221 protein-coding genes, 7 tRNA genes and 1 riboswitch are annotated in these 221,738 nt (G+C 73.4%); of the genes, 173 read left to right on the plus strand and 55 right to left on the minus strand.

Features of this window, described 5'->3' with window-relative positions:
- The first annotated feature begins 233 nt into the window (after positions 1–233).
- Entirely contained in the window at positions 234–1,808 is a 1,575-nt protein-coding gene (locus tag ACFVU7_RS04045) for a TIGR03086 family metal-binding protein (protein WP_388044192.1), read from the plus strand.
- Between the two features lie 125 nt (positions 1,809–1,933).
- On the opposite strand, the gene ACFVU7_RS04050 is transcribed toward ACFVU7_RS04045, so the two are convergent.
- From ACFVU7_RS04050 to ACFVU7_RS04060, 3 genes are all read right to left on the minus strand, one after another.
- Positions 1,934–2,884: a phosphotransferase family protein gene (locus ACFVU7_RS04050; RefSeq protein WP_388044194.1), complete on the minus strand. Its 951-nt coding sequence runs from the start codon at positions 2,882–2,884 to the stop codon at positions 1,934–1,936.
- Between the two features lie 67 nt (positions 2,885–2,951).
- Complete coding sequence (locus ACFVU7_RS04055) at positions 2,952–3,179, minus strand: DUF397 domain-containing protein (RefSeq protein WP_380740109.1); 228 nt, start codon at positions 3,177–3,179, stop codon at positions 2,952–2,954.
- On the minus strand, positions 3,163–4,050 hold the full coding sequence (locus ACFVU7_RS04060; RefSeq protein WP_387829786.1) for a helix-turn-helix domain-containing protein: 888 nt from the start codon (positions 4,048–4,050) through the stop codon (positions 3,163–3,165). The genes ACFVU7_RS04055 and ACFVU7_RS04060 overlap by 17 nt, the downstream gene beginning before the upstream one ends.
- 182 nt (positions 4,051–4,232) lie before the next feature.
- Here ACFVU7_RS04060 and ACFVU7_RS04065 point away from each other — a divergent pair, with 182 nt between their 5' ends.
- From ACFVU7_RS04065 to ACFVU7_RS04085, 5 genes are all read left to right on the plus strand, one after another.
- Positions 4,233–4,598, plus strand: a complete 366-nt coding sequence (locus tag ACFVU7_RS04065; RefSeq protein ID WP_387974743.1) for an ATP-binding protein — start codon at positions 4,233–4,235, stop codon at positions 4,596–4,598.
- Positions 4,595–4,849 (plus strand): hypothetical protein, encoded by a 255-nt coding sequence (locus ACFVU7_RS04070; protein ID WP_049653135.1) that lies wholly within the window; start codon positions 4,595–4,597, stop codon positions 4,847–4,849. Before ACFVU7_RS04065 ends, ACFVU7_RS04070 begins: the two co-directional genes overlap by 4 nt.
- 105 nt (positions 4,850–4,954) lie before the next feature.
- The gene (locus tag ACFVU7_RS04075) at positions 4,955–5,284 is read left to right on the plus strand and encodes a hypothetical protein (RefSeq protein WP_388044196.1); all 330 of its coding nucleotides are present in this window, start codon (positions 4,955–4,957) and stop codon (positions 5,282–5,284) included.
- Between the two features lie 35 nt (positions 5,285–5,319).
- Positions 5,320–6,282 carry a GNAT family N-acetyltransferase gene (locus ACFVU7_RS04080; protein ID WP_388044198.1) on the plus strand — a complete coding sequence of 321 codons (963 nt, stop codon included), beginning with the start codon at positions 5,320–5,322 and terminating at the stop codon, positions 6,280–6,282.
- Between the two features lie 91 nt (positions 6,283–6,373).
- Entirely contained in the window at positions 6,374–6,649 is a 276-nt protein-coding gene (locus ACFVU7_RS04085) for a hypothetical protein (protein WP_388044200.1), read from the plus strand.
- A 73-nt stretch (positions 6,650–6,722) separates the two neighbouring features.
- Here ACFVU7_RS04085 and ACFVU7_RS04090 read toward each other — a convergent pair whose 3' ends face one another.
- On the minus strand, positions 6,723–8,780 hold the full coding sequence (locus ACFVU7_RS04090; RefSeq protein WP_388044203.1) for a protein kinase: 2,058 nt from the start codon (positions 8,778–8,780) through the stop codon (positions 6,723–6,725).
- A 268-nt stretch (positions 8,781–9,048) separates the two neighbouring features.
- Between ACFVU7_RS04090 and ACFVU7_RS04095 the strand changes: the two genes are divergently transcribed.
- Positions 9,049–9,726: a hypothetical protein gene (locus ACFVU7_RS04095; RefSeq protein WP_380781295.1), complete on the plus strand. Its 678-nt coding sequence runs from the start codon at positions 9,049–9,051 to the stop codon at positions 9,724–9,726.
- Positions 9,727–9,766: 40 nt separating this feature from the next.
- Here ACFVU7_RS04095 and ACFVU7_RS04100 read toward each other — a convergent pair whose 3' ends face one another.
- Together ACFVU7_RS04100 and ACFVU7_RS04105 are read right to left on the minus strand one after the other, a co-directional pair.
- Complete coding sequence (locus ACFVU7_RS04100) at positions 9,767–10,438, minus strand: DsbA family oxidoreductase (protein WP_049653142.1); 672 nt, start codon at positions 10,436–10,438, stop codon at positions 9,767–9,769.
- A gap of 122 nt (positions 10,439–10,560) precedes the next feature.
- The gene (locus ACFVU7_RS04105) at positions 10,561–11,907 is read right to left on the minus strand and encodes a hypothetical protein (protein WP_388044205.1); all 1,347 of its coding nucleotides are present in this window, start codon (positions 11,905–11,907) and stop codon (positions 10,561–10,563) included.
- 50 nt (positions 11,908–11,957) lie between these two features.
- On the opposite strand from ACFVU7_RS04105, the gene ACFVU7_RS04110 reads away from it, so the two are divergent.
- Positions 11,958–12,821: a hypothetical protein gene (locus tag ACFVU7_RS04110; RefSeq protein ID WP_388044208.1), complete on the plus strand. Its 864-nt coding sequence runs from the start codon at positions 11,958–11,960 to the stop codon at positions 12,819–12,821.
- Positions 12,822–12,844: 23 nt separating this feature from the next.
- Here the strand turns inward: ACFVU7_RS04110 and ACFVU7_RS04115 are convergent, their stop codons facing one another.
- Together ACFVU7_RS04115 and ACFVU7_RS04120 are read right to left on the minus strand one after the other, a co-directional pair.
- Positions 12,845–13,597: a DUF6215 domain-containing protein gene (locus ACFVU7_RS04115; protein ID WP_388044210.1), complete on the minus strand. Its 753-nt coding sequence runs from the start codon at positions 13,595–13,597 to the stop codon at positions 12,845–12,847.
- Between the two features lie 92 nt (positions 13,598–13,689).
- The gene (locus ACFVU7_RS04120; RefSeq protein ID WP_074001245.1) at positions 13,690–14,112 is read right to left on the minus strand and encodes a MerR family transcriptional regulator; all 423 of its coding nucleotides are present in this window, start codon (positions 14,110–14,112) and stop codon (positions 13,690–13,692) included.
- A 73-nt stretch (positions 14,113–14,185) separates the two neighbouring features.
- Between ACFVU7_RS04120 and ACFVU7_RS04125 the strand changes: the two genes are divergently transcribed.
- Positions 14,186–15,169: an oxidoreductase gene (locus ACFVU7_RS04125; RefSeq protein WP_388044213.1), complete on the plus strand. Its 984-nt coding sequence runs from the start codon at positions 14,186–14,188 to the stop codon at positions 15,167–15,169.
- Positions 15,170–15,233: 64 nt separating this feature from the next.
- On the opposite strand, the gene ACFVU7_RS04130 is transcribed toward ACFVU7_RS04125, so the two are convergent.
- The gene (locus ACFVU7_RS04130; RefSeq protein ID WP_049658920.1) at positions 15,234–15,635 is read right to left on the minus strand and encodes a hypothetical protein; all 402 of its coding nucleotides are present in this window, start codon (positions 15,633–15,635) and stop codon (positions 15,234–15,236) included.
- Between the two features lie 152 nt (positions 15,636–15,787).
- Positions 15,788–16,504 carry a chitinase gene (locus ACFVU7_RS04135; protein WP_049658918.1) on the minus strand — a complete coding sequence of 239 codons (717 nt, stop codon included), beginning with the start codon at positions 16,502–16,504 and terminating at the stop codon, positions 15,788–15,790.
- A 348-nt stretch (positions 16,505–16,852) separates the two neighbouring features.
- Here ACFVU7_RS04135 and ACFVU7_RS04140 point away from each other — a divergent pair, with 348 nt between their 5' ends.
- Positions 16,853–18,799 (plus strand): hypothetical protein, encoded by a 1,947-nt coding sequence (locus ACFVU7_RS04140; protein WP_388044215.1) that lies wholly within the window; start codon positions 16,853–16,855, stop codon positions 18,797–18,799.
- 17 nt (positions 18,800–18,816) lie between these two features.
- On the opposite strand, the gene ACFVU7_RS04145 is transcribed toward ACFVU7_RS04140, so the two are convergent.
- Positions 18,817–19,056: a DUF6011 domain-containing protein gene (locus tag ACFVU7_RS04145; RefSeq protein WP_388044217.1), complete on the minus strand. Its 240-nt coding sequence runs from the start codon at positions 19,054–19,056 to the stop codon at positions 18,817–18,819.
- A 60-nt stretch (positions 19,057–19,116) separates the two neighbouring features.
- On the opposite strand from ACFVU7_RS04145, the gene ACFVU7_RS04150 reads away from it, so the two are divergent.
- The gene (locus ACFVU7_RS04150) at positions 19,117–19,884 is read left to right on the plus strand and encodes a TetR/AcrR family transcriptional regulator C-terminal domain-containing protein (protein ID WP_388044219.1); all 768 of its coding nucleotides are present in this window, start codon (positions 19,117–19,119) and stop codon (positions 19,882–19,884) included.
- Between the two features lie 41 nt (positions 19,885–19,925).
- On the opposite strand, the gene ACFVU7_RS04155 is transcribed toward ACFVU7_RS04150, so the two are convergent.
- On the minus strand, positions 19,926–20,327 hold the full coding sequence (locus ACFVU7_RS04155; protein ID WP_117489236.1) for a helix-turn-helix domain-containing protein: 402 nt from the start codon (positions 20,325–20,327) through the stop codon (positions 19,926–19,928).
- Positions 20,328–20,430: 103 nt separating this feature from the next.
- On the opposite strand from ACFVU7_RS04155, the gene ACFVU7_RS04160 reads away from it, so the two are divergent.
- Positions 20,431–21,279, plus strand: coding sequence for an SDR family oxidoreductase (locus ACFVU7_RS04160; protein WP_049659738.1), 849 nt, complete (start codon positions 20,431–20,433; stop codon positions 21,277–21,279).
- Between the two features lie 166 nt (positions 21,280–21,445).
- On the plus strand, positions 21,446–22,465 hold the full coding sequence (rarD, locus tag ACFVU7_RS04165; protein ID WP_388044222.1) for an EamA family transporter RarD: 1,020 nt from the start codon (positions 21,446–21,448) through the stop codon (positions 22,463–22,465).
- Here rarD and ACFVU7_RS04170 read toward each other — a convergent pair.
- Genes ACFVU7_RS04170 through ACFVU7_RS04180 form a run of 3 tightly spaced genes read right to left on the minus strand, consistent with a single transcriptional unit; the run spans position 22,455 to position 25,671 of the window.
- Entirely contained in the window at positions 22,455–23,348 is an 894-nt protein-coding gene (locus ACFVU7_RS04170; protein ID WP_117489240.1) for an ABC transporter permease, read from the minus strand. The genes rarD and ACFVU7_RS04170 overlap by 11 nt on opposite strands.
- A complete protein-coding gene (locus ACFVU7_RS04175) occupies positions 23,335–24,408 on the minus strand; it encodes an ABC transporter ATP-binding protein (protein WP_388044224.1) in 1,074 nt (357 codons plus the stop codon). Before ACFVU7_RS04175 ends, ACFVU7_RS04170 begins: the two co-directional genes overlap by 14 nt.
- 3 nt (positions 24,409–24,411) lie before the next feature.
- Positions 24,412–25,671 (minus strand): outer membrane lipoprotein carrier protein LolA, encoded by a 1,260-nt coding sequence (locus tag ACFVU7_RS04180; protein ID WP_388044226.1) that lies wholly within the window; start codon positions 25,669–25,671, stop codon positions 24,412–24,414.
- Positions 25,672–25,853: 182 nt separating this feature from the next.
- Between ACFVU7_RS04180 and ACFVU7_RS04185 the strand changes: the two genes are divergently transcribed.
- A complete protein-coding gene (locus tag ACFVU7_RS04185; RefSeq protein ID WP_388044228.1) occupies positions 25,854–28,442 on the plus strand; it encodes a bifunctional FO biosynthesis protein CofGH in 2,589 nt (862 codons plus the stop codon).
- Positions 28,443–28,654: 212 nt separating this feature from the next.
- The gene (locus ACFVU7_RS04190) at positions 28,655–29,770 is read left to right on the plus strand and encodes an ADP-ribosylglycohydrolase family protein (RefSeq protein ID WP_388044230.1); all 1,116 of its coding nucleotides are present in this window, start codon (positions 28,655–28,657) and stop codon (positions 29,768–29,770) included.
- 171 nt (positions 29,771–29,941) lie between these two features.
- On the opposite strand, the gene ACFVU7_RS04195 is transcribed toward ACFVU7_RS04190, so the two are convergent.
- The 3 genes from ACFVU7_RS04195 to ACFVU7_RS04205 all read right to left on the minus strand — a co-directional run bounded on the left by ACFVU7_RS04195 (position 29,942) and on the right by ACFVU7_RS04205 (position 32,393).
- A complete protein-coding gene (locus ACFVU7_RS04195; RefSeq protein WP_049656225.1) occupies positions 29,942–30,157 on the minus strand; it encodes a DUF397 domain-containing protein in 216 nt (71 codons plus the stop codon).
- Positions 30,154–31,017, minus strand: coding sequence for a helix-turn-helix transcriptional regulator (locus tag ACFVU7_RS04200; RefSeq protein ID WP_049656226.1), 864 nt, complete (start codon positions 31,015–31,017; stop codon positions 30,154–30,156). Before ACFVU7_RS04200 ends, ACFVU7_RS04195 begins: the two co-directional genes overlap by 4 nt.
- Before the next feature lie 635 nt (positions 31,018–31,652).
- Positions 31,653–32,393, minus strand: a complete 741-nt coding sequence (locus ACFVU7_RS04205; RefSeq protein ID WP_049656970.1) for a GPP34 family phosphoprotein — start codon at positions 32,391–32,393, stop codon at positions 31,653–31,655.
- Positions 32,394–32,691: 298 nt separating this feature from the next.
- On the opposite strand from ACFVU7_RS04205, the gene ACFVU7_RS04210 reads away from it, so the two are divergent.
- Positions 32,692–35,169: a D-alanyl-D-alanine carboxypeptidase gene (locus ACFVU7_RS04210; protein ID WP_388044232.1), complete on the plus strand. Its 2,478-nt coding sequence runs from the start codon at positions 32,692–32,694 to the stop codon at positions 35,167–35,169.
- Positions 35,170–35,273: 104 nt separating this feature from the next.
- On the opposite strand, the gene ACFVU7_RS04215 is transcribed toward ACFVU7_RS04210, so the two are convergent.
- A complete protein-coding gene (locus tag ACFVU7_RS04215) occupies positions 35,274–36,812 on the minus strand; it encodes a glycosyltransferase family 39 protein (RefSeq protein ID WP_388044234.1) in 1,539 nt (512 codons plus the stop codon).
- Positions 36,813–37,052: 240 nt separating this feature from the next.
- Here ACFVU7_RS04215 and ACFVU7_RS04220 point away from each other — a divergent pair.
- A tRNA-Arg gene (locus tag ACFVU7_RS04220) sits at positions 37,053–37,125 on the plus strand.
- A gap of 280 nt (positions 37,126–37,405) precedes the next feature.
- Positions 37,406–39,874 (plus strand): FtsX-like permease family protein, encoded by a 2,469-nt coding sequence (locus ACFVU7_RS04225; protein WP_388044236.1) that lies wholly within the window; start codon positions 37,406–37,408, stop codon positions 39,872–39,874.
- A gap of 59 nt (positions 39,875–39,933) precedes the next feature.
- Here ACFVU7_RS04225 and ACFVU7_RS04230 read toward each other — a convergent pair whose 3' ends face one another.
- Together ACFVU7_RS04230 and ACFVU7_RS04235 are read right to left on the minus strand one after the other, a co-directional pair.
- Positions 39,934–40,833 (minus strand): carbon-nitrogen hydrolase family protein, encoded by a 900-nt coding sequence (locus ACFVU7_RS04230; RefSeq protein WP_388044238.1) that lies wholly within the window; start codon positions 40,831–40,833, stop codon positions 39,934–39,936.
- An 81-nt stretch (positions 40,834–40,914) separates the two neighbouring features.
- On the minus strand, positions 40,915–41,781 hold the full coding sequence (locus tag ACFVU7_RS04235; protein WP_388044240.1) for a phosphatase PAP2 family protein: 867 nt from the start codon (positions 41,779–41,781) through the stop codon (positions 40,915–40,917).
- 425 nt (positions 41,782–42,206) lie between these two features.
- On the opposite strand from ACFVU7_RS04235, the gene ACFVU7_RS04240 reads away from it, so the two are divergent.
- Together ACFVU7_RS04240 and ACFVU7_RS04245 are read left to right on the plus strand one after the other, a co-directional pair.
- A complete protein-coding gene (locus tag ACFVU7_RS04240) occupies positions 42,207–43,178 on the plus strand; it encodes a sigma-70 family RNA polymerase sigma factor (RefSeq protein ID WP_049654530.1) in 972 nt (323 codons plus the stop codon).
- 179 nt (positions 43,179–43,357) lie between these two features.
- Positions 43,358–43,585: a hypothetical protein gene (locus tag ACFVU7_RS04245; RefSeq protein WP_375876001.1), complete on the plus strand. Its 228-nt coding sequence runs from the start codon at positions 43,358–43,360 to the stop codon at positions 43,583–43,585.
- A gap of 48 nt (positions 43,586–43,633) precedes the next feature.
- Here ACFVU7_RS04245 and mscL read toward each other — a convergent pair whose 3' ends face one another.
- The 5 genes from mscL to ACFVU7_RS04270 form a co-directional block, all read right to left on the minus strand.
- Positions 43,634–44,053, minus strand: a complete 420-nt coding sequence (mscL, locus tag ACFVU7_RS04250) for a large conductance mechanosensitive channel protein MscL (protein WP_049654529.1) — start codon at positions 44,051–44,053, stop codon at positions 43,634–43,636.
- A 30-nt stretch (positions 44,054–44,083) separates the two neighbouring features.
- On the minus strand, positions 44,084–44,368 hold the full coding sequence (locus ACFVU7_RS04255) for a hypothetical protein (protein ID WP_147409151.1): 285 nt from the start codon (positions 44,366–44,368) through the stop codon (positions 44,084–44,086).
- A gap of 282 nt (positions 44,369–44,650) precedes the next feature.
- On the minus strand, positions 44,651–44,962 hold the full coding sequence (locus ACFVU7_RS04260; protein ID WP_049654525.1) for an FmdB family zinc ribbon protein: 312 nt from the start codon (positions 44,960–44,962) through the stop codon (positions 44,651–44,653).
- 215 nt (positions 44,963–45,177) lie between these two features.
- Positions 45,178–46,524 (minus strand): MFS transporter, encoded by a 1,347-nt coding sequence (locus tag ACFVU7_RS04265; RefSeq protein ID WP_380718803.1) that lies wholly within the window; start codon positions 46,522–46,524, stop codon positions 45,178–45,180.
- A gap of 368 nt (positions 46,525–46,892) precedes the next feature.
- Positions 46,893–48,377: a potassium/proton antiporter gene (locus tag ACFVU7_RS04270; RefSeq protein ID WP_049654523.1), complete on the minus strand. Its 1,485-nt coding sequence runs from the start codon at positions 48,375–48,377 to the stop codon at positions 46,893–46,895.
- A 239-nt stretch (positions 48,378–48,616) separates the two neighbouring features.
- Here ACFVU7_RS04270 and ACFVU7_RS04275 point away from each other — a divergent pair, with 239 nt between their 5' ends.
- Positions 48,617–51,337, plus strand: a complete 2,721-nt coding sequence (locus tag ACFVU7_RS04275) for a penicillin acylase family protein (protein ID WP_049654521.1) — start codon at positions 48,617–48,619, stop codon at positions 51,335–51,337.
- A 62-nt stretch (positions 51,338–51,399) separates the two neighbouring features.
- Here the strand turns inward: ACFVU7_RS04275 and ACFVU7_RS04280 are convergent, their stop codons facing one another.
- Positions 51,400–51,990 (minus strand): 5-formyltetrahydrofolate cyclo-ligase, encoded by a 591-nt coding sequence (locus ACFVU7_RS04280; RefSeq protein ID WP_074001262.1) that lies wholly within the window; start codon positions 51,988–51,990, stop codon positions 51,400–51,402.
- 63 nt (positions 51,991–52,053) lie between these two features.
- Here ACFVU7_RS04280 and ACFVU7_RS04285 point away from each other — a divergent pair, with 63 nt between their 5' ends.
- From ACFVU7_RS04285 to ACFVU7_RS04330, 10 genes are all read left to right on the plus strand, one after another.
- Positions 52,054–52,974 carry a GGDEF domain-containing protein gene (locus ACFVU7_RS04285; protein WP_074001263.1) on the plus strand — a complete coding sequence of 307 codons (921 nt, stop codon included), beginning with the start codon at positions 52,054–52,056 and terminating at the stop codon, positions 52,972–52,974.
- A gap of 51 nt (positions 52,975–53,025) precedes the next feature.
- Entirely contained in the window at positions 53,026–53,946 is a 921-nt protein-coding gene (gene galU, locus ACFVU7_RS04290) for a UTP--glucose-1-phosphate uridylyltransferase GalU (protein WP_049660927.1), read from the plus strand.
- Between the two features lie 32 nt (positions 53,947–53,978).
- Entirely contained in the window at positions 53,979–55,316 is a 1,338-nt protein-coding gene (gene glp / locus ACFVU7_RS04295) for a gephyrin-like molybdotransferase Glp (protein WP_388044243.1), read from the plus strand.
- A gap of 127 nt (positions 55,317–55,443) precedes the next feature.
- Positions 55,444–55,884: a cyclic pyranopterin monophosphate synthase MoaC gene (gene moaC / locus ACFVU7_RS04300; RefSeq protein ID WP_380745086.1), complete on the plus strand. Its 441-nt coding sequence runs from the start codon at positions 55,444–55,446 to the stop codon at positions 55,882–55,884.
- On the plus strand, positions 55,881–56,399 hold the full coding sequence (locus ACFVU7_RS04305) for a molybdenum cofactor biosynthesis protein B (protein ID WP_049660037.1): 519 nt from the start codon (positions 55,881–55,883) through the stop codon (positions 56,397–56,399). Before moaC ends, ACFVU7_RS04305 begins: the two co-directional genes overlap by 4 nt.
- Before the next feature lie 38 nt (positions 56,400–56,437).
- Positions 56,438–57,022 carry a GNAT family N-acetyltransferase gene (locus ACFVU7_RS04310; RefSeq protein ID WP_369808369.1) on the plus strand — a complete coding sequence of 195 codons (585 nt, stop codon included), beginning with the start codon at positions 56,438–56,440 and terminating at the stop codon, positions 57,020–57,022.
- 150 nt (positions 57,023–57,172) lie between these two features.
- Entirely contained in the window at positions 57,173–58,168 is a 996-nt protein-coding gene (locus ACFVU7_RS04315; RefSeq protein ID WP_388044245.1) for a hypothetical protein, read from the plus strand.
- A 185-nt stretch (positions 58,169–58,353) separates the two neighbouring features.
- A tRNA-Ala gene (locus ACFVU7_RS04320) sits at positions 58,354–58,427 on the plus strand.
- 351 nt (positions 58,428–58,778) lie between these two features.
- A complete protein-coding gene (locus ACFVU7_RS04325) occupies positions 58,779–59,981 on the plus strand; it encodes a glycosyltransferase 87 family protein (RefSeq protein ID WP_375876008.1) in 1,203 nt (400 codons plus the stop codon).
- Between the two features lie 44 nt (positions 59,982–60,025).
- Positions 60,026–61,645 carry a DUF2079 domain-containing protein gene (locus ACFVU7_RS04330; protein ID WP_388044248.1) on the plus strand — a complete coding sequence of 540 codons (1,620 nt, stop codon included), beginning with the start codon at positions 60,026–60,028 and terminating at the stop codon, positions 61,643–61,645.
- 64 nt (positions 61,646–61,709) lie between these two features.
- On the opposite strand, the gene ACFVU7_RS04335 is transcribed toward ACFVU7_RS04330, so the two are convergent.
- Both ACFVU7_RS04335 and ACFVU7_RS04340 read right to left on the minus strand, forming a co-directional pair.
- On the minus strand, positions 61,710–62,600 hold the full coding sequence (locus tag ACFVU7_RS04335; RefSeq protein WP_388044250.1) for a peptidase: 891 nt from the start codon (positions 62,598–62,600) through the stop codon (positions 61,710–61,712).
- 2 nt (positions 62,601–62,602) lie between these two features.
- The gene (locus ACFVU7_RS04340) at positions 62,603–63,931 is read right to left on the minus strand and encodes a VWA domain-containing protein (RefSeq protein ID WP_074001269.1); all 1,329 of its coding nucleotides are present in this window, start codon (positions 63,929–63,931) and stop codon (positions 62,603–62,605) included.
- A gap of 169 nt (positions 63,932–64,100) precedes the next feature.
- Between ACFVU7_RS04340 and ACFVU7_RS04345 the strand changes: the two genes are divergently transcribed.
- The 6 genes from ACFVU7_RS04345 (at position 64,101) to ACFVU7_RS04370 (ending at position 71,964) form a co-directional block, all read left to right on the plus strand.
- Positions 64,101–64,952, plus strand: a complete 852-nt coding sequence (locus ACFVU7_RS04345; protein WP_380775262.1) for an ATP-binding cassette domain-containing protein — start codon at positions 64,101–64,103, stop codon at positions 64,950–64,952.
- Positions 64,949–65,635, plus strand: coding sequence for an ABC transporter (locus ACFVU7_RS04350; RefSeq protein WP_375876012.1), 687 nt, complete (start codon positions 64,949–64,951; stop codon positions 65,633–65,635). The genes ACFVU7_RS04345 and ACFVU7_RS04350 overlap by 4 nt, the downstream gene beginning before the upstream one ends.
- Before the next feature lie 168 nt (positions 65,636–65,803).
- Positions 65,804–67,153, plus strand: coding sequence for an FtsW/RodA/SpoVE family cell cycle protein (locus ACFVU7_RS04355; protein WP_387829847.1), 1,350 nt, complete (start codon positions 65,804–65,806; stop codon positions 67,151–67,153).
- A complete protein-coding gene (locus tag ACFVU7_RS04360) occupies positions 67,153–68,661 on the plus strand; it encodes a penicillin-binding transpeptidase domain-containing protein (RefSeq protein WP_387829849.1) in 1,509 nt (502 codons plus the stop codon). Before ACFVU7_RS04355 ends, ACFVU7_RS04360 begins: the two co-directional genes overlap by 1 nt.
- A 178-nt stretch (positions 68,662–68,839) precedes the next feature.
- The gene (locus ACFVU7_RS04365) at positions 68,840–70,399 is read left to right on the plus strand and encodes an amino acid permease (protein WP_387829851.1); all 1,560 of its coding nucleotides are present in this window, start codon (positions 68,840–68,842) and stop codon (positions 70,397–70,399) included.
- Positions 70,400–70,527: 128 nt separating this feature from the next.
- Positions 70,528–71,964, plus strand: coding sequence for a glycosyltransferase family 87 protein (locus ACFVU7_RS04370; RefSeq protein ID WP_079271849.1), 1,437 nt, complete (start codon positions 70,528–70,530; stop codon positions 71,962–71,964).
- A gap of 52 nt (positions 71,965–72,016) precedes the next feature.
- Here ACFVU7_RS04370 and ACFVU7_RS04375 read toward each other — a convergent pair whose 3' ends face one another.
- Positions 72,017–73,786 (minus strand): penicillin-binding transpeptidase domain-containing protein, encoded by a 1,770-nt coding sequence (locus tag ACFVU7_RS04375; protein ID WP_074001273.1) that lies wholly within the window; start codon positions 73,784–73,786, stop codon positions 72,017–72,019.
- 186 nt (positions 73,787–73,972) lie between these two features.
- Entirely contained in the window at positions 73,973–75,754 is a 1,782-nt protein-coding gene (locus ACFVU7_RS04380; protein ID WP_388044252.1) for a dolichyl-phosphate-mannose--protein mannosyltransferase, read from the minus strand.
- Positions 75,755–75,860: 106 nt separating this feature from the next.
- On the opposite strand from ACFVU7_RS04380, the gene rsmI reads away from it, so the two are divergent.
- The 7 genes from rsmI to ACFVU7_RS04415 all read left to right on the plus strand — a co-directional run bounded on the left by rsmI (position 75,861) and on the right by ACFVU7_RS04415 (position 84,006).
- Positions 75,861–76,730 carry a 16S rRNA (cytidine(1402)-2'-O)-methyltransferase gene (rsmI, locus tag ACFVU7_RS04385; RefSeq protein WP_117489273.1) on the plus strand — a complete coding sequence of 290 codons (870 nt, stop codon included), beginning with the start codon at positions 75,861–75,863 and terminating at the stop codon, positions 76,728–76,730.
- A 235-nt stretch (positions 76,731–76,965) separates the two neighbouring features.
- Positions 76,966–77,391, plus strand: a complete 426-nt coding sequence (locus ACFVU7_RS04390) for a hypothetical protein (RefSeq protein ID WP_181970659.1) — start codon at positions 76,966–76,968, stop codon at positions 77,389–77,391.
- Positions 77,392–77,476: 85 nt separating this feature from the next.
- Positions 77,477–79,099 carry a methionine--tRNA ligase gene (gene metG / locus ACFVU7_RS04395; protein ID WP_375876017.1) on the plus strand — a complete coding sequence of 541 codons (1,623 nt, stop codon included), beginning with the start codon at positions 77,477–77,479 and terminating at the stop codon, positions 79,097–79,099.
- Between the two features lies 1 nt (position 79,100).
- Positions 79,101–79,979 (plus strand): TatD family hydrolase, encoded by an 879-nt coding sequence (locus ACFVU7_RS04400; RefSeq protein ID WP_388044255.1) that lies wholly within the window; start codon positions 79,101–79,103, stop codon positions 79,977–79,979.
- Positions 79,980–80,068: 89 nt separating this feature from the next.
- The gene (gene rsmA / locus ACFVU7_RS04405) at positions 80,069–81,133 is read left to right on the plus strand and encodes a 16S rRNA (adenine(1518)-N(6)/adenine(1519)-N(6))-dimethyltransferase RsmA (RefSeq protein WP_388044258.1); all 1,065 of its coding nucleotides are present in this window, start codon (positions 80,069–80,071) and stop codon (positions 81,131–81,133) included.
- Positions 81,130–82,047, plus strand: a complete 918-nt coding sequence (locus tag ACFVU7_RS04410; protein ID WP_388044261.1) for a 4-(cytidine 5'-diphospho)-2-C-methyl-D-erythritol kinase — start codon at positions 81,130–81,132, stop codon at positions 82,045–82,047. Before rsmA ends, ACFVU7_RS04410 begins: the two co-directional genes overlap by 4 nt.
- Positions 82,048–82,167: 120 nt before the next feature.
- The gene (locus ACFVU7_RS04415) at positions 82,168–84,006 is read left to right on the plus strand and encodes an ABC-F family ATP-binding cassette domain-containing protein (protein ID WP_117489280.1); all 1,839 of its coding nucleotides are present in this window, start codon (positions 82,168–82,170) and stop codon (positions 84,004–84,006) included.
- Between the two features lies 1 nt (position 84,007).
- Here the strand turns inward: ACFVU7_RS04415 and ACFVU7_RS04420 are convergent, their stop codons facing one another.
- A complete protein-coding gene (locus tag ACFVU7_RS04420; RefSeq protein WP_388044264.1) occupies positions 84,008–86,035 on the minus strand; it encodes an FUSC family protein in 2,028 nt (675 codons plus the stop codon).
- Between the two features lie 542 nt (positions 86,036–86,577).
- On the opposite strand from ACFVU7_RS04420, the gene ACFVU7_RS04425 reads away from it, so the two are divergent.
- The 5 genes from ACFVU7_RS04425 (at position 86,578) to ACFVU7_RS04445 (ending at position 93,241) form a co-directional block, all read left to right on the plus strand.
- Positions 86,578–87,093 carry a hypothetical protein gene (locus ACFVU7_RS04425; RefSeq protein WP_375876022.1) on the plus strand — a complete coding sequence of 172 codons (516 nt, stop codon included), beginning with the start codon at positions 86,578–86,580 and terminating at the stop codon, positions 87,091–87,093.
- 43 nt (positions 87,094–87,136) lie between these two features.
- Complete coding sequence (locus ACFVU7_RS04430) at positions 87,137–88,792, plus strand: WXG100 family type VII secretion target (RefSeq protein ID WP_388044266.1); 1,656 nt, start codon at positions 87,137–87,139, stop codon at positions 88,790–88,792.
- A gap of 252 nt (positions 88,793–89,044) precedes the next feature.
- Positions 89,045–90,286 carry a S8 family serine peptidase gene (locus ACFVU7_RS04435; RefSeq protein ID WP_388044267.1) on the plus strand — a complete coding sequence of 414 codons (1,242 nt, stop codon included), beginning with the start codon at positions 89,045–89,047 and terminating at the stop codon, positions 90,284–90,286.
- 24 nt (positions 90,287–90,310) lie between these two features.
- Positions 90,311–91,651, plus strand: a complete 1,341-nt coding sequence (gene mycP / locus ACFVU7_RS04440) for a type VII secretion-associated serine protease mycosin (protein WP_388044268.1) — start codon at positions 90,311–90,313, stop codon at positions 91,649–91,651.
- A 171-nt stretch (positions 91,652–91,822) separates the two neighbouring features.
- On the plus strand, positions 91,823–93,241 hold the full coding sequence (locus ACFVU7_RS04445) for an MFS transporter (protein ID WP_388044269.1): 1,419 nt from the start codon (positions 91,823–91,825) through the stop codon (positions 93,239–93,241).
- Positions 93,242–93,253: 12 nt separating this feature from the next.
- On the opposite strand, the gene ACFVU7_RS04450 is transcribed toward ACFVU7_RS04445, so the two are convergent.
- On the minus strand, positions 93,254–93,850 hold the full coding sequence (locus ACFVU7_RS04450; RefSeq protein ID WP_049653702.1) for a flavodoxin family protein: 597 nt from the start codon (positions 93,848–93,850) through the stop codon (positions 93,254–93,256).
- 177 nt (positions 93,851–94,027) lie between these two features.
- On the opposite strand from ACFVU7_RS04450, the gene ACFVU7_RS04455 reads away from it, so the two are divergent.
- The 5 genes from ACFVU7_RS04455 to ACFVU7_RS04475 all read left to right on the plus strand — a co-directional run bounded on the left by ACFVU7_RS04455 (position 94,028) and on the right by ACFVU7_RS04475 (position 97,966).
- Positions 94,028–94,534: a winged helix-turn-helix transcriptional regulator gene (locus ACFVU7_RS04455; RefSeq protein WP_388044270.1), complete on the plus strand. Its 507-nt coding sequence runs from the start codon at positions 94,028–94,030 to the stop codon at positions 94,532–94,534.
- 143 nt (positions 94,535–94,677) lie between these two features.
- Positions 94,678–94,753, plus strand: a tRNA-Thr gene (locus tag ACFVU7_RS04460).
- Between the two features lie 169 nt (positions 94,754–94,922).
- Positions 94,923–95,591: a response regulator transcription factor gene (locus tag ACFVU7_RS04465; protein ID WP_049653699.1), complete on the plus strand. Its 669-nt coding sequence runs from the start codon at positions 94,923–94,925 to the stop codon at positions 95,589–95,591.
- Between the two features lie 141 nt (positions 95,592–95,732).
- Positions 95,733–96,695, plus strand: a complete 963-nt coding sequence (gene galE / locus ACFVU7_RS04470; protein ID WP_388044271.1) for a UDP-glucose 4-epimerase GalE — start codon at positions 95,733–95,735, stop codon at positions 96,693–96,695.
- Positions 96,696–96,964: 269 nt separating this feature from the next.
- Entirely contained in the window at positions 96,965–97,966 is a 1,002-nt protein-coding gene (locus tag ACFVU7_RS04475; RefSeq protein WP_074001286.1) for a response regulator transcription factor, read from the plus strand.
- 24 nt (positions 97,967–97,990) lie between these two features.
- Here the strand turns inward: ACFVU7_RS04475 and ACFVU7_RS04480 are convergent, their stop codons facing one another.
- On the minus strand, positions 97,991–98,488 hold the full coding sequence (locus tag ACFVU7_RS04480) for a MarR family winged helix-turn-helix transcriptional regulator (RefSeq protein ID WP_049660288.1): 498 nt from the start codon (positions 98,486–98,488) through the stop codon (positions 97,991–97,993).
- A 111-nt stretch (positions 98,489–98,599) separates the two neighbouring features.
- Here ACFVU7_RS04480 and ACFVU7_RS04485 point away from each other — a divergent pair, with 111 nt between their 5' ends.
- Entirely contained in the window at positions 98,600–99,400 is an 801-nt protein-coding gene (locus ACFVU7_RS04485) for a methyltransferase domain-containing protein (protein WP_388044272.1), read from the plus strand.
- Positions 99,401–99,474: 74 nt separating this feature from the next.
- On the opposite strand, the gene ACFVU7_RS04490 is transcribed toward ACFVU7_RS04485, so the two are convergent.
- Together ACFVU7_RS04490 and ACFVU7_RS04495 are read right to left on the minus strand one after the other, a co-directional pair.
- Positions 99,475–100,077, minus strand: a complete 603-nt coding sequence (locus tag ACFVU7_RS04490) for a TetR/AcrR family transcriptional regulator (protein ID WP_063780418.1) — start codon at positions 100,075–100,077, stop codon at positions 99,475–99,477.
- Positions 100,078–100,289: 212 nt separating this feature from the next.
- Positions 100,290–101,369, minus strand: a complete 1,080-nt coding sequence (locus tag ACFVU7_RS04495; protein ID WP_388044273.1) for an acyl-CoA desaturase — start codon at positions 101,367–101,369, stop codon at positions 100,290–100,292.
- Positions 101,370–101,617: 248 nt separating this feature from the next.
- Here ACFVU7_RS04495 and ACFVU7_RS04500 point away from each other — a divergent pair.
- The 6 genes from ACFVU7_RS04500 (at position 101,618) to ACFVU7_RS04525 (ending at position 106,487) form a co-directional block, all read left to right on the plus strand.
- A tRNA-Gln gene (locus ACFVU7_RS04500) sits at positions 101,618–101,688 on the plus strand.
- A 143-nt stretch (positions 101,689–101,831) separates the two neighbouring features.
- On the plus strand, positions 101,832–103,286 hold the full coding sequence (glmU, locus tag ACFVU7_RS04505) for a bifunctional UDP-N-acetylglucosamine diphosphorylase/glucosamine-1-phosphate N-acetyltransferase GlmU (protein WP_388044274.1): 1,455 nt from the start codon (positions 101,832–101,834) through the stop codon (positions 103,284–103,286).
- Between the two features lie 201 nt (positions 103,287–103,487).
- Complete coding sequence (locus tag ACFVU7_RS04510; RefSeq protein WP_049653615.1) at positions 103,488–104,465, plus strand: ribose-phosphate diphosphokinase; 978 nt, start codon at positions 103,488–103,490, stop codon at positions 104,463–104,465.
- A 278-nt stretch (positions 104,466–104,743) separates the two neighbouring features.
- Positions 104,744–105,331 carry a 50S ribosomal protein L25/general stress protein Ctc gene (locus tag ACFVU7_RS04515; protein ID WP_049653621.1) on the plus strand — a complete coding sequence of 196 codons (588 nt, stop codon included), beginning with the start codon at positions 104,744–104,746 and terminating at the stop codon, positions 105,329–105,331.
- A gap of 108 nt (positions 105,332–105,439) precedes the next feature.
- Positions 105,440–106,018, plus strand: coding sequence for an aminoacyl-tRNA hydrolase (pth, locus tag ACFVU7_RS04520; protein WP_388044276.1), 579 nt, complete (start codon positions 105,440–105,442; stop codon positions 106,016–106,018).
- 145 nt (positions 106,019–106,163) lie between these two features.
- Positions 106,164–106,487, plus strand: coding sequence for a hypothetical protein (locus ACFVU7_RS04525; protein WP_143204483.1), 324 nt, complete (start codon positions 106,164–106,166; stop codon positions 106,485–106,487).
- A 67-nt stretch (positions 106,488–106,554) separates the two neighbouring features.
- On the opposite strand, the gene ppc is transcribed toward ACFVU7_RS04525, so the two are convergent.
- Entirely contained in the window at positions 106,555–109,359 is a 2,805-nt protein-coding gene (gene ppc, locus ACFVU7_RS04530) for a phosphoenolpyruvate carboxylase (RefSeq protein ID WP_049653627.1), read from the minus strand.
- Positions 109,360–109,618: 259 nt separating this feature from the next.
- On the opposite strand from ppc, the gene ACFVU7_RS04535 reads away from it, so the two are divergent.
- Positions 109,619–110,887 carry a sensor histidine kinase gene (locus ACFVU7_RS04535; RefSeq protein ID WP_049653628.1) on the plus strand — a complete coding sequence of 423 codons (1,269 nt, stop codon included), beginning with the start codon at positions 109,619–109,621 and terminating at the stop codon, positions 110,885–110,887.
- A gap of 67 nt (positions 110,888–110,954) precedes the next feature.
- Here ACFVU7_RS04535 and ACFVU7_RS04540 read toward each other — a convergent pair whose 3' ends face one another.
- Both ACFVU7_RS04540 and ACFVU7_RS04545 read right to left on the minus strand, forming a co-directional pair.
- The gene (locus tag ACFVU7_RS04540; RefSeq protein ID WP_049653631.1) at positions 110,955–111,482 is read right to left on the minus strand and encodes an SUKH-3 domain-containing protein; all 528 of its coding nucleotides are present in this window, start codon (positions 111,480–111,482) and stop codon (positions 110,955–110,957) included.
- A gap of 76 nt (positions 111,483–111,558) precedes the next feature.
- The gene (locus ACFVU7_RS04545; RefSeq protein WP_388044278.1) at positions 111,559–112,020 is read right to left on the minus strand and encodes a YwqJ-related putative deaminase; all 462 of its coding nucleotides are present in this window, start codon (positions 112,018–112,020) and stop codon (positions 111,559–111,561) included.
- Between the two features lie 387 nt (positions 112,021–112,407).
- Between ACFVU7_RS04545 and ACFVU7_RS04550 the strand changes: the two genes are divergently transcribed.
- From ACFVU7_RS04550 to mfd, 6 genes are all read left to right on the plus strand, one after another.
- Positions 112,408–113,568 carry a Gfo/Idh/MocA family protein gene (locus ACFVU7_RS04550; RefSeq protein WP_079271916.1) on the plus strand — a complete coding sequence of 387 codons (1,161 nt, stop codon included), beginning with the start codon at positions 112,408–112,410 and terminating at the stop codon, positions 113,566–113,568.
- Positions 113,565–114,725 carry a DegT/DnrJ/EryC1/StrS family aminotransferase gene (locus ACFVU7_RS04555; protein ID WP_388044279.1) on the plus strand — a complete coding sequence of 387 codons (1,161 nt, stop codon included), beginning with the start codon at positions 113,565–113,567 and terminating at the stop codon, positions 114,723–114,725. The genes ACFVU7_RS04550 and ACFVU7_RS04555 overlap by 4 nt, the downstream gene beginning before the upstream one ends.
- Before the next feature lie 138 nt (positions 114,726–114,863).
- Positions 114,864–115,865, plus strand: a complete 1,002-nt coding sequence (locus tag ACFVU7_RS04560) for an SMI1/KNR4 family protein (RefSeq protein WP_049660184.1) — start codon at positions 114,864–114,866, stop codon at positions 115,863–115,865.
- A gap of 103 nt (positions 115,866–115,968) precedes the next feature.
- Positions 115,969–118,629: an SUKH-4 family immunity protein gene (locus ACFVU7_RS04565; protein WP_388044280.1), complete on the plus strand. Its 2,661-nt coding sequence runs from the start codon at positions 115,969–115,971 to the stop codon at positions 118,627–118,629.
- Positions 118,630–118,894: 265 nt separating this feature from the next.
- On the plus strand, positions 118,895–120,259 hold the full coding sequence (locus ACFVU7_RS04570; protein ID WP_388044281.1) for a hypothetical protein: 1,365 nt from the start codon (positions 118,895–118,897) through the stop codon (positions 120,257–120,259).
- Between the two features lie 726 nt (positions 120,260–120,985).
- Positions 120,986–124,615, plus strand: coding sequence for a transcription-repair coupling factor (gene mfd, locus ACFVU7_RS04575; protein WP_387829908.1), 3,630 nt, complete (start codon positions 120,986–120,988; stop codon positions 124,613–124,615).
- 138 nt (positions 124,616–124,753) lie between these two features.
- Here mfd and ACFVU7_RS04580 read toward each other — a convergent pair whose 3' ends face one another.
- Positions 124,754–125,344, minus strand: coding sequence for a DUF4352 domain-containing protein (locus ACFVU7_RS04580; RefSeq protein WP_388044283.1), 591 nt, complete (start codon positions 125,342–125,344; stop codon positions 124,754–124,756).
- A gap of 245 nt (positions 125,345–125,589) precedes the next feature.
- Between ACFVU7_RS04580 and ACFVU7_RS04585 the strand changes: the two genes are divergently transcribed.
- The 4 genes from ACFVU7_RS04585 (at position 125,590) to ACFVU7_RS04600 (ending at position 133,512) form a co-directional block, all read left to right on the plus strand.
- The gene (locus ACFVU7_RS04585) at positions 125,590–127,755 is read left to right on the plus strand and encodes an N-6 DNA methylase (RefSeq protein ID WP_388044284.1); all 2,166 of its coding nucleotides are present in this window, start codon (positions 125,590–125,592) and stop codon (positions 127,753–127,755) included.
- Positions 127,756–128,059: 304 nt separating this feature from the next.
- A complete protein-coding gene (locus ACFVU7_RS04590) occupies positions 128,060–128,725 on the plus strand; it encodes a hypothetical protein (protein WP_388044285.1) in 666 nt (221 codons plus the stop codon).
- Positions 128,722–130,377 (plus strand): protein kinase, encoded by a 1,656-nt coding sequence (locus tag ACFVU7_RS04595; RefSeq protein ID WP_388044286.1) that lies wholly within the window; start codon positions 128,722–128,724, stop codon positions 130,375–130,377. Before ACFVU7_RS04590 ends, ACFVU7_RS04595 begins: the two co-directional genes overlap by 4 nt.
- A 2,091-nt stretch (positions 130,378–132,468) precedes the next feature.
- A complete protein-coding gene (locus tag ACFVU7_RS04600; RefSeq protein WP_388044287.1) occupies positions 132,469–133,512 on the plus strand; it encodes a MazG family protein in 1,044 nt (347 codons plus the stop codon).
- A 4-nt stretch (positions 133,513–133,516) separates the two neighbouring features.
- Here ACFVU7_RS04600 and ACFVU7_RS04605 read toward each other — a convergent pair whose 3' ends face one another.
- Positions 133,517–133,939, minus strand: coding sequence for an SDR family NAD(P)-dependent oxidoreductase (locus ACFVU7_RS04605; protein WP_049651970.1), 423 nt, complete (start codon positions 133,937–133,939; stop codon positions 133,517–133,519).
- Positions 133,940–134,227: 288 nt separating this feature from the next.
- Between ACFVU7_RS04605 and ACFVU7_RS04610 the strand changes: the two genes are divergently transcribed.
- From ACFVU7_RS04610 to ACFVU7_RS04640, 7 genes are all read left to right on the plus strand, one after another.
- Positions 134,228–135,565 (plus strand): cytochrome P450, encoded by a 1,338-nt coding sequence (locus ACFVU7_RS04610; protein ID WP_388044288.1) that lies wholly within the window; start codon positions 134,228–134,230, stop codon positions 135,563–135,565.
- Between the two features lie 221 nt (positions 135,566–135,786).
- Positions 135,787–135,955, plus strand: a riboswitch (cyclic di-AMP (ydaO/yuaA leader).
- Between the two features lie 5 nt (positions 135,956–135,960).
- Entirely contained in the window at positions 135,961–136,866 is a 906-nt protein-coding gene (locus ACFVU7_RS04615; protein WP_074001297.1) for a transglycosylase family protein, read from the plus strand.
- A 354-nt stretch (positions 136,867–137,220) separates the two neighbouring features.
- Positions 137,221–138,507, plus strand: coding sequence for a phosphopyruvate hydratase (gene eno / locus ACFVU7_RS04620; RefSeq protein WP_049651968.1), 1,287 nt, complete (start codon positions 137,221–137,223; stop codon positions 138,505–138,507).
- A gap of 94 nt (positions 138,508–138,601) precedes the next feature.
- Positions 138,602–139,123, plus strand: coding sequence for a septum formation initiator family protein (locus tag ACFVU7_RS04625; protein WP_079271918.1), 522 nt, complete (start codon positions 138,602–138,604; stop codon positions 139,121–139,123).
- Positions 139,095–139,766: a DUF501 domain-containing protein gene (locus tag ACFVU7_RS04630; RefSeq protein ID WP_079271855.1), complete on the plus strand. Its 672-nt coding sequence runs from the start codon at positions 139,095–139,097 to the stop codon at positions 139,764–139,766. The genes ACFVU7_RS04625 and ACFVU7_RS04630 overlap by 29 nt, the downstream gene beginning before the upstream one ends.
- Complete coding sequence (locus ACFVU7_RS04635) at positions 139,763–140,704, plus strand: Ppx/GppA phosphatase family protein (RefSeq protein WP_074001299.1); 942 nt, start codon at positions 139,763–139,765, stop codon at positions 140,702–140,704. The genes ACFVU7_RS04630 and ACFVU7_RS04635 overlap by 4 nt, the downstream gene beginning before the upstream one ends.
- A gap of 428 nt (positions 140,705–141,132) precedes the next feature.
- Positions 141,133–142,500 (plus strand): NAD(P)/FAD-dependent oxidoreductase, encoded by a 1,368-nt coding sequence (locus tag ACFVU7_RS04640; protein ID WP_049651966.1) that lies wholly within the window; start codon positions 141,133–141,135, stop codon positions 142,498–142,500.
- A 177-nt stretch (positions 142,501–142,677) separates the two neighbouring features.
- Here the strand turns inward: ACFVU7_RS04640 and ACFVU7_RS04645 are convergent, their stop codons facing one another.
- Together ACFVU7_RS04645 and ACFVU7_RS04650 are read right to left on the minus strand one after the other, a co-directional pair.
- Positions 142,678–145,233 carry an ABC transporter permease gene (locus tag ACFVU7_RS04645; RefSeq protein WP_387821677.1) on the minus strand — a complete coding sequence of 852 codons (2,556 nt, stop codon included), beginning with the start codon at positions 145,231–145,233 and terminating at the stop codon, positions 142,678–142,680.
- Positions 145,234–145,281: 48 nt separating this feature from the next.
- A complete protein-coding gene (locus tag ACFVU7_RS04650; RefSeq protein WP_049651964.1) occupies positions 145,282–146,055 on the minus strand; it encodes an ABC transporter ATP-binding protein in 774 nt (257 codons plus the stop codon).
- A gap of 288 nt (positions 146,056–146,343) precedes the next feature.
- On the opposite strand from ACFVU7_RS04650, the gene ACFVU7_RS04655 reads away from it, so the two are divergent.
- Together ACFVU7_RS04655 and ACFVU7_RS04660 are read left to right on the plus strand one after the other, a co-directional pair.
- Positions 146,344–146,425 (plus strand) — tRNA-Leu (locus ACFVU7_RS04655).
- A 103-nt stretch (positions 146,426–146,528) separates the two neighbouring features.
- Entirely contained in the window at positions 146,529–148,376 is a 1,848-nt protein-coding gene (locus ACFVU7_RS04660; protein ID WP_388044289.1) for a tyrosine-type recombinase/integrase, read from the plus strand.
- 53 nt (positions 148,377–148,429) lie between these two features.
- On the opposite strand, the gene ACFVU7_RS04665 is transcribed toward ACFVU7_RS04660, so the two are convergent.
- Positions 148,430–149,047 (minus strand): hypothetical protein, encoded by a 618-nt coding sequence (locus tag ACFVU7_RS04665; RefSeq protein ID WP_388044290.1) that lies wholly within the window; start codon positions 149,045–149,047, stop codon positions 148,430–148,432.
- Positions 149,048–149,070: 23 nt separating this feature from the next.
- Positions 149,071–149,520, minus strand: coding sequence for a helix-turn-helix domain-containing protein (locus ACFVU7_RS04670; protein ID WP_388044291.1), 450 nt, complete (start codon positions 149,518–149,520; stop codon positions 149,071–149,073).
- A gap of 235 nt (positions 149,521–149,755) precedes the next feature.
- Here ACFVU7_RS04670 and ACFVU7_RS04675 point away from each other — a divergent pair, with 235 nt between their 5' ends.
- The 15 genes from ACFVU7_RS04675 to ACFVU7_RS04745 all read left to right on the plus strand — a co-directional run bounded on the left by ACFVU7_RS04675 (position 149,756) and on the right by ACFVU7_RS04745 (position 157,828).
- Positions 149,756–150,034 (plus strand): helix-turn-helix domain-containing protein, encoded by a 279-nt coding sequence (locus ACFVU7_RS04675; RefSeq protein WP_388044292.1) that lies wholly within the window; start codon positions 149,756–149,758, stop codon positions 150,032–150,034.
- Complete coding sequence (locus tag ACFVU7_RS04680; protein WP_388044293.1) at positions 150,031–150,351, plus strand: hypothetical protein; 321 nt, start codon at positions 150,031–150,033, stop codon at positions 150,349–150,351. Before ACFVU7_RS04675 ends, ACFVU7_RS04680 begins: the two co-directional genes overlap by 4 nt.
- 83 nt (positions 150,352–150,434) lie before the next feature.
- Positions 150,435–150,584, plus strand: a complete 150-nt coding sequence (locus tag ACFVU7_RS04685; protein ID WP_388044294.1) for a hypothetical protein — start codon at positions 150,435–150,437, stop codon at positions 150,582–150,584.
- Positions 150,584–151,369 (plus strand): hypothetical protein, encoded by a 786-nt coding sequence (locus ACFVU7_RS04690; RefSeq protein ID WP_388044295.1) that lies wholly within the window; start codon positions 150,584–150,586, stop codon positions 151,367–151,369. Before ACFVU7_RS04685 ends, ACFVU7_RS04690 begins: the two co-directional genes overlap by 1 nt.
- Entirely contained in the window at positions 151,366–152,472 is a 1,107-nt protein-coding gene (locus tag ACFVU7_RS04695; RefSeq protein ID WP_388044296.1) for a YqaJ viral recombinase family protein, read from the plus strand. Before ACFVU7_RS04690 ends, ACFVU7_RS04695 begins: the two co-directional genes overlap by 4 nt.
- Before the next feature lie 2 nt (positions 152,473–152,474).
- The gene (locus tag ACFVU7_RS04700) at positions 152,475–153,488 is read left to right on the plus strand and encodes a recombinase RecT (RefSeq protein ID WP_388044297.1); all 1,014 of its coding nucleotides are present in this window, start codon (positions 152,475–152,477) and stop codon (positions 153,486–153,488) included.
- Positions 153,485–153,760, plus strand: a complete 276-nt coding sequence (locus tag ACFVU7_RS04705; protein ID WP_388044298.1) for a hypothetical protein — start codon at positions 153,485–153,487, stop codon at positions 153,758–153,760. The genes ACFVU7_RS04700 and ACFVU7_RS04705 overlap by 4 nt, the downstream gene beginning before the upstream one ends.
- Positions 153,757–154,713 (plus strand): hypothetical protein, encoded by a 957-nt coding sequence (locus ACFVU7_RS04710; RefSeq protein WP_388044299.1) that lies wholly within the window; start codon positions 153,757–153,759, stop codon positions 154,711–154,713. Before ACFVU7_RS04705 ends, ACFVU7_RS04710 begins: the two co-directional genes overlap by 4 nt.
- Entirely contained in the window at positions 154,710–155,339 is a 630-nt protein-coding gene (locus ACFVU7_RS04715; RefSeq protein WP_388044300.1) for a RusA family crossover junction endodeoxyribonuclease, read from the plus strand. Before ACFVU7_RS04710 ends, ACFVU7_RS04715 begins: the two co-directional genes overlap by 4 nt.
- A gap of 342 nt (positions 155,340–155,681) precedes the next feature.
- The gene (locus tag ACFVU7_RS04720) at positions 155,682–156,116 is read left to right on the plus strand and encodes a WhiB family transcriptional regulator (protein WP_388044302.1); all 435 of its coding nucleotides are present in this window, start codon (positions 155,682–155,684) and stop codon (positions 156,114–156,116) included.
- On the plus strand, positions 156,088–156,345 hold the full coding sequence (locus ACFVU7_RS04725; protein ID WP_388044304.1) for a hypothetical protein: 258 nt from the start codon (positions 156,088–156,090) through the stop codon (positions 156,343–156,345). The genes ACFVU7_RS04720 and ACFVU7_RS04725 overlap by 29 nt, the downstream gene beginning before the upstream one ends.
- Positions 156,346–156,408: 63 nt before the next feature.
- The gene (locus tag ACFVU7_RS04730; RefSeq protein WP_388044305.1) at positions 156,409–156,690 is read left to right on the plus strand and encodes a hypothetical protein; all 282 of its coding nucleotides are present in this window, start codon (positions 156,409–156,411) and stop codon (positions 156,688–156,690) included.
- Positions 156,690–156,875 (plus strand): hypothetical protein, encoded by a 186-nt coding sequence (locus ACFVU7_RS04735; protein WP_388044306.1) that lies wholly within the window; start codon positions 156,690–156,692, stop codon positions 156,873–156,875. Before ACFVU7_RS04730 ends, ACFVU7_RS04735 begins: the two co-directional genes overlap by 1 nt.
- Positions 156,876–156,988: 113 nt before the next feature.
- A complete protein-coding gene (locus ACFVU7_RS04740) occupies positions 156,989–157,249 on the plus strand; it encodes a helix-turn-helix domain-containing protein (RefSeq protein WP_388044307.1) in 261 nt (86 codons plus the stop codon).
- Positions 157,250–157,360: 111 nt separating this feature from the next.
- Positions 157,361–157,828 carry a hypothetical protein gene (locus tag ACFVU7_RS04745; RefSeq protein WP_388044308.1) on the plus strand — a complete coding sequence of 156 codons (468 nt, stop codon included), beginning with the start codon at positions 157,361–157,363 and terminating at the stop codon, positions 157,826–157,828.
- A 62-nt stretch (positions 157,829–157,890) separates the two neighbouring features.
- Here ACFVU7_RS04745 and ACFVU7_RS04750 read toward each other — a convergent pair whose 3' ends face one another.
- Positions 157,891–158,178, minus strand: a complete 288-nt coding sequence (locus ACFVU7_RS04750) for a hypothetical protein (protein WP_388044310.1) — start codon at positions 158,176–158,178, stop codon at positions 157,891–157,893.
- Between the two features lie 936 nt (positions 158,179–159,114).
- Between ACFVU7_RS04750 and ACFVU7_RS04755 the strand changes: the two genes are divergently transcribed.
- The 6 genes from ACFVU7_RS04755 to ACFVU7_RS04780 all read left to right on the plus strand — a co-directional run bounded on the left by ACFVU7_RS04755 (position 159,115) and on the right by ACFVU7_RS04780 (position 162,862).
- Positions 159,115–160,326 (plus strand): hypothetical protein, encoded by a 1,212-nt coding sequence (locus tag ACFVU7_RS04755; RefSeq protein ID WP_388044311.1) that lies wholly within the window; start codon positions 159,115–159,117, stop codon positions 160,324–160,326.
- A gap of 74 nt (positions 160,327–160,400) precedes the next feature.
- Positions 160,401–160,880 carry a DUF6011 domain-containing protein gene (locus ACFVU7_RS04760; RefSeq protein ID WP_388044312.1) on the plus strand — a complete coding sequence of 160 codons (480 nt, stop codon included), beginning with the start codon at positions 160,401–160,403 and terminating at the stop codon, positions 160,878–160,880.
- The gene (locus ACFVU7_RS04765) at positions 160,877–161,041 is read left to right on the plus strand and encodes a hypothetical protein (RefSeq protein WP_388044313.1); all 165 of its coding nucleotides are present in this window, start codon (positions 160,877–160,879) and stop codon (positions 161,039–161,041) included. Before ACFVU7_RS04760 ends, ACFVU7_RS04765 begins: the two co-directional genes overlap by 4 nt.
- Positions 161,038–161,604 carry a hypothetical protein gene (locus tag ACFVU7_RS04770; RefSeq protein WP_388044314.1) on the plus strand — a complete coding sequence of 189 codons (567 nt, stop codon included), beginning with the start codon at positions 161,038–161,040 and terminating at the stop codon, positions 161,602–161,604. Before ACFVU7_RS04765 ends, ACFVU7_RS04770 begins: the two co-directional genes overlap by 4 nt.
- Positions 161,605–161,641: 37 nt before the next feature.
- Positions 161,642–162,055 carry a hypothetical protein gene (locus ACFVU7_RS04775; RefSeq protein ID WP_388044315.1) on the plus strand — a complete coding sequence of 138 codons (414 nt, stop codon included), beginning with the start codon at positions 161,642–161,644 and terminating at the stop codon, positions 162,053–162,055.
- A 45-nt stretch (positions 162,056–162,100) separates the two neighbouring features.
- Positions 162,101–162,862: a hypothetical protein gene (locus ACFVU7_RS04780; protein WP_388044316.1), complete on the plus strand. Its 762-nt coding sequence runs from the start codon at positions 162,101–162,103 to the stop codon at positions 162,860–162,862.
- Positions 162,863–162,878: 16 nt separating this feature from the next.
- On the opposite strand, the gene ACFVU7_RS04785 is transcribed toward ACFVU7_RS04780, so the two are convergent.
- A complete protein-coding gene (locus ACFVU7_RS04785; RefSeq protein WP_388044317.1) occupies positions 162,879–163,100 on the minus strand; it encodes a hypothetical protein in 222 nt (73 codons plus the stop codon).
- Positions 163,101–163,235: 135 nt separating this feature from the next.
- Between ACFVU7_RS04785 and ACFVU7_RS04790 the strand changes: the two genes are divergently transcribed.
- The 10 genes from ACFVU7_RS04790 (at position 163,236) to ACFVU7_RS04835 (ending at position 168,092) form a co-directional block, all read left to right on the plus strand.
- Positions 163,236–164,087, plus strand: a complete 852-nt coding sequence (locus ACFVU7_RS04790; RefSeq protein WP_388044318.1) for a hypothetical protein — start codon at positions 163,236–163,238, stop codon at positions 164,085–164,087.
- Positions 164,027–164,281: a hypothetical protein gene (locus tag ACFVU7_RS04795; RefSeq protein ID WP_388044319.1), complete on the plus strand. Its 255-nt coding sequence runs from the start codon at positions 164,027–164,029 to the stop codon at positions 164,279–164,281. Before ACFVU7_RS04790 ends, ACFVU7_RS04795 begins: the two co-directional genes overlap by 61 nt.
- Positions 164,282–164,298: 17 nt before the next feature.
- Entirely contained in the window at positions 164,299–164,472 is a 174-nt protein-coding gene (locus tag ACFVU7_RS04800; protein WP_388044320.1) for a hypothetical protein, read from the plus strand.
- A gap of 112 nt (positions 164,473–164,584) precedes the next feature.
- Positions 164,585–164,914: a hypothetical protein gene (locus ACFVU7_RS04805; protein WP_388044322.1), complete on the plus strand. Its 330-nt coding sequence runs from the start codon at positions 164,585–164,587 to the stop codon at positions 164,912–164,914.
- Positions 164,911–165,282 (plus strand): type II toxin-antitoxin system Phd/YefM family antitoxin, encoded by a 372-nt coding sequence (locus ACFVU7_RS04810; protein ID WP_388044324.1) that lies wholly within the window; start codon positions 164,911–164,913, stop codon positions 165,280–165,282. The genes ACFVU7_RS04805 and ACFVU7_RS04810 overlap by 4 nt, the downstream gene beginning before the upstream one ends.
- On the plus strand, positions 165,279–166,262 hold the full coding sequence (locus ACFVU7_RS04815; protein WP_388044325.1) for a hypothetical protein: 984 nt from the start codon (positions 165,279–165,281) through the stop codon (positions 166,260–166,262). Before ACFVU7_RS04810 ends, ACFVU7_RS04815 begins: the two co-directional genes overlap by 4 nt.
- Entirely contained in the window at positions 166,259–166,495 is a 237-nt protein-coding gene (locus ACFVU7_RS04820) for a hypothetical protein (RefSeq protein ID WP_388044326.1), read from the plus strand. The genes ACFVU7_RS04815 and ACFVU7_RS04820 overlap by 4 nt, the downstream gene beginning before the upstream one ends.
- The gene (locus ACFVU7_RS04825; protein ID WP_388044327.1) at positions 166,482–167,309 is read left to right on the plus strand and encodes a hypothetical protein; all 828 of its coding nucleotides are present in this window, start codon (positions 166,482–166,484) and stop codon (positions 167,307–167,309) included. The genes ACFVU7_RS04820 and ACFVU7_RS04825 overlap by 14 nt, the downstream gene beginning before the upstream one ends.
- 14 nt (positions 167,310–167,323) lie before the next feature.
- Positions 167,324–167,608, plus strand: a complete 285-nt coding sequence (locus tag ACFVU7_RS04830; RefSeq protein WP_388044328.1) for a hypothetical protein — start codon at positions 167,324–167,326, stop codon at positions 167,606–167,608.
- A gap of 76 nt (positions 167,609–167,684) precedes the next feature.
- On the plus strand, positions 167,685–168,092 hold the full coding sequence (locus ACFVU7_RS04835) for a hypothetical protein (protein WP_388044329.1): 408 nt from the start codon (positions 167,685–167,687) through the stop codon (positions 168,090–168,092).
- 10 nt (positions 168,093–168,102) lie between these two features.
- On the opposite strand, the gene ACFVU7_RS04840 is transcribed toward ACFVU7_RS04835, so the two are convergent.
- The gene (locus ACFVU7_RS04840) at positions 168,103–168,357 is read right to left on the minus strand and encodes a hypothetical protein (protein WP_388044330.1); all 255 of its coding nucleotides are present in this window, start codon (positions 168,355–168,357) and stop codon (positions 168,103–168,105) included.
- A gap of 72 nt (positions 168,358–168,429) precedes the next feature.
- Between ACFVU7_RS04840 and ACFVU7_RS04845 the strand changes: the two genes are divergently transcribed.
- Positions 168,430–168,774 (plus strand): hypothetical protein, encoded by a 345-nt coding sequence (locus ACFVU7_RS04845; protein WP_388044332.1) that lies wholly within the window; start codon positions 168,430–168,432, stop codon positions 168,772–168,774.
- Positions 168,771–169,730, plus strand: coding sequence for a hypothetical protein (locus ACFVU7_RS04850; protein WP_388044333.1), 960 nt, complete (start codon positions 168,771–168,773; stop codon positions 169,728–169,730). The genes ACFVU7_RS04845 and ACFVU7_RS04850 overlap by 4 nt, the downstream gene beginning before the upstream one ends.
- A gap of 95 nt (positions 169,731–169,825) precedes the next feature.
- Here the strand turns inward: ACFVU7_RS04850 and ACFVU7_RS04855 are convergent.
- Positions 169,826–169,906, minus strand: a tRNA-Leu gene (locus tag ACFVU7_RS04855).
- A gap of 205 nt (positions 169,907–170,111) precedes the next feature.
- On the opposite strand from ACFVU7_RS04855, the gene ACFVU7_RS04860 reads away from it, so the two are divergent.
- Complete coding sequence (locus tag ACFVU7_RS04860; protein ID WP_388044334.1) at positions 170,112–170,576, plus strand: hypothetical protein; 465 nt, start codon at positions 170,112–170,114, stop codon at positions 170,574–170,576.
- Between the two features lie 14 nt (positions 170,577–170,590).
- Here the strand turns inward: ACFVU7_RS04860 and ACFVU7_RS04865 are convergent, their stop codons facing one another.
- Together ACFVU7_RS04865 and ACFVU7_RS04870 are read right to left on the minus strand one after the other, a co-directional pair.
- Entirely contained in the window at positions 170,591–171,028 is a 438-nt protein-coding gene (locus ACFVU7_RS04865) for a hypothetical protein (protein ID WP_388044335.1), read from the minus strand.
- A 419-nt stretch (positions 171,029–171,447) separates the two neighbouring features.
- A complete protein-coding gene (locus ACFVU7_RS04870) occupies positions 171,448–171,771 on the minus strand; it encodes a hypothetical protein (protein ID WP_388044336.1) in 324 nt (107 codons plus the stop codon).
- Between the two features lie 234 nt (positions 171,772–172,005).
- Here ACFVU7_RS04870 and ACFVU7_RS04875 point away from each other — a divergent pair, with 234 nt between their 5' ends.
- From ACFVU7_RS04875 to ACFVU7_RS04910, 8 genes are all read left to right on the plus strand, one after another.
- The gene (locus tag ACFVU7_RS04875) at positions 172,006–172,527 is read left to right on the plus strand and encodes a hypothetical protein (protein WP_388044337.1); all 522 of its coding nucleotides are present in this window, start codon (positions 172,006–172,008) and stop codon (positions 172,525–172,527) included.
- Positions 172,527–172,691 (plus strand): hypothetical protein, encoded by a 165-nt coding sequence (locus ACFVU7_RS04880; RefSeq protein WP_388044338.1) that lies wholly within the window; start codon positions 172,527–172,529, stop codon positions 172,689–172,691. Before ACFVU7_RS04875 ends, ACFVU7_RS04880 begins: the two co-directional genes overlap by 1 nt.
- Positions 172,691–172,912, plus strand: coding sequence for a hypothetical protein (locus ACFVU7_RS04885; RefSeq protein WP_388044339.1), 222 nt, complete (start codon positions 172,691–172,693; stop codon positions 172,910–172,912). The genes ACFVU7_RS04880 and ACFVU7_RS04885 overlap by 1 nt, the downstream gene beginning before the upstream one ends.
- Before the next feature lie 94 nt (positions 172,913–173,006).
- A complete protein-coding gene (locus ACFVU7_RS04890) occupies positions 173,007–174,179 on the plus strand; it encodes a hypothetical protein (protein WP_388044341.1) in 1,173 nt (390 codons plus the stop codon).
- Positions 174,176–175,468 carry a hypothetical protein gene (locus tag ACFVU7_RS04895; protein WP_388044342.1) on the plus strand — a complete coding sequence of 431 codons (1,293 nt, stop codon included), beginning with the start codon at positions 174,176–174,178 and terminating at the stop codon, positions 175,466–175,468. Before ACFVU7_RS04890 ends, ACFVU7_RS04895 begins: the two co-directional genes overlap by 4 nt.
- A gap of 14 nt (positions 175,469–175,482) precedes the next feature.
- On the plus strand, positions 175,483–175,893 hold the full coding sequence (locus tag ACFVU7_RS04900; RefSeq protein WP_388044343.1) for a hypothetical protein: 411 nt from the start codon (positions 175,483–175,485) through the stop codon (positions 175,891–175,893).
- A 5-nt stretch (positions 175,894–175,898) separates the two neighbouring features.
- Positions 175,899–177,056 (plus strand): hypothetical protein, encoded by a 1,158-nt coding sequence (locus tag ACFVU7_RS04905; protein WP_388044344.1) that lies wholly within the window; start codon positions 175,899–175,901, stop codon positions 177,054–177,056.
- 233 nt (positions 177,057–177,289) lie between these two features.
- Positions 177,290–177,529, plus strand: coding sequence for a hypothetical protein (locus ACFVU7_RS04910; protein WP_388044345.1), 240 nt, complete (start codon positions 177,290–177,292; stop codon positions 177,527–177,529).
- A gap of 235 nt (positions 177,530–177,764) precedes the next feature.
- Here the strand turns inward: ACFVU7_RS04910 and ACFVU7_RS04915 are convergent, their stop codons facing one another.
- Positions 177,765–178,301, minus strand: a complete 537-nt coding sequence (locus ACFVU7_RS04915) for a hypothetical protein (protein ID WP_388044346.1) — start codon at positions 178,299–178,301, stop codon at positions 177,765–177,767.
- A 159-nt stretch (positions 178,302–178,460) separates the two neighbouring features.
- On the opposite strand from ACFVU7_RS04915, the gene ACFVU7_RS04920 reads away from it, so the two are divergent.
- From ACFVU7_RS04920 to ACFVU7_RS04965, 10 genes are all read left to right on the plus strand, one after another.
- Positions 178,461–179,636, plus strand: a complete 1,176-nt coding sequence (locus tag ACFVU7_RS04920; RefSeq protein ID WP_388044348.1) for a hypothetical protein — start codon at positions 178,461–178,463, stop codon at positions 179,634–179,636.
- A gap of 67 nt (positions 179,637–179,703) precedes the next feature.
- A complete protein-coding gene (locus ACFVU7_RS04925; RefSeq protein ID WP_388044349.1) occupies positions 179,704–180,078 on the plus strand; it encodes a hypothetical protein in 375 nt (124 codons plus the stop codon).
- Positions 180,079–180,269: 191 nt separating this feature from the next.
- On the plus strand, positions 180,270–180,749 hold the full coding sequence (locus ACFVU7_RS04930) for an SWIM zinc finger family protein (protein WP_388044350.1): 480 nt from the start codon (positions 180,270–180,272) through the stop codon (positions 180,747–180,749).
- A 77-nt stretch (positions 180,750–180,826) separates the two neighbouring features.
- Positions 180,827–181,435 (plus strand): hypothetical protein, encoded by a 609-nt coding sequence (locus ACFVU7_RS04935; RefSeq protein ID WP_388044352.1) that lies wholly within the window; start codon positions 180,827–180,829, stop codon positions 181,433–181,435.
- 44 nt (positions 181,436–181,479) lie between these two features.
- Complete coding sequence (locus tag ACFVU7_RS04940) at positions 181,480–181,842, plus strand: hypothetical protein (RefSeq protein WP_388044354.1); 363 nt, start codon at positions 181,480–181,482, stop codon at positions 181,840–181,842.
- A gap of 116 nt (positions 181,843–181,958) precedes the next feature.
- Positions 181,959–182,267 carry a hypothetical protein gene (locus ACFVU7_RS04945; protein WP_388044355.1) on the plus strand — a complete coding sequence of 103 codons (309 nt, stop codon included), beginning with the start codon at positions 181,959–181,961 and terminating at the stop codon, positions 182,265–182,267.
- A 65-nt stretch (positions 182,268–182,332) separates the two neighbouring features.
- Positions 182,333–183,022 (plus strand): nuclease-related domain-containing protein, encoded by a 690-nt coding sequence (locus tag ACFVU7_RS04950; RefSeq protein ID WP_388044356.1) that lies wholly within the window; start codon positions 182,333–182,335, stop codon positions 183,020–183,022.
- A gap of 17 nt (positions 183,023–183,039) precedes the next feature.
- Positions 183,040–183,678, plus strand: coding sequence for a hypothetical protein (locus tag ACFVU7_RS04955; protein WP_388044358.1), 639 nt, complete (start codon positions 183,040–183,042; stop codon positions 183,676–183,678).
- A 66-nt stretch (positions 183,679–183,744) separates the two neighbouring features.
- Entirely contained in the window at positions 183,745–184,317 is a 573-nt protein-coding gene (locus ACFVU7_RS04960; protein WP_388044359.1) for a hypothetical protein, read from the plus strand.
- 206 nt (positions 184,318–184,523) lie between these two features.
- Entirely contained in the window at positions 184,524–186,041 is a 1,518-nt protein-coding gene (locus ACFVU7_RS04965) for a hypothetical protein (protein ID WP_388044360.1), read from the plus strand.
- 133 nt (positions 186,042–186,174) lie between these two features.
- On the opposite strand, the gene ACFVU7_RS04970 is transcribed toward ACFVU7_RS04965, so the two are convergent.
- Both ACFVU7_RS04970 and ACFVU7_RS04975 read right to left on the minus strand, forming a co-directional pair.
- A complete protein-coding gene (locus ACFVU7_RS04970; RefSeq protein ID WP_388044361.1) occupies positions 186,175–186,429 on the minus strand; it encodes a hypothetical protein in 255 nt (84 codons plus the stop codon).
- A 49-nt stretch (positions 186,430–186,478) separates the two neighbouring features.
- Complete coding sequence (locus tag ACFVU7_RS04975) at positions 186,479–186,760, minus strand: sigma-70 family RNA polymerase sigma factor (protein WP_388044362.1); 282 nt, start codon at positions 186,758–186,760, stop codon at positions 186,479–186,481.
- A gap of 176 nt (positions 186,761–186,936) precedes the next feature.
- Here ACFVU7_RS04975 and ACFVU7_RS04980 point away from each other — a divergent pair, with 176 nt between their 5' ends.
- The 26 genes from ACFVU7_RS04980 (at position 186,937) to ACFVU7_RS05105 (ending at position 208,783) form a co-directional block, all read left to right on the plus strand.
- A complete protein-coding gene (locus tag ACFVU7_RS04980; RefSeq protein ID WP_388044363.1) occupies positions 186,937–187,305 on the plus strand; it encodes a hypothetical protein in 369 nt (122 codons plus the stop codon).
- A 91-nt stretch (positions 187,306–187,396) separates the two neighbouring features.
- Positions 187,397–187,771: a hypothetical protein gene (locus ACFVU7_RS04985; RefSeq protein WP_388044364.1), complete on the plus strand. Its 375-nt coding sequence runs from the start codon at positions 187,397–187,399 to the stop codon at positions 187,769–187,771.
- A 96-nt stretch (positions 187,772–187,867) separates the two neighbouring features.
- Positions 187,868–188,155 (plus strand): hypothetical protein, encoded by a 288-nt coding sequence (locus ACFVU7_RS04990; protein WP_388044365.1) that lies wholly within the window; start codon positions 187,868–187,870, stop codon positions 188,153–188,155.
- Between the two features lie 65 nt (positions 188,156–188,220).
- Positions 188,221–188,667, plus strand: a complete 447-nt coding sequence (locus ACFVU7_RS04995; RefSeq protein WP_388044366.1) for a hypothetical protein — start codon at positions 188,221–188,223, stop codon at positions 188,665–188,667.
- 65 nt (positions 188,668–188,732) lie between these two features.
- Positions 188,733–189,116: a hypothetical protein gene (locus ACFVU7_RS05000; protein ID WP_388044367.1), complete on the plus strand. Its 384-nt coding sequence runs from the start codon at positions 188,733–188,735 to the stop codon at positions 189,114–189,116.
- A 65-nt stretch (positions 189,117–189,181) separates the two neighbouring features.
- Positions 189,182–189,547, plus strand: a complete 366-nt coding sequence (locus ACFVU7_RS05005) for a hypothetical protein (protein ID WP_388044368.1) — start codon at positions 189,182–189,184, stop codon at positions 189,545–189,547.
- Positions 189,548–189,650: 103 nt separating this feature from the next.
- Positions 189,651–190,025, plus strand: coding sequence for a hypothetical protein (locus tag ACFVU7_RS05010; RefSeq protein WP_388044369.1), 375 nt, complete (start codon positions 189,651–189,653; stop codon positions 190,023–190,025).
- A 60-nt stretch (positions 190,026–190,085) separates the two neighbouring features.
- Complete coding sequence (locus tag ACFVU7_RS05015) at positions 190,086–190,454, plus strand: hypothetical protein (protein WP_388044370.1); 369 nt, start codon at positions 190,086–190,088, stop codon at positions 190,452–190,454.
- Positions 190,455–190,521: 67 nt separating this feature from the next.
- Positions 190,522–190,884 carry a hypothetical protein gene (locus tag ACFVU7_RS05020; RefSeq protein ID WP_388044371.1) on the plus strand — a complete coding sequence of 121 codons (363 nt, stop codon included), beginning with the start codon at positions 190,522–190,524 and terminating at the stop codon, positions 190,882–190,884.
- A gap of 61 nt (positions 190,885–190,945) precedes the next feature.
- Positions 190,946–194,644: a ParB/RepB/Spo0J family partition protein gene (locus ACFVU7_RS05025; RefSeq protein WP_388044373.1), complete on the plus strand. Its 3,699-nt coding sequence runs from the start codon at positions 190,946–190,948 to the stop codon at positions 194,642–194,644.
- A 98-nt stretch (positions 194,645–194,742) separates the two neighbouring features.
- On the plus strand, positions 194,743–195,573 hold the full coding sequence (locus ACFVU7_RS05030; RefSeq protein ID WP_388044375.1) for a class I SAM-dependent methyltransferase: 831 nt from the start codon (positions 194,743–194,745) through the stop codon (positions 195,571–195,573).
- A gap of 165 nt (positions 195,574–195,738) precedes the next feature.
- Complete coding sequence (locus tag ACFVU7_RS05035) at positions 195,739–196,182, plus strand: hypothetical protein (protein WP_388044376.1); 444 nt, start codon at positions 195,739–195,741, stop codon at positions 196,180–196,182.
- Between the two features lie 86 nt (positions 196,183–196,268).
- A complete protein-coding gene (locus tag ACFVU7_RS05040) occupies positions 196,269–196,742 on the plus strand; it encodes a hypothetical protein (RefSeq protein ID WP_388044377.1) in 474 nt (157 codons plus the stop codon).
- A gap of 79 nt (positions 196,743–196,821) precedes the next feature.
- On the plus strand, positions 196,822–197,208 hold the full coding sequence (locus tag ACFVU7_RS05045) for a hypothetical protein (protein WP_388044378.1): 387 nt from the start codon (positions 196,822–196,824) through the stop codon (positions 197,206–197,208).
- A gap of 122 nt (positions 197,209–197,330) precedes the next feature.
- Entirely contained in the window at positions 197,331–197,816 is a 486-nt protein-coding gene (locus ACFVU7_RS05050) for a hypothetical protein (RefSeq protein ID WP_388044379.1), read from the plus strand.
- An 83-nt stretch (positions 197,817–197,899) separates the two neighbouring features.
- The gene (locus ACFVU7_RS05055) at positions 197,900–199,021 is read left to right on the plus strand and encodes a hypothetical protein (protein ID WP_388044381.1); all 1,122 of its coding nucleotides are present in this window, start codon (positions 197,900–197,902) and stop codon (positions 199,019–199,021) included.
- A 133-nt stretch (positions 199,022–199,154) separates the two neighbouring features.
- Entirely contained in the window at positions 199,155–199,982 is an 828-nt protein-coding gene (locus ACFVU7_RS05060) for a hypothetical protein (RefSeq protein WP_388044382.1), read from the plus strand.
- Between the two features lie 203 nt (positions 199,983–200,185).
- The gene (locus ACFVU7_RS05065; RefSeq protein WP_388044383.1) at positions 200,186–201,922 is read left to right on the plus strand and encodes a DNA cytosine methyltransferase; all 1,737 of its coding nucleotides are present in this window, start codon (positions 200,186–200,188) and stop codon (positions 201,920–201,922) included.
- A 140-nt stretch (positions 201,923–202,062) separates the two neighbouring features.
- On the plus strand, positions 202,063–202,536 hold the full coding sequence (locus tag ACFVU7_RS05070; protein ID WP_388044384.1) for a hypothetical protein: 474 nt from the start codon (positions 202,063–202,065) through the stop codon (positions 202,534–202,536).
- A 320-nt stretch (positions 202,537–202,856) separates the two neighbouring features.
- Entirely contained in the window at positions 202,857–203,159 is a 303-nt protein-coding gene (locus tag ACFVU7_RS05075; protein ID WP_388044385.1) for a hypothetical protein, read from the plus strand.
- Positions 203,160–203,502: 343 nt separating this feature from the next.
- Positions 203,503–203,574 (plus strand) — tRNA-Gly (locus tag ACFVU7_RS05080).
- Between the two features lie 166 nt (positions 203,575–203,740).
- Positions 203,741–205,099: a hypothetical protein gene (locus ACFVU7_RS05085; RefSeq protein ID WP_388044386.1), complete on the plus strand. Its 1,359-nt coding sequence runs from the start codon at positions 203,741–203,743 to the stop codon at positions 205,097–205,099.
- Complete coding sequence (locus tag ACFVU7_RS05090) at positions 205,096–206,073, plus strand: ParB N-terminal domain-containing protein (protein ID WP_388044388.1); 978 nt, start codon at positions 205,096–205,098, stop codon at positions 206,071–206,073. Before ACFVU7_RS05085 ends, ACFVU7_RS05090 begins: the two co-directional genes overlap by 4 nt.
- 2 nt (positions 206,074–206,075) lie before the next feature.
- Entirely contained in the window at positions 206,076–206,762 is a 687-nt protein-coding gene (locus tag ACFVU7_RS05095; protein ID WP_388044390.1) for a hypothetical protein, read from the plus strand.
- Entirely contained in the window at positions 206,759–208,345 is a 1,587-nt protein-coding gene (locus tag ACFVU7_RS05100) for a hypothetical protein (RefSeq protein WP_388044391.1), read from the plus strand. Before ACFVU7_RS05095 ends, ACFVU7_RS05100 begins: the two co-directional genes overlap by 4 nt.
- Before the next feature lie 105 nt (positions 208,346–208,450).
- Positions 208,451–208,783, plus strand: a complete 333-nt coding sequence (locus ACFVU7_RS05105) for a hypothetical protein (RefSeq protein WP_388044392.1) — start codon at positions 208,451–208,453, stop codon at positions 208,781–208,783.
- A 5-nt stretch (positions 208,784–208,788) separates the two neighbouring features.
- Here the strand turns inward: ACFVU7_RS05105 and ACFVU7_RS05110 are convergent, their stop codons facing one another.
- Positions 208,789–208,980, minus strand: a complete 192-nt coding sequence (locus ACFVU7_RS05110) for a hypothetical protein (protein ID WP_388044393.1) — start codon at positions 208,978–208,980, stop codon at positions 208,789–208,791.
- A gap of 173 nt (positions 208,981–209,153) precedes the next feature.
- Here ACFVU7_RS05110 and ACFVU7_RS05115 point away from each other — a divergent pair, with 173 nt between their 5' ends.
- The 14 genes from ACFVU7_RS05115 (at position 209,154) to ACFVU7_RS05180 (ending at position 221,718) form a co-directional block, all read left to right on the plus strand.
- On the plus strand, positions 209,154–209,393 hold the full coding sequence (locus ACFVU7_RS05115; RefSeq protein ID WP_388044394.1) for a hypothetical protein: 240 nt from the start codon (positions 209,154–209,156) through the stop codon (positions 209,391–209,393).
- A 107-nt stretch (positions 209,394–209,500) separates the two neighbouring features.
- Positions 209,501–209,836: a DUF1360 domain-containing protein gene (locus ACFVU7_RS05120; RefSeq protein WP_388044395.1), complete on the plus strand. Its 336-nt coding sequence runs from the start codon at positions 209,501–209,503 to the stop codon at positions 209,834–209,836.
- Entirely contained in the window at positions 209,833–211,572 is a 1,740-nt protein-coding gene (locus ACFVU7_RS05125; protein ID WP_388044396.1) for a hypothetical protein, read from the plus strand. Before ACFVU7_RS05120 ends, ACFVU7_RS05125 begins: the two co-directional genes overlap by 4 nt.
- Complete coding sequence (locus ACFVU7_RS05130; protein WP_388044397.1) at positions 211,569–211,811, plus strand: hypothetical protein; 243 nt, start codon at positions 211,569–211,571, stop codon at positions 211,809–211,811. Before ACFVU7_RS05125 ends, ACFVU7_RS05130 begins: the two co-directional genes overlap by 4 nt.
- Complete coding sequence (locus tag ACFVU7_RS05135; RefSeq protein ID WP_388044398.1) at positions 211,801–215,223, plus strand: phage minor head protein; 3,423 nt, start codon at positions 211,801–211,803, stop codon at positions 215,221–215,223. Before ACFVU7_RS05130 ends, ACFVU7_RS05135 begins: the two co-directional genes overlap by 11 nt.
- Positions 215,224–215,228: 5 nt before the next feature.
- Complete coding sequence (locus tag ACFVU7_RS05140; RefSeq protein WP_388044399.1) at positions 215,229–215,390, plus strand: hypothetical protein; 162 nt, start codon at positions 215,229–215,231, stop codon at positions 215,388–215,390.
- 111 nt (positions 215,391–215,501) lie between these two features.
- Positions 215,502–217,139 carry a major capsid protein gene (locus tag ACFVU7_RS05145; protein ID WP_388044400.1) on the plus strand — a complete coding sequence of 546 codons (1,638 nt, stop codon included), beginning with the start codon at positions 215,502–215,504 and terminating at the stop codon, positions 217,137–217,139.
- A 79-nt stretch (positions 217,140–217,218) separates the two neighbouring features.
- Positions 217,219–218,055 carry a cupin gene (locus ACFVU7_RS05150; RefSeq protein WP_388044401.1) on the plus strand — a complete coding sequence of 279 codons (837 nt, stop codon included), beginning with the start codon at positions 217,219–217,221 and terminating at the stop codon, positions 218,053–218,055.
- 5 nt (positions 218,056–218,060) lie between these two features.
- Entirely contained in the window at positions 218,061–218,408 is a 348-nt protein-coding gene (locus tag ACFVU7_RS05155) for a hypothetical protein (RefSeq protein WP_388044632.1), read from the plus strand.
- Between the two features lie 61 nt (positions 218,409–218,469).
- Positions 218,470–219,399 (plus strand): hypothetical protein, encoded by a 930-nt coding sequence (locus ACFVU7_RS05160; RefSeq protein WP_388044402.1) that lies wholly within the window; start codon positions 218,470–218,472, stop codon positions 219,397–219,399.
- A gap of 11 nt (positions 219,400–219,410) precedes the next feature.
- Entirely contained in the window at positions 219,411–219,593 is a 183-nt protein-coding gene (locus tag ACFVU7_RS05165) for a hypothetical protein (protein ID WP_388044403.1), read from the plus strand.
- A 120-nt stretch (positions 219,594–219,713) separates the two neighbouring features.
- Complete coding sequence (locus tag ACFVU7_RS05170) at positions 219,714–220,451, plus strand: hypothetical protein (RefSeq protein WP_388044404.1); 738 nt, start codon at positions 219,714–219,716, stop codon at positions 220,449–220,451.
- Between the two features lie 10 nt (positions 220,452–220,461).
- Positions 220,462–220,665, plus strand: a complete 204-nt coding sequence (locus tag ACFVU7_RS05175; protein ID WP_388044405.1) for a hypothetical protein — start codon at positions 220,462–220,464, stop codon at positions 220,663–220,665.
- Positions 220,666–221,028: 363 nt separating this feature from the next.
- Positions 221,029–221,718 carry a hypothetical protein gene (locus ACFVU7_RS05180; RefSeq protein WP_388044406.1) on the plus strand — a complete coding sequence of 230 codons (690 nt, stop codon included), beginning with the start codon at positions 221,029–221,031 and terminating at the stop codon, positions 221,716–221,718.
- Positions 221,719–221,738 lie beyond the last annotated feature (20 nt).

Here is a 221,738-nt window from a genome sequence, read left to right on the forward strand (position 1 = left end):
AGCCTTACAGCGCCGATGGTACTGCAGGGGGGACCCTGTGGGAGAGTAGGACGCCGCCGAACAATTCTTCAGAAGAACCCCCATCCGGGTCCCGGATGGGGGTTCTTCGCGTTTTCAGAGCCTCTTCGCGTTTCCGGGCCGGCTGCGGGGCGGAGCGACGGTCAATGCGCGCGGTAGGCCAGAACTCCCGGCTGGTTGACTCTCCCATCGTGGGAGAGCCGAGGGTGGGGCACATGCACGTCGACGACAGGGTGCTGTGGAGCATCGGAGAGGTCGCGCGGAAGACCGGGCTGTCGGTGAAGCTCATCCGGCACTGGTCCGATCTCGGCCTCGTGCCACCGGCCCGACGCACGGCCGCCGGGTACCGGGTCTACGACGCGGAGTCCGTGGCCCGCGTGGAGCTGGCACGGACGCTGCGGGACCTCGGGCTCGGCCTGCCGGCTATCCGCGAAGTCCTCGACCGGGAGCACACCTTGGCGGAGGTGGCCGCGGTCCACGTCGACGTGCTGGAGACGAGGATCCGCCTGCTGCGCGCGCAACAGGCGGTCCTGCGCTCCGCCGCCCGTCGCGAAACCACTGCCGAAGGACTCGCCTTCATGAACCGCACCGCCCGACTGTCCGCTGCCGAACGCCGGAAGACCATCCACGAGTTCGTGACCGGGACGCTCGCCGGCCTGGACGTACCGACCTACCGCAGCGGCCTGCTGGCCGCCACCCCGGAGCTGCCCGACGACCCCACGGACGCGCAGGTCGACGCCTGGATCGAACTGGGCGAGCTGGTGGCCGATCCCGAACTGCGGGCCGCGATGCGGCGCATGGCGCAGTACGCGGCCGAACACGCCCCCGGCGAGCACGATGACGCCACACTCCAGGAGGCACGGCGGGTCACCGACTACTGGACGGGGCGGGTGGACGAGGCCGTCCGGGACGGGATCGCGCCGGACTCGCCCGCGGCGGAACCCGTTGTCGCGGCCGTCGTCGAGAAGTGGCTCCCCTCCCAGGCGCGGACCGTCGACGGGGTCCGCACCGACGGCGCGCCGGCCCGGAGCCTGCTGCTCGAACAACTCGGCATCGTCTCCGTCCCGTGCGTCGAGCGGTACTGGCAGCTGCTCTGCCTCATCAACGGCCAACCGGCGCGGCCGAGTCTGGAGACGGCGGGCAACTGGCTGAAGACCGCCCTGCGTGCCAATCCCGAACCCGGACGCCGCGCCGCCGAACTCGACGCGCTGTACGACTCCGGAGCCGAGGCCTGGGAGCCGGTGGGTCTGATCGCCGCCTCCGAGCGAGTCCTCCAGGCCGTGGGTGACCTCGTCAGCGCCGTCGACCCGAGCCGCCTTGACGGGCCGACACCGTGCGCCGACTGGGACGTCCGCGCCTTGCTGGACCACCTGGTCTGGGAGAACCTGATGTGGGCCGGCCTGGCGGACGGGAGGCCCCGGTCCGATGCCGCCGCGGATCACCTGGGCGGTGATCATGTCGCGGCGTTCCGGACCGCCGCCCAGCGGACGCTCACGGCCTTTCGCCGGCCCGGCATGCTCGACCGGCAGTACGGGCCGGCGCCGGGCCGACGTCTCGTCGAGCAGCTGGTCATCGAAATGCTGGTCCACGGTTGGGACTTGGCCGAAGCCATCGGACACCCGCGCGACCTGGTCCCGGACATTGCGACGGTGGCCATGCCCGTGGTGCGGGAGATCTACGCGGGCCTGCCGCGGACGGAAGGCGGCTCCTTCGCCCCGCCCCGGCCCGCGCCCCACGGCGCGACCGCCCTCGACCGCTTGGCCGCCCACCTCGGTCGCGCCGTCGCCTGAGCGGCGGCGGGGGTGGACAAGACCCCGCTCGCTCGTTGGAGGCCAACGAGCGGGCGGGGAAGAGCGGCAGGGCTCGTGCTTGCTGGTGGGCTCCGCGAACAGCGCTGCGGGTGCTGCGAGTTCGGTCAGTGCCAGCCGGTTCGGTGCTCGATCCACGTCCGGCCGATGGCGGCCATGGAGGCCTGGTAGCCGCGCAGGTACGGCACCCCCGGCGGGGCCGGGAGCCTGGAGTTCAGCTCCCAGTAGCCGGCCTGGGCCACCGCGAAGGAGGTGATCGCGTCCGGCGGGGCGGCAGCCCACGAGGCCACGGGTGCGAGCAGGGCTTCGGCCTGGGCCGGGGTGTGGCCGGCGCGGATCAGCTGGGTGACGAGGAAGGCCGGGTCGATCCAGGCGGCGCCCTGGTGGAGGTAGGCCCAGTCGATGGCGAGGGCGTCGTCACCGCGCATGAGCATGTTGTCGGCGCGCAGGTCCGCGTGGAGGAGGCAGACCCCGGCGGATGCGGCGTGCCAGTCGTGCTCGACGGCCGCGAGCTGCTCGACGTGCCGGGTGGACCACGGGTCGAGCTCGGCCTGCTGGTCGGCGAGAGCCCGCCAGCTGCGGGAGCCGCCCCCGAGGACGGAGACGATGGACGGGGCGTCGGGGATCGGCGACGGGCTGACCGCCCTGGGGAGTCGGTCGAGCAGCCGGACGACGGCGGGGAGGTCGGCCGACCCGGGGCCGAGGTCGGGGTGGCCGCCGTCGACGTCCTCGAAGGCCATCAGCAGCCATCCGCCGGCCTCCCAGGAGACGAGCATCCTCGGCACCGGGACCTGCCGGGTCAGGCTTCGGTTGATGGCTGCCTCGGCGGCGTATCTCCCGTGGACGGGGTGGTCGGTGGCGGTTCCCTTGAGGAACACGGCTCGGCCGTCGGCGAGGGTGGCGCGGACCGCCAGGCCGGGGCTGAACCCGTCGGCCTGGGTCCGGGCGTCGATGACCGGTGCGCCGAGGTGGGTCTCGACGGACTCCTGTGCCGGGAGGGGGAGTTCATCCCAGGACGGCCTCACGGAGGTCGGGGAGCAGGGATCGTTCGGGGTCACGGTGACTTCCTGCGGCAGAGACAGGGGGCGGGATGGTGGTAGCGCCGTCCCGCTCCCGTCGCGTGGTTCAGATGAGGTGGTCGAACTCGCCGGCCTTGGCGCCGAGGAGGAAGGCGCGGAGCTTCGTGGTTGTGGTGGTGACGATGACGGAAGGGTCGTCCGACTCACGGAGGAAGCGGACGTCGTTTCCTTCGGCGGCCAGCTCAACGCACGTGCTGCCGCCATCGGCGTTGCTGAAGGATGACTTCTGCCAGGCCAGGTGGGACATCGGGTGCCTTTCAGTGCTGGAGTTCATAGAGAATGTGTTGAAGGAGCCCCCAGGAGTCGCGAGAGCTGTCACGCCTGGGCTTGCTGGCATCAACAGCAGGTAGTGCGAGATCCCGGGCCTCTTGGAACTTTTGGTGGTACGCCGCCACGTCATCGGGATCGCCAAGGTGGACCGCCCGCTTCGGTCCATCCAGGATGATGGTTGAGAGGTCCGTGCACCCGGGGTCGCAGATCAGGAACGCGCCAGCGTATGGCGCCCTCCCGGGGGCATCGAACGGCAAGATCTCGATCGTGACATTGGGGAGTTCTGCCATGTCTACGAGATGGTGGAGCTGGTCGCGCATCACGAGCCTGCCAGCGAATTGCATCCGGAGTGCTGCCTCATGGATGACGTACCGAAACTGTCGCTGCTTGCTGTCGGTCATGATGCGTTGACGTTGTAGGCGGAACTCAACGGCCGTGGCAACGTCCCAACGGCCATCCTTGTAAGCGCCCTTGTAGATGGCCTCGACGTAGCCTGGAACCTGGAGCGTTCCCGGAATGTACAGGGAGTCGAAGACAGCGAAGGATTCTGCTCGGTCTTCGGCCTCTGCCAGGTCCAGGGCGAGAGCCGGAACCCGCCCCTTGAATGCGCTCCACCAGCCCTTCCCGTCGCTCGCGCCGAGAGCGTGCAGCAGCGCGATGTAGGTCTCATCCGTGCACCCGTAGCCTTCGAGCAAGACCGAGAGTCGCTCCGGGTCGAGCGCCGTTCGAGCTGCCTCGATGTGGCTCAGCTGCGGGCCCGCGATGCCGATGAGGGCGCCGGCGTCCTTGACCGCCAGGCCTGCGGCCTCGCGCAACCTTCTCAGCTCAGCGCCGAACCGCCGCTGTCGCTCGCTGATTTGGGTCCTGAGTGCCAAGGGGGGTTCCTTCCGTGTCGGGCCAGTCTCCACCCACACGAGTGAGCTTAGCCAAGTTGGGGGAGACATCTCGGCGATCAGGTTGCATGCGTGTGACCGACGGTCCTACTCTCAGTGTTGCACCGATCACATGACGGAGTGTCTGCTTCGTCGATTCCCCTCTTCCTCCCTTGGGGTCTCTCATGCGTGCCTGCAACCTTCCGGACTGCTCCACCGCTCGTGGCGAGCTCTCCGACCTCCTCGTCTCGGCCGGGTGGCGACCGTCCGTCATCTCCGACGCCGAACTCGCCCTCCACGAAGTCTTCGTCAACGCCTGGCGGCACGGGGGCACCCTTGCCCCCATGGTCGTGCTGGCCCTCACCGGCCACCGTCTGCGGGTCTCGGTCGCGGACAACAACCCGATCTTCCCCACCGTCCACCTCCCCACGGACCCGCTCGCCTCCTCCGGCCGGGGCCTCTTCCTCGTCCGTGCCCTCACCCACCGCCTCGGCGCCGAGCCCCGCAAGACGGGCAAGGTCGTCTGGTTCGAACTGGAGGCCTCCGCGTGAACCGCCGCCGCTTCCCCATGCAGCCCACCGACCCCCGCATCCGGGGCTACACCGAGGACCAGGTCCGCATCCTCCTCGCCGAACTCCAGGAGCGCGGCCGCGCGTTCGGTCTGATCTTCCCCTCCGCCACCACGGACACGACCATGGACGGCCGCGTTCTGGTCGCCTTCAACACGGCGCCGGCCTCGACGCTGATGAACCTCCTCACCCTCCTCTTCGACGCCGACCGCGAGCGCTCGTGCGGTTCCTGATCGCCGCCGCCTTCCTCTCCTTCCTCGCCCTGGCGTTCGCCACCGTCGCCCTGGGCGTCGTCACCACGCTCAAGCTTGCAAGGCCCGACCAAGAGGAGACCTGACGTGCCCGACCCCGTCCTCGACCCGGCCGCCGACCCCGACGTCCTCAACGCCCTCGCCGCCTCCCACTACGCCGTCGCCGCGGCCTTCAACGCGCTCTTCGGCGTCGCCGTCGCCCCGCCCGTCCCCGACGACTTCGACTGGCCCAAGCTCGAGACCTTCGTCCACGACCTCGGCTTCGCCGCCGACGACTCCGACACCGCGCTCAACCTCTACCGCCTGCTCTTCGCCGTCCAGCGCGTTGCCTACCGCGAGGCCGCCGGCCGTAACTCGCCCTGGCAGGCGACCCGGCTGCACCCCCGGGTCGTTTACGGAGGACCGGGGCCGCAGTAGAGGTTCGTACCGGAGCCACCTGGCAGCATGTCCCCATGGACACAGTGGACTTCGGCGACTTCGGCGACTTCGGCGACTTCGTCGTTCGGCGCGGCACCGACGCGGACGCGGACGGGCTGACCGGTATCGACTCGGTCGCCCTCGAAGGCGACGGGGAGCGGGCGGCGAGCATCCGGCGATGGTGCCGGCAGGCCCCGGGCCCGGTGCTCGTGGCCGAAGACGCGTCCGGGCTCCTCGGCTACTGCGTCACCGAGTACACGTTCTTCGAGCAGGGCTTCGTCACGATGCTGATGGTCTCGCCCGCCGCGCGCGGCAGGGGCGTCGGCCGCCGGCTGCTGGACGCCGCGGCGGCCTCCTGCGAGACCCCGAAGCTGTTCACCTCGACCAACGTCTCCAACCAGCCGATGCGACGGCTCCTGCACCGGGCCGGGTGGCAGCCGGTCGGCCTCGTCCAGGGCCTCGACGAGGGTGATCCGGAACTGTTCCACCTGTACCGGCCGCAGGCGTCCCGGCCGGGTCCTCCCTCGCGGACAGCGGCCGAGGCCGAGTCCGAGGCAACGGCCCGCCTCGACAGCGCCTGGGAGTGGTGGAGCGCCGCCATCGAGGACGCCCAGGAGGGCCACTGGATCCGCACCTCCGTCGAGCGCCGGGTGATGGACGACCTCGCCGCCGCGACCGTCGGACTCGGGTACCTGGACCCGTCCGTCGAACTCCCCTTGCGCAACCGCCTCTGCCGCATCGCCACCTGGGCGGGCGCGGTGCGGCTCGCCGCCCGGGCCGGTGGGTGGGAGCTCGCCCCCGTCACCGGAGCGGCCCCGCCCCGCCCGGCGGGGATGGCCGAACTGCTCTCCGCCGTCCACGCGGTGGGGGAGCAGGGTGAGATCTGGCGGCGGCTCCCCGCTGACGGGCCGCCACCGCCCCGGGCGCTCGCCGGATGCGAGGCCTTCCTCTTCGGCCCGGGCTCGGTCGAGGACCTCCGCCAGTTCTTCTACGACTGAGCGCCCGGAGCACCCCGGAGCCACCCAGCACGGCCGCACCCGTGCACCGGAGCAGTGGACCCGGGTCCGGTTCCTGGATCGCTGGGACATCATGGGCCGAGGCGCGGCATCGGCGTTTCTCGGCGTGCGCTCGGGCCACCCGGGCTTCGGCATGATGGCCCTGGACAGCAGCGTGTACGTCGGTGCCTCGACGGGCGAGACCGGCATCGACGTGCTCGCGGTGCGCGACCCGGACCGCTCGGAGAACGTCCTGCGACACCTGGAGTGGATCGCGCGTCACGACGGTCGCTCCTCCAACCGCGAGGAACGAGAGCGTGCCGCCGCCTGGCTCGCCGCCCGCTGTTTCGATCGCGCGTTGAGCGAGTGACAGCCTGGCCCCTGGGCGCGGGCCAGGAATCCCGGATGTGAGGCCGTGCGGGCAGAGGTGGACACGCCTCCGGTCATTGGAACTTCCACAGCTGGCTCGCGAGGTTGTCGGTGCAGGTGGTCATGGTGATGGGCTTGCCCTGCGCGCCGGCGGTCATGCAGTTGGTGCCGTCGCCGAGGGTGTACCCGCCCGAGGCGGCGGGCTGGACGGTCCACCGGTACAGGAAGTCGCGGCCGCTGCCGAGGGCCACCGCGTTGTCGAACGGGGAGCCGTTGCCCATGACCAGGGGGAAGCCTCCGGAGTTGCAGGCGTGGTACTCGTTCCACGTGCCGTAGCTGACGACCCAGCCGTACTGCGTGGCGCCGCCCAGGACGACCGGGTTGCTCGCGTTCAGGTTGTCGTTGGCCAGCCCGATCGGCAGGCCGGACTGGACGCTGATGATGCGCGTCCAGTTGGTTCCGCCGCACTCCGCGGGGCGGGCCGGGGACTCCGGTGGCGGGGCGCTGCCGCCGCCGGGCTGTGCGGTGGTCCCGCCGGGGGAGTTCTGCGGCGGAGGCTGTGGGGCGGGGTTGTTCGTCACCGGGGGTTGCGGGGCGGGGGTGTTGGCCGGTGACTGGCGGGGCTGGGTGCCTCCGTTCTGTCCGGCGGTCGTGCCGCCGCTGTTGGCGCCTCCGTTGTTCGCGCCTCCGCCGTTGCCCGCGTTCGTACCCCCGTTGCCGCCGGAGGAGGCCGGCGGCACGGGCCGTTGCTGCTGCGGCGTCTGCTGGTCGGGGGTGGTCCCCGGCAGCTGGTCGCCCGCCGGGGTGGCGGCCGGGGTCTCGACGGGGGCACCGGTGTCCGGGACACCGGTGCCCCCGGGCGGCGGGGCGGTCACGGCGGTGGTCGACCGGCTTCCGGGCGCGGCGTCGGCGCTGAACGGGTTGCGGTCGACCAGCAGGGCGCCCGCCGTACCCAACGAGACGATGACCGGGATGATCACCGGTACCAGCAGGCGGCGCCGCCGCGAGCGGCGGCTCTGCTCGGCCGTCTGCTGAGGGTCCGCTTGGATGACCGGGGACACCTTCACGACCAGTTCGGCCGTGGGGACCGGCTCGCTCCGCGGAGCGGGGCCCGCACCGCCCGTCCTCGGGGCGCTCTTCCACAGCCTGACCGGCCGCTGTGCGGCCTCACCGACCGGCAGTCCGACCGCCGCTCGTGCCGCCGCCGCCATCTCGGCGGCGCTCTCGTACCGGTCCTCCGGCGCCTTGGACAGGGCCTTGGCGACCAGCGCCCGGACGGCCGGTGGGAAGGTGTCCGGCAGCTCCGGCGCCGGCTCGTTGACGTGCTTGTACGCGACCTGCATGGCGCGTCCGCCCTCGAACGGCAGCTTCCCGACCAGTAGTTCGTAACAGACGACCCCCATCGAGTAGAGGTCGGCGGCGGGTGTGACGGGGTTGTCGGGAGAAGGGTCGACCTGTTCGGGGGAGGCGTAGGAGGCGGTGCCGATGAATCCGTTCGACGTGGTGAGTTTGGAGTCGGCGACCGCCAGGGCGAGGCCGAAGTCGGCGACGAGCACGGCGCCGTCCTCGCGCACCAGCAGGTTGGACGGTTTGACGTCGCGGTGGACGATGGCGGACTGGTGGACGGCCTGGAGGGCGTCCAGTGCGGTGGCCACCATGGCCAGGGCCCGCTCGGGCGGCATCGGCCCTTCGTCCTTCTGCACCGCGCTGAGCGGCCGGCCCTCGACCAGGTCCATCACGATGTAGGCGTAGCGCGGGCCGGTGCCGGCGCCCTTCGGGCCGTCGGCGCCGTCCGTACTGTCGGTGCTCTCCGTACTGTCGGTGCTCTCCGTGCCGTCGGTGCTCTCCGTGCCGTCGGTGCTCTCCGTGCCGTCGGTGCCCTCCGCACCGCTCTCCCCGTAGTCGTGGACGCCCACGACGCCCGGGTGGCCGATTCCGGTGACGGCCTTCGCCTCCCGGCGGAAACGCTCGGTGGCGGTCGGATCCTCCAGCAGGCCCGGGTTGAGCACCTTGACGGCGATGTCCTGTTCCGTGACGGCGTCCCGGGCGCGCCAGACCGTCCCCATCCCGCCGCGGCCGAGCTGCTCCAGCAGCCGGTACCGGTGGTTGAGGACGGTGTCCTTGTCGATCATGCCCCTACCCCCTGGTGTGTCATGACCCCGCCCCCGGAAGGGCGTCGGTGCACAGTGTGTGCCAGACGGCGAGGCAGCCTCAATGGTCTTTTTACACACGGGGGTTGAATGTTTCGGAACTGTCGCGCGGGGCGGCTCCGGCCGGGCAGGGAGCCGGATCCCGCAAGGACACCCCGGGGTGCCTGGCTCGTGGCGGAGCAGCGCCGCGGGGCCCCGGCCGGAGGAAAACCGAAGGACAGCCCGGGCCGGTCTCCGGTACGAAGACCCGGTGAGACTGCGAACGAAGATCCACCGGGTGCGGCTCGGCCGGGACGAGTACCGGGTGATCACCCCGGCGCGGCAGACCGCCGGGGCCCTCCTGTACGCCGGCCCGGGCAGCACGTACATGCACCTGCACCTCGACCGGCAGGGCGCCGAGGACCTGGCCACCGCCTGGGCCCTGGCGGCCCGCTCCCGGCGCTCCCTGGTGCACCTGCCGCTGCGGGCCAACGCCGGTCCGGCCGGGCTGGGCGACGTCCCGTCCGAGGACCGGCTGGACCTGCTGCTGGTCCACCACAGCCTGGGCTTCCCCGCGTCGCGCTGGAAGGAGGTCCGGGCGCGGCTCGGCGCCGGGACGCCGCACACCGTCGACCTGCCGGTGACGGACTTCCCGTCCGAGGAGGAGATCGACTACGAACGCCACCACTTCGCCGGTTGGCGGGACCGGCTCCGCTTCTCCGGGGCCGCCCACACGCTGGTGGTCACCGGCAGTCCCACGGCCTTCCGCTGGTCGGGCTCCCAGCTCCATGAGTTCACCCGCGAGGCCCCCGGGTGGCGCTTCGGGTGGCGCCCCGACGAGCACTACTGCATCGAGCTCGACCACGAGGGCTGGGGCTCCGGGCGGGCGGCCAAGGGCGTTCCGGCGAGCCTGCACATCGTCTACGCCCACCGCTGGCAAGCCGGGTGAGCAGGAAGTCGGCCCGGCCGACTTCCTGCTCCGCCCCGCCTCACTCCTTGGGCGCGAGCGGGGTCAGCGGCAGGGCGACCCGGCTCTCCCAGGCCTGCTCCAGTGCACGGGTGAACGTTTCCGCGGGCTGGGCGCCCGAGACGCCGAGGCGCCGGTCCAGGACGAAGAACGGCACGCCCGTCGCCCCCATGGCGCTCGCCGTGGTCTCGTCCTCGCGCACCGCTTCCGCGTAGGCCTCCGGGTCGGCCAGGACGGCCGCGGCCGCCTCGCCGTCCAGTCCGGCCTCGACCGCCAACTCGACCAGCCGGCCCTCCTCGAAGGCCGACCGCTCCTCGGCGAAGTTCGCCCGGTACAGCGCGTCCAGCAGCTGCCCCTGCCGGCCGTGCTCCTCGGCGAAGTGCAGCAGCCGGTGCATGTCGAAGGAGTTCGCCGCGTCGCGCCCCTCGCGCAGGTACGGCAGGCCCTCGGCGTGCGCGTTCTCGGCGATCCGGGCCTCCGCCGCCTCGGCCTGCTCCAGGCTCATCCCGTACTTGGCGGCGAGCAGCGGCACGACCGGACGGGCCTCGTGCGGCGCCCTCGGGTCCAGCTCGAAGGAGCGGTGGACGACCTCCACCTCCTCGCGGTGCGGGAACGCCGCCAGCGCCTGCTCGAACCGGGCCTTGCCGATGTAGCACCAGGGGCAGTTGATGTCGGTCCAGATCTCCACGCGCACGGCGCCGCACTCCTTCCAGCCTCGCGCGGACCTCCCGCGCCTGCTCCTGCCGGAACGCCTCCGTCCACCTGAATATTTCTCTCACTGAACTATTCGGGCCGGCCGGTCGGCGACCCCCTGCCTCAGCGCCGGTCCCAGGCCTCGCGCTGGGCGGGCACCGTGGGGATGACGGCGACGGCCTCGGCGTAGTGGCCGTGCCTGGTCAGGATCTGGGCGATCGCCCGGTGGGCCTCGCGCTCGGTGGACGACCGGAGCAGGTCGAGGGCCTCGTCCGGCCGGCCGTCCAGATCCAGCAGCCAGGCCAGCGTGGTGTCCCACTGGTCGGGCTCCCGCTCGCTCAGGGCCCGCGCCCCCGCGATGCCCTCGGCGTAGCGCCCGGCCTTCGCGAGCAGGCGCAGCCGGGTGTAGCCCAGGACGTCGGCATGCGCCTCGACGTACGCGGCGCCGAGGCCGTCCACGAGCTCCAGCGCCCGCTCCGGGCTGCTCGCCCTGATCAGCAGGTCGATCGCCTCGTGGAGGAGGCTCCCTTCGGCGTCCTCGTACGTGGGCCGTCCGACGTCGACGACCTCGTCGAGGCGCCCCTGGCGGGCCAGGAAGGCCATGAGGCGTCGGCGAGTGTACTCGGCGTCTGTTGCCAGGGCCTCGTGCAGGACGGCTTCGGCCTCCCGGAGCTCGCCCTGCTCCTCCAGCGCCTTCGCGTACTGGTTCAGGGCGAGCCCCGCGTGCTCGCCGGTGGCCAGCTCGCGCAGCTGCTCGAACCGGCCCTGGTCGGCGAGGAGTTCCGCGTACCGCCAGGCGACGCCCGGGACGGCGGGCAGGACCGGGCCCAGCCGCCGGATCGCCTCGTCCGCCCGGCCCATGCGCTCCAGGACCCGGCTGTACTTCACCAGCACCTCCGACGGCTGGTGCCGGCACTCGCGCCGACCCCCGGCCGCGGAGCACCGGCAGTCCGCCGCGCCGCCCAGGGCCCGCTCGGCGCACGGGGCGAGCAGTTCCAGGACGCGGGCGTCACAGTTCTCCCCCCTGGTCAGATCGACCAGGGACTCCAGGATCCAGGGCTCCCCGAGGTGGGGCGTGAGCACCCCGATGGCCTCGTCCACCCGCCCGGCCTCCACCAGCGCCCCGGCGAACCAGCGGCAGTCGAACGCCGACTCCAGGCCGGCCGCGTCCGGACGCACCAGCGCCAGCCCCTCCTCGATCCGGCCCTGCCGGACCAGGATCGAGGCGGACTCCCGTACGGCGAACGGCCAGCCGACCGCGACGAACGGCTCCAGGACCGTCAGGGCCCGTTCGAACTCCCCCGCCTCGCACAGCTCACCGACCGCCACCTCGGCGCAGAACCACTCACCGCGGTCCCGTGCGGTCTCGATCAGCAACTCCAACTGCCCCTGTCGGGCCAGGTATTCCGCCATGGCGGGCTCTATCCCGCCGTCGAACTGCCGCTGCCAGGCGAGATCGTCAAGATTCACCGGGCCAGGCTAGGCGACGGGGCGACGTCCTGCCCGGAGATAATCGACGGATGCCCGAAACCTTCGTTGACCTGGGATTCGTCACCGCGCCCTCCGGGGTGGTGGTGCTCGGCATGGCCACCTGGATCGACTACTGGCGGGAGCTGGGGGATCCGTTGCCGGTGCGGGCCGCGGCGGCGAAGACGGGAGGCGGTCACCTGCGGGACGAGGAGTGCGAGGCGGTCGCCGTCCCGGCCGCCGCCGACCGGCCGCTGGCGGTGCGGGCCACCACCGAGCCCTCGGCCTTCGACGAGGAGCCGACGATCGCGACGCTGGAGATCGCCCTCGGCCTGCCCTGGCCGGAGGGTGCGGAGGGCCCGGTGCTGCTCGGGGACCTGCCGGTCGACCGGAGCGGCATGGTGGTCGGCGACGCCGTCGGGCTGGACGCGTGGACGAGCCTGGACGACGAACCGGCCGACGGGCTCGCCGACCTCTCCTACTGGGGCCGGTACGAGCAGGAGGCGCACGAGCGGTTCGGCGGCGAGCGGATGCCCTCGTACGAGGGTGACGGGGGCCCGTACGGGTGGCTCGACCTCCCGGTGGCGGAGGCGGTCGCGCTGGAGGCCGAGATCGGCGCCTGGCGGGGCGGCCTGCCCGGCAGGGGAGTGGCCACCTCGGTGGAGAAGCACGTCGACTACTTCACCTTCCGGCGGGCCGGCCTGCACCACCCGCTGCACGTGGGCGCGATCGAGGTCGGCGGCTGCCAGGTGCTCGGCATCGACTGGTGCCAGGGCGACCACGCGGTCCGGCACCACGGCGGGCGGGACTGGGGCCAGGCCTTCCCGGTCACCCTCGAAGCCGACGGGGCGGGCGGGACGGTCCTGCGCTGGACCATCCCGCCCTACGGCGAGGACGAGGACGAGGGAGACGCCTGAGGGGGGAGGCCCGCCGTGTCCGGCTACGGGGCCGGGACCCAGCCCGGGACGGTGGGCAGCACCGTCTCGGCGAGCCGGGTCAGGGTCGCCTCGTCGGGCGTCAGGCCGTCGTCGCGGAAGACGACGACCTCGAAGGCCCGTCCGCCGGGTGCCGCCGGGTCCTGGGCGACGACGATGTTCCGCGTGGCGGGGCCGAGCTTCCCGCCGGGGATGACCGATGTCGCGTTGGACCAGTAGGTCGCGGCGGGGTGGCCGAGGACGGTGGCCGGCCAGGTGTAGACCCGCCGCATGTCGCGCGTGTCCTCGAGCGAGGTGCTGCTGTCCAGCAGGCTCACGACGGTGTGGGTGAGCCGCACCTCCGCCATGACGTCCGTGCCGAAGGTGATCGGCGCCGGCTGCGCGACGGTGACGCGGTCCTCGGGCGTGCCCAGCAGGGCCGGGAGGTCGGGGCGGTTGAGCGCCGCGCAGAGCGCCGGGTAGCCCGGCTTGTCGGTGGGGCGGGGCGCGGCGCACTCGGCCGGTTTTCCGGGGCCGCCCGGCTCGTGCCACGGCTTCGGGAGGTGGAGGAACCCCAGCCCCCACAGGCCGCCCAGGAGGGCGACGGCCAGGGCCGCCGCGGCCGCCGTCCGGAGGCCCGGTCGGCCGCCGCGCTTCCCGGTGTCGGTGCCGGTGCCGTCGGCGGTGCCGGTCGTCGCGTCGCCGTCGGTCGTTCCGGCGATGTCGGCGATGTCGGCTGTGTTTGCGGCGTCGGTGGTGTCGGCCGCGTCGGACGCCATTCCTGGATCCCCCTGTTCGAGTGGCCCGCCCCGGGCACCCGAGGGCCCCATGAGCCGGGCCGATGGTAGCGCCGGCCGTGGTGCCGGGCGGATCAGGCCCGGGCCGACCGGTTCTCCGCCGTCGGGTCCCAGAGCCCGGCGGCCTCGCCGCGCTCCAGGTGGTCGGCGTAGACGGCGGTCTTCCAGGCGATCAGCGAGCGGCACTCCTCCAGCTCCCGGATCCGCTCGTCGACCCGTTGCCGGTGGGCGTCGAGCAGCCGCAGCCGTTCGGCCTCGTTGCCCGGGCCCTGCCGGACCAGTTCGGCGAAGCGGCGCAGGTCGGCGAGCGGCATGCCGGACTCGCGGAGCCTGACGCAGATCTCCAGCCACTGCACGTCCAGCACGGCGTACCGCCGCCGCCCGCCCGCCGTGCGCCGCACCGGGCCGACCAGCAGCCCCTCGCGCTCGTAGAAGCGCAGGGCGTGCACGCTGAGCCCGGTGCGTTCGGCCACCTCGCCGATGCTGAGTTCCGTCATGTCGTCAGAGCATAGGAAGAACACCGGGGCGGGACTTGATCTAGACCGCGCTCCACTTCCTACGGTCATCGCCATGACCACCACCCAGCTCCAGCGCCGGCAGCAGCCGATCGGCTCGCCCTTCTCCGCCGCCGCCACCGCCGAGGAGGTCCTGGCGGGCCTCGACCTCTCCGGCCGTACCGCCGTCGTCACCGGCGGCTACTCCGGCCTCGGCCTGGAGACCACCCGGGCGCTGGCCGCCGCCGGGGCCGAGGTGATCGTCCCGGCCCGCCGCCCGGACACCGCCCGCGCCGCGCTCGCCGGAACCGGGAGCCGGATCGTCCCGATGGACCTCGCCGACCCCGCGAGCGTCCGGGCCGCCGCCGGGCTGGTCCGCGAGGCCACGGACCGCCTCGACCTGCTGTTCGCCGTGGCCGGGGTCATGGCCACCCCCGAGCGGCGCGTCGGGCCGGGCTGGGAGGGGCAGTTCGCCGCCAACCACCTCGGGCACTTCCTGCTCGCCTGCGAGCTGTACCCGCTGCTGGCCGCCGCCCCGGACGGCGCCCGCGTCGTCGTCAACAGCTCGGCCGGGCACTTCCTGACGGACATCCGGCGGCACGACCCGCACTTCCGCACCGGCTACGACAAGTGGCTGGCGTACGGCCAGTCCAAGACCGCCAACGCCCTGTTCGCCGTGCACCTCGACGCGCTCGGACGGGGCGACGGCGTCCGGGCGTTCGCGCTCCACCCCGGGAAGATCATCACCGGGCTCCAGCGGGAGATGACCCGGCAGGAGCAGGTCGAGCGCGGCTGGGTGGACGAGCGGGGCACCGTGATCGGCGCGGACTTCAAGTCCCCTTCCCAGGGCGCCGCCACGGGCCTGTGGGCGGCCACCTCGCCGCTGCTCGACGGCCTGGGCGGGCTCTACCTGGAGGACTGCGAGGTCGCGCGCCCCGCCGGCCCGGACACCCCGATGGACGACGGCGGCGTCCGCCCGTACGCCGTCGACCCGGACGGGGCGGCCCGCCTCTGGGAGCTCTCGCTGGCCGCGACCGGCGCCACCCCGGTGCCCCGCTGAGCCGCCGAACACGGAGCGGGAAGTCGGCCCGGCCGACTTCCCGCTCCGCGACGGCCCGGAGGCGTCAGGCGGTCAGCTCGGGGCTCCACGTGACGCCCACGTTCCCGGCGCCCCAGTTGACGATGAGCTGGGTCTGGTAGACGTGGCCCGGGGTGGGGTTGGGGACCTGCGTGCCGACGTAGTGGGACCAGCCGAGCCCGCAGCCCGCCATCGTGTCCCACCGGTAGCCGGTGCTCCGGTCGTACAGGACCAGGTCGACCGTGCAGTTGGAGTTCGCGAAGTTGGTGTACGCGTCGGCGACCAGGGTGCTCCCGTTGACGCTGACGCACGCCTGCTGGGTGCTGCCGTTGCAGCCGCCGCCCGACGCCGCGAACGCGTTGCCCGCGCCGCCGACGGTGAACGTGCCGGCCAGTGCGGCGGTTGCCAGGGCCAGTGTCGACGCCCGTGCGATCCGCTTCGTGATCATTTTCAGCTCCTCGGAGGGGGCCGGCCCCGGTGGCCGGCAGGTGATCACGGTCGGGGTGGGGCGTGGACAAGCGGTCGACGGGCGGTCGACGTTCGATGAACGGGCTGATCGGCCGCACCGGGACCCCGGGCACCGGGCGGCCGAGGCGCCCGTCAGCAGGAGAGGTTGCCGCCGCCCACGTCGGTGCCCAGGACGCCGACGAACTGCTTGAAGAGGTTGATCCGGTCGTTGCGCTGGTCCGGGTTCTTGCCGTCGCACTCCAGCGCGCCGTTGATGGTGCGGATGGTCTCGCCGAAGCCCTTGTTGTTGACGATGGCGTCGTGCGCCGTCATCCGGCCGGCGCCGTTCTGGGTGTTCCAGAACCAGAGCGCGGTCTTCCAGGACGTCGCCGGGTTCTTCTCGACCTGGTACGGGTCGTGCAGCAGGTCGATGCCCAGGGCGTCGCCGGCCGCCTTGTAGTTGAAGTTCCAGCTCAGCTGGAGCGGCCCGCGCCCGTAGTACGCGGACTGCCCGGCCGGACAGCCGTACGGCTGCGAAGTGTCGCAGTAGTGCGGGTAGTTGGCGGTGTTCTGCTCGACGATGTACTTCAGCCCGCCGGTCTCGTGGCTGACGTTGGCCAGGATGGCGGCCGCCTCGCGCTTGCGGGTCGCGGTGTCGCCGGTGGTGGTGAACTTCGGGTAGGCACCCAGGGCGTCGGTCAGGCCCTTGTACGTGTAGAAGGCGTTCCGGTTCGGGAACATCTTGTTGAACTGGGCCTCGCTCACCACGAAGGAGCCGGCGGCGGAGGCCGGGGCGGTCTGGCCGGCGACGGCGAGGGTGCTGAGCACGGCGGCGGAGGCCGCCAGCGACAGGGTGCGGGAAAGCTTCATCGGTTTCCTCGTTCCTCGGGTTTCCTTGGCGGGGGCGGCACTTCGCTCGCGAGGACTCGCGACGGCTCGGGACGGTTCGCGGGGACGCGCAGATTCGCGCAAAAGGTCGCAAAGATCCGCGAAGAGTCGCGAAGGGTCTCGACAGCTCGCGAAGGTTCGCGAAGGGCCTCCGCCATCCTGGCGGGCGGAAAGCGTCAAATATGTCCAACGGAGGTCTAAACCACTCGTACGGGTCGTATCCGATCCGGTCGTTGGACGCCGGCCGCCCTCGGGGTGATCGCCGGGCTGTCGGTCGTACCGGATAGCCTCCTTCCGAGTGGGACGGCACAACCGGGGGAGCAGGGGCGCATGAGCGGTCACACCGACGACGAGGGCGCCGAGCGCCTGGCCGCCGAGGGGGAGGTCGCGGTCGCCCGGCTGGCGATCGACTCCGGGGACCTGACGCACGCCGCCGAGCACCTCGGCGACGCGATCCTCGCCGCCCCCCAGCTGCCCGAACTGCACGAGGCACTGGCCGAGTTGTGCGCCGCGGCGGGCGGCCCGGCGGCGGCTCGCGAGCTGTTCCCGCTGGACGGCCGGGTGTACCTCGGCACGGCGGTCTGCCGGGCCCACGTGGAGGCCGCGGCGGGGGACTGGAACGCCGCCGTCGGACTGCTCGCCTCCGCCATCCAGGCCGAGCCGGCCCGCCCCTGGGCGCACGCCGCCTGGCTCGCCCGCGAGGACCTGCCCGGCCTGGTCGACCCGGACGCCGTCGCCCAGGCGGTGGCCCGCGCGACCGGCGCGCTGCCCGACCCGCTCCCGGCCGAACCGGCCGAAGCCGTACGGCCGTTCCACGACTTCGTGCAGGCCGTGCTGGACCGCCACGGCGACCACGTACTGCTGCTGGCGATGGCCTCCGGCCTGACCCGCCGGCTCGGCGACACCGCCCGCGCCGTCGAACTCGCCGACCGGGCGCACCGGTCGGCCCCCGGCTACCTGCCCGCCGTGATGCTCGGCAACGCCCTGCGCTCGGCCGGCCGCCCGGAGCAGGCGCTCGCCGTCTGGGAGGCCGAACTGGAGCGGGTCGCCCCGGACCTCGACGACTCCAACAGCTACCTCGCCGTCGACGTCGCCGAGTTGTACGGCGCGCTCGGCCGCCCCGCCGAGGGCCTGCCCTGGCTGGACCGGGTGCTCGCCGCCGTGCCCGACCACCCCAAGGCCGGCCCGGCCCGGTACGGGCTGCGCCACGCCCTCGACGGCGACCCGGCGCACCTGCTCGCCCTGGCCGACCACCACCGCGCCCACCCCGAACACGGGTACGCCCAGGAGCTGCTGGAGCGGCTGAGCCACCGGGAGCCCTGGCTCGGCCTGGTCTCCGGCGCCACCGAGGCCACCGTCAACGTGCTGCACCAGGTGCTCGCCGCCGCCGACACCAGCCGCGACACCGAGATCGAGTGCACGGCCTCCACCGTGGAGCCGCCCAGCTCGGTGCTGGCCGTCCGGCTCGCGCTGCTGCGCTCCACCGTCCGCTACCAGGCCGTCGGCGAGCCCGACCCCCGGCTGCCGCTGACCGAGCCCACCACCCGGATCTGGGCCTGGGACGGCACCGACCCGCGCCCGGCCGTCGACCCGCCCGCGCCGCAGAGCGCCGAACTCGTCCGGGCCACCGCCGAGATCTTCTGGCCGACCGTCCCCGCCGCCTACGACCACGCCGTCCGGCTGGCCGGACTGCCGCTGGACGACCTGCTCGGCGTCCTGGTCCACCCGCCGGTGCCGCGCGAGGACGACCTCGGCCGCGCCCTGCTCGCCCACCAGCCCGAACTCTGGGTGCGGGCCGTCCAGGTCTTCGCCTGCCTCGGCATCGCCCACCACCGGGCCGACCAGCCCTGGGAGGGCTCCGAGCGCCGCCGGGTGCTGCGCGACCTGCTGCTCGGGCCGGAGGACTGGGTGGTCGAGGCGGCCGGCTTCGCGCTGGTCGCGATCGGCTGGACGCAGCCGCGGACCAGGGCCGACATCGCCGAGCTGCTCCGGCAGCGGCTGCACCACGGCGCCCGGGCCCGCCGCACCCGGGCGGTGACGATCCTGCGCTCGCTGTCCGCGCTGGTGCTCGCCGCGCCCTGGACGTCCGCCGAGGACCGCGCGCTCGCCCGCCACCTGACGGCCCGGGAGGACGCCGCCGACGCGGGGGCGGAGCCGCAGGAGTCGGAGCCGCAGGCCGCGGAGCCGCAGGCCGTGGAGCCGCAGGCCCCGGCAGCGGCGGCCGCGGAGGAGGAGCCCCGGCGCGGCCGGCTGCGCCGCCTCTTCGGCCGGGGCTGAGGCTCAGTGGGGCGCGGCTAACCCACCCCGGGCAGCGGATCCTGGTCGACGTCGTACCGGGCGACCCGCTCCGCCGGGTCCCGGCACTCCGGGCCCAGCCGCAGCATCCGCGACTCCGGGTCGTGCAGCGGCCGGTGGCAGCGGCGGCAGGTCACCCGCGGGCGGAGGGTCTGCGCGGTGTCCGTCCCGGGGAGCGTCTCGGGCTCGGCCGGTCCGGGAGAGCCGGGACGGCCGGGAGGGGTGGTCGGGCTGGTCATGGTGAGACGGTAGCCGTCCGCGCCGTCAGGCCCCCGGCCGGTGCGTGAAACGATGGCCCCATGGCCACCGACCGCAGCAGCGCAGGAGACCCGGCCCGCACCCTGGCCCTGCTCTGGGGGCTCACCGCCGAGGAGAAGCCCGGCCGGCGCGGGCCCCGGCAGGCGCGCTCGACCGGCGAGATCGCCGCCGTCGCGATCGCCCTCGCCGACGCCGAGGGCGTGGACGCCGTCACCATGCGCCGGGTCGCGCAGGAGCTGGGCCTCTCCCCGATGGCGCTCTACACCTACGTGCCGGGCAAGGCCGAGCTGCTCGACCTGATGCTGGACACCGTCTACGCCACGATGCCCCGCAGCACCTCGGCCGGGGAGGGCTGGCGCGCCCGGGTCACCGCCGTCGCGGACGACAACCGGGAGCTGCACCGCGCCCACCCGTGGGTCGCCGCCGTCTCCACCAGCCGCCCGCCGCTCGGGCCCGGCCTGATGGCCAAGTACGAGTACGAGCTGCGCGCCTTCGAGGGCACCGGTCTGCCCGACGTCGACCTGGACGCCGCGCTGACCCACCTGCTCGGCTTCGTCCAGACCTGTGCCCGGATGGCCGCCGACGAGCGCGCCGCCCGGCAGGACAGCGCGATGACCGACGAGCAGTGGTGGGCCGCCAACGCCGACCTGCTCGCCCGGGTCTTCGACGCCGAGCGCTACCCGGTCGCCGCCCGGGTCGGGGCCGCGGCCGGCGAGGCGCACGGCGGCGCGTACAGCCCGGACCACGCCTACGCCTTCGGCCTGGCCCGGGTCCTGGACGGGCTCGCCGCCCTCGTCGCTGAGCGGTAGCCGAGGCCGGCAGCCCGCCCGATCACCGAGGGGAGGCGGCCTCACCGCAGGGCGGCGGCCCGTCCGTCGTACCCCTGGCGCGCCGCCTCGACCTCCGGCACCCGCCGCTCCGACCAGTGCGCCAGCGCCGCGACCAGCTCCGCCGCCTCGCGCCCCAGCGGGGTGAGGCTGTAGTCGACCCGCGGCGGGATCACCGGGTGCGCCTCGCGCAGCACGAAGCCGTCCCGCTCCAGCGTCTGGAGGGTCTGGGCGAGCATCTTCTCGCTGACCCCGGTGACCTTGCGGCGCAGCTCGCTGAACCGGTAGCCGCGCTCGTTCAGCGCGCCCAGGACCAGCACGCCCCAGCGGCTGGTGACGTGCTCCAGCACGCCCCGGGACGGACACATCCGGTCGAAGACGTCGGCGGGTGGCAGCCCGCCGGTCTTCATCTCGCTTACCTTCATGTCAGTACCCTACTTTGAAGTGCGTACTTTCGAAAGGTTAGTGCCACCCCTAGGGTGAGTTCCGAGGCCAGAACCGCAAAACGTAACCCCGAGGAGCTTCACCATGTACGTCGTCACCGGTGCCACCGGCCAGCTCGGTCGTCTCGTCGTCGAGGGCCTGCTGGCCCAGGTCCCCGCGAGCGAGGTGGCCGTCGCCGTCCGCTCCGCCGAGAAGGCCGCCGACCTGGCCGCGCGCGGCGTCGCCGTCCGCGTGGTCGACTACGACAAGCCGGAGACCCTGGCCGGCGCCTTCGCCGAGGGCGACCGGGTGCTGCTGATCTCGGGCAGCGAGGTCGGCCGCCGGATCCCGCAGCACCGGGCCGTCGTGGAGGCCGCCAAGGCCGCCGGGGTCGCGCTGCTCGCCTACACCAGCATTCCCGGCGCGGCCACCTTCCGGCTGGCCGACGAGCACAAGGCGACCGAGGAGCTGATCCTGGCCTCCGGGCTGCCGCACGCGTTCCTGCGCAACGGCTGGTACACCGAGAACTACCTGGGCGACGCGGCCGGCACGGTGGCGCGCGGCGTGGTGCTCGGCAGCGCCGGGGACGGGCGGGTCGCCACCGCCCCGCGCCGGGACTACGCGGACGCGGCGGTCGCCGTCCTGGTCGGCGAGGGCCACGAGGGCCGGGTGTACGAGCTGAGCGGCGACGCCGCGTGGAGCCTGCCCGAGCTGGCCGCCGAGCTGGCGAAGGCCTCCGGCAAGCCGGTCGGGCACCGGGATGTCACCCCGGCCGAGCACCTGGACGCGCTGGTCGGCGCGGGCCTGCCGCAGGGCTTCGCCGAGGCCCTGGTGGACGTGGACGCGGGCATCGCGCGCGGCGAGCTGGCCGGCACCCCGGGCGACCTGGCCCGGCTGATCGGCCGCCCGACCGTCCCGCTGGCCGAGTCCGTCCGCACGGCCCTCGACGCCTGAGACGACGGCTCCCGGCCCCCGGGGCACCCGCCCTGAGCTCCCGGAACGCCGGACGGGTCCGGCATGCAGGCAATGTCATGACCAAAATCCGGAAACGGAGATGACAGTCGCCCCTCCCGCCCGCTACCGTCGCCATCGACACACGCGCGCGGGAGGGCACTCGGCCATGGCGGGAACAGACCAGCAGGACAACGGCCGGGGCCTCTGGTACGGCGTCGCCGCGTACGGCATCTGGGGCCTCTTCCCCCTGTTCTGGCCGCTGCTGGAGCCGGGAGCCGCGGACGACATCCTGGCCAACCGGATGGTCTGGTCCCTGGTCGCGGTCGTCCTGCTGCTGGTCGCCCAGCGGCACTGGGGCTGGATACGCCCGCTGCTGCGCCAGCCCCGCCGGCTCGCCATGCTGGCCGGCGCGGCCACCGTGATCTCGGTCAACTGGGGCGTCTACATCTGGGCCGTCAACGCCGGCCACGTGGTCGAGACCAGCCTCGGCTACTTCATCAACCCCCTGGTCACCATCGGCTTCGGCGTCCTGGTGCTCAAGGAGCGGCTGCGCGGCGCCCAGTGGACGGCGGTGGGCATCGGCGCCGCCGCCGTCGCGGTGCTGTCCGTCGCGTACGGGCAGCTGCCCTGGATCGCCCTCACCCTGGCGCTCTCCTTCGCCACCTACGGCCTGCTGAAGAAGCAGGTCGGGCTGAGCGGCCTGGAGAGCCTGGCGGCCGAGAGCGCCTTCATGTTCCCGTTCGCCCTCGGCTACCTGGTCTACCTGGAGGTCAGCGGGCGCGGCACCTTCGGGCACACGGTGGCCGGCTCGTACGGCTGGGGGCACTCCGGGCTGCTGATGCTCAGCGGGGTGATCACCGCGATCCCGCTGCTGTTCTTCGGCGCGGCCGCCGTCCGGGTGCCGCTGACGGTGCTCGGCCTGCTGCAGTACCTGGCGCCGGTGTTCCAGTTCCTGATCGGCGTCGCGGTGTTCCACGAGTCCATGCCGCCCGCCCGCTGGGCCGGCTTCGGCCTGGTCTGGGTCGCGCTCGCGCTGCTCACCTGGGACGCGCTGCGCCAGGTGCGGGCCGACCGCGCGGTGCGGGCCGCCGCGGCGGTGCCGCAGCCCGCCCCCGTGGCGGCGGCCACCCCCGCGGCCACCCCCGCGGCCGCCCCCGCGGCCGCCCCGGAGGCCGTCACGCGCTGATGTCCCGGCTGGTGAAGCGGGACCAGGCCGCCGAGCCGAACACGGCGACGTAGGCGGCTTGGAGGCCGAGGTCCTTCAGCACCCCGTCCCAGTACATCGGCGCCCGCAGCAGGTCAGCGAAGCTCAGCCAGTAGTGGGAGAACAGGAACGGGCTGACGGCGTGCAGCTGCGGGAAGACGTCCAGGATCTGGACGGTGACCACCAGCCCGACGGTGGCGGCCATCGCCGCGATGCCGCTGCCGGTGAGCGTGGAGACGAACAGCCCGATCGCCACCAGCCCGGCCAGTGAGGCCGCGACCACCAGCGCCACCAGCAGTGCGCGCAGCAGCGCGTCGCCGAGGCCGATGGTGTCCCCGGAGATCAGCGTGACCCGGCCGAGCGGGAAGAGCAGGGCGCCCGCGGCCAGTGCCGTCACCGCGACCGCCGCCGTGGCCGCCAGGCAGAACACCAGCCCGGCGGTGAACTTGGCGGCCAGCAGCCTGGTCCGCCCGGCCGGGGCGACCAGCAGGTAGCGCAGCGTCCCGGCGGCCGCCTCGCCCGCCACCGAGTCCCCGGCGACCACGCCGACCGTCATCGGCAGGAAGACCGGCAGCGCGACCGCGAGCGCCGTGAAGACCAGGAACAGCCCGTTCTGCGTGGTCTGCGCGATGAAGCTCGGACCGCCGCCGCCCTGGTGCGGACTGTCCGTGTTGAGCTTGACCACCACCCCGATCAGGATCGGCAGCGCCGCCAGGATTCCCAGCAGCACCTTGGTGCGCATCCGGCGGAAGGTCAGGTGCAGCTCGCTGCGGAACAGCGCCAGGAACCCGGCCGCCGTCTGCGGCCGCCGGCCGGTCGTCAACGGCAGCGTCCCGCCCTCGGCCGGTGCCTCAGCCCGCGACATCGAAGCCCTCCCCGGTCAGCGCCACGAAGGCGTCCTCCAACGTGCCCCGCTCCAGCCCGAAGCCGTGCACCCGCACCCCGGCGCCGACCAGCGCCGCGCACAGCCTGGGCAGCGCCTCCTCGTCCAGGACGCCCGGCTCGCCGTCCACCCGGTCCTCGCCGGGCACCAGGGCGGTGACCCGGTGGGCCGCCAGCACCTCCGCGGCCCGCGCCACGTCCGGGGTGCGGACCACCAGCCGGCCCTGCGCCCGGGCGGCCAGCTCGGCGACGGTGCCCTGCACCACCAGCCGGCCCCGGGACATCACCGCGGCATGGGTGCAGACCTGCTCGATCTCGTCCAGCAGGTGCGAGGAGAGGAACACCGTGGTGCCCTCCGCCGCGACCTCCCGGACCAGCGTCCGGATCTCCCGCATGCCCTGCGGGTCCAGCCCGTTGGTCGGCTCGTCCAGCACCAGCAGCTCGCGCGGCTGGAGCAGCGCGGAGGCCAGGCCCAGGCGCTGCTTCATGCCCAGCGAGTACGCGCGGGCCTTCTTGCCCGCCGCGGCGCTCAGGCCGACCCGGTCCAGGGCCGTGTCGACGCGCCGGCGGCGGGTGCGCGGGTCGGCGGTCGGGTCGGCGGCGTCGAAGCGCACCAGGTTGTCCCGTCCGGTGAGGAAGCCGTACAGGGCCGGGCCCTCGATCAGCGCGCCCACCCGGGGCAGCACGGTGGCGACGGACTGCGGCATCGACTCGCCGAGGACGGTGGCCGCGCCCGAGGTGGGGGCGATCAGGCCCATCAGCATCCGGATGGTGGTGGTCTTGCCGGAGCCGTTGGGGCCCAGGAAGCCGAAGACGGAGCCGCGCGGCACGGCGAGGTCCAGGCCGTCCACGGCGAGCTGGCCGCCGCGGAAGCGCTTGGTCAGGCCGCGGGTCCGGATGACGTCGTCGGAAGCCGAAGGAGTGGGAGTCGAAAGAGCGGTAGGAGCGGTAGGAGCGGGCACGGGCGCGGGGGCCGGGCGCGACGCGGCGCCCGGACCCCCGGCCGGCTCCGTAACGTCCCCCGTTACGGGAGCCTGGGTCATCCGTCAGTTCACCCCGGCGGCGTGCTGGAGGACCGGCAGGGTCACCGCGCCGGCCAGGACCCGGCCGTCGTCGGTGAGCAGGACGTTGAGCACCTTGGTGCTCACCAGGGTGCCGCCGGCGACCGGCTTGCCGAGCGACTTCACCATCGACTGCGGGTTCAGCGACTGACCGGCCCCCGCCCCGTGGCCGCCGTGCTTGCCGCCCTTGGCGTCGCCCTTCGGCGCGCCGTCCGCGGCCCCGTCCACCGCGGCGGGCAGCCGGGTGGCGAGGACCGTCGTCCAGCCCTCGCCGATCACGTCGAGGCCTGCGGGCGCCCCGGTGCCCACGTGCTCCCGGGCGTCGCCCGGCGCGCCCTTGGCCGCGTCCTGCGCCTTCTGCTCCGTCACCTTGGCGCCCTTGGGGGCGGTGAAGTCGAAGGTCTTGGCGTCCGGCCGGGCGAAGGACACCTGGGTGAAGCGGACGTTCAGCACGGTGCTGCCGTCGATGGACTTCACCGCCACCGACAGCGGCACCCCGTTGTCGGCGGCCACCGCGATCCGCACCTCGGCGAGGGTCGAACCGGACTGGGTGGGCTTCACGCTCAGCTGGTAGGCGTTCTGCCCGGCCACCTTGGCCGTCCCGGCGACGGTCACCGAGGTGGTGCCGGCGCTCGCGGCCAGGAACTGCTTGGCGGCCTCCTGCGGGGTGGTCGGCAGCTCGGACAGCGGCGTCTTGGCGTGCTCCTGGCCGGCGGCCCGACCGGTCATGTGCACCGCGGAGTTGGACGAGCTGTCCCAGGCCCAGGCCTGGTCGCCGTTGCGGACCATGGAGTAGCCGGCCATCTTCTCCAGCACGTCCACCCGCTGGCGGTCCGGGCCGTCCACCGCGATCCGCAGCGTCTGGTCCCCGCCGAGCAGGCCGAGCAGCTTGGACTGCGGGTCGGCGGTGGAGCCCCCGCCGTCACCGCCGTGCCCGCCGACCGCCCCGCCGAGGCCGGCGGCGCCGCTCAGCAGCTGGCCGGGCACGCCGAGGTCGGTCGAGATGGCGACCGACCCGGACAGCGCCTGGGTCTCGGAGCCGAGCACCTTGGCGACCAGCTGCTCCGCGCTCACCGCCGGCAGGTCGGGCGCGCTGTCGGCGGCCAGTGCCGGGACCAGTCCCACCCCCGCGGCGATCGCGGCGACCACCGCCACCGGCACCCCGGCGCGCATCAGTACGCGCCGTCGGGAGCGGTACGGCGTACCGGCGTCCAGATCGTCCCCCGCCGCCTTCTCATTGGTCATGGCGTCCTCAACTCCTCCGCGAACACGTGTGGTTGGCCTTGCCCTTCCATTAGAGGCCGCCGCGCCGCCGCCGTCATCGCCCTGTGGGGCCAGATCGGGTTGACCTTCGTGGGTACGCCGACCCTGATGCCGCCTCAGGGTTGCATCCACCCGCGGTACCACCCCTGGCGTAGGGTCGCGCCATGGACGGAACCGCCACGGACTCCAGCACCCCGCCGACCGCGAACGCGATGCGCCGCGCCCTGCGCCGCGCCCGGGACGGCGTCGCCCTCGACGTGACCGAGGCCGCCGTGCTGTTGCAGGCCAGAGGCGAGGACCTGCTGGACCTCTGCGCGAGCGCCGCGAGGGTCCGCGACGCCGGACTCGAAGCGGCCGGCCGCCCCGGCGTCATCACCTACTCCAAGAGCGTCTTCATCCCGCTCACCCGGCTCTGCCGCGACAAGTGCCACTACTGCACCTTCGCCACCGTCCCCGGGAAGCTGCGCCGGGACGGGCACGGGATGTTCATGTCCCCGGACGAGGTGCTGGAGGTGGCCCGCCGCGGCGCCGAACTCGGCTGCAAGGAAGCCCTGATCACGCTCGGCGACAAGCCCGAGGACCGCTGGCCCGAGGCCCGCGAGTGGCTGGACGCGCACGGCTACGACGACACCGTCGCCTACGTGCGCGCCATGTCGATCCGCATCCTGGAGGAGACCGGCCTGCTGCCGCACCTCAACCCCGGGGTGCTGGGCTGGACGGACTTCCAGCGGCTCAAGCCGGTCTCCGCCTCGATGGGCATGATGCTGGAGACCACCGCCACCCGGCTGTGGAGCGAGCCCGGCGGCCCGCACTTCGGCTCCCCGGACAAGGAGCCGGCCGTCCGGCTGCGGGTGCTGGAGGACGCCGGGCGCAGCTCCGTCCCGTTCACCAGCGGCCTGCTGATCGGCATCGGCGAGACGCACCAGGAGCGCGCCGAGTCGCTGTTCGCGCTGCGCAGGGTCTCCCGCGCCTACCACGGCGTCCAGGAGCTGATCCTGCAGAACTTCCGCGCCAAGCCGGACACCGCGATGCGCGGCATGCCGGACGCCGAACTGGACGAGCTGGTGGCCACGGTGGCCGTCGCCCGGCACCTGATGGGCCCGGCCGCCTGCCTCCAGGCCCCGCCGAACCTGGTGGACGGCGAGTACGAGCGGCTGATCGCGGCCGGCGTCGACGACTGGGGCGGGGTCTCCCCGCTCACCCCCGACCACGTCAACCCCGAGCGCCCCTGGCCGCAGATCGAGCGCCTCGCCGAGCGCTCGGCGGCGGCCGGCTTCGAGCTGCGCGAGCGCCTCGCCGTCTACCCCGAGTACGTGCTGCGCGGCGAGCCCTGGCTGGACCCGCGGGTGCTGCCGCACGTGCGCGCCCTGGCCGACCCGGCCACCGGCCTGGCGAACCCGGACGCCGTCGTCCGCGGCCTGCCCTGGCAGGAGCCCGAGGACCTGCCGGAGTCGTACGGGCGCACCGACCTGCACACCGCCGTCGACACCGAGGGCCGCACCGGCGACCGCCGGGCCGACTTCGAGGACGTGTACGGCGACTGGGAGGTGCTGCGCGAGCAGGTGCTCGCCAAGGGCGCGCCCGAGCGCCTCGCCGGGGACCTCCGGGAGGCCCTGGCGGTGGCCGCGGCCGACCCGGCGCGGCTGACCGACGACCAGGCGCTGGCCCTGTTCCACGCGGACGGCCCGGCCCTGGACGCGCTCTGCCGGATCGCCGACGACGTCCGCCGGGACGCCGTCGGGGACGACGTCACCTACTGCGTCACCAGGAACATCAACTTCACCAACGTCTGCTACACCGGCTGCCGCTTCTGCGCCTTCGCCCAGCGGCGCACCGACGCGGACGCCTACACCCTCTCCCTGGAGCAGGTCGCCGACCGGGCCGCGCAGGCCTGGGAGGTGGGCGCCACCGAGGTCTGCATGCAGGGCGGCATCCACCCGGACCTGCCCGGCACCGCCTACTTCGACATCGCCCGCGCGGTGAAGGAGCGGGTGCCCGGCATCCACGTGCACGCCTTCTCGCCGATGGAGGTGGTCAACGGCGCGACCCGCACCGGGCTGTCGATCCGGGACTGGCTGCAGCGCGCCAAGGAGTCGGGCCTGGACACCATCCCGGGCACCGCCGCCGAGATCCTCGACGACGAGGTCCGCTGGGTGCTCACCAAGGGCAAGCTGCCGGCCGCCACCTGGGTCGAGGTGGTCACCACCGCGCACGAGCTGGGCATCCGCTCCTCGTCCACGATGATGTACGGGCACGTGGACACCCCGGAGCACTGGCTCGGCCACCTGCGGCTGCTCGCGGAGATCCAGCAGCGGACGGGCGGCTTCACCGAGTTCGTGACCCTGCCGTTCATCCACACCAACGCCCCGGTCTACCTGGCCGGCATCGCCCGGCCCGGCCCGAGCGCCCGGGACAACCGCGCGGTGGTCGCGATGGCCCGGCTGCTGCTGCACCCGCACATTCCCAACATCCAGACCAGCTGGGTCAAGCTGGGCGCCGAGGGCGCGGCCGAGATGCTCCGCTCGGGCGCCAACGACCTCGGCGGCACGCTGATGGAGGAGACCATCTCGCGGATGGCCGGCTCGGCGTACGGGAGCTACAAGTCGGTGCGCGACCTCCAGGCGATCGCCGAGGCGGCGGGCCGCCCGCACCGCCAGCGCACCACCACCTACGGCGAGGTGCCGGCCGAACGGCGGGCCGCGGCGCTGGCCTCGGACGGGCACCTGCCGGAGCTGCTGCCGGTGCTGGACTGAGGCCCGCGACGGTCCCGGCGCCCGTACGGGCTGTCGTCCCGGCCGCCGTACGGGCAGCGGCCGGGACGGGGCGGTGAACTCCCGGGGACGGGTGCGCCGAAGTCCGGGGGACGGGGCCGGTCCGACCGGCTCTTCGAATACAGTGCGAGGGCGCGCGCCCGGCCGAGCGTCGCGCGGACCCCCACACGCCCGAGGAAAGGCGCCCCGTCGTGATGCCACTGTGGTCACGCGCCCAGCAGCAGGACTACCGCAGCCGGGTGCGGGGCTGTCTGCTCGGCGGTGCCATCGGCGACGCGCTCGGAGCCGGCGTCGAGTTCGAGTCGCTGGAGAAGATCCAGGCCCAGCACGGCCCGCAGGGCGTCACCGGCTACGTCCCCGCGTACGGGCGCACCGGCGCCGTCACCGACGACACCCAGCTCAGCCTCTTCACCGTCGACGGACTGATACGCGCCCACATCCGACGGGACACCGGCAGCTGGCACCCGCCCACCGACCTGCACCTGGCCTACCTGCGCTGGGCCGCCACCCAGCGCGACTGGGGCCCGGACGAGCGCCGCCCCGACCTCGGCTGGCTCGGCCGCGAGGAGTGGCTGTACGCCCAGCGCGCCCCCGGCCAGGGCTGCCTGTCCGGCCTCAGCGGGGCCCACGCCGAGCGGCTCGGCACCCTGGAGGCCCCCAAGAACCCGCACTCCAAGGGCTGCGGCACGGTGGTGCGGGCGGCGCCCTTCGGACTGCTCACCACCTGGGAGCCGGGCCTGGTGTTCCAGCTCGCGGTGGAGTGCTCGGTGCTCACCCACGGCCACCCCACCGGCTACCTCGCGGCGGGCGCGCTCGCGGTGATCGTCCAGTCCGTCGCCCGCGGCGGCACCCTGGAGGAGGGCGTCCACCTCGCGCTCGCCCTGCTCTCCGAGCGGTCGGCGCACGAGGAGACCACCGCGGCGCTGCGGGCCGCCCTGGACGCGGTGCGGGCCGGCGAGCCGTCCGCCGAGCGGGTCGAGGCGCTGGGGGAGGGCTGGGTCGCCGAGGAGGCGCTGGCGATCGGGGTCTACTGCGCCCTCGTCGCGCACGACGTCCGCTCGGGCCTGCTGCTCGCCGTCAACCACTCCGGGGACAGCGACTCCACCGGCGCGATCTGCGGCAACCTGCTCGGGGCGCTGCACGGGGACACCGCGCTGCCGCCGGGCCTGCTGGCCGGGCTCGAAGGGCGCGGGGCGATCCTCGAACTCGCCGACGACTTCGTGATGGAGCTGGTGCACGGCACCGAACTGCACGACCGGCGGACCCCGGAGGGCGCCAACTGGACCACCCGCTACCCGGTGGCGGGCTGAACCGGGGCCTTGTGAGCCGGAGTTGAACCGGGACCGGCCCTCGGGACCGGCCCTCGGGACCGGAGCCGGGCCGGGGCGGCCCCCGGAACGGGAGTTGCCCGTAGCGCCGGCCGCCGACGGGCGACGGACACCGCTACGGGCAACTGGTCCGAGTGCGGAACCGGAGGGGGGTCAGCCCGGGAGCTCGCCGAAGGCGCCGCCCGCCGCCGCCGAGGCGAAGGTGTTCCACGCCTCGGTCGAGAAGCGCAGTTGGGGGCCCCGGGGGTCCTTGGAGTCCCGGACGGCCACCTCCCCCGCGCCGGGGACGGCGATCTCCACACAGGCGCCTTGGCCCCCGCTGTGACTGCTCTTGTGCCAAGGGGTTCCGTACTCGGACGGGGTGATCATTCGTGGAATTCCTTCTCGATGTCGGCTATCAGCGACCGGCTCTCCGAGACACCGAGTGCGGCCGCTCTCAGGTAGTCGTACAGACCGGTATAGCGGCGCACGTCCGCCTCCTTCTCCAGGTAGAGATCGCTCGTCACACCTTCGAAGTAGACAACTGTGGAATCGGCTGACTCGGGGAACTCCAGCAGCGAGAATGTCCCGGTCATTCCGGGATGGGCGCCGTGCGAGAACGGGATCACCTGGATGGTGATGTTCGGGCGCTGGCTGAGTTCCAGCATCTGCCGCAGCTGCTGGGCCATCACCGCCTTGCTGCCGACCTCGCGGCGCAGCACCGCCTCGTCTATGACGGTCCACAGGCTGCCCAGCTGGTTCTCGCCGTGGACGCGCTCCTGGCGCTTCATCCGGACCTGCACCCGGCGCTGCACGGCGACCGCGTCGGTGTCCGGCTGGGTGCCCTCGACCACGGCCTGGGCGTAGTGCTCGGTCTGCAGCAGGCCGGGGACGAAGGAGGACTCGTACGCGCGGATCGAGGAGGCCTCGGCCTCCAGCCCGATGTAGACGCTGTACGGGGTCGGCATGTCGTTGAAGTCGTGCCACCAGCCGCGCTGGCGGGACTCCTTGGCCATCTCCATCAGGCTGGCGCGCAACTGGTCGTCGGGCACCTTGTAGACGTCGCAGAGGTCGCGCACGTCGCGCTGGCTGATGCTGCGCCGGCCGTTCTCCAACCGGCTGATCTTCGACTGGGAGACCATCAGCCGGCCGGCGACCTCCTCCGCCGTCATGCCGAGGCCCTCACGGAGTTTGCGCAGCTCCGAACCGAGGCGCCGACGGCGCACGGTGGGATTGACGTTGGCGGACACTTCGACCTCCGGCCGGACCTCTGGTGCTCGTTGGAACGGCAGTCCTCGGAACACTTCGGACATTGGGACCAACCCCCCTGACTTGGAGCAGCATGTCACCTTGGGCCAGGTCGGCGCCGGGGAATCACAGCAGCGCGGTAGAACAGATCATCGGAAAAGCACTTCCGCGAGACAGCGAAAGCCCCCAGGTGGTAATGCGGCTCGGACGACTCGGACAGGTACTGCGGAGGCCGTCCCCGGACCGGCCCGCACCTGCCCCGGCGCGTGCGGGGGGCGGGCGGTTGCCGGGCGTCCGGGGACGGCGAAGGGGCGGTCGCCGGGCGACTCGCGTCGCGGGGCGACCGCCCCTCGGTGCTGGTGGTGCCGGTGGTGCGTCCGGTGCGGCCGGTGCGCGTCGTGCTCCTGGCGCCGGTGGTACCGGTCGTGCGTCGGGTCGCTCAGCGCCCTCGGGCGGTGCGAGCGGGGCGGCGTGCGCCGCCGGGTGCGCGGCCGTTGGCGTCGGACGCGCGACCGGTGCCGGCGGGCGTGCGGCGGGCGTGCGGCCGGTGGTGTCGGGCGCCGTGATGGCTGCCCGCCGGGCCGCGCGGACCGCCGCGGTCAGTGCGCTCCGCCGAGGTCAGTGCACGCCGCTGTGATCAGCGCACGCCGACCCGGGAGGCGGGGACCCGCCCGCCCGAACCCCGGCCCGCCGTACGGGCGCCAGGACGGCCGGAAGCGGCCCCGGAACCCTGGGAAGAACGGTTCTGCTGAGCCGGTAGGCCGTTCTGCACGTCCATCACGGCGTGCGCGACCATCCCGCCCAGCGGGTCGTACCGGATCAGGTCGCGCAGCCGCGACCGCGAGGACCGGCCCTCGTTGCCCGGGTACAGGTGCTTGCCCAGGCCGACCGAGTGGGCCAGCGCCGCGAGCGCCGCCGTCCGCGGATCCGGCGGGACGCCGGTGCGGATCGCGGTGTCCAGCCGCTGCTTGATCGCGGCGTTGGTGCAGTCGTCGGACGCCTGGTACCGGGTCGTCGGCAGCACGCCGCACACCTGGCCCGGTACGGCCGTGACCATGCCGCAGCGCTCCAGGTGCGCCAGATACGTCTGCCGCAGCCCCAGCCGGGGCCCGCCGATCCAGTGCGCCGCGCGGACCGGACTGCCGCGTCGGCGCAGCAGTTCCAGTGCATGGTCGAGGGTCGGGTCGCCGGTCGGCCGTGCGAGCACGACGGCGATCCGGTCTCCCTCCGGTACGATCCGTCCGGCCAGGGACAGCTCGACGAGCTGGGCCCCGGCAAGTCCGAGGTCGAGGGTCTGCGGCTGCGCCGTGGTACCCGTGGTCGGGTCCAAAGCGAGCAGCAAGAGTTCCTCGGGAACAGTTCTGCGGCTCTTGCCCATCCAAGCCTCCCCGCGTGGATGAGAGACAGGGTGACGCCTCTCACACGGGCTTGTCGAGTACGCCTCCGAATCGTGACCTTGCGGTGAAGGCGCGGAACCGGCGGCGGCGGGCCCTGCGTCTGAGCGGTGAACAGACCGCGGCGCGGCCGGGCGACGACAATAAGCGCCGGTCGGGCGGGGTGTGCGCGGCCGGAACGGCCGCCGGTGGCGGAGACTGTACAGGTACACGGGGCGGGGCGTCGGCTTCCCGAAATCGGGTTCGCCGGTGCCCCGCCGGGCGTTGAGGAGGCTGGGATACGTGGGCGAGTCCCCCGACAGGGTGCTGAGGGACGGCGACGAGCGGCAGCGGGACCGCGAACCCGAACGGACCGGTGCGGCGGCCGGCGCCGCCGGGCCGGCCGGGGGCGGCTCCGGTGCGGCGGCCGACCGGGCGTCAGCCGCGGCTGAGACCGGGGCGACCGCGGAGACCTCCTCCGACGCCGCCTCCGACGCCTCCTCGGCCGCCGACTCCGGCACCGCCTCGGAGAGCCCCGCGGAGACCTCCGCCGAGGCCGCCCCGGAGGCGTCCGACGACGCCCCGGCGACGGCGCCCAAGGGCGGCTCGACCGTGCAGCTCCGCGTCCGGGATGTGGACAGCCGGACGACGATGCTGCGACTGCCGGTGGACAACCGGACCACCGCGCTGCGGCTGCCCGAGGAGCTGGTGAAGGCTGCCGGCAAGGGGAGTTCCGAAGGTGGGGGCGAGGAGAAGGAGTCCTCGTCGGAGACCGCGGAGGTGACGGAGCCCGCCGGGCGTCCGGTCGCCGCCGACCCGCGTCTCGCCATGCGGACAGGTGCCGCGGTGGCGGGGAAGGCCGGGGAGAAGACGGCCGAGCCGTCGGGGGAGACCGGCTCCGAGGGCGGCTCCGAGCCTGCCGCCGCACCGGTGGAGAAGGCGGCGGAGAAGCTCGACGAAGCGGCCGACGAAGCGCCCGACGAAGCGGCCGACAAGACCGACGAAGCCGCCACGGCGGAGCCGGTCGAGAAGGCCGCGAAGACCGAGAAGAGCGAGAAGGCAGGGAAGGCCGAGGAGACCCCGGAGGAGACCGGCGACACCGGTGACGACGACGGCGCTCCCGCCATCGGCTCCGTGACCCTCGCGCTGACCAAGCCCGCTCAGCCCGGTCAGTCGGGTCAGTCGGGCCAGCGGCCGGGTCAGGCCGAGAAGTTGGAGAAGCCCGCGCCGCTGCGCGCCTCCGCGGCCGCCGCCGTCCCCGGGACCGGCACCGTGCCGGAGCCGAAGCCCGAGCCCAAGCCCGAGCCCAAGCCGCTTCCCGAGCCCGAGCCGACCCCCGAGCCGACCCCCGGTCCGGCGCCGCTGCCGAAGCCGACCCCCGAGCCCGCCCCCGTACCGGCGCCGAAGCCGCTGCCGGAGCCCGACCCGCGGCCGGTGCCGCCGGTCCCGCCGCTGCCCAAGCCCGAGCCGCTGCCCGCCCCGGAGCCGCTGCCGTCGCCGGAGAACACCGCCGAGGCGATGGAGGTCCTGGCCTCCCTCAACGCCCGCCCGGTCTCGCCGCTGCGGCGCGCCCTCAAGCGGGTGACCATCTGGACGGTCTTCCTCGCCGTGGTGCTCGGCGCGCTCGCGGTGGCCCAGCTGCTGCGCCCGCTGCCGGACCCCAAGCTGAAGATGACCGCCGCGGGCAGCTACAGCTTCTCCGGCGACGTGCTCGACCTCGCCTGGCCGGCCAAGGGCCAGTCCGCCGCCGAGGTGGTCGGCGTCGGCAGCCTCGGCAGCTCGGGCCAGGAGACGCCGTCCTCGATCGCCAGCGTCACCAAGGTGATGAACGCCTACCTGATCCTCCAGAAGTTCCCCCTGAAGAAGGGGGAGAGCGGTCCGAAGATCACCGTCGACAAGCAGGCCGCGCAGGAGTCCGGCAACGTCGACGAGTCCCGGGTGACGCTCACCGAGGGCCAGGTCATCACCGAGTACCAGGCGCTGGAACTGCTGATGCTGCCCTCGGCCAACAACGTGGCCCGGCTGCTCGCCCGCTTCCACTCCGGCTCCGAGGACGCGTTCGTCAAGCTGATGAACGACACCGCGACCAAGTTCGGCATGACCAACACCATCTACGCCGACCCGGCGGGTTTCAGCGCGGACACCAAGTCCACCGCCAAGGACCAGCTGAAGCTGGCCGAGCAGGTCATGCAGGACGAGATCTTCCGGCAGATCGTCTCCACCCCGGAGACCAACTTCAACAACGTGAAGATCTCCAACACCAACAACCTGATCAACCCGAAGACCGGCGTCATCGGCGTCAAGACCGGTTCCAGCACCCCGGCCGGCGGCTGCCTGATGTGGGCCGCCTATAAGGAGATCGGCGGCGTGCAGCGGCTGATCCTCGGCGTCACGCTGGGCCAGCAGGCCACCTCGCCCAACCCGGGCGACGGCATCCTGCCGACCGTGCTGAAGGTCAGCGGCAAGCAGATCCAGGCCGCGCAGAACGGCGTGACCGGCCAGACCGTGGTGAAGAAGGGCGACGTCGTCGGCTCGGTGGACGACGGGATCGGCGGCAAGGTCGCGGTCGTCGCGACCAAGGACCTGGTGGTGGCGGGCTTCCCCGGCATCTCCGGCACGGTCACCCTGGACACCTCGAAGATCGGCCACCGCGCGCTGGCCGGCACGGAGGTCGGCACGCTGCGGGTGGGCGCGGGCGAGGACAAGGCGGAGGTCCCGGTGGCCCTCCAGGCCGACCTGAACCCGCCGTCCATCCAGTCCCGGCTGCTGCGCACGCTGTGAGGCGCCGAGCGGCTGAAGCGTTGAGGCGCTGAGCCGCCGAACGGGGAAAGGGAGAAGGGGAGCCGGTCCGCACCGGCTCCCCTTCTCCCTTTTCTTCTTCGCCCCTACACGTCCCGGTCGAGCAGCGCGAGCGTGAGGCCGCCGAGCGGCGTCACCCGGTCCGGGTCGCCGTACTGGGTGCGGAGCACCTGCGCCTGGTCGGTCGGCATCGCGCCCAGCGGGTCCTCGGTGTCGCCGAGGACCAGCAGCCATATCCGGGACACCCCGCCCAGGCAGTCCGCCGGCTGCGGGCAGGGCGTCGGGGAGAGGTCCTCGGCGTCGTCTGCGCTCTGCGCGACGAAGACCGGGAAGGGGACGACGTCCTGGGGCAGGTAGTAGCTGACGCCCGGCCAGGCCATCGCCCAGGACTGGTCGCCCAGCGGGGCCGCCATCCCGTCCCCGGTGCGGTAGCCGGCCGCTATCTCCCGGGCCGCCGCCTTGAACGGCTCCTCCGAGCCGTTGTGCGAGTCCGCGTACCGGATCTCGGGCTGCTTCGGCAGCGCGACCACGGCCGGCGCCGCGAGCAGCCCGACCGTCAGCAGCCCGGCCACCGCGACGGCCCCCCGGGGCGCCCGGCCGCGCCGTCGGGCCAGGGCCGCCACCGCGCCGTACACCGCCGCGGCGCCGCCGCCGGCCAGCACCGCCCAGGCGGGCACCGTGAACAGCAGGTACCGCCCGAGGAAGTACGAGGTGTCGGTCAGCCGGGACACCAGCCAGACGCCCACCACCGGCAGCTCCGCGAGCAGGAGCGCCTGCCAGGCCTGGATCCGTCGGCCGGGCAGTGCCAGTGCCAGCAGCGCCAGCGGGACGAAGGCGTAGAAGACGAGGTCCGAGCCGAAGAGGCGCTCGCCGAAGTAGGCGAGGCCGCGCAGGGAGGGGGTCGGTATCCAGCCCAGCTGCCGGTCCGACTGCCGGCTGCCCAGGAGCACCACCGGCAGCACCGGCAGCGCCGCCACGGCGACCGCCAGCGGGTACTGCCACAGCAGCCGCCGATCCGCCGCCGGACGGGTGCGCCACAGGTGCAGCGCCAGGAGCCCCAGCTGCCCGGCGACGGTGCTGAAGGAGACGAGGTGCCCGGCGCCGGCCAGCGCCATGGCCACGCAGTACGGCGCCCAGCGCCGCCAGGTCGGCCGCTCCAGGGCCCGCAGCAGGAAGTACGAGGCCGCCGCGATCGCGCAGGTCACCAGCGCGTAGGAGCGCGCCTCCTGGGCGTACCGGGAGATCTCCGGGGGCACCGCGAGCAGCAGCCCGGCGCCGACCGCCGCCACCTTGCTGCCGAACAGCCGTCGGGCGGTGAGCGCCACCAGCGCCGCCGCCCCGGCCATCGCCAGCACGGAGGGTATTCGCAGGGAGAGCGTCGAGTCGCCGAACACCGCCGTCCAGCCGTGCATCAGCAGGTAGTACGCGCCGTTGCTGGCGTCCACGTGCTGGAGCAGTCGCAGCAGGTCGCCCAGCGAGCGGGTGGAGACCGTCCAGGTCGCCATCTCGTCCCGCCACAGGTCCGGCGTTCCCAGCCGGTACCCGCCCACCGCCAGCATGACCAGCGCGGGCCACACCCACACCTGCCCCAACAGCCGGCCCACCGGGCGCACAGCAGGTCTCATCGAGTCCTTCGTCTCCTTCACGCGACGCGCCGGGGCGGATCCCGCCCTGCCCGGCAGGCTACTTGACCCGCCCTGACGCGCCGTCGGCCACCCGCACCCCCTCCGCCGCCGTGCGGCGCCACCCGCGGATCCCGCCCGGTCCGCGCCGCCGCGGCCCGATCCGACAAGATCCACAGGACGCACCCCGAGCCCCAGCCCCGATCCGGTACGCTGTGAACGGCCCGGCAGCACGCGGGCCCCGCCTCAGTAGCTCAGGGGATAGAGCACGGCTCTCCTAAAGCCGGTGTCGCAGGTTCGAATCCTGCCTGGGGCACAACGAACACGCAGGTCACAGGCCCTCCGCCCATGTCGGGCGGGGGGCCTGTGCCGCTTTCCGGCGGTGCCCGACCGGTCCGGGGCCCTCGGCGTTCCCGGGGCTGACGGTGTCAGGGGCGGCGTACCTCTCCGGGAGGAGGAGGGGGCGGGAGACCGTCCGCCCACGGATTGATCATGAAGCAGACCTCGTGCCGATGGCCCGCGGCCGCTCCGCTCCTAGGCTCGTCGAGACCCCTGCCGGAGCACCGTACCGGCCAGGGTGGACGAGCCGGGGAACCATGACGACGTACCGATACACCGTGGCCGAACTGCGCGGCCAACTGCGCCAACTGCTCCTGAGCGGGGCCGCGATCGCGCTCGGGGTGGCCTTCCTGATCGCCTCCGTCAGCGGCAGCGGGGCACTGGTCGACTCCTTCAGCCAGACCGCGGCCGCCGAGGTCGGGCCCGGAGACATCCAGGTGACCGGGAAGACCGCGGCCGGCGGTCTGGACGCGGCGGCGACGGAGCGGGTGCGGCAGACCGCCGGGGTGGCCGCGGTGGCGCCGCGGCTGACCGGCAAGGGCGGCGTGCTGGCCGCCGACGGGCGGCCGCTCGACCGCACCGCCGCGGTCAGCGCCGTCGCCGAGGACCCGGCGCTGCGCTGGCAGCTGCTCAAGGACGGCCGCTGGCCCGCCGGACCCGGCGAGGTGCTGCTCGACACCGGAACCGCGCACCGGCTGGACGCCGCCGTGGGCGCCGAGGTGCACCTGGCCCGGGCCGACGGCACCACCGCCACCGCCCGGCTGGTGGGCACCCTGGACGAGCGGGGCGCCCCGAGCCTCGCCGGGGTCCCGATCATCGGCGTCCCGGCGGACGCGGTCGCCGGCTACGCGGCCGGCGCCGTCACCGACCGGCTCGACGTCCGGGTCGCCCCCGGCGTTTCCCGGACCGGGACCGTCGAAGCCCTGCGCGCCGCCCTCGGCGCCGACGTCCAGGTGCACACCCACGAGGCCTCGGTCAACGAGGCGACCCGGCAGAGCAGCACCCTGTACGGCATGGTGCTGATCGCCTCGCTCTCCTTCGTCCTGATCGCCCTCGCGGTGGCGCGGATGGTGGTCGGCAACACCTTCACCGTGGTGCTCGCCCAGCGGACCCGCCAGCTCGCCCTGCTGCGCTGCGTGGGCGCCGACCGGCAGCAGCTGCGCCGGCTGATCCGCCGCCAGGGGCTGCTGCTCGGGGTGGGCGCCTCGGCGACGGGAGTGCTGCTGGGCGTCGCCCTCGGCGCGGCCGGCACCGCCGTGGTCGGCGGGCTCGACCTCGGCCCGGTGCACCTGTCACTGCTGCCCTCCCCGCTGACCTGCCTGCTGGCCGGGCTGTTCGGCGTGCTGCTGACCCTGCTGGCCGTCCGCGGCCCGGCGAAGGCCGCCGCGGCCGTGCCGCCGATCGCCGCGCTCGGCGGCACCCCCGCGCCGGCCGACGGGGCGGCCCGGGTGCGGGCCGCGGTGTGGACCACCGGACTGCTGGTCGCGGGCACCGCGCTGCTGGTGGCCGGGGCGGTGGCCCCGCCGCCGCTGTCGCTGCTCGCCGTCACCGTCGGCGCCATCGCCAACTTCTTCGGGGTGCTGCGGCTCTCCCACCGGGTGCTGCCCGCCGTCGTCGCCGTGCTCGGCCGGCCCGCCCGGAAGCTCGGCGGTACGGCCGGGCGGCTCGCCACCCAGCAGCTTCGGCTCAACCCGGGCCGCACCGGGGCCACCGGCTCGGCGCTGCTGCTCGGCGTCACCGTGATGGTCGGCGCGGTCACCGCGCTGGACATCACCTCCCAGTCGCTGGTGCCCGTGGTGTCCGCGCGCCAGCCGGGGGTCTTCTCGGCGGCCGCCACCGGCGGCGGCGCCCTGCCCGCCGGGGCGCTCGGCGCGCTCGGCGCCGAGCACGGACTGACCGTGACCCCGGTCCGGTCCGCCACCGTCGACCTCGACGGCCGGCCCACCGTGGTCGCCGCCGTCGACGCCACCCGGCTCAACTCCTCGACGGACGACGTGGACCGGGCCCGCGCGCTCACCGAGGGCGGCGCGCTGAGCGGGCTCGGCGACACCGGGGTGCGCCGGGTCGGCGGCGTCGAGCTGCGGCTCCAACCCGGCCGCAGCAGCCTGCCGTTCACCCTGCAGAGCGGCGCCACCCTGCTGGTGGCGCCCGCGACCCTGGACCGCCTCGCCCCCGGCGCGCCCGTCACCACGGCCTGGATCAGCCCGGCCGCCGGCGAGGACCGGCCGACCGCCCGCCGCGCCCTGGACCACGCCCTCGCCGACCACCCGCAGGTGACCGTCGCCGACACGGCCGCCCAGGCGGACACCCTGCGCTCCCTGCTGGACCGGCTGAAGACCATCAGCATGGCCCTGCTGTCCTTCTCCGTCGCCATCGCCGGCCTCGGCGTCGCCGCCACCCTGATGCTCAGCATCAGCGAACGCTCCCGCGAGATCGGCATGCTGCGCGCGATCGGGATGTCCCGCGAACAGCTCCGCCGGATGCTCACCCTGGAGGCGCTGCTGCTCTCGCTGGCCGGCGCCCTGGTCGGGACGGGCCTGGGGGCCGCCTACGGCTGGGCGGCCGCCCGCTCGATCACCTCGACGGTGGGGACGGTCGGCACCCCGCCGGTCCTGCCGGTGCTGGCCGCCCTGGGCCTGACCGTCCTGGTCGGCCTGGCCGCCGCGGTGCTCCCGGCCCGCCGGGTCGGGCGGATGAGCGCGGTGGCGGCGATGCGGGCCTCCTGACCTGGGTGGCAGCCGGGTGCCCGGCTGCCGGCTGCCGGGGGGCCGGCCCGGCGGGGTGCTCAGGCCAGGGTGAAGCGGGTCCGGGGCGCGGGCGGCCGGCCCGTGGTGAGGGCGAGGTCGGCGAGGAGGGTCTCGGTCTCGCGGGTGGTGCGCAGGACGTCCGGGTCGAGGTCGACGACGACGAGTTCGCGCCGGTCCTCGCCCGCCTCGGCGAGCAGCCGGCCGTCGGGGCCCCAGACCGCGCTGCCGCCGCAGGTGTGCCAGCCGCCGGTGCGGCCGACGTGGTTGGCGAGCACCGTGTAGAGGGTGTTGTCGAGCGCGCGGGCCGGGAACCAGGTGCGGGACTCGTGGTGGCCGTGGCCCATGCTGAACAGCGCGCCGACCAGGTAGGCGTGGCAGCCGTCGAGCGCTGCGGCGCGGGCGTGCTCGGGGAACCCGGAGTCGTAGCAGACGCCGAGGCCGAGCCGCCAGCCGTCCAGTTCCAGGGTGCAGCCGGCCGTTCCGGGGCGGTAGTGCTCGCGTTCGCTCTTGAACAGGTGCTGCTTGTCGTAGCGGGTGACGAAGCCGCCGTCCGGGCCGAGGACGAGGGCGGAGACGCGCAGGTCGGCGCCGTCCCGTACGGCGGCGCCGACGATCGCGGCGGTGCCGGTCTCGCGGCAGGCCTCGGCGATCGGCGCGAGCCGCGGATCGCCGGGCTGGACCGCGTACCTGACGGGGTCGGCGCTGATCAGCTCGGGCTCGTAGCCGGAGAGGAACTTCTCCGCGAACAGCACCAGCCGGGCGCCGGCCCGGGCGGCCTCGCGGATCAGTCCGGCGGCCTGGGCGGCGTTGGCCGGTATGTCACCGGCCACGGCCTGGGCCTGGACGGTGGCGATCCGCAGCGGGCGCCCGGGGTAACCGTCCGGTGCGGTGGGGGCGTTGGGAGCCGTGGGAGCGGTGGGGGCAGGGGTGTCGGACATGGCCGCCAACCTAGCGCGACGGCTCTCGGCCGGCGTCGGAGTAACGGGGCGGCGAGGGCGGGTCAGCGGGGTGACGGCGCCTCAGCGCACGGCCTCGTCCGGCCGGTCGGCGGGGTCGGCCGGGTCCACCGGTTCGCCCGGGGCTCCTTCCCGCGCGCCGTGCGGTCCGTCCTCGTCCAGCGGGGCGGCGGTGCCCGAGGGGTGCCCGGCCGACACGAGGACCCGCTGCACCCGGGGCCTGGTACGCCAGTTGACCCGCCGTACGTCCTGGGCCAGCGCGCCGGGGCGCCACACCTGGATCACGGCGGTCACGGTGCCCAGCACGATCCCGGCGGCCAGCCAGCCGGCCAGCACGTCGCTGGGCCAGTGCACGCCGAGCGCGACCCGGGTCCAGCCGATGGTCAGCACCGTCGCCGCGGCCACCAGGCAGGCGGCGGTCCGGCCGCGCCGACGGACCCGGTACCAGAGCAGGCCGACCAGGACGGCGCAGGTGATCGCCGAGGCCATGGCGTGCCCGGAGGGGAAGGACGGCCCGCCGGCGTGCGAGACCGGATCGGTGAAGGAGGGGCGGGCGCGGTCGAAGGACAGCTTCAGCGCCCACAGGACGCCCCAGCCGACGAGGGCCTGGGCGGCCACCCAGCCGGCCAGCACCCGGGCGCCGATCAACCAGAGCCACCCGGCGGCGATTCCGAGAAGCGTACGCATCGTGACGGTGCCGCCGATGTCGGAGAGCGTCTGCACCGAGGCGGTCCAGATCCGGTGCTCCCGGGCGTAGGTGTGCAGTTCGCCGATCCACTCCTGGTCGAAGCGGGCGAGCGGGCGCCATTGGCCGGTGACCAGGGCCGCCAGCAGGCCGAACAGCGCGGCACAGCCCAGCGCGAGCGCGGCGTCCCGAAGGAGACTGCGATTACGCGCAGTGAGGATGGTCGTGCTGTTGGTCAGGTGCATGGCTGACACCTTCCCAGTGTCCCGTGCCGAGCAAGGGCCGGAGTGATAGCGATTCGGCATCGTTTGTGCGGAGGACCTGCGTGCGCCGGGGTGTGGGCCGGGACGGACGGCGGGGTGCGCGGGGAACGTCGGCGGCCGTTCGCGGGTTCAACGGGTGGGCGGTGGCCGCGTGAGGGTCGAGTGAAGAAAACACTCCCGGAGCGGTCACCCGATGACACGGGAAGTGCCCGACCGGTCACCCAGTGTCCAGAACCGGGGTGAAAACCGGCAGGATACTGCATCGCCGGGAAGAATCTGAGTGACTTGGGAATGTTGTCCGGAATCTGTTCGTTGGATCGTTACGTGTGAGGCCCCGAGGGGCCCGCATTTCTTGCCCTCACGAGGCAGGCAGGCAGACCTCGGCAACACCAGCAAAGGGAGCAAGCATGGCCACCCGTGCCGTCGTTCGCGACAGGGCCGACCGGAGTCGCGCGGCCCGCCCGACCAACCTCGAGGCCGACCGCGACCTGGTCGGCATGTACCTCGACGAGATCGCCAGGACACCCCTGCTCGATGCCGCCGAGGAGGTCGAGCTCTCGCTGCGGATCGAGGCCGGGGTGTACGCCCAGCACATGCTGGACGAGGGCGAACTCCCCGACGGCGTCACGCGCGAGGAGCTGGAGGCGATAGCCGCCGACGCCGAGCGCGCCAAGGACGTCTTCATCCGCTCCAACCTCCGGCTCGTGGTCGCCGTCGCCCGCCGCTACCCGCGCAGCGGCCTGCCGCTGCTGGACCTCATCCAGGAGGGCAACGCGGGCCTGGTGCGCGCCGTCGAGAAGTTCGACTACGCCAAGGGCTTCAAGTTCTCCACGTACGCGACGTGGTGGATCCGGCAGGCGATCACCCGGTCCATCGCCGACCAGTCCCGCACCATCCGGCTGCCCGTGCACCTGGTGGAGGAGCTCGGGCGGATCCGGCGGGTGCAGCGGGAGAAGTCCAAGGAGCTGGGCCGCGAGGCGGAGCCGGCCGAGATCGCGGCCGAGCTGGACACCACCGAGGCCCGGATCAAGGACGTGCTGGACTGGGCGCGCGACCCGGTCAGCCTCAACATGTCGGTCGACGACGAGGGCGAGACCCAGTTCGGCGACCTCGTCGAGGACACCGGGGCCACGTCCCCCGAGGACGCCGTGATGGTCATGCTCCGCAGGGAGGAACTGGACGGCCTGATCGGGCGGTTGGACGACCGCACCGCCTCGATCATCCGCTCCCGCTACGGGATGGAGGACGGCCGCGAGCGCACCCTCACCGAGGTGGGCAAGCAGCACGGCCTCACCCGCGAGCGGATCCGCCAGATCGAGAAGCACGCGCTGGCCGAGCTGAAGAAGATCGCGGACCACGCGGGCTTCGAAGCCGCCTGAGAGGCCGCCGGGAAAGCCGCCTGAGGAAGCCGCCTGAGAGGCCGCCGGGGAAGCCTCCCGGCAGGCTGCCTGGACCCGCCCTCATCGGGCCCTGGTGCGGAGCGCCCCGCACCGGGGCCCGAGGCGTGCCACGGGGCTCTTAGGCTGGAGGAAAGGGACGAGCGGACGGAGTGGACGGCGTGAGCGAGCAGGGGCAGGAAAAGGACCGGGAGCAGGGCGGGGAACAGGAGCAGGAGCTCCGGAAGGCCGCGGCCGCGAAGGCCCGGCTGGTCTTCCGGGACCCGTTGGACCAGCAGTCCGGGGACGACACCGACGCCGGCTGGGGCGGCCGCCCCGGGGCGGGGGAGAGCGGTGGACGGGGGCTGGACTGGTACCTGAGCCAGCGCCCGCCGCACCACGGGGACTGAGGAACGGGGACGGGGGAGCGGGGACCGGGGCCGAACGGCGCCCGCCGGTCAGCGCAGCGGCGCGACCAGTGCGTCGCGGATCTCGGTCAGCAGTTGGACCTCCTTGGCCTCGGCCTCCGCCGCCTCCTCGGCGAGGCTCTTGCGGTGGGCCGCCAGCCTGTTCATGGGCACGATCAGGGCGAAGTAGACGACCGCCGCGGTGATCAGGAACTGGAGCACGGCGCTGAGCACCGATCCCCACAGGATGAGGATCCCGGACGTGACCTCACCGGTCGGGCTCACCTCGCAGGGCCCCTTGAGGCAGGAACTGTAGGACGCGAGGTCCTTGGTCCCGAAGACGCCGACGATCGGATTGATCACGCCTTTGACGAAGGCGTTGACGATGTTGGTGAAAGCCGCGCCGATGACCACGGCGACGGCGAGTTCGACGACGTTTCCACGCAGCAGGAATTCCTTGAAGCCTTTCATGCCGCCTCGAACGACGAAGTCGCCTCCCGGTTACGGGTGATCTTCCGCAGCCCCGGACTGACAACCCGTCCGGCCCAGTGCGCCTCCCTGGGGTGGCGGCAGCCCGGCCCGCGCGGGCCCCAGTGCCAGCGCCGACGCCACCGCGAGCAGCACCAGGACGGGCACGGCGGCCCGCCGCCGCACCGCACTGCGCCAGCGGTGCCACCCGCCGCACCCGCGCCGGATCGGCGGGAAGCTCGGCAGCTCCTGCCGGGGCGGCACGGCGGGTGCGGGCAGCGGCAGCGGCAGGGGGAGGGAGAAGCTCGCGGTCGTCATCGACGCACCTCCGGGGTGTCGGCGGGCCGGCCCCTCGCGGACCGACCGGATGCCCACACGATGGGCGTTTCCGGCGAACTCGGAAAGCCCTTTCCCCAGGCCTGTGGACAACTCGCCCCTGTGGACAACTTCGTTCACTCGCCGGAGTGAGGTCGACCCCTCCGGGGTGACAGGGCGCCCGGGCGGGCATGCGAAAAGGCCCGCCGCCCCGCGTGGAAGCGGGGTCGACGGGCCTTTCCCTGGTCTACGGGCCGTCCGGGCCGATGGTGCCCGGCGCCGGGATCAGCTCGCGGCCGGAGCCGGGCTGGACGAGGTCGAGGAGCCGGAGCCCGACGACGTCGACGAGGAGGACGTGGACGCGGTGGACGACGTCGAGGGGGTCGACGACGACCCGGCGCCCACCGAGCTGCTGGAGGACGAACGGCTGTCGGTCCGGTAGAAGCCGGAGCCCTTGAACACGACGCCCACGGCCGAGAAGACCTTGCGGAGCCGTCCCTGGCAGTCGGGGCACGTGGTCAGCGCCTCGTCGGTGAACTTCTGCACCGCCTCCAGGCCGTTGCCGCACTCGGTGCACTGGTACTGGTACGTGGGCACTTGTCTTCCTCCTGGCACTCTCGCCTGATGAGTGCTAACGATGGTCAATGATGCGGCATTCCGCGGGATCAGTCCAGCGACCCCGGTGTGAGATCGGCCCCGGAGCACCCGTCGGCCGCCGTCGGCCCGGTTCCCGGACGACACCCGCGCAGCCTCCGGCCGCCGTCGGCTCGGCCCCGGGCGGCCGGAGGCCCGGCCCCCGGCCGCCGCCCCGCTCAGCCCTCGGCGACACCCGCCAGCTGCATCGGACGCCCGCCCTCCGCGGTCCCCGCAGCGGCGGTCTCCTCGCCCCGCGGCGCCACCAGCAGGTGCCGCAGCGAGGCCAGCACGACCAGTCCGAGCCCGGCCCCGACCACCGGCACCAGGAACCCGGTGGAGGGCCCGTGCCCGTCGATCAGCCGGCCGGCCGCCATCGAGCCGACCGCCAGCCCCAGCCCGATGGCGCCGGTCAGCCAGGTGAAGGCCTCGGTCTTGGCCCCGTCCGCGACCAGCGTCTCGACCAGGGTGTAGCCGCTGATCAGGGTCGGCGCGATGGCCAGCCCGCAGACCAGCCCGGCGACGGTCAGCGCGACCAGGTTGGGCATCGCCCACAGCACCGAGCAGCCCAGCACCAGCAGCGCGTAGCTGAACAGCATCCGCTGCTGCACCGGCCGCCGCCAGGCGATCACGCCGTACAGCACGCCGGCCAGCATGGAGCCGCCGGCGAAGATCCCGTACACGGTGCCGCCGGCGTCGTGCTGCCCGACCGAGTCGGCGAAGGCGTTCACCGAGACCTGCATGCCGCCGAACACCGCGCCGACCCCGAGGAAGGTCCCGGCCAGCAGCCGGACGCCGGGGGAGGCGAGCGCCGAGGCGCGCCTGGTGCCGGGCTGCGGCACGATCCGGGCCGGGGCGGTGCCCCGCTGGGCGGCGAAGGCCAGGCCGCCGACGAGGGTCAGCGCGGCCTCGGCGACCAGGGCGGTGGCCGGGTTGGCGAGGGCGGCGATGCCGGAGGCCAGGATCGGGCCGATCACGAAGGTGAACTCGTCCGTCACGGACTCGAAGGCGAAGGCGGTGCTCACCCGGGCCGCGGAGGCGTCGGAGGCGCCGTCGGCGGTGAACCTGGCGACCCAGCGGGCCCGGACCATCGCGCCGACCTGCGGCACGCTCGCACCGGCCGGCACGGCGGCCAGGAACAGGCTCCAGGCGGGCGCGTGGCCGAGCGCGAGGGCGATCAGCACGCCGACCGAGACGGCGTGCACCAGGACGGTCGGGACGAGCACCGAGGCCTGGCCGTAGCGGTCGGCGAGCCGCCCGGTCTGCGGCCCGATCAGGGCCTGGGCGACGGCGGCGACCGCGGTGACCGTACCGGCGGTGCCGTACGAGCCGTGGGTCTGCGTGACGAGCAGCAGGATGCCCATGCTGAGCATCGCGTACGGCAGTCGCGCGACGAGGGCGGGGGACAGGAACGTCCAGGCCCCGGGTGTGCGCAGCAGCTCGCCGTACCCGACGCGGGCGGGGGCGGGAGCTGCGGGGGTGGCCGCGGGGTGCGCGGCGGTGTCGACCGTTCGGCGCGCCGTCACGGTCGGTCCTTCCTGCTGCCTGGTAGCGCGGCAGGGCATGGTGTGGCCCCGACGGCGCCGAGAGTCGTCCTCTCGCGCGTCGACCGGGGTAGATACCGGGTCGGTCCGGCGTGGTGGCCGGGGGCCGGACCGCGGCCGCCGAGCGGTCGCGCCAACTCTGCGTCAGGCAGATGCTGGGGTGGTCTAGCGGTGGTTATACGGCGTGGTCGAACCAGCATACAGTTACGCGCGTAGACACCGCCAGCCCACCCCGGCCCGCAGGCCCGTCAGGGCCCCCGGACCAAGGCGGACCGAGGAGAGCCGGGACGGACCGGGGCGGGCCCGCAGGCCCGTCCGGGCCCCCTGGGCCGGGGCGGGCCCGGCGCCCGTCACCGCCCGTTCAGCCACCCCGCGAGCTTGCCGCCCTTGTCCACGGCCCGCAGCCGCCGTTCGGCGGCCTCGCCGACCTCGTCCGTGGTGACCACCAGCAGTTCGTCGCCGGCCCGCAGCACCGTCGCCTTGTCCGGTACGAAGGAGTTCCCCTCGCGCACGACCAGGGTGACCGCGGCCCCCTTGGGCAGCCGCAGTTCGCTGATCTCCACGCCGGACATCTTCGAGGTGGGGGAGAGCGCGACCGACAGCAGGTGTCCGTGCAGCTTCTCCAGCGGGGCGGACTCGATGCCCAGGTCCTGGCCCATGTCGCCCTCGTCGATCCGTAGCCGCTTGGCCACCCAGGGCAGGGTCGGCCCCTGGAGCAGGGTGAAGACGACGACCAGGATGAAGACGATGTTGAAGACGTCCTCGGCCCGGTGCGCGCCGGACACCACCGGGATGGTGGCCAGCACGATGGGCACCGCCCCGCGCAGCCCGGCCCAGCTCAGCAGCGCCTGCTCGCGGGCCGGCACCTTGAAGGGGGTCAGCGAGACCATCACCGACAGCGGCCGGGCCAGGAACACCAGCACCCCGCCGATCACCAGCGCGGGCACCACCGCGTCGCCCATGGTCTCGGGCGTGACGAGCAGCCCGAGCAGCACGAACATGCCGATCTGCCCGATCCACGCGAGCCCGTCGGCGAAGCCGCGGACGGCCGGGCCGTGCGGCAGCTTGGAGTTCCCGAGGATCACCGCGCTGATGTAGACGGCGAGGAAGCCGGAGCCGTGCAGCAGCGCGCCGCCGGCGTACGCGAGCACGGTGAGCGCCATCACGGCGATCGGGTAGAGGCCCGAGGAGGGCAGGGCGACGTGCTTGAGCCCGTAGGCCCCTATCTTGCCGACGGCCAGGCCTATGACGGCGCCGATGGCCAGCTCGGCGACGATCGTGCCGATCAGGACGTACCAGGAGTCCAGTTCCCCGGTGGTGGCGAAGGCGACGACCAGGATGACCACGGGCGCGTCGTTGAAGCCGGACTCGGCCTCCAGCAGGCCGGTGAGCCGGTGCGGCAGCGGGACCATCCGCAGTACGGAGAAGACGGCGGCCGCGTCGGTCGAGGAGACGATGGCGCCGAGCAGCAGCGAGGTGCGCCAGTCCAGGCCGACCAGCCAGTGGGCGCCGGCCGCGGTGGCGAACACGCTGACGCCGACGCCGAGGGTGGCGAGCACGGTCGCGGCGGGCATCACGGGCTTGATCTCGCGCCAGCTGGTCTTGAGGCCGCCCTCGGCCAGGATCACCACGAGCGCCGCGTAGCCGAGCACCTGGGTGAGCTCCGCGTTGTTGAACGTGACACCGATCCCGTTCTGGCCCAGCGCCACGCCGATCCCCAGATAGATCAGCAGGCTGGGCAGCCCTGATCGGGTGGAGAGTCGTACGGCGCCCACCGCGAACAGCAGGATCACGGAGGACTCGAGCAGGAGCTGGTTCAGATGGGAGATGTTCACGCAGGGGCACCTCGGGCAGGCAGGGGCGGACGGGGTGTCTGGTGGTGCTGTGGGGTGACCCGTTAAGAAGTCGTCAATGCTCCCCTTGCGGATCGTTACGCAGTCTAACATTTTGCCATATCTTTAGCTTGGTCCCCCGTTCACGGTGCCCGGCCGACTCGGCCTAATGTGGTGCCCTGTCACGGCCGCAGGCCCTGGACACGCCCGCCCGCCCCGAAGTCAGGACCGCAAGGACCCAGATGCCCCGCTCGAAGAAGTTCCGGCGCGCCCGTCTGATCGTGATCGTGCTGGTCGTGCTGTTGGTGGCCGGTGCCGGCTACGGCGGCTACCGCGGGGTCTCCGCGGTCCGCGCCTCCTTCCCGGAGGTCGACGGCAGCGTGAAGGTCGCGGGCCTGAGCGCGCCCGTCGACGTCAAGCGGGACGCGAACGGCATCCCGCAGCTGTACGCCGACACCGACGAGGACCTGTTCCGCGCCCAGGGCTACGTCCAGGCGCAGGACCGTTTCTGGGAGATGGACGTCCGCCGGCACATCACCGCCGGCCGGCTCTCCGAGATGTTCGGCGACAGCCAGGTCGACACCGACACCTTCATCCGCACCATGGGCTGGCGGCAGGTGGCGCAGAAGGAGTTCGACACCAAGCTCTCGCCGGAGACCAAGAAGTACCTCCAGGCCTACTCGGACGGTGTGAACGCCTGGCTCTCCGAGCACCCCGGCGGCGCGAAGGCCTCGCTGGAGTACGGCCTGCTCGGCGTCGTCAACGGCGGCTACCGGCCCGAGCAGTGGTCCCCGGTCGACTCGGTGGCCTGGCTCAAGGCGATGGCCTGGAACCTCTCCGGGAACCTCCAGGAGGAGATCGACCGCTCGCTGCTGGCCCAGGACTTCGGCCCGGACAAGATCGCCGAGCTGTACCCGGACTACCCGTACGCCCGCAACGGCACCATCGTGAAGACCGGCGCGGTGACCGGCGACAACTACCGCCCCGCGGACGGCTCCCCGCAGTCCGGCACGCCCGCCGGAACGGCCGCCACCGCCCAGGGCGCGGCCACCACCAAGGCGATGCTGCAGAGCCTGACGGACCGGGTCGACGCGATGCCGCAGCTGCTCGGCCGCCCCGGCCAGGGCATCGGTTCCAACTCCTGGGTGGTCGCGGGCTCGCACACCACCACCGGCAAGCCGCTGCTGGCCAACGACCCGCACCTGGGCCCCGGCCTGCCCTCGGTCTGGTACCAGATGGGCCTGCACTGCCGGACCAGCTCCCCGGCCTGCCAGTTCGACGTCTCCGGCTTCACCTTCGCGGGCATGCCCGGCGTGGTCATCGGCCACAACAAGGACATCGCCTGGGGCTTCACCAACCTCGGCGCCGACGTCACCGACCTCTTCCTGGAGAAGGTCACCGGCCCGGAGACCTACCAGGTGGACGGCAAGGACGTGAAGTTCGACCTCCGCAAGGAGACCATCAAGGTCGCCGGCGGGGAGGACCGCACCATCACCGTCCGCACCACCCAGACCGGCGCCCCGCTCATCTCCGACCAGAGCACCGAGCAGCAGAACGTCGGCAAGTACGCCCCCAACGGCCCCTCCGCCCCGGACCGCGGCACCAGCGGCTACGGCGTCGCCCTGCAGTGGACGGCGCTCAGCCCCGGCAAGACCATGGACGCCGTCTTCGAGCTGGACAAGGCGAAGAACTGGGACGAGTTCCGCGCCGCCGCCAAGGACTTCACCGTCCCCGCGCAGAACCTGATCTACGCCGACGCCAAGAACATCGGCTACCAGGCTCCGGGCACCATCCCGGTCCGCGGCAAGGGCGACGGCACCCTCCCGGCGCTGGGCTGGGACTCCGCGTACCAGTGGAAGGACCCGATCCCCTTCAACGCGCTGCCGTGGAGCCTCAACCCCTCGGCGGGCTACATCGTCACCGCCAACCAGGCCGTGGTGGACCCGAGCTACAAGTACAACCTCACCAAGGACTGGGAGTACGGCACCCGCGCCAAGGAGATCACCGACCAGATCGAGGGCCTGCTCAAGAACAACGGCAAGATCTCGCCGGACGACATGCAGACCCTCCAGCTGGACAACACCAGCGTGATGGCCAAGACGCTGGTCCCGCTGCTGCTCAAGCAGCCGGTCAGCGACCCGTACGTGCGCGAGGCCCAGGACCTGCTGAAGGACTGGAACTTCCACCAGGACGCCGACTCGGCCGCCGCCGCCTACTACAACGGCGTCTGGCGCCAGCTGCTGATCCTCGCCTTCGGCCAGAAGTTCCCGGCCGACCTGCGGGCCAAGGACAACTGCCTGCTGGTCCGCCAGCAGGACGACCCCACCAAGCCGGACAGCGCCACCAAGATCGTCACCGAGTGCGGCACCCGCGAACCGGGCAAGGCCCAGCCGGACGGCGGCGACCGCTGGACCGAGGTCGTGCGCCAGCAGCTGGAGAAGCCCGACAGCTCGTGGTGGACGTACATCGACGACCAGCACAAGGAGCAGAAGGGCCTGGACAACCTGCTCCAGGAGGCGATGAAGAACGCCCGCCAGGAGCTGACCTCGCTGCTCAGCAAGGACGTCTCCACCTGGAGCTGGGGCCGCCTGCACAAGCTGGAGCTGCGCGAGCAGACCCTCGGCACCGACGACTCCTCGATCGCCTCCGGCGCGGTGCACAAGCTGCTCAACCGCGGCCCGTACCGGCTCTCCGGCGGCTCGGCGGCGGTCGACGCGGCCGGCTGGAACGCGGCGGCCGGCTACCAGGTGGACTGGATCCCGTCGATGCGCATGGTGGTCGACCTGAACGACCTCGACTCCTCGCGCTGGGTCAACGTCGGCGGCGCCTCCGGCCACGCCTTCCACGACAACTACAACGACCAGACCGACCTCTGGCTCAAGGGCAAGCTGCTGACCTGGGCCTACACGCCGGACGCGGTCGAGAAGGCCACCAAGCACAAGCTGGTGCTCACCACCGGCTGACGCCCGTACGGCCCGGACACCGGCGGCCCCGTTCCCCCCGAGGGAGCGGGGCCGCCGCCGTCTCACCCGAGCCTGCGCACCCCCGAGGGCAGCACCGCCAGGTCCACCGGCCGGTCGTGCGGCTCGGCCGGCACCCGCTCCAGCAGCTCGTGCTCGTACAGCAGCACCGCCAGCACCGGCCGTGCCCCCGCCCGCGCCAGCCGGGCCAGCACCCGGTCGTAGCTGCCGCCGCCCCGGCCCAGCCGCAGCCCGGAGCGGTCCACCGCCAGGCCCGGCAGCAGCACCACCGCCGCCCGCGCGACCGCCTCCGGGCCGAGCCGCGGACCGACCGGCTCCAGCAGCCCGCGCCCGGCCGGGGCCAGCGCGTCCGGCCCCGCGTACGCGGCCCAGTCCAGGTCGTTGTCCGGCAGCAGCACCGGCAGCAGCACCCGGACCCCGCGAGCCCGCAGCGCGTCCAGCAGCGGCCGGGTCCCGGGCTCGGCGCCCACCGAGACGTACGCGGCCACCGTGGCGCCGGGGGCGGCCAGCTCCCCGGCGTGCCCGGCCAGCGCGTCGGCCGCCGCCGCCCGCTCCTCGGCGGCCAGTTCGCGCCGCCGCGACAACAGCCGTGTCCTCAGACCGCTCTTCTCGTTGGGCATCCGATCCTCGTTCATCCGATCCTCCTGGCCTCCGCACCGCCGACGCGCAGAGCCTGACACGCGAAGGGGCACCCCCCATTGACCACCCCGCTGCTGGTCCAGGCCCTGGCCGCACTCGGCGTCCCCGCACTGGCCGGCGCCACCGCCCTCGGACTGCGCGGCCGCCGGGAGCGGGCCCGGGCCGCCGCCGGGGCGCAGCGGCTGCGCGGGCGGATCGCCGAACTGGAGGAGCGCTGCGCCGACCTGGAGCGCACCGCCTCCTGCGACCCGCTCACCGGCGTGTGGAACTACCGCCACCTCCAGCTCACCCTGGACCGGGAGATCGAACGGGCCCGCCGCGCCGAGCACACCGGACAGGCCGACGGCCCGCGCCCGCTCGCCGTGCTGATGCTCGCCATCAGCGGCTTCGACGCGGTCGTCGCCGAGCACGGCCGGGGCCGGGCGGGCGCGGTGCTGCGCGACCTCGCCCAGCGGCTCGCGATGGAGATCCGCCGGGCCGACACCCTCGGCCGCTACGGCGGCGAGGAGTTCCTGGTGGTGCTGCCGGACACCGGCGCCGAGGGCGCCGCCCAGGTCGCCGAGCGGCTGGTCTGGTCGGTCCGCCGGCACCTGCTGCTGGACTGGTCCTCCGGCCCGCGCGAGTCCCGCCCCGCCGCCGGCAACGGCCTGACCGCCGCCGCCGGCATCGCCGTGCTGCCCGAGAACGGCACCCACGCGGCCGTCCTGCTGCGCGCCGCCGACACGGCGCTCGCCGCGGCCCGGGCGGCCGGCGGCGACTGCTGGCGGCTCTCGGCCCGGCCGCCCGGGGAGTCCGGGGAGCCCCGCGCCGACCGCTCCGAACAGGCCGCTCGCACGCCCGATCACGGAACGGATGCCGAACGTGACCGTACGGAAAAGGCGGGTAGTGTGTCGGCCTGTGTCGGCCGGGACCCGTTCGCCCAGCCGGTCGCGACCCATACGACTGCCACCGCGGCCGGGCCCAGCGACGTGCTGTCCTAGCCGTCCGCCCGTACTCGGCCGGGCGAAAACGTGCCTGAGTAAGGTGAACGCATGACGACGACCAACCCCCGAGTTCCGGTGACCAAGGCCGTGGTGCCCGCGGCCGGACTGGGCACCCGCTTCCTTCCGGCGACCAAGGCCACCCCGAAGGAGATGCTCCCGGTCGTCGACAAGCCGGCGATCCAGTACGTCGTCGAGGAGGCCTCCGCCGCGGGCCTGTCCGACATACTGATGGTCACCGGGCGCAACAAGCGGGCCCTGGAGGACCACTTCGACCGCGCCTACGAGCTGGAGGAGCTGCTGGTCCGCAAGGGCGACGAGCAGCGCCTGGCCCGGGTCCGCGAGTCCGTCGAGCTGGCCAACATGCACTACGTCCGCCAGGGCGACCCGAAGGGCCTCGGCCACGCCGTCTCGGTCGCCGAGCAGCACGTCGCCGGCCAGCCCTTCGCCGTCCTGCTCGGCGACGACCTGATCGACCCGCGCGACCCGCTGCTCTCCCGGATGATCGAGGTGCAGCAGCAGCTCGGCGGCTCGGTCGTCGCCCTGATGGAGGTCGACCCCTCCCAGATCCACCTCTACGGCTGCGCCGCCGTCAAGGCGAACGGCTTCGGCGAGGACGTCTTCCAGGTGACCGACCTGGTCGAGAAGCCCGAGCCCGGCGAGGCCCCGTCGAGCTACGCCGTGATCGGCCGCTACGTCCTCGACCCGCTGGTCTTCGACGTGCTGCGGGAGACCCCGCCCGGCCGCGGCGGCGAGATCCAACTGACCGATGCCCTGCGCGAGCTGACCAACCGCGAGGCGGCGGACGGCGGTCAGGTGCACGGCGTGCTCTTCAAGGGCCGCCGCTACGACACCGGCGACCGCGCCGACTACCTGCGCGCTATCGTCCGTCTGGCCGCCGAACGCGAGGACCTGGGCCCGGAGTTCCGCTCCTGGCTGCGGGAGTTCGTCGGCTCCGAGATGCAGGACTGACGCAGGACCACGACCGAGGGAGCGAGCCGCCGATGACCGGGTCCACCGAGCACAGCACCATGCCCAGCGCCTGCTGCGACGCCGGAGCGGACCCGGCCCCGGCGGCCCCCCGCCTCTGGACGGTGGACGAGCACCTCGCCGACGTGCTGGCCGCGGTCGGCCCGCTGCCCGCGATCGAGCTCCAGCTGCTGGAGGCCCGCGGCTGCCGGCTCGAGGAGGACGTGGTCGCCGACGGCGACCTGCCGCCCTTCGACAACAGCTCGATGGACGGCTACGCGGTCCGCACCGCCGACACCGAGGGCGCCACCGACACCTACCCGTCGGTGCTCTCGGTGGTCGGCGACATCGCGGCCGGTGCCGACGCGCTGCCCAGGGTCGGCCCCGGCCAGGCCGCCCGGATCATGACCGGCGCCCCGATGCCGCCCGGCGCCCAGGCCGTCGCCCCGGTCGAGTGGACCGACGGCGGCACCGGCACCGGGGTGGCCGCCGCCGCGATGACCGCGCCGGTCCCGGACGAGGAGGTCCGGGTGCTGCGCCCGGTCGCCGCGGGCGCGCACATCCGCCGCCGCGGCAGCGACGTCGCGTCCGGCGTCCGGGTGCTGGAGGCCGGCACCCGGCTCGGCCCCGCCCAGCTCGGCCTGCTCGCCGCGATCGGCCGGCCCACCGTGAAGGTCCGCCCCCGCCCCCGGGTCGTGGTGCTGTCCACCGGCAGCGAGCTGGTCCAGCCCGGCGAGCCGGTCGGCCCCGGGCAGATCGCCGACTCCAACAGCTTCGCCCTCACCGCGGCCGCCCAGGACGCCGGCGCCATCGCCTTCCGGGTCGGCGCCGTCCCGGACGACGCCGACCGGCTGCGCGCCGTCCTGGAGGACCAGCTCGGCCGGGCCGACCTGATCGTCACCAGCGGCGGGGTCAGCGTCGGCGCGTACGACGTGGTCAAGGAGGTCTTCGAGTCCTACGGCGGGGTCGACTTCCGGCGGCTGCGGATGCAGCCCGGCAAGCCGCAGGGCTTCGGCCGGATCGGCGGCGCGGCCGGGGTGCCGCTGCTCGCCCTGCCCGGCAACCCGGTGAGCGCCTACATCTCCTTCGAGCTCTTCGTCCGCCCGGTCATCCGCACCATGCTCGGCGCCGCCGACGTGCACCGCCCGGTCGTCCGCGCGCTCTGCCCGTCCCCGCTGCGCTCCCCGGCCGGCCGCCGGCAGTTCCTGCGCGGCCGCTACTCGGCGGCCGACGGCACGGTCGAGCCGGTCGGCGGCGCCGGGTCGCACCTGGTGGGCGCGCTGGCCCGGGCCGACTGCCTGATCACCGTCCCCGAGGAGACCACCGAACTGCCGGCCGGCAGCGAGGTGGACGTGGTGTTGCTGGACGCCTGATCGGCCCCCGGGACCGGGGAACGGTACGGTAGCGCGGTATTCGACCTGCGCGCCCCTGGAGTTACCCGTGACGACACCTCCCCCCGGCGACCGCCTCACCCACGTCGACGACCAGGGCGCGGCCCGGATGGTCGACGTGACCGAGAAGGCCGCCACCGCGCGCACCGCCGTGGCGGCCGGCCGGGTGCGGGTCTCCCCGCAGGTGGTCCACCTGCTGCGCGGCGAGGGCGTGCCCAAGGGCGACGCCCTCGCGGTGGCCCGGATCGCCGGGATCATGGGCGCCAAGAAGACCCCGGAGCTGATCCCGCTCTGCCACCCGATCGCGGTCTCCGGCGTCAAGGTCGATCTCGCCGTCGCGGACGACGCGGTCGAGATCACCGCCACCGTGAAGACCGCCGACCGCACCGGCGTCGAGATGGAGGCGCTGACCGCCGTCGCGGTGGCCGGGCTGACCGTCGTCGACATGGTCAAGGCGGTGGACAAGGGCGCCACGATCGAGTCCGTCCGGGTGCTGAGCAAGACCGGCGGCAAGAGCGGCGACTGGTTCGCCCCGGAGGTGGCGCAGTGAGGGCCCTGGCGGTCACCGTCTCCAACCGGGCCTCGGCCGGGGTCTACGAGGACCGGGGCGGCCCGCTGCTGGTGGCCGGCCTGACCGCGATGGGCTTCACCGCCGACGGCCCCCGGGTCGTCCCGGACGGCGAGCCGGTGGAGGCCGTGCTGCGCGAGGCCGTCGCGGCCGGCTACGACGTGGTGCTGACCACCGGCGGTACCGGCATCTCGCCGATGGACCTCACCCCCGAGATGACCGCCCGGGTGATCGACCGCCAGGTCCCCGGCATCGCCGAGGCCGTCCGTGCGTACGGCCGGGAGAAGGTGCCGACCTCGGCGCTCTCCCGCGGGCTCGCCGGCCTCGCCGGACGTACCCTGATCGTCAACCTGCCGGGCTCGACCGGCGGCGTCAGGGACGGCCTCGCCGTCCTGGAGCCGCTGCTCGCCCACGCCGTCGACCAGCTCGGCGGCGGGGACCACCCCCGGACCGACGCCCCGGCACCCGGGGCTCCAGCATCCAGGAGAGGGCACTGAACGCCGGCTGGCCGGTAGAACTCCACGAGGGTGAGGTCGTGCTGCGCCCCATCCGGGCCCGCGACCAGCGCGAGTGGCAGGAGGTGAGCCGCCGCAACCGGGACTGGCTGCGCCGCTGGGAGGCCACCGTGCCGCCCGGCCCGGCGGGCCAGGCGGCCGGCGCCCGGCCGACCTACCGGCAGATGGTCCGCTTCCTGCGCGGCGAGGCCTCGGCCGGCCGGATGCTGCCCTTCGTCGTGGTCCACAAGGGCCAGCTGGTCGGCCAGTTGACCGTCGGCGGGATCACCTGGGGATCGATGTGCTCGGCGAACATCGGGTACTGGGTGGACGAGGAGGTGGCCGGCCGGGGCATCATCCCGACCGCCGTGGCCCTTTCGGTGAACTACTGCTTCCGCACGCTCGGACTGCACCGGATCGAGGTCTGCATCCGCCCGGAGAACGGCCCGAGCCGACGGGTGGTGGAAAAGCTCGGCTTCCGCTCGGAGGGAATCCGTCCGCGCTATCTCCACATCGACGGCGACTGGCGCGACCACCTCGTCTACGCGCTGACCGACGAGGAGGTCCCGGAGGGGATGCTGGAGCGCTGGCGCGCGCTCAGTTCCGGGCGCGGGACACGTAATTGAATGTATGTTCGAAAGAAATATCGATATGGCATCGTCGGGGCACCGGACCCGCACAAATAGCGGCAAAATAGTCGGAGAATCAGCTTGATCACACGACACGCCGCACCAAATTGCTGCCAGGCCTTCCCCAGCGCCCGTACGGTGTGAATCGTGAGCAGTAGCGGCCTTATCTACGCCGTCATCGTAGGGGCCTGGGCCGCCTATCTGGTGCCGATGTGGCTCCGCAGGCAGGACGAACTCAACGAGGCGCGCCCGACGGAACGCTTCAGCACCGCCATCCGCCTGCTGGCCGGGCGTTCGGGGCTGGAGCGGCGGGCAGCCCGGGCCCTGGGTGACGAACCGCGTGACGAGCAGAGCGACGACGGTCCTCCCGAACGGGACGAGACCGTCTCCGGCGACCCCGCACGGGAGCCCGAACCCCCGGTGCAGCGCCCGGCCGAGCGGCCGGGCCCCGAACCGCGGGCCGGCACCGAGCGCCGGGCGCGGCTGCTGGCCCGCCGGCGCCGGATGGTCACCGCCCTCTTCCTCTCCTTCGCGCTCGGCGCGGTGGTCGCCGCGGTGGCCGGACTCGCCTTCCTCTGGGTCCCGGCGGTCCCGGCGGTCCTCCTCACCCTGTACATCGGCCACCTGCGCCGGCTGGAGCGCCAGCGGTACGAGGTGAAGCTCGACCGGGTCCGGGCCGCCCAGGCCGCCGAGCGGCTGCGCAAGCGCGAGCAGCAGCGCGCCGAGGCCCGGCCGCCGGCCGGCGCCCCGGCCAAGGCCCCCGCCGCGGAGCCGGCCCCGGCCGCGCCCGCCGGGGAGCGGCCCGCGCGCCGTTCCCACCTGCGGCTGGCCGCCGACCCCGAGCAGGCCACCGTCTCGGTGCCCTCCGCCTCCGCGGTGGCCGAGGCGACCGAGCACGAGGAGTGGGTCGACGGCATGCGCGAGCGCGGCGCGGCCGGGCCGGACTCCTGGGAGCCGGTGCCCGTCCCGCTGCCGACCTACGTGACCGCCCCGGTCGCCCCCCGGGTCTCCCGCGGCCTCGACCTGTCGGCCCCCGGCACCTGGACCGCCGGGCGCCCCGCCGAGTCCCGCAAGACCCCGCTCTTCGACCAGTACGCCGAGCCCCAGGCTCCCGAGTCACGCCCGCGCGCGGCCAACGAGTGACGGGGGCCGGGGGTCGGCCCCCGGCCCGCCCGTACGCCGCGACGCACCCGCCCGATGCCGCCCCGCCCGCCACCGCGGGCGGGGCGGTCCGCGTTCGGGGCGAGCCCCCTGGCCACCCCGGCCGGCACCGTGATCCGGGGGTGGTCACGGACCCCCTCCGAAAGGTGCTAGAGTTTCTTCTCGTTGGGGCTGTGGCGCAGTCCGGTAGCGCACCTCGTTCGCATCGAGGGGGTCAGGGGTTCGAATCCCCTCAGCTCCACCCAACAGACCGGCTCCGGCCGGTCGACGAAATCCCGCCGGGAGGCAACTCCCGGCGGGATTTCGCGTTTTGGGGTCCGGGCCCGGTGCCGACCCCGACCCGGGGCCCGTTGTGGGGGAGGTCACATCGCCCCTCCGGGCCCGTTTCTGACGCGGTTTGGGGCTCAGGGGGGTCGGTTATGGTGGGTGGGCCCAGACGGCGACGAGGGAACGATCTGGTCTATCTCGACGGGGTGCCATCGCGGTGCGCGAGTTCGGTCTGAAACGGTGGGTGCGGCGGTCCGGTCCGGAAGGGTCCGGCGACGCGGCGGAAACCGGAAGGCCGAATTCCTGGACCCTTCCGGCGGCCTGTGTGGCGGCGGTTTCACTGGCGGTGTTCGCCTGGTTCCGGCACGTCCACGGGGCCACCATGGTCGACATGCTGGTCTACCGGGCCGAGGGCCAGGCGGTGGTCCGCGGCGAGGACCTGTACGCGATGCGGCTGCCCGGCTGGGACCTGCCGGCCACCTACCCGCCGTTCGCGGCGATGCTCTTCGTGCCGAGCACCTGGTTCGACGTGAGCACCCTGCGCGTCCTGGTGATGCTCCTCAACTACGCGCTGCTCGCCGCGGCCGTGCACCTGTCGCTCAAGCTGGCCGGCTGGCCCAAGCAGCACCGCGCGGCCGTGGTGGTCCTGGCCACCGGCCTCGGCGTCTGGCTGGAGCCGGTCTTCACCACCTTCCAGTACGGCCAGGTCAACCTCGGCATACTCTGCCTGGTCCTGTGGGACCTGACCCGGCCGGACAGCCACCGCCTCAAGGGCGTGGGCATCGGCCTGGCCACCGCCATCAAGATCACCCCGGGCCTGTTCGCCGTCTACCTGTTCCTGACCGGCCGGGTCCGGGCCGCCTTCGTCTCGGCCGGCACCTTCCTGGCGGCGGGCCTGATCGGCTGGGCCCTCCTGCCCGACGCCTCGTACGGGTTCTGGACCACCTACCTCTGGGACCCGAGCCGGGTCGGCGTGACCGTCCTGGTGGACAACCAGTCGCTGCGCGGCGCCGTCTGCCGGCTGCTCGACGTCAACGACCCGGGCCTGGTCGGGGTCGTCGCCTCGGCGCTGGTCGCGGTGTTCGGGCTCGGGGTGGCGGTGCTGGCCGGCCGCTCGGCGCGGGTGCTGCGGCGAGCCGACGCCTGGGGCGCGGTCTGCGCCGCGCTCACCGCGCTGCTGGTCTCGCCGATCAGCTGGACCCACCACTGGGTCTGGTGTATCCCGCTGCTCGCCCTGCTGGCGGTGGAGGCCAGGACCACGGCCCGGCGGGTGCTGTTCGGCGTGACCGCGGCGGTCTTCCTCTCCCACGTGATGTGGGCGGTGCCGCACCGCTGGGGCCGCGGGGTCGCCTGGTACTGGCAGCTGCCCGGCGCGATCTACCCGCCGATCGCGATCGCCGTCCTGGTCGTCCTGGGCGTGCGGCTGTACCGCGCCCGGCGGCAGGCCGTGGACGCCGCAGGCGGCGGGGCCCTGACCCTGCTGACCGCCAGGCTGGACCGCGACCCCGCGCTGACGAACCGGACCTGACGGACCGGACCCACGGACCCCAGACCGGACGGACCAGACCAGACGTGACCACCCAGACCGCACCCCCGCCGCCGGCCGCCGCCGGGCCCGCCGTCCGCCGGATGGCCGCCGCCGTCCTGCTCGGCCCCGCCCGGCGCACCGCGCTGCTCACCGCGCTCTGCTTCACGGTGACCTGCGCCATCGGCCTGCAGGGCTGGACGTCCGTCTCGCTCGGCGGCTTCGACCTCGGCATCTTCGACCAGGGCGTGCGCGGCTACGCCCACTTCGGGCTGCCCGTCTCGACGCTGAAGAGCTTCCATCACGAGTTCCCGCCCGGCTTCTCGCTGCTGGGCGACCACTTCTCGCCGGTGCTGGCGCTGCTCGCGCCGCTGTACTGGATCTGGGACGACCCGCGCTCGCTGATCATCGGACAGTCGCTGCTGTTCGCGGCCGGCGTGCCGCTGATCCGGCGGATCGCCGGGTACGCCTTCGCCGGCGCCGAGCCGCGCACCGCCCGCCGGGCCGCCGACCTGGCCGGCCTGGTCTACGGGCTCGGCTGGCCGCTGCTGGTCGCCGCCCGGGTGGGCTTCCACGAGGTCGCCTTCGCGGTCCCGCTGACCCTGCTGATGCTGGAGCGCGGGCTGGCCCGCCGGTACGGCACGGTGCTGCTCGCCGCCCTGCTGCTGTGCTGCACCAAGGAGGACCTCGGCCTGATGGTCGGGGCGTACGGGCTGGTGCTGCTGCTGCGCACCCGCCGAACCGACGACCGGGCGGGCCGCCGCACCGGCCTGGGACTGCTGCTGGGCGGGCCGGTCGCCTCGGCCGCCGCCATCACCTGGCTGATCCCGGCGATGGGCGGGGAACCGGGCTACTACTGGAACTACGGCTCGCTCGGCACGGACGGCGGCGACGCGCTGCGCAACCTGCTGCACGACCCGTTCCTGCTGGTGCAGGCCGCCTTCGACCAGCCGCTCAAGCCGCTGCTGCTGCTGTGGCTCTTCGGCACCATGCTGCTGCTGCCGCTGCGCTCGGCCACCGTGCTGTGCGCGGTGCCGCTGCTGGCCGAACGGATCCTGTCCAGCAACCCCAACCACTGGTCGATCGCCCGGCACTACGACTCGCTGCTGTGGCCGGTCCTGCTCACCGCCGCGATCGAGGTGCTGGGCCGGCTGAGCGCCACCGGGCGGCCGGAGCGGAGCCTGCGGCGGGCCCGCCGGCTGGGCCTCGGCGCGGCCGGCATCGCGCTGGTGGCCGCGGTGCCGATCGGGCTGGTGCCGCTGGTCCTGCCGTCCTCCTGGGCGCCCAAGCCGAGCGAGGCGGCGCTGGTCCGGGCGGCCGCGCTGATCCCGGACGGGGCGTCCGTCGAGGCGGACAACCAGATCGCGCCGCGGCTGACCGCCCGGACGGACGTGGTGCTGGTGGACGGCACACCGCGCGGGCGCGAGTACGTGCTCACCCGGGGCGACAAGCGGTCCTTCCCGTTCAAGACGGACAAGGAGCAGGCCGAGCGGATCCAGCTGCTGCTGGCGCACGGCTACCGGCAGCTGTGGGCCGAGGACGGGGTCGTGCTGCTGCACCGGGAGGGCGACGAGCCGATCCCCGGCGAGCACGTGCCGGGGCCGGGCAGCAAGCCGGTCCAGGACGAGGTCCCGACCGACGTCGGACACAACCTGTTCCGCGGCTGAGCGCGGGGCCCGGACACGCCGGAGGGCCGGCCGGAACGACGTCCGGCCGGCCCTCCGGGGCGGGTCAGGGGCGGTCCGAGCCGGTGTAGTGGCCGCTCTGGTGGGAGCCCTGGGACGGGACGGCGCCGTAGTGGCCGGGCCGGTGGCCGCGCGGGTGCCGGGTCAGCCGGTAGCCGAGGATGCCGGCCAGCGCGGCCAGGAAGCCGCCGCCGATCGTCCAGTACCAGCGGCTGTTCCAGCCGGAGAACCAGCCGGTGTACCAGTGCTCCTCCTGGGCCACCGGGGCGGCCGCCTTGGCCGTGCTCGCGCCGCCGCCGGCCGGCGGGACCAGCGGGGCCTTCAGCTCGCCGCCCTCCGGCTGGGCGTTGTCCGCGTCGCCCTTGGCGGCGACGTGCAGCTGCACCGAGGAGGCCAGGCCGAGGTCCGGCTGCGGGACGTCGCTGACCGACAGCCGCACGTAGTAGGTGCCGGGCAGCGGGTCGCCGGACCACGGCTCGGCCCAGGTGCGGACCTCGCGCAGGGTGCAGTTCAGCGCCAGCGAGCCGGCGCTCTGCTCGGCGGTGGCGTTCTGGGTGCCGGCGGTGCACGCCTGGCGGCGGCGCAGCCCGTCGAAGACCTCGACGGACCAGGTCTGCGGGCCGTGCCGGTCCGCCGAGGGGGCCAGGCCGACGGTCAGGTTGACCGTCGGGGTCTGGCCCTCGGCGGCGCCGAACGCCCAGTACAGGTAGTCACCGGTGGAGACGGAGACGTTGGCGTCCTGGTTGGGCGAGAGGTTGACCGCGGTCAGGAAGGAGGTGCCGGCCTTGGTGGCCGGGGCCGGGGTGCCGCTCGCACTGGCCGAGGGGGACGGCGAGGCGGCCGAGGCGGCCGAGGCGGCCGAGGCGGCCGGGGCGCTCAGGGCCAGGGCGGGCAGCAGGGCGAGGGCGGCGAGGGCGCCGCGGATCGTCGTACGCATGGTCAGTTCTCCCGCCAGACGGCGATCCGCCAGCGCGCGATCCAGCCGAAGACCAGACCGAAGGCCAGGCCGGCCAGGGTGAGGGTGAGCAGCAGGATCCAGCCGCGGCCGAGGCCCATCGCGGCGCCCTCCGGGGCGGGCGAGGCGGAGGCCAGGTCGACGGTCAGCTCCAGCGGCAGGCCGGGGTCGGCCAGGACGCCGGCCTGCGGGGCCAGCGAGTTGCTGACGACCAGGCAGACCGTGGTCTCCGGCTTCTCCTTGGAGTCCTTGGTGGCCGTGGGGCTCGCGGTGACGTAGCCCTTGGAGTCGTCGGTGGACCAGCGCAGGCCGGTGGAGACCACGTCGGTGCGGCTGCTGCCGGCGTCGGTGCCGCGGACCAGTTCCTGGCCGGTCGCGCTGGTGGCCTGGAGCAGCACCCCGTAGTCCCGGGCCACCGGGCGGTCGAGGGCGACGCTGACCGAGGCGCGCAGCTCCTGGCCGGACTTGACCGGGACCTTGTAGACGCGGTGCTCGGAGAACTTCTCGCGGTCGGTGTAGACGCCCGGGGCGAGCACCGGGGCGCTCTCGCACTTGTCGGTGCCGGTGGTCTTGACCGGGGTCACCGTGTAGGTGTCGTTGGAGCGGTCGACCAGCTGCTTCACCTTGTCGGTGAGCTGCTCCTGGGTGCGGACGTCGGTGTAGGTGCCGCCGGTCGCGTTGGCGATGCAGAGCAGCTGCTGGCGGGTCTTGTCGTCGTGGGCCAGGCCCAGGGTGTCGACCACCAGGTGGATGCCCTGGGAGGCGAGTTCGCGGGCGACGTCACAGGGGTCGGGCGGGGTGCAGGTGTCCTCGCCGTCGGTGATCAGCACCACCCGGCGGGTGGTCTCGCCCTTGCCGAGGTCCTGGGCGGCGCCGCGCAGCGCCAGGCCGATCGGGGTCCAGCCGGTGGGGCGCAGGGTGGCGACGGCGGTCTTGGCCTCGACCTTGTTGGTCTTGCCGACCGGGTACAGCTGCTTGGTGTCCTGGCAGCCCTGGGCCTTGTCGTTGCCGGGGTAGTTCGCCCCCAGGGTGCGGATGCCGAACTCGGTCTCCGCGGGCAGCGCGTCGATCACCTCGTTCAGCGACTGCTGGGCCACCGCGATGCGGCTCTTGCCCTGGATGTCCGCCTCGCGCATGGAGCCGCTGACGTCCAGGACGAGGTCGACCCGGGGCGCCTCCTTGGTCGCGGGAGCGGCGCCGGCTGATGGTTCGTCGGCGTGGGCGGGCAGGCCGAGGAGCAGCGAGGCGCCCGTTATCGCCACTGCTGCCAGCAGGCTGCCGAGCCTGGTCTGTGGTCGTCGTCCGGTAGTCACCCGGCCGATCCTAGGGATCATCAGTTCGCGATGGCGAAACGGGCCCGGATCGTGCCTCAACCAGCCCCGGCGCGAACTCCGGTGCACAGTTGGGGAATCCGTACGTTCACGGCGGTCTTACGCGACGTGGATAGCCTTCCTTTCACGACGGACTGGGGCGGGGGGAGCGATGGAGCTGACGGCGGTCGGCAAGCGGTACGGGCGGCGGGAGCGGTGGATCCTGCGCGGGGTCGATCTGGCGGTCGGGCCGGGCGAGCTGGTGCGGATCGCCGGGCGGAACGGGAGCGGCAAGTCGACGCTGCTGCGGCTGGTCGCCGGGATCGAGCGGCCGAGCACGGGGCGGGTGGCGCGGCCCGGCCCGGCGGCGTACGTGCCCGAGCGCTTCCCGCCGGCGCTGCCCTTCGACGCCGCCTCCTACCTGCTGCGGGTGGGGCGGGTGCACGGGCTGTCGGCGGAGCGGGCGCGGCGGCGGGCGGGGGAGCTGCTGGACCGGTTCGGTGTCGCGGACCGGGCGGGCACGCCGTTGAGCCGGCTGTCGAAGGGCACCTGCCAGAAGGTCGCGGTCGCCCAGGCGCTGCTCCCCGAGGCGCGGGTGCTGCTGCTGGACGAGGCGTGGACCGGGCTGGACCCGGAGGCCCGGGCGGTGCTGGACGAGGCCGCCGCCGAGCGGGCGGCGGCGGGCGGCACGGTGCTGTTCGTCGACCACGACCCGGCCCGGCTGGCCGGGTTGACCAGCGCCGCGTACCGGGTCGGTGCGGACGGCGTGCTGCGGCCGGTCGAGGACGGGGTGCCGGAGCCGGCGGCGGGCGGCCCGGTGATGGAGGTCGAGGTGGACGTCCCGGACGGCGCCCCGCTTCCCACGGCGCTGCCGGGGGCGCCGGAGGTCACCGCGCTGGCCGGGACGGCGGTGCGGCTGGCGGTGCCGGCCGCGCACTCGGACGCGCTGCTGCGCCGGCTGCTGCTGGGCCGCCCGGCGGTCCGGGTGCTGGCGGTGCGTCGGCGCGAGGAGGGGGAGCGGTGACGGCGCGGATCGGTGCGCTGACCCGGTACCACCTGGAGCTGCTGCTGCGCTCGCACGCCTGGCTGCCGCCGTTCCTGGCGTACGCGGTGCTGCTGGTGGTCGGGGTGGCGGCGGGGGACCCGCTGCTGGGCGGCCTCGGCTTCGGCGCGGGGGTGCTGCTGCCGGTGAGCGCCTGGTACGTGCGCAGTGCGCTGAGCGCGGAGCCGCCGGCCTCGCGGGCCTGCCTGGTGGCGGCGGCGGGCCCGGTCCGGGTCCACCTGGGGGCGCTGCTGGCGGCGCTGACGGTGTCGCTGGTGCTGGCGGTCGGTCAGGTGGCGGCGGTCTGGTGGACCAGTGGGCCGGTGGTCGGCCAGGGGGCGCGGCAGGAACCGGGGACCGGGCCGGCGGTGCTGGCCGGGCTGGTGGCCTCCGTGGTCTGCGCGCTGCTGGGGGTGCTGGCCGGGGCGGTGGCGAACCGTCCGGTGCTGGTCCACGCGCAGTACGGCATCCCGGCGGCGCTGGGGCTGGCCACGCTGCTGCTGGTGGTGCCGGCCTCGCCGGCCAACGCGGCGGTGCGCGGGCTGGTGTCGGCGGCCCGGACCGGCCGGGTCGCGGTGCCGTGGCCGAGCCTGCTGGCCGCCGCCGTCCTGCTGGCGGCGGTCGGCGCGGGGGTGGCGGCGCTGGCCGGGCGGCGGCCGGAGTGAGGGCCGGGGGCTGATCGGCGGGCCCGGGTGATTCGGGCATCGGCGGACACACCGTGGCGGAGTGTCAAAAATACGGATAGCACTCGTTAGGGTGACGAACCGGGACACGGGCGCCGCCGCACCGGCGCCCGGACCCTCCCCGCTAGACCGCGACCCCCAGGACGGTCCGTGGCGACACCCTCCGCCGTGCCGAGATCCGCCGCCGGGCCGAGCCGGCCGGTGCCGACCAGGCGCACCACCGAGCTCGTCCTGGTGGTCGGCGCCGTCCTGATCGCCGTGTTCGGCTACGTCGAGGTCGGCGTCAACCTGGACGGCCACGTCCCGGCCGACGCGGCCGAGTACGGCGCCGCGCTGGGCGTGCTCGCCCTGACGGCGCACGCCGTGGTCCGGTGGCGGGCCCGGTACGCGGACCCGCTGCTGCTGCCGATCGCGGTGCTGCTGAACGGGATCGGGCTGGTGGTGATCTACCGGCTCGACCGGGCCACCCCGGGGCGCGGCGCCGCCTCCACCCAACTGCTCTGGTCGGCGCTGGGGGTGGCGCTGTTCATCGCGGTGGTGCTGCTGGTGCGCGACCACCGGCGGCTGCGGCGCTACGCGTACGTCGGGGCGCTGGTGGCGCTGGTCCTGCTGGTGCTGCCGATCTTCTTCCCGCCGGTGTACGGCTCCCGGATCTGGGTCGTGATCGGGCCGCTCTCCTTCCAGCCCGGGGAGTTCGCCAAGATCCTGCTGGCGGTCTTCTTCGCCGCGTACCTGGCGGTGCACCGGGACGCGCTGGCGCTGACCGGCCGCCGGGTCTGGCGCTGGCAGCTGCCGCGCGGGCGGGTGCTCGGACCGGTGCTGCTGATCTGGGCGGCGTTCGTCGGCGTCCTGGTGCTGGAGACCGACCTCGGCACCTCGCTGCTGTTCTTCGGCCTGTTCGTGGTGATGCTCTACGTGGCGACCGCGCGCACCGGCTGGATCGCGATCGGCCTGGGCCTGGCCGCCGTCGGGGCGGTGACGGTGGGCTGGCTCTCGCCGCACGTGCACAGCCGGGTCGCGGACTGGCTGGACCCGCTGGGCTCGATCGAGGCGGGCCGGGGCGCCAACCAGATCGCCCAGTCGCTGTTCGCCTTCGCCTGGGGCGGCGAGCTGGGCACCGGGCTCGGCAACGGGCACTCGGTGCTGATCGGCTTCGCCGCCAAGTCGGACTTCATCCTCGCCACGATCGGCGAGGAGCTCGGGCTGACCGGGCTGACCGCGGTGTTCCTGCTGTACGCGGCGCTGGTCTCGCGGGGCTTCCGGACCGGCATCGCGCTGCGCGACCCGTTCGGGCGGCTGCTGGCGATCGGGCTGGCCGCGATCGTCGGCCTCCAGGTGTTCGTGGTGGCGGGCGGGGTGCTCGCACTGATCCCGCTGACCGGGATGACCATGCCGTTCATCGCCCAGGGCGGTTCCTCGGTGGTCACCAACTGGATCATCGTCGCGCTGCTCGTGCGGATGAGCGACGACGCCCGCCGGCCCGTGACCGGGGAGGTCTGATGGCGCGCGTCCCGTCCAGGGGGAACGGCCCGCAGGGGCTGCCCGGCATCTCGGTCACCGGGCGCCGGGCGGGCACCTTCTGCCTGCTGCTGGTCGCGGCGCTGTGCGTGCAGGCCACCCGGGTGCAGGTGTTCCAGGCGCAGGACCTCGACCGCAACAGCGCCAACCAGCGGCTCACCGTCGAGCGGTACGCCCAGCCGCGCGGCGACATCCTGGTCGGCCCGGACCCGGTGACCGGCTCCGAGCCGACCGGCGGCCGGTACGCGTACAAGCGCAGCTACACCGACGGCCCGACCTACGCGGCGGTCACCGGCTTCGCCTCGCAGGCGTACGGCACCACCCAGCTGGAGGGGACCGAGGACGAGCTGCTGACCGGCACCGACGGCCGGCTGGCGGGCTGGTCGGTCTGGGACGCCGTCTCCCGCCGGCAGAACCCCGGCGGGGACGTCCACACCACGCTGAACCGGGCCGCCCAGCAGGCCGCGATGCGCGGGCTCGGCGACCAGAAGGGCGCGGTCGCCGCGATCGAGCCGGCCACCGGGCGGATCCTGGCGCTGGCCAGCACGCCCTCCTACGACCCGGGCTCCTTCGCCGGGTACGGCGCCGACGACCAGGAGGCCTGGAACCGGCTGCAGGCCGACGCCGACCAGCCGATGCTCAACCGGGCGCTGCGCCAGACCTACCCGCCGGGCTCGACCTTCAAGGTGGTCACCGCCGCGGCCGCGCTGGCGGCCGGGGTGGTCACCGACCCGGCCGCGCCGACCGGGGCGCCCTTCCCGTACGTGCTGCCCGGCACGACCACGCCGCTGGTCAACGACACCCCGGCCTGCGACCGGGCCGACCTGTCGCTGGCCGCCGCGATGACCGCCAGCTGCAACAGCGTGCTCGGCTACCTGGGGGTGCGGACCGGGCTGGACCGGATGGCCGAGATGGCCGGGGACCTCGGCTTCAACGACGCGAGGCTGGACGTCCCGGTGCGGGCGGCCCGGTCGAACTTCGACACCCGGATGGACGAGTCGCAGCTGGCGCTCTCCTCGATCGGGCAGTTCGACACGGCGGCCACCCCGCTGACGATGGCGATGGTCGCGGCCGGGGTGGCCAACGACGGGACGGTGATGCGGCCACAGCTCGTGGACCGGCTGACCAGGAGCGACGGCACCACGGTGCAGCTGATGAAGCCGGCCGTGTACCGGCGGGCGATGACCCCGGCGGTGGCCGGGCAGGTGCGCGGGCTGATGACCGGCGTGGTGGAGAACGGCACCGGCGGCAACGCCCGGATCGCCGGGGCGGTGGTCGGCGGCAAGACCGGGACGGCCCAGCACGGGGTGGGCAACAGCGGGACGCCGTACGCCTGGTTCATCGCCTGGGCGGCGCCGGCCGGCTCGGACGCGGTGCCGCCGGTGGCGGTCGCCGTGGTGGTCGAGGACAGCGGGGCCACGGACGTCACGGGTGGCGCGCTGGCGGCGCCGATCGCCCGGTCGGTGATGCGGGCGGTGCTCGGCGGATGATCTCCGCAGGTGCGCTGAGCTGCTGCTTTAGCGACCGGGCGGAGGATGCGCCGTTTACGAAGTGTCCGGTTTGTACATCGATATGCGCCGATTCGTACAATGCGCTGGTTGGGACTGTTCGTTTGCGACACTGGTGCTTTCGCGGGGTACTGTCCCATGTTTGTTCGGTTGGTCCCCGATGACACCCCCTGGCACGTCGGGTGACCGACTGCAAGGACACCCTCCCCCGCCCAGAAGGACCGTGGTTTTGGCCAGCAACACCATCGGTGCGCGTCTGCTGCGACGCAAGCCCGTCTCGACACTGATCGCCGAGACCGAAGGCGAGGACGTCCTCCCGGCCGGCGCACCCGAGGAGGGCGGGCGCTCCGGCATCCACCTGCGCCGCTCGATCGGCCTGTGGCAGCTGTCCTCGATCGGCATCGGCGCGACCATCGGCACCGGCATCTTCTTCGTGCTGAACACCGCGGTGCCCTCGGCCGGCCCGGCCGTCATCCTGTCCTTCGTGATCGCCGCGGTCACCGCCGGACTCACCGCGCTCTGCTACGCCGAGATGGCCTCCGCGATCCCGGTCTCCGGCTCCTCGTACTCCTACGCCTACGCCACCCTCGGCGAGGGCGTCGCCTTCGCCGTCGGCATCTGCCTGCTGATGGAGTACGGCGTCTCCGCATCCGCGATCGCGGTGACCTGGGCCGAGTACCTGAACAAGTTCCTCGACCTGACCTTCGGGGTCACGATCCCCGAGCAGCTCTCCGGGGCGCCGGACAGCGGCCACTGGTTCAACCTGCCGGCGCTGCTGCTGGTCTTCATGGTCTGCTTCCTGCTGATCCGCGGCGTCAGCGAGTCGGTCAAGGTCAACGCGGTGATGGTCGCGATCAAGATCGCGATCCTGCTGATGTTCATCGGCATCGCGCTCACCGGCTTCCACTCCGGCAACCTGACCCCGTTCATGCCGCTCGGCATCAGCGGCGTGCAGATCGCCGCGTCCAGCATCTTCTTCTCCTTCATCGGCCTGGACGCCGTGTCCACCGCCGGTGAGGAGGTCAAGAACCCGCGCCGCACCCTGCCGCTGGCGATCATCATCTCGCTGGTCGTGGTGACCCTGCTCTACATCCTGGTCGCGCTGGCCGGCATCGGCGCCCAGCCGTGGACCAAGTTCGACGGCCAGGAGGCCGGCCTCGCCCAGATCCTCCAGGACATCACCGGCCAGAGCTGGCCCGCGATCGTCTTCGCGATCGGCGCGATCGTCTCGATCTTCAGCATCACCCTCGTGGTGATCTACGGCCAGACCCGCATCCTGTACTCGATGGGCCGCGACGGCATGCTGCCCAAGCGCTTCGCCAGGCTCTCCCCGCGCAGCGGCACCCCGGTCTGGAACACCGTCGTGGTGGGCCTCGGCGTCGGCGCGCTGGCCGCGTTCATCCCGCTGCGGGTCCTGGCCGACATCACCAGCCTCGGGACGCTCATCGCCTTCTCGGTGGTCTCGATCGGCGTGATCGTGCTGCGCCGCACCCAGCCCGACCTGCCGCGCGGCTTCAAGGTGCCCGGCTACCCCGTCGTCCCGCTGATCAGTGTCGGCTTCTGCGTCTACCTGATCACCGGCCTGCACGCCGACACCTTCCGGGCCGGGGCGATCGCCCTCGTCATCGCCGTGGTCGTCTACTTCGGCTACAGCATCAAGCACTCCCGACTGGAGCAGGCCGAGCCGCAGTCCACGCCCTCGGACAGCGCCGCCGGCTGACCCGGAGGCAAACCCCGTGTGAAGGGCCGCCGACCGCCACCGCGTCCGGCGGCCCTTTTCACGCCAACGCCCGTCCGGTGTCCGACACCATGGCGACAGGGCCCGGCTCCCACCCATAACCTTCCACCATGGTGAGCACCCGCACGCCCGGCTACCCCCGCCCGCGCGGCCGCTTCACCGGCCGCGGCGGAACGCCGGCCCAGACCTCCACGACCGAGGCGCCGGCCAGGCCACGACGGCCGCAGCGCGGCCTCTCCGTCCGGCCCTTTCCCCGCCAGCGCGGCGAGAGCACGTTTCCGCCCACGCCCGCCCGGCTGAACACCGCCCGGCTGGCCGGGCTCGCCTCGACGCGGACCGTCCAACTGCTCGGCTGCCTCGTCGCGGCCGGCTGGGCCGCCGCCTTCCCGCTCGTCTCCGACCTGCCCAACCAGCGGCAGTGGGGCCTGATCGCGGCCCCCGGCTACGTGCTGGCCGGAGTGCTCTGCCTGACCCTGCCGCGCCGCTTCGCGGCCAAGGCGGCCGCCTCGGTCGCCCTGGTCGGGGCCGTCCTGGTGCCGCTCGGGCTGCTCGCCCTGCAGGGCCGCCACCAGTCCGAGGTCATGGTGGTCGAACGCTCGGCCCACCTGCTGCTCACCACCGGCACCGCGTACCTGCCGCACCCGGCGGTGGTCACCGACTACAACCCGTACCTGCCGGCGATGTCCCTGTTCGGGATGCCGCGCCAGCTGTTCGGCGACTCCACCGCCGTCGCACGGGTCGCCGGGGACGCCCGGATCTGGTTCGCGCTGACCTTCTTCGTCTGCATGCTGGCCGCCTGGCGGCTGCTGCGGCCCGCCCGCCCCGGCGGCGGCGACGGGCGCGCGCCGCTGCTGCCGCTGGCCGTCCTCACCGCCTCGCCGCTGATCGCGCTCGCCCTGGTGGTCGGCGGGGTGGACCTGCCGCTGATCGGCGTCTGCTGCCTGGCCATGGCGCTCGCCGAGCGGGACCGCACGGTCGCCGCCGGGCTGGTGCTCGCCCTCGCCTGCACCCTGAAGTGGACGGCCTGGCCCGCGCTGCCGGTGGCCGTCCTGCTGCTCTGGCGGCTGTACGGCCGGCGCCCGGCGGCCCGGACCGCGCTGATCGGGGTCGGGGTGAGCGCGCTGGTGATCCTGCCCTCCGCGCTGACCCAGGCCGACGCGCTGCGCGAACAGGTGGTGCGCTTCCCGCTCGGGATGACGGCGATCCGCACCCCGGCGGGCAGCCCGCTGCCCGGCAAGGTGCTGGCCGGCTTCGGGCCGACCGGGCACGCGATCTCGCTGGCGCTGATGACCGTGGCCCTGGTCGCGGTGGCGATCTGGCTGCTGGCCCGGCCGCCGGTCTCCGCGATCGCCGCGGCCGACCTGCTGGCCGCCGGGCTCGCGATCGCCTTCATGCTGGCCCCGGCCGGGCGGTTCGGGTACCTGGCGCTGCCGGCGGTGCTGGTGATCTGGCCCCGGCTGGCGGCCCGGCGCTGGAGCAGCCGGCGCCCGGTCCCGCCGGGCCGGGTGCGGCGGGGAAGGCCGCAGCCCGCCCTGCCGCGAGGCTGAGCGGGCTGTCGGCGGCCCGCCCGGCTCCGGGCGGGCGGGGGCTTGCGGGGGCTCAGCGGCCGCCGGCGGCCTTCAGGATGGAGGCGACGGCCGGGCCGGCCGCGTCCACGCCGTGGCCGCCGCCCTGCACCTCGGCGGCCACCGCGACGTTGCCGCGGTAGGCGGTGAACCAGCTGTTGGTGACGTCGACCCCGGCGACCTCGGCGGAGCCGGTCTTGGCGCCCGCGTTGTCGGTGATGCCGGCCATCACGTCCCTGGCGGTGCCGCCGGTGGCGGTGGCCGCCATCATCGCCTTCAGCTTGGCGTCGACGTCCGGGGAGAGCGGGCGGGCGGCCTTCTGCTGCGGCAGCTCGGCGACCAGGATCGGCTGCTTGAACTCGCCGCTCTGCACGGTGGCGGTGACCGAGGCGATGGCCAGCGGGTTCATCTGGACCTTGCCCTGGCCGATGTAGTTCATGGCCTGCTCGTCCTTGCTGCCCGGCGCCGCCGGAACCTTGCCGTCGGTGTTCGGCAGGCCGGTCTTCCACTCCAGGCCGATGCCGAACACGTCCTTGGCCGTGCCGTTCAGCGTCTCGGGCTTGAGGCTGGTCAGGCCCTGGTTGATGAAGGCGGTGTTGCAGGACATCATGAAGTCCTGCTGGAGCGTGTTGTTCGGGAAGGCGCCCGGGAACGAGTTCGGGATCGCGTGCGGGTTGCTGCTCTTCTCCGGGCAGGCCACCACGGTGTCCGGGTTGACGCCGTTCTCCAGCAGCGCCGCCGAGGTGACGATCTTCATCGTCGAGCCCGGGGCGAGCAGCCCGGCGAAGGCCCGGTTCTGGCCGGTGGCCGGCGAGTTGGCGAAGGCCAGCACCTGACCGGTGCTCGGCTCGATCGCGACGATGGAGCCGGGCTTGCCCGCCAGGTCGGTCATCGCCTTCTCGGCGGCGGCCTGGAGGGTGTTGTCGATGGTGAGCTTGAACGGCTTGCCGGGCTTCGGCTCGACGATCGTGAACAGCTTGTCCTGGGGGCCCTTGCCGGCCGGGTCGGAGATCACCACCGCGCTGCCCGCGTCCTGGTCCTTGGCCGGGTCCGGCGGCAGCAGCTTGTTGGCGTTGTCCTGGAGGGTGGTCAGCAGCGACTGGGTGAGCGAGGCGCCCTGGACCGGCTTGCCGTTGCGGTCGACCACGGTGGACGGCGGGGCGAAGACCGGCTGGACGGCGATGGTCTCGTTGCCGGACAGGTGGGGGTGGATCACCGACGGCGCCCAGTGCACGGCCGGGGTGTTGTCGCTCATCTTCACGACGCCCAGGAAGCCCTGGTAGTCCCAGGCCCGGTTGGTGCCCGCGAACTCGGCGCGCGCCTTGTAGGACATCAGCGTGCCGGTGGGCGCGGGCGTGGCGGCCGCGGACGGCGAGTCGCCGGCGCCCGGCGTGCCGGTGGCGCCCGGGGTCGCGGAGGCCCCGGCGGTCGGCTTGGCGGCCGGGGCGGGGGTGCCGGTGGCGGCGGAGAAGACCTGCTGGGTGGTCGGGCCGAAGGGGGTGAGGGTCAGCGCGCTCGGCTTGACCTGGTCCCGGAAGGCGGTCAGACCGGCGGTGGCCGCGGCCGGGTCGTCGGTCAGCGAGGCCGCCTTGGCGATGTCGCCGGCCGCCCAGGCCGTCAGGAAGTCCTTCAGTCCGGCCGTCGCCTGGTCGGCGGTCGGCGGCTCGGCGACCACGGTGCGCGGCTTCTTGCCACCGGATACGCCGTCCGACTCGCTCACCAGGCTGTACACGCCGTAGCCGCCGCCCGCGAGGACGGCGATGGACACGCCGGTGATGATGCCGATCTTCGCGCCACTGCGCATGGTGCAGGTCCCCCAGGGGTCTCGCGGCCGGGCGCAACCGGCGGGGCCGGAAACGCGGTACCCCTCCACCCTAGGCAGCGCGGATCGGTGCGCCGGCGAATCGCCCGGCACTTGTGACGGATCTGGTACGTGTTGTGCACCGCATACGGACGATTCGCGGGAACGCGGTGTGTCCGGGGCGGCGGGTCAGATCCAGGTGTTGAACCACATCCGGCGGCGCCAGTCCTCCAGCGGGATGGTCTGCCCGGTGAACAGCGGATAGAAGAAGAGGAAGTTCCAGACGATCAGCAGGACCAGCAGTCCGGCCGCCGCGGAGCCGATGATCCGGCGGTCCCGGGAGGCGCCGGCCGGCCCGATCAGGGCGCCGATCAGCATCGTCACCGCGAGCACCAGGAACGGGACGAAGACCACCGCGTAGAAGAGGAAGATCGTCCGCTGCTGGTAGGCGAACCAGGGCAGGTAGCCGGCGGCCAGGCCGCAGAGCAGCGCGCCGGCCCGCCAGTCCCGCCGGGCCACCCAGCGCCACAGGCAGTAGGCCAGCGCCGCGATGCCCGTCCACCACAGCAGCGGGGTGCCGATGCCCAGCACCTCGCGGGCGCAGTCGGCGGCGGTGCAGCCGGCCTGGCCGTACTTGGGGGACTCGTAGAAGAAGGACACCGGCCGGCCCAGCACCAGCCAGGACCACGGGTTGGACTGGTAGGTGTGCGGGTCGCTCAGGCCGACGTGGAACTCGTAGACCGTGGTGTGGTAGTGCCACAGCGAGCGCAGGGCCTCGGGTATCCACGGGAAGTCGGTGGAGCGGCCGACCGCCCAGTCCCGGCCCCAGCCGCCCTGGCCGGGAGCGGTGCTGCTGGCGAACCAGCCCCACCAGGACGCGATGTAGACCGCGACCGCGACCACGACCACCGAGACGAAGGCCGGCAGCACGTCCCGGGCGAGCACCGCCACGAACGGGCGCGGGGCGCCGGCCAGGCGGCGGGCGCCGACGTCCCAGAGCACCGTGAGCAGCCCGAAGGCCGCCGCGACGTACAGACCGCTCCACTTGGTGGCGCAGGTCAGGCCGACGCAGGCGCCGGCCGCGATCCGGTACGGGCGCCAGCCCAGGCCGAGCCGCTGGGCGAGCCGGGCGTCCTCGACCCCGCCCAGCCGCCGGGCCAGCAGGGCCCGGGTGCGGTCGCGGTCCAGCAGCAGGAAGCCGAAGGCGGCGAGGGTCCAGAACATCACCACCAGGTCGAGCAGCGCGGCCCGGCTGAGCACCAGGTGCAGGCCGTCCACCGCGAGCAGCAGGCCCGCCACGCAGCCCAGCAGGGTGGAGCGGAACATCCGGCGGGCGATCCGGGCCACCATCAGCACCGACAGGGTGCCGAGCAGGGCCACCGCGAACCGCCAGCCGAAGGGGTTCATGCCGAACAGCTGCTCGCCCAGGCCGATGATCCACTTGCCGACCGGCGGGTGCACCACGTACGAGGGCGTCGCCCGGTACGGGACGGCCGCGCCCGGCGTCATGATCGTGGTGTTGGCGTCCTCCGGCCAGTTGATCTCGTAGCCGCCGTGCCAGAGCGCGTAGGCGTCCTTGGCGTAGTACGTCTCGTCGAAGATGATCGCGTGCGGCTGCCCCAGGTTCGTGAACCGCAGGAGGCCGGCGAAGACCGCCACCGCGACCGGACCCAGCCAGCCGGCCCAGCGGCAGAGGAAGAACCACAGGCCCTGCGGCAGCGAGACGCCCAGCCGCAGCAGCAGCGGCGACTGCGGCACGTCCCGGGGCGTCACCCGGGGGCCGTCCGGCATCGGCGGGGCCAGGCGCTCGGTGAGCGTCCCGGTGGGGCGGGCCGTGTAGCCGAACCGGGCCAGGCGCTCGCGCCAGCCGGCCGGCCCGTCCTGCGGTGGGCGGGGGGACGGCAGGCCGACGCCGCCGTACGCGGAGTGGTCCGTACCAGTGGGCGCCTGGGCCGCCGTGTCGCCGTTCATCCGCCACATCGTAGGGGCGCTCTTCGCACGCGTGTCCGCTCCCTCGGAAGCTGACCGAATCGTCACCAAAAACCCCGGGCGCCCGACAGCTGCGAGGATGGGGACCGTGACAGGAGTACTCGTTCTCGCAGGCACCCCCATCGGCGACGTCTCGGACGCCCCGCCCCGGCTCGTCGACGAACTGGCCACGGCGGACGTGATCGCGGCCGAGGACACCCGGCGGCTGCGCCGGCTCACCCAGGCACTCGGGGTGACCCCGGCGGGCCGGGTGGTCTCCTACTTCGAGGGGAACGAGGTCGGCCGCACCCCCGAACTGGTCGAGGCGCTGCTCGGCGGCGCCCGGGTGCTGCTGGTCACCGACGCCGGCATGCCCTCGGTCTCCGACCCCGGCTACCGGCTGGTCGCCGCCGCCGTGGCCGCCGACGTCAAGGTCACCGCGGTGCCCGGGCCCTCGGCGGTGCTCACCGCCCTCGCGCTGTCCGGCCTGCCGGTGGACCGCTTCACCTTCGAGGGCTTCCTGCCGCGCAAGAGCGGCGACCGGGCCCGGCAGCTCGCCTCGATCGCCGCCGAACCGCGCACCATGGTCTTCTTCGAGGCGCCGCACCGGATCGCCGAGGCGCTGACCGCGATGGCCGGGGCGTTCGGGCCGGAGCGGCCGGCCGCCGTCTGCCGCGAGCTCACCAAGACCTACGAGGAGGTCAAGCGCGGGCCGATCGGCGAGCTGGCCGCCTGGGCGGCCGAGGGCGTCAGGGGCGAGATCACCGTCGTGGTCGCCGGCGCCCCGCCGGCCGCGCCCCAGGAGCTCACCCCGGCCGAGCTGGCCCGGCTGGTGGCCGTCCGCGAGGAGGCCGGGGAGCGCCGCAAGGAGGCCATCGCGGCCGTCGCGGTGGAGCTCTCGCTGCCCAAGCGGGAGGTCTTCGACGCGGTCGTGGCGGCGAAGCGGGAAGGCCTGGAAAGCGGCCTGGGAAAGGGGTGAATTCCGGGGGTTGCGTTGCTCACGGGGAGTCGTACCGTGGAGAGAAGGCCCCGGTAAACACCAGCTGAGCTGAAGTTTCGGCCGCGCTTCCCGGACCCTGCGAGGATTTTCGTATAGGTCTGACCAACGCGCATCCAAGTCTTCACAAGCCGGGCATCGGCCGGGGCGGTCCGGGCATTTCCTGGAAGGGAAAGACCCAGCCGGACGAGCGTCCGGCGGGCGCTGGGAGACGGCCATGAGCGATGTAGTCGGTACCCCCCGCAGTGGCAGCGCACTGAGCACCGCCGGTCTGGCCGGCCGGCCGCACACTCCCGTCGAGACCGTACGGGAGGCCTACTCCTTCGCGTGCCTGCGCTGCGGGTACGGCTGGGAGCAGGCGTACGACATCGAACACCACGTGGCCAACGACGGGCACGTCGTGTTCGAGTACCACGCCAACGGCGTCCGGGTGCCGTCCCCGCTGCTCAAGCCGACCTGCCCGGGCTGCGGCGGCCACACCGTGCGGATCATGCGCGAGGGCCGGGTCGCCTCCGCCGACCAGGCCTGGCAGCACGCCCCCGGCTACCCGGCGCACGCCGAGCCGGCCGGGGCGCCCGCGGCGGCCGAGCCCACCCGGCCGCGCGGACGCTGGGCCCGGTTCTGGTCGCGGCTGCTGGGCTGACACCGGGGCGACGGAACGGGGACCGCCCCCGGCCGGGAACAACTCGGTCGAGGGCGGTCCGCGTGCCCGACTAAGCTTTCCGACCATGGCGGCCACTGCAGACCACAGCACCACCGGGGCGAGCACCCCGGCGTACTACGTTTCCACCCCGATCTACTACGTCAACGATCGCCCGCACCTCGGCCACGCGTACACCACCGTGGCGGGCGACGTCCTCACCCGCTGGCACCGCCAGCGCGGCGAGAAGGTGTGGTACCTGACCGGCACCGACGAGCACGGTCAGAAGATCATGCGGACCGCCGAGGCGAACGGCGTCAGCCCGCAGGAGTGGTGCGACAAGCTGGTCGAGGAGGCCTGGAAGCCGCTCTGGCAGCACCTGGAGATCGCCAACGACGACTTCATCCGCACCACCGAGGAGCGGCACACCGCCCGGGTGCAGGAGTTCGTCCAGGACCTGTACGACAAGGGCGAGATCTACAAGGGCGGCTACTCCGGCCCGTACTGCGTCGGCTGCGAGGAGTTCAAGCTCCCCTCCGAGCTGCTCGACGGCGCCACCGAGGACGAGAAGCTCTGCTCCGTGCACAAGCGGCCCGTCGAGTGGCTGGAGGAGGAGAACTACTTCTTCCGCCTCTCCGCCTACGGCCCGCAGCTGCTGGAGTTCTACGCGGCGAACCCGGACTTCATCCAGCCCGCCTCGGCCCGCAACGAGGTGCTGCGCTTCGTCGAGCAGGACCTCAAGGACCTCTCGATCTCCCGCTCCACCTTCGACTGGGGCGTGCCGCTGCCCTGGGACGAGAAGCACGTCCTCTACGTGTGGGTCGACGCGCTGCAGAACTACATCACCGCGGCCGGCTACGGCAGCGACCCGGAGCGCTTCGCCGAGCTGTGGCCCGCCTCGGTCCACCTCGTCGGCAAGGACATCCTGCGGTTCCACGCCGTCATCTGGCCCGCCATGCTGATGGCCGCCGGGCTGCCGCTGCCCAAGCGGGTCGTCGCCAACGGCTGGCTGATGGTCGGCGGCGAGAAGATGTCCAAGTCCAACCTGACCGGCATCGCGCCCACCGACCTCACCTCGCACTTCGGCGTGGACGCGTACCGCTACTACTTCCTGCGGGCGATCCCGTTCGGCACCGACGGCTCGTTCTCCTGGGAGGACTTCACCGCCCGGTACACCTCCGAGCTGGCCAACGACTTCGGCAACCTGGCCTCCCGGGTCGCCGCGATGGTCGGCAAGTACTTCGACGGGGTGCTGCCCGCCGCCACCGCCGCGGGCGACGCCGAGCAGGCCGTCGCCGACGGGCTGACCAGGGCCGTCGAGACGGCCGACCGGAAGATCGGCGAGGAGCTGGACTTCGCCGGCGGCCTCGCGGCGATCTTCGAGTTCGTCAAGCAGGTCAACGGCTACCTCACCGAGCAGGAGCCCTGGAAGGTCGCCAAGGACGACTCGGCCGAGGGCCGGGCCCGCCTGGCCACCATCCTCTACACCGCCGCCGAGGCGCTGCGCGCCACCGCCGTGCTGCTCAACCCGGTGATGCCGACCACCGCCGAGAAGCTGTGGGTCTCGCTGGGCGCCGAGGCCGCCGGGCTGGGCGCGCTCTCCGCGCAGACCGTCGCCACCGTCGCCGACTGGGGCCGGCTGCCCGCCGGTGCCACCGTCACCAAGGGCGAGATCCTCTTCCCGCGCCTCGAAGAGAAGCCGACCGCCTGACATGGCCGCCAAGGACGACGCCCGGTCGACCCCGCCGCCGCTGCCGGAACCCCTGGCAGTGGCGGTGGCCGACTCGCACACCCACCTCGACATGCAGTCCGGCACCCCCGCCGAGGGCCTGGCGAAGGCCGCCTCGGTCGGGGTCACCACGGTGGTCCAGGTGGGCTGCGACGTGCCCGGCTCGCGCTGGGCCGCCGAACTGGCGGCGCAGTACGAGCAGGTGCACGCGGCCGTCGCCCTGCACCCGAACGAGGCGCCGCGGATCTTCCTCGGCGACGCGGACGGCTGGTCCGGCCAGCAGCGGAAGGCCGGCGGCACCGCCGCGCTCGACGAGGCGCTCGCCGAGATCGACCGGCTCGCCGCACTGCCGCAGGTGGTGGCAGTCGGCGAGACCGGCCTGGACTACTTCCGCACCGGGCCCGAGGGCGTGGACATCCAGAAGGAGTCGTTCCGCCGCCACATCGAGATGGCCAAGCGGCACGGCAAGGCCCTGGTCATCCACGACCGGGACGCCCACGAGGACGTCATCGCCGTCCTGCTGGCGGAGGGCGCCCCGGAGCGGACGGTCTTCCACTGCTACTCCGGCGACGCGCAGATGGCGAAGACCTGCGCCGAGCACGGCTGGTACCTCTCCTTCGCCGGCCCGGTCACCTTCAAGGCCAACCAGCCGCTGCGCGACGCCCTGCTCGCCACCCCGCTGGACCGGATCCTGGTCGAGACCGACGCCCCCTTCCTCACCCCGCACCCGTACCGCGGCCGCCCGAACGCCCCGTACCTGATCCCGGTCACGGTGCGCTCGATGGCCGCCACCCTGGGCCTGGCCGAGGACGAGCTGTCCACGGCCATCGCGGCGAACACCGCCCGGGCCTTCGGGTACTGACGCCGGGGCCCGGGGCCCGAGCGTGCGGTCGGGGCCCCGTCCGGATCGGCGCGTCCGGACGGCGGCCCCGGCGCCCGTATCCTTGGCGCGTGAGCACCACCGACCCCACCTCTGACAGCCGCCCCCAGCCTCCGGCCGGGGGGACCCCCTTGCTGGGCAGTGCCGACATCCGGGAGCTGGCGGCCGCGTTCGGCGTGAAGCCGACCAAGCAGCGCGGGCAGAACTTCGTCATCGACGGCAACACCGTGCGGCGGATCGTCCGGGCCGCCGAGGTGACGGAGCAGGACGCGGTGGTGGAGGTCGGGCCCGGGCTCGGCTCGCTCACGCTGGCGCTGCTGGAGGTCGCGCGGCACGTGACCGCGGTCGAGATCGACCCGGTGCTGGCGCGGCACCTGCCGGACACCGTCGCCGCCCGGATGCCCGGCAAGGCGGACGCCTTCGACCTGGTGTTCAGCGACGCCATGGAGGTCACCGAGCTGCCCGGCCCGGCGCCCACCGCGCTGGTCGCCAACCTCCCGTACAACGTCGCGGTGCCCGTCCTGCTGCACATGCTGGCGACCTTCCCCAGCATCGAGCGGACCCTGGTGATGGTGCAGAGCGAGGTCGCCGACCGGCTCGCCGCCAAGCCGGGCAACAAGGTGTACGGCGTCCCGTCGGTCAAGGCCAACTGGTACGCCGAGGTGAAGCGGGCCGGCGCCATCGGGCGGAACGTGTTCTGGCCCGCCCCCAACGTCGACTCCGGGCTGGTCTCGCTGATCCGCCGCGAGCCGCCGAAGACCAGCGCCAGCCGCGAGGAGGTGTTCGCGGTGGTCGACGCCGCGTTCGCCCAGCGGCGCAAGACCCTGCGCGCCGCGCTGGCCGGCTGGGCGGGCTCCGCCGCCGGGGCCGAGCAGGCGCTCGCGGCGGCCGGCATCGACCACAGGCTGCGCGGCGAGATGCTGACGGTGGAGCAGTTCGCCGCGATCGCCGAGCACAAGCCCGCCCAGGCCGAGGGGGCCGCGGAGGCCGGTCAGCGGACCGGCCGGGCCGGGGCCGCCGAGCGCAAGCCGGTCCGGTCCGCGGCTGCCGAGCCCGGGGCCGCCGAGCCCGGGGCCGCCGAGCCCGCTGAGCCGGCGCCCGCGTCCGCCGAGCAGACGACCGAGGACAGCGAGTGATCACCGTACGGGTACCGGCCAAGGTCAACGTCCAGCTGGGGGTCGGCGGGCTGCGCGCCGACGGCTTCCACGACCTGGCCAACGTCTTCTTCGCCGTCGCCCTCGGGGACGAGGTCACCGCCACCGCGGCCGAGGGCGTGACGCTGAGCTGCTCCGGGCCGGACGCCGCCGTCGTCCCGCTGGACGACAGCAACCTCGCCGCCCGCGCCGCCCGGCTGCTCGCCGCCCACCACGGCATCGCCGACCCGGGCGTGCACCTGCACATCGCCAAGGCCATCCCGGTGGCCGGCGGCATGGCCGGGGGCAGCGCCGACGGCGCGGCCGCGCTGGTCGCCTGCGACGCGCTCTGGCAGCTGGACACCCCGCTCCCCGTGCTGCTGGAGCTGGCCGCCGAACTCGGCTCCGACGTGCCGTTCGCCCTGGTCGGCGGCGTCGCCCTCGGCCGCGGCCGCGGCGAGATCCTGGAGCCGCTGGCCGTCGAGGGCAGCTTCCACTGGGTCTTCGCGGTCGCCGAGGGCGGCCTGTCCACCCCCGCCGTGTTCCGCGAGTGCGACCGGCTGCGCGAGGAGGCCGGCACCGGCTCCAGCGACACCGACGTCCCCACCCCGGACGCCGACCCGGCGCTGCTCGCCGCCCTCGCCGAGGGCGACCCCGTCGCCCTGGCCGCAGCCCTCGCCAACGACCTCCAGCCCGCCGCGCTCTCGCTGCGCCCCGCACTCGCCGCCACCCTGCGGGCCGGCACCGAGGCGGGCGCGCTCGGGGCACTGGTCTCCGGCTCCGGGCCGACCTGCGCCTTCCTGGTCAAGGACGCCGAGGCCGCCGCCGCGGTCGCCGGGGCGCTGCGGGCCTCCGGCACCTGCCGGACCGCGCACGCCACCCACGGGCCGGTGCCGGGGGCGTCCGTCGCGGGCTGACGCGGTGAGGCCGCTGCGGCGGGCCCATTAGGCTGGGGAGATCGGGGTGTCCCGAGAGGGGCATCCGGCCGTCGAGCGGCGGGCCGCCCCGCGACCGCCGAACCCTGGAGCGCAGCACACGTGGCCGTCAACCTCGCCACCATCGAGTCCGTCACGAAGGTCTACGGCACCCGCGCCCTGCTGGACGCGGTCAGCCTGGGCGTCAGCGAGGGCGACCGGATCGGCGTCGTCGGCCGCAACGGCGACGGCAAGACCACCCTGATCCGGATGCTCGCCAAGCTGGAGGAGCCCGACGGCGGCCGGATCACCTGGAACGGCGGCCTCGAACCGGCCGTCCTCACCCAGCACGACTCGCTCGACCCGAAGGCCACCATCCGGCACGAGGTGATCGCGGGCCGGGCCGACCACGAGTGGCTCGGCGACGCCCGCATCCGCGACATCATCGAAGGCCTCTTCGGCGGCCTCGACCTGCCCGGCTTCGCCGACGGCCTGGACACCGTCATCGGCCCGCTCTCCGGCGGCGAGCGCCGCCGGATCGCCCTCGCCAAGCTGCTGCTCGGCTCGCCCGAACTGATCATCCTGGACGAGCCCACCAACCACCTCGACGTCGAGGGCATCAACTGGCTCGCCCAGCACCTGCAGAAGCGCCGCTCCGCGCTCGTCTGCGTCACCCACGACCGCTGGTTCCTCGACCAGGTCTGCACCCGGATGTGGGACGTCCAGAACGGCGAGGTGCACGAGTACGAGGGCGGCTACTCCGACTACGTCTTCGCCCGCGCCGAGCGCTCCCGGATCGAGGCCGTCGAGGAGCAGAAGCGCCAGAACATGGCCCGCAAGGAGCTGGCCTGGCTGCGCCGCGGCGCCCCCGCCCGCACCTCCAAGCCGCGCTACCGGATCGAGGCCGCCAACGCCCTGATCGCGGACGTGCCGGACCCGCGCGACACGTCCGAGCTGATGAAGTTCGCCAACGCGCGGCTCGGGAAGACGGTCTTCGAGCTGGAGGGCGTGACCGTCACGGCCGGCCCGAAGCTGCTGCTGGAGAACCTCACCTGGCAGCTCGGCCCCGGCGACCGGATCGGCCTGCTCGGCGTCAACGGCGCCGGCAAGACCTCGCTGCTGCGCGCGATGCGCGACGCGTACGCCTCCGAGGGCGACGTCCAGCCGGCGTCGGGCGTCATCAAGGTCGGCAAGACCGTGCGGCTGGCCTACCTGTCGCAGGAGGTCGCCGAACTGGACCCGGCGACCCGGGTGCTCCAGGCCGTCGAGCAGGTCCGCTCGCGGGTCGACCTCGGCAAGGGCCGGGAGATGAGCGCCGGCCAGCTGTGCGAGCAGTTCGGCTTCGGCAAGGACAAGCAGTGGACGCCGGTCGGCGACCTGTCCGGCGGCGAGCGCCGCCGCCTCCAGCTGCTGCGTCTGCTGATGGACGAGCCCAACGTGCTGTTCCTGGACGAGCCCACCAACGACCTGGACATCGAGACGCTCAACCAGCTGGAGGACCTGCTCGACGGCTGGCCCGGCTCGATGGTCGTCATCAGCCACGACCGCTTCTTCATCGAGCGCACCACGGACACCGTCCACGCGCTGCTCGGCGACAAGAAGATGCGGATGCTGCCGAACGGCGTCGACGAGTACCTGGAGCGCCGGGCCAGGATGGCCGCCGCGGCCACCGCCGCCGCTCAGGCCGGCGCCGCCGCCCCGACCGCCACGGCCGTCGCGGAGGACGGGGGCGCGGCCCCCGCGCTGTCCGGCGGGGACCTGCGGGCGGCGAAGAAGGAGATGCAGAAGCTGGAGCGGCAGATCGCCAAGCTGGACGAGAAGGAGTCCAAGCTGCACGCCCAACTCGCCGAGCACGCCGCCGACTTCTCCAAGGTCGCGGAGCTGGACGCGCAGCTGCGCGCGGTCCGGGACGAGAAGGAGGAGCTGGAGATGGGCTGGCTGGAGCTGGCCGAGCAGGTCTGAGCTAGTCGTCCGGTCGGGTACGGAGGAGCGCTTCGAGCTCCTCCGCCGCACGGCCCAGTGCGCTGCGCGTCGGGTCGTGCGGGGCGGGTGCTGCGACTGTCGGGGTCGCCGTGGCTGCCGGGGACGTCGGGGGTGTCGGCGCGCTTGGGGCCGTCGGCGGGCGGTGCGCGCGGGCGCTGGCGGTCAGTTCGTCCAACGCGCGCCGTACCCGGTCGACCTCGGCCGGGTCCGGCACCCGGCCGCCGTACCGGATCTGCGCCGCGAAGGCCGCCACCGCGCCGCCCAGCCGCTCCAGCGCCGCCGTCGCCGGCAGCCACCGCTCGGCCAGCCGGCCGGTGGGCGGCGGCTCGGCCAGTCCCTGCTGCACCTCCCGGCGGGCGTCCGCCAGGGCCCGGTAGGCCGTACGGCGCAGCCACACCTGGGCGGTTCCGGTCCGGCCGCTGTCCTGGCCGCTGTTCGGGCCGCTGCCCGGGCCGTCGTCCTGGCCGGCGCCGCGGACGACGGCGTCCAGGTAGGCCCGCAGCGCCGTCGTCGCGTCGACCAGCCTGGGCTCGATCCGGTGGCGCGGGCGCTCCGGCCACAGCAGGTAGCCGAAGAGCAGCACGATCGCGCTGGCCAGCACGGTGTCCAGGACCCGGGGCCAGAACTCGGCGGCGCTGCTCTGCCCGCCGAGCTGGAGCAGGACCAGCGCCATCGGCGTCATCACCACGGTGTTCAGCCCGTAGTGCGCCGCCGTGGCGTACGGGAGCAGGGCCACGCAGCCGGCGGCCATCGCGGTCAGCGCCCACTCGTCGGTGGTGGCCATGAGCAGCGCCGCGGTCACCGCCACCCCGAGCACCGTGCCGACCGAGCGGCTCACCGCGCGCAGGAACACCGAGCCGAGGTCCGGCTTCAGCACGAAGGCGATCGTCATCGGCACCCAGTAGCTCTTGCTGAGCGGGTAGTTGGCGGTGACCGCCGAACCGACCGCGATGCACAGCGCGACCCGCAGCCCGTACCGGACCGACCCCCGGGACAGCAGCCGCACCCGCAGCCGCCAGGGGTCCGGCGGCGGCGCGGGGGCGGTGCCGAGCCGGGTGTCGCGGCCGGCCACGGTGTCGGCGGCGGCGCGCAGGGCCACGTCCAGGGCCTGCCGCGAGGGGGTGTCGGGCCGCCAGTCGGGGACGGCGACCTCGCCGCCGCCCCGCCGCACGGCGGCCGCCAGCCGGTTCGGCACCTCGGCCACCTCGGGCGGGACCGGGCGGCGCGCCCACAGCAGGCCGGTCGCCGCCTCGGTGGCGGCGAGGGCGGCCTCGTACATCCGGGCCCGGCGGTTCTGCCTGCTTCGGTGGTCCTGCCGTTCCCGGCGGTCCCTCCGATGCGTGCCGAGGAGGTCCTGGAGCTGGTTCAGGCGGGCCGTCAACACCTGGCGCGAGGCCCCCGCCCGCGGGCCGCCCAGGTCGGCGAGCGTACGGCCGAGCGCGTCGTACGCGGCGGCCAGCGCCCGGTTGCGCGGATCCGCGGCAGGCCGGTTCGGCGCACCCGCCGGCAGCCCGAGCAGCACCACGAACGCGGCCCCGACCGGCAGCATCGGCGCCGCCGCCCACCACGGCTGCGGCAACGGCATCCCACTGCCCAGCGCCGCCGACACCAGCAGCAGCATCCCCGCCGCCGAACCGCGCGGACCGGTCGCACTCAGCGCACCCGAGGCGAAAGCGGTCAGCGTCAGCGCGACACCCAGGACGAGGCCGTCCGCGTCCGCGTGCTGGAGCGCGGTGCCGATCAGCATGCCGAGCGCCGAGGCGAGGACCGCCGTCCCGATCCGGGCGGCCCGCAACCTGCCCGGCTCGGCCCGGTCGTTCATCGTCGCGTGCATCGCCCCGAGCCCCGCGAACACCCCCAGATCCAGCCGGTGCACCAGCAGCCCCACCGCCAACGGCACCGCCATGCCCACCGCCGCCCGCACCATCAGCGCCACCGGCACCGGCGGCCGCGCGGGCCGCGCGGCACGGGCCCACCAGGGGGAAGGGGAGACGTCGGGAGAGCTCACGCGGTCACGTCCGTTCTGCGGCCTGGGGTCGCTGCTGTGCGACATTGCGCGGCAGATGGGGCGTACCGGGTCAGTCTACCCAGGCCGTCCGCGGCGGCTCCCACATGTCAAGTTCGTACCGATCGCGTACGGGCGGGCCAAGGTCCCTGCCGGTCCGACAGAGGCGATGGCTACGATGACGGAGGCGGAAACCGTCCACAGGGCGGACGGTGTACCGACCAGGACGGTACGACCCAGAAGTTGACGGTGTGTTGCGGAACGCGGCCGCCCGGGACGCCCCGGGCGCGGCGGGCCGTACGGGGGAGAGGTGAACTGCCGTGGCAGGCAATGGTGCAACTAGTTCGGGGACGCCGACTCCGTCAGCGAGTCCGTCGCCCAGTCCTACGCCGACACCCTCGGCGAGTCCTACGCCCAGCCCGTCGCCGAGCCCGGCCCCGAGCCCTACGACGACTGCCGCGCCCAGCCCTTCGGCCAACCCGGCACCCAGCGCGTCGGGGGCCGACCCGGGCAGCCAGGGGGCGTCCGGCGGCTCGGCGCCGTTCATGCTGGACCAGCAGTTCCCATGGCCTTTCGGCGCGATCAACATCGCCCCCATCGTCAGCACCGTGCAGACGAACGTCAGCGCCGGTGACCTGGTGGCGGCCTTCGGCAAGCAGGACGTCCAGATCGAGCTCGACACGCTCAAGACGTTCGCCGGGAAGGTCGAGGCCCTGCTCGCCGCGATGGAGGGCTCGGCGGCCGCGCCGTACAAGCTCCAGGAACAGAAGGTCACCCAGGGCAGCTTCGTCAACGGGGCGGACGCCGGGAGGTTCCCGGAAGCGGTGGCTCTGAACACCGCCTACGGCAAGGTGCACGAGCAGCTCGTCAAGCTCCACAAGGACTTCGTGGCTCAGATCGAGGCGATGACGACGGCGGTCGCGAAGACGGCCAGCTCGTACGCGAGCAACGAGGAGCAGACGACAGCGGCTCAGAACGCGGTGGCGAAGGACGCGGGCGTCACCTCGCCGTCGGCGGGGTCGAACGGGACTGCACCGAAGTCCAAGGACATGAACTTCTGACAGCGGTGCGGGGAGAGACCTACGGGGAGACGGGGAGCACATCATGGCAGGAACAACAGACTTCGGCGGTATCGACCACCCTGTACTCAAGGGGATGGTCGACGGCGCGAAGCCGACAGAGGTACTGAAACGAGCGGGCCAGCTCCAGGACGCCGGCCGCGTCCTGTCGGAGCTCAGCACTGCTCTTCAGGCACACCTGGGCAAGGTCACATGGGAAGGCCCGGCGGCCGAGAACTTCAAGACCTGGGTCGGGAACCTGTACAAGTCCGCGGCGATCATTTCGCAGCACGCCACGACCGCCGGCGGCGCGATGACCCAGGCCGGCGAGGCGCTCAGCACCGCCCGGTCCGCGGTGCCCAAGCCGCCGGAGACCGAGATCCAGACGATGAACAGGCACAACAGCCAGTCGACTCTGCTCAACGTCCCCCAGCTTGCCGTCGGCCAGACCGTCGACGACTACATGAAGACGGTCAACCCCAAGTGGGTGACGGCGGCGGAGTTCAACCAGGCCAAGGCGAAGGTCGAGAAGGAGCACCAGGAAGCCATTCTCCAGATGGAGAAGCTGGCCCAGGCGTACAGCGCTGCGACGACGACGCTGAACGGGATCGACGACAACGTCTCGTTGCCGGGGACGCCTGGCACCGGCGGTGACCGCGACAGCAAGACGACCTATCCGGTTGGCGGCGGAAGCGGTGGTGGCCAAGGGGGTTCTGTCCGCAATCCGCGTTCGGGTGGCGGAAGCGTCGGCGGTGGCTCCGACCCGTCCGGTGGCGGCTACGGCGGAGGAAAGGTCCTGCCCCGTGACCCGGGCCCGGGCGGCCCCGGCCCGTCCAACCCGGGCAACACCCCGCCCCCGCCGCACGGTGGCGGCGGCCAGCTGCCGCCCGCGCCGCAGGACCCGGGGACCTCGGTCTCGCCGTCGTACCCGTCGGACCCGGTCAACCGTCCGGGCACCGACCTCAACAGCCTGCCGACCCTGCCGACCCTGCCCACGCAGACCGGTCCGTACGGCCCCGGCGGCGGCCAGCTGCCGACGGACGGACCGACCACCCTTCCCGGCTACCCGAACGGGCCGAGTGGCCCGGGAGGCGGGCCCGGCGTTCCCGGTGGCGGCCCGGTCACGGGCTTCCCGGGTGGACCGGGCGGCGGCACCGTCCCGACCAAGGGCGGTGGCAGCGGGTACGTCCCGGGCAAGGGCGGCGGCCAGATCCCGGTGCGCACGACCCCGTTCGGTGGCGGCCCCGGGCAGGGGAGGAGCGGCACCCCTGGCCTGCCCAGCGGGACGGTCTTCGGCGCCCGTGAGGCGGGGCCGGGAGGCGGCGGCCGGGTCGGTGGGCCCGGTGGCATGGGCGGCGGCATGCACCCCGGCATGGGCGGTGCCCACGGCGGTGCGGTCGGCGCCGGCGGAGGCTCGCGCGGCCGGGGCCTGTCCTCGACCACGGGTGGCACAGTCGGTGGCCGCAAGGGCCCGACGGCCGGTGGGGAGTTCACGCCGGGCGGTACCGGTCTGCGCAACCGCGCGGCGGGTGCCGGCGAGGGCGGCCCCCAGGCCAGGCAGAACGGCATGATGGCCCCCGGAGCGGCGGGCCACGGCGGCCGGAAGGAGCGCGACCGCCGCCAGCGGGCCGACTACCTGCACGAGGACGAGGAGACCTGGACCAGCGGTACGCCGCACAGCAATCCGGACGTGATTGAGTAGGACGGCAACGACTGCCCGGCCACTGGGCACCCCCAGTGGCCGGGCAGTCTTGTTCGGGGCACGCTTCCCGGTCGACGGAGAGATTGACGAGGAGTTGTGATGGGGCGGACGAACGCGCGGGCGCGTTGGCGAGTGCTTGCCACTGCGGTCCTGGTTGCGGGGGCCCTGGCCGGATCGGCCGCAGCGCCAGCACTTGCTGACGGTTCGATCCGTGCCAACCAATGGCATCTAGATGCCATGCATGCCCCGGACATGTGGAAGACCACCAAGGGCGACGGGATCACTGTTGCGGTGATCGACGGAGGCTTCAAGCTTGACCATCCAGACCTGGCAGGACAGTTTTTGCCGGGTAAGGATTTCAGCGGCAGCCCCGGCGGCGTCGGGCTCGACGTTGGAGGTCATGGGACTCAGATGGCCAGTCTCATTGCGGGGACTGGAAAAGGCCAAGGGGGGGGCGGGGCTTACGGGCTGGCGCCTGGGGTTAAGGTCCTGCCGCTGAAGATCGCCAACGGCTCCGAGGGGTCGTCGATCTCGTCGGATTTCCTCGGCCAGATCGGCCAGGCGGTTGACTACGCGGTGAGCCAAGGCGCCAAGGTCATCAATATTTCCCAGGGTATGGCCGCAGTGCAGACTTCCTCAACGGACGTCGCCAAGCTGAACCGGATCCTTGCGAATGCGAGGGCTAAGGGGGCGCTGGTGGTCTCCAGTGTGGGAAATTCTGCGCAGGACGGAAATCTTGCGGAGTATCCAGGTGCCTTGCCGAATGTTGTCGGCGTCGGAGCCATCAACCGAAGCGGCACCGTGACGGCGGAGTCCCAGACGGGGCCGCAGGTCGCACTCGTGGGGCCGGGGGAGGACATGGTAGAGGCCTGTACCTCTGAAACCGGGTACTGCAAGAGTCACGGAACGTCCGACGCAACTGCTCTGGTGTCCGCCTCGGCGGCATTGGTCTGGTCGGTCCACAAGGACTGGACCGCGAATCAGGTCCTGCGGGTCCTCATCAATACGGCGAGCAGGCCGAACGGGGGAGCGGTTCGCACGGACGATGCCGGCTGGGGTGCGGTGCGGCCGCGTATTGCTCTGACGGATCCGGGTGATCCGGGCCCGGCGAACGTGTCGCCGCTTCCGGCTGACGCGGCTACGCCGTCGGCGGCTCCGCTGCCGTCGGCTAGCGGGTCTGCTGCTGCCTCGGCGGTGCCGGTCCCGGTTGAGACTCCGACCGACGTGGCCGCCGGTGCGCCGTCGGTGCAGCCGAAGGCTGAGACGTCGTCGGGCTCGGGCGGCGCGTTGCCGATCGTGGCGGGTGTGGTGGCCGGGTTGGTGCTGGTGGCCGGTGTGGTGATCGCGGTGGTGCGGCGTCGGAAGTCGGCCGCGCAGCCCGAGGCGGCCCAGGTGCCGCCGGTGCCGTCGCAGCAGCCGATGGGGGCGGTGCCGCCGGCGCCGTCGTCGTACCAGCCGCCGGTTCCGCCGGAGGACAACCCGTACGCGAGGTAGTTCACGTTGTTGGGGGAACGCAGGATGTGGGTTCGTCGGCTTGTGGCCCTGGGGGCTGTGAGCCTGTGCCTGGTGGGGACCGCGGTGCCGTCGGCTGTCGCGGATGGCTCGATTCGTGCTGATCAGTGGCACTTGGACGCGATGCACGCTCCGGAGATGTGGAAGGTCTCCAAAGGGGCGAACGTCACTGTCGCGGTGATCGACGACGGCTTCAAGCTTGATCATCCGGACCTGGCAGGGCAGTTCTTGCCGGGCAAGGACCTCAGTGGAAGCCCGGGTGGGGTCGGATCCTTTGCGGACAACCATGGCACGATGATGGCCGGTCTCATCGCGGGGACCGGGAAGTCGGACGGCGGCAAGGGGGCCTATGGACTCGCTCCTGGCGCCAAGATTCTTCCGGTGAAGATCGCCAATGGATCCGAGCGGGCAGTGGTTTCGGCCGATTTCCTGGATCAGATCGGGCAGGCGGTGACGTACGCGGTCGAGCAGGGCGCCAAGGTCGTCAACATTTCGCAGGGAACGGCCGCCGTTACGACTTCTTCGGCTGATCTGGAGAAGTTGAACAAGATCCTGGCGTGGGCTCGGGCCAAGGGATCGCTGGTGGTCGCGAGCGTTGGAAACTCGGGTGACAAGGGGAACATCGTCGAATACCCGGGCGCCCTGCCCAACGTGGTCGGGGTAGGGGCTTCGGACCGGAACGGCACGGTCACCGCCGAGTCCGAGCGCGGTCCGCAGGTTGTCTTCGTCGCTCCCGGTATGGACATGATCGGGGCCTGTGCGGGCGGCACGGGGTACTGCAAGGGTCACGGTACGTCGGATGCGACCGCGATGGTGTCGGCCTCGGCGGCCTTGGTGTGGTCGGTGCATCCGGACTGGACGGCGAATCAGGTCCTGCGGGTTCTCATCAATACCGCGGGGAAGGCGAATGACGGGTCCGGTCGCAATGACCTCATCGGTTTCGGTGCGGTGCGGCCGCGTATCGCGTTGACGGATCCGGGGGATCCCGGCCCCGCTGACGTGTCGCCGCTTCCGGCTGACGCGGTTGTGCCGTCGGTGGCTCCGTCGCCTTCGGCGAGTGCGCCCGCTCCTGCGCCAGTGCTGCCGAGTCCGGCCGAGGCGGCCGTTGGTGTGCCGTCGGCGCGGCCGAAGGCTGAGGTGGCGTCGGGTTCGGGCAGTGGTGCGGTGCCGGTCGTCGCGGGGGTGGTGGCCGGGTTGGTGTTGGTGGCGGGGGTGGTGTTCGCGGTGGTGTGGCGGCGGAAGTCGGCTGTGCGGCCTCGGGTGGCTCAGGTGTCGCTGGTGCCGCCGCCGGACCTGCCGGCGTACCGGCCGCAGGTGCCGCCGGAGGACAACCCGTACGCGAGGTAGCCGGGTTGCCGCGTTGCCGGGCAGCCGCGCAGGCGGGTCGGCAGAGGTGTGAGGGCGTCAGGTGCATCCTGGCGCCCTCGCGCACGTCGGGGGCGTGGGGCGGCGGGTGTGCGCCGGGGTCACTCGGGTGGAGGCTGGTGGGGGCGGGGTGGGGGTGGCGAGGGTGGTGGTATGGATGCGGAGGGTGCTTGGCGGGTCGGGCAGGTGCGGCGGGCGGCGGCTGCGGCGCTGATCGGGACGGCGATCGAGTTCTACGACTTCTTCATTTACGGGACGGCGGCCGCGTTGGTGTTCGGGCCGGTGTTCTTTCCCGGGTTGGGCACGGTGGGGGCGCTGTTGGCGGCGTTCTCGGTGTACGCGGTGGCGTTCCTGGCCCGGCCGGTGGGGGCGGTGGTGTTCGGGCACTTCGGGGACCGGGTGGGGCGGAAGGCGACGCTGGTGGTGTCGCTGCTGCTGATGGGGTTGGCGACGGCGGCGGTGGGGCTGTTGCCGGGGTTCGGGGCGTGGGGGTGGTGGGCGCCGGCGGTGCTGGTGGTGCTGCGGGTGTGCCAGGGCGTCGGGTTGGGCGGGGAGTGGGGCGGGGCGGCGCTGCTGATCGCGGAGAACGCGCCGGCCGGGCGGCGGGGGCGGTACGGGGGGTTCCTGCAACTGGGGCCGACGATCGGGTTCGTGCTGGCGAACGGGGTGTTCCTGGCGCTGCAACTCGGCCTGGACGAGGGGGCGTTCCGCGCGTGGGGTTGGCGGGTGCCGTTCCTGGCCTCGTTCGTCCTGGTCGCGGTGGGGCTGTTCGTGCGGCTGCGGGTCGAGGAGTCGCCGCTGTTCCGGACGGAGGGGCGGCGGGAGCGGCTGCCGGTGCTGGAGGTGCTGCGGGGGCACTGGCGTCCGGTGCTGGCGGGCGGCGGGGCGATCACCGTGGGGTACGCGTTGTTCTACCTGACCACGACGTACGCGCTGGCGTACGCGACGACCGGGCTCGGGGTGGCGAGCACGGTGGTGCTGTCGATGCTGCTGGTCGGGGCGGTGGGCATGGCCGCGACGGTGTGGTTGAGCGCCTCGCGCAGTGACCGTTGGGGGCGGCGGCGGACCTTGCGGTGGGCGACGGCTCTGGCCGCGGTCTGGTCGCCGGTGCTGTTCCCGCTGTTGGAGACGGTGAGCCGGCCGCTGATGTTCGTCGGGCTGGCGGGGGCGATGGTGGTGCTGGGCTGCATGTTCGGGCCGTTGGCGGCGTTCCTGCCGGAGCTGTTCCCGACCCGGGTGCGCTACACGGGCGCGGCGCTGACGTACAACCTGGGTGGTGTGGTCGGCGGTGCGACGACGCCGCTGGTGGCCACCCGGCTGACCGGCGCGTACGGGACGGCGCAGCCGGTGGGCTGGTACCTGGCGGTGCTGGGTGTGCTGGCCCTGGGGTGCCTGCGGATGCTGCCGGAGAACACCGGTGCGGAGCTCGGCTCGCTGGACGGTGTGGCGGGCGGGGTGACGGGCGGGGTGACGGGCGGTGCGGCGGACGGTGCCGAACTCGGTGCGGCGGACGGCCCGGTGGACGGCGGAGGCCGCCGGGCGCCCCGGTTGGGGACGGATCCGGCGGCCTGACGAGGGGTGGGCTCAGCCGGCCAGGGCGGCGCGGCCGGCCAGCACGACGGCGGTGTGCCGGGCGACGCGGTCGCCGAGGTGCTCGGCGGTGGCGATGTCGGACTTGTGGACGGCCTCCGGGCCGGCGTCGGCCGGGGAGGACGCGGCGGCGCCGTTGGAGAAGCCGAGCCGGTTGAGGTCGTCCTCGGAGGCGGTGGTGGCGTTCCAGCCGGGCTTGAGGCCGAGGTTGACCCAGCTCATGCCGTGCTGGGCGGCGAGGGTCTGGAAGAAGAAGAGGGTGCCCGCCTTGTCGCCGCTCTTGGAGGCGGAGTTGGTGAAGCCGGCCGCGACCTTGTCCTTCCAGGAGTCGGAGAACCAGCGCTTGCTGGTGGCCTCGGCGAAGACGTGGAAGGCGCCGGAGGCGGTGCCCATGTAGGTGGGGGAGCCGAAGACGATCGCGTCGGCGGCGTCCAGCTGGGCCCACTGCTCCTCGGTGATGGTGTCGACGGCGATCGTGACGACCTCGGCACCCGCGGCGGCGGCGCCACGGGCGACGGCCTCGGCGATCACGGCGGTGTGGCCGTAGCCGGAGTGGTAGGCGAGGGCGACGGTCGGACGGACGGCGGTCATGCGGCGCTCCAGGGGACGGGTGCGGGCCGGCGCGGTGGCCGGCGGGCAGGCGTGGGGACGGGACGGGGCGGGCGCACCGCGGTGGCGGCGGGCCCCGGCTCCGTTGGTCTCCAATATAGACCAGGTCTCCATTGGTTACCAAGGGTGGATTGGAGACCGCAGGGCTACCCTGGACGCATGACGACGGAGCAAGCGGCCCGGGCCGGGACCGGACAACCCGCGGAGCAGGACGCGAAGGAAGTGCGGACCGCGCAGGAAGCACGGGACGCGAAGGAAGCGCGGGACGCACGGGGGGAGCCGGATGAGTCGGACGAGCCGGAGTACGACGTGTTCGCCCAGCTCTGTCCCAGCCGCGCGGTCTTCGCCGAGCTGGCCGACAAGTGGTCGATGCTGATCCTGATGAGCCTCCTCGGCTGCGGGCCGCAGCGCTTCTCCGAACTCCAGCGCGGGGTCGGCGGGGTCAGCCGCAAGATGCTCACCCAGTCGCTGCGCAACCTGGAGCGCAGCGGGCTGGTGCTCCGTACGGTCTTCCCGGAGACGCCGCCGCGGGTGGTCTACGACCTGCTGCCGCTCGGTCGCGAACTGGCCGAGCTGCTCGCGCCGGTCGGCCGGTGGACGGAGCACCGCGCCAGGCGGATGGTGGCGGCCCGCGAGGAGTTCGACGCGGTGCACGGCGAGGACTGAGTCGGCGCGTGGCGACGGCCGGGAGGGCCGGTGCGGCGAGGTCCGGGCCGGCCGGCGGCGGGGGCCGGAGGCCGATTTCCCTTCCGGGCCCGGAGCCGTGTAATGTCTTCCTTGTTCGACCGGCCCGGTGAAAAGCCCGGCAAGCCCCTATAGCTCAGTCGGTAGAGCGTCTCCATGGTAAGGAGAAGGTCTGCGGTTCGATTCCGCATGGGGGCTCCACTGAAAGACCCTCGCCTCACGGCGGGGGTCTTTCGCGTTTCCCGACCGGTTCCGCGGCCCGACACGCCACGGCCTAGCGGGTCGGGTACGGAATGCGCTGTGATGGTGCGTCATCGGCCGCCCGCCCGAGGGGTGCGGGCGCGAGCCGAACCCCGACCGGGAGGGTGTCATGGGTGTTCGACTCGTCGTGGTGGACGACCACCGGCTGCTGGCCGAAGCGCTGGCCACCGCACTTCAGCTGCGCGGCCACCGGGTGCTGGCGGTCGGCTCCCCGGCCGGTGTCGCCGCCGATCTGGTGGTCGGGCGGCGGCCCGAGGTGTGTCTGCTGGGGGTGGCCGCGCCGGGGGAGTCGGGTGCCTTCGACGGGCTGCGCCGGATCCGCCGGGAGCGCCCCGAGGTGGCCGTGATCGTGCTCGGTCCGGTGGGCGAACTGCGCGGAGTGGCAGGGGCGTTCGCGGCCGGCGCGGCCGGGTACGTGCCCAGCGACGAGCGGATCGAGGTGGTCGAGCGGGCCATCGGGCGGGCGCGCGCGGGCGAGGCCGCGGTCGCGGTGGACATCCTGCGCGGCGCCTTCGACCAACTGCTGCGCCCGGCGGCCGAACCGGACGACGAGGCCGTCCGGCTGCTGCGGCTGCTGACCCGCCGTGAGGTGCAGGTGCTGGCCCGGATCGCGGACGGCGAGGACACCGCGGCGATCGCCGCCGGGATGCGGATCGCCGCCAGCACCGCCCGGACGCACGTCCAGCGGGTGCTGATGAAGCTCGGCGCGCGGACCCGGCTGGAGGCGGCCGCGGTGGCGGCGCGCACCGGTCTGCTGGAGCGGATGGCCGGCGGCTGAGGAGTTGGTGAGAAGGCTGGAAGCAGTCGTCCGGGTGGCGCGGAGCACCCCGGTGGGATTGGGAGAATGACCCCAGTCGTACGGATTCCGTCGACGGCTTCCGCCCGACCGGGCGGACCGTCGTTCGCTGGAGGTCGCAACATGAGTAAGTACCTGGTCACGGGTGGCGCTGGCTACGTCGGCGGTGTGGTCGCCGCCCACCTGCTGGAGGCGGGGCACCGGGTGACCGTCCTGGACGACCTCTCCACCGGTTTCCGCGAGGGCGTCCCGGCCGGTGCCGAGTTCGTCGAGGGCCGGATCCAGGAGGCCGACAAGGTGCTGGACGGCTCCTTCGACGGCGTGCTGCACTTCGCCGCCTCCTCGCAGGTCGGCGAGTCGGTCGCGGACCCGGAGAAGTACTGGCGCAACAACGTGGCCGGCTCGCTGGAGCTGATCAGCGCGATGCGCGCGGCGGGCGTGCGCAAGCTGGTGTTCTCCTCCACCGCCGCGACCTACGGCGAGCCGGAGGCCGTGCCGATCGCCGAGACCGCCCGCACCGCGCCGACCAACACCTACGGCGCCACCAAGCTCGCGGTGGACCACCTGATCACCAGTGAGGCCGTCGCGCACGGCCTGGCCGCCGTCTCGCTGCGCTACTTCAACGTGGCCGGTGCGTACGGGTCCTACGGTGAGCGGCACGACCCCGAGTCGCACCTGATCCCGCTGGTCTTCCAGGCCGCGCTGGGGCAGCGTCCGCACATCGCGGTGTACGGCGACGACTACCCGACCCCGGACGGCACCTGCGTCCGCGACTACATCCACGTCGCGGACCTGGCCGAGGCGCACCTGCTGGCGCTGGACGCGGCGAAGCCGGGCGAGCACCTGATCTGCAACCTGGGCAACGGCAGCGGCTTCTCGGTGCGCGAGGTGATCGAGTCGGTCAAGCGCGTCACCGGCCGGGAGATCCCGGTGCAGGTCGCGGGCCGCCGGGCCGGCGACCCGGCGGTGCTGGTGGCCTCGGCCGCCCGCGCCCACGAGACGCTGGGCTGGACCCCGCGCCGCCCGAACCTGGACGAGATCGTCGCCGACGCCTGGACGTTCACCCTGGCGAAGAACGAGCGGTGAGAAAAGACCGGTGAGCAACGGCCGGTGAGCAGTGGTGGAGTGGGGGTCGGACGGTCCAAGTCCGGCCACTCACGCACCTTCTGACGAAACTTCACCGAATCGCCACGAGCGCGTTTCCCGCCCCGTACGCTGAGTGCGGTACCGGTGGGGGCCGGCGCCCATTCGGCCTCACCGGCCACCGGTGGGCGGGCGGAACGGCGGGTCCGGAACGCGGATGCCGGGCCGGTCCCCGCCCCCGGGCTCGGGCGGTGCGAGCAGGGGGAGGGACGATGGGGCGGATTCGCGTCCTGGTGGTCGACGACCACCGGATCTTCGCCGAGGCACTGGCCGCGGCGCTGGCCGCCGAGCCGGACGTGGAGGTGGGGGCGGCCGGCAGTGCCGCCGCCGCCGAGCGGGCCTTGGAGCGGGCGGCCGGCGAGGGCCGGTCCTACGACGTGGCGTTGATCGACGCCGACCTGGGCGTCGAGCCGGTCGGGACGGTCGGTGCGGCCGGGACGATCGGGACTGGCGGCCAGGCGGGCGTGCCGGGAGCGCAGGCGGGCGGCGGAGTGCCGGCCCGCCGTCGGCCCGGCGCGGAGTACGGCGACGAGGCCCGGCGCGGCCGCGGTGCCCCGCCCGTGCCGCAGCCGCGCCGGCCGGCCGTACCGGTGGGGGTGCCGGTTCCGCTGTCGGGCGGGCTGCCGACCGGGGTGCGGGCCGCGGTGGACCCGCTGCGGGGCGATCAGTTCAGACCCGCCGCCCCGCCACCGGACGGCATCACCCTGCTCGCCCGGCTCCGCCGCGCCCACCCCGGGCTGCGCGCCGTCGTCCTGGCCACCGCCGACGACCCGCACCGCGCCGCCCGCGCCCTGCACGCGGGCGCCACCGGCTGGGTGGCCAAGGAGAGTTCACTGGCCCGGCTGCTGGCGGTGGTCCGGGGCGTGCTGCGGGACGAGACGCACCTGCCGCCCGCGCTGCTCACCGGGGTGATCCGCGAGCTCACCACCGCCCGGCGGGACCGCACCGAGAGCGAGCGGCTGGTGGACACCCTGACGCCGCGGGAGAAGCAGATCCTGCGCTGCATGGTCGCGGGCCTCGGCCGGCAGGCCGTCGCGGAGCGGCTCTACCTGTCGCCGCACACCGTCCGGACGCACATGCAGAACGTGCTGGGAAAGCTCGGGGTGCACTCCACGCTGGCGGCCGTCGCGGTCGCCCGCCGGGCCGGGGTCAGCCCGGCCGAGCCGGCCGCGCCGCCGCCGTCCCCGGTGGTCGGCACCGTCGAACGGCCCTGACCCGCAAGCCCGGGCCCGGAGCCGTCAGCCCGGGATGTTGTCGAACGGGGCGACCAGCACGCGCAGCAGCGCGGCGAGTTCGGTCTGCTGGCCGGAGGTGAGCTGGGCGAGCAGTTCGCGTTCGTGCGCGAGCAGTCCGGCGAGCGCCTGGTCGGCGCGGTCGCGGCCGTCGTCGGTGAGCCTGACCAGCACGCCGCGACGGTCGTCCGGGTCGGGCAGGCGCTTGACCAGGCCCTTGCCGGTGAGGCGGTCGATCCGGTTGGTCATGGTGCCGGAGGTGACCAGGGTCTGGGTGAGCAGCTGGCCGGGGGAGAGCTGGTACGGGGAGCCGGCCCGCCGCAGGGCGGTCAGGACGTCGAACTCCCAGGGCTCCAGCCCGTGCTCGGCGAAGGCGGTGCGGCGGGCGCGGTCCAGGTGCCGGGCGAGCCGGCTGACCCGGCTGAGCACCTCCAGCGGCTCCACGTCGAGGTCGGGGCGCTCCCGGCGCCACGCTGCGACCAGCCTGTCGACCTCGTCCTCCATGACGATCAGTGTATCGGTGGATGTGTCGATGTGAAGTCTCTTGACATCGAGAAATGTGCCAGCAAGGCTAACGCTGGATATCTTGATATCGAGATACCTGTGAGGTGAACCATGACCACCCCCGTCTGGGACCCGGAGCAGTACCTGCGCTTCGCCGACGAACGCAACCGTCCGCTGCGCGAACTGCTCGCCCGCGTCCCCGCCCTCCCGCACCCCGGTGCCGAGGTGATCCTGGACATCGGCTGCGGCCCCGGCAACTCCACCGCCGCGCTGCGCGAGCGCTGGCCGACCGCCCGCCTCACCGGCGTCGACAACTCCGCTCCGATGCTGGCCACCGCCCGTACCGCGGGCGAGCCCACGGCCGAGTACCTGCTCGCCGACGCCCGCGAGTACGACCCGGCCCCGGCCGGGCCCGACCTGATCGTCTCCAACGCCACCCTCCAGTGGGTGGACGGGCACCTGGCGCTGCTGCCGCGCTGGGCGGCGGCCCTCGAACCGGGTGGGGTGCTCGCCTTCCAGGTGCCCGGCAACTTCGACGCCCCCAGCCACACCCTGCTCGCCGACCTGCGCCGCAGCGCCCGCTGGCGGGGCCTGCTCGGCGAGGAGGCCGTCCGGGCCGGCGTCCACCCGCCCGAGCGCTACCTCGACGCCCTGGTCGCCGCCGACTGCCTGCCGGACGTCTGGGAGACCACCTACCGCACCCTGCTGCCGGGGCCGGACCCGGTGCTGGAGTGGGTCAAGGGCACCGCGCTGCGCCCGGTCCTCACCCGGCTCACCGACCCGGCCGACCGGGCCGCCTTCCTGGCCGAGTACGGGCGGCTGCTGCGCGAGGCCTACCCGGCCGGGCCGCACGGGACGGCCTTCCCGTTCCGGCGGATCTTCGCCGTGGGGACCAGGCGGCCGCAGGGGTGAGACGGCCGCAGGGGTGAGACGGCCGTACGGGTGAGGCGGCTGCGGGGCCGGGTCGGCCCGGGCGGCCCGGCCGGTCAGCCCTTGCGCTCGCCGACCAGCCGCGGGTGCCGCTCCAGGCCCTCCAGCCCGTGCCAGGCGAGGTTCACCAGGTGCGCCGCCACCGTCGCCTTGTCCGGCTTGCGGACCTCCAGCCACCACTGCCCGGTCAGCGCGACCATCCCGACCAGCATCTGCGAGTACATCGGGGCCAGCCGGGCGTCGAAGCCGCGGGACTTGAACTCCAGGCCGAGGATGTCCTCGACCTGCGTGGCGATGTCGCTGATCAGCGAGGCGAAGGTGCCGGTCGACTGGGCCACCGGGGAGTCCCGGACCAGGATCCGGAAGCCGTCCGTCGAGGTGTCGATGTAGTCCATCAGCGCGAAGGCGGCCTGCTCCAGCAGCTCGCGCGAGTGCCCGCCGGTCAGGGCCCCGGTGACCATGTCCAGCAGCAGCTGCATCTCGCGGTCGACGACCACCGCGTACAGCCCCTCCTTGCCGCCGAAGTGCTCGTACACCACGGGCTTCGACACCCCGGCGCGCTCGGCGATCTCCTCCACCGAGGTGCCGTCGTAGCCGCGCTCGGCGAAGACCGTCCGGCCGATCTCCAGCAGCTGTTCGCGCCGCTGCTTGCCGGTCATCCGGACCCGGCCGCCCCGGCGGCGGGCCGTCGGGGCCGGGCCGCCGCCGGCGCCCCGGTCCGGACCTCCGTCGTCGGTGCCGGCCGCCGGTGCGGCGGCCCGCGGACGGGCCTGCGCCGTGGCGGGCGCCGCGTCCGTCCGCGTGCCGTGGTGACCGCCCCTGCTGTCTGCGCTGCTCCCGTTCACCCCTACATCATGCTGGAAGCGCCGCCTCATGCGGCGCGGCGGGCGGCGATCCGCTGCGCGTCCGGCCAGCGGACGTCCCGGACCCAGCCGGCCAGCTCGAACCAGCGGATCAGCCGGGCCGAGGAGTCGATCTGCCCGCGGAGCACCCCGTGCCGGGCCGAGGTCGGGTCGGCGTGGTGCAGGTTGTGCCAGGACTCCCCGCAGGAGAGCACGGCCAGCCACCAGACGTTGCCGGAGCGGTCCCGGGAGCGGAAGGGGCGCCGGCCGACGGCGTGGCAGATCGAGTTGATCGACCAGGTGACGTGGTGCAGCAGCGCCACCCGGACCAGCGAACCCCAGAAGAAGGCGGACAGCGCGCCCTCCCAGGACAGGCTCACCAGGCCGCCGATCAGCGCGGGCAGCAGCAGCGAGATGGTGGTCCAGAGCCAGAACAGCCGGGAGATCCGCCGCAGGGCCGGGTCGCGCACCAGGTCCGGGGCGTACGTGAGCTGCGGGGTCTGCTCCTCGTCGAACATCCAGCCCATGTGGGCCCACCAGAGGCCCTTCATCAGCGCCGGGACGCTCTCCCCGTAGCGCCACGGCGAGTGCGGGTCGCCGTCCTTGTCGCTGAACCGGTGGTGCTTGCGGTGGTCGGCCACCCAGCGCACCAGCGGGCCCTCGACGGCGAGGCTCCCGGCGATCGCCAGCGCCAGGCGCATCGGGCGGCCGGCCTTGAAGGCGCCGTGGGTGAAGTAGCGGTGGTAGCCGATGGTGATGCCGTGGCAGGTGAGGTAGTACATGCCGACGGTGATCGCGAGGTCCGTCCAGCCCAGCCCCCGGCCCCAGGCCACCGGGACGGCGGCGACCAGGGCGGCGAACGGCACGAGGATGAACAGGGAGAGCGCGATCCGCTCGGCCGGGCCCTGCTTCTCGCCGCCGCGGGTGGCGGACAGCCGGGTGGCGGCGGTGTCGGAGTCGCCGGTCCCGGCGGTCTGGTCGGCGGTCTCCACGGCGTCGTCGGTCTCCACGGGTGCGGCGGTGTCGGTGGGTTCGGCGGGTTCGGGGTCGGGAGACGGAGTGCGGGACGCGGCGTTCCCCGCGCGCGCCTCGCCTGCCTGGATGGTCATGGGCGTCCCTTGTGCGGCGTCCCGGAACGGGAGCGAAGCGGAGCTACGTTGGCGTAACCTACGGCATCGTAGGTTGCGCTCCGTGTCCAGGGGAACACACCGCCGCGCGGCGCTTGAGTGAATTCACCCGACTGGATGGATGAACCGGGGGGCCGGCGGGTTCGGCCGCCGGGGCTGGAATCCGGGCCGTGGATCGGTCAAGTCGATACCCACGGCAGGGCCCTCTCGGGTAGGGTCTGACACGACTGTCCGCCGTGGTGTAATGGCAGCACAGGGCCCTTTGGAGGCCTTTGTCTGGGTTCGAATCCTAGCGGCGGAGCCTCTGCACGCCTCGGGTTCGGGCGTTATCCGTAGCGCCGGTATTGTCGGTGCTGCTCGGCGGACTGTGCGAATGGCGACCGGCCTGGGTCCGGGCCGGGCCTGCTCTGCCCTCTCTGTGAACCTACCGAGGAGCCTCCCCGCATGGGTGCCAATTCGCTTGCCGCCGTTGTCGTGCTCGCCGCCGGTGGCGGGACCCGGATGAAGTCGAACAAGCTGCCCAAGGTGCTGCACGAGGTGTGCGGCCGCTCGTTGGTGGGTCACGCGGTCTCGGCGGCCCGGGAACTGACGCCCGGCCAGCTGGTCGTCGTGGTCGGCCACCAGCGCGAGCTGGTCGTGGCGCACCTGACGGAGCACTACCCGGCCACCCGCACCGCGGTGCAGGCGGAGCAGAACGGCACCGGGCACGCGGTGCGCACCGCGCTGGAGTCGCTGGCCGCCGACGGCGCCGTGCTGGACGGCACCGTGATCGTCACCGCCGGCGACTCGCCGCTGCTGACCGGGGAGACCCTGCGCCGGCTGGCCGACGCGCACACCGCCCAGCAGAACGGCGTCACCGTGCTGACCGCCGTCGTCCCGGAGCCCTTCGGCTACGGCCGCATCCTGCGGGACGAGGACGGCACCGTCGCCGCGATCGTCGAGGAGCGCGACGCCAGCGCCACCCAGCGCGCGATCACCGAGATCAACTCCGGCGTCTTCGCCTTCGACGCCAAGCTGCTCACCGCGGCGCTGGGCGAGCTCACCACGGACAACTCGCAGGGCGAGGAGTACCTGACCGACACCCTGGAGATCCTGCGCACGGCGGGCCACCGGGTCGGTGCCGTGGTGGCCGACGACCACCGGGACATCCTGGGCATCAACGACCGGGTCCAGCTGGCGCAGGCCCGCCGGCTGCTGAACGACCGCCTGCTGGAGCGGGCGATGCGCGAGGGCGTCACCGTGGTGGACCCGGCGACCACCTGGTTCGACGTGCAGGTCACGTACGAGCCGGACGCCGTGGTGCTGCCGAACACCCAGCTCCAGGGCGCCACGCACCTGGGCGAGGGCTGCGAGGTCGGCCCGAACTCGACCCTCAAGGACACCCTGGTCGGCGCCGGCGCCCGGGCGAGCAACACCACGGCCGACCGCGCCGAGATCGGCGAGCTGGCCACCGCCGGCCCGTACGCCTACCTGCGGCCGGGCGCCCGGCTGGGCCGCAAGGCGAAGGTCGGCACCTACGTCGAGGTGAAGAACTCCGAGCTGGGCGAGGGCGCCAAGGTGCCGCACCTGTCCTACATCGGCGACGCCACGATCGGCGAGGGCACCAACATCGGCGCGGCCTCCGTCACCGTGAACTACGACGGCGTGAACAAGCACCGCACGGTCATCGGCGCGCACTGCCGTACCGGCTCGGACAACATGTTCATCGCCCCGGTCACCGTCGGTGACGGCGCCTACACCGGCGCCGGCTCGGTGATCACCAACGACGTCCCGGCCGGGGCGCTCGGTGTGAACCGGGCCACGCAGCGCAACATCGAGGGCTGGGTCGAGCGCAAGCGCCCCGGGACGGTGTCCGCGCAGGCCGCGAAGGCGGCGGCGGACGGGGCCGAGCAGGCCTGAGCGGGCGGGCCGGGGCCGGGGGACGGTCCCGAGGCGGACGGTTTCTGCGCGGGCGCGTAACCTTGGGGACATACGTGCGCCACAGGGCTTACCGCCCGTGTCCAGGCGTACCGACAATTCCCCAACCCGTACCGCGAGCGGGCCCTGCCTGCCCGCCACCGGGTCGAGGGTTCAGCGTTCGCAACGCGAGGAGACGGTGCAGTGAGCGGGATCACGACGTCGGGTGAGAAGAAGCTGAAGCTCTTCTCCGGCCGTGCCCACCCGGAGCTGGCGAAGGAGGTGGCCGAGGCGCTCGGGACCGAGCTGGTCCCCACCAAGGCCCTGGACTTCGCCAACGGCGAGATCTACGTCCGCTTCCTGGACTCCGCGCGCGGCGCGGACTGCTTCGTGATGCAGAGCCACACGGCTCCCATCAACCAGTGGATCATGGAACAGCTGATCATGATCGATGCTCTGAAGCGGGCCTCCGCCAAGAGCATCACCGCGATCCTGCCGTTCTACGGGTACGCCCGCCAGGACAAGAAGCACCTCGGCCGCGAGCCCATCTCGGCCCGCCTGGTCGCCGACCTGCTGCGCCAGGCCGGCGCCGACCGCCTGATGGCCGTGGACCTGCACACCGCGCAGATCCAGGGCTTCTTCGACGGCCCGGTGGACCACCTGTTCGCGCTGCCGCTGCTGGCCGACTACATCGGCGGGAAGGTCGACCGCGACAAGCTGACGGTCGTCTCCCCGGACGCCGGCCGCGTGAAGGTCGCCGACCAGTGGTGCGACCGGCTGGACGCCCCGCTGGCGATCATCCACAAGCGCCGCGACATCACCCAGGCCAACACCATCCTGTCGGCCGACGTCGTCGGTGACGTCAAGGGCCGGGTCTGCGTGCTGGTCGACGACATGATCGACACCGCCGGCACCATCTGCGCCGCGGCCGACGCGCTGTTCGACAACGGCGCCGCGGACGTCGTGGTGGCCGCCACCCACGGTGTGCTCTCCGGCCCGGCCGCGGACCGGCTGAAGAACTCGCGGGTGAGCGAGTTCGTGTTCACCAACACGCTGCCCACCCCGGCCTCGATCCAGCTGGACAAGATCACCACGCTGTCCATCGCCCCGTCGATCGCCGCCGCGATCCGCGAGGTCTTCGAGGAGGGCTCCGTGACCAGCCTCTTCGAGGGCGTGCACTGACGAAGGCCCGTGCAGGCGGCCCCGGTCCGGACGGGCCGGGGCCGCCGCCGATTTCGCGGGAGGCCGCTCGTGCGGTTAGACTCGTGAAACTGCTCGGCGAGGGATGCCGTGCGCCTGCTTGCCGGGTGCCCGCTCCGTGATCGACGCGCTGCCGGTGCCGGACTCCCGTCCACCGGCAGGCCGTTGCCGCCGAGTGACCCCCGAACGTACTGAGGGTGTGGTCCCGGCGGTTTTCGCATTGCCTGCACCCCCGCGCCATTTCCACGAGGAGTGCAGTCGTGTCCGAGATCCGTATTGCCGCTGAGACCCGTTCCGAGTTCGGCAAGGGTGCCGCCCGTCGCGCCCGCCGCGCCGGCTTCGTCCCCGGTGTCGTCTACGGCCACGGCCACGCCCCGGTTCACCTGAACCTGCCCGGCCACGACCTGATGATGGCCCTGAAGACCCCGAACGCCCTGCTGGTCGTCCCGATCGAGGGCAAGGACGAGTACGTCCTGCCGAAGGCCGTCCAGCGCGAGGCCATCAAGCGCACCATCGAGCACGTCGACCTGCTGCTGGTCAAGCGCGGCGAGAAGGTCACCGTCGAGATCCCGGTCCACACCGAGGGCGAGCTGGCCGCCGGCGGCAACCTGCTGGAGCACGTCCTGAACGCGCTCCCGATCGAGGCCGAGGCCACCCACCTGCCCGAGTCGGTCACCGTCTCGGTCGAGGGCCTGGAGGCCGGCGCGGCCATCCACGCCAAGGACATCGTCCTGCCGGCCGGCGTCACCCTGGCCGTCGACGCCGACGCCGTCGTGCTGCAGGTCATCGGCGCCCAGGCCGCCCCGGCCGAGGACGAGGCCGCCGAGGCCGAGGGCACCGAGGCCTGAGCCTCGCCCCGTTAGTCGGACCGCTGCCCCGGTCGCTCCCGTCGGAGCGCCCGGGGCAGCGGCGTGTCCGGGATGATGACGACGAGCGCGAAGGAGAGGAAGGACGGCATGGCGGACGAGTACGAGGGCCCGTGGCTGGTGGTCGGGCTGGGCAACCCCGGGGAGCAGTACGCCCGGAACCGGCACAACATCGGCTTCATGGTGGTGGACCTGCTGGCGCAGCGGATGGGTGCCAGGTTCAAGGCGCACAAGAGCCGGGCGCAGGTGGCCGAGGGACGGCTGGCGGGCAGGCGGGTGGTGCTGGCCAAGCCGATGTCCTTCATGAACCTCTCCGGCGGGCCGGTGACGGCGCTGCGCGACTTCTACAAGGCGCCGGCCTCGGCGCTGGTCGCCGTCCACGACGAGCTGGACATCGACTACGCGGCGCTGCGGCTGAAGCTGGGCGGCGGGGACAACGGCCACAACGGGCTGAAGTCGATCACCAAGTCGCTGGGCCCGGACTACCACCGGGTGCGCTGCGGGATCGGCCGTCCGCCGGGCCGGATGGAGGTCGCGGACTTCGTGCTGAAGGACTTCTCCGCGACCGAGCGCAAGGAGCTGGAGTGGTTCGTGGACCGCTCGGCGGACGCGGTGGAGGCGCTGCTGTCCGAGGGGCTGGAGCGGGCCCAGGGGACGTACAACTCCTGAGTCTCCTGACCATCCGTCAGGACCCTGTGCGGGGTACGCAACGGTCGTACAACGCTTGGCCCGTCAAACCTGAATCGGTGTGAGAAACCTGTGCGGGATCGGATAGCGTCGGCCTGGTACGCGAACGAGTCCTGGGGAGTTCTCGATGCGGGAATTGCGTCCGGACCGCCGAGTGCGGTGGAGCCGGGGGGTCGAGCTGAGGCGGCTCGGCCGGCGGGTCGGTACGGCCGGTGCACTGGGGGTGGCCGGCGTCCTGCTGTCGGGCGGTGCGGTGGCGCACGCGGAGCCGGTCGCCGAGTCGGACCCGGCGGTCTCCCCGGAGCCGGCGGCGGCGCAGTTCGGCCCGGTGCTCGGTGACTCGATGGGCCCCGACGCGGGGCTGCTGGCGGTCGGCGGCGGCCTGGTGGTCGCGGCCGGCGGCGCGGCGCTGTGGCTGAAGCGCAAGCGCGCGGGCGAGACCGCGGAGTAGGAACCTCACGGCCGAGGGCCGGTGTCCCCGACGGGACACCGGCCCTCGGCCGTTCTCGGGCCGGCCGTCAGCCGGTGTTGCGCAGGCCGGCGGCGATGCCGTTGACGGTCAGCAGCAGCGCGCGGGCGCGCAGCGGGTCGTCCTGGCGCCCGGCCGAGAGCTCCTCGCGCTGGCGGCGCAGCAGCGCGACCTGGAGGTAGGAGATCGGGTCGAGGTAGGCGTCGCGGACGGCGAAGGTCTGCTTCAACACCGGGTTGTGCTCCAGCAGTTCGCTCTCGCCGGTGAGCCGGAGCACCTCGCGCAGGGTGAGCGCGTGCTCGGCCTTGATCTCGTCGAAGACGTGGTGCAGCTCGCCGGGCACCAGCTGCTCGACGTAGTGGCGGGCGATCCGCAGGTCGGTCTTGGCCAGCGTCATGGCGACGTTGGACAGGAAGTTGCGGAAGAAGTGCCACTCGCCGTACATCTCGTCCAGCACGTCGCCGAGGCCGGCCGCGCGGGCGGCGGCGAGGCCGGAGCCGACGCCGTACCAGCCGGGGACGATCTGCCGGGACTGGGTCCAGCCGAACACCCACGGGATGGCCCGCAGGCCGTCCAGGCCGGCGCCGGAGTCGGGGCGGCGGGACGGGCGGGAGCCCAGGTGCAGCGAGGCGAGCTGGTCGACCGGGGTGGAGGCGAAGAAGTACTTCGGCAGGTCCTCCTGCTCGACCAGGCCGCGGTAGGCGGTGTGGGCGGCCTCGGAGACCTGGTCCATCGCGGCGTCCCAGCGGGCCAGCGACTCGGGGGCCTGGCGCGGGGCGGTGTGCAGCGCGGAGGCGGAGAGCGTGGCGGAGAGGGTCAGCTCCAGGTTCTCCCGGGCCAGCGAGGGGAGCAGGTACTTGTCGGAGATGACCTCGCCCTGCTCGGTGACCTTGATCTCGCCCTCCAGGGTGCCCCAGGGCTGGGCCAGGATGGCCTCGTGCGAGGGGCCGCCGCCGCGGCCGACGGTGCCGCCGCGGCCGTGGAACAGGCGCAGCCGGATGCCGTAGCGGTGGGCGACGTCGCGCAGCCGGCGCTGGGCGCGGTGGATCTCCCACTGGGAGGTGGTGATGCCGCCGAACTTGGAGGAGTCGGAGTAGCCGAGCATGACCTCCTGGACGTCGCCGCGCAGCGAGACGAGCAGGCGGTAGGACGGGTCGGAGAGCATCTCGTCGAGGATGCGGTCGGCCTGCTGGAGCTCGTCGGTGGTCTCCAGCAGCGGCACGATGCCGATCTTGGCGATGCCGGCGTGCAGGTCGATCAGGCCGGCCTCGCGGGCCAGCACGGTGGCGGCGAAGACGTCGTCGGCGCCCTGGCACATCGAGATGATGTAGCTCTCGACGATCTCGTCGCCGAAGCGCTCGAAGCCCTGGCGGACGGTGTTGAAGACGCCGAGGGTCTTGGTGCCGGCCTCGTCCAGCGGGGCCGGGGTGGGGGCGAGCGGGCGGCGCGAGCGGAGCTCCTTGGCGAGCAGCTTCTGCCGGTACTCGCGGGGCATGTCGGCGTAGCGCCAGGCCTCCTCGCCGAGCCGGTCGAAGAGCTGGCCGAGGGCGTGGTGGTGGGCCTCGGCGTGCTCGCGCACGTCCATGGTGGCGAGCTGGAGGCCGAAGGCCTCGACGGTGCGGATGGCGCGGGCGAGGCGGCCGTCGGCGATGAGCTCGCCGCGGTGGGAGCGCAGCGAGTCCTGGATCAGCCGCAGGTCGGCGATCAGCTCGCGGGTGCCGAGGTAGTCGCGGCCCTCGACGTGCGGGGTGCCGCCGGCCAGCCGCTCGCGGGTGTTCTCCAGCTTGAGCCGGATGCAGGTGGCCTTGAGGCGGTAGGGCTCCTCGGCGTTCATCCGCTTGTAGCGCGGGCTGAGTTCGGGGAGCAGGTGCAGGTCGGTGTTGAGCGAGGCGAGCAGCTCGACCGAGGCGCCGGCCAGCCGCTCGGAGGTGGAGAGCGTGTTGCGCAGGTCGTCGATCGCGGCGAGCGCGTCCTTGATGCCGTACTCGTGCTGGAGGTTGAGGACGTCCCAGGTGACCTGCGGGGTGACGTTGGGGTTGCCGTCGCGGTCGCCGCCGATCCAGGTGCCGAAGGTGAGCGGGCGCACGCCGTCGGGCAGGCTCAGGCCGACCCGGGCGAGCTCCTCGTGCAGCTCCTCCAGGACCTCGGGGACGGCCTCGCGGTAGAGCTCGTCCAGGTAGTAGACGGCGTTGCGGGCCTCGTCGGTGGGCTCGGGGCGGGCGATGCGCAGCTCGTCGGTCTGCCAGAGCAGGTCGATGACCTCGGCCAGGCGGCGGTCGGCGGAGCGCTTGGCGCTGCTGGTGCGGGCCTGGTCGGCGGCGGCCAGGCCGGAGGTGACCTCGTCGCGGTGGATGCGGTCGAGGAGTTCGCCGATCCGGCGCAGCTTGTTGAGGACGCTGCGGCGGGCGGCCTCGGTGGGGTGCGCGGTGAAGACCGGGCGGACCGCGAGGTGGGCCAGGGTGTCCTGGAGGTGCTTGGCGTCGGCCTCGGCGAGCAGGTCGGCGGTCTGCGCGAGCAGCGAGCCCTCGCGGGCGCGGCGGGTGGCGAACTCGCGGCCGCGGTGCACCTGCTCGGTGACGTTGGCGAGGTGGAAGTAGGTGGAGAACGCCCGGACCAGCTTCGCGGCGGTGTCCAGGTCGATGTCGGAGAGGAGTTCGGCGGTGGCCTCGCCGTCGGTGCGGCTCAGCAGGCGGACCTGTTCGACCAGGCCCAGCAGCTGGGGGCCCTCCTGGCGGACCAGCGTCTCGCCGAGCAGGTCGCCGAGGCGGCGGATGTCCGCACGCAGGGCGGCGTTGTCGGGATCGGCGACGACGGGCGTGGGGCTGTCCGCCGGGGTGGGGACCGGAGCGGTCACGGCTGGCTCCCTGTGGTGGTGGGGTTCGGCAACGGCTCATCGTCACAGGTCCACACGCGTGTGGCGGGTGTGACGCGTGCGGACCGCGCTGTCCGACGCGACCAGCATAGGTGTCGGGGAGGGTGCTGTCCGCGACGTGGCCGGATGGCGGACAGGGCTGCCGAAAACCACCTGTGGTCTGGACCACTTGACGGCCTAGGGGGGTGTACGGGGAGATCCCGGTGGGGAGGGGAGGGGGTTGCCGCTTACGCTGTGGGGCATGAGCAACTCGCCTGGGGAGCGCGTGCCGGTCCGGTCGTTCTTGTGGTGGAAGCGGCCGCGCAGCGCTTTCCTGGACATCGGGCTGGCGTTGCTCGCCGCCGTCGAGTGCGCGGCCAGCACGATCGCCTTCCTCTCCGCCCGGATCCACGTCAGCACCGCGGGAGCGGTCGGGATAGCCGTGCTCGGCACGCTGGCCGGCGGCTCCCTGGTGGTGCGCCGGCGCTGGCCGGCCGTCCCGGTGCTGGTGACGCTGCTGGTGATGCCCGGGATGCTGGGCGTGGTGCTGCTGGTGGTGGCGCTGTACACGCTGGCGTCGACCTGGGAGTGGCCCTCGCGGCGCCGCCGGGTGGTCGCGCTGTCCGCGCTGGCCTTCGCCGAGGCGGCCGCCGTGATGGCGGTGTCGCTGATGACGCCCGGGGACGGGCCGGTGGACCCGCCGCCGCTGTGGGGTCAGATCCTGCTGTCGCTGCTGGTGGCGGTCGGGCTGACGGTCGCCCCGGTGCTGACCGGACTGTACGTCGGCGCGCGGCGGCGGCTGATCGAGTCGCTCAAGGACCGCGCGCACGGCCTGGAGACCGAGCTGGACCTGCTGGCCGAGCAGGCGCAGGAGCGCGCCCGCCGGGCCCGGCTGGAGGAGCGCACCCGGATCGCCCGGGAGATGCACGACGTGGTGGCGCACCGGGTGTCGCTGATGGTGGTGCACGCCGGGGCGCTGGAGCGGATCGTCGGCAAGGACCCGGAGAAGGCGGCGCAGAGCGCCAAGCTGATGGGCGAGGTCGGCCGGCAGGCGCTGAACGAACTGCGCGAGATCCTCGGGGTGCTGCGGATGGACGACGAGCGGCAGCCGGAGCCGGACTCGCTGGCCGGGCTGCCGCGGCTGGTGGACCAGTCCCGGGTGGCCGGGATGGCGGTGACCCTGACGGTCAGCGGCAGCCGGCAGGAGTTCACCGGCGAGGCCGAGCAGACCGCCTACCGGGTCGTCCAGGAGGGCCTGACCAACGCGCACAAGCACGCGGGCGGCGCCCAGGTGTCCGTCCTGCTCTCGTACGCGCCGAACGGGGTGCGGGTGGCCGTGGTGAACGCCTGCCCGGGCGGGGAGCGGGGCGCGGCGAAGCTGCCCAGCGGGGGCAACGGGCTGGTCGGGATGCGGGAACGGGTGATCGCGCTGGGCGGCACCTTCTCCTCCGGGCCGGAGGCGGACGGCGGGTTCCGGATCGAGGCGGTGCTGCCGTCCCGGCTGGCGGTGCGGGCCGAGCGGCTGCGCTGAGCCGGGCCCGGTGCTCCGGCGCTCCCGGTGCTCCTCCTCCGTACGCCTCGGTGCCCGTCAGTACTCGTCAGTACTCGTCCGGGGTCCGCAGCCGCTCCGGGGCCGTGCCCAGGACCAGGGCGGAGACCGCCTGGTCGATGCCGTGCCCGAGGAACCACTCGCCGGTGTGGTCCAGGCTGTAGACCCGGCCCTCCTCGTCGACGGCCAGCAGCGCCTGCCCGTACGCCTCCTCGCCGAGCGGGGCCAGCCGGGTGCCCAGCGCCCGGCCGAGGTCGAGCAGGGTGCGCGGCTGGTGCAGGCCGCACAGCGGGTCGATCAGGAACGGCGTGCGGGCCAGCTGGCGGCCCGGGCCGGACAGGTCGAAGGCGAGGCCGCCGAACTCGGCCCAGGCCTCCACCGCCGCCGGGAACACCGCGTGCGTCACACCGGTGGGCGCGCCGTACCCGACCAGGGCGTCGGCCCACTCCTCGGCCTGCCGGATCTGCCAGCGGCCGGGGTGCCAGCCGGCCGCCTTGAGCTCGGCGGCGACGTCGGCGGGGAAGCGCGGGCGGGTCCGGGCGCCGGCGGGGGAGAGGGTGGCCGGTGCGGGCGGGATGGGCGGGTTCAGGGCGGGCTCCAGGGCTGGGGGACGGGGGACGTGTCGGCGGCTCGGCCGGCCGGTGCGCGGGCGGTCAGTGCGCGGGCGGCCCGACGGCGACGCTGCGCACGGTGAAGTGCTCCAGCATCGGAGCGCAGGAGCGGCAGGGCGGGGCGTGGCTGCCGTGCGCCGGATCCCCCTCCTCGCGGATGCGGACGGTCGTCATCCGGGAGCCCTTGAGCGCCTTGCGGGCCTCGTGCAGCGTCATCGGCTTGCGGGCGGCGCGCTTGGAGCGCCGGCCGTCGACGGTGGCCAGGTGCTGGGAGAGCAGGACGGCCTCCGGGCAGCGGCCGGTGAACCGTTCGCGGGCCTCCGTCGGCAGGGCGTCCAGGAAATCGGCGACCAGGTGGTGCAGCACCGGGCGGCGCGGGTCCTTGTCGCCCGCCAGGGTGTGCACCTCGCCGCCCTTGAGCGACAGCGCGGCGGCGACGGCGGGCAGCAGGCTGTCGCGGTGGTGGCGCAGCACGGGCGGGCCCGCCGGCTCACCGGTGGTCATCCGTCGTCCTCCTCCTGGTAACCCGGTGTCGGCCGGAGTGACCGGGCCCGTCCGGGGCAAGCCTGTTCAGGGGCAAGCCTGTCAAACGGCACTGACAACCGCGCAACCGGGGTGCGGCGGCGGCCGGTGGCGCCACGGACCGGCCCGGCGGTCACCCGATGCTGGCCGAACGCGCACGCGTCCGTCACGACTTGTCCGCCGATTTACCGAAACGGCCCCGGAGGCCGGTACGCGGCCGGTACCGTTCCGGCAGCGAGCCGAAGGGGGACGCGGCCGACCGCGCGGAGCAACCGCCGGGCGGGCCCGACTCCCGTGCCCGCGCCGGACGTTGAGGCCACCGGGGAGGGCCTGCCGCCCACCCCGGCGCTGAGCGAAGGGGCCCGTGCGATGACGTCGGAACCGCAGGACGACCACTGGCAGGCCGCCAACCAGGCACCCGGCGGCCACGTACCCGCACCGGACGAGCCGCCCCGGCCGGTGCCCGAGCGCCCCGTCGGGCTGGCCGTGGTCGGGGCCGGCTACTGGGGCCCGAAGCTGGTCCGCAACGCGCAGCAGACCCGGGCGCTGCGGCTGCACTGGCTGTGCGACCTGGACGAGGCCAAGGCCCGCGCGGTGCTGGGGGAGTACAGCACCGTCGGGGCGACCGCCAGCTACCGGCGGGTGCTGGCGGACGAACGGGTCGGCGCGGTCGCGGTGGCCACACCGGCGGGCGCCCACTACGCGCTGGTGCGGGCGGCGCTGGAGGCCGGCAAGCACGTCCTGGTGGAGAAGCCGATCACCACCTCCGCCGCCGAGGCCGAGGAGCTGGTCGACCTGGCCGAGCGGCGCGGGCTGGTGCTGATGTGCGACCACACCTTCTGCTACACCCCGGCGGTGCGGCGGATCCGCGAGCTGGTCCACGGCGGGGAGATCGGGGACGTCCAGTTCTTCGACTCGGTGCGGATCAACCTCGGCCTGGTGCAGCCGGACGTCGACGTGCTGTGGGACCTCGCCCCGCACGACCTGTCGATCCTGGACTTCGTGCTGCCGCCCGGGGTCGAACCGGTCGGGGTGTCCGCCCAGGGCGCCGACCCGATCGGGGCCGGCCGCGCCTGCGTCGCGTACCTGACGGTCCGGCTCAGCAACGGCGCGCTCGCGCACTGCCACGTCAACTGGCTCTCCCCGACCAAGGTCCGCACCACCCTGATCGGCGGCTCGCGGCGCACCCTGGTCTGGGACGACCTCAACCCGCAGGCCCGGCTGGCGGTGCACGACCGGGGCGTCGACCTCACCCCGCCCGACCAGCTCACCGACGAGATCCGGCACCGGGCGCTGATCTCCTACCGGGTCGGCGAGATGGTCGCGCCGGCGCTGGTCGAGCAGGAGGCGCTGCGCAACGTGATGGCCGAGTTCGCCGCCGCCATCACCGAGGGCCGGGCCCCGCTCACCGACGGCCGGGCCGGGGTGCGGGTGCTGCAGCTGCTGGAGGCGGCCTCGCTCAGCCTCGAACTCGGCGGGGTCACCGTGCCGGTGGGCGCGGCGGTCCGGGCCGGGGCGGAGGCGCGGTGAGCGGGGTGGTGCACGGTTCGGGGGGCGTCCCGGGGAGCGGTGCGGCGGGGGACGGCGTTCCGCTGGTCGATCTGGCGGCGGCGCACGCCGAGGTGGCGCAGGAGGTGCGGGCCGGCTTCGACCGGGTGCTCGCCTCCGGAGCCTTCGTCAAGGGCCCCGAAGTGGCCGCCTTCGAGCGGGAGTACGCGGCCTTCGTCGGCGTCCGGCACTGCGTGGGCGCCGCCAACGGCACCGACGCGCTCGAACTGGCCCTGCGCGCCCTGGACCTGCCGCCCGGCGGCGGGGTGGTGCTGCCCGCCAACACCTTCGTCGCCACCGCCGAGGCGGTGCTGCGGGCCGGGCTGCGCCCGGTGCTCGTCGACGCCGACCCGGAGTACCTGCTGATGGACCCGGAACGGGCCGCCGCCGCACTGCCCGGCGCGGTCGCGCTGCTGCCCGTCCACCTCTTCGGCCAACTCGCCCCGATGGGCCCGCTGCTGGCGGCGGCCGACGGCCGTCCGGTGGTGGAGGACGCGGCGCAGTCCCAGGGCGCCCGGCAGCACGGGCGCACCTGGTACGGGCGGATCGCGGCCACCAGCTTCTACCCGGGCAAGAACCTCGGCGCCTACGGTGACGCCGGGGCGGTGCTCACCGACGACGACGCCCTGGCCGACGCCGTCCGGCTGACCGGCGACCACGGCGCCCGCGACCGGTACCGGCACGAACGGTTCGGCTGCAACTCCCGGCTGGACGCGCTGCAGGCCGTCGTGCTGCGCGCCAAACTGCGCCGGCTGCCCGCCTGGAACGCCGCCCGCCGGGCCGCCGCCGCCCGCTACGACGCGCTGCTGGGCGGGCTGGACGGACTCGCCCTGCCCCGTACCGCGCCCGGCAACGAGCACGTCCGGCACCTGTACCCGGTGCGGATCGGCCCCGGTCGGGACCGCGACGCGGTGCTGGCCGCGCTGCACGCCGCCGGGATCGGCGCCGGGGTGCACTACCCGGTGCCGGTCCACCTGCAACCCGCGTTCCGTCACCTCGGCCACCGCGAGGGGACGTTCCCGGTCGCCGAGCGGGCCGCCCGCGAACTGCTCAGCCTGCCGCTGCACCCGCACCTCACCGAGGCCCGGCAGCTGCGGGTGGCCGAGGCGCTGGCGCGGGCGCTGGGCGGGCGGCTGTGACGGCGGGGGCACTGCCCGCGCTCCGGGCTCTCCGGGGCAGGGGCCCGTCGTCCGCCTGGCTGACCGGGGGTTGAGGGCAGGCCCTAGGCTGGTGCCCAGCAAGCACCGTATTTTGCAGCAGCCAGTGGGGGCTCCCAGATGACGACAGGTCGGCCCGGCGTCGCCGCCGCACCGAACGCGGCGTACGCAGGTCAGGTGGTGCAGTTCCCGGACCCGGTCCGCGCGGAGCGGCACCCCGCCGGGGTCAGGGTGGACGAGTACGGCTTCCCGGACTTCGGTCCGTACGCCGCCGCCGCGGCCGAGGTGGCCGACCCGCCGGCGGGCTTCGGCGTGGACGAACTGCGGCTGACCGACTACGTCTCGGCCAACGCCGCGCTCTACACCCAGGGCCACCCGCTCTGGGCGGACCTCCCGACCGCCGTCGCCACCCCGCCCGGCTGGACCTGGCACCACGCGGTCGGCCGGGCCGCCCCCGGCTGGCGGCGGATGGAGCTCGTCCCGGTCGAGGTCAAGGCGCTGCTGCGGCACCACGGCGGCCTGGCCACCTCCGCCGCCGACCACACCCGCCGCGGCACCCGCCCGCTGCAGGAGCGCCGTCCGGTGCACTTCTCGCTGGCCGGGGACGGCGGCGACCCGATCGGCGTCCCCGAGGACCTGGTGCAGCGCGCCGAGGAGCGCCTCGGCTACCGGCTGCCCGACGCCTACCGCACCTTCCTCAAGCTGGGCGGCGGCCGCGCCCCGGTCGGCGTGGCGCTGGACACCGAGCTCGGACTGCTGCTCGACCAGCCGTTCCTGACGCTCACCGAGGAGTACGGCACCGACGACGTCGTGTACGCCAACAAGTGCCTGCGCGACCACCTCACCAAGGACTACCTGGGCATCGCCTACGCGCAGGGCGGCCTGGTCGCGCTCAAGGTGCGCGGCGAGCGGACCGGCTCGGTCTGGTTCCACCTGTACGACGACGCCCGCGACGCCGGCGGCCCGGAGGCGCCGGAGGACCGCTGCGCCCGGCTGCTGCTGCCCTGCGGCGAGGACTTCGACGCCTTCCTGCTCCGGCTGGCCGGCAGCCCGCCGGAGCTGGAGACGGTCGCGGAGCTGATGGTGGACGGCGGGTTCGCCCGGGCCGTCCCGGTCGGCTGAGGCGCGTGGGCGCGGTGCTCGTGGTGCTCGCGGTGGTGTCGGTGGCCGAGGTGGTCGCGGTGGAACGGGGGACGAAGAGGATGCGGACAGGGGTGAACCGGGCGTGGTGACGTACGCGCAGGCGCAGGAGCTCGCCGAGGAGTGGATCAACGGCGGGGTGCCGCGCTCGCAGCAGCGCGAGGTGCGGGTCCGGGAGTTCGACCTGGGCTTCGTCTGCTGGGCGGTGGCGCCCACGGGCCCTGCCGACGGCTCGGGCGGTGCGGGCGGCGGCTCGGGGGAGGCGCGGCTGGTGATCGCCCGGGACTCCGGCGCCAGCACGCTCTGGCCCGCGCTGCCCGTCAACGAGGTGGTCCGGCAGTACGAGGAGGTCTACGGGCGGCCGGTGGCGGCCAACCCGGCGGGGGCGGCGAAGCCCGCGCCCGGGCCGGTGGAGGCGACCTCGTTCCTGCTCAGCCCGCCGCAGTGGCTCCAGGAGGCGGGGGCCGCGGCGATCGCGGCGGAGGCGCAGCGGCTCGGGACGGCTCCGGCCGCTGTTGCCGCCGCTGCCGCGCCCGCGTCCGTTCCGGCTGTCGCGCCCGTCGAGGAGCCGCCCGCCGCGGCGCCGCGGCCCGGGCCGGCCGTGCTGACCGAGCCGCCGGTCTCCGACCGGCCCGCCGGGGACGCGCCGACCATGCTCGCGCCGCCGGCCGGGCACGACGAGCCGGCCGTCGCGCCGGTGCCGCCGGTCGCGGCTCCCGTCGCGCCCGTCGCGCCTGGGGTGCCCGGCCGGCCGCCGGTCGAGGGCGAGGCCGCGACCGTCCTGATGTCCGAAGGGCTGCGGACCACCGGCTCGGACCTGCCCGAGCCCGCCGCGCCGGCGGGTGCCGAGGCCGCGACCATGCTGATGCCGCCGACGGGTGGCGGCTACGGCATGCCCCCGGTCCCGCCGCCCGCCGCCCAGCCGCCCGCCGCGCAGCCCCCGGCGCCGCCCGTCGCGCCGCCGGCCCCGGGACCGGCGCCAGTGCCGGCGCCCGCCCCGGCCGCCGAGCCGGCGCCCACGCTGCTCGCCTCGCCGGACGCCATGCCCGGGCTGATGGGCCTGCCGGGTGCCCCGGTGGCCCCGCCTGCCGGTGGTCCGCCCGCCGGTGGTCCGCAGGTGGAGCACGCGCCGACGATGCTGGCCCCGCCCGGCGGCCTGCCCGGCCTCGCGGGCCTGCCCGGCGCTCCGGCCCCCGGTGTCCCGGCTCCCGGCGCCCCGGAGGCCGCCGCGCCGCAGGGCGGGCTGGGCCGTGGCGCGGGTTCGGGTCCGCCGCCGCCCCCGCCGGCCGCGCTGCGCGGTGGCCCCGCCGGTTCCCCCGGCCCCGCCGCCGGGCTGGGGCGCGGTGCGGGTTCGGGTCCGCCGCCGCCTCCGCCCGCCGGGCTGAAGCACACCCCGGGCTCCGGCACGCCCGCCGCCCACCCCGGTGGTCGTGGCGCCGCCTCCGCCCCGCCGCCCCCGCCCCCGGCGGGCCTGCGGGGCGGCGAGGCCCCGGTGGCCCCGCAGGGTGCGCCGGCCGCCGGCCCGGCCGCGTCCGGTCCGTCGTACGAGGCGACCCAGCTGGCGGGCGCGATCGACCCGGCGCTGCTGGGCGCCCCGGCGGACCCGGGCACCCCGCCGTCCGGCGGCCCCGCCGTCCCGCCGCCGCCCGGCGGTCCGGCGGCCCCCGCCGCGCCCGCGGCCGGCTACGGCTACCCGAACGCGCCCGGCGCCGCCGGGGTCGTCCCGCCGGCGGTGGTGCCCGGTTCGCCGCCGCCCGCGCCGGTGCCGCCGGGCGTGCCCGCGGTCGGCCCGGGGTACTTCGCCGCGCTCAGCTACCGGGGCCCGGACGGCTCGGAGCAGAAGCTGCTGCACCGCAGCGAGCCCGGCACCCCGCACCCGGAGTGGAAGATCCTCCAGGACCTGCGCCGGCTCAACGTGCCGCCGGAGCAGGTGCTGGAGCTCTACACCGAGCTGGAGTCCTGCGACCTGCCGGGCGGCTACTGCAACCGCATGATCGCCGCGTCCTGGCCGAACGTCCGGCTCACCCACACCGCCCCGTACGGCCGCGACCACGCCTCCCGGCAGGCCGGGATGGCCGAGCTGCTCGACCACCTGGACGAGCTGCACCAGCTGGCGTCCGGCGCCCAGCGGGTCCGCCCGTTCCGGGTGCCGCCGCCCGCGCCGGGGACGGTCCAGGCGCTGCCGCCGCTGCCGCCGCAGCAGCTCGCCCAGGAGACCGGGGCCGCCTTCGGGCAGAACCTGTTCCGCTACGAGCAGCGCGCCGTCTCCCGCCAGGGCGTGCCCGAGCCGGTGTCCCAGACCCTGATGTGGGCCGGGCTGCCGCGCGACTTCGGGCCGTTCTTCTGGGCGCAGGCGCAGGAGGGCCGTCCGATCCCGACGCTCGCCGAGCTGGCCGCCGAGCGCGGCCTCGCCGCGGGCCCGGACTTCGGCGGCTACCTGGTGCTGGGCAACGACTACGGCCGCCAGCTGTGCGTCCAGTACGGCACCGCGCACGTGGTGGCCGTGGACATCGATGGAACCGGCCAGCCGCCCCGGTTCGTCAACAGCGGTGTACCGGAGTTCGTCCGCTCGCTGGCCCTGCTGGGCCGGATGTGGCGGCTCCGGTACGGGCTGACGCCGGACCAGGCCGGTCGATGGACGACCGACTTCCAGGCCCAGCTCGCCGCGATCGACCCGGCGGCCCTGCAGAACGCGGACACGTGGTGGGCCGTGCTGCTGGAGCAGTTCTGGGACGGCCTGCTGTAGCGGGTCGTCGCTGATCCTCGCAGGTGGGAGGGGTCGTTCCGGTGTCCGGAACGACCCCTTCGGCATGCCGACGCAGCCGTGCCTCGTTGGGGTTTCGCCCGGATCTGCGCAAAATAGGTCAAGAGGATGGGTCTATTCGTCCGGTCCTCGACACATTCCGGTCCGTACGACGGCGGAATCCGGCCCCGGCCTCCGAACCGGTTCCGGATCCGTCCGTTCCGTCCGATCATGGGCTCCGCAGCCCGCGAAACGAGGGGAAGAGCCCATGAGCGACGCCGTCCCCCAGTACGGCTTCACCCAGGCCCGCCGTGGCTACGTGCCCGAGCAGGTCGACCGAGCCCTGGCCGCCCTCACCGCGCAGCGTGACGAGGCGTGGGAGCGGCTGAGCGTCCTGGGCGCAGGCATCCGGCAGATGGAGGCCCGACTGGCCGACATCCGCCGGACCGCCGAGGACGCTCCGGAGCCCGACTACCAGGTGCTCAGCGAGCAGGCCGCCGGACTGGCCGCGATGGCCGAGAACGAGGCGCGCGCCGTCCGGGAGAAGGCCGAGCGCTTCGCCGAGGACCTGCGGGACGAGGTGTACGAGGCCGGCCAGGCCGCCGACCGCGCCGCCAAGGAGTACGGCACCACGACCCGTACCGATGCCGACGCGGCCGCCCGCCGTACCGAGGAGCGGACCCGGGCCGAGGCCGAGGGCATCCGGTCCGACGCCGACCGGGAGAGCCGTTCCGCCCGGGACGCCGCCACCGCCTACGCCGCCAAGGTGCGGGTGGCCGCCGCGGAGGCCAGCGAGCAGGCCGAGGCCGAGCTGGCCACCCGGCGCCGCAAGGCCGACGAGACCTTCGCCGCCGCCCAGGCCAAGGCCGACGCCGAGGACACCGAGGTCTCGGCGACCGCCGAGCGCCGGGTCAAGGAGGCGGAACAGCAGCGGGAGACCGTGCTGAACCGGATCAAGCAGCTGGAGACGGACGCCCAGGCCAAGGCCGACCAGCTGATCGAGCAGGCCCGCCGGGAGGCCGAGAAGATCAACGCGGAGAGCGAGCGCGAGCAGCGCGAGTTCGACACCCGGCTGGACACGGTGCAGCAGCACCTGGACCACATCAAGGCCACGCTGGCCTCGCTCACCGGGGCGGCGGTCGGCCAGATCGAGCCCGGGGTGGCGGCCGCGGCCGCCGCGGCCGTCCAGGCCTCCGGCGCGGCCGCCACGACCCCCGCGCCGCGGGACGCCGTCGCGGACGCCGTCGTCGACGCCGCGCCGGTGGACTCGGAGGCGGACACCGGGGAGATCCCGGTGGCGAACCTGCGCAAGGCCCTGGCCCCCGCGGCTCCGGCCGGGGCCAAGGCCCCCGCCGCCCGGGAGGGGGCGGCGACCGTCCTGCGGACGCCGGTGGTCGGCAGCAGTGCCACCAGGGCCATCGGCGGGCCCGTGGCGACCGGCCCGGTGCCGCCGAAGCCGGCCGCGCCGCCCGCCGAGGAGACGGTCGACGGGACCGCCGACGGGACGGCCGCGGCGGAGAAGGGCGCCGGGAAGCCGTCGGAGGACGAGACCCGGATCGTCCCGAAGATCATCATCGTGGACGACGGCAGCGACTACGCGACCCCGCACACGGTGAGCTACAACCGCCGCTGACCGGGCGCCCGACCGCGCGCCGCGAAGGCCCCGACCGCCCCCACCGGGCGGGCCGGGGCCTTCGTCGTGCCGGGGTGCCGGTCGTGCCGGGGCGGGGGCGGAACAGGGGGCCGGGTTCGGGATAGGACGGCGGCCGACGGGGTAGGCCCCGGGAACGAAAGAGGCCGAGACCCGTGGCGCCCTCCAGGAAAGGGCGCCACGGTTCCCGGCGCTTGGGCGGGCGCCCCCACCCAGGGCCGCCCGGCCTCGCACCTCCGACCCCCATCGGGGGTGCGACAGTGCCCCCACAGCCATCCCCCACGGTTGGGTGCGGCGGGCACGTTCACCATGGTGCGCGATCTCCATGGACGGCCAGTGACAGGAGTATGTCCAGTTCGTGGCGGATGGCCGTGCCCGGTTCGGTGCGGGTTCCGGTCGGTTCGTCCACCGGCCGGACCGGTGGTCCGTCCAGCCGTTCGTTCCCGGATGTGTTCCTGACAAAACTTGGGGCCGGCCCGGGGCGGGGGCCGACACCCCGGGCCCCGGTGCGGTCCCGGCGCGGTCCCGGCGAGGTCCCCGGTCCGGCTCGGGTCCGGCCCCGCCGGAGCCGTGGACCGCGTGCGTGTCCGTGCCGCGGCGTAGGCTGGAGACCCCCGGCCGCTCGGCGTGCCGGGCCGTTCGCGTTGCCCCGGCGGGCCTTCGCCGCCCCGGGACAGCACCAGCCACGGGACGAAGAAGAGACCCCAGATGAGTCTGACCGGACTGCTCGATGTCGTCGCGCGGGACGCGGCGCTCGCCGAGGCCATCGAGGCGGCCACCGCCGCCGGAGCCGCGGCCGGCGGACGCCGCCACCTGGACCTGGTCGGGCCGCCCGCCGCCCGGCCGTTCGCCATCGCCGCGCTGGCCCGCGCGCTCGCCGGGCAGGCCGCCGGGGAACGGGGCCGTCCGGTGCTCGCCGTCACCGCGACCGGCCGGGAGGCCGAGGACCTCGCGGCCTCGCTGCGCTCGCTGCTGCCCGCCGACGCCGTCGCCGAGTTCCCGGCCTGGGAGACCCTGCCGCACGAGCGGCTGTCGCCCCGCTCGGACACCGTCGGGCGCCGGCTGGCCGTGCTGCGCCGGATCGTGCACCCGCGGGCGGACGACCCGGCGGCGGGGCCGGTCCAGGTGATCGTCGCCCCGGTCCGCTCGGTGCTCCAGCCGCAGGTCAAGGGACTGGCCGAGCTGGAGCCGGTGGCCGTCCGGCGCGGTGAGTCGTACGACCTGGAGGAGGTGGCCCGCCGGCTCTCCGCCGCCGCCTACGCGCGCGTCGAACTGGTCGAGAAGCGCGGCGAGTTCGCCGTCCGCGGCGGCATCCTGGACGTCTTCCCGCCGACCGAGGAGCACCCGCTGCGGGTGGAGTTCTGGGGCGACGAGGTCGAGGAGGTCCGGTACTTCAAGGTCGCCGACCAGCGCTCGCTGGAGATCGCCGAGCACGGCCTGTGGGCGCCGCCCTGCCGGGAGCTGCTGCTCACCGACGAGGTGCGGGCCCGGGCCGCCGAGCTGGCCGCCGAACACCCCGGGCTGGCCGAGATCCTCGACCGGATCGCCGAGGGGATCGCGGTCGAGGGCATGGAGTCGCTGGCGCCGGTGCTGGTGGACGACATGGAGCTGCTGCTGGACGTGCTGCCGCTCGGCTCCGTCACGGTGGTCTGCGACCCGGAGCGGGTCCGCACCCGGGCCGCCGACCTGGTCGCGACCAGCCAGGAGTTCCTGCACGCGTCCTGGGTCGCGGCCGCGGCGGGCGGGGACCGGCCGATCGACCTGGAGGCCATCGACGTCTCCGCCGCCTCGCTGCGCTCGCTCGCCGAGGTGCGCGAGCACGCCGCCGAGATCGGACTGCCCTGGTGGTCGGTCAGCCCGTTCGCGACCAGCGAGTCGACGGTCGACGGCATCCTGGAGTTCGACGCCAACACGCTCACCCTCGGCATGCACGCCGTCGAGGCCTACCGGGGCGACACCGCCCGGGCGATCGCCGACGCCAAGGAGCGGCTGGCCGCCGACTGGCGGGTCGTCATGGTGACCGAGGGCCACGGCCCGGCCTCCCGGCTCGCCGAGGTGCTGGGCAACGAGGGCATCCCGGCCCGCCTGGTCGCCGACCTCGCCGAGGCGCCCACCCGGGACGTCGTCCACGTCTCCTGCGGCTCGATCGAGCACGGCTTCGTCGACGAGGACCTGAAGCTCACGGTCATCACCGAGACCGACCTGTCCGGCCAGAAGTCCTCCACCAAGGACATGCGCCGGATGCCCTCGCGCCGCCGCAACGCGATCGACCCGCTGGCGCTGGTGGCCGGCGACTACGTCGTCCACGAGGCGCACGGCGTCGGCAAGTACGTCGAGATGGTGCAGCGCACCGTCCAGGGCGCCACCCGCGAGTACCTGGTGCTGGAGTACGCCCCGGCCAAGCGCGGCCACCCCGGCGACCGGCTGTTCGTGCCGACCGACCAGCTCGACCAGGTCACCAAGTACGTCGGCGGCGAGGCCCCGACGCTGCACCGGCTCGGCGGCGCGGACTGGGCGAAGACCAAGCAGCGGGCCAAGAAGGCGGTCAAGGAGATCGCCGCCGACCTGATCAAGCTGTACTCGGCCCGGATGGCCGCCCCCGGCCACACCTTCGGCCCGGACACCCCGTGGCAGCGCGAGCTGGAGGACGCCTTCCCGTACGCGGAGACGCCCGACCAGCTGACCACCATCGCCGAGGTCAAGTCCGACATGGAGAAGTCCGTCCCGATGGACCGGCTGATCTGCGGCGACGTCGGCTACGGCAAGACCGAGATCGCGGTGCGGGCCGCGTTCAAGGCCGTGCAGGACGGCAAGCAGGTGGCGGTGCTGGTGCCGACCACGCTGCTGGTGCAGCAGCACTTCTCGACCTTCGCCGAGCGCTACGCCAACTTCCCGGTGACGGTGAAGGCGCTGTCCCGCTTCCAGACCGACAGCGAGGCCAAGGCCGTCCTGGAGGGGCTGTTCGAGGGCTCGGTGGACGTCGTCATCGGCACCCACCGGCTGTTCTCCTCCGAGACCAGGTTCAAGGACCTCGGCCTGGTCATCGTCGACGAGGAGCAGCGCTTCGGCGTCGAGCACAAGGAGCAGCTGAAGAAGCTGCGCGCCAACGTGGACGTGCTCACCATGTCCGCGACCCCGATCCCGCGCACCCTGGAGATGGCGGTCACCGGCATCCGCGAGATGTCCACCATCACCACCCCGCCGGAGGAGCGGCACCCGGTGCTGACCTTCGTCGGGCCGTACGACGAGAAGCAGATCTCGGCCGCGATCCGGCGTGAACTCCTGCGCGAGGGCCAGGTGTTCTACATCCACAACCGGGTGGAGTCGATCGACAAGGCGGCCGCCCGGCTGAAGGACCTGGTGCCCGAGGCGCGGATCGCCACCGCGCACGGGCAGATGGGGGAGACCCAGCTGGAGAAGGTCGTCGTCGACTTCTGGGAGAAGGAGTTCGACGTCCTGGTGTCGACCACGATCGTGGAGTCCGGCATCGACATCTCCAACGCCAACACCCTGATCGTGGAGCGCGGCGACACCTTCGGCCTCTCCCAGCTGCACCAGCTGCGCGGCCGGGTCGGCCGCGGCCGCGAGCGCGGCTACGCGTACATGCTGTACCCGCCGGAGAAGCCGCTCACCGAGACCGCGCACGAGCGGCTGGCCACCATCGCCCAGCACACCGAGATGGGCGCGGGCATGTACGTCGCGATGAAGGACCTGGAGATCCGCGGCGCGGGCAACCTGCTCGGCGGCGAGCAGTCCGGGCACATCGCGGGCGTCGGCTTCGACCTCTACATGCGGATGGTCGGCGAGGCGGTGGCGGAGTTCCGCGAGTCGCTGGCCGGCGGCGGGGAGGCGGAGGAGGAGCCGCTGGAGGTGAAGATCGAGCTGCCGGTCGACGCCCACGTGCCGCACGACTACGCGCCCGGCGAGCGGCTGCGGCTGCAGGCGTACCGCTCGATCGCCGCGGTCAACTCGGAGGAGGACATCCAGCAGGTCCGGGACGAGCTGGTGGACCGCTACGGCAAGCTGCCCGAGCCGGTGGAGAACCTGCTGCTGGTCGCGGCGCTGCGGCTGTACGCCCGGCGGTGCGGGATCTCGGACATTACCCTCCAGGGCTCCAACGTCCGCTTCGGGCCGGTGGAGCTGCGGGAGTCCCAGCAGCTGCGGCTGAACCGGCTCTACCCGCGCAGCCAGGTGAAGGCGGCGGCCCAGCAGCTGCTGGTGCCGCGCCCGAGCACCGGGCGGATCGGCGGCAAGCCGCTGGTCGGGCGGGAGCTGCTCGGCTGGTGCAGCGAGTTCCTGTCGGCGATGTTCGACGACCTGGCGGGGGCGAAGAAGTAGCGTCCGCTCCTCGGGTGGTCCACGGCGGTCTCGGGCTCTGCCCGGGGCCGCCGTTTCGTTTCTGTCCGCCTGCCTGTCCGCCTGCCTGTCCGTCCGCCTGAGCGGGGCGGGGCGGGGCCGCGGCTGTGAACAGGGCTGTCAGCCGATCTTCCACTGGCCGGTCTGCGGGGCGAAGCCGCTGTCCAGGCCGAACTGGGCCTTGTCGAGCTTGACGTCCTTCGGGACCTCGAAGGTGACGAAGCCGAGGGCGCTCTCGCCGGGAGCGATGTTGGCCGGGACCTGGAAGCTCGGGCCGGCCTTGGTGTCGGCGACCGTGGTGCCGAAGGCCTGGCCCTGGGCGTCCAGCACCTTGGCGCCGTTGCCCGGGGCGTCGCTGTAGGCCTTCTTGCCGCTGGCCTTGATCCGGAACTGGACCGCGACGAAGCGCTTGCCGTCGGCCGGGTGGACGTACTCGTTGTCGGCCTCGGCGTTGTCGACCACCTTCACCAGCGTCACCTCGGCGGTGTCGGCCGGGTCGTTGCCCTTGAGCGGGATGGTGTCGCCGACCTGCGCCACCTTGGGGGCGTCGGCCGGCTTGCCGCCGCCGGCGGGCGCGCTCGCGGCGGCGCTCTGCTTGGGCTCGGTGGCGACGGACGGGCCGCCGGTGGAGTTGCACGCCGTCGCGGTGAGCGTGATCAGGGCGGCGCCCAGCAGCAGGGAGGCGGTGCGGCGGCGGGTGGTCGCGGACATGGGTGTTCTCCCGGTGATCGGTGGTCTTCCTGGCGCCGCCCCCGTTCGGTGGCGACGGAGAGATCACACCACTCGGGCGTGAACCATGTCAATGCGATTTCACAAAAGAGCTCTGTTCACGTGTGAACTGGGATCGAGAGGCTCGTCGCTATGCTGTGCGGTCACAGCCCCGAGCCGCCCGCCCCAGGCCCGGCGCCCAGCCCCCGCCCGCAGTGCGGTCGCAGCCCCCCACCGAAGGAGCCCCCGTGCCGGACCGTCCCGAAGTGACCGCCGCCGAGATCGCCCGGCTGGCCGGCGTCGGCCGGGCCGCGGTCAGTAACTGGCGCCGCCGCCACCCCGACTTCCCGCGCCCGGTCGGCGGCACCGACGCCAGCCCGGCCTTCGCGCTCGCCGAGGTCGAGTCCTGGCTGCGCGCCCAGGGCAAGATCGCCGAACTCCCGCTGCTGGAGCGGGTCTGGCAGCTCGTCGACACTCTCCGCGACCCGGCCGGCCACCCCGCCGCCCCGCTGGTCGAGGCGGGCGCCCTGCTCCTGCTGCTGCACCGCGAGCCCGGACAGTGGGCCGAACTCGCCGACCGGCCCGACACCCGGCTCGCCCTCGCACTGCCCCGGGCCGTCGCCGGCACCGCCGTGCACGCCTTCGGCCCGGACGGCGCCCGCACCCTCGGCCTCCCCGGCCTGCTCGGCAGCACCCAGCTGGACCTCGCCCGGCTGCTCGCCGAACTCGCCGCCCAGGCCGGCCCGGTCGGCGCGTACGAGCAGCTGCTCACCCGGTACGCCGAGGCCAACACCCGCCAGCTCAGCCCCACCCCGCCGGAGGCCGCCGAGCTGCTCGCCGCCGTCGCCGGCGTCCCCGCCACCGTGCTCGACCCGGCCGTCGGCCTCGGCTCCGTCCTGCTCGCCCACCCGCCGACCACCGGCCGCTACGGCCAGGACGCCGACCCGGTCGCCGCCGCCCTCGCCCGGCTCCGGATCGCCCTGCACACCCCCGCCGACGAGCCCGGCCCGCTGCCGCTCGACCTGCGGGCCGGCGACGCCCTGCGCGCCGACGGCTTCCCCGGCGACACCTTCGAGGCGGTGCTCTGCCAGCCCCCGTACAACGAGCGCGACTGGGGCCACGACGAGCTGCAGTACGACACCCGCTGGCCCGGCGGGCTCGTCCCGCCGCGCGGCGAGTCCGAACTCGCCTGGGTGCTGCACTGCCTCGCCCACACCCGCCCCGGCGGCCTCGCCGCGCTGCTGCTCCCGCCGACCGTCGCCGCCCGCCGGGCCGGCCGCCGCATCCGGGCCGAACTGCTCCGCTCCGGCGCGCTGCGGGCCGTCATCGCGCTGCCGGCCGGCGCCGCCCCGCCGTACGGCGTCCCGCTGCACCTGTGGGTGCTGCGCGCGCCCCTGCCGGGAAGCGACTTCCGCCAGGTGCTGATGCTGGACGCCGGGGCGTCGGCCTCCGGCCCGGCACCTACCGGACCGGGCGGGGCCGCCGGGGCGCAGGCCGCCGAGGGGGGCCGGGACAAGGTCGACTGGACCGGGCTGCGCCGCACCGTCCTGGACGCCTGGCGCGGCTTCGACCTCGCCGCGCGCGAGGGCCTGCCCGTTCCCGCCGACCGCCCCGGCGTCCACCGGGTGATGGCCGCCATCGACCTGCTCGACGACGAGACCGACCTCTCCCCGGCCCGGCACGTCCCGCCCGCCGCCCCGCTCGGCGGCGCGGCCGAACTCTCCCACCTCGGCGGCCGGCTCGCCGAACTGCTGGCCGACCTGCCCGACCCGGTCACGCTGCTGCCGCGGCCGGGCGCCGCGACCGACGGCGCCTCCGGTGTCGCGCCCGTCGGGGTGGTCACCATCGGCGAGCTGGTCCGCGGCGGCGCGCTGGAGGTGTACTCCTCCGGCACCGGCGCCGCCACCCGGCCGGCCGGTTCGGGCGGCACCCCCGTCGTCACCGACCAGGACCTCGCCACCGGAGCCGCCCCCAGCGCCGTCCTCGCCACCGGCCCCGGCCCGGCCGGGGACGTCCGCACCCGCCCCGGCGACGTCCTGGTCCCCGCCCTCGGCGGCGGCACCGCCCGGGTCGTCCCCGCCGAGGGCCCGCTGGTCGGCGCCGCCCTCGGCCGCCAACTCCACCTCCTGCGGCCCGACCCCGCCGCCCTCGACCCCGAGTTCCTGGCCGGCCAGTTCCGCTCCACCGCCGGCACCCGACGCGCCGCCAGCCACGCCACCACCACCGCCCGCCTCGACATCCGCCGCGTCGAACTGCCCCGCCTCCCCCTCCCCGCCCAGCAACGCCTCGGCACCGCCTTCGCCCGCCTCGCCGCCTTCGACGCCGCCCTCACCCAGGCCGCCGCCCTCGGCCGCGGCCTCACCCGGGCCGCCACCGACGCCCTGGCGACCGGCGCCCTGGCGCCGCCGGAGTAGGGCACACCTCCCAGCGGTGCACGCACCCCGAGGCGGCGTGCGGCTCCGACGTGGACGACCGGTCCCGCCCCGGGGCCCGTCCTCGGGTAGGCGTCGCGTCCGCTCCGGTGGACGGCGGTGGCCGAGGGAGGGGTGGGGTCCGTTCCGGAGGTGACCACGGCTCAGTACCGGCGCGGTACCGGCGTGATACCGATGCGGCAGCAGGCGGACGGAAGCCCTCCGGGGCGACCGGGCCTGGCGGTACGGTGGGCGCAGCCGTTCGCACCGTCCGTCGGTGCCGGTCCTCACCAGCTCAGGAGCGCGCATGTCAGGGCAGTACCCCGGGCAGTTCGGACCGCCGCCCGGCGGAACGCCGTACGGGCCGGGGCCGGGGCAGGGGTACGCGCCGGGCACGGTGCCGGGCGGACTGCCGGGCGGGCTGCCCCGGCCGGTGGCGGTGGCCGGACAGGCTCCGGTACCCGGGCGGTTCGGGGTGGTCGCGCGGGTGCTCTGCGCGCTGGCCCCGCTGCTCACCTTCGGTCTGCTCGGGGCCGTCCCCTCGCTGCTGCTGGCGGTCCGGCGCCGACGGGCGTACGACATCCTCGGCGCGGCGGTGTTCTGCGCGCTGCTGCTCACCATGATCGTCTCCGCCGGGATCGCGGGCACCCTGAAGAATCCGGCCGCCGACACCACCGGCTCGATCACCCTGGCCGTGCTCTGGCTCCTGCCGACGGCGCACTTCCTGGTGATGGACAGCCGCGCGGTCTGGCTGGCCGGGCGGCCGGCGCCGCGGGCCGTACCGCCGGGCGTACCGCAGGCCGTTTCGCCGTACGCGGTGCCCGACGTCTCGCCGTACGCGGCGACCGTGCCGGGGTACGGCGTGCCCGCTCCCGCCGCCCAGGGCCCGGTGACCCCGGCCCCCGAGACCGCCCACGACCTGCGCGAGCTGGGCGAGTTGCTGCGCCGCCAGGCCCGCGAGGACCGGCCGTGACCGCCACCCGGCTGATCGCCGGCCGCTACCGGCTCACCGAGAAGATCGGCCACGGCGGCATGGGCCAGGTCTGGGCCGGCCAGGACGAACGGCTGTACCGCCCGGTCGCGGTCAAGCTGCTCCGCCCCGAGCACCTGGTCCCCGGCGGGACCGGCTCCGGCGGCGAACGGGCCCGCCACGGTGACGAGTTGCGCCGCCGCTTCCTGCGCGAGTGCCGGGTCACGGCCGCGCTCGACCACCCCGGGCTGGTCACCGTCTTCGACGCGGGCGAGGACGAGGGCGAGCTCTACCTCGTCATGCAGCGCATCCCCGGCGTCAGCCTGGCCGACCTCATCGCCGAGGACGCGCCCTTCCCGATCGAGCGCGCGGCGGCCGTCGCCGCGCAGCTGTGCACCGCGCTGGCCGCCGTCCACGCCATCCCGGTGGTCCACCGCGACCTCAAGCCGAGCAACGTCATGGTCCGCGAGGACGGCCGCACCGTCCTGCTCGACCTCGGTATCGCCACCGCCCTCGACACCGAGACCACCCGGCTCACCCTCACCGGCGTGCCCGTCGGCAGCCCCTCCTACATGGCCCCCGAACAGGCCCTCGCCGCCACCACCGACCCGCGCAGCGACCTCTACGCGCTCGGCTGCCTGCTGCACGAGATGCTGGCCGGGGAGGAGCCGTTCCGGGCCCCCACCGCGCTCGGCGTCCTGCGCCGGCACGTCGACGAACCGCCCGTCCCGCTGCGGGAGTTGCGCCCCGAGGTGCCGCAGCCGCTGGAACAGCTGGTGCTCGACCTGCTCGCCAAGCAGCCCGCCGACCGCCCGGCCGACGCCCGGACCGTCTACGCGCGGCTGCTCCCGCTGCTGCCCCCGGCCCACGGCGCCCCGCAGCCCCGCTACACCCCGCTGCCGGACCCGGCCCGGCCCTTCCGCTACCCGCACCAGCCGCAGCCGCCGGCCGAGGCGGCCGCCCCGGTTGCCCCGGCCGCCCCGCCGTCGGTGGTCCGCTCCGAGCCGCGACCCTTCCTCATCCCGCCCGCGCCTTCGACCCCTCCGACCCCACCCCCGGTTCCCGCGGGCCCGGACCTCGGCGCCGAGTGCGCCCGGCTCTCCGACCTGGTCGACGCCGGCCGCCACACCGAGGTACTCGGCCTCGCCGCCCGCCTGCTGCCCCGGGCCGAGGCCGAACTCGGCGACGCCGCACCCCTGGTGCGCACCATCCGCAGCATCTACGCCCGCACCCTCCTGCACGAGGGCCACCCCCAGCAGGCCCTCCCCGAGTACCGCCGCCTCGCCGCCACCGCCGACGGCGGCCCGCACGGCCCCCAGGGCCTCGACCACCGCTACCGCGCCGCGATCTGCCTCGACCGGCTCGGCCACGGACCCGAAGCCCTCGCCGAGTACCAGGCCCTCCTCACCGCCCACACCACCCGCCTCGAATCCGGCCTCGACACCGACCCCGAGCGCGGCTACGACCTCCGCGAACGCATCGGCCTCCACCTCGCCGCCACCGGAGACCCCCAGAACGCCTGGCAGTGGCTCCTCCCCCTCCTCCTCGAACGCGAACGCCGCGACGGCCCCCACCACCCCACCGTCCGCCGCCTCCGCCAATCCCTCTCCACCCTCACCCCCACCGCCACCCCCTGGCCCCCACCCCGCCCCTGAGGGGCGGGGCATCGGGCAGGCCGTGGAGAGGAGACCGTTCCACCCCCACTCCCACCGCCGCTTCCTGGACCGCGCCCCGTCTCTGAGGGGGCGCGGCGTCGGGTGGGCTGTGGGGAGGGGACTGCTTCGTCCTCACTGCCACTGCCACTCCCCGGCCCCCACCCCGCCGCTGAGCGAGCGGGGCATCAGTCAGGCAAGGGCAGGAGACCGCGTCACCCTCACCCCGACCGCCACCCCTGGCTCCCGCCCGCAGCTGAGGGAGCGGCTCGTCGGGTGTGCCATGGGGAGGAGACCGTTCCACCCTCACTTTCACCGCCGCTTCCTGGACCGCGCCCCGTCTCTGAGGGGGCGCGGCGTCGGGTGGGCTGTGGGGAGGAGACCGCGCCACCCTCACCCCCACCGCCGCCCCTTGGCCCCCATTCCGTCCCTGAGGGGCGGGGCATCGGGCAGGCCGTGGAGAGGAGACCGTTCCACCCCCACTCCCACCGCCACCCCTGGCTCCCGCCCGCCACTGAGGGGCGGGCCATCGGGCAGGCCGTGGGGAGGAGACCGTTCCACCCTCACCCTCACCGCCACCCCCTGGCTCCCATCCCGCCGCTGAGGGGGCGGGGTGTCGGGCGGGCTGTGGGGTGGGGACCGCTTCACCCGTACTCTCGCCGCCGCCCCTGGCACCCGCCCCGCCGCTGAACGAGCGGGGCATTGGGCAGGCGGTGGGAAGGAGACCGCCGTGGTCGGTGCCGGACAACCTGTGGGGCAGGACCGAGCCGCCGCTGGTGCGGCGGCGGCTCCATGGATCCGGCCGCCCGCCGTTGGACGACCGGAGCCATCTGCCGCAGGAGTGCGGCTTCGGTACTGGCACGCACCGGGACGGGGGAGCGGCCGCCGCAGCTGCCGTCGACCGGGCAGCACCGTGTCGGTGACGTGGACCGGTCGCGGGCGGCGATCGACGGCTCGCATCGGCGGGCCCACCCGTGACGGCCCGCAACGGGAGCGGGTCCGGTCGGCCGTGCCGCGTCGTGCCGTGCGGGGCTCGGAGCGGCATGCGGCGGCTGGTGGTCAGGAGCGTCATGCCGACCGGCGGCTCGCATCGTTGGGTTCGTCGCGATGGCCCGCACGGGGGTCGGGTCCGGTCGGCTGCGCCGATTCGAATCCGGAGCGCCGTGTGACGGTTGGCGGCCGGGGCGTGCCGTCGGCTGTCATGCCGGGAGGTGGCTCCGCGCTGTTGGGGCCGTCGCGGTGACTGGCAAGGCGGCTGGGTCCGTCGGCTGCGCCGGGCCGGGTTCGAGGCGCCGTGTGCATGCCGTCGGCTGTCACGCCAACCGCCAGCAACCGCCACGCCAGCACCCGGCGCCTTCCCCCTCCTGGACGCCGTCCTCCGTGGCCGGTTCGGCTCTGGCGCACCGGCCGCCGGATGACCGCGTGGGCGTGGCGTTCCCCCGTGCGGGCGCCGACCGGTGCGGGGCGGCTGGGAGTGGGAAGTCGGCCGGGTCGACTTCCTGTGCTTGTGCGGGCGTGGTGGGGGACGGCAGGGCTGGGGCGTCGGGTAGCGGCGGCTGAGGTTGGCTTTCCGCGCTGCCTGGGATGCCGTCTCCAGTAGCTGGTTGCGGCTCGGGCTCACCGGCCGCCGGACGACCGTGTGGATGTGGTGTTTCCCTGGGCGGGCGCCTCCCGGTGCGGGGCGGGGGTGCGGGAGTAGGAAGTCGGCCGGGTCGACTTCCTGTGCTTGTGCGGGCGTGGTGGGGGACGGCAGGAGGGGTAGGGGAGGTCAGTAGGGCGGCGGCTTCCCGCGCTGCCCTGGACGGCGTCCGTCGTGGCCGGTTGCGGCTCTGGCTCACTGGCCGCCGGACGACCGTGTGGATGTGGTGTTTCCCTGGGCGGCGCCTCCGGGGGTGCGGGAGTAGGAAGTCGGCCGGGTCGACTTTCTGTGCTCGCGTGGATGCGTGGGGGCCTCGGGGATGGTGGTCTGGCCGGTGCGGGGGAGTGGGAAGTCGGCCGGGTCGACTTCCTGTGCCCGTGCGGGCGGGGTGGGGACAGCGGGGTGGTGGCTTCCCGGCCCGGCCCGGGGCGGGGGTGCGGGGGTAGGTTCGGGGGGTGACGACGAATGCTGTGCCGACGGAGACTCCGGGCGCGAAGTTGATCCTGCTGACCACCACCCACCGGGTGGCTCCCGGCCTGCTGGCGTGGCCGGCGTGGGAGGCGTTGCGGTCGGCGGGGCGGGTGCTGGTGGGGGACGAGGGGCATCCGCAGGTGGCGGCGGTGCGGCAGGCCGGGGTGGTCGTGGAGGCGGTGCCGGCCGGGTCGGCGCCCGCGTTGGCGCGGCTGCTGACGGGGCAGCCCGCGGGGGCCGGGCCGACGGTGTGGCTGGGCAGCCCGGACGGGGACCCGGGGCTGACCGACGCGCTGGCGCGGCTGGCGGTGGAGCACGCCGGCGAGGTGCCGGAGATCGAGGTGCTGCCCGGCTCGTACGACCTGCCGGGGTCGCGGCTGCTGGACCTGGTGACGGTGATGGACCGGCTGCGCTCCCCGGGCGGTTGCCCCTGGGACGCCGAGCAGACGCACGAGAGTCTGGTGAAGTACCTGGTCGAGGAGGCGTACGAGCTGGTCGAGGCGATCGAGGCGGGGGACCGGGAGACGCTGCGCGAGGAGCTGGGCGACGTCCTGTTCCAGGTGTTCTTCCACTCCCGGATCGCCGAGGACCACCCGACGGAGCCGTTCACCGTCGACGACGTGGCCGGGGACATCATCGAGAAGCTGATGTACCGGCACCCGCACGTGTTCGGGAACGTCGAGGTCGAGGGCGCCACCGAGGCGGAGGCGAACTGGGAGCAGCTGAAGGCGGCCGAGAAGGCGGACCGCGAGTCGGTGCTGGACGGCGTGCCGGCCGGGCTGCCCTCGCTGGCGTACGCGGCGAAGCTGGTGTCGCGGGTGCGCCGGGCGGGTTTCACGGGGGTGCCGGACGAGGCGTACGGGCTGCCGGCCGAGCTGACGGCCGATTCGGCGGGCCGGCTGCTGCTCGCGGTGGTGCAGCGGGCGCACGACGCGGGGGTGGACGTGGACGCCGCGCTGCGGTCGGCCGCGCGCGGTTACCGGGACGCGGTGCGCGCGGCCGAGGGCCTCGGTCCGGTCGGGGAGTAGGCGCTCAGGCCGCCGTGGCGGTGCGCTCGGGGCGCCGCTGCGGCGGGACGAGTTCGCCGATGGCCTCGCCGACGAGGAGGACGAGTTCGGCGAGCCGCTCCAGGTCGAGGTGGTCGGGCAGGTCCGCCAGCGAGATGATCCGCTCGCCGTCGGGGCCGGCCACGGCGAACAGGTCGATCGGCCCGAGGTGCTTCTCGGCGGTGTCCACGAGGGCGGCGACGTCGCTGGGGCGGCGGATGTCGCCGCAGACGCCGACGACGGGGCAGCCCGGCCGGTCGAGTTCGGCGGCGAGGTCCTCGGCGATGCCGGCGTACTGGTCGGCGATGAGCATTCCGGCGGTGCCGGCGGCGGCGAACCGGCGGGCGAGGCCCGCGCCCGACCCGCCGTCGAGGACCGCGATGACGACGACTGACCCGCTGACCCGCATGGTCTGCTCCTCCCTGTGGGCGACACCGCACCGGCGCCCACGCGTACTGCGGAGGATCGTAGGCACGTCCTGACCCTCCGCAACAGGGATTACCCCTCAGGTGACCAGGCTCACGCCCGCCCCGCGGCCAAGAGTCGGCCAAGAGCTGTCCACGGACCGGCCACGGACCGGCCATGGAGTGTTGGCGCGCCCGACGCGTCCGGTCGCGGAAGCGCGGCGGAGGAGTGGCGGGGAAGCGGCGCCCCGCCGGAGGGAGGGCGGGCCCGTCGCACCGGATACGGTCGGTCCATGCCAGCTCAGCCCGTCCCCGCCCGGCCCGCCGCCCCGTCGTCCGACGCCCCCGCCCCGCAGCTGTTCACCTGGGAGTTCGCCGCCGACCCGTACCCCGCCTACGCCTGGTTGCGCGAGCACTCCCCGGTGCACCGCACCACCCTGCCGAGCGGGGTGGAGGCCTGGCTGGTGACCAGGTACGCGGACGCCCGGCAGGCGCTCGCGGACAGCCGGCTGTCGAAGAACCCGGCGCACCACAGCGGGCAGGCGCACCGCACCGGCCGGGTGGGCATCCCGGGCGAGCGGCAGGCGGACCTGATGACCCACCTGCTGAACATCGACCCGCCGGACCACACCCGGTTGCGCCGGCTGGTGTCGAAGGCGTTCACCCCGCGCCGGGTGGCCGAGTTCGAGCCGCGGGTGCAGCAGCTCACCGACCGGCTGATCGACGGCTTCGCGCAGCGCGGTTCGGCGGACCTGATCCACGAGTTCGCCTTCCCGCTCCCCATCTACGCGATCTGCGACATGCTCGGGGTGCCGGCCGAGGACCAGGACGACTTCCGCGACTGGGCAGGGATGATGATCCGCCACGGCGGGGGCCAACGCGGCGGCGTGGGGCGGGCGGTGAAGCGGATGCGGGCGTACCTGCTGGAGCTGATCCACCGCAAGCGGGCGGACCTCGGGGACGACCTGATCTCGGGCCTGATCCGGGCCGGCGACCACGGTGAGCACCTGACCGAGAACGAGGCCGCGGCGATGGCCTTCATCCTCCTGTTCGCGGGTTTCGAGACCACCGTGAACCTGATCGGCAACGGCACCTACGCGCTGCTGCGCAATCCGGAGCAGCGCCGGCTGCTGCAGGAGTCGGTGGTGCGCGGGGAGAGCGCGCTGCTGGAGACCGGGATCGAGGAACTCCTGCGCTACGACGGGCCGGTGGAGCTGGCGACCTGGCGGTTCGCGACCCGTCCGCTGACCATCGGCGGGGTGGACATCCCGGTCGGCGACCCGGTGCTGGTGGTGCTGGCCGCGGCGGACCGCGACCCGGCCCGGTTCGCGGCGGAGAACACCCTGGACCTGGCCCGGAAGGACAACCCCCACCTGGGCTTCGGGCACGGCATCCACTACTGCATCGGCGCTCCGCTGGCGCGGCTCGAAGGGCGTGCCGCGCTGGCCACGCTGCTTTCCCGGCTGCCCGATCTGCGGCTCGCGGAAAGCCCGGAGAATCTGCGCTGGCGGGGTGGTCTGATCATGCGTGGCCTGCGCGAACTCCCGGTGGAATTCAGTCCGGAGAGCCGTTCCCCGCACGCCCCTCCGCACCTCGTTCCGGATGCCTCTTCGACGCCTCCGACCTGCTGAGATCGCGCTGACGGGACGTCGCCGATCGCCCGCCGACGGGGGTGTGAACACCCATCAATCCGGACATAACGCCGCTGTTGGTAGGCGATCGGACACGGGCCGTAATTGTTGTGTGATATCGGTGATATGAGCTTGTGATTGGTCTGATGATCTGTCTACTCTCCCTGGAGTTCGCAGCTGCGGACCTCGTACGCGGAACGCCGAATCCTGCCCGCCGCGTCACGGGAAACCGACCAGAACCCTGGGCAGGGGCGGGGGAACCAGGTTTGTTGCCGTCTCCCCACGGCTTGGGGTGAAGCCGCCCGAGCGGAATCGTTTCCGCGTACGGCGGCCGGGCCACCTCCCGGTCCGAACCCGACAGCTCACCTCGCAGGCGTACGGAGAGGGACCTCTTCATGCTGTTCGTTGGAACTGGCCGTCACCGTCGTCGCACCCAGGCCGAGAAGGCCATCGCCGTCGCCGGTGTGGCCGGCGTCGGACTCGCGATGCCGCTCCTCACCGCCACCGGCGCCTCCGCCGCCCCGGCCTCCACCTGGGACTCCGTCGCCCAGTGCGAGAGCGGCGGCAACTGGAGCATCAACACCGGCAACGGCTTCTACGGCGGCCTCCAGTTCACGTCCAGCACCTGGAAGGCGTACGGCGGCACCGCCTACGCGGCGCAGGCCAACCAGGCCAGCAAGGCCCAGCAGATCTCGGTCGCCGAGAAGGTGCTGGCCTCGCAGGGTCCGGGCGCCTGGCCGGTCTGCTCCCAGAAGGCCGGTCTGACCAAGGGCGGTGCCCCGGCCTCGGTCGACACCTCCTCGGACGCCAAGCCGCAGTCCGCCCCCAAGCAGCAGGCCCCGAAGCCCGCCGCCAAGCCCGCCGAGAAGCCGGTCGCGCAGAAGCCCGCCGCCCAGAAGCCGGCCCAGAAGCCCGCCGCGCAGCCGGTCCAGCAGGTCGCCCCGCAGCAGCAGGCGCAGCCGCAGACCCCGGGCTTCTCCGGCAAGGCCGGCTGGGACGCCGACGCCAAGGTGTACTGGTACCAGAACAACGGCGGCTGGTACTGGACCAGCCACCAGAGCGTCTACCAGCAGTACGCCGGCCAGGCCGCCGCCCAGCCGCAGTACGCCCCGCGCGCCGCGCAGCAGGCCCCGCAGGCCGCCGGCCACGACTACACCGTCCGTGCCGGTGACACCCTGTCGACCATCGCCGCCGCCCAGGGCGTGTCCGGCGGCTGGAGCGCGCTGTACGAGCAGAACCACTCCACCGTCGGCGGCGACCCGAACCTGATCATGCCCGGCCAGGTGCTGCACCTCGGCTGAGCCGCCCCGCCCGACGCCGGGACCGCCCGCGGCCGGCAGCACCCCGAGACCGGGGTGCCCGCCGGGGCGCCCGCCGCCGCGCCGGAGCGCTCGGCGTCGACGCCGCTCCACCCCGCCGTCCGAAGGGGGCCGGTCCTACCGGTCCCCTTCGTCCGCATTCGCCCGCTCCGGTGGGACAAGCTGGGACAAGCAGGTGAACTACCGGTGGGTAGCAGGGCCACACGGTGAGACGGGACCGAGGCCGACGCGGCCACGGCAGCCCGGGCGGTTAGGCTCTGGTCGTAACGACTCCGCAATCGTCCTGCTGGCAGCACCACCGTCAGACCGGACCCTGCTCTCGCAAGGAGATGCCTCGTGCCGTCCATCGATGTCGTCGTAGCCCGTGAGATCCTCGACTCCCGCGGCAACCCCACGGTCGAGGTCGAGGTCGGCCTCGACGACGGCAGCACGGGTCGTGCCGCTGTCCCGTCGGGTGCCTCCACCGGTGCCTTCGAGGCGCTGGAGCTGCGCGACGGCGACAAGAACCGCTACTTCGGCAAGGGCGTCGAGAAGGCCGTCCTGGCCGTCATCGAGCAGATCGGCCCGGAGCTGGTCGGCTACGACGCCACCGAGCAGCGCCTGATCGACCAGGCCATGCTGGACCTGGACGCCACCCCGGACAAGTCCTCGCTCGGCGCCAACGCCATCCTGGGCGTCTCGCTGGCCGTCGCGCACGCCGCCTCCGAGGCCAGCGACCTGCCGCTGTTCCGCTACCTGGGCGGCCCGAACGCGCACGTCCTGCCGGTCCCGATGATGAACATCCTCAACGGCGGGTCGCACGCGGACTCCAACGTCGACATCCAGGAGTTCATGATCGCCCCGATCGGCGCGGAGTCCTTCTCCGAGGCCGTCCGCTGGGGCGTCGAGGTCTACCACACGCTCAAGGGCGTGCTGAAGGAGCGCGGCCTGTCCACCGGTCTGGGCGACGAGGGCGGCTTCGCCCCGAACCTGGACTCCAACCGCGAGGCCCTGGACCTCATCGTCGAGGCCATCGAGAAGGCCGGCTACGTGCCCGGCCGTGACGTCGCGCTGGCCCTGGACGTCGCCTCCTCCGAGTTCTACGAGGACGGCGCCTACCGGTTCGAGGGCAAGGACCTCACCGCCGCCGAGCTCATCGAGTACTACGCCGAGCTGGTCGCCGCCTACCCGCTGGTCTCCATCGAGGACCCGCTGGACGAGTCGGACTGGGCCGGCTGGAAGGCCATGACCGACAAGCTGGGCGACAAGGTCCAGCTGGTCGGCGACGACCTGTTCGTCACCAACCCGGCCCGTCTGGCCCGCGGCATCGAGACCGGCACCGCCAACGCGCTGCTGGTGAAGGTGAACCAGATCGGTTCGCTGACCGAGACCCTGGACGCCGTCGAGCTGGCCCAGCGCAACGGCTACCGCTGCATGATGTCGCACCGCTCCGGCGAGACCGAGGACGTCACCATCGCCGACCTGGCCGTCGCCACCAACTGCGGCCAGATCAAGACCGGTGCCCCGGCCCGCTCCGAGCGCGTCGCCAAGTACAACCAGCTGCTGCGCATCGAGGAGATCCTCGACGACGCCGCCGAGTACGCCGGCCGCGGCGCCTTCCCGCGCTTCCGCCACGAGGGCTGAGCGCTCCCGGTAGCGCACGCCTGACCGGTGCCCCGCCGTTCACCCCGTAGGGTGGACGGCGGGGCACCGTCGCGACCAGGAGGGGATACGGGAGATGGCTGGCTGGAGGATCCCGGGCTTGGCGGCCCGGCCCCGGTTCACGAGCCGGGCGACCGTCCTCGTCCTGGTGCTCTGCTCGCTGGTGGCGATCCTCGCCTACCCGACGCGGCAGTTCATCTCCCAGCGCGCCGAGATCTCCGCCCAGCGGGCGAAGGCCGACCACGCGCGCCAGCAGGTCGAGCAGCTGCGCCGGGAGAAGGCCCGCTGGCAGGACCCGGAGTACGTCAAGGCGCAGGCCCGCGCCCGGCTGCACTACGCGGTGCCGGGGGAGACCCCGTACATCGCGGTGGACCCGGCCGGCCAGGCCTCCGCCAGGACCTCCTCGTCCGCGGGCGGGGCCGCCTCCGGGCCGAACGCGGCGCCCGGCGGCGCCGCCGGCCAGGCGAAGGCCGCCAAGCCCTGGTACGCCAGCATCTGGGACTCGGTGGACGCCGCCGACACCGCCGCGGCGGCCCCCGCCACCCCCCTTCCCCTCCCACCGTCCCCCGTTGGAGACACCTCCCCCCATGACCACTGAGAACCACCCCACCGTCTCCGACGCCGACGTCGCGGCCATCGCCGCCCAGCTCGGCCGGGTGCCGCGCGGCCTGCGCGGCGTGGCGCACCGCTGCCCCTGCGGCAACCCGGACGTCGTGGAGACGGCTCCCCGGCTGCCGGACGGCACGCCGTTCCCCACGCTCTACTACCTGACCTGCCCCAAGGCCGCCTCGCTGATCGGCACCCTGGAGGCGGAGGGCGTGATGAAGGACCAGAGCGCCCGGCTCGCCGAGGACCCGGAGCTGGCCGCCGCCTACCAGAAGGCGCACGAGGACTACATCGCCCGGCGCGACGCGATCGAGGTGCTGGAGGGCTTCCCGAGCGCCGGCGGCATGCCGGACCGGGTGAAGTGCCTGCACGTGCTGGTCGGCCACTCGCTGGCGGCCGGCGAGGGCGTCAACCCGCTCGGCGACGAGGCGATCGGCATGCTGGAGGACTGGTGGGCCAAGGGCCCGTGCGTCTCCCCGGCCGAGGTCGAGGCGGCCGGTGAGCGGGTCGCCCGCAACCGCGCCAAGGAGCAGGACCACGAGGCCGTGATCGCCGCCAAGCAGCAGAAGGCCGCCGAGCGCGCCGCGAAGAAGCGGGCCGCCGAGGACGCCGCGGCGGAGCGGGAGTCCGAGTGAGCGCGACCCGGGTGGCCGCGATCGACTGCGGCACCAACTCGATCCGCCTGCTGGTCGCCGACCTCGACCCGGAGACCGGGGAGATCACCGACCTGGACCGCCGGATGATCGTCAACCGGCTGGGCCAGGGTGTGGACCGGACCGGCCGGCTGCACCCGGACGCGCTGGCCCGCACCTTCGCGGCCTGCCGGGAGTACCAGGAGGTCATCTCCGGCTTCGGGGTCGGCCCCGAGCGGGTCCGCTTCGTCGCCACCAGCGCCTCCCGGGACGCCGAGAACAGCGACGAGTACGTCAAGGGCGTGCGCGACATCCTGGGCGTCGAGCCCGAGGTGGTGAGCGGCGAGGAGGAGGCGCGGCTGTCCTTCGTGGGCGCCACCAAGGAGCTGACCGGCGGTCAGTTCCCCGGCCCGTACCTGGTGTTCGACCTCGGCGGCGGCTCCACCGAGTTCGTGCTCGGCACGGACGACGTGCAGGCGGCGCGCTCGGTGGACATCGGCTGCGTGCGGCTCACCGAGCGGTACTTCGGCGACGCCGAGCTGCCCTCCGAGGCGCAGGTCGAGGCCGCCCGGGCGCACGTGCGGGCCGAGCTGGACCGGGCCGAGGAGGTCGTCCCGCTGACCGGCGCGGCCACCCTGGTGGGCCTGGCCGGGACGGTCACCACGGTGTCGGCGATCGCCCAGGGCCTGCCCGGCTACGACTCGGCGGCGATCCACCACTCGCGGATCAGCCGGGAGCGGGTCGCCGGGATCGCCCGGGAGCTGCTGGCCGCCACCCACGCCGAGCGCGCGGCCATCCCGTCGATGCACCCGGGCCGGGTGGACGTGATCGCGGCCGGGGCGCTGGAACTGCTGGAGATCATGGAGCGCACCGGCGCCGCCGAGGTGGTCGTGAGCGAGCACGACATCCTGGACGGAATCGCCTTCGGTATCGCCTCCTGACCCCGTGCGGGGCTTACCCGACCGGCCCCGGCACCCCTTTCGGGGGGCCGGGGCCGGGGCGCGCCCGAGCGCGGGTGGGAAAGTTCGTGAATTTCTTCACATGGGGATCCGGCCATTCGCCGCACCGGCCCGCCCACTACGTCCGAAATGTGGGACCGAAGGCCCGTCGGCCGGGTGGCCCATGGGATCGCAGGTCAGGCCTCGTTTGAGGTTTGAAAATCGAAATCACGTGCGGGAACCCGGGCGTTGTGCGGATCGTTGCTGCTCAGGCCGGTGGTGCTCCGCCGTGCGTTCGCGCGGGGCCGCCCAGGGGTGGGGGCCACCGCGCCGGGCCCGGTTTTGCGGCCGCGCAGTGTAGCACGGGGGGTCCGTCAACTTGTGACCGGGCTCACGAAGGCTGCTCCGGACGGTGCTGGATACTTTCGGATATGAGCACCACGGAGCGTCCTCGCATCCTCATTGTCGGCGGTGGTTACGTCGGCCTGTATGCCGCGATGCGCATCCTCAAGAAGATGCGTTACGGCGAAGCGACCGTCACGGTCGTCGACCCGCGGTCGTACATGACGTACCTGCCCTTCCTCCCCGAGGCGGCCGGCGGCAGTGTCGCGCCTCGCAACCTCATCGCGCCGCTGCGCAGCACCCTGAAGAAGGCGGAGGTGCTGACCGGGTCCGTCACCGGCATCGACCACGCCCGCAAGGTTGCCACCATCCAGCCCGCGGCCGGTGACAGCTACGAGCTGCCCTTCGAGTACCTGGTCGTCGCGACCGGCTCGGTCTCCCGCACCTTCCCGATCCCGGGTCTGGCGGAGAACGGCCTCGGCATGAAGACGGTCGAGGAGGCCATCGGCCTCCGCAACCACGTCATGGCCCAGCTCGACAAGGCCGAGTCCACCACGGACGAGGACATCCGCCGCAAGGCGCTGACCTTCGTGGTGATCGGTGGCGGCTTCGCCGGCATCGAGACCGTCGCCGAGGTCGAGGACATGGCCCGCGACGCGGCCAAGCTGTACAAGACCGTCAGCCGCGAGGACATGCGCTTCGTGGTGGTCGAGGCGGCCAACCGCATCCTCCCCGAGATGGGCCCGGACCTCGGTCTGTGGACCAAGGAGAAGCTCGAGGAGCGCAACATCGAGGTCTACATCGAGACCTCGATGGACTCCTGCGTCGACGGCCACGTCATGCTGAAGAACGGCATGGAGATGGACGCCTCCACCATCGTGTGGACGGCCGGCGTGAAGCCGAACCCGGTGCTGGCCAACTTCGGCCTGCCGCTGGGCCCGCGCGGCCACGTCGACACCGCGCCGACCCTCCAGGTCCAGGGCTTCGACTACGTCTGGTCCGCCGGCGACAACGCCCAGGTGCCGGACCTCGCCGCGGGCGAGGGCGCCTGGTGCCCGCCGAACGCCCAGCACGCCAGCCGTCAGGCCGTCGTCCTCGGCGACAACGTGATCTCCGGCATGCGCGGCTTCCCGCAGAAGGAGTACAAGCACAAGAACCTGGGTGCGGTCGCCGGTCTCGGCCTGCACAAGGGCGTGGCGATCCTCTTCGGCAAGTACAAGCTGAAGGGCCGTCCGGCCTGGTGGTTCCACCGCCTGTACCACGGTGCGATGGTGCCGACCTTCAACCGCAAGGTCCGCGTCTTCACCGACTGGACCCTCGCGATGTTCCTCAAGCGCGAGATGGTCGGCCTCGCCCAGATGGAGAAGCCGCAGCTTCCCATCCAGGAGGTCACTCCGCCCACCAAGCCCGTCGAGGCCGCCAAGCCGGCCGCCGACAAGGAACTCGCCAGCAAGTAAGCGACTGAGACCCCGGTGTGGGAGCACCGGGGTATGAGTCGGAGGCTCTCCGCCCGGCAGCGTTGCCGGACCACGACCTCCGTGGTGCTCAGCCGGCCGTGCGACCGGGCGGAGTACAGAAGTAGAAGGTCCCCTGCCGAACCCTCCGGCAGGGGACCTCTCTCGTTGCGGGACCGGTCAGTCGGTCTTGATGCTCTCCAGGATGTCCAGCTTGGACGCCCGGCGGGCCGGCCAGATCGCGGCCACCAGGCCGACCACCCCGGCCAGCGCCAGGAACAGCGCCAGCTGGCCGAACGGCAGGACCGTGGTCAGGCCGGAGAGGCTGGACTTCAGGGTGCCGTTGATCGCCCAGGCGATGAAGCAGCCGAGCAGCAGGCCGATGCCGGCGCCGAACAGCGAGATCACCACGGACTCCAGACGGACCATCCGCTTGATGCCGCCGCGGTCCAGGCCGATCGCCCGCAGCATCCCGATCTCGCGCTTGCGCTCGAAGACCGACATCGCCAGCGTGTTGACCACGCCCAGGATCGCGATCAGGACCGCCATCCCCAGCAGGCCGTACATCAGGTTCAGCGCGAAGGTGATGGTCTGGCTGAACTCGTCCCGGACGTCCTGCTTGGACTTCACCTCGATCACCGGGTTGGCGCCGGTGGCGTCCTTGAGGGCCTGCTTGAGGCCGTCGGTGGCGCCGTCCTTGCCCTTGACCAGGACGTCGGAGATGTACGGCTTCGGCTCGTGCTTGGCGATCTCGCTGTTGGCCAGCATGACCGGGCCGAGCATGCCGCCGGTCTTGTACACGCCGCCGACGGTGACCTTGCCGGTGGACTCGTCCGGGTAGGCCACGGTCAGCACCGAGCCGGTGGTGACGTTCAGCTTCTTGGCGGCGTCCTCGTCGAGCAGCAGCTGGCCCTGGCCGAAGCCGGCGGTGGAGCCGCTGGTCAGCTCGACGTCGGCGAGCTGGTCCAGGACGGCGGCGTCCAGGCCGTTGACCGTCCTGCTGGTGCCGTCGAGCTCCCAGTACGCGGTCGTCATCGCCGAGGAGGCGGCCACCCCGGGGGCCTTGGCGATCTGGGCGGGCACCTGCGCGGACAGGCTCATGCCGTTGGCGGCCCCGACGATGAAGTCGGCCTTCATCGAGCCGGTGACGGCCCGGTCGATGGTGTCGTTGACCGAGGCGCCGATCACGGTGAGCCCGGTGACCAGGGTCAGACCGATGGTCAGCGCGGCGGCGGTGGCCGCGGTGCGGCGCGGGTTGCGCACCGCGTTCCGCTGGGCGAGCCTGCCCGGGGTGCCGCCGAGCCGCAGCAGCGGGCCGACCAGCGCGACCACCGGACGGGAGAGCAGCGGCAGCAGGACGAACACGCCGATCAGGGCCAGGAAGGCGCCCAGGCCGACCGGCAGCCGGCCGCTGTCGTTGCCGGTGGAGGCGCCGTAGCCGATCAGGGCGAGGCCGCCGCCGGCGAGCACCGAGCCGATCGTGTTGCGGACCACCAGGCTCTTCTGGGAGACCGGCTGGTCGCCGCTGCTCATCGCGGCCACCGGGGCGATCCGGGAGGCGCGCATGGCGGGCAGCAGGGCCGACGTGACCGTCACCAGGACGCCGACCACGACCGTCACCACGACGGTGAGCGGCTTGATCACCAGCGAGCCGTTCGGCATGTTCTCGTTCATCGCGCCGATCAGCGACTGCATCCCGGCGCCGATCCCGATGCCGGCGGCCAGACCGGCCACCGCGGAGACGGTGCCGATCAGCAGCGCCTCGATCAGCACGGACCGGGTGACCTGCTTGCGGCTGGCACCGATGGCCCGCATCAGGGCCAGCTCCTTGGTGCGCTGGGCGACCAGCATGGTGAAGGTGTTGGCGATGATGAAGATGCCGACGAAGAGCGAGATGAAGGCGAAGACCAGGAGCATCGTGCGCATGCTGCTGGTGCTCCTGGTGATCATCTCCTGCTCGTCGGCCTTGAGCTTGGCGCCGGTCTCGATGTCGAACTGGTGGCCGGAGGGCACCACGGGCTGGGCCTGGGCGAGCAGTACGTCCTGGCTGGTGCCGGGCTTGGCGGTGAGCACGACGCTGCTGTAGCGGCCGGGCTCCAGCAGGGTCTGCTGGGCGGTGGCCCGGTCGAACAGGGTGAGCGAGCCGCCGGTGTTCACGACCGGGTCGTCGGTGGTGAAGATCCCGGTGAGCTTCGCCTCGATCACCGGTCCGTTGGCGGCGACCCGGACGGTGTCGCCGACCTTGTAGCCCGCCTTGTCGGCGGTCTTGCGGTCGAGCGCGACCTCCTTGGCGGCCTTCGGGCCCTGGCCCTCGGCCATCGGGTAGCGCGGGTCCTTGCCGTCCTGGCCGGGTGCGAAGTTGGCGCCCTTGGCGGCCCAGACCTGGCCGATCAGGTTGCCCTTCTTGTCGGCCACGCCGGTGAAGCCGCTGACCACGCCGCGGGCGCCGGCGGTGCCCGGCAGGGCGGCCAGCTGCTGGACGGTGGCGTCGGTGAGGGTGGCGGAGCCGCCCTCGCTCTTCTGCCGGGCGGAGGCGTTGGAGCCGGCCGCGCGGTCCACCACCTGGACCGAGACGTCCGAGTAGCTCTTGGAGTTGCTGTCCCGCATGGCCTTGCCGAAGGTGTCGGAGAAGACCATGGTGCCGGCCACGAAGGCGGTGCCGAGCATGACGGCCAGGGCCGTCATCAGCAGCCGGCCCTTGTGGGCCAGCACGTTGCGCAGTGCGGTGCGATACATGGGGTGTCCTGGGAAGGTCGGTGAGCGGGCTGCGACTGCTGCGCCGGACTAGCTGGTGCGGCCCTTGGCGTCGAAGCGGCGCATGCGGTCCAGGACGGTGTCGGCGGTGGGCTGGTGGAGCTCGTCGACGATGCGGCCGTCGGCGAGGAAGACGACGCGGTCGGCGTAGGAGGCGGCGACGGGGTCGTGGGTGACCATGACGACGGTCTGGCCGAGCTCGCGCACGGAGTTGCGCAGGAAGGAGAGGATCTCGGCGCCGGAGCGGGAGTCGAGGTTGCCGGTGGGCTCGTCGGCGAAGATGATGTCGGGCTTGCCGGCCAGGGCGCGGGCGCAGGCGACGCGCTGCTGCTGGCCGCCGGAGAGCTGGGAGGGGCGGTGGCTGAGGCGGCCGGAGAGGCCGACGGTGTCGACGACGCGGTCGAGCCAGGGCTTGTCGACCTTGCGGCCGGCGATGTCCATGGGGAGGGTGATGTTCTCCAGGGCCGTCAGCGTGGGGAGCAGGTTGAAGGCCTGGAAGATGAAGCCGATGTGGTCTCGGCGCAACTGGGTGAGCTGCTTGTCCTTGAGGCCGACGAGCTCGGTGTCGCCGATGGTGGAGGAGCCGGAGGTGACGGTGTCGAGGCCGGCCATGCAGTGCATGAGGGTGGACTTGCCGGAGCCGGAGGGGCCCATGATGGCGGTGAACTCGCCCTGGGGGAACACGACGCTGACGTTGTCGAGGGCGACGACGCGGGTCTCCCCCTCCCCGTAGACCTTGTTCAGGCCGGTGGCTCGGGCGGCCGCCAGGCCGGTGCGGACGGCGGTTGCGGTCGACGTGGTCACGGGGACTCCTAGTGCTCGCGGACTTGTACCTCCATGCTCCGCGACGTGATCATGGTTCTGCGTCGCTCCGCCGGACGGTTGGTCCTACCACCGCTGGGCGTAGGGGCGGGCGACCCCCTCCTCCTGCGGTATGACGTGAACCCTGAGGCGGACGGGTGGCCGGAACGGATATCCTTCGTGGCCGAATCCCGGACAGTTCGTCAGATGGCAAGGAAACATGACAACTTCCGGGGCTGGGAACATGCGAAAGGGTGATCCGGGAGACTAGGCTCAGGGGGTCCCACAGACGCCCGGATGGTGGAACGCAGACACGGGCAGCTTAAAACTGCTTGGCCGCGAGGCCGTGCCGGTTCGAGTCCGGCTCCGGGCACCGAGTGTGGTAGGTCACTGACCTGCAAGAATGGCCGATCCTGATGGGTCGGCCATTGTCGTGTCTGGCGCACGGACTGGCGCACGGGCCCTAATCTTCCGCCATGGCGTACGTGGCACCCGTGAAAGACAAGGACGGCGTTCCCACCAGCTACCGCGTGAAGTGGCGTGAGGGCGGCGGCCGGGACGACCCGTGGCAGGGCGAGAACTTCGAGGACGAGACGGCGGCCGGCGTCTTCAAGGACCTGGTGAACGCGGCCGGCCAGCACTGGCCGGAGGGCTGGGTCAAGGGCCGCGGCTTCGTCAGCGAGGAGGAGGAGACGGAGGACGAGCGGTGCAACTTCCGCGCCTACGCGCTCGCGTCGATCGCACGGCGCACCGGGGCTGAGGAGCGGTACCGGCGGGCCTCGGTGAAGGAGGCGGAGACCTACCTGTTCCCCACCTTCGGGGACGCGGACGTGCGGAGTACGAAGGACTTCAGCAAGGCGACCATCGCCGACTGGCTGACGCAGATGTCCCAGACGATGGTTTGGCGCGGCGGCGAGCACCGGAAGATGTCGCCGAAGACGATCAAGAACCTGCACGGGCTGCTGAGCTCGATCCTCAAGGAGGCTGCGGAGGAGGAGCCGCCACTTCGGGCCCGGAACCCCTGCGACAGCAGCAGGCTCCCCCGTGCCGACGATGACGGCCTGGAAGACGAGGGCGAGGACGAGGACAAGTACTTCCTGACCCCCGCCGAGATCGAGGCGATCGTCGCCGAGCTGACACGGCCGGAGGACAAGCTGCTGGTGCGCTTCGCGTACGCGACGGGCCTGCGTTGGGGGGAGTTGTCGGCCTTGGCGAAGCGGCACATCTTCCGTGACCCGAAGGACGGGAAGGTCAAGGTTCGCGTCACCCGGGCGTGGAAGCGGCACCCGGATGACGGGTACTACATCGGCAAGCCCAAGTCCAAGGCCAGCCGGCGCACGATCCGTCTGGCGGAGACCATCTGGCAGGAGCTGGTCGAGGCCGGCCTGCTGCGCCTCGCGGCCGGCGCCCTGGTGTTCCACAACGGCCGGGGGGACAGGCTGCCGTACTCGACGTTCTACGATCGGTGGATCGCGGCGGTCTCGAAGGCGAAGGAGAAGTGGCCCAGCCCGGAGGAGATGGAGTTGAAGCTGCACGAGTTCGAGCGCTCCGGTTCGCGTGGGCACGTGACGCTGCCCGGTCTCGACCCGGAGAAGTACCCGGGTATCCACGACATCAGGCACAGCACCGCGGGGGCGCTGCTCTCCGAGGGCCGGGCGCTGACGTACGTGCAGCGGTTCCTCGGGCACGAGAGCATCGAGACGACGAGCGACACGTACGGGCACCTGCTGCCGCAGGCGGATGATGACGCGATGGACACCCTGGAGAGGGCCCTCGGCGGCGGCCGGGGCCCGGCGGACAGCGAGGCCGGGGCGGTGCCGGAGCAGCGGGACGGGCGGCAGGTCTGGGCGGTGCAGGCGGGTGCCGTGCTGATCGGCTTCTGGACGGAGGAGCACGCGCGGGACGTCGCCGCGCAGTGGGGCCTCGACAAGGGCCGGGCGGCGGAGGTGCTGCCGTACACGGCGGCCTGGTGGACGCGCACGGTCGCGGGCGGGCTGACCGCGGTGTGCCGGTCGGTGCCGGACCGGGTGCAGGTGTGGTCGGTCGGCCCGGCGGTGTACGCCGGGGACGGGACGGAGCACCTGCGGTCGGCCGGGTACGAGCCGGTGGCGGTGTGGCGCTGGGACTGGGAGGAGGGCTACACCGACGAGCCGGCCCTGCCGCGCGCGGAGTGGCGGCCGTCGGGACTGACGGAGGCCGAAGCGTGGGGGACGGACCGGGATGCGGTGTTGGAGGCGTTCGCCGAGGCCCGGGCGGACGCACTGCGGATCTGCTCGCTGAACCCGGCGCTCGGGGCCGGGGACGGCCGGGAGGCCGAGGTCTGACGGATCGGTAGGCAACGGAGAGGGGCCCCGGCATCAGCCGGGGCCCCTCTCCGTCATCCTGCGTCGCCGTGGGCGGCGGCCTGCTGATCGGGAGGCTGGCCGGCGAGGGCCGGCGGGCAGGCCGTCTGGAGCAGGCTGACCGGGGCCGGCGCCGACCCGGGGGTGATGGTGCGGTGAGGTCGGCTGAACCGGTCGGCGTGTTCCTGCATGGTCTGGCAGACCAACGTGTTGTACTCGGCGGCGAGTTCGTCGAAATCGCGTTGAAGTTCGCGGCGGGCGGCGCGCTCGGTGTCGAGCTGGGCGTTAGCTTCGTTGAGCTTGCGCAAGCCGTCGGTCTGCCGGAGGTGGGTTATCTCGGCGGCACGGTTGATCAGAGATTCCCGTGCGTCGAGGTCGAGTTGACGTCGTTGGTATAGCTCCTCGAAAGCTCGGCGCTGATCGAGGAGGCTGGCGAATCGGGTCCGGGTTTGTTCGTCGTGCTGGCTGACCCATCTCTTGATAGCGACCAGGGCGGCGAAGGTGATCAGGGCGGCCGGGAAGAACCGTTCGCCGGCAATCTGGAGGATCGAGGCGATCTCGTGGTCGTCCGGCAGGTTGGTGGTGGCCGTGAGGGTGAGGGTGATTCCTACTCCGATGCCCGTGAGGGTGGCGAAGGTGGTTCTTCTCGGCATGAGGCGGGTCCCTTGTACGCCGGCTATCCCCCCGTGGCGGAGTCCGGCCTGTTGGCGCGCTGCTGTAGCTGGATGGCCTGCTCGATGTTGCTGACGAGCATGCTCCTGATCATGGGATCGGTGATGCCCCAAGCATCTGCCGCGGCATCAGGGGTCAGGAGAGGGCTTTGTGAAGAAAGCGAGCGTACATCGGAGTTGTCACCCTTTGGCCAGCTTTCTTCGGAAATGACCCTCCCTTCGACGAGGAGGTCCCGGACGTCCACGCCCAGGCCCTTGGCGATGCGCTCGAAGTGCGCCGGGAGGGGGAGGGTCTTGCCGTCGAGCATCCGTCCGAAAGTTGATCGGCTCATGCCGATCCTGTCGGCGAGCTTCGCTCGGTCGCCGGTTCCTGGTGTGACGTCGTAGCCCCTCTGGGCGGCGAGTCTGGTGACTAGGGCGCCGAAGCGCACCGCCACGTCATTGTCTGTGTCCATGCTCCGCATTCCATGAGCGTAGCGCCCGCGCAATCAACTCGCGATGCATTGCATGCGCGCAACTGGGCAGGTGAGAGCCCGTTTGCGCAGCCTCCCAGGTGAGTGGGGGCGCACTTTGGAGGTGCGGTCGATCGGAATGCTCCGTCTCGGTAGTTGATTGCGTGCAATCCTTCGATGTATGTTGTGCTCGCAATCAACTGTTGCGCCCGTGCAATCCACGGGGAGGAGGGGACTCATGCCCAACAGCAAGCCCAGGAACGGCAAGCCCAAGACGGCCAAGTCCAGGCCGCGCCTGGACTGCGGCCGGCTCGACGCCGTCGCCGCCGAGAAGGGCGACAGCACCCGGAGGGCCATCGCGACCAGGGCCCGGATCGAACCGTCGACCCTGTCGCGCCTGTACGGCGGGACCGCGGTGCCCAGCGTGTCGACGCTGGTCGCCCTGCGGGACGCCTACCAGCTCGACACCATCGACGAGTTGCTCGCCGGCATCCCCACGCCGAGGGCCGCCGCGTGAGCGCGGGCACCCTGAACCGGCGCGCGTACTGCCGCTGTACGACCGTGCAGAACTACGACTACGCGCAGGCCGCCGCCAAGCTCGGCTGCAAGGTCCGTTACCTCCAGGACCGCATCAGCAAGCTGCCGCACCAGAAGCACGGCGAGAGCGTCGCGTTCTGCGACTGCGAGTTGCTGTTGATCATGCAGCTCGGCAGCGTCGTGCCGGACAACGTCGTGCCGCTGATCACCCCCGCGCCGTCGAGCGCGGAGTCCACCGCCGTTGCCGACATCCGCACGATCCGGCCCTCCGGGGCCAGGAAGCGCGCGGGTCGCTGATGGCCGGCGGGGCCGCCCGGACCGTGCCGGGTCGACAGGCAGCCCCACCAGCCCCGTCCCTCAACCACGAATCGAGGAACGCAATGAAGAAGAGTAGCCACAACCCCACCGACAAGGGACACCGGGCGGCGCGCTGCCCCCTGTGCGCCCCGCTGCGCCACCCCTCCCGGCAGGACGCCCGGGCCGGCCTCGCCGTCGCCCTGCCGCGCCAGATCCGGAAGGGCGGCCAGTGATGAGTGCCCGTCACGTGAACGACCACCCGGCTGCCGCCGCCATGGCCGAGGCTCTGCCGGGTCAGTGGGTGTACGCGGGTGAGTTCGGGTCCAGCCTCTCCGCGAAGTCGTCCGCCGCGGCCATCCGTGACGGCCGGCTCCCGGCGTACCACCCGGCCGGGGCCTTCGACGCGTACGCCGCCCCCACCACGGACGCCGATGTCGTCTGGGTCCGGTACGTCGGCCACGGCCAGCCCGTGCAGCCGCTGCCGGACCGGATGACCGTCCGCGTCGCCGACCGCGGTGACGGCTCCCGCGGGTACGAGGGCGTCTGGGTCGTCACCGTCACCATCTCCACCCGGTGCGCGCAGTGCGGCGGTCCCCGTGGCTGGGACACCGTCCGCGCGCACCGGCAGTCGGAGGACGGTGACTGGTTCACCGTCGACCAGTGGCGCAACCCGTGCGGGCACATCGACATGTACGCCGCGGTGCTGCGGGAGTCCCGGCTGCGTCCGCTGCCGGCCGCCCCGGCGCCGAAGGTCGAGGGCCGCCCGGTGCTCGACCCTGCACAGGTCTCGGCCCCGGTCGCGCTGATCCTCAAGGCCGTCGCCGAGACGAAGTGGCTGCACGGCCAGCAGGCCGCGCACCTCCTTACCCAGCACGGCCACGTCGACGCCGCCGCGGCGTTGCAGACCGAACTCGCCGCCCGCGACGGACACATGTCCGCCCGGCAGGCCGCGGAGTTCCTGAACGCCTTCACCACGACCGTCCCCACCACCGACCTGACCGAGGGGAGCGACCGGTGACCGACCAGGCGCTGTTCGACCTCGGCGACCCGAGCGTCATGGAGCTGATCGTGCCCGAGGTGACCGTCTCGCCCGCGCCGCCGTTGGCCGCGCCGACCGCGCGCCTGATCCTGCCCGCCGGCGCGCCGGAGGAGGACTGGCACGCCGTGCGTCGCGCGGGGATCGGTGGCTCGGACGTCGCCGCGATCCTCGGGCTCGACAAGTACCGCGGGCCGCTGCACGTCTACGAGGCCAAGCACGGCCGCGACCTGTTCACCGGCAACGAGGCGACGGAAATCGGTTCGGAGATTGAGGACTTCGTGGCCGGGCTGTTCTCGAAGCGGTCCGGGATGGCGGTCATGGACCCGCCCGGCACCCTGGTGAACGTCGACCGGCCGTGGGCACTGGCGAACGTGGACAAGTTCGTCCTGTGGGACGAGGAGACCCGCGCGGTCGCCGGCCCGCTGGAGCTCAAGAACCGCTCCGAGCACCAGGCGGCGGAGTGGGAGGACGGGGAGATCCCGGACGCCCCCGCCCTCCAGTGCCACTGGTACATGGCCGTCGGCGGCTGGGAGTGCGGCTGGGTCGCCGCGCTGGTCGGCGGCAACAAGCTCCGGTGGAGCCGCCTGGAGCGAGACGAGGAGATGATCGGCCAGCTCTTCGAGCACTGCGCGGCCTGGTACGAGCGGCACGTGCTGGAGGGGTATCCGCCGGAGCCGGGCGGCCTGGAGTCCACGACGGAGTTGCTGGCCAAGCTCTGGTCCGTCAAGGCGGAGACCGTCGGTGAGGTCGACGTCACGGAGGCGTCCGCGCTGCGGGCTCGCCGCGCTGAGCTCAAGGCGCGGGCGAAGGCCGTTGGGGACGAGCTGACCGCCGTCGAGAACCGCATGCGGCAGATGGCCGGCGAGCACTCGATCGTCAAGGCCGACGGGAAGCCCGCGTGGACGTGGAAGGCGAACGGGAACTTCGCGCCGAAGCAGTTCACCGAGGCGCACCCGGAGCTGGCCGCCCAGTACACGCGGATGGTCCCTGCCATCGACACCGACCTCCTCAAGGTCGAGCAGCCCGACATCTACGCGCAGTTCCGAGCCCGGCGCCTGGTCGTGCCGGCGAAGGGAGTTTGATCATGGCTCTGAGCACGTTGAAGGCCCGCGTCAGCGCGGCCACCCGCCCGGTTGCTCCGGTGGTCGACGCCGTCGAGGGCGCATCCGCGGTGGAGCTGCACGAGGCGCAGCAGGCGGACGGCGGGCAGGCCGCCGACACGGTCATGGACTGGCTGGGCCGGCGCCGGGCGGACATCGAGGCGGCGCTGCCGTCCTGTGTCGAGCCGGGGGTGTTCCTCACCGCGGTGCGGACGGCCCTGCCGGGGCTGTCCCGGTGCACCCCGGCGTCGCTGCTCCAGGCGGTGCTGACCTGCGCCCGGTTCGGGTTGCTGCCGGACGGTCAGCAGGCGGTCATCAAGGCCGAGGGCTCGACCGCGGTGATGGTCCCGATGTACCGGGGCTACGTGGAGTTGATGTACCGCTCCGGCCGGGTGCGGTCGGTGCACGTGGGGCTGGTGTACGCCGGGGATGAGTGGTCGTGGGAGCCCACGGCGCCGGCGCCGCTGGACTTCACGCACAAGGCCCGGCCGGACCTGCCCCGGGCGCAGCGCGGTGAGGCCGTGCTGGCGTACGCGTTCTGCTGGATGGAGAACGGCGCGCGCAGCCAGGTGGTCGTCCTCAACCGGGAGGACGCGGAGGCGAACCGGGACGCGTACAGCGAGGCGTTTCGGCGGGCGGAGGCGGACGGCAGCAAGTCCTCGGCGTGGCACACCCACTTCGGCGACATGTGGAAGAAGACGGCGATTCGTCGGCTGGAGAAGACGGTGCCCACGTCGGCGGAGCTGCGGAAGCTGGCCGTCGTGGAGGACGCCGGGGACGAGGGGCGGGTGCAGGTGGTGCACGCCCCGCAGCCGGGCGCCGAGGACGCCGCCCTGGCCGCAGACGCGGCGGCGGCGCACGAGGCCGCAGAGGCCGGCCAGGAGGTCGGCGCGCTCGGGGCCCCGGTGCCGCCGCCGGTCGTGAAGGCCCGCCGCCGGGGCCGCACCGGCACGAAGAAGGACCGCGCGGGGCGCCGTGCCGCGAGGCGAGCGGCGTGAGCTGTGCCCCCTGGGCCGCTCTGGTCGGGTCCGGCACCGCGGCGGCTGTTGCTGCCGCCGCGGTGCTGGCCCCGCACCTGCGGCGGGCCCAGCGGATGACCCCCCTGCCTGTGCGCGGCCGGATAGCGGCGGTGGTCCCGCCGTCCGGCTGCGACGTGACGGATTTCTACGAGTGCCCGGCCGAGCACCGGCGGAGGCCGCACGCGGTGAGCGCGGACGGCGCCCGGCGCTGCTGGCAGTGCGGGCACGAGACCCCTGGAGAGACGCGATGAGCGAGACGTTCGGGCCGGAGTACGTCCGGCCGAAGACGCGGCAGGAGGACTGCCCCTACTGCCCGTGCTGCACGAGGGTCCTGTGCGAGCGGGGGCGTACGACGTACCTGCGGTGCGACGGGCACACGAGCGTGGAGACGCGGGCGGCCGTCGCCGACTGCCCGTGCTCGGCGGAGGAGACGCGGGGAACGGCGGCGTGGCGGGCGGCGAGGGTGCGGGCCGTCTCGCACGCCCTGTCCCCGCAGGCCCTCGGAAAGGACATCGTCGCGGTCCTGGCTCTGGTCGCCCACGGCCAGGACACGGCCGGGCGAGAGGACCAGGTGCGGACCCTGGCGATGCGCCGGTACGTGCGGCTCACGGACGGCGACCCGCTGCTGACGGAGCTGGGCGAGCTGTACCTGCGGACGGTGAATCAGACGAGGAAGGCGTCGGGGGTGACGGTCCTCGACGTCGACCAGACGGCCGGGACGGCGCGGGTGCTGGTCATGGGCTGGTCGATGTCGGAGCCGGTAACGGTGCTGCTGGACCAGCTGTGCTCCGAGACCGGGCTGACCGCCGGTGAGCTGGTCGGCTGGCCGCTGGAGGCATCGGCGGACCTCGCCGTCATGCTGGCCGACGATGTGGTGCTGTCCGGTATCCGGGTCGTGGGGGCGGTGGAGGGGCGCGTGGATGGCGCCCCGAAGCGGCTGGTGCAGGTCGTGCAGCCGGTGCTGCCCGTCCCGCCCACCTCGCCCGTTTCGGGCGGAACGGGCAGCCCGGGCGGGGAACTGCCGGCCACCACCGCCGACCCGACCTCCATGATGCAGGCGGCGCAGGCCGTCCGGGCCGCTGTTCCGGGCGACTCGGAAGCCCCGACGGAGGTCCTGCCGCCCGTCACCGATGGGCCGCCGCCGACGACCGCCGCCGCGCTGCCGCTGTCGGTGCTGCGCGCCGGGCAGGAGGGCGGGCGGTGACCGCGTTGACCTACGACGTCCCCCTCTTCGACCTCCCCGGCGGCGTCGGCCTGGCCGTGGCCGAGGGCCCGGTCGAGCCGCCGGCGCCCCGGCTGGTGACCCTGCCTCAGCTGGTGCTGCCGGAGCCCGCGCTGGTCGTCGTGGTGCGCGGCCTGCCCGGGCCGCAGGGCAGCAAGTCGCACAAGGGCAACGGTGTGCTGGTCGAGTCCTCGGCGTTGGTCAAGCCCTGGCGGGACTCGGTCGCGTGGCAGGCCGTCGCGGCGAAGAACCGGCGGCGCGGCTACCAGCTGCTGACCGGCCCGGTCTACGCCGAGATGGTGTTCAGCCTGCCCCGGCCGAAGGGGCACTTCGGAACCGGCCGCAACGCCGGTCAGCTGCGCCCGGCGGCGCCCCGGTTCCCGGACGTGAAGCCCGACTTGTCGAAGTTGATCCGCAGCACGGAGGACGCCCTGTCGGGGGTCGCCTACCGGGACGACGCGCTGATCGTGCAGTACGTCCGGCTCGGCAAGTGGTACGTCACGGACGCCGGGGTGGTGCCGGGGGTGCTCGACACCCCGGGCTGCACGATCCGGCTGTGGGCGGCCCCGATCGAGGACGGCGGGGAGGTGGCCGGCCATGGGGCTTGATGACGTCACGGTTCTGCTGCTCGCGGTGATCGCGTCGTGGCCGTGGTGGGCGCCGGTCGCCGTGCTGGCCGCCGTGGTCGTGCTGCGGGAGGCGTCGCGGGTGGTCAGCGGGACCGGCCCGGAGCGGGCGCCGGGCAGCTCGGACGGACAGGCCCGCCGGTGTCCGGACAGGAACGCGGGACGTGTCCGCCGGTGTCCGGACACCCGCCGCACGCCGACCCCGAAACCGCACGTGACCTGCCCGGACACTGTCCGGCCGGTGTCCCGGCAGGGTGTCCGCGGGGCGTCCGCGTGCCGTGTCCGGCCCGGCCGGGCGGGCGGCGCCGGCAGGGGGGTGTCCTGATGTCCTTCCGGAACAAGTACGCGCCCAACAACTTGCCGAGGCCGCCGCACTGGCGGGACTTCGCTGTGTGCCGGGACGAGAAACCGGACCTCTTCTACAGCGACCAGCCGACCGACATCGAGGCGGCGAAGAGCGTGTGCCGGGGATGCCCGGTGCAGGCGGAGTGCCTGGCCGGCGCGCTCGACCGCCGGGAGCCGGCCGGGGTGTGGGGCGCGATGTCGCACGAGGAGCGCCAGGTGGTCCTTGCGCCGGTGCTGGCGGCGGAGAAGGCGGAGAAGCTGCGGGCCCGGGCCGAGGCCGAGCAGGCCCGCCGGGAGGCCCGGGAGCAGCAGGCCGTGCAGGCCGCGCTGGACACCGCTCGGCTGCTCGACGTCCGGCCGGCCCTCGGAACGGAAGGGGCGGCCGGTGTCCTCGCCGCGACGTGCGCAGCCTGAGCCGGCCGCCCCGGCCGCGCTGCCGGAGGTCCACCTCGACTGGCGCGGCCCGCAGCACTGGTCGGACCGGGCCCGGGAGTGCAGGCACTGCGGGGTGACGACGCCGCTGCGCGACGACGAGGGCAAGCCCGCGCACAAGGTCTGCGCCGAGAGGGCCCTGGCGGCGCAGCAGGCGGACCTGGCCGACCGGTACCGGGGCGCGGCCCCGGCAGCCCGGGCACAGCGGTAGACGGACGGCCCGGGCGTCGCGCAGGGGCCGCCCGGGCCTCAACAGACAGCGAGGAGAGAGACGTTGGCGATCACCGAGCAGGAGATCCGCAACCGGTTCGCGCCGCCCGAGGCCGACCCCGACCCCGTGAAGCTGGCCATAAAGGTTCGGATCGCGCAGGCCGCGCAGGAACTGGCGCTGATCATCGGGGAGTTGGTGCCCGGATCCCGCGAGGAGTCCGAGGCCATCACTCACCTGGAGATGGCGACGTACTGGGCGATGGCGGGCGTCGACCGCCGCCTCGTCCCGCGCGGCACGCAGCAGTCGGCCGGCGTGGACGGCGCCCCCGGCCCCGGGGGCGCGTGATGGCGGCGACCCTTCGCGGCCTGGTCGTCGAGGACGTCGCCGAGATCGTCGACTGTCTGCTGGTCGGCGCCGCAGCCTGCACCGAGACGAGCCCGGCCCTGGCCGACCGTCGGCGGGACCTCGCGCACCGGATCGGCGATGCCCTGGACGAACCGCTCCGCCCGGCGCGCGCGGTGACGGCGTGAGCGCAACCGACTACCGCACCGGACCCGGCCGCGGCTGGAGGACCGGTCCCTGGCCCGGTCGCCCGAACACCGGCCGCCCCTGACCCCCTGCAGAAGACGAGAGAGGAACCCTCATGGCCGAACACCACCACCGTCCCCGGCAGTCCGGCAGTGCCAACCGTCGGCCGACCCTGAACTCGATGGACCGGGTCGCGCTCCGCGCCGCGATGGCGACGGCGTACGACGCGGTCACGGTGCGGAAGGGCAAGGAGCGGCGCGGGTCTGTCCGCTCGGTCGCCGATCAGTTCGACCGCAGCTACGGCCAGACGCGGACGCTGCTGCTGGAGGCCGGCGTCAAGCTCCGGACCCGCGGCGGCTCGGCCGGCTCCCACTGACCCGCTGAAGGGCGGCCGGACTCGAGGTTCGGCCGCCCGTCGCCCGCCCCCTGCTGACCGCCTCGGCGGGCGCCTTTCCTGGCGCCCGGCCCCCTCGCGCACGGAGCCACCATGACCAGCCCTGCCCTCGTCCGCTACTTCCACGGCGGCTTCCCCAGCCTCAAGGTCGGCGACCGCATCACCCCGCACCCGCCCCTCCAGCACCCGGGCTGTGCGGAGTGCGCGGCGCGCGCCGCCGGCGTCCAGATCGTGATGCCCGACGGCCGGCTGTCCGAGCCTCCGACCGGCCGCCCGGACCGGGTCTACATCAGCACCGACAAGGCGTATGCGCGCTGGTACGCGTCCCGCGCCGTCGCCGGCGACCTGTACCGGGTCGAGCCCGAGGGCGATGCCGTCCGGTCCGACGAGGACCCGTTCGAGACGTACATCTGCGCAGCGGCCGTCATCGTGCAGGTCGTCGAGCGCGCGGTGCGGCTGATGGACAAGGACCGTGGCAGGCTCGACCGCCGGTGGAAGGCCGTCGAGGCCGCGGACCGCCGCGCCCTCCTCGGCATCCCGCAGCAGCTCAACCGCCGGTGACCCGGGCACGCGCGAAGAGGGCGGCCCGCCGGGGCCGCCCTCTTGACGCCGTCGAGCGGTGGTCAGTCCTGGCCGGCGTCGTCGGCCTTCCTGCGGCTGGTCACGGTGGGCTCGCGGAGCCGCTTGACTCCGCGGCCCCGGGCGATCCGGCGTACGGTCTCGTAGCTCATGCCGATCTTGTCGGCGACCGCCTGCGGCTTCATGCCGTCGTCCAGGGCGCGCGCGACCGCGTCGGCGAAGGCGTCGGCAGCGGCGTCCTTGATCTCCTGCGCCTTCTTCTCGGCGGCCTTCTTGGCCTCGATCGCGGCGTCCAGGCGGCTGGTCACGGGGTCGTCGTCCTTCTCTGGCATGGGCCGATGGTTACACACAGGCCGTTGGCCTCGGGGTGATTGTGCTACACGACACGCCCGTTTGCCAACATTGTGTGTGGCCAAGTGTAATGTTGGCTATGTGGTGATCGTCGATCACCACCCGGGCATCGGCATGCACCGACCCGAACCCGTTCACCCGCCGACCGAGGAGAGGGGGGCCGCGTGAGCCTTCACCCGGTTCTCTGGGCCGTTGAGCTGGCCCCGGTCAAGGACGTGCAGGAGCGCGCCGTCCTGACCGCGCTGGTGGTCAAGGGTGACTTCGACGGCCTGAACTGCTTCCGGTCGTACAAGACCCTGGGCGAGAAGGCCCGTGTTGACCCGAAGACCGCCGGCCGCAAGTGCCGGGACATGGCGTCCCGTGGCCTGCTGCGGCGCCAGGAAGTGCACATCTCTCCGCGCTGGTACGCCATTCCCGAGGAGCAGCGGCCGGTGGTCTGGGAGGTGATGATCCCGGCGGACTGCTGGAGCCCGGAGGACCTGGCGGAGCTCAACGTTCGGCGTGCGGAGTTGGGCCGCCCCGCCATCACCAGCGAGAGCCGACCGAGGCTCGGCATTGCCCCGGTGAAGGTCACTCGCTCGGACAAGGGGGTGGCGCGGCCGAAGAAGCCAGCGCCGGATGCTGCTGACCCAGGGACTGAGAGTCCCTACCCCCCGGGGACTGACAGTCCCCACCCCGGGGACTACGAGTCCGGGGCCCGGGGACTTGAAGTCCCACAACCCTCTAAGTCACCTACCGAGTCACCTTCTGAGAACGACCTGGCTGTGCCTGACGCCGTAGGCAAAAGTGCAGGTGGTTTCGTGCGCGCGGCTCGCGGCGACGGTGCGGCCGGGCAAACCGGCGAGGCCGGTGGCGGCTGCGCCGCGTCGGACACCGATCCATCACCCGAGCGCAGGAAGTCCCCGAGGCCGGCGACGGTGAAGACCCGGCCGCGCCAGGAGGCGCCGGGGTTCGACATGGTCCGTGCGGCCGTGCCGGTCGAGGTGGCCAAGCGGGGCACCCGCCTGTATCCGGGACTGGTGCGGGCAATCAACGACCTGCTGACCGGCAACCCGGAGTCGGGCATCCCGCGCCGCACCCCGGAGCTGGTCGTCGCCCGGTTGAACCGCAGGTGGTTTGGCGAAGGAGCGGACGTCCGCTCGGCGGCCGAGTACCGCGGCTGCGAGCGCTGCACCGACACCGGCTGCACGGCCGCCCGGCGCAGCGAGGCGACCCCGTACGGCTGTGACCGCATCCTCAACCGCAGCTCCTGGCTGGCTGCCGCGCTGCTGGCGCAGGACTGCCCGGACCCCGGGTGCGAGGACGGGCAGCTCATCGGCGGGCCGGCCTGCCGGGCCTGCCAGGTCCGGCACGAGGAGCGGCGCGCGGTGCAGGCCGCCACCGGGGAGGCCGCCGACCAGTGGACGGCGGAGGCCGACGCGCGGGCCGCAGACACGGCCGCCGCGAACTGGGAGGAGGCGCGGGCGGCCGAGGAAGCCCGCATCCGGGGGATCTTCACCGCGACCGGGGTGTGGGGCGAGCTGCTGGAGCACCGGGTCGAGCGGCAGATGAGTGGCTGGTGCGAGCGCAACCCCCGGCCGACCTCCGGCCGGCCCGCCGCCCCCGCCGCCCCCGCCGCCCCGGCCGCCCCGGCCGCCCCGGTGGCCGAGGTGGCCCCGGTCCCGGAGACGGCGGTCTGGCAGCCGGCCTGCGCCGCCGACCTGTGGGCCGAAGGCACACCGGGGGACCACGACGTCCCCGCGCCGGTCCCGGCCTGCTCGCCCCACCTGCCCGACGACGTCCCGGCCGAGGACACCCTGCTGTGGCCCGCGGGCGCCGAGCCCGCCCCGGCCGCCCCGGTGGCGCCCGCCGCGCCGAAGCCCACCCCGGCTGTCGCCGAGGCGCCCGCCGACCCGGCCCCGGCCACCGCGGCGCCGGTGCCCGCCCAGCGCTCCACCCAGGCCACGCAGGGCACGCTCCTGCTGGAACTGTCCGGCGGCGGCGAGGGCGCTCCGGCCGGGACCGCCCGCCCTGACCTGCACCTCGCCCCCGACGGCCCGGAGCAGCCGGCCGACCCCCTTCCCGCGGACGCCCCGGCCCGGGTGCCTGCCCCGCGGCCCGAGCGCCACCTACGGGCCGTCAACGACTAACCGACGGGCGCCCGCCCGGCCGACCCGGCCCAGGCCGCCCAGCACCCTTTGCCAGACCGAGAAGGGAGACCCCGATGGACCCGACCGTCCTGCTCGACCAGATCGAACCCGGTTTCTACGCCGTCACCGACCCGGACCACCCGGACACGGTGATCTACTGGCGGCGCGTCAAGACCCGCAAGACCGACGCCCTCAACGCCTGGCCGGCGAAGGCGTGGCACGGCCCCGCCATCCCGAAGCGCTCGGAGCTGCCGGACGACCCGATCGCCCGCACGGTGTTCGTCGACGCCTGGTCCGCCAGCCGCCGCGCCTACCTCACCCTGGTCATCGTGGCGATCCACGCCGACCGGGCCGCCGCCCGCAGGCGGTTCGCCGACTTCTCGATCTGCTGCGCCCGGTGCGGTCGGCCGCTGCTGGACCCCGAGTCGAAGGCGCTCGGCATCGGCCCGGACTGCCGCCGCGGCATGGACCCCGCGCTGCTCGCCCGGTACGCGCCGCCGCTGGTCGGCCAGGCCCACGCCGCGCACCTCGACGCGAAGGGCGTCGACCGGTGACCGCCCCGGCGGGGGCGTGCCGGCACTGCCCGCTCCTGGAACGCGGCCACGCCCGGCAGTGGACCGAGGCGGCCGGCTGGCACCCGTGGACGCCCCCCGCCGAGCAGCAGCTGCGCGACCGGGCCCGCGCCCGCCTCGCCGCCAAGGAGGTGCAGGGGTGAGCTACCGCCACAAGACGGTGCGCGTCGCGGACGGCGTCGCCGCCGGCCTGCCGCAGCTGCGCGTGCACCTGGCCGCCGCCAACGACCTCGGGTTCCACCTCTCGCTGACCTCGACGGCCGACGAGTTCGAAGCCCTGGCCGAAGCGCTCAAGGAGGCGTACGACCTGGCCGCGCAGCTGGCCCGCCGCACCACCCGCACCGGCTGCGCGGAGCACCCCCAGGGCCCGGTCGACCCGACCCCGGAGGATGGCTGGGGGAGATGCCTGCTGTGCAACAGCCGGCGCCGCACTGGCCGCGCCCGCCGCGCCCTCACCCCCTGCCCGGACGCCCAGTTGACCGGCGCGACGTCCGACCTCAACCGCGCCCAGCGGGCCGTACAGGCCGGCCGCGAGCGCAGCGCCCCGGAAACCCGCGGGTGGCGAGAGCCCGAGATCAGGCACACTGCCGCCCTGGACAGCCCGATCCTCGTCCAGCGTGCCGCCACAGCCGACCAAGACCGGAGGCACGCCGCGGCCCTCGCCCGTGCCCGCCGCGAGAAGGCCGAGCGCCGACAACAGACCTGACACGCCGACGGCCACGACCGGCCGAGAAGAGGACCCCGTGAACCCCGACTTCCTGCCCCCGCTCAGCACGGTGCTGCGCACGCTGGGGGAGTACGCCGCCGACCACGAGGTCAACGACTCCACCCTCGGCAGCATCGCCGCCGACCTCGACCGCGCACAGGCCCTCGTCGCCTCCGCCCGCGGCACCGGCCGCACGACCACCTGCGGCCGGCACCCGAACGGGCCGTACGACCCGACGGCGGACAACAAGTGCCTGCTGTGCGGTGCAGCGAGTCGCACTCCGGCGGCGCCGCCGCCGGCCGGAGTCACCCCGGAGATCGTCCTTGCCGAGGTCGACGCGCACGGCGAGGAAGCCGCCGCCGCCCGGTACGGCGCCCGCGCGCTCGCCCGCGCACTCGCCGTCCGCACCCGACAACCGAACGAGACCCGCGCCCCCGCGGTAGCCCGCTGACGGGCCACCAGGGCGTGCGGGACCCACCTGGAGGAACCCCCGCCCATGCCCACCGCCACCCCGCACCCCCGCGAACCCGACGTCCTGCCCCTGCTGCGCCAGGGCCTCACCAACAGCGAGATCGACCGCCGCATCGGCGTCGACCACCGGCAGGTCGCCCGCATCCGCCACGCGCACGGCATCCCGAACATCGCGTGCAGCGAGTGGCGAGCCAGGGTCGACCACCCGCAGGGCCGAAAGATCCGGCTGCTCCTGGACGAGGGCTACACCAACGCCGAGATCAGCCGCCGCACCGGCGCCGACGCACAGACCGTGGCCCGGGCCCGGGAGGCCGGCGCCTTCGGGCCGCCGACGATCCCGCCGGCCCCGCCCCCGCGCCGCATCCCCGCGCCCGGGCGGACGCTGACCGCCCGCTGGGCATCCCGCCTCCAACTGGTCGACGGCGGACACCTCGTGTGGACCGGCACCCGTTCCAGGCGCGGCGGCGGTTCCCCGATCATCAAGGCCGGCGACCGCAACCTGAGCGCCGGCCACCTCTCCTACACCTGGGCGACCGGCCGGCCACCGGTCGGGCACGTCCACCCCGGGTGCGGCTACCCCGGCTGCCTGGCCCCCGCGCACCTCGAAGACGCCGGCGACCGCACCCGCACCCGCCGCGCCGTGCGCGCCGTCCTCGTGCAGGACGAGGCCCCCGCCGTCTGCCGCCGCGGGCACGACCAGCGGAAGGCCGGCCGCTTCGATCCGGACGGACACGCGCACTGCGCGGTCTGCCGACGCGATGGCGCGCGCGCTCGCCGGGCCGGCTGACCCGGGGTTCGGCCCGTCAGCCGGCGCTCGGCCGCGCCTTCGCCGCCGCGGCCTCCCGAAGCTTCACCAGCGTCTCCTCCTGGTGCGCGCCGGCCACAGCCAGCACGGCCAGCAGCACGTCCGACATCGACAGCCGGAGCCCGGCCGGAGAGGTGAGGTCGACGGTGGCCCGGCGCAGCGCGTCCCGCGCCGCGGGGGTCAGCGCCGCTGAGACGAACGGCGTCTTCCGAGTAGTCATGCCAGCACTGTAGCGAACAGTGCGCTACAGTTGCGTGCATGCAATCAACTCGGATTGCATGCGTGAACGTACGTCCTGGGCTACCAACTTGGCGTTGCATTCGCGCAACATCGGCCCTCAAGGAGCCCCGACCACATGGTCATGACCCGCGAGTTCACTCGCGAAGAACTCGGCGCCCTCGGCGTCCCCCCGGACCGCCCCGAGGACGTCGACGGCGACGTCATCCTCGACGACCAGCAGGTGATGGTCCTCAAGTACACCCAGGAGCGCGCCGTCGTCTTCCGTGACGCCGACGGCGACGGTCGGACCTACACCCTGACCTACGAGGCCCCCATCGATATGGGGGACTTCGAGGTCGGCGACGGCGGCCCCGACGACCACGGGTGGACCGGCGACACCGTCACCGCGATGGAGGTCGAAGAGGTCCCCGTCGTCGTCAACGTCTGGCGCCCCGTGGACCACCACTACGACGACCCCGACGACGACAAGGACGACCGCACCGCCGTGCAGCGCCTCGTCGAGCTGTACGAGGAGACCGGTGCCCACTCCGCGGACGCCCGGGAGTGGGCCGCCGATCTCCTCGCCCAGTACGCCGACGAGATCGGCGCCGACCTGCCCTGCCCCCACCTGTCGTGGGAGATCGTCGGCGAGCGCGAGAGCGACGGCCAGCGCTTCCAGACCCGCCGCTGCGCCGACTGCGGCGCCCTGCTGCCCGAGCTGCCCGTCGCCCCGCCGGCCGCCCCGCGTCCGTCCTTCAAGGACGCCACCGGGCGCACCGGCTACGAGGGCGACACCGTCGGCGGCACCACCTCCGGCCGCTACCAGTCCACGATCCTCGGCCCCGTCGTCAAGGTCGGCAAGGACAAGGTCAAGGTCCGCACGACGATCGGCGCCAGCAGCCCCCGGGCCGCCGCCGGCGACGAGGTGTGGATCAGCCGGGACCGCGTCTTCCTCGTCGCCGCCGACGGCCCGACGTCGGCGCGCTGACGGCCAAGCGCCACACCTGGCAGGAGGCCGGCAGCCACCGCAAGCGCTGCGACGACTGCGACCTCCTGGCCATCCGCCGCCCGCACCCCTACGCCCGCCGCTGGTTCACCGAGTGGACCCGCGGTGAGCAGAGCTGGAACACCCCCCAGGGCGACAAGACGCCGCCCTGCACACCCCCGGCCGACCCGGCCTGACCGAAGGGACCAACCCCGTGAGCAAGAAGCTCGCCGCCGCCCTCAAGCGCGAGGACGACCAGGAGGACACCGGCGCCATCCACGGCGACGACCGCACCACCTGCCACAAGCACCAGGGGTGGGCGAAGGACTGCGAGGACCGGCACCGGCCGCTGATCGCGGACCAGCTCCTCACCGAGGGCTCGATCTGACCGTCGCCCCGCCGCTGACCCGGTCGGGCCGGCGCCGCCCCCGCCCTTAACAGGGGCGCCGCCGGCCCGACGGCCAGCCAACCACACACCATCCAGGGAAGGACCTGCACCCGTGAGCATCATGAACGTGACCGTCACCAACGGCGCCGACGAGGTCGTCGAGATCGTCTCGATCCTCCCGCCCGCCTCGCCCGCCCCGGACTACCGCTACACCGACGTGGACGGAGACAGCATCGTCCTGATCCCCGCGTCGGTCCCCGGCCAGGGCGCCGCCGTCAACGTCGTCAGCTCCCGCGCCGGCTGCTCCATCCCGACCGCCGACCTGGAGCCGTTCATCGCCGCCCTGCGCGCCAGCGCCCGGGACGCCGTCGCCCTCGTCGGCACCGTCCCCGGCGAGGACACCGTGCCGGCCGCCATCGAGGCCACCGGGGAGCGCCGGTGAACACCCCGAAGCCCCCGACCCCCGCCCCGACCCAGATCAGCACCTCCCAGCTGCGGGTAGGGCTGGCCGACGTCCTGCGTCGCCTGGCCGAAGGGGAGGCGTTCGAGCTGACCAGGCAGCGCACGCCGGTCGCGACCATCACCCCGCTCGCCGAGCTGACGCCTGGCCCGGTCCCGACCGAGTTGGAGCGGCAGTTCGCCACCACCCTCCGCGGCATCGCCCGCGTCTGCGCCGCCCTCAACCGGCACGGCTACACCACGCTCCAGCAGGTGCGGACGGCGACCGACAACGACCTCTTGGCCATCCGCGACGTCGGCCCCGCCGCCCTCCAGATCATCCGCGAGGTCACCGGGGGAGGCAGCCGGTGACCCCCGACGAGCACGACCCGGCCGAGGCCGGCGCCGTCGCCGTCGAGCAGGACGGGCCCGAGGCCGACTGCACCGCCACAGTGGAGGAGCGGGCCGTCACCCTGATGACCGGCGGCATGACGAACCGGGCCGTCGCCGCGCAGCTCGGCATCACCCAGAAGGCCGCGGCGTTGATCCGGACCGGGCACGGCATCCCGCCCGTGCCCCGCTGCAACTACAAGCGCCAGCCGCACCCCAAGGCCAGGGACGTCCGCTCCCTGCTCGCCGCCGGCCACAGCAACACCGAGGTCCGCCGCCGCACCGGCACCGACCTGCGGATGATCGCCCGGCAGCGTGAGGTGACCGGCGTCGGCCCGGCGACGATCGTGAAGACCGCCACCCGCGTCCACCCCCGCTACGACGAGATCCGGGCGCTGCTGCGCACCCACAGCAACGCGCAGATCGTCACCAAGTTGGGCGTCGACAAGGACGCCGTCTCCCGCATCCGCCAGGAGACCGGCATCGTCTGGCGGCGCCCGCAGCGCTGGATGAACATCACCGAGAAGTGGCTCGACCACCTGGTCCCCCTCGGAGACGGCCACCTGGAGTGGACCGGCCCCCGGGCGAGCAAGAGCCGCACCCCGGTCATCCGGTACGGGGAGGCGTCGTACAGCCCGGCCGCCCTCTCCTTCCGCTGGGGCAACCCCGGCCGGGAGCCCGTCGGCCACGTCTACGCCGAGTGCGGGCACCATCAGTGCCTCGCCCCCGACCACGTCAACGACGAGCCTGGCCGAGCCGCCATCCGCGAGCAGATCCGCTACATCCTCGGCGGCACCGCCCGCCCGGTGCGCTGCGTCCACGGCCACGACCAGGCCGAGCACGGCCGCTACGCCCCCGACGGCCGCGCCTACTGCGAGGCGTGCAAGCGCGACTACCGCCGCGCCCGCTCGACGGCCGGCACCGTCCAGCACCCCACCGACGAGCAGGAGGCGCACCGGTGAACCCCCGCACGCCCCGCCTGACCGCCCCGCAGATCATCACCGCCGCCGCGGACCTGGCGATCACCGCCGACCCCATCCCGGCCAACGCCCGTGACGCCGTGGCCGACTGGCTCACCTGCGTCGCCGCCCGCTGGACCACCGCCAGCACGACGCACGAGCGACGGCACGCCCTCACCATCGCCCTCGCCCTCACCGACGACCCCGACGGAGGGCCGATCCTTGCTGACCGATGACCAGCTGGCCGTCATCCGAGCGGACCTCGAACTCGCCGAGTCCGGCCGCATGATCGGCGTGCCCGCCGGCGCCGAACGCTACGAAGCGTGGGTCCGCATCGGCGACCACCACGCCCGCGCCCTCCTCGACCACGTCGACGTCCTCACCCGGCAGCTCGGCGAGGCCCGCGAACTGGTGGCCTCCTACGGCACCCCCGTGACCCGCTTCCCCCCGCTTCCCCCGGAGGACCCTGGCCTGGCCCGTCAGCGCGCCGACCGCGAGTTGATGAAGTCCGGCTTCACCACCTACCCGCCGTTCGTCGGCCTCGGCATCTGCCCCGACGACCGCTGCCCGACCGGCCCGACCTCCGCGTTCCACCTCACCACGCGCGGCCGGCTGCCCGTCCACCGCGGCGGCCTGTACGACACCAGGTGCGACAGCTCCGGCGCCAAGCCGGCCGCCGTCCTGGCCTGCGCGTACGAGCCGGACCCCGACGGGCCGCGCGTCCACGCCGCGGACGACCAGCTGCCGCAGACCATCCACGCCCCCGGCCTGGCCGGCCAGACCCTGTGTGACCGCCCGGCGACCGCCCCCCTCACCCGCGAGCAGGCCGAGCAACACGGCCTGTGCCGCGCCTGCCGCGAGGCCCTGCACCAGGCGGCCGGCTACGTCTTCAACAGCCGCTCGGTGAACCGCTCCACGAAGCACGCCCCCGTCGGCGACGGCCTCACCCACTGCGGGTTCCACGCGACCGAGCCCATGGACCTGCCCACCGCGCTGAGCCTGCCACTGTGCGGCGCCTGCCGCCGCGCCACCACCCCGCACCCGTCCTGACCGAGGAGACACCTATGAAGGCCATCGAGACCGCCACCTACCCGACCCAGGCCGGCGCGACGGTGACGGTGCTCCGCCACACTCGCCTGGCCGGCCTGCTGACGCTCCTGTGGGAGGCCGACTGCTCCGGCTGCCACGACGGCGTTGTCCTGGACGCGCGCCGGGGCGCCACCGGCCTCGACGACGAGATCCCGGGCCGCCCGGCGGACGAGTCCCCGAGCGTCACCACCGACCGGTGGGCGCGCGAGCACGCCGCCACCTGCACCCGCACCTGGGCCCTGGCCCCGGCCAAGGCCTGACACCCCGCAGCCCCGGATGGCCTGCCCTCGACCTGCACGGGCCGGGGGGAGGCCGTCCCACCCGGAAGGAAGTCCGATGCCGTACGACTCCATCCTCGACATCTCCGCCGACATCCTGCGTCGTGCCGCCACTATCGCGCGCACCGTCGCCCCGCCACCGCTGGAGATCGTCCGCGGCGGAGGCGCTGGCCCCGGCGTCATCTACGCCGCCAACCGCAACATCGTCGCCGATCGGTCTTGGGACCAGTCCTGTGATGCCGCAGATCTGCCGTACCTCACCATCGTGGACAGCACCTTCGGCCTGGCCGTCGCGCAGCTCCTCCAGACCGCTGCCGACCACGAGCGCGCCGACCACGCCGCCGCCCTGAGCGTCTGGCCCGACAACGAGCACCAGCGCGCGGACTTCTTCGCCGGCCGCGAAGACCCGATGGCGCGTAACATCGCCCGACTCATCCTCGACTCCCACACCCGGATGGGCCGGTGAGCCCCGTGCTTCACCCCCTGCGCGCAGCCCGCGCCGCGATGGCGCACGCCTGCACCTGCGAACGCTGGTGGACCAGCTGCGGCACCGACCACGACCCCGACTGCCCGACCCACGCACCGCAGAAGCCCCCGATGCCCGGCCCGATCCCCGCCACGCCGACGGCCTCGACGAGCAGCTGGCCGCCCGGCTGCGTGAGCGCGCCACCACCGACCCCGACCTCGCCGCCGCCCTCGCCGAGGTCGACCGCCTCACCAGCGAGCTGCACCAGGCCTGTGGACGGTCCTCGCCGCCATGTCCAACGCCAAGGCCCCCGACACCCCGAAGGAGCACTGACCCCATGACCGCCACCGACGACACCACCCCCGGCCAGACCGCCTATACCGCGTACGGCGAGGCCACCGCCGGCCTCAACTTCCTCGGCGAGCCGATGCCCACCTGGGACGGCCTGAGCGACGTCCAGCGCACCGCCTGGAACGCCGCCGCCACCGCCGTCACCCTGGCCAACGCCAGCCGCATCGACGCCATCGCCCAGACCATGCGTGCCGGGGAGGGCCCCTACCCGGAGGAGTGGACCTCCCGAGACATCCGCGACGCCGTCCAGGCCGCCGCGACAAACCTGCGCGCCACCGCCCGGCTCACCGCCCGCGCCGTCGTCCAGATCCGCCCGGAGGCCCAGCTGTGACCCGCCGCATCCCCCTCGACGGCCTCAAAGCCGATGCCCTGGACGCCCTCTACGACCGCGCGGAGCACGCCGAGGCCGGGCAGGCCGCGGCCCGCCACGCGGTCACCGTCCTGGCCGCCGCCATCGACGAACTGCCCGTCCACTGCCGCTTCCACGGCGACCGACTCGACCCGCCCCGGCGCTCGCGCCAGACGGAGGCGTGCTGCGACTCCGGCCGCCCCGCCCGGCACCGGCGCGCCGCCGTCGAGGCCCTGGCCGTCCTCGTGCAGGGCAGTACGCCGCTGGTACGCACCGGGCCCTCCGTCGCCACCGTCGACCGCCGCCGCGCCGCCGCGCCCGTCCCGGACCCCCGACAGCCGGCCTGGGACGAGGTCTACGCCTATATCCGCCGCCTGCCCGTCCGCGACGCCGACCTCAACGCGCTGATCTGGCGCGCAGTCGACGCGGCCCTCATCGGCCTGGGCTACCCCTCCAGCTACGTCGAGGTCGCCCGCGCTGCCGACACCCCCGGGCAAGCCGACACCCCGTTGGCGGACGAGCCCGGAAGACCGCGGACCACTGCGGACGCCTGCCCGGCCTGCGACCGGACCTCCCTCTACCTTGGCGACGGCGGATACCTCACCTGCGCCACCGCCGGGTGCCCCCGACCGGACGCCGCAGCGGACACCTTCCGGACACCCGGACATCCCAAGGGCGGACACGTCCGCGAACTGCCGCCAGCCGGGGAAGACGGCCTGCTCGCCGAAGCTCTGACCTGCGCGGACACTGTCCGGACACGGCCCGGACACCCCTGCCCGGACACCAGTGCCGGACACCCGGACACCACCCCCGACCCCGTGCCCCCGGACACCCGGCGCATGGAGATCGCCGCCGCCATCTCCACCGCCTTCGGCCTCCCCGTGGCCCGGGTCGCCGCCGACACCCAGCCCGCCCCATCTCCGAACCCGACCAGCTGACCGAACAGACCCCGGAAGGGGCCAGCACCGCCCGGTGCCAGCCACCCGAACAGAGAGGCCCCCGCAGCGCGGGGGCCTCTCGGCGTTCCGGCCCGTGAGCGAGGTGGGACTCGAACCCACACGCCGTTTGGCCGCACCTTTTAAGGGCGCTGCGTCTGCCTTTCCGCCACTCGCCCGCCGACCACGAGCGTGCCGACCACAGGATCAGATCACGGTCCCTGGTCAATCTCCACTGACGCCTCGTCAGTGTCAAGGGCATGCCCACGCCCGGCAGTCGATACGACGAGTGACTGCTGCCACACCACTCGTGCACATCCAGGTGCACACAGACCCGGCCACGCCCGACAGCCTGATCACGCACGACCAACAAGGAGCCCCGCCATGTCCCACCCCGCCATCCAGGCCGCCGTCGCCTACGCCGCCCTCACCGCCGCCCATGAAGTCGGCGACTACCTCATCCAGGCCGACAAGGATGCAGCCGCGAAGGGCCACCCCGGCCCCGCTGGCGCCGCCGCGTGCGGCCGACACGTTGCCAGCTACACCGCCACCCAGGCCGCCGCCCTCTGGGCAGTGAACCGCTACCTCCGACTCGGCATCAGCCCGGCCCGCGCCGCGGCCGGCCTGGCCCTCTCCGCGGCCACCCACTACGCGGCCGACCGCTGCGCCGGGCACTGGTCCTCGGACAGCCCGGACGAGCCGCTCCTCGTCCGCGCCGCCCACAAGGTCGGCAAAGGCGGCTGGCTGAACGCCGACCACCGCGCTGGCGCCTTCATCGACCAAGCGTGGCACAAGGGGTGGATCTTCGTCGCCGCCGCCGTTATCGCCGGTCCCGGACGCCGGGCCTGACTAGCCCGGACCACTCAGGCCTTCCGGAGCACCTCGTTGCGTAGCGCGCGCAACAACATCAGGGCGTCCTCGTTGTCGGCGTCGGTGAACGCGTGTACCGCTAGTAGGACAGACCGGCCGATCGACTTCGCGACGGCGGGGTGGTCGCCCGCGAGAGCGGCCTGACTGTGCAGGGCGTCAGCCAGGACGCCGACCAAACGGCCCGCCGGCTCGCCGTTGATCTCCGCGATCAGTCGGCGCGTTTCACCGTGATCCATGGCGGGGGTGAGCCCGGCGGCGGCGACCAGGATGCGGTGGAGTGTGTGCTGCCCATAGGCGGCCAGCAGGGTCGGCAGCGGGCGCTCACCCGCATCACCCGCCAGCGCCACCAGTGCGCCGTCGTTGTTCCCGACGACGGCCTCCAGTGCAGCCAGTGCCCGCAGATGCTCGTCGTCAGACAGTTCGACATCCATGGCACCACACGCTAAGCCAAGGCCTGTGACATGCAGGGGCGTTCGCCCTAAGTCGCTCGCTTGCCACCCGCGTGGGGGAGCACCGGAAGAACACCCGCCAGCGCGCCGGCACCCAGGTCGGCTACCCTCCCCCGGCGGACGGGGCCGTACAAGCGTCCGGGCGGCCATCCACGCCGCCCGGCCGCCGCCCCACGGGCCGTCATCCGATGTCGTCGACCCGCGCCGACAGCGTCCGGGTAGTGTCCGGGCACCGGTGCAGCACCCCGGCTGGCCCTGTCCGCGCAGCCGCGCGGCACCCCCTCCGACCAGCGCGGACAGCGTCCGGACACGGCGAAGGCCCCGGTGTCCGGACGGTGTCCGGGCCGGGGCCCTGGGGGCGGAGGAAGCGCAGGGGGCGCGCAATGCCGGCGAACGGGGCGCTACGCGCCGTCTGCCGTCGCCCGCTTCTCCGCCTTCGCCCGGTCCTGGTCGGAGCGCACGATCCCCTTGGCGATCTGACGCGCGCGGCTCTCCGTCACGCTGATCAGCCCCCCGATGTCCTTGTACGTCATCCCGCTGCCGCCGTCGTACAGCGCGGCGCCGGCCTCCTGGCGCATCTCCCGCACCGCCTCGTGAAGGGGGCGCCAGCCCTGCAGAAGGGCGGTCAGGCGAACGAACCGCTGCTCCGGGGTGTCCTCCGCGAACAGGCCAGCGATCGCGTCGCGGACTTGCTGCGCCTCCTCATTCAGGACATTCCCACTCAAAACACACCTCATCTCTGTTGCGCCCCCTCCAAGCTGTAGGTTAACCTACAGCTCTGGAAGGTGACGCCCTTTCAGAATTCAGCACCATGCCCCAGCTACGTGGTTGCACACGCAGGTCGGGGCCGCTGAAAACAACGGTGCCCGGTGGTTGCACACCGGGCACCGTCAACAACCCCGACCCGTGGTTGCACACGGGCCGGGCCGCCCACCCCTGATGTCACCAGGAGCAAGCACATGAAGGTTACCGATCAGATCACGGTGGGGGGAGAGCAGGCCGGTCGGCTGATGGCGCGCGTCGCCATGGTCCTCCGCCGCGTGTACCCCAGTCTCCCCCTCCAGGCCGGCCCCGAGGGCCCCGTCTTCGGCGTCCTCTTCTCCGAGTCGTACGCCGAGGCCGCCACCGACGCCGAGGCCGAGCAGCTCGCGCAGCAGACCCTCGGCCTGCTGCCCGAGATCAGCGCCAAGACCAGCCGCGGCGAGTACGCCCTGCTCCTGTTCAAGGCCGCGTACGCCGCCGGCTACGACTGGGAGACCGGCGACACCCGCCCGATCACCCCGATCGACTCCGCCCCGCAGGCCGGTCTGAAGGAGGACTGGGCCCGGGACGTCCGGACCCCGGCGATCCCGAAGATCCCCGGCCAGCGCACCGCCTCCCCCGTCCCCGCCCCGCAGGGTGCGGCGGCCGGCCCGCGCGGCCCCAAGGACCCGTCCGCCCCCGGCGGCCCGCGCGGCCCGCGGCTGGAGGTGGCGGTCTGATGGCCGAGGAGACGAACGACGGCAAGGACGACCTGCACGCCCAGTGCGCCGCCGACTACGGCACCCCCGAGCAGCGCGAGGACCGCAAGGTCAAGGCCCGCGACCAGCGGGCCGGCGCCCAGGCCCACGGCAACGAGTCCGGCGGATCGTGGGGGCGAGGCTGATGTTCGAGTGGCTGACCGGCGGCAACGACCGCCAGCTCGCGGCGACGACCTACGAGGGCCGTGAGTCCGCGACCGACCGCAAGGCGCGCAAGGACCGCGAGGCGCGCAACAAGCGGGACTTGAAGGACGGGCAGCAGCGCGTGAAGGCCGCCAACAAGGCCGACCGCGCCGGCCGCCGGACCCACGCCGCCGGCGAGCACCGCCGCTTCGGCGGCCGGTAGCCCCCCGCCCCGACAAGTCCCTCCCGTTCACCGGCCGGGCCCACCCCCGTGGGCCCGGCCAGATAGCTGACCACCCGAGCCCGGAGGGCCCCCGATGAACACCACCCCCAGCGGCGAGCAGCAGCTCCGCGTCCCCGGCGTGAAGTACCGCCCGGTCACCAAGACCCGGATGGTCGAGACGACCATCGGCGGCGAGACCCGGCTGACCGCCCAGACCTACAAGGACTGGGAGCCGGTCCCGCCGAGGAACCTCGACGCGATTTTCCTGCGCGCTGTGATCGGCCTGGCCGTCGGAATGACCGCTGTCTCGGTGATCTGGTCGACCGCCAGCATCGGCGACCAGCTGAGCACAGTCGTCCTCGCCGAAATCGCCTACGGCTCGGCCTCAGCCTTCGAACTGACGTGGATTGCGCTCCAGGTCGTTGAGTGGCTGCTCCGCTACGACCCGGAGCGCGCCAAGCTCGCCCGCTGTGGTGGCTGGGTCGCGCTCGCGGTCGTCGTCGGCTCGGTGGTCACCCACGGCGTGGACAAGGACAAGATCGCGGCCGGCGTCATCGGCGGCGGCGTCAGCATCCTCGCGAAGGGGTTGTGGGTCGTCGTGATGAAGATGTTCACCGTGCCGCTGGGTGAGAACTCGGCGGACTTCCTGCGGCAGAAGCGCGAGGAGCTGGCGGTCAACCGGGTCGTCCTCGGGGAGAAGAACCGCCTCGACGGCGTCCAGGCGTACCTCACCGCGATCTACGGCGAGCAGGCCGCTCAGCCGATCGAGCAGCCCCGCCCGGCCCCGGCCGAGCTGCCCGCCGCTCCGGCGGCCCCGCCCGTCCCCGCGGCGCCGGCCATCCCGGCTGCTGCGCCGATCCCGGCGGCGCCCGCGCTCCAGCACGTTCCCGCCCCGGCCATCCCGGCCCCGGCTGCTCCTGCGGTGCAGCCGACCGTGGCCCCGGCGGTCCCGGCGGTGCCGCCCGCCCCGGCACCGGCGGTCCCCGCGGCTTCGGTCGCTTCGGTCGCTGCTCCGGCGGCGGCGCCCGCCCCGGTCGCACAGCCGGCCCCGGCCCCGGTGGCCCCGGTGCTCCAGATCGCCGGCGCCCCGTCCATCTCCAGCACCATCCGCGAAGCCCTCAAGGCCGACCAGGCAATCAGCGACGAGGACCTGATCGCCCACGTCGCCAGCGTCCACGGCGACCGGCCCGGGATCGCCGACACCGTCACCCGCACCCGCCGGCGGATCGAGAACCCGGCGCCGAAGAAGAGGAAGAAGGGCGCATGAGCGACATCGACGACCTGCTCGCCGAGATGGCGGCCGACGACGCGGCGGACGCCGCCGCTGACCTCGCCGTCACCGAGGCCGCCGCCGCGGTGGTCGAGGAGGCCGTCCAGGCCACCCCGGCTGCCCCGGCCGTCGAGCCGGACGACTTCCCGCTGGCCCCGCCCGCTCCGGCGGTGGACGAGGCCGCGGCGGCAGCTGCCTTCGACGCCGCTGTCGGCGACGCGTTCGGCGGGACGCCCGTACCGGCCGAGCCGGACGAGGACTGCCTGATGCTGTCGACCGACCCGGCCGAGGACTTCGCCCAGGCCGGCCGGGCCGTCCCGCCGCCGCCCACCGCCCCGCCCACGATCCCCGCGCAGGCCAGCCCGGCCGTCCCGCCGCCGCCCACCACCCCGCCGACCGTCCCGGGCCCGGTGTACACGCAGAAGTACGACCTCCCGCCGGGGCACGTCCCCGGCGGCGGCCGGCTCCCGCGGGCCGGGCAGACCGTCGACCTCACCGCGCAGCCCGCCGCCCCCGAGCCGGCCCCGGCCGACGAGCAACCCGCCGACGAGGGGGAGCAGCCCGCCGCCGAGGCGCAGCAGGCGGACGACGTCTTCCCCTGGTGGTCCCTCATGTGGGCCCGCGTCACCGCCAAGGACGGACAGGCCGCCCGCGCCGCCCACACCGCCTACACCGAGGCCCAGGCCGCCTACGCCAAGGCCCAGGCCCAGGCCGCCGCCGAACACGCCGCCGCCCAGGGCGAGGAGCAGGCCGCCGCCCCGGCCGAGCAGACCTACGGCAGCGGCAGCTGGAAGCCCGCCGACAAGCGCCAACGCTGGATGCTCTTCAACAGCGGCGCCGCCGCCATCGGCTACGGCTTCAACATCAGCCCCTGGTTCGAGGGCTTCATGCCCGCCGCGCAGGCCGGTGTGGTCGGCACCATCGGCCTCGCCTTCGACCTCGCTGGCGGGTGGGTGACCTGGAAGGTCCTCGGCCACCGCGCCGTGCAGGCCGTCCTCCCGCACCCGTTCATCGCCCGCATCGTCGGCACCATCAGCCTTGGCGAGGTCTGCCGCCGCCTCGCCCCCGCCGGTGCCGCCTGGCTCGACCAGCACGGCAGCAGCTGGGGCCTCGGCCCCAGCGTCGCCTCGCTGTGGATCACCGCCGTCGTCGTCAACGGCGGCATCTACTACCTGATCGACCACCGGGTCCGCCACCGCACCGCCTTGGTCCGCTTCATCTGCCGCGTCCCCCTCGCCACCGCCGCCGTCGCCACCCTGCTGTACGCGCCTGGCCCGACCCTCTGAAAGGTCTCACGATCATGAGCCAGCTCATCGGCGCCATCACCGCCACCGGCTTCGCGGCCGGCTCCTCCATCGCACTCCTCGCCGGCCTGCGCGGTAGCGACCGGATCAACCTCAAGAGGGACACCGCTACCGGCCTCGGCTTCGTCGTCGGCAGCCTCTGGATGGCCGCCGGAAGTACCTGGTTGGACATGGCCAACGATGTCCACGAGATCCCCGACTCCGTGTTCGGACAGGGCGGCATCGGCGACCCCGGCCCCGGCGGTGCCGTCCTGTGCATGGCCTTCACCGCCCTCTTCTTCAAGTGGAAGAAGATGCTGATCCCGAGCGTCCTCGGCATCAGCATCGCCGTCGCCGCCGATGCCGCTGGCGGACTCGGCGACAGCGCCGTCAACGCGATCCAGATGTTCACCGGAAAGCTGGGCTGACCATCATGGGGGAGGACACCACCACGACCGCACCCGCCGCCGAGGGCACCCCGGGTGAGGACTTCGACTACCGAGAGGTCCTGCGCACCCTCGGCCCCATCGCCGCCCTCGGCGGCAGCATCGTCCTCATCCGCCTGCTCCTCGCCCTCCTCGTCCGCACCCTCAAGGCCGCCGCCAACATGAAGCAGACCCCCGGCCCGGTGGAGGAGGGCGACGACAGCAAGCCGAAGGGGGCGGGCCGGGCCGCCAAGGCCAAGGCCAAACAGCAGTCCCTCCAGGACCTGCTGGAAGGCATCGGCATGGCGGCCCTGTGCGCTGGCATCACGGCCGGCATCACCGGCACCCTCGGCACCATCCTCTGGAGCCTGCTCACCCCCTGGCACAGCTACATCATCGGCGTCGGCATCGCCGCCTGGTACGTCTCCGCCCTCGTCGTCGCTCCCCAGCGCAAGCCCCGTCCGGCCGCCGAGAAGGCCGCCCCCGCTGCCGCCGACGAGGATGAGGCCGGCGACGAGGAGGCGGACGAGGACGACGAGCTGTACGACGACGAGGGGGAGGACGAGCTGCACGAGGAGAACGATGCCCCTCGAAACGATCATGAAATGATGGGGGAGCAGCGCATCTGCGTCGAGCACCCGAACGACGCTCTGGCCCGCCTGGCGCTGAGCGAACTCCTGGCCGCCATCGGAACCGGCCGCAAGGGTGTCCACCTCGCCACCATGATCGAGTCCATGGCTCCCGGCTGGGACGTTGCCGCCCTGCGGCAGCGCCTGGCCTCCATCGGCATCCCCTCCCGGAAGCTCCAGATCCGCAACGTCGGCAACACGTGGGGCCTCCACGTCGACGACGTGACCAAGGTGTTCACCGTCCCCCTGGAGGAGGTCCTGGCCACGCTCACCGGGAACGCCGACCGGGCCCGCTCCGGCACCCCCACTGTGGCCGTCCAGCGGCTCCTCCCGCCCCCCGCCAGCAGCACCAGCACGACGGCCCTCGCCGAGGCTGTCCAGGCGCCCGCTCCCGCCGCCTGCGCGGCCCCTCTGCCGGCCCCCGCCGGTACCCCGACCGAGGGCCCGGGCGGGGCTCCCGCCGAGGCCCAGCAGCGGCCCGCGATGGCCCGAATCCTGCACCTCGCCAAGGGCCCCTCCCCCGACCAGGTCGCATGACCCCCCGCCCGGCCGGAATTCACCATCAACCGGCCCCTGACCTGCACATCTACCAGGCCGGTTGATGGCGTCAACCGGCCCTGGTTGACGCCCGACAGGCCCGTCAACCACTTCCGGAAAGGGGCGCCCGACCGCCGACTGCGCGGCAGGACGCCCCTTCACCTTGCGCGGATTGCTACCGTATAGCTACACCCCGTGATCTAAGCGGACAGCAGTCGAAGGGGGCACCGACCGTGCCGAGCTACTACTGCGGGAAGTGTGGCACCACCTCGCGCGCCTACCTGACCGCCGCCGGCGCGCACCAGCACGGCGCCGACCACCGAACCCGCGCCCACGGCGGAGACCACCCGGACGGCGAGTGCCTGGTGGCGAACGCCCCCTTCATGCCGCGGGCGGGTGAGGACTGGCGGCTCATCCTTGCGATGGTCGCGCTGCTCGCCCTCGCAGGCTTCTGCAGCCGCTTCATCAGCTGAGCCCCACGAGCATCCGGGCGGCCGCGCTCCCGCCGCCCGGGACACGCCGAAGGGCCGCACACCGCTCGATGGATGTGCGGCCCTTCGGTGCGTCCCAGGTTGGGCAGTGCGCGGTGCCGGCGCCGCGTCAGAGCAGCTTGAGTGGGATGTCGGGCCAGGGGCCTCCTCAAGGCTGCCGCTGCGGACCTTGGCGACGTGCTCGCGGGAGTACCCCGGCGGGCACCCTGCCCCGGGGTCAGCCAGCGAGCTTCGAGCGCAGCGTCCTGGTCTTCCGACGGCGTCCGCCGGGGACGCCGTGCTCCTTGGCGATGACGCGGATGGTTTCCTCGGTCCACGGGACGGCGGGGACCTCGGCCATCTCCGAGTTGGAGATCATCGCCGCCCTGAGGTCGTCGGCGACGGCCCCGCGGGCGGCCTTGCGCAGGGTCTCCTCGTTGCCGACCGAGTCGGCCCACGCCTTGAGTGCGGCGGCCAGGGCGGGGCTGGGCTTGTATGCCGGGCGCTCGGAGGCATTGGCGGCGTTGGCGCGGATCAGGTCGCCGACGCCGTACTCGTTCGCGATGCCGTGGACCGTCGCGGGCGTCCACGGGACGTGCTCGGCGATCTCGGCGACGGGGACGCGGGCCTCGCGGAGGTCGTCGGCGACGGCCTTGCGGGCGGCATGGCGCAGCTCGGCTTCCTTGTCGACGGATTTGGCCCATGCCTCGAGTGCGCCGGTCAGGGCGGCGCTGGGCTCGTACGGCGGGGCGGCGGGGGCGTGATCAGTCGGCATGCCTGGAGTGTGCCACGAACCGGCTTGGTCAAACCCATCTTGGCATGCAGACTCGAAAAGACTTGCGAAAACTAATTTGGGAAACTTGGGTTAGCCAAATGGATTTGAGGAAATGATGGAGGTGTAACCACTCCACACCGCCCAACCGAGAGGCCCCCAATGACCGACCGCACCGACCGCGCGAGCTACGCCGAGCACCTGGCCGCGCACTCCCCGCTCGCGAAGGCCTCCCTCCTCCTCGGCGAGACCGTCGCCGCGGTCGACGCCCAGCGCGCCCTGGACGACGCCGAGGCCGAGATCGACGCCGCGTACGCGGACATGCCGAACACCCACTTCTTCGGCGACACCGACGAGATGCGCAGCGCCCTCGGGCGGCGCAGCGACATCCGTGACGGCGACGTCCTGGTGATGCCCGGCCAGGGCGTCATCGTCGTCCTGGCCGGTGCCCGGATGATCCCCGTCACCGAGGAGCGCGGCGGCCTGGACCTCCCGGCCCACCCGGTCGACGTCCACCGGTACGGCCGGGGCCTGGACCGCGCGGTCGACGTCGCCCGCGAGTACCGCTTCGAGCTCGACGGCCCCCAGGCCGACCTGAACGTCAAGGCGAGGGAAGCGGCCGAGCAGGAGGAGGACGCGGCCTCCACCGGCCGGTACCTAGTCATGATCGGCTCCGAGGAGCACTGGCCGAGCTTCCACGACTACGGCCGGGCCCTCCGGCACGCGGCCAGCTACGGCCTCACCGCCAGTGCGATCCGGGACACGGCCCCGGCTGCGCACCCGGCCCTGAGCCACACCAAGGCCCTGATGGCCTCGCCCATGCCCGAGCCGCACTGGACCCCGGCCGGCGGGCGCCGCGGCGAATCCGTTCTCGACGTGCTCGCCGACGCCTTCGCCAACCGGGTGGAGCCGACCATGACCATCGTCGACGTCGAGCTGGCCCCGAACCACTGGCGGCTCGCGCTCCAGCGGCCGGAGTCGGCCCCGGCCGCGCTCGGCAGCGCCCCCAAGTGGACCGACCACCCCGACGTCATCGCCGCCCGCCACGCGCTGGAACCCCTGCTCCCCGCCCTCGTCGCCGACGACTACGACCCGGACGACGCCCCGCTCGACATGCGGGGCTACATGGTCGAGCCCCGCGACGAGGGCACGGTCCGCGTCTACTGGATCGCAGACGGCCGCCCGATCAGCGCCCGGGACAGCGCGATGAACGACAGCCGCCTGTCGCTCATCGCGGACAAGCTCATCGGAGCCGGCTGGGAGACCGCTCGCAGCGGCCCCTGCATCTACGCGGTCCGGTCCAGCCGCGAGGCGACCGACCTCGGCACCAGTCGCTGACCGACCCGCCCGACCGGCCGCCGGGCGCCCGCCCGGTGGCCCGCCCCTTACCCACCAGGAGAGAGCCGTGTACGAGATCACCCTGCCCGCCCTGCCCGGCCGCACCTTCACCGCGAAGGACGGCGCCGAGCTCCGGAGCCTGGTCTGGGCCGTCGCCCGCGCCCAGGGCAAGCCCATCGGCAGCGACGGCGAGGACCGCGAGATGGTCCGCGAGATCGGCGACCTCCGCTCCCGAGCCGACATCGAGGGCGTCGGCGTGCTCGACGTCCACGACGTCACCGTGCGGGTCATGAGCACCGCCGCCGGCGACTGGGAGTGCGAGGGTCACGAGGACCTGTACGTCGGCCTCGGCGAGACCAGCTACTGCGACGGCGGCTGCGTGCCCCGCCCGCTGTTCAACCGCCGCGCCGCCCTCGACCTGGCCGCGGCCCTCCCCGCCTGACCGGCCGCCAGCACCCGGCCGCCGCGCGCACCGCGCGGCGGCCCGCGGCCCAGAGGGCCGGACTGACGAGACCCGGAGCCCCGCCCCCGACCGCCGGGGGCGGGGCTCCGTCGTACTCGGGCGAGAGTCCTTTGCCAATTCTTTGCCAAATCAACTTGGGAAAACTTGGTTAGTCAAATCGACTTCCGGAAATGATGGTGAGTAGCAACACCAACCACCCCAACCGACCAGAGAGCGAGGGCCCCGACATGGCCAGCACCGAGACCAAGCCCACGGCCCCCGCTCAGGACCAGCAGCGCTGCATCAAGTGCCACCGGATCCTGCGCAACGCGAGCCCGGACGGGCTCGGCCCCAAGTGCAGGGGCAAGGTCCGCAAGGCCACCAAGGCGCCCACGATGTCCAACTTCAAGCCGCACCTGGTCGAGAAGGCCGTCGAGCTGCTGGAGCAGGGCGCGGTCCAGCCCCTCCGCAAGAGCAGCAAGAACGAGATCTTCCTCGTGGTCAGCGAGGACGGCAGCCAGACCTACCGGACCGCCCGGGCCGCCTGCACCTGCAAGGCCGGTCTGCGCGGCCAGCACATGTGCAAGCACCGCATCGCGGTGATCGCCCTGACCACCCAGACCACCACCGAGGGCCAGAGCGCCCCGATCGCCCTGGGCATCGCGGCCTGACCCCCACTCGCCCCCCGGCCGACCGGGCGGGGCGGGAATCCCGCCCGGCCGGCCACCCCCACCAGGACAGGAGAACCATGTTCGTCGAGGTCGTGAACCACGCGGGTGGCTCCATCCCCGGCATCGCCGCCGAGGCCCACGCCCTGATGCTCCTGCGGCGCGCCCGCCAGCAGGACGCCGCGATCGAGGCCACCCCGGAGGGCGGCGCCCGGATCACCTGGTCCCGCCCGGCCAACGGCGGCGCGGTCGCGATCCGCTCGATCGACCTGACCCCGGCCGCGGCCCCCGAGTCGCTGGATGCGACGGTCCTGCCGTACCTGGCGATCGTCGCCACGGGCGACGCCTGGCTGGAGGGCGGCCCGGCCGGCCCGGCGATCCACACCTTCATGAACTCCGTCAGCCCCGGCGCGACCGGACGCCTGTTGGCCCGCGGCCTGGTCGCCGAGTACGGCGCGCACCGGAAGGTCCGCCTCACGCTCGCCGGCGGGCTCGGCCTGGTCGCCGCCGCGCACTACGCCGAGGCGGTCGGCGCCGCCGCCCGCTGCACCTGCGGCCACGTGGACGAGCGCGGTGACCAGCGGGCCGCCCGCCTCGCCGCCCGCGCGCACGTCCGCGAGCAGGCCGCCCGGTTCGTCGACCGCCTCGCGCCCGCCTTCGTCACCGCGCTCACCGCCGCCGCCCGCTGACCGACCACCACGCCTTCCCAGACCCCAGAGAACGGAGCACCACGATGACCCCGCGACTGAACCTGACGGCCCTCCAGGGCACCGGTTACGACGCCCGCGCGATCCACCTCGCGGACGGCCACCGGCTGTCGATCGCCGCCGGCCCCCGCGCGGGCTGCCTGCCCGCCCCCGGCGAGGACGGCACGCCCGACGACTACACGGGCCCGTTCAGCCACCTGGAGGTCTACCTCTTCCCCGGCCTGGACGCCCCGGCCGACGACGCCTGGCAGGCCGAGGTCGACACGGTGGTGCTGGAAACCCCGTGCTTCGCCCTGAAGGCCGAGGGCCGCCTGTTCCTCACCGTCCCGGTCGACGCCGTCCGCGCCATCATCGCGGCCCACGGCGGCGAGCACCCGGACCAGGACTGACCACCCGGGCATGGGGCGGACAGCGTCCGCCCCATGCCCGGACGCCCCCTCAGCCGACCCTCGGCCACCCCACCTGACCAGCCCGGACACCGTCCGGACAACAGAAGGAGACCACGATGACCACCATCCCGACCACCGCCCCGATGACCAACGCCGACTCGGCCGCCTACGCCCTGGCCGCCTACGCCGCCGACCTGGAGGCCCGCCGGGCCTACGTCGACATGTGGATGAACGGCTCCCGGGGCTGTCCGCTCACCCGCTACACCCGGACCTCCTTCAGGCTCGCCGACCGCCTGGCCATCGAGGCGAAGAAGCCGACCGCGCGCCAGGAGTGGTTCCTCTCCGAGTGCGAGGACTGCGGCTGCGAGATCGACGTCAACCGCGACGGCGACCGCACCATGTGCGACTGCACCGTCGCGGCCTGACCACCACCGACCCCGGCGAGGGGCCCGCCCCGGCCCCTCGCCCCACCCCCGGAAAGGGGAAGCCCATGACCGTCCTGATCGTCCTCGCCCTGGCCGCCGCCGCAGCCTGGGCCTGGCGCCGGTACGGCACCAGCGGCCGGACCGGCGCCGGAGCCTCGGCCGCAGCCCGCGCCCGCGAACTGCGCACCGTCTGGGTGCGCCTGGCCTCTGCGGCCGGCGTCCAGACCGAGGCCGGACGGCAAGCCGCTCGGTGGGAGGCCGGAGCCGACGGCGAGCGCCGCACTGCGGCCCGCCTCGCCCCGCTCACCCGCGAAGGCTGGATCCTGCGGCACGACCGGGCGCTGCCCACCGGCCGTGCCAACGTCGATCACCTGGTCATCAGCCCGTCCGGCAGGGTGTTCGTCCCGGACACGAAGCGCTGGTCGCGGCGCTACCCGCTGACTGTGCGTGGCGGACGGCTATTCCATGGTGACCGCGACGTCACCAGCCGGCTCGCCGGGCTCCGCCACGAGGCCCGCACGGTCGGCCAGGTCCTCGGGGTCCCGGTCACCCCACTCGCCGTCATCGACGGCGCCCCGCTGGTCGGCGCGACCGGCCAGCCCGTGCGCGAGCTCACAGTCGACGGCGTGCGCATCGTCCCGGCCGAGCGGATCGCCGACGTCCTGCGGGTCTCCGGCAGCCTGCCCGGCCAGCGCTCGGCCGCCCACCTCGCCAAGGCCGCCGACAGGGCTCTCAAGCCCTACACCAGCCGCTGAATAGGAGAAGGCCCACCATGCACCCCGACACGAAGTTCAAGCGGAACCACGTCCTTACCCCCCGGTTTTACGCGCCCACCGGCTACACCGGGGCCGGGTTCAAGGAGTCGCCGTTCACCGACGACTCCCACTCGGTGGGCTACCTGACCGGCCGTGAGGCGGACCTGCGAGTCGGCCTTGCGGCGAAGAACGGCCAGCGGATCGTCCCGGGCCTGACGGGCGCCTTGACGATCCACAGCAAGCGCCGCCCCGGCAGCTTCGTGCGCCTCGACCCGGTCGTCCATGCCAAGCGGCTGACCGAGCGCCAGTACGACGACCTGCGGCTGATCGCCGCGCACGAGCACCACGCCCGGGTCGTTCGCGACGAGGCCGGGCACCCGGAGCAGATCATCGCCGGGATGTGGGCCATCCCGAGGGTGCAGACCGCGATCCTCCTGGACCGCGGCTGGCTGGCCGAGCAGCCCCACACCGACCTCGTGTGGATCTCCACGGCCGGACGGATGGCGATGGCCTACCGGGAGGTGACGGCCGAGGGCCTGGACCGGCGCCTCCTCAAGGGCCTGTACCTGGACGCGGCGCTGACGGCCGCCGCCCGGGCCCGGCTCGTCCAGAACCAGGAGCTCGCCCGCCGACTCCAGGCCGAGCTGTCTGCCTGACCCCCCACGGCGCCCGGGCAACCGGCCCGGGCGCCCCGGACCACCACCAGCAAGGAGCCATCAGCCATGACCACCTACCTCGCCCTCGGCCCCTGCGCCCCCCGCTGCATCGCCCCGCGCGGCGAGCACGTCCCCGACGAGCGCTGCACCCCGGCCGCCGCGATGCGCAAGGGCGACACTGTCTCCGCCGGCGCCCCGTCGATCCTGCTCGCCGACCCGACCCCGGACCCGGAGAACGAGGGCTGGGTGATCCTCGCCTTCGACACCTGCGAGCCGCGCTCTTACCCGGCCGGCGAGGTGTTCCAGATCCGCCGCCCGGCCCCGCAGCGCCTCGCACCCGCTCTGCCCGAGGGCACCCGCCGGTTCCGCGTCCACTCGGCCGACGGCGGCCCGGCCGTCGACTGCCACCTGTGGCCCTGCGGCAAGCTCACGATGGACATGTTCGGCCAGCGCCTGCGCTCCGGCTTCTCCCTCGACGAGATGTTGGAGAGGAACTGGGAGAACGCCCGGATTGAGTGGGAGCCCGAGGGCCCCGCCCCGCAGGACCAACCGCTCCCGCCGACCGGCCCGCTGGCGCTCTTCGACGTGTCCGAACACACGGACACCGGGCGTCCGGACGGTGTCCGAATCACGGGGTGACGGCCGCGTGACCGGCGCCTGGGCGGACACCCGGGCGCCGGGCGGCAGGACAGTGTCCGGATATGCCTGACCTGCGAGAACGGGCGCAGCGCGGACAGTGTCCGGCGGCCCGAGATCCACCGCGATCCCCTGGCGATCACCCGGTACCCCAGGGGGTTTCTGACGTTGGACATAGTGCCTACCCACTATCACGAGAGGAAGACGAGATGACCGCCCAGCCTCCCAAGCGCCCGACCGTGGCCCTCGCCCGCGTCCTGCGCACCCTCGGCCTGACCCAGGGGAAGGGCCGCGACTTCCGCATCGAGGGCGAGTACCGCAACAGCGAGCGCATCGGCACCTACGCGCTGCTCCTCACCCGCCACGCGCACGAGGTGGTAGCCGAGCACGCCGACGAGATCGAGAAGCTGACCGGCGAGGCCGGCTTCCCGTTCCGCGTCTCGGTGCGCTACTTCAACGGCAAGCCCCGGCCGTTCACCAACATCGAGAACCGCGGCGACCGCGTCCGCGAGACCCCGCCCGCCCCGGCCGAGCCGCACGAGGCGCCCGCCGCGCCCGCCGAGGCCGAGCCGGCGGTGCAGCCGGACCCGGAAGTCGGCCTCACCGCGACGGCCATCGCCGAGCGGCGCCAGGCGTACGCCCTCGACTGGTCGATCAGCCAGGCCGCCCTGATGGACGCGGCGGGCTCGGTGCGGCTCCTGTACGACAGCGGCGACCAGAACGTGCTGCGCCACTACGCGCGGCCCGGCGAGGTTGGACGGGTCGTCGAGGGTGACCGCGTGGCGCCTCTCGTGGCCGCCGGGTTCCTGGCCATCACCGAGCCGTACGGCCCCGGCAGCAAGCGCATCAGCACCACCGAGGACGGGCGGCACGCACTCCAGCTGTGGAGGCGCTGGCGGCCCGACCCGGCCTTGAAGGAACGCGCGGTGCTCCAGCCGCTCATCGGCGGCCAGGAGGAATCGGGCCGGAAGGCCGCTGCGGACCAGGAGGCCAAGGATCGGTTCGAGCGGCGACAGGCCGAAGCGCTCGACTGGACGAGCACCCAGGCCGACCTGATGCTCGCCGCGGCGGGTGGCCAACTCCGCCTCGACCCCGGCGACGTCCTGCGGCACATGCCCGAGCCCGGCCGCTCCGGCCGCCGCCTCGACCTGCGGCGCCTACGCCCGCTCATCCTGGCCGGGGTCCTCACCGTCGAGCCGACTGACGCGGCGGGCCGCAGGGCGGTCGCCCTGACCGCCGACGGCCTCCGGGCCGTGGAGGTATGGAAGCGCTGGCAGGCCAACAAGGAGCCCCGCCGCCCCTGGTACGAGGAGCTGATGCCGATCGTGCCGCTCCTCGGCGGCCACGAGAGCATCCGCCGGGCGCGCGAGCGCCGCGAAGAGGACGCCGCCCGCGACGCCGCCAGCCAGGCGGTCGCCGACGCCATGGACCGTCTGCTCACCTGGGAGGAGCGGCAGGCCCGCATGCGCGCGGCCTGGGTCAAGGTGGAGGGCATCCGCAACCCGGTCGCGCCGCGCCCGGCAGGCTGGGTGCCCACCGACGACGAAGCCGCCCGGCACGGCATCGCGTCGAGCGTCCTCGCCGAGCTCCGCGAGGACGCCGCCGACCCGCAGCCCAAGCCGACCCTGCCGAGCACCCGCGCGGAGATCCGGCCGGAGCGCGCCCCGCTCCCGGCCGTCCCCGGCGGCCCGACGCAGCTTGGCCTGTTCGACCTGATCGCAGCCTGAACCGCGCGGATGTCGTCGCCCTCCGCGACTCCGTGGCCGCCCCGGCCTGACCGGGAGTCGGCCCGCGACAGCGAAGCGCCCGCCACCACCCCGACCGAACCGGGGCGGAGGCGGGCGCTTCGCCGTGTCCGGGTCAGTCCCCGGACCGGGTGATGCGGACGTTGGAGAGCGGGCCGCTCTCAAGGACGTCGCCGCCGTGCGGCGGGGCGTAGCGGCCGGCCGCCGGAGCAGCGGGCCGGTCGGCCCGCGCGAGGTCCGCGCGGGCGTGGATGTTGTCGGTCTCGACCTTCGCGCGGCGGACCTCGCCCCAGGTGATGACCAGCTTCCAGAGGACGCCCGACGCGCCAGCGATCGCGCACGCCAGGACGAATGCGGTCGTGTCCGTCATGGACCTGAGCCTACGAGGAACGAGACCCGGGTCGAGGGCGGCGCGGCGGTCAGGCGCGGGCGGCCCTGGTGGCGCGGGTGTGGGAGTGCCCGGCGGCGATGTCGGCGACACGCTGCGCGGTGAGGCCGAGGCGCGAGCCGATCTCGCCGTTGGAGTGGGTGGCCTTGAGCTCCTGGAGGACGCTCCGGCGCTGCTCGCGCAGCCACCGCTGGAGCTGCGGCACCGCGTTGAGGGCTTCGCCGAGCTGGGCGGCGGTGTGCATCGTGGCGCCGCCGGCGACCAGGTCGGCGAGGACGGCGAACGGCTCGGGCGGGGGTGTGGTGGACGCCATGCGGTCAGCATAGTGGGCACCCACTATGCCCCAGGACGGCGGCGGGCCGGACGGTCGGGTGTACCGGTGCCGAGCTGTGAAAACTTGTGAAATCAATTTGGGAAAATTGGTTTGGAAAAACGGATTACCGGGGATGATGAAAGTAGAACAACAAGCCATCGACCAAGGAGCCAGCCGTGAACGCCACCACCGCCGCCGACGGCCTCGCCATCCTCGGCGCCCGCGCCTTCACCACCGCGGCCGACGCCCGCGCCCGCCTGAACGGCGCGCTCGGCGCGCACGGCGCCTACCTGCCCGGCCTGATGGACGAGGTGCTGACCGCCGAGGCGAAGGCCAAGCCGTGGGTCGCGATGAGCAAGCGGGCTGAGCGCCTGGGCATCCGCGAGGCCCTGGCCAAGACGCGACAGGAGGCCCTGGAGTCCCTGCTCGGCTGCGGCTTCTCCACCAGCACCAGCCTGGTGGTCAACGCGGCGAACCTGGCCGAGCTGGAGGGTCTGCGCCGCTTCCTGGCCGCCACGGAGAGCTTCGAGATCGACGCCGACTGACCCCGCGCGCCCATCGCGTAGTGGGTACCCACTAAGGTTCCGGCCGGGCAGCGTGCCCGGCCGGCCTCGTTCCAATCGAGAGGACAGAAGCATGCGCATGCGCCTTTCCCGCCACGCCCGGGTCGACGCCGCCACCGCCGCCGCGGTCCTCGTCGTGGCTGCCGCGCGCGGCACCTGGCGCCCGGCCGACGGTGGCCTGGCGGCCGTCGTCGGCCATGGCGGCTACGGCTGGACGGTCACCCTGGTCCCGGCGGGCACCGACCGGAAGGGCCGCGCGGTCCCGGCCCGGGTCCGCATCACCCACCGGCAGGGCCTCGGCGACGGCGAGGCTGTCGACATCCAGGCCACCGAGGAGCAGGCGGCCGCGATCGTCGCGAGCGCCGCGTCCGGCGAGCACCCCGCCTCCACGCGGGGCCTGCTGCCCGGCCAGTGGCGCGGCGGCCGGGTCGCCGAAAACGTGCTCTGACCTGCACTTTCTTCGCGTCACCCCGGTGCTCCAGGGTGGGTTCAGCGTTGAACATAGTGCCTACCCACTAAGCCCCAAGCCAGAGAGGCCAGCGCCATGACCGCCACCGCCACCCCCACCGTCACCACCGAGACCGCCGCCGCCGTGTTCACCGCCGCCGCGCGCGCCACCCACTGGACCCGGACGAACCTCGGGCTGCGCACCGAGGTCAACCACGGCGGCTACGGCTGGACGGTCGAGCTGCCCGCCGGCAACGAGCCCCACCGCGCCCGGATCGCCTTCCGTGACAGCTGGGGCAACGTCGAGCACCTGGACGTCCCGGCCACCTGGGGCCAGACCCTCCCGATCGTCGAGGCCGCGATGGCCGCCACCCGCGCGCTCTGACCGAGACCGCACCCCAGCCGGCCGGGCACCCGCCCGGCCGGCCCCACCCAGAGAGGACCCGAACCATGACCACGAGCACCACCGCCTTCCCGGCCGACCCCGACCAGCTCGGCGACGCCGTGGGCCGCATCGCCGGCTGGACCGCGAAGTGGCTGAACGAGCTGAACCCGAACCTGTCGCGGGAGATGCTGACCGAGCACTTCACCCGCGACCGCTCGGTGGACGCGATCGCCGCGGTCTACACGCGCGGCCTGGCCGGCGGCCTCACTCCCGCCGAGGCCGCCGCCGAGGCCGGGAAGATGCTCATCGAGACCTGGGCCAAGGCCGCCCTGGAGGCCCGCGACGAGTCCGCCGCGCGCGAGGCGGAGATCGACCGCCTGCTCGCCGAGGACGAGGCCGAGACCGAGGCCACCGGTGGCTGCCCGGCGTGCGACACCCAGGCGATCGAGATGTGCGTCGGCTGCGGGTCCTGCCGATGCGACCGGCACGACGACTGCGAGCGCCCCGCCTGACCTTGCCTCACCCCTGCGGCCCGGCCGACCGGCCGGGCCGCCCCCATGCCCGGAAGGAGCCCGAGATGAGCACCCAGACCACCACCGCGGCCGACGTGATGCGCGCCGCCCTCGCCGAGTACGGCATCGGCGGCGAGGCCGCCCAGTACGGCGTCGACGTCGACGGCGACGTGGGCAACACCTGGCTCCACGTGTACGGCCTGAACGGCGGCTACGCGGCGATCTACGTGGACCTCTCGGGCGTCGAGGGTGAGGACCTGCCGGACGCCTCCGTGGAGCTGCCGATCGGCGAGCTGGCCGGCGGCACCTGGACGGTCGTGGTGGTCGGCACCACGTACGAGGAGAGCCGCGCCCTGTCCGTCCCGGTCGAGAGCGGCGCGGCCGAGTGCGCCGAGCTGATCGCGGACTGGATGACGGCCCCGAAGAAGGAGGCCCCGCAGGCGGCCTGATCCCCCAGCGGCACCCGCGGCCCGGCCGACCGGCCGGGCCGTTCCCATCCCCGGAAGGAGCGAGCGTGAGCACCCTGACCGACCTGGTGGACGACGAGGAGACCGTGGCCGACGCGATGCGGGCCGCCCTCGCCGAGTATGGGATCGCGGCCGAGGAGCGGTGGAGCGACGAGGGCGGCTGGCTGGTCGTGGATGGCCCGGCCGACGCCTACGCGGTGCTGACCGTCGACACCTCGGAGATCGAGGCAGAGGGGCTGCCGCGGTCGTGCGTCGGGCTCCCGGCCGGCGAGCTGGCGGGCGGCGAGTGGGTCATGACGATCTGCGACCGGCCCGGCTGGGGCGAGCGGTTCGTGCTGGCCGTGCCGGTGTGGGACGAGTACGGCTGCGCGGAGCGCGTGGCGGACTGGCTGACGGCCCCGAAGGCGGCCTGACCTGCGAAAACTCGGAAACCAACTTGGTCAAATTGGTTTGGCCAAGTGGATTTCTGGAAATGATGAAGGTAGATCAACAAGCCACCCAAGCAAGGAGAGCCCAGTGCGCTACGAGACCGAGACCATGTCCTACGCCCTGTACCTCGGCGCGAACGGCGCCTGGCACGTCCGCGAGGCCAGCGAGGGCGGCGACCTGGTCACCGCCTGGTACGACGGCCGCGACGAGATGGCCGACTTCGTCGACAGCGCGCAGTCCGCGCTCCGCGAGACGGGCGCCCCGGCCGGCATCGAGGTCGGCTTCTGTGAGATCCCCGGCGTCGGCACCGGCTTCTTCCTGGTGGCCGCCCAGACCGGCAGCGACAGCGACGAGCCGGCCACCGACCCGGCCTGGGACACCAAGCTCCAGGCGGCGGCCACCGCGCTCGCCCTCACCACCTTCCGGCCCGCGTCCTGGATCGACGCCCCGATCGAGCTCTGACCAACCCACCCGGCCCCGCAAGGGGCCGGGCCCCCTGCCCCACCCACCGAGAGGACCCCCGTGACCGGCGCCGCGACCCCCGACCTGACCGCGACCGACTTCGACCTGGACGACCTGCTCACCCACGCCGCGCACCTGCTCGGCCCCGCCTGGGGGCGCAGCATGCCCGGCGACACCCAGCCGGCCGTCTGGCAGCACGACGGCCTGGTCGTCGAGTTCGACGGCATCCCCGGCGACGACCCGGACGAGGACGTGCTCGTCCTGGCCTCGGCGACCGGCGACGACTACGCCCGCCGGACGCTGTGCCCCGAGGAGGACGAGACCCTGGCCGGCTTCGGCGAGCGGGTCGCCGCCGCGGTCCGCGAGGTCTGCGCCGAGCTCGGCCCCTCCCCGCTCGGCCCCGGCCACGGGCAGAGCGCCCTGTTCTGACCCGCCCACAGCCCGACCAAGGCCCGGCCGCCCTGCCGGGCCCACCCCAACCACCGAGAGGAACGCCGTGACCGCCACCGCCCCCGCCAGCCTCGACCGGCGCGCGACCGCCTTCGACATCGACGACCTGGCCGAGTTCGTCGCCAGCCTGCTCGGCCCCGGCTGGGAGCACGGCCCGCAGGACGTCCACACGGCCGTCTGGCTCGGCGACCTGGTCGTGTTCTTCGAGGACGCCCCCGAGTGCGAGCCCGACTTCGTGCGGGACGCCCTCGGCGACCGGCCCTGCGAGGACGTGCTCGTGCTGACCGCGATGCTCGGCACCGACTGGGACCACCGCACGGTCAGCCCGGAGCGCAGCGACGACCTGGCGGCCGTCGGCGCGGCGGTCGCCGCCGCGGTCCGCGAGCTCCGCGCCCAGCTGACCAACTGACCCGCCACCGGCCCGGCCCCGACCGGGGCCGGGCCGACCCACGCCCAGAGAGGAAGACGTCATGGAGAGCACCTGGAAGGCCCGCGCGCTGTGCTGGTGCGGGACATCGGTCCCCGACGAGGACGACGCCCGCCAGGGCCACCAGAACGCCTGGCACACCGACGCGAAGCCCGCCGTGTACGCCATCGCCGGCCCCGGCGCCGCCGCCCCGTCCGAGCCGGAGCAGCAGGAGCAGCCGGTGCAGGCCGAGCCGGACCTGACGATCACGCACACCCGCGCGCAGGGAACCCTGCTGGAGGGCAGCCGTAAGGGCGACGGCGTCTGGGAGATCGTGCGCCCGATCGGCTTCCGCTCGTCCCGCACGGTCGGCCTGTACCTGCCACGCTCGCGCGACCGGCGCGCCGACACCTGGCGGATCGGCCGGGCCAAGGACGCTCTGGAGGCCGCCGGCTTCACCGTCGCCGTCGAGATCGACGAGTACGAGCGCCGCTCGTTCGCCGAGGCCGAGGCCGACCGCACCGAGCGGGCCGAGGAGCGCGCCGAGCGCTTCGACGACCGCGCGGGCCGGGCGCTCGCCGCGTCCGACGCCCGCCACGAGGCGGCCCGATCGATCATGCGGCACATCCCGTTCGGGCAGCCGATCCTCGTCGGCCACCACAGCCAGCGCCGCGCCGAGAAGGACGCCGAGCGGATCGACGGCCACATGCGGAAGTCGATCGCCGAGGGCAAGCGCGCCCAGCACTGGGCGGCCCGCGCGGAGGCCGCCGGGCACTACGAGGAGCACCGCAAGAACCCGGGGACGACCCTGCGCCGGATCGAGAAGCTGGAGGCCGAGAAGCGGACATACGAGCGCCGTCAGGCGCAGGCCGTCGCCCGGGCGTCCAAGGCGGTCGACGGCGAGCTCGACCCCGAGGTGCTGGTCGACGCGCTCGCGGCGAACGACCTGGAGCTGCTGGACCTGTGCGACGAGCTCGGATACTGGCGGGCGATCGTCGCCAAGGCCGAGGCCGAGGGCTTCAAGGTCTGGGGCCCGGCAGACTTCGTGCCCGGCGACTACGCCCTGTACTGCGGCGACTGGCACCAGGTGGCCCGGGTCAATGCGAAGAGCCTCAGCATCGCCTGGAACCTGCGGGCCAGCGGCCGAGTGGTCACCCTGGAGGCCGCCCAGCAGATGGGCCGCCACGGGACGCACGTGGCGGACTACACGAAGGTCAAGGCCCGGTGCCCGGAGACGGCGATGCGGGCATTCCTGGATGCCGGGAAGATCCCGGGGACGAAGTCGGCCGCGGCGGCGTCGGCGGATTCGCCGGCGAGCGCCCTGCGGGAGGCGGAGGCCGCGAAGCCGAAGGCGCCGAAGAAGCGGGCCGACCCGAAGATCCCGAAGCGGGTCAAGGTCGAGTGCCGGTGGGACGCGACGGAGGCCCTGGTGACCTGGCTGGACGGCCGCGGCAAGCCGCACCCGGGCCACCCGCCGGTGAAGGTCGAGGCCCTGGCCGGGACGAAGTACGCGGGGTCGGTGCACTCGGACGAGCTGCGGGTGCAGGTGGCCGAGCTGGTGGCCGGGCTGGGGCTTAGGTACCGGGGGAGCTGGAGCGGCGGCCCGGGCGCCGGGATCGTCTGCGCGGTCGAGCCGGTCCCGGCGGCGGAGCCCGAGCAGCCGGCGGCCGAACCGGACGCCGCCCCGGCGCCCGCCGCCGAGCCGGAGCCCGAGCCAGAGAAGGCCGCTGACCTGCGGATTTGCGGGAGCTTCTTTGCTCAAATTGGTTTGGACAAGTTGACTTCCGGAAATGATGGTGGCGTAACCACTCACCACCCCACCAGGAAGGCCGGCGCCATGCCCAACGCCACCGCCCCCCGCTTCGCGGATTGGTTCAAGGCCCTGCTCGACCAGAACCGGCCGCTCGCCATGACCCCCGAGGAGTTCGAGCAGCGCGCGCACCGCGGCTACATCTCGTACGAGCTCGGCGGCACCGACGGCCACTACGCGCCCGAGCCGCTGGACGCCTGGGTGGCGGGCTTCCGCGCGGACCCCGTCGGCGCCCTCTACTGGGGCAATGACCAGCGCACCGAGCTGGCCCCCTACGCGAACGCCTATGCGGCGGCCGTCGGCGCCGCCCAGCCGGCCCCGGCCGCCCGGCCCGGCGAGGGCCGCGACGACCTGATCCCGCTGCACTGCTCGCGCTGCGACGAGAGCGGCCCGCTGCGCGTCCGGGAGCGGGGCGACTTCGGCTGCGACAACTGCGGGAAGCCGGTGAACATGTCGGCCCTGGTTTTGCCCCCGGGCGGAGACTGGGCGGTCCGGGCCGACGGCCTGCTCTGCCGCGTGCCCGCCGGCGAACCCGTCCCGGCCGAGCCGGTCGCGGAGGCCTCGCCGGAGCCGGCCGAGGAGCCCGCCGTCGAGCCCGCGCCCGAGCTGGAGGTGGCCTCTGACCTGCGGATTTGCGGAAACTTCGTTGCTCAAATTGGTTTGGACAAATTTACTTCCGGAAATGATGATGGTGTAACTAACCATCACCCCACCAGGAAGGCCCGCGCCATGACCGCCACTCCTGCCGCCAAGGCGACCGCCAAGCCCCGCGCCGCGAAGAAGGCCGCCGCGCCCGCCGAGCCGGCGGCGAAGAAGGCGACCGCCATCAAGCCGCGCACCGCGAAGAAGAACGCCGCCAAGGCCAAGGTCATCGAGCCCACCAAGGTCCAGACGAGCAGCGAGGTGAAGACCGCGACAAGCGTCGCCACCAAGGCCCCGGCGCTCGACGTGCGCGAGATGCACAAGCTCATCCCAATCGAGCAGATCGAGGTCGACGAGACTCAGCCCCGCGAGGAGTTCGACCCGGTCAAGCTCCAGGAACTCGCCGACTCGATGAAGGAGATCGGCCAGCTCCAGTCGATCACCATCCGCAGGGTCGGCCTCCGGCGCTACAAGATCGTCGTGGGCGAGCGGCGGTGGCGCGCGGCCAAGATCGCCGGTCTGACCGAGATGAAGACCATCGTCCGGACCGGCGGCGAAGCCGAGGCGGGCAGGACCCTGGCCGAGCAGGTCGCCGAGAACGCGGCCCGTGCCGACATGACCCCCATGGAGGAGGCGAAGGGCTTCAAGCGCCTCGTCGACGAATACGGCTACGAGCTCGCCCAGGTTGCCAAGATGGTCGGCAAGTCCCCCCAGTACGTGGGCTGGCGGATCGACCTCCTCAAGCTCAGCGCCGCCGCCCAGGACGCCCTCTCCAAGGGGCACCTGCCGGTCGGCCTCTCCTGGTACGTCGCCCAGCTCAGCACCTACAACCAGGCCCGGTTCCTGGCCAAGTGGACGCGCGACGAGTTCAAGACCGTGCGCGACGCCGAGGCGTTCGCCCAGGCCGCCCGCACCGAGGAGGCCAGGCAGGAGCAGCAGGGCAGCTTCTTCGTCCTCGCCGACGCGGACCCGCGGCCCGCGAAGGACAAGCAGGAGGAACTGCTGCCCGGCGCACACCTCCCGGAGAGCGAGCGCGAGCGCATCCAGAACGACCGCAAGAAGCTGGTCGGCAAGGTCGACAGCCTGAGCAGCGGCGGCCAGATCCTCGCCGACCTCGCCGCGGCCGCCCCGGAGGAGCTGGCCCTGCTGCTCGCCGGCACCCCCGGCGGAGTCGCCGGCTACTCGCTGCGCCTCAAGCACCTGGCCGACGTCATCTCCAAGGCCCAGGCCAACCTGCGGAAGGCCGAGGCCATCGCCGCGGTCCGCGAGGGCAGCACCATCCAGATCAACCCGGAGCTCGCCGCCGCCTGACCTTCGCATAGTGGGTACCCACTATGACCACCCCGGGGCGCACCCCGACCGAACCGCGGTGCGCCCCACCCCACCGCCAACCGAGAGAGCGGAAGCCCATGCGATTCCCCAGCAGCGTCCTCGCGGTCCTCACCGACCCGCGCACCGAGATCCGCGACGACCGGGTGCGCGTCCCCTTCTCCATCGACCGGAACGGGTACGAGGAACTGGACAGGGTGCTCAAGGAGATGGGTGGCCGGTGGAACGGCGCGAGCACCGTCCACGCGCACGTCTTCCCGTACCGGATCGAGGAGCACATGCGGCAGTGCCTGGCGGCCGGCGAGTTCCCGACCCGAACCGAGCAGGGATGGTTCCCGACCCCGCCGAGCCTGGCCATGCAGGTCTGCGACCTGGCCGGGGCCTGGGTCGGGGCGACCGTCCTGGAGCCCTCGGCCGGATCGGGCGCGCTGACCACCGAACTCGCCAGGCGCGGCGCCGTGGTCGACGCCGTCGAGATCGACCCCGTGCGCGCGAACGTCCTCCGGCAGCAGGGCGACTGCCGGATGGTCATCGGCGGGGACTTCCTCGACGTCGACCCGATGGACTACCCGGAGGGCTTCGACCGGATCGTGATGAACCCGCCCTTCGCCAAGGGCCTCGACCACATCAAGCACGCGATCGCGTTCATGAAGGACGACGGGATCCTAGTCTCCGTCATGAGTCAGGGCCTGATGTGGTGGACCGACCGGGCCTCGGTCGAGTTCCGTGCGATGGTCGAAGAGGTCGGCGGCGAGATCGAGGCCCTGCCGGACGACAGCTTCAAGGTCTGCGGGACCGGCGTCCGGACCTGCCTGGTGTTCCTCCCGGGCTACGCGGGCGGCCCGCTGCGCACCTACGACTGGCTGATGCGCCAGCCGGTCCAGCTCGGCCTGTTCGGCATCGCCGCGTAAGCCCCTGAACTGCGACTTTGTCGCGATCCCCCCGGGCCCCACCCGAAACCACAAGGCGTCTCAGGCGCTGGCCATAGTGGCTACCCACTATGGCCAGCACTGCGAGCCACGAAAGGCCCCAAGATGACCCCCCACCACCAGCAGCAGCGGAAGGAACCGCCCAGCATGACTCTCACCCTCGCGACCTGCACCTACCAGGAGTACCGGCCCACCATGGGCCTGCCCGTGCGGACCACCGTCGGAGGAGCCCGGTTCTTCACCGAGCCGATCGCCGGCCACGCGCAGGCCATCACCCCGAGCCGGGACCTGGTCGACGCGGCCCGCTCCGGCCTGCCGGCCGACGCCTACGAGCTCCAGTACCGGCGCCAGCTCAACGCGGTCGGCCTCGACGCGATCCGCGCCGAGCTGGAGTTCATCGCCCGTCGGAACGCGGCCGGAGACACGCCGCTCGTGCTGCTCTGCTTCGACGTCCTGAGCAAGCCGAACAACTGGTGCCACCGTTCGCAGTTCGCCCGCTTCTGGGGGGAGCAGACGGGCGAGGTGATCCCCGAGCTGGGCTCCCAGCCGCGGCCGACGGTGCAGGCGCCGCCCACCCTGTTCGACCTGTGACCGACCGGCTGGGCCAGGGCGCCCCCAAGCGGCGCCCCGGCCCGGCCGGCTCCCCTCACTCCACCCGAACCCTCACAGGAGGCCCAGTGCCCGCCCACAGCCCCACCAGCCCCGCCCAGTGGACCGCCTACAACCTGCCCTCCGGCCGCGCGATCAGCGCCGCCGCCGACGAGGCGATCAAGGCGAGCAGGGCGGCGGCGGACCGCCTCGGCCGCGTGATGGTCGTCGTGACCGCCGCGGCGGTGCGCGACGTGCTGACCGGCTGCGACCACGCCGCCGGCTTCGACGCCGCGCACGCCGAGCTCGCCGCCAACCCGGACGGCGCGCTGCGCGCCACCGGCCGCTACTGGACGGCCGCCGGCGAGGAGCGCACCTTCGCCGACGCCGTTGGCGCCGAGGAGGCCGGGGTCGGCCTGTTCGACATGAGCGAGTGGACGGCCTACCTGGACGACAGCACGGCGGACGCCTGGCGGCCCCTGGTGGCCGACCTGCCCGACCGGGACGGCCGCCCGGCGTACCGCCTGGACCTGGCCCGCGCGGCGACCCTGCCGCTCGACTGACCGACCCGACCACCCACCGGCCGGCGGCCGGGGCGCGAGCCCCACCCGCCGGCCGGACCCATGACCGGAGGAGAGAACGATGATCGAGACCCTGGTGTGCTGCAACGACCGCGACCGGTACCCGGCGATGGTGGACCCCGCCGACCAGTGCGACGGCTACGTGAAGCCCTGGTTCGACCTGGAGACCGTGCGCGAGATCGCGGCCGTAAGCCAGGCGGAGGCCGCGAGGTACGGGCACGGCTCGGTGGACACGGTGCACGTGCTGGACGGCGAGGTCGACGGCACCGCGCACGCGGTGGTGCTGGTCGTCGCCTGGATGTGGATGGGCGGCGAGCCCGCCGAGCGGGCCGCCGAGATCCTGTGGCCGAACGCGGACGGCCGGTACGCGGTCGGCGGCCACGCCTGGTGCTGGTACGCGACGGACGGCCTGTTCCCGCTGATCCCCTTCGAGCCGGATGTGCTCTGACCTGCGAACCCCTGCCGACCTTTTGTGAAATCCATTTGGCCAAATGGGTTAGCAAAGGTCATTACGGAAATGATCTTGGTAGCACCACAATCCACCACATACCCCACCAAAGGAGATGTCAGATGCGACTGGTCACCACCCGATTCCTCCTGGACGACGGGCTGGCCGTCGACGCCGAGACCGACCTCGACACCGACCGCTGGCGCGCCCCCGCCTTCTCCCTGGCCGGCGCCCGCGCCCTGGCCGCCGCCACGCAGGCCCTCGCCGAGCGGATCGGCCACGAGTGCATGCAGACCGTCCACGTCCTCGGCGACGACGACGACACCGACCCCCGCGACCACGACTTCGACCAGGACGAGGACGCGCCCGCCCTGAAGGCGATCGTCCTGGTCATCACCTGGGACCACATGGCGGACGGCCCGAAGGCCGCGACCCGCATCGTCACCCCCGACCCCACCGGCCGGTACTGGATCGGCGGGGACTGGCCCTGGGAGGTCGCCACCTGGCAGTGCGCCTGCGGCCTGCGGGACGAGTGGCACAACACCACCTGCGACAACTGCGGCCGCACCCGCGACGACCAGGCCAGGCCCGCCGGCGCCAGCGCCTGACCCAAGCTCACCTCCGCCGACCGGGCGGGGCGGGAATCCCGCCCGGCCGGCCACCCACCACAGACCCCAGCAAGGAGCGCACGATGAGCGTGACCAACCGCATCTGGACCCGGGTGACCCTCGACGGCCCCGACTACCGGGCCAAGGTCGACCCGACGAACCGCTGGAACGGCTGGCTGAGCCCCTACTTCACCCTGGACACCGTCCGCGAGCTGGCCAAGTGGTTCGACCAGCAGGCCGAGGAGTACGGCCTGGACGCGGTCGACACGATCCACGTCATCGACGGCGGCACCACCGAGGACGGCAGCCCGCGCGTGGTCGTCGCCAAGGTCAGCTGGATGTACATCGGCGACGAGGGCCCCGAGGAGTGCACGGAGATCATCGAGCCGACCTCGGAGGGCCTGTACGGCATCGGCGGCTGGGAGTGGTGCTGGTACGAGAAGTCCTGGTGGTGCGTCGACTGCGACGGTGGCACCGACTGGCACGAGACCCACTGCGACGAGTGCGGCCAGCACCGCCGGGACTGCGAGATGCCCGCCGATGACAAGGCCCAGCAGTACCAGGCCAAGCAGGCCGCCGAGCAGGCCGCCAAGGAAGCCCTGGAGGAAGCCGCCAGGAAGGCCGTCGAGCAGGCCGCCGCGACCGCCCCGATCCGCACCCGGGTCTGCATCGACACCGACGTGGTGACCGCCGAGGCCGTCGTCGACCCGGGCTACCGGCGCAACGGCTACGTCCACCCGCGCTTCACCCTGGACGCCTCCCGCAAGCTCTCGGCGGACCTGGCCGCGCTCAACGAGCAGTACGGCGCGGGCACCTTCGACACCGTCCACGTCCTCGACGAGGGGGACCAGGCGGTCGTGATGGTCGTCGGCTGGCAACACCTCGACCCGGCCCGCCCCGAGCGCTTCGTGGAGATCGTCGCCCGCGACGAGGACGGCCTCTACGCCATCGGCGGCGGCGGATGGACCTGGTGCATCGAGACCCGCGAGTGCCCCTGCGGGGCGTTCCCCGAGCACCACGAGACCGAGTGCCCGAAGTGCGGCGCCCCGCGCCCCGACGGCAAGCGCACGCACTGCTCGAAGGGTCACCACCTGGACACGGCGAACACCTACGAACACAAGGGGCGCCGGACCTGCCGCGCGTGCAGGCGCGAGCGCGACCGCGTCCGCCGCGCTGCCAAGCGGCCCGCCACCAGCGCGGCCTGACCGGCCATCAGTCATCGGCCGGCGGCCACCCTGCCCGCCGGCCCCCTCAGCGAAAGGCACAGCGATGACGAACAGCACCCAGCGGAACGCGGGCGGCTTCCCCGCCGGGACCATGGTCCTCGTCCGGCACGGCATGGCCCGCATCGAAGACTTGTTGATTGGACACGAGGTGTTCACCCACCGGGGCCGGTGGCAGCCGATCAGCCGCGTGATCGTCAAGGGCGCTGACACCGTGCGGGTCCAGTGCGGAGGGCTCGCCACCGGCCTGGTGACTACCGCCGATCAGCTGCTCCGAGTGCGGACCGGGTCGCTCCTCCTCGCGAACCCCGGTGGCGACGGAATGTCGGCCGCCTCGTGGGTGAAGGCCGGGGAGTTGACCGACCGGCACCACGTGGGCGCTCCGATTGACCTCGGGAGCGAGTTGCAGTTCCCTGCCCTGCCCGCTGCCCTTGTCGGCGCCGACCCGGTGGACGTGCTCCGTACGGCCGGGACGATGATCGGGCTCAGGGGCGCCGCGGCGGACGCTGTCTGCCCCGAACTGGTCGGCTGGATGCACGGGCACTTCGGCCCGTACGGAGCCGGGCGCCGCTTTCCGGCCTGGATCCTGACGGCCCCAAGGGAGCAGCGAGCGGCGTTCCTCGGCGGCTTGGTCGCTGACCTCGACGGCCGGCGCAGCTGCTCGGTGTGCATGTTCTCGAAGCCGTTCATGTTTGGGCTGCGGATGCTGGTCTGCTCCCTCGGGTACGCCGGGGGGCTGTCCGAGAGCGGGCGGTCCGGGCGCCGCAAGTGGTCCCTCAGCTGGCAGACCGAGGGCGGCCGACGGTTCGACCGCGACGGTCTCCGCTGGCACCGTGCCTTGCGCGTCGATCGCGGCCCGCGAGAGGCCCTGTTCGACCTGGCCGTGATCGAGGACGGCTCATACGTCGCGGACGGCGCGATGGTGCGCGCCAGCGAAGCCTGACCGAGCGCCTGGAGGCGGGCGGCGGGCACAATGCCCGCCGCCCGTTCGCCTGCGAGCCCCGAATCTTGCGCTAATCTATTTGGCCAAATGGATTAGTCCAAGTCCATTTGGGAATGATGAAGGTAGATCAACTCCACACCACCCCACCAGGCGAGCAGAGGCGGGAATCTCCGCACGCCTGGCCACCAGCGAGAGGCGAACCGATGGCTGCATTCAAGACCGCATGGGCGGACGAGCTGACCGTCATGGACTGGTTCTGCGGCGCGGGAGGGTCCTCCCAGGGCGCCCACGCGGTCCCCGGTCTGCGGGTGTCCCGCGCGGCGAACCACTGGAAGCAGGCCATCGACAGCCACGAGGCGAACTTCCCGGGCGTCGCCCACTACCGGGGCGACATCCGCAAGGCCCCGGTCTGGGCCTGGCCGGTGACGGACATCTTCTGGGCGAGCCCCGAGTGCACGAACTGGTCGATGGCCAAGGGCCAGAAGCGCGAGTTCGACAAGGCGATGCAGGGCGACCTCCTGAGCCTGTACGCGGAGCAGGAGGCAGAGAAGTTCGGCACCGACGAGGACGGGAAGCCGGTCGGCCCCACCAAGGAGGAAGAGGCCTCCCGCGCACTCATGGAGGAGGTGCCGCTCTACCTGCGCGGCGTGATCGAGCGCGGCGGCCTGGTCAAGGCCGGCGTCGTCGAGAACGTCACCGACGTCCGGCAGTGGGCCGAGTGGGACCGATGGCTGAACGAGATCCGCAAGCTCGGCTACTACGTGAAGGTCATCGCGCTGAACTCGATGCACGCCGACCCGCGCAGCGTCCACCGGGCCCCGCAGAGCCGCGACCGGCTGTACGTCGCCTACTGGCACAAGAGCCTCGGCCGTCACCCCGACTGGGACAAGTGGCTCCGGCCGAAGGCGTGGTGCAAGAACTGCGCGGAGTGGGTCGACTCGATGCAGGTGTTCACCATGCCGGGCAAGGACATGGGCCGGTACCGCGCGAGCTACACCTACCGGTGCCCGAAGACCTTGTGTGGCCAGGTCGTCGAGCCCGACGTCCTCTCCGCCGCCGCGGCGATCGACTGGTCCATCGCCGGGACGCCGATCGGCGACCGCCCCAAGACCGAGGAGTGCCCCGAGGGCCTGGCGGTCAACACGATGGCGCGCATCCGCTCCGGGATCAAGCGCTACTGGCCGGCGCCCGGCGGCCAGGCCGACGTCGGACAGGGTGCGCTGTTCGGCGAAGTCCTCGCCGGTGGCCAGGCAGCCCCGCTGCTCGTCCCGGCTGGCGGAACCTGGCGGACCGGCGCGGCGAGCGTCCTCGACCCGATGTCGACCCGCACCACCCGGGAGTCCGACGGTCTGGTGATCCCCCCGATCCTGATCCCCTGCGAGGGCCGCGATGGGAAGAAGGCGATGAGCCTGGACAACCCGCTGCGAACCCAGACGACCCGGCTGGAGACGGCCCTCGCCTACGCGGCGCCGTTCGTGATCCCGATGCGGGGCGGCGGCGACCTGGAGAAGGCCCGCCACATCACCGAGCCCCTGCACACCGTGTCCGCCGGCGGCAACCACCACGGTCTGATCACCACCCCGGGTGACGGCCTGCTCGTCCCGTACTACGGCAACGGCCGGGCCAAGCCGGTCAGCGAGCCGATGGGCACCCAGCCGACCCGCGACCGGTGGGCGTTCATCACCCCGGGCGGCGAGTACGACGTCTCGAAGGTCCTGTTCAGGATGCTCCAGCCCCACGAGATCGGCCGCGCGATGAGCTTCGCGGACGACTACGTGGTGCTCGGCTCGAAGAAGAACCGGGTGAAGCAGTACGGGAACGCGGTCACCCCGAACGCGGCGGAGGTCCTGCTCTGCGCCCTGGTCGAGTGCGTCACCGGCGAGGAGATCGACCGGTACGCCCCGGGCCAGGAGCGCCCCTGGCTCGGCCTGGCGGCCTGACCGTCGAGTGCGCGGCCGACGGGCGCAAAAGCGAGGGAATCCGTCGGCCGCGCCGGTCGCGTCCGCCCCACCAGGTACTACGACCCCGGCAGACGCGACCCCCACAGCCTCCCACACGACCGTCCCAGAGAGGGATCAAGATGCGCAGCACCTCCACCATCGCCCGGGCCGCCCAGGTCGTTATCGCCGCGATCAACACGGTTTTCGAAGACGACACGCGGATCACCCTCGCGGTCATCCCCGCCCGCGGCGGCCTCGCCCAGGCCGTCGGCGAGCTCGGCCCCGAGTGGGAGGTCGGCTTCGACCGCCTGGAGCTCGGCCGGCTTCTCGACACGATCGCCACCGCCCTGGACGACGACGCGCCCGCCATCGTGGCCGTGACCGTCCCCGACGTCACCGACGACGGCGCGTACGGCCTGTGGGCCTGGCACCTGGCGGACGGCACCGCGCTGACCCGCGACGAGGCCGACATGCTGCTCGGCGAGGGCGACCAGTACACGGGCGGCGAGTACCCGCACCCGCTGCGCCCCGACGCGGTCACCGACCTGATCACGACCTCGGTCGACGAGACGGCCCGGGACATGCTGACCGCCTGCCTGGCGACCGCAGCCTGACCAACCGACAGCCGGGCCGGGGCCACACCGGGGCGGTCGCCTGCTGGGAAGGCTGAATCGGGCAAGCGGAAATGAAAAGGGCCGGGAGCGTGCTCCCGGCCCTTTCGCGCGCCCGAGCTCGGAAGGAGCGCAGGCAGGGCGGAAAACTCTCCAAAATTAACTTGGGCAAATTGGTATGCCAAAGTCACTCTAGGGAATGTATGAAGTATCGAACCTTAATAAATCAACAGTGGAAATCAGGCACTTCTCAAGGGGATTACCCCCCATTTATCACGGTAATTCAGGCCCCTCTTAAAGGGGAAACCGGAAAGGCGTAGACCATGAGCATCCAGACCGCCACCCAGAACCCGGCCGGCCTCTTCACCAACCTCACCGAGGCCGAGATCGCAGAGTTCACCACCTGGCTCCGGGCCATCGGCACCGGCCAGCCCAGCACCTTCCAGAACCTCTCCGAGGTCGAGGCCGTCGAATTCATCGTCCGACTCCAGGCTGCCGCGACCGACCAGCCCCGGGAGCACGAGAACAGCGACCTCTGCCAGACCCTCTCTGCTGTAATGAGGAACGCCGCCCGGCTCTACGGCACCGCCCCCTTCGTCCACCAGCACTGCATCTGCTTCGGCTGATCCAATGGAAAGCCCTCCGGGCCGGTACCTCCGGCCCGGAGGGCTTTCCCTATGCCGGCGCCCACCCGCCGTGCAGACGATCGTCGCCGCCCAGTTCACCGGCCACTACGACGACGACTGGCAGGCCGCCTACCGGGAAGTCGCCGCCGCCTGGCGCGCCGGAGGCGTCCAGCGCGTCTAAGTCGTCCACCTGGGACCGCCTTCCCCAACCTCGTGGATCTCCTGACGGGACGCCACAGGACGGGCCCAGGGCCTCCCTGGGGCACTGCTTGTGGCCATTCGCCCCGATGTGCCATGCTTCGCGCCGGTCAGCTGCGCACCGCCGGGGCGTAGCCGGCCGCACGCGCCGGTAGTGCAGTGTCAGCACGCCCGCCTACCAGGTTGGGAGGCCCAGGTTCGAGTCCTGGCCGGCGCTCACCGCGAAGCCCTCGGGGACGGTCCCTCGGGGGCTTCGCCCGTCTTCCGACCCCAACACCCTGTTCGCCCGGTGTGTCATCATTCCTGGCCGCGCCGACCGGTGCAGGTCAGCGGCCGGTCAGCGCACCCGATACCCACTAGGCGCGCACCAGCCGGAGGCCGGCATGTTCCGTGGCTCGATCCCCGCTCCGCTCAGGTCGATCATCTACGAGCACGCCGGGACGTGGCCGGGCGAGGACATCTACGTCGGCTGCTCCGGCAACTTCACGATCGAGCGGGTCCTGCACACCCGCTTCGGCGACGCCCGCCGCGTCCACGGCAACGACATCCAGGCGTACTCCTGCTCGCTCGGCTGGTTCCTCGCCGGGCAACCGCTGGACTTCACGCTGCGCCCCGAGTACGAAGACGAGCTGGGCTGGCTCCACCCGTACCTCGAGGACCGCACAGACCTGATGGCGACGCTGATGCTAGGCACCCGGTTCCTCCAGTTCGTCGGCAAGGAAGGCGCCTACTACCGGCGGATGATGGCCGCGACCCAGGACCAGTGGCCGCGCATGCACGAGAAGACCGCCACCAAGCTCAAGGGCTTGCAGACCAAACTCGGCGGGTTCTTCGCCGGCGACGTCCGCGACTACCTCGACCAGGAGGTGCCGCCCGAGGCCCCGGTGGTGATGTTCCCGCCGTTCTACTCGGGCGACTACCAGGCGCAGTTCGCGCCGATCGACGCCGCGTTCGCCTGGCCGGAGCCGACGTTCGGCGACCTCACCGAGGACGGCAAGGAACGGATCATCGAGCAGGTGCAGGACCGGCCGAACTGGGTCCTCGGCCTGCACATCGAGCGCCCCGAGCTCCGCGACCGGCTCGCCGGCGTCGTCCAGACCGCGAACCGCGGCATGCCGATCTACGTGTACGCCGCCTCGGGGCCGCGCCGGATCGTCCGGCCCCGGCAGCCCATCGAGACGATCCGCATGCCGAAGATCGGCGAGAACGACGAGCTCGGCGACCGGATGAGCCTGCACATCCTGACCGGCGGCCAGTTCGCCGCCGTCCGGTCGCAGTTCATGTCCAAGTCGATCAAGCCCGGGAGTCCGCTCCTCGCGGTCGGCGTCGCCGTCGACGGCAAGCTCATCGGCGCGTTCGCGTACCTCCCGCCGAAGTTCGACCCGGACTGCGCGTACCTGATGTCGGACTTCCCGGTGTCGTGGACCAAGTACCGGCGCCTCGCCAAGCTGATCGTGATGGCCGCCTCCACCCGGGAGGCGCAGCTCCTCATCCAGCGCTGCCTGTCGAAGCGGATCAGCTCGTGGTCGACGACGGCGTTCACCGACCGGCCCAACAGCGCGAAGTACGGCCGCGGCATCCCCGGCGTGAAGCTCCAGAAGCGCACCCAGGCCACCGCGAAGGACCCCGGCGACGGCATCCACGCCTACCAGCTGCAATACGGCGGCCCGCTCGGCAACTACGACCTCGCCGGCGCCCTCGACCTGTGGAAGCGCAAGCACGGAAAGGACCTCCTGCGATGACCAGCAGCCCGCTCAAGGCCCGACTTGTCCGCCGAGACCCGCGGCTCCTCACCCCGCTCACGGTGAACGCCCGCTACATGGCCAAGGAGGAGTGGGACCGACTCGTCGCCAACGTCAAGGCCGACGGCTGCCTCACCAGCGTCCCGCTGATCTACGGGGCCGGCGAGTACGCCGAAGGCCACGAGCTGATCCTCTCCGGGAACCACCGCACCGGCGCCGCGATCGAAGCAGGCATCGACGAGATCGACTGCATGCTGATCGACGACCCGCAGGAGAAAGACCAGCTGATCGCCCGGCAGCTCTCGCACAACAGCATCGCGGGCAAGGACGACCCCGCGACGCTCAAGCAGCTCTACGACTCGATCGAAGACGTCGACTGGCGGGCCTACTCCGGCCTGGACGACGAAGCGCTCCAGCTCCTCGCCGAGGTGAGCCCCGAGGGCCTGTCCGAAGCGAATCTCGACTTCGCCACCGTGAGCCTGGTGTTCCTGCCTGCCGAGCTCGAAGTGGCCCGCGAAGCCTTCGAGCAGGTGAAGCTCGGCCAGACCGTCTCGTGGCTCGCGGCCCGGGCCGACTACGAGCAGACCCTCGACACGCTCGCCTCCGCGCACGCCGCCCACAAGGTCGGCAACGTCGCGACGGTCATCCACGCGCTGCTCGCCATCGTGGAGAACCACCTCACCGACTTGCAGGCCGGCTACCAGAGCCCGGCATGGGAAGCGCTGCACAACGGGCAGGTCGGCATGGAGACCGTCATCGGCGCCCGACACCTCCCCGCCCCGGCAGCCGCCACGCTGAACAAGGCCATCGCCGCGGCAGAGGGACGCGGCGAGATCCCGCAAGGCAAGGGCTACCTGCTGCTGGAGCGCCTGGCCGGCGAGTACCTGTCCGGCAGCAACTGGGAGCCCAGCACGGTGCCCGCCCCGCCTGACGCCCCCCAGAACGACGCCCCCGCTCCGCAGGGTGACGCCTAGCCATGACCACGAACCCGCCGATCGCACTGAACCCCTCCCTGGACCCCTGGGAGCGGCAGCCCGGAGAGTCAGCCCGCAAACACGGGCAATTCGTCACGTACCGGGACCTCGGCCGGGCCCGCACCCTTGTGAGAGCTGCGGAGACCCTGACACTCGCGCCCGGGCACGTGAGGAACGTCGCGGCGGAGTTCCGCTGGCGGGAGCGCGTCGAGGCGTACGACCGGCACCTGGACCGGCTGTACGAAGCGACGTGGCTGGAGGAGCGCCGCAAGGCCGCCGAGGCGGACTCGAAGATCCTGGGCGCAGCGATCGGCAAGCTGGCGCAGCGCCTGGGCACCCTGCGGGCCGATGACCTGACCCCCGGCGACTTCATCCGGCTCATGGACGTGGCCATGCGGCACCGGCGGGTGCTGTTCGGCGACCCGACCGAGACGATCGCCATCACCGGGCAGGGCGGGAACCCGCTCGCCGCGCAGATTGCCGCGTTCGCCCAGCTCCCCGAGGAGCAGCGCCGCAAGCAGCTCGCCGACCTCGCCGAGTCGGTGAACCGGCGGCTCCGGGCGGTCGACGGCACCGACGATGAAGACCAGGTCCCGGCCGGCGGCGGCCAGGCCGACGAGGAGGACGACGAGGAGACGTACCCGGCCGGGCCGGACGGCGAGGACGACGAGGACCAGGGCGCCGAGTGAGGGCACGGGACGCCGCCGACGGGCTGGAGCACCTGGACGACGCCACGGTGCTCCAGCGGCTGGAGGCCGCGAAGAGGGCGATGAGCCGGGACCTGCTGCGCGACCCGGTCACCCTGGCGCGGGGCCTCGACCCGACGTTCCGCCTGCGCCCGCACCTGCGGCTGATCGGCGACGCGCTGGCCGGCGTCACCAGCGGCGACTACGACCGGCTGATGATCTTCACGCCGCCGCAGGTGGGCAAGTCGACGTCGGTCGGCGAGTGGTTCCCGTTCTGGTGGCTGTGCCTGTACCCGGCGGATGCGGTCGTGGTGACGTCGTACGGCGACGACCTGGCGCTCAAGCGCGGCAAGACGATCCGGTCGTACGTCGAGGAGTACGGCGACGAGTACGACCTGCGGATGAAGGCCGGGTCCGGGGCGATGCAGGACTGGTCGGTGACCCTCGGCGGCGGCGTCCGGTCCGTGTCGGTTGGCATGGGCCTCACCGGCCACAGCGCGAACCTGCTGATCATCGACGACCCGCACAAGGACCGCGCGGACGCGGAGAGCGAGGCGTCCCGCATCGCCCTGCACGACTGGTACTCGTCCACCGCCCTCAAGCGGCTCCAGCCGGACCGCAACGCGGTAGTCGGGATCCAGACCCGCTGGCACCCGGACGACTGGGCCGGGCGCCGCCTGACCGAGGAAGGCCGGATCGAGGACGGTGGCCGGTGGAAGGTCATCCACCTGCCGGCCATCGCGAACCCGAGCAAGTTCGGGCCGGACCCGCTCGGCCGCCGCGACGGCGACCCGCTTCCGCACCCGAAGATCCGCACCCGGGACCGGCGGGCGCTGCTGGCCTGGTGGGCGGACATGAAGCGCACGTCGATCGTCCGCGACTGGCACTCGCTGGCGCAGGGCGACCCGCAGCCGGCCGAAGGCGCGCTGGTGTCGGAGGCGCTGCTGCGCCTGATCCGGGACACCGGCGACGGCGTGACGCCGCAGAAGATCGCGGTAGCGGTCGACCCGTCCGGCGGCGGCCGGGACACTGCGGGTGTCGTCGGCGGCTTCCTCGGCGACGACAAGCGGGTGTGGATCACGCGCGACGTCTCGGCGGCGATGTCCTCGGCGGAGTGGTCCACCGCGGCGTGCCGGCTCGCGTACGAGACGGACGCGGCCGTGATCTACGTGGAGTGGAACTTCGGCCGGGACATGGCCGTGCTGGCGCTCAGCAACTCGTGGGAGGCGTTGCAGCGTGAGGGCGTGATCCCGGCCGATGTGCTGATGCCCGCGATCATGCCGATCCGCGCGAAGCAGGGGAAGCTGCTCAGGGCGGAGCCGGTGGCGCAGCTGATGGTGCAGGACCGGGTGCGGCTGCGCGGGGTGCTCACCGACATGGAGCGGGAGTGGTCGACGTGGATGCCGACCGACCCGGACTCGCCGGGCCGCATCGACGCCTCGACGATCCTCGTCTACGGCCTGATCCCGGAGGCCAACAAGGGCGCCATCGTGCACGCGCCGCTGCCGACCGCCCCGCAGCAGGGGACCGGCGCGGCGCAGCAGAGCGCGGCGGCCGGCCTGTACGGGCGGCGGATCCGCCGGTGACGGGCGGCCGGGGCGCACCCCCGCCCCGGCCCGCGCCTCGCTGCGCCCCCCTGTGCCCGGTCTAACTCCGGGGTGGCGCCCCGCTTACTGGAGGAGACTGCCCGCATGACCGAACACGACAAGGCCACCGACCCGACGTGCGCGTACTTCGGGCCCATCCCCGGGCCGGTGACGAAGACCGGGCCGGACGGCAAGACGTACCGCCGCCGCTGGGCCCTCACCGGCAGCAGGCCGACCGTCGCCGGGAACGCGCAGTTCGAGTCGGCGTACGTCCTCGACGACGGCACGGCGGACGGCGAGGTCGTCCACGAGTGGCAGGAGGCGGAGGGCCTGCTCCCGGCCTGCCTGTCCGTCACCGGCTGGACGTACTGGTCCTGCCACCGGGCGTACGAGCGGCTGTGGAAGGAGCGGCAGGAGGCCGCCGCGGCGTCCCGGTGACGGCGCTATCGGCGGCCCGCCCGGCTCTGGAGCGTCTTGGCCAGCAGGGCGGCGCCGGGGTCGAACCCGCCCTGCCCGTGCTGGCAGTCGGGGTCCTGGCAGGCGTGGTCGCCTGCGGCGGGGGCGTGGAGCAGCGTGGTGCCGTGCTCTGGGCAGACGCAGGTGTCGTCGCAGCGGTGCGGGTGGTGGGCAGCCATGGGCGGCAGCGTAGCGGCCGGCTGACCGGGGACGGCGGCCACCGAGTGCGGATCAATCTCGGCGCTTCCCATGGGCACTGGCGTCAAGCCGACCGCCGTCCCCGGGGGCGGGAAGCATAGCGGCCGGCCTCACGCGGCTGTACTCGTTGCGCCCGGTCGGTCACACTGCGGATGTGAAGCTGCCCCGGGTGAAGTGCCCAAGTTGCCCCAAGGACGTCGCGGTTGGGCCGGTCGCCGGACGGCCGTCGAAGGGCCGGCTGTGGCGGCACGACGCCCCGGACGAGCGCCGGGTGGGCGGCGTGCTGGTGTCCTGCAAGGAGTCGCTGGAGATCATCGACACGCCGGGCCCCGGGGCGCAGCTGGAGATCCCCGGCGTCGAGCCCGAGCCGGACGATCCGACGTCCCTGTTCTGACGTCCGATCACGCCCGAATTGCAGCGTGATCGTTCGTTTCTGACGGGATTTCGCCGATTGCCCTACGATGCCCCCTCGTTTTCGGAGGCACCACCCGAGGGGCAACCTTGATCGCAGCCGCAGAACTCGCCGTGCTGGCTCTCGCGACGTACCGCGGTACCCAGCTTGTCGTCCACGACACCATCCTGGATCCGGCGCGCGACCGGGTCCTCGCCTGGCACGAGAACCGGCCCGAGTCCAGCGCCCGGGAGCTGCTGGTCACCCTGATCTCCTGCGTGTACTGCACCGGCTGGTGGGTCGCCGGCGCCGTGCTCGCCGTCTACCTCCTCGTCACCGGCCAGTGGGCGCACGCCCCGGTCCTGGTCCACGGCGTCGAGTGGCTGGCCGTCGCCGGGGGCGGTGTGCTCGCCAACCGGTGGGACGACTCCCGGAACGCCGGATGAGCGCCGCCGTACGCGTGGCACCCGCTTCCGGCCGCTCGCTGACCGCCGCCGCCGCCCGCTACACCAACCGCAAGGTCCGCTCGGCCGGGCCCGACCAGTCGTGGCAGCTCGCAGCGTGGCGGCACTACCGCACCGTCCCCGAAGTGCGGTTCCTCGGGAACTGGACGGGAAACGCCATGTCGGGCGGCACCCTGTTCGCGGGCCGCCGTGCGGACGACGGCTCGATCGAGCCCCTGCCGCCGGACCACCCGGCCACCGCGATCGTCGCGCAGATCGCCGGAGGCCCGGACGGGCAGGCCCAGCTCCTCGGCGCGTTCGGTCCGCACCTGACCGTCGCGGGCGAAGGCTGGATCATCGTCCTGCCGGTCGACGAGAGCCAGGACGCCACCGAGGCGTGGCGGGTCCTGTCCGTGAAGGAGGTTCGGCAGCAGTCCGGCGGGCTAGTGGCGATCATCGACGGCGAGCCGGTCACGATTCCGCCCGCCGTGCCGGACGCCCCGCTCGACGACTCGGCACCGGTCGCGATCCGCGTGTGGGAGCCGAGCCCCGACCAGTACATGGAGGCGGACTCGGCGGTCCGCTCCAGCCTCGACCAGCTGGAGGAACTGGCGCTGCTCAGCGCCGCCGTGAAGGCCATCAGCCGCTCGCGGATCACCGGCCGCGGCATCCTGCTGGTGCCGAAGGGCGCAAGGTTCCCCACCGGCCCCGGCCAGGCCGGCGAGGACGACCTGATCGAGGTCCTGATGACGGTCGCCGAGACCGCGATCAAGGACCCGGAGTCCGCCGCCGCCACCGTCCCGATCGTGCTGGAAGTTCCCGCCGACGTCGTCTCCGAGATCAAGCTCCTTCGGATGGAGTCCGACTTCGACGAGTTCGCGCTCAAGCTGCGCGGAGAGGCGATCCGCCGGTTCGCCATCGGCAGCGAGATTCCCGCCGAGATCTTGTTGGGCATGGGCGACGTCAACCACTGGGGCGCCTGGGCGCTCACCTCGGAGGCGATCCGTCTCGGGATCGAGCCGAAGCTCAAGACCGTCAGCCGCGCCCTCACCACGCAGTGGCTGCGCCCGCTCCTCGAAGCCGAGGGCGTCGAGGACGCCGGCCGCTGCCTGGTCTGGTACGACTCCAGCCCGCTGAGGGTGCGCACCAACCGCTCGGAGACGGCGCTCAAGCTGTACGAACTCGGCGCGATCTCGGCCCGCGCGCTGCGCCGCGAGACCGGCTTCGACGAGTCCGATGCTCCCGACGCGGCCGAGGTCGCCGCCCGCGCGGCCCAGCACCAGCCCACCGCCCCGGTGTCCGGGCCGCTGCCGGTCGACGAGACCACCGCCGAGCCGGCGACCCTTCCGGCCTCCGCCGCCCCGGCCCCGGCAGACGCGGCCGGGCTCCTCGCCGCCGCCGACGGCCTGATCTGGGCCGCCCTCTCGGCCGCCGGGGAGAAGCTGCGCCGCACCCCCGCCTGCCCGCGCTCCGAACGCGGCCGGGCCCGCGAGATCGAGCCCGCTGCCCTGCACACGCTGCTCACTGTCAGCGCCGAGCAGATCGACCAGTGGCGCCTCCTCCACGGCGCGTGGACGCGCGTCCCTGAGGTCGCCGCCCGCTACGGGCTGGACGCGGACTGCATGACCGCCAGCCTCGACAGCTACTGCCGCGAGCTGGTCGCCGCCGGGATCGTCCACTCCTACGACATCGTCCCGGCCGCGCTCGCGTCCTGCACTGGGCGGGGGATCGCGGCATGAGGCCGGGCGAGCAGCACATGGAGCAGGACCCCGCCGTCGAGGCTGGCGTCTCCCTGACCGCCGGAGCCGTGACCACCGCCCTGTGGTGCCCGACCTGCAAGGCGTTCACCGTGCTGGACGGCGAGATCTGGCTGCTCGCCCGGGGTGGCCTGGTGAAGGTCGGCGGCTGGCGGTGGTGCGAGGTCTGCGACGACCCTGCGGAACCACCCATCGAGAGGCGGACCGGCCGTGGCCAGTGACCATGTCCTCGACCAGGCCGAGCAGCAGGTCGCCGAGGCCGTCGCCCAGGCCCTCGCCGACGTCGCCGACGAGTTCGCCGCCGAGCTACTCACCGCGACGGAGATCGTGGCCGCCCGCTTCTCGGTGTCCCGGATCGCCCGGATGTGGCGCAGCCGGGTGACCCGCATCGTCCGCAGCCTCCTCGGCGTAGCCGAGACCGCCGCTGCGGATGCCGCCGACTCGGTCGGTGCCGAGCTGCCGCCCGGCTGGGACGACCTCCCCGGCCGCCACGACGACGGCCGGCCTCTGCCCCGCACCCTCGGCGATTACGTCACCGTGACGGAGTACCTGCTGAACGCGGTCGGCGAGCGCCTGGCCGCCGCCGCCGCGCGGGACCTCGCCGCCGGAGTCGACGCCGGGGAAGACGTCGACCAGCTCCGCGCGCGTCTGCGCGCCACGTTCGCCCGTGAAGGTGCGCAGCTCGGCGACGGCCGCGAAGAGCGGATCGCCCGCACCGAGGCGACGCGCGCCTGGAACACCGCGGTGGAAGCTGCCGGCCGGGACCTGACAGGTCCGGACCGGCCCCTCGTGAAGCAGTGGGTCGCCCGGCGCGACGGCCGCGCGAGGGCGGCCCACAAGGAAGCGGACGGCCAGATCCAGCTCCTCGGTGAGCCGTTCACCGTCGGCGGCTTCCACCTGGCCCGCCCCGGCGACCCGACGGCGCCGCCTGGGCTCACCGTGAACTGCCGGTGCCGCATCGCCTTGGCCCCTGACCCGGCCCGGCACCGCGCCTCGGCCTTCGATCCTCAGGTGACCCCACGGGTGGCATTTTCAGAACGAAGGGAAACCGACGTGGAACCCAGCGTGACGGCTGCCGCCGACGGTAGCCACCTGCAAGGGGCGGTGATCGCCCTGATGCCCAGCGCGGCCGACGCCGAGCGCATCGCGCTGCCCGGCGGCGAAGTCTCCGACGAGCTGCACCTGACCCTGGTGTTCCTCGGCAAAGGCGCCGACTGGGATGCCGGCCAGCGCGCCGAGCTGGTCGACAACGTCCGCTCGGCCGCCGCCGACCTCCTCAACGGGCCGATCGTCGGCGCGGCGTTCGGCGTGAACCACTGGAACCCGTACGGCGCCACCCCGTCGTGGGTGTGGGCCGTCGGCGACGACCGCGAACGCCCCGACGGCGCCCCGGTACTGGCGGACGCCCACGACGCCGCGGTCCTCGCCCTGGAAGGCACCCACGACCGGCCGGCCGTCCCCGTGCAGCACTCGCCATGGGTGCCGCACGTCTGCGCGGCGTACAGCGACGAAGGGTGGCCGCTCCAGGAGATGGCCGACCGGCTCGGCCCCATCACGTTCACCCGGCTGCGCGTGGCGTTCGCCGGCGAGCACACCGACATCCCGCTCGGCCCCCCTGAGGAGGACGCCCCCATGAGCGACACCCACGACACCACGGCCGCCGGCGTCGAGACCCGCAGCTGGTCCACGCCCGGCGACACCGGCCTGGCCTTCGAGAACGAACAGACCGGCGACGGCCGCGTGTTCGCGAAGAACAGCCTGTACTGGTCGGACGGCCCGTGGCCGCTCCAGTACGCCGACGAGATGCTGATGGGCCACGAAGGCGCCGAACTGATCGGCTCCATCCAGGAGATGACCCGCGGCGGCGACCGGATCGGCGGCATCGGCGTCCTCTACCCCAGCCGCGACGCCGGCGCCGACGCGGTGATGCTGCTGGAGGAAGGCGCCCCGCTCGGCGTGAGCGTCGACCTGGACGACGTCGCGGTGGAGTTCGTCGATCGCACGTACAACCCGGCCGACCAGCAGCTCGCCGAGGACGACAGCTGGTACTCGCTCGCGGCGTCGTTCGCCGCGATGAGCCTGCTGCACCTCGAAGACGGCTCATGGATGGTGACCGCCCGTACCGCCCCGGAGTGGACGGCTTCCGGCACGGTCCTGGCCCGGGCGCAGCAGACCGTGCAGCTCATCACCGGCCCGGACGGCCGGGTCACCGCCGATGCCGCCCGCTCGCTGATCGACCGGGCCGGGAAGCTCACCGCGGCGGCCGGCGACCCGGACAGCACCGACGGCCTGGTCATCCACTCCGAGACGTCCGGGGACTTCCTGATGCGCATCACCCGGGCCCGGGTGCGCGGCGCGACCCTCGTCGCGATGCCCGCCTACAACCGCGCCAGGATCGTTCTGGACCCGATGGAGGAGCCGAGGGCCTCCGCCGCCCCGGTGGAAGAGCAGACCGCCTCCGCTGACGGAACCCACGACCAGGTCGTGGCGTACGTCCGCTCCTCCCCGGTGCCGCTCGGCGCCCGCGAGGTCGCGAAGACCCTCGGCCTGCTGATGGTCACCGCGCAGCGCCACCTGTCCCGGGCAGCCGAGACCGGTCGGCTGGTTCGCCTCGCGCGCGGCCTCTACGTTGGCCCTACCAACCACCCGGAGGGCCCGGATGCCACCGCGTCCGGCGAGCCGGAGGACGAGCTGGTCGCCTCGATGTGGACCACGATGCGCTCCGCCCCGCCGATGCCCGCCGCCTGGTTCAAGGAACCGACGGGGGCGGAGTTGCCGCCCGGCTCTGGCGGCGTGCACTACGCGGACGGCCGGATCTACGGCTGGGTCGCGCAGGCCGGCGAGCCCCACGCGGGCATCCCCGGCAAGAAGGTGACGATCGAGTCGCTTGGCGAGATCGACCTGACGCACTTCCTGCGGGCGAAGTTCGCGGTGGACGACGGCAGCACGGTGCGGGCCGGGGCGATGACGATGAACGTCGGCCATCACCGGGACGGCGCCGAGTGTGAGACCGCGGCGTGCCAGTGGGACGACACCCGCACGGTGGCCGGGATCGTCACGGTCGGCATGAACAGCCGGGGCATGTGGTTCTCCGGCGCCGCTGCGCCGCACCTGTCCGACTGGGACCGCAGCGTGTTCCAGGCGTGCCAGCCGTCGTACCACCTCCGGCAGGCGCAGCGCGGCGGTAAGTGGCAGCTCCGTGCCGTCCTGTCGGTGCCGGTCCCGGGGCACTCCTCGCCGCTGGTGGCGTCGGTGATCGAGCGGTCGAACATGGCCCTCGCGGCGTCGGCCGCCTTCGCGCAAACCCTGTCCGGACAGCGCCCGGACATCCCGGCGGACGTGTCCAAGGTCGTGTCCGCGATCGCCGAGGATGTGGGCCTCGACCTGAGCCGTGGCCTGGACGGACACCGTCCGGACACCACGTCCGGACGGGCCCCGGACACGCTGTCCGGGCAGGTCTCCGAGGTCATCGCCTCGCTGCTCACCGACGGCGCGTTCCTCGACCGGATCGCCGACGCCATCGACCAGCGAGCCCAAGCCCGAACCGAGGTTGAGGAGCTGTCCGCAGCGATCACCCCGGCCCGCCGCGAAACCGACGCCGGCCTCGCCGGCACCACCACGAAGGGACTCTGACCGCCATGGGATGCGCCTGCCAGAAGGGCCGCCGTGAACAGTTCGAGGTCGTCGCCGACGGAGGCGCCGGCAAGGTCCTGTTCTCCAGCTCCAGCAAGCCGACGGCCGAGACGGTCTCCAGGCGGTACCCCGGAAGCGTCGTCCGGGAGAAGGGCAAGGACGGGTAGACCGGCAAACCGCGCACAGCATGCGGCGCTGCCGACCTGGCTATGCTGGTCGGGAGCGCCGCTGGTGATAGGCCGGGCTACCACTCCACGTACGACCTGGAGACATGGCCCATGGACCCGTTCGAGCTCCCCGAGAACTTCTCCGCGCTGACCGATGACGAGCTCGGCGCGCTCCTGGACAACGCGACCGGCGCCTTCGAAGCCCGTTCCGGTGCCGCGAACATCAGCACCGAGGACCTGGCCGAGATGCGCGCCCTCGCGGCAGGTGTCGCCAGCATCCGTGCCGAGCAGGCCGCCCGCCTGGACGCGGCGCAGCAGGCCGCCGCCGAGATCGACGCGCTCGCCGCGCAGGTGCGGGGCGAGACCCCGGAGGAGCCGGCGGTCGCCGAGCCCGAGGCCGAGGCCGAGCCGGAGATCGGGGCGACCGCCTCCGACGGCCCCGAGCCGGAAGCCACCGCGGCGGCGACCCCGCCGGCTCGGCCCGCGCCTACGCTGAATCTCGGGGCGGTCCGTGCCCGGCAGCGCCGCGTTCTGCCGGAGCCCGAGAAGCCGGCGACCCGCATCACCGCGTCCGTGGACGTCCCCGGCCACAAGCCGGGCTCGGAGATCGACTTCGACGCCCTGACCTCTGGAACGATCGCCCGCGCGAACGCCCTCAAGACGGTCGGCGGTGGCAGCAGCCAGGTGGCGTCGTACGTCCACCCGTTCCCGGAGGAGCTGATCGTCACCGACGCCGGCTCGCTTCCCGAGGGCACCTCCGTGACCCTCGCCGCGTCCGGCCAGCGGCGGCTCCCGCAGGGAGACCTGGTCGCGTCCGGCGGCTGGTGCTCGCCGTCGGAGACGGTGTACGAGATCGCCGACGTCGCCTGCCCCGACATGCTGTGGGACGTGCCGGAGACCCAGCTCGCTCGGGGCGGCCTCAGGTTCTACAAGACGCCGACCCTGGACGTCTCCGCCCTCACCTGGGTGCACACGGAGGCCGACGACATCGCCGGCACCACGAAGCCCTGCTTCAAGGTCCCGTGCCCGCAGCCGGAGGAGGTGCGCTGCGACGCGGTCGGCGTGTGCCTGGAGGCAGGCATTCTGACGCAGCGACACTTTCCGGAGCTGGTCTCCTGGTACTTGAGGAACCAGATGGTGGCCCACGAGATCCGCATCAAGCAGGAGTTGTTCAGCCGGGCGCTCGCGTCCGCCACCGCGGTCACGCTGGCCGCGACGATGGGTACCGTCTCGGCGGTGTACGCCGCCGTTGCGCTCCAGGCCGCCGACATGATCGAGCGGCACAGCCTCTGCGAGTCGACCGCCCTGGAGGTCGTGTTCCCGTGGTGGAGCAGGTCGATGATGCTGGCCGACCTGGCCCGCCGGAACGGCGCTGGGCTCGACGAAGTCAACCTGGCCATGATCCAGGAGACGTACACGCCGCTCGGCGTCCGCGTGCAGTGGGCGCGCGGCCTGGCCCCGGCCGTGCCGACCGACATCGGCGGCGCGACCCCGGCCACCACCTGGCCGGACGAGGTGAGGTTCTTGATGTATCCGGCGGGTAGCCTCCAGCTCGGGCGCGGTGCCGAGATCAACCTGGGCGTCGTGCACGACAGCGCGAAGTTCTCCACCAACGACTACACCGCGACGTTCTCCGAGGAATGCGTGGCGCTCGTCAACCGGTCGGTGGACACCCGCCTCGTCACCGTCCCGGTGTGCGCCGACGGCACCACCGGCGCGCAGAAGGTACTGACCTGCCCCGTCGCCTGACGCCTCCGCACCCCAGCGCGAGCCGGGCCCGCGACACGGGCCCGGCCGCGCACCGCTACCCGCCGACTGGAGGCGCGCGATGCCGCAAGGGCTGCGCAGCTATGTCGAGGCGATCCCGGGCACGCCGCTTCCCCACGGCATCCTCGGCGCCTCCTGCACAACCGTCACGGATGTCTCCGAGGAGCAGATCCACGAGCTGAACGGCGTCGAGTGGATGGCCCTGGGCTGCTGCCCGGTGAAGGTCTGGACCGACCCCTGCGAGGCGGACCCGCCCGGGCCGCCGCCGGACAAGGAGTTCTGCCGCCCGGAGACCGAGCATGCCGCGCCGATCCACATCTACGCCGGCGCCGAGTGCTCGGCCCCCGGCTGGTCGTACGACGAAGCCCGCGCCCACGCCGAAGCCAGCCTGGCCCTGGGGGAGCAGCAGGCCGTCGAAACCGGCTTCTGGCGAACCAAGCTCACCGCCAACGCCGTCGATCTCACTCCCGCCGCCGGGCCGCTGAGCATCGCCCAAGGCGTCGCCGTCCTCGAGGGCTGCCTCGCCGAGTCGTACGGCGGCGTCGGCACCCTGCACGTCCCGGCCGGAGCGGCAGCGATCCTCGGCTGCTGCAACCTCCTGCGCGAAGACCCGGCGAGCGGAGCGCTGCGCACCCTCGCCGGGAACTGCGCGATCATCGGCGCCGGCTACAGCGCGGAGAACACCGGCCCCGGCGGAATCCCCGCAGCCCCGGGCACCGCCTGGCTGTACATCACCGGCCCCCTCGTGATCCGGCGCGGAGCCGCCTCCGTGATCCCGGACCGGCCGGGCCCGTCCGTCAACACCCGCAACAACGACAGGCGCGTCTTCGTCGAGCGCACGTACGTGGTCGCCACGACGTGCACCGTCTGCGCCGTGAACGTGGTGGTCTGCCCGTGAACGACATGATCCGAGTCCGCCCGGCCGCGTCCTGCCTCCGGGCCTTCGCTGCTTGGGCGGTCGCCCAGGACCCGAAGCTGCGGACCGTCAGCGCGGCCGAGTTCGCCGTCCCGGTCGAGCTGTTCCCCGTCGTCCCGGAGGACGTCCTGGCAGGAGCTGTGATCGACGGCTTCCCCTACGAGCCGCCCGGCGAGGCTCCGGTCGAGTCGTCCGCTCCGGAACCCGCGGTCGAGGTGTCCGCAGCAGCGGGCTCGCCCGCGGGTTCCGGAGCGGTGTGCGACGAGTGCGGCCGGGGATTCAGCAGCGCGCGAGGCCTGGACACCCACCGCCGCCAGGCCCACCCGGAGGCGTGACGTGCCCGTCGAACCGCAACCGTGTGACGCCCCAGTCGGCGGCGCACCAACCGCGCTCGCCGTGACGGACACCCCGACGGTCGACCTCACGCTGACCGGCAGCGGCGCGCCCGGCAGCCCGTACACGGTGAGCGCCGACGTGCGGCTGGACCCGGCTCCGCCCGGCGGCGCGAACCTACTGCACCCCGGGCCCGGCGGCGTCTACGCCACCTGTAGCGACTTCCGCGGCTGCCTGTCCGCCGGGAATGGTGCCACCTACGCGCCGACCACCGGGCAGGTCGCTGCCCGCCTCTCAGTCGACGCCGGGAACAAGGTCGTGTTCGGCGCGGACGGCGGCCTCTTCGTGCCGCTACCCGCCCCGCCCACGGTCGGGTGCGGTCTCACCGGCGACGGCTCGGCCGTCGCCCCGCTCACCGTCGCCCCGGCGGCCGGACAGGAAGCGTGGCCGTGGCCGTGCGACGTCGCGGTGGAATCCACGCTCAAGTGCGACCCGAACACCGGCAAGCTCTGGACACCACCCGAGCACTACAGCGCGGCCGATCACATCTACGTCGAGCACTTCCAGGGCGGTTGGGCGACACCGATCACCGCGACCGGAGGATGGGCCGTCGTCTCCCCGGGCGCGAACCAGCGCTTCGACGTCCCGGCGAACTTCCTCGGGAACATGTGCCGGGACTGGTCGTACCACGTCACCACCGCCGGAACCTGGGACATCAGCTACACCGCGGACGCCACCTTCGAGGTCGGGTACGCGCTGAGCGTCAACGGCGGCGGCGCGTCAGCCCGCCCGCTCTGGGGTCACCTCACCGCGATGGGCACGGTCCGCCGGGAACGGGCCAGCGGCACCGTGCAGTTCGCGGTGTTCAACATCCCGGCCAGCAGCGGAGCCTCGATCATCGTCTACCCCGCGGTGTACGTGAGGGCTGGCTCCCTGACCATCACCTCCTGGGTGTCGGACGCGACGATCCACACCACCACCAACACCTCATGACGGAGGCCACCATGAAGACTTACGTCAGCCCGGACGGGCTGACCCTGATGCAATCCGGTGGCCTCCTCCCGCCGCCGGAGGGCTGGACCGAGATCACCGCCGAGGAGTACGAGCAGCGTCGCGTCGAGGCTGCCCAGCTCGCGGAGCAGCGTGCGGCCGAGTGGCTGGCCGAGCAGCAGTCGGCCGCCGCCTGACCCGCGGGCCGCCGGCCCTTCCCGGCGGCCCGCGTCCGCTGCGCCCCGGCCCGCGCGGCACATAGACTCCACGGAGCTGCTGGTTCTGGGCCGGGCGCCGCCTTCACCGAGGAGGAGCCCATGCGTAGGTGCTGCGGCGCCAGCGAGTGCACATGTGCCATCAAGGTCGGATCCGGCCTCACTCTCACCGGCAACGGCTCGGCGAGCACGCCGTACAAGATCGATGCGCCACCGCTTCAGGTCGGGTGCGGCCTCACCGGCACCGGCCAGTCCGGCAGCCCGCTCGCCGCCCGGCCGGCCGGCGGCTCGGCCTCGTGGGCGACGTCCTGGTCCTGCGACGCGGCGGCGAACTCCACGCTCAAGTGCGACCCGAACACCGGCCAGCTGTGGACCCCGCCGGAGCACTCCTCGGCCGCCGCGACCGCGCGTCAGGACCACTGGCCGAACTCCTGGGGCGGCCCGACCATGGGCGTCACCGGCTGGCTGATCGCGGACAGCAACATCTTCAGCGAAGCGGTGTACACCGCGGACTCGCTGACTCGGTGTCGAGGTGTCAGCTTCGCGGTGACGTTCACCGCCCACGTCGACCTCTCGTGGACGGCCGGATCGACGTTCGAGATCGGATACGCGGTGAGCATCGACGGCTCAGGTCCGGCGGTGCGGCGGCTGTCCGGGATGGCCACCCCCAACTCCCCGGCCGGGCGCCTGTTCGCCTCCGTCAGCACCCACCACGCGGCGGTGTACGCCCCGCACGTCGGCGGCAGCGCTCGTGTCTACCCGGCGATCCAGGTCATGACCGGCAACGTCACGATCGTCACCTGGCAGACCGAACTCGTGCTGACCGCCATGACCAGGTAAGGAGAGAAGGATGGCGTACTACGTATCGGGCAACGGCCAGGCCTTGGAGGCCGTCGGCGATGCCTTCCTGGTGCCCGACGGCTTCCGGGAGGTCACCGCCGAGGAGTACCGCGCCGCCCTCGGTGCGGTCGTCCTCGCGCTCCCCGAGGCCGTGGCGCCGCAGAAGCCGGAGGAGATGCCGACGGGCCGGCGGAGTACGAAGCGCCGTCAGTGACGGCAGGTCCAGCCGTCCGGGCGCGGTGGGTGGGACGGCGCCGCGAGTTGGGGCTCGTCGGGGCATTTGTCGGACAGCTCCCGGGACTTGGTCGCGATGACGATGCCGGCCACGACCGCCACCACGGCGAGGACCACGGCCCAGCCGGGAACCCTCGGGCTGCAACAGCCCCGGCGGTCCGCCGGCGTGCTGTTGCGGCACTTCACACATAAGCCGTGGCCGGCCATCTTCTGCCCCTCCCCGCTTCGCCCCGCAGGCGATTACCCCGCCGGAAGCGTAGGGGACGACCCGGAGTAGGAACACCTATGCTGGTGGCTGAGCCGCTGGTTTTGGGCCGGGCCTCCACACATGGAGGTTCTCGGCATGTCCTGCCCGCTCATCGCCAACGCCGACACGATCCGGGTGACCCGGGTCGACGGCTGTGGCCGCCCGACCTGCGGCCCCGAAGGCTCCTTCGTCTTCGACTGCTTCGCCTCCCTCGGGATGAAGGCGAACGTCGACGACGGCACCGACGTCGAGTACAAGGCCGCGAACGGCCGCGTCTGCGGCTTCAAGCGCGGCTGCCCGTCCTTCAAGGGCTACGACGTCGAGCTGTCGTTCTTCTCCGTCAGCCCGGAGTTCATCGAGATCACGACCGGCAACCCGCTTGTTTTCGGTTTCGACGGCAAGCCGATCGGCTACGACGACTGCTCGATCCAGTGCAACTCCGGTTTCGCGATCGAGCTGTGGGCCGAAGTGCTGGGCGCCGACGCCTGCACCAGCGCGACCGCCGGTGACGGCGCCTGGATCTACTTCCTGATGCCGTGGGTGGCCTCCGGGCAACTCGGTGACCTGGAGATCGGATCCGAGAAGGCCGCGCTCACCCTCACCGGTGCGACCCGGTCGGGCGGCGGCTGGGGGACCGGCCCGTACGACGTCATGCCGATCGACGCGGCCGGCGCTGCAGGCAAGATGCTCACCCCGATCGGTTCGGCCTGCCACCGGCGGACCTTCATCACCACGGTGAAGCCGCCGAAGCCCTCCTGCGACTACACCCCGGTCCTCTGCGCGTGACCGCCGCCCCGGCCGCCCGC

This window comes from Kitasatospora sp. NPDC058046 (assembly GCF_042885595.1).
GTDB lineage: Bacteria > Actinomycetota > Actinomycetes > Streptomycetales > Streptomycetaceae > Kitasatospora.

Excerpts from the sequence above, each read along its gene's own strand:
- ACFVU7_RS04780 (WP_388044316.1), top strand. The coding sequence starts at position 162,101 with ATGCCCACCGCCACCCCGCACCCCCGCGAACCCGACGTCCTGCCCCTG.
- ACFVU7_RS04190 (WP_388044230.1), top strand. The coding sequence starts at position 28,655 with ATGCCACTGTGGTCACGCGCCCAGCAGCAGGACTACCGCAGCCGGGTG.
- ACFVU7_RS04275 (WP_049654521.1), top strand. The coding sequence starts at position 48,617 with ATGCCCCGCTCGAAGAAGTTCCGGCGCGCCCGTCTGATCGTGATCGTG.
- ACFVU7_RS05095 (WP_388044390.1), top strand. The coding sequence starts at position 206,076 with ATGACCACGAACCCGCCGATCGCACTGAACCCCTCCCTGGACCCCTGG.
- ACFVU7_RS04375 (WP_074001273.1), bottom strand. The coding sequence starts at position 73,786 with ATGCGCAGTGGCGCGAAGATCGGCATCATCACCGGCGTGTCCATCGCC.
- ACFVU7_RS04675 (WP_388044292.1), top strand. The coding sequence starts at position 149,756 with ATGCCCAACAGCAAGCCCAGGAACGGCAAGCCCAAGACGGCCAAGTCC.
- ACFVU7_RS04610 (WP_388044288.1), top strand. The coding sequence starts at position 134,228 with ATGCCAGCTCAGCCCGTCCCCGCCCGGCCCGCCGCCCCGTCGTCCGAC.
- ACFVU7_RS04935 (WP_388044352.1), top strand. The coding sequence starts at position 180,827 with ATGTTCGTCGAGGTCGTGAACCACGCGGGTGGCTCCATCCCCGGCATC.
- ACFVU7_RS04580 (WP_388044283.1), bottom strand. The coding sequence starts at position 125,344 with ATGTCCGCGACCACCCGCCGCCGCACCGCCTCCCTGCTGCTGGGCGCC.
- ACFVU7_RS04450 (WP_049653702.1), bottom strand. The coding sequence starts at position 93,850 with ATGACCGCCGTCCGTCCGACCGTCGCCCTCGCCTACCACTCCGGCTAC.
- ACFVU7_RS05050 (WP_388044379.1), top strand. The coding sequence starts at position 197,331 with ATGCGACTGGTCACCACCCGATTCCTCCTGGACGACGGGCTGGCCGTC.
- ACFVU7_RS04205 (WP_049656970.1), bottom strand. The coding sequence starts at position 32,393 with ATGGGCAAGAGCCGCAGAACTGTTCCCGAGGAACTCTTGCTGCTCGCT.
- ACFVU7_RS05030 (WP_388044375.1), top strand. The coding sequence starts at position 194,743 with ATGCGATTCCCCAGCAGCGTCCTCGCGGTCCTCACCGACCCGCGCACC.
- ACFVU7_RS04545 (WP_388044278.1), bottom strand. The coding sequence starts at position 112,020 with ATGACCACCGGTGAGCCGGCGGGCCCGCCCGTGCTGCGCCACCACCGC.
- ACFVU7_RS04665 (WP_388044290.1), bottom strand. The coding sequence starts at position 149,047 with ATGCCGAGAAGAACCACCTTCGCCACCCTCACGGGCATCGGAGTAGGA.
- ACFVU7_RS04255 (WP_147409151.1), bottom strand. The coding sequence starts at position 44,368 with ATGACGACCGCGAGCTTCTCCCTCCCCCTGCCGCTGCCGCTGCCCGCA.
- ACFVU7_RS04225 (WP_388044236.1), top strand. The coding sequence starts at position 37,406 with ATGACGACGTACCGATACACCGTGGCCGAACTGCGCGGCCAACTGCGC.
- ACFVU7_RS04055 (WP_380740109.1), bottom strand. The coding sequence starts at position 3,179 with ATGAACTCCAGCACTGAAAGGCACCCGATGTCCCACCTGGCCTGGCAG.
- mscL (WP_049654529.1), bottom strand. The coding sequence starts at position 44,053 with ATGAAAGGCTTCAAGGAATTCCTGCTGCGTGGAAACGTCGTCGAACTC.
- ACFVU7_RS04155 (WP_117489236.1), bottom strand. The coding sequence starts at position 20,327 with ATGAAGGTAAGCGAGATGAAGACCGGCGGGCTGCCACCCGCCGACGTC.
- ACFVU7_RS04110 (WP_388044208.1), top strand. The coding sequence starts at position 11,958 with ATGCCCGAAACCTTCGTTGACCTGGGATTCGTCACCGCGCCCTCCGGG.
- pth (WP_388044276.1), top strand. The coding sequence starts at position 105,440 with ATGGCGGACGAGTACGAGGGCCCGTGGCTGGTGGTCGGGCTGGGCAAC.
- ACFVU7_RS05070 (WP_388044384.1), top strand. The coding sequence starts at position 202,063 with ATGCGCAGCACCTCCACCATCGCCCGGGCCGCCCAGGTCGTTATCGCC.
- ACFVU7_RS05025 (WP_388044373.1), top strand. The coding sequence starts at position 190,946 with ATGGAGAGCACCTGGAAGGCCCGCGCGCTGTGCTGGTGCGGGACATCG.
- mycP (WP_388044268.1), top strand. The coding sequence starts at position 90,311 with ATGTGGGTTCGTCGGCTTGTGGCCCTGGGGGCTGTGAGCCTGTGCCTG.
- ACFVU7_RS04890 (WP_388044341.1), top strand. The coding sequence starts at position 173,007 with ATGAACACCACCCCCAGCGGCGAGCAGCAGCTCCGCGTCCCCGGCGTG.
- ACFVU7_RS04660 (WP_388044289.1), top strand. The coding sequence starts at position 146,529 with ATGGCGTACGTGGCACCCGTGAAAGACAAGGACGGCGTTCCCACCAGC.
- ACFVU7_RS04130 (WP_049658920.1), bottom strand. The coding sequence starts at position 15,635 with ATGATCACGAAGCGGATCGCACGGGCGTCGACACTGGCCCTGGCAACC.
- ACFVU7_RS05145 (WP_388044400.1), top strand. The coding sequence starts at position 215,502 with ATGGACCCGTTCGAGCTCCCCGAGAACTTCTCCGCGCTGACCGATGAC.
- ACFVU7_RS04750 (WP_388044310.1), bottom strand. The coding sequence starts at position 158,178 with ATGCCAGAGAAGGACGACGACCCCGTGACCAGCCGCCTGGACGCCGCG.
- ACFVU7_RS05155 (WP_388044632.1), top strand. The coding sequence starts at position 218,061 with ATGATCCGAGTCCGCCCGGCCGCGTCCTGCCTCCGGGCCTTCGCTGCT.
- ACFVU7_RS05150 (WP_388044401.1), top strand. The coding sequence starts at position 217,219 with ATGCCGCAAGGGCTGCGCAGCTATGTCGAGGCGATCCCGGGCACGCCG.
- ACFVU7_RS04960 (WP_388044359.1), top strand. The coding sequence starts at position 183,745 with ATGACCACCTACCTCGCCCTCGGCCCCTGCGCCCCCCGCTGCATCGCC.
- ACFVU7_RS04175 (WP_388044224.1), bottom strand. The coding sequence starts at position 24,408 with ATGACCCAGGCTCCCGTAACGGGGGACGTTACGGAGCCGGCCGGGGGT.
- moaC (WP_380745086.1), top strand. The coding sequence starts at position 55,444 with ATGGTCGACGTGACCGAGAAGGCCGCCACCGCGCGCACCGCCGTGGCG.
- ACFVU7_RS04230 (WP_388044238.1), bottom strand. The coding sequence starts at position 40,833 with ATGTCCGACACCCCTGCCCCCACCGCTCCCACGGCTCCCAACGCCCCC.
- ACFVU7_RS04185 (WP_388044228.1), top strand. The coding sequence starts at position 25,854 with ATGGACGGAACCGCCACGGACTCCAGCACCCCGCCGACCGCGAACGCG.
- ACFVU7_RS04360 (WP_387829849.1), top strand. The coding sequence starts at position 67,153 with ATGGCGCGCGTCCCGTCCAGGGGGAACGGCCCGCAGGGGCTGCCCGGC.
- ACFVU7_RS04365 (WP_387829851.1), top strand. The coding sequence starts at position 68,840 with ATGACACCCCCTGGCACGTCGGGTGACCGACTGCAAGGACACCCTCCC.
- ACFVU7_RS04195 (WP_049656225.1), bottom strand. The coding sequence starts at position 30,157 with ATGATCACCCCGTCCGAGTACGGAACCCCTTGGCACAAGAGCAGTCAC.
- ACFVU7_RS04950 (WP_388044356.1), top strand. The coding sequence starts at position 182,333 with ATGACCGTCCTGATCGTCCTCGCCCTGGCCGCCGCCGCAGCCTGGGCC.
- ACFVU7_RS04785 (WP_388044317.1), bottom strand. The coding sequence starts at position 163,100 with ATGACTACTCGGAAGACGCCGTTCGTCTCAGCGGCGCTGACCCCCGCG.
- ACFVU7_RS04940 (WP_388044354.1), top strand. The coding sequence starts at position 181,480 with ATGACCCCGCGACTGAACCTGACGGCCCTCCAGGGCACCGGTTACGAC.
- ACFVU7_RS04430 (WP_388044266.1), top strand. The coding sequence starts at position 87,137 with ATGGCAGGAACAACAGACTTCGGCGGTATCGACCACCCTGTACTCAAG.
- ACFVU7_RS04090 (WP_388044203.1), bottom strand. The coding sequence starts at position 8,780 with ATGATCGACAAGGACACCGTCCTCAACCACCGGTACCGGCTGCTGGAG.
- ACFVU7_RS04435 (WP_388044267.1), top strand. The coding sequence starts at position 89,045 with ATGTGGAAGACCACCAAGGGCGACGGGATCACTGTTGCGGTGATCGAC.
- ACFVU7_RS04905 (WP_388044344.1), top strand. The coding sequence starts at position 175,899 with ATGGGGGAGGACACCACCACGACCGCACCCGCCGCCGAGGGCACCCCG.
- ACFVU7_RS04425 (WP_375876022.1), top strand. The coding sequence starts at position 86,578 with ATGCTGGACCAGCAGTTCCCATGGCCTTTCGGCGCGATCAACATCGCC.
- ACFVU7_RS05130 (WP_388044397.1), top strand. The coding sequence starts at position 211,569 with ATGAGGCCGGGCGAGCAGCACATGGAGCAGGACCCCGCCGTCGAGGCT.
- ACFVU7_RS04790 (WP_388044318.1), top strand. The coding sequence starts at position 163,236 with ATGGTCATGACCCGCGAGTTCACTCGCGAAGAACTCGGCGCCCTCGGC.
- ACFVU7_RS04045 (WP_388044192.1), top strand. The coding sequence starts at position 234 with ATGCACGTCGACGACAGGGTGCTGTGGAGCATCGGAGAGGTCGCGCGG.
- ACFVU7_RS04215 (WP_388044234.1), bottom strand. The coding sequence starts at position 36,812 with ATGAGACCTGCTGTGCGCCCGGTGGGCCGGCTGTTGGGGCAGGTGTGG.
- ACFVU7_RS04830 (WP_388044328.1), top strand. The coding sequence starts at position 167,324 with ATGAAGGCCATCGAGACCGCCACCTACCCGACCCAGGCCGGCGCGACG.
- ACFVU7_RS04735 (WP_388044306.1), top strand. The coding sequence starts at position 156,690 with ATGGCGGCGACCCTTCGCGGCCTGGTCGTCGAGGACGTCGCCGAGATC.
- ACFVU7_RS04065 (WP_387974743.1), top strand. The coding sequence starts at position 4,233 with ATGCGTGCCTGCAACCTTCCGGACTGCTCCACCGCTCGTGGCGAGCTC.
- galU (WP_049660927.1), top strand. The coding sequence starts at position 53,026 with ATGACGACGACCAACCCCCGAGTTCCGGTGACCAAGGCCGTGGTGCCC.
- ACFVU7_RS04535 (WP_049653628.1), top strand. The coding sequence starts at position 109,619 with ATGAGCAACTCGCCTGGGGAGCGCGTGCCGGTCCGGTCGTTCTTGTGG.
- ACFVU7_RS05125 (WP_388044396.1), top strand. The coding sequence starts at position 209,833 with ATGAGCGCCGCCGTACGCGTGGCACCCGCTTCCGGCCGCTCGCTGACC.
- ACFVU7_RS04975 (WP_388044362.1), bottom strand. The coding sequence starts at position 186,760 with ATGGCGTCCACCACACCCCCGCCCGAGCCGTTCGCCGTCCTCGCCGAC.
- ACFVU7_RS04845 (WP_388044332.1), top strand. The coding sequence starts at position 168,430 with ATGACCGCCACCGACGACACCACCCCCGGCCAGACCGCCTATACCGCG.
- ACFVU7_RS04180 (WP_388044226.1), bottom strand. The coding sequence starts at position 25,671 with ATGACCAATGAGAAGGCGGCGGGGGACGATCTGGACGCCGGTACGCCG.
- ACFVU7_RS04140 (WP_388044215.1), top strand. The coding sequence starts at position 16,853 with ATGAGCGGTCACACCGACGACGAGGGCGCCGAGCGCCTGGCCGCCGAG.
- ACFVU7_RS04080 (WP_388044198.1), top strand. The coding sequence starts at position 5,320 with ATGGACACAGTGGACTTCGGCGACTTCGGCGACTTCGGCGACTTCGTC.
- ACFVU7_RS04930 (WP_388044350.1), top strand. The coding sequence starts at position 180,270 with ATGATGGTGAGTAGCAACACCAACCACCCCAACCGACCAGAGAGCGAG.
- ACFVU7_RS05065 (WP_388044383.1), top strand. The coding sequence starts at position 200,186 with ATGGCTGCATTCAAGACCGCATGGGCGGACGAGCTGACCGTCATGGAC.
- ACFVU7_RS04335 (WP_388044250.1), bottom strand. The coding sequence starts at position 62,600 with ATGCGTACGACGATCCGCGGCGCCCTCGCCGCCCTCGCCCTGCTGCCC.
- ACFVU7_RS04380 (WP_388044252.1), bottom strand. The coding sequence starts at position 75,754 with ATGAACGGCGACACGGCGGCCCAGGCGCCCACTGGTACGGACCACTCC.
- ACFVU7_RS04280 (WP_074001262.1), bottom strand. The coding sequence starts at position 51,990 with ATGAACGAGGATCGGATGCCCAACGAGAAGAGCGGTCTGAGGACACGG.
- ACFVU7_RS04445 (WP_388044269.1), top strand. The coding sequence starts at position 91,823 with ATGGATGCGGAGGGTGCTTGGCGGGTCGGGCAGGTGCGGCGGGCGGCG.
- ACFVU7_RS04560 (WP_049660184.1), top strand. The coding sequence starts at position 114,864 with ATGACGACAGGTCGGCCCGGCGTCGCCGCCGCACCGAACGCGGCGTAC.
- ACFVU7_RS04480 (WP_049660288.1), bottom strand. The coding sequence starts at position 98,488 with ATGGAGGACGAGGTCGACAGGCTGGTCGCAGCGTGGCGCCGGGAGCGC.
- ACFVU7_RS04605 (WP_049651970.1), bottom strand. The coding sequence starts at position 133,939 with ATGCGGGTCAGCGGGTCAGTCGTCGTCATCGCGGTCCTCGACGGCGGG.
- ACFVU7_RS04135 (WP_049658918.1), bottom strand. The coding sequence starts at position 16,504 with ATGAAGCTTTCCCGCACCCTGTCGCTGGCGGCCTCCGCCGCCGTGCTC.
- ACFVU7_RS05035 (WP_388044376.1), top strand. The coding sequence starts at position 195,739 with ATGACTCTCACCCTCGCGACCTGCACCTACCAGGAGTACCGGCCCACC.
- ACFVU7_RS04995 (WP_388044366.1), top strand. The coding sequence starts at position 188,221 with ATGACCACGAGCACCACCGCCTTCCCGGCCGACCCCGACCAGCTCGGC.
- rarD (WP_388044222.1), top strand. The coding sequence starts at position 21,446 with ATGGCGGGAACAGACCAGCAGGACAACGGCCGGGGCCTCTGGTACGGC.
- ACFVU7_RS04945 (WP_388044355.1), top strand. The coding sequence starts at position 181,959 with ATGACCACCATCCCGACCACCGCCCCGATGACCAACGCCGACTCGGCC.
- ACFVU7_RS04085 (WP_388044200.1), top strand. The coding sequence starts at position 6,374 with ATGGGCCGAGGCGCGGCATCGGCGTTTCTCGGCGTGCGCTCGGGCCAC.
- glp (WP_388044243.1), top strand. The coding sequence starts at position 53,979 with ATGACCGGGTCCACCGAGCACAGCACCATGCCCAGCGCCTGCTGCGAC.
- ACFVU7_RS04690 (WP_388044295.1), top strand. The coding sequence starts at position 150,584 with ATGAGTGCCCGTCACGTGAACGACCACCCGGCTGCCGCCGCCATGGCC.
- ACFVU7_RS04390 (WP_181970659.1), top strand. The coding sequence starts at position 76,966 with ATGAGCGATGTAGTCGGTACCCCCCGCAGTGGCAGCGCACTGAGCACC.
- ACFVU7_RS04570 (WP_388044281.1), top strand. The coding sequence starts at position 118,895 with ATGAGCGACGCCGTCCCCCAGTACGGCTTCACCCAGGCCCGCCGTGGC.
- ACFVU7_RS04495 (WP_388044273.1), bottom strand. The coding sequence starts at position 101,369 with ATGACCATCCAGGCAGGCGAGGCGCGCGCGGGGAACGCCGCGTCCCGC.
- ACFVU7_RS04240 (WP_049654530.1), top strand. The coding sequence starts at position 42,207 with ATGGCCACCCGTGCCGTCGTTCGCGACAGGGCCGACCGGAGTCGCGCG.
- ACFVU7_RS04965 (WP_388044360.1), top strand. The coding sequence starts at position 184,524 with ATGACCGCCCAGCCTCCCAAGCGCCCGACCGTGGCCCTCGCCCGCGTC.
- ACFVU7_RS04685 (WP_388044294.1), top strand. The coding sequence starts at position 150,435 with ATGAAGAAGAGTAGCCACAACCCCACCGACAAGGGACACCGGGCGGCG.
- ACFVU7_RS04700 (WP_388044297.1), top strand. The coding sequence starts at position 152,475 with ATGGCTCTGAGCACGTTGAAGGCCCGCGTCAGCGCGGCCACCCGCCCG.
- ACFVU7_RS04125 (WP_388044213.1), top strand. The coding sequence starts at position 14,186 with ATGACCACCACCCAGCTCCAGCGCCGGCAGCAGCCGATCGGCTCGCCC.
- ACFVU7_RS04865 (WP_388044335.1), bottom strand. The coding sequence starts at position 171,028 with ATGGATGTCGAACTGTCTGACGACGAGCATCTGCGGGCACTGGCTGCA.
- ACFVU7_RS05045 (WP_388044378.1), top strand. The coding sequence starts at position 196,822 with ATGATCGAGACCCTGGTGTGCTGCAACGACCGCGACCGGTACCCGGCG.
- ACFVU7_RS04485 (WP_388044272.1), top strand. The coding sequence starts at position 98,600 with ATGACCACCCCCGTCTGGGACCCGGAGCAGTACCTGCGCTTCGCCGAC.
- ACFVU7_RS04115 (WP_388044210.1), bottom strand. The coding sequence starts at position 13,597 with ATGGCGTCCGACGCGGCCGACACCACCGACGCCGCAAACACAGCCGAC.
- ACFVU7_RS04880 (WP_388044338.1), top strand. The coding sequence starts at position 172,527 with ATGGCCGAGGAGACGAACGACGGCAAGGACGACCTGCACGCCCAGTGC.
- ACFVU7_RS04970 (WP_388044361.1), bottom strand. The coding sequence starts at position 186,429 with ATGACGGACACGACCGCATTCGTCCTGGCGTGCGCGATCGCTGGCGCG.
- ACFVU7_RS04150 (WP_388044219.1), top strand. The coding sequence starts at position 19,117 with ATGGCCACCGACCGCAGCAGCGCAGGAGACCCGGCCCGCACCCTGGCC.
- ACFVU7_RS04345 (WP_380775262.1), top strand. The coding sequence starts at position 64,101 with ATGGAGCTGACGGCGGTCGGCAAGCGGTACGGGCGGCGGGAGCGGTGG.
- ACFVU7_RS05055 (WP_388044381.1), top strand. The coding sequence starts at position 197,900 with ATGAGCGTGACCAACCGCATCTGGACCCGGGTGACCCTCGACGGCCCC.
- ACFVU7_RS04990 (WP_388044365.1), top strand. The coding sequence starts at position 187,868 with ATGACCGCCACCGCCACCCCCACCGTCACCACCGAGACCGCCGCCGCC.
- metG (WP_375876017.1), top strand. The coding sequence starts at position 77,477 with ATGGCGGCCACTGCAGACCACAGCACCACCGGGGCGAGCACCCCGGCG.
- ACFVU7_RS04625 (WP_079271918.1), top strand. The coding sequence starts at position 138,602 with ATGGCTGGCTGGAGGATCCCGGGCTTGGCGGCCCGGCCCCGGTTCACG.
- ACFVU7_RS04370 (WP_079271849.1), top strand. The coding sequence starts at position 70,528 with ATGGTGAGCACCCGCACGCCCGGCTACCCCCGCCCGCGCGGCCGCTTC.
- ACFVU7_RS04645 (WP_387821677.1), bottom strand. The coding sequence starts at position 145,233 with ATGTATCGCACCGCACTGCGCAACGTGCTGGCCCACAAGGGCCGGCTG.
- ACFVU7_RS05165 (WP_388044403.1), top strand. The coding sequence starts at position 219,411 with ATGAAGACTTACGTCAGCCCGGACGGGCTGACCCTGATGCAATCCGGT.
- ACFVU7_RS04160 (WP_049659738.1), top strand. The coding sequence starts at position 20,431 with ATGTACGTCGTCACCGGTGCCACCGGCCAGCTCGGTCGTCTCGTCGTC.
- ACFVU7_RS04235 (WP_388044240.1), bottom strand. The coding sequence starts at position 41,781 with ATGCACCTGACCAACAGCACGACCATCCTCACTGCGCGTAATCGCAGT.
- ACFVU7_RS05110 (WP_388044393.1), bottom strand. The coding sequence starts at position 208,980 with ATGGCTGCCCACCACCCGCACCGCTGCGACGACACCTGCGTCTGCCCA.
- ACFVU7_RS05075 (WP_388044385.1), top strand. The coding sequence starts at position 202,857 with ATGAGCATCCAGACCGCCACCCAGAACCCGGCCGGCCTCTTCACCAAC.
- ACFVU7_RS05090 (WP_388044388.1), top strand. The coding sequence starts at position 205,096 with ATGACCAGCAGCCCGCTCAAGGCCCGACTTGTCCGCCGAGACCCGCGG.
- ACFVU7_RS04760 (WP_388044312.1), top strand. The coding sequence starts at position 160,401 with ATGGACCCGACCGTCCTGCTCGACCAGATCGAACCCGGTTTCTACGCC.
- ACFVU7_RS04885 (WP_388044339.1), top strand. The coding sequence starts at position 172,691 with ATGTTCGAGTGGCTGACCGGCGGCAACGACCGCCAGCTCGCGGCGACG.
- ACFVU7_RS05105 (WP_388044392.1), top strand. The coding sequence starts at position 208,451 with ATGACCGAACACGACAAGGCCACCGACCCGACGTGCGCGTACTTCGGG.
- ACFVU7_RS04475 (WP_074001286.1), top strand. The coding sequence starts at position 96,965 with ATGGGGCGGATTCGCGTCCTGGTGGTCGACGACCACCGGATCTTCGCC.
- ACFVU7_RS04835 (WP_388044329.1), top strand. The coding sequence starts at position 167,685 with ATGCCGTACGACTCCATCCTCGACATCTCCGCCGACATCCTGCGTCGT.
- ACFVU7_RS04955 (WP_388044358.1), top strand. The coding sequence starts at position 183,040 with ATGCACCCCGACACGAAGTTCAAGCGGAACCACGTCCTTACCCCCCGG.
- mfd (WP_387829908.1), top strand. The coding sequence starts at position 120,986 with ATGAGTCTGACCGGACTGCTCGATGTCGTCGCGCGGGACGCGGCGCTC.
- ACFVU7_RS04985 (WP_388044364.1), top strand. The coding sequence starts at position 187,397 with ATGCGCATGCGCCTTTCCCGCCACGCCCGGGTCGACGCCGCCACCGCC.
- ACFVU7_RS04120 (WP_074001245.1), bottom strand. The coding sequence starts at position 14,112 with ATGACGGAACTCAGCATCGGCGAGGTGGCCGAACGCACCGGGCTCAGC.
- ACFVU7_RS04465 (WP_049653699.1), top strand. The coding sequence starts at position 94,923 with ATGGGTGTTCGACTCGTCGTGGTGGACGACCACCGGCTGCTGGCCGAA.
- ACFVU7_RS05170 (WP_388044404.1), top strand. The coding sequence starts at position 219,714 with ATGCGTAGGTGCTGCGGCGCCAGCGAGTGCACATGTGCCATCAAGGTC.
- ACFVU7_RS05180 (WP_388044406.1), top strand. The coding sequence starts at position 221,029 with ATGTCCTGCCCGCTCATCGCCAACGCCGACACGATCCGGGTGACCCGG.
- ACFVU7_RS04550 (WP_079271916.1), top strand. The coding sequence starts at position 112,408 with ATGACGTCGGAACCGCAGGACGACCACTGGCAGGCCGCCAACCAGGCA.
- ACFVU7_RS05140 (WP_388044399.1), top strand. The coding sequence starts at position 215,229 with ATGGGATGCGCCTGCCAGAAGGGCCGCCGTGAACAGTTCGAGGTCGTC.
- ACFVU7_RS04920 (WP_388044348.1), top strand. The coding sequence starts at position 178,461 with ATGACCGACCGCACCGACCGCGCGAGCTACGCCGAGCACCTGGCCGCG.
- ACFVU7_RS04720 (WP_388044302.1), top strand. The coding sequence starts at position 155,682 with ATGTCCTTCCGGAACAAGTACGCGCCCAACAACTTGCCGAGGCCGCCG.
- ACFVU7_RS04615 (WP_074001297.1), top strand. The coding sequence starts at position 135,961 with ATGCTGTTCGTTGGAACTGGCCGTCACCGTCGTCGCACCCAGGCCGAG.
- ACFVU7_RS04170 (WP_117489240.1), bottom strand. The coding sequence starts at position 23,348 with ATGTCGCGGGCTGAGGCACCGGCCGAGGGCGGGACGCTGCCGTTGACG.
- glmU (WP_388044274.1), top strand. The coding sequence starts at position 101,832 with ATGGGTGCCAATTCGCTTGCCGCCGTTGTCGTGCTCGCCGCCGGTGGC.
- galE (WP_388044271.1), top strand. The coding sequence starts at position 95,733 with ATGAGTAAGTACCTGGTCACGGGTGGCGCTGGCTACGTCGGCGGTGTG.
- ACFVU7_RS04915 (WP_388044346.1), bottom strand. The coding sequence starts at position 178,301 with ATGCCGACTGATCACGCCCCCGCCGCCCCGCCGTACGAGCCCAGCGCC.
- ACFVU7_RS05175 (WP_388044405.1), top strand. The coding sequence starts at position 220,462 with ATGGCGTACTACGTATCGGGCAACGGCCAGGCCTTGGAGGCCGTCGGC.
- ACFVU7_RS04455 (WP_388044270.1), top strand. The coding sequence starts at position 94,028 with ATGACGACGGAGCAAGCGGCCCGGGCCGGGACCGGACAACCCGCGGAG.
- ACFVU7_RS04525 (WP_143204483.1), top strand. The coding sequence starts at position 106,164 with ATGCGGGAATTGCGTCCGGACCGCCGAGTGCGGTGGAGCCGGGGGGTC.
- ACFVU7_RS04400 (WP_388044255.1), top strand. The coding sequence starts at position 79,101 with ATGGCCGCCAAGGACGACGCCCGGTCGACCCCGCCGCCGCTGCCGGAA.
- ACFVU7_RS04895 (WP_388044342.1), top strand. The coding sequence starts at position 174,176 with ATGAGCGACATCGACGACCTGCTCGCCGAGATGGCGGCCGACGACGCG.
- ACFVU7_RS05000 (WP_388044367.1), top strand. The coding sequence starts at position 188,733 with ATGAGCACCCAGACCACCACCGCGGCCGACGTGATGCGCGCCGCCCTC.
- ACFVU7_RS04490 (WP_063780418.1), bottom strand. The coding sequence starts at position 100,077 with ATGACCGGCAAGCAGCGGCGCGAACAGCTGCTGGAGATCGGCCGGACG.
- ACFVU7_RS05085 (WP_388044386.1), top strand. The coding sequence starts at position 203,741 with ATGTTCCGTGGCTCGATCCCCGCTCCGCTCAGGTCGATCATCTACGAG.
- ACFVU7_RS04875 (WP_388044337.1), top strand. The coding sequence starts at position 172,006 with ATGAAGGTTACCGATCAGATCACGGTGGGGGGAGAGCAGGCCGGTCGG.
- ACFVU7_RS04745 (WP_388044308.1), top strand. The coding sequence starts at position 157,361 with ATGACCAGCCCTGCCCTCGTCCGCTACTTCCACGGCGGCTTCCCCAGC.
- ACFVU7_RS04900 (WP_388044343.1), top strand. The coding sequence starts at position 175,483 with ATGAGCCAGCTCATCGGCGCCATCACCGCCACCGGCTTCGCGGCCGGC.
- ACFVU7_RS04145 (WP_388044217.1), bottom strand. The coding sequence starts at position 19,056 with ATGACCAGCCCGACCACCCCTCCCGGCCGTCCCGGCTCTCCCGGACCG.
- ACFVU7_RS04740 (WP_388044307.1), top strand. The coding sequence starts at position 156,989 with ATGGCCGAACACCACCACCGTCCCCGGCAGTCCGGCAGTGCCAACCGT.
- ACFVU7_RS05060 (WP_388044382.1), top strand. The coding sequence starts at position 199,155 with ATGGCCCGCATCGAAGACTTGTTGATTGGACACGAGGTGTTCACCCAC.
- ACFVU7_RS04640 (WP_049651966.1), top strand. The coding sequence starts at position 141,133 with ATGAGCACCACGGAGCGTCCTCGCATCCTCATTGTCGGCGGTGGTTAC.
- ACFVU7_RS04670 (WP_388044291.1), bottom strand. The coding sequence starts at position 149,520 with ATGGACACAGACAATGACGTGGCGGTGCGCTTCGGCGCCCTAGTCACC.
- ACFVU7_RS04710 (WP_388044299.1), top strand. The coding sequence starts at position 153,757 with ATGAGCGAGACGTTCGGGCCGGAGTACGTCCGGCCGAAGACGCGGCAG.
- ACFVU7_RS04590 (WP_388044285.1), top strand. The coding sequence starts at position 128,060 with ATGTCAGGGCAGTACCCCGGGCAGTTCGGACCGCCGCCCGGCGGAACG.
- ACFVU7_RS04860 (WP_388044334.1), top strand. The coding sequence starts at position 170,112 with ATGTCCCACCCCGCCATCCAGGCCGCCGTCGCCTACGCCGCCCTCACC.